We start from the raw sequence: 230,686 nt of genomic DNA on the forward strand, positions 1-230,686 counted from the left end.
GTTACCGAATGAGCGGTCGATCATCTCGTTAATTGCGGCGATTGTCTCAACTGGAATCACACTGTGATAAGACTGCAGTGCAACGCCTTTGTCGATTCGAATTCTTTTCGCCACGGTTTGACCTGTTGCGTCTGACAAGGAGCGCATATTTATGTGGTTGCCGAAAAAGGGTGAGAACGAGAATCAGCCTCAAAATATTCCTTGTCAGACGCATGTAATGTACGGCAGCGAACGCAAACAGATGTTCCGGCCGGAACACCCGGCACAAACCGCGACTAACTTTCTTCTTATCTAATCCATACCGTTAAGGCGATTTGAATTGAATAGTGCGCTCTATTGTTTTGGGCGTTCCTTCAAGCTTTACGCCTCTACGCAAAGCGCTCCCGATAAGCCTGCGGCGTAACGGCGACGGCCCGCAGCAAACTGCGCCGCATGGTTTCTTCACTGCCAAATCCGCACCGTACCGCAATGCGTTTAACCGGCAGCGACGTTTCGCTAAGCAAACGCAAAGCGGCTTCAGTGCGGATCTGTTCGATTGCCCGCGCAGGTGTCTTGCCGGTTTTCGCGCGGTAGTGGCGCATGAAACTCCGCTCGCTCATTCCGATACGCCCGGCGAGCGCGGCAACTGAGAGATCGCTGTTCAGATGTTCGACGATCCACGCGTGCAGTTCTCCGAATTGATCGCCGTCTTTCTGCATCAGCAAGGTCGTGCTGAATTGCGCCTGCCCCCCTGGCCGCTTGAGAAAGACCACAAGTTCGCGCGCGACGTCGAGTGCCAACGCGCGGCCTGAATCTTCTTCGACCAGCGCGAGCGCGAGATCGATACCGGCGGTGACGCCGGCAGAAGTCCAGACCGTCCCGTCCTGAATGAAAATCGGATCGGGCTCGATCTGCAATGCGGGGTATTGCTGTCCGAGTTCATTGCAGTGCGCCCAGTGCGTGGCGACACGGCGTCCGTCGAGCAAACCGGCTGCGGCGAGCAGAAACGCACCCGTGCAGACCGACGCGACGCGCCGCGAGTTGGCGGCATGTCGCTGGACCCAGCGGATGAGGCGCGCATCCCGCGAGGCCGCGTGAACCCCTCGCCCGCCCGCGACGATCAGCGTGTCCGAGCGCTCGTTCGCCGACGGCAACGGATACGCGGCGAGTCCTAACCCAGCGGACGACACCACCGGCTCCGACTGCGCGGCAATCACGCGCGGCACGTAAGGAGCAGGAAGACCACGCTGACGCGAGAGTTCGTTCGCGGAGGCGAACACTTGCAGCGGTCCGGTGACGTCGAGCAGTTGCACGTCGGGAAAAGCGAGGATGTCGATCGATCGGGGCTGTGCGCGCATGGTCGAGTGTTCAGGCGGATGGCGGAAAATGTGGGCTCTATGTCATTCCCGCCATACGGTAACTGGGTACAGTGAGGTTGTCCATCACCGCTATCTGTTTCCGCGTTTCGGCACCCCGGCAGAACACCGCAACCTGCTCAACACCCCTTACCAACCCTTACCCGACGAGGTTCCGCGATGACGCTTCAGATTGGCTTTCTTCTGTTCCCCGACGTGCAGCAACTCGATCTGACCGGACCACACGAAGTATTCGCGTCGCTGCCCGATACCGCCGTCCATCTCGTAGGGAAAGATCTCGCGCCGCTGAAGGCCAGCAGCGGGCTCACCTTGGTCCCGAATACCACGTTCGACACTTGCCCGGCACTCGATGTGATTTGCGTACCCGGCGGCGCCGGCGTCGGCGATCTGATGGAGGACGCTGAAACACTCGCCTTCCTGCGACGTCAGGCGGATCACGCGCGCTTTGTCACGTCGGTCTGCACCGGCTCGCTCGTTCTCGGCGCGGCGGGCTTGCTGCGTGGATATCGCGCGACGACGCACTGGGCGTCGCATCATCTGCTTGAGCCGTTGGGGGCGATTGCCGTGCGCGAGCGGGTGGTCTGCGATAGAAACCGGGTGACAGGCGGCGGCATTACCGCCGGAATCGATTTCGCGCTGACGCTGGCGAAAGAACTGATCGGCGAACAGGAAGCGCAAGCGGTTCAGCTACTGCTCGAATACGCGCCCGCTCCACCGTTCGATGCCGGCAGCCCGGAGAGCGCACCGCAGGCAGTCGTGGAGTCGGTGCGCCGGCGGTTTGCGGGTTCGATAGCGCGGCGCGAAGAAATTGTCGCGCGGGTGGCCGCAGGGTTCTGATGCGCCCGGCACTCTCGGCGCGAATAAAAAAAAGATCAGTGAGTAATCAATAGCGCGGATAAACACACAGCGAAGAAGTGCGAATCGGGCGCGCATTGCACGCGCCCGACCCGGCTTCTCCGCTGTTTCTGGCGACTACGCAGTCGACTATCCGGTAACCCCGTCACGCCCTAGCGCCACATACCGTAGCTCATCACCGGCTGCGCACGGTACGCGTACATACGCGGCGTCGCGACATAAACTGGCGGCCGGTAAACCTGATACGCAACCGGCGGCGCCATGGGCTGCATGACATCCACCACCGGCATTTCCTCGTATTGCGGCTGCATGTACTGCTGCTGACCGTAGACCGGAACGTACTGGACGGGCGGCGGCGCATAGTCCTGCCGCACGTACACGGGCTGGCTATCCGCATAGACCGGCTGCGGCTGAGCCTGAACATACTGAGGCGCGGGCTGATACTGCATCGGCGCGGGAGCGTATTGCTGCGCCTGATAAGCCTGCCGGTACTGTGGCTGCGGCTGTGGCTGATATTGCTGTGGCTGCTGCGGAGGTTGCGGCACCTGGCGTTGCGCGTACTGGCGAGGTTGTGCCGGAATACTGGTGTACTTCGAATTGTCGTCTTCAGGAACGCCGGCCGGCAGCGGCGGTACATCCACGCGGGCCACGTCCGTCTTCGCAGGTTGCCGCTGACCGTGGTTATGCGAGTCGATCATTGCGTTGTAGCCTGCCTGGTCTTCCTTACCGCGGTTGATATAGCCATTGCGATAAGCGCGCGCCACGTCCGACATTTTCGCGTTCGGATCTTCTTTCATGCCGTCCGCATTGACCTGATACTCGTTTGGACTGAGCGACGCCGCGGGTGCATCCTCGTCGGCATAAGCCGTCTCGGGACCGTCGGCCCATGCCGGGCCGCACTGTAGCGTTAGCGCAGAGGCAACCGTCGTTACCCCAAACCCTAAAAGCGTTTTTATTCTCACGATCCACCTCGCGGCCGATTAAGAATTCAAAAAACAAAGTTCGCTTGTGTTGCCCCGTGCGGCGATTATCCGTGCGCCGTGCAATAGCTATTTTCTAGCACATTCCATTGACCGTGGCACATTTTTTTCTATATATATGAGGCGGTTAGCGCACTGTCAGCTTCCCGGCGAGCCGACGTAAGATGAAGCGGAAAAAACAACCGATGACGAAGCCGCGTTGATTGCTTTATCAACGGTTTTGCGAATACTCGTTTAAGAGAATTGACAAATTAATTGCGGCGTATAAAGCAGATTGCCGGGCGAGTGCTTTCAGGAATAAACCGCCAGGCGAATACGCAAACGAGTACTTCCGGCCACGCTCCAGCTTCTCTTTTTCTGTACGTTGCCGCGCGAGACAGAAGAGAACCGCCAACTATTTCTCACCTTTCTTTTCTTTCCGATGCCCTGGTCGCAGTACTGTCTCCTTTCTTTGCTAGCTTCTGCTTTCCACCCTGCTGGTTTCACAACAAAGGATCTGTACAGATGAGCGTCATCCATTTCATTGGCGGCGAGAAAGGCGGCGTAGGGAAATCACTGGTAGCCCGGATTCTGGCCCAGTACTTTATCGACGAAAACATTCCGTTCGTCGGCTTCGACACCGACAGATCCCACGGCGCGTTGCTGCGCTTCTACTCGGACTTCACGGTTCCGGCGGTGCTGGACCGGCACGACAGTCTCGATCCGATCATCGAACGTGCGCTGGAAAATCCCGGGCAGCGGGTTCTGGTCGATCTCGCCGCGCAGACGCAGCAGGCGCTCGGTCAATGGCTGGAGGACACGGATGCGGTCGGCCTGGCCACCGAACACGGTCTGACGCTGACGTGGTGGCATGTGATGGACGCCGGACGCGATTCGGTGGACCTGTTGCGGCAGTGGCTCGACCAGTTCGGCGGACGCGTCAAGCTGGTGATCGTGCTGAATGAAATTCGCGGCGACCGCTTCGACATCCTCGACGCGTCCGGCGAACGCGAGCGCGCCGAAGCACTCGGCGCGAGCGTGGTGACGTTACGCCGTCTGCCCGACGCGACGATGCAGAAGGTCGACCGGCACAGCGCGAGTTTCTGGGCGGCGGTCAATCATCAGGACGGCGCGGGGGCCGCTCTCGGGTTGCTCGACCGGCAGCGCGTGAAAATCTGGCTGCATCGCGTATATGGGGAGCTGGCGAAGGTCGGCGTTTGATGGCGGAAACATAGCGGACACGCGGACGTCAGAACCGACGGCCCAAAGCAGGCGGCCATTCGGGTTCACCCACTGGAACAATCGTCTCCGGTGGGCGAACCCGCAACGACATCAATCCTCTCGCGCCGCCACGACCGGAATCGCATCGATCGCCCATCCGCTGACTTCGCGCCGCGCGGGCCCGGGAATCGCGCAGGCCAGGCGGCCGCGATAGTCGCGCTCCACCCGCGCCTCGTCGATCCGGCACCCCTGCTTTTCGAGTTCGAGGACCCGGCGTCGAAACGCAATCTGCAACGCGTCCGATTTCACCGACACTTCCCGTTGCCAGTCGTCCGGGACGCGCTCGGGTCTAACCCGCCGCAATATCTCGTGATCCTCGCGGAAGATACGCAGATTGCGATTCACGGTCACGCGGTCGAACAGCGCCGAACGCATGAACGTGCGCCCCATCATCCACCATGTGCGAGTCCGGTTCGGTCCGACCGGGACGTGCGCCGACACGATCTGGATCGTCCATCCATCACGCGGCCGCAATTCGAGCGTCACGCACGGCCCCGACAGATGAAAACCGGGCCGCGTCTCGACCGCCACCGTCTCTCCCGTCGCCCGCCGACGCAGCAGTCCTTGCCTGACCGGTCTGCGCATCGTCATCGTGGCGTCGCCGCTCCAGGAATCGGTGCGCACCTCGAATGCGTCAATCTGCGGATGATCCGGGTCGCCGAAAGTCGACCCGTGTACGAACGGCGCATGCGCGAAGTCGAGCCCGTTTTCGATCACGCGATCCCAGCTGGCGTCCCAGTCGAAGTGTCCGGACACGACGCGGAATGCCGGATCGTCGACCCAGTCGAGTGCGGGCAACGGTGGCCGCTGGTCCTCCGGCAGATCGCCGAGAAACGCCCAGATCCAGCCGTAGCGTTCGACCACCGGATACGCATCGACGCGCGCCTTCGCGGGAATGCGCAGGTCCGGTTGCGCGGGAATTTGAGTGCAGACGCCATCGCCGTTAAATCGCCAGCCGTGATACGGGCACTGCACGGTGTGCGCTGCCTTCGTGCCGGCCGACAACGACCCGCCGCGATGCACGCAGATATCGGACAGCAGACGCGCCGCGCCGTGTTCGTCGCGAAAGGCAACGAACGCCTGACCGAGCAGTTTGACCGGCAGCAGCGCGGAACCGAGTTGTGTAGAAGGAGCGACGACGTACCAGAGATTTTTTAGCATTGGGTTAAGCATTGCACACTGCCCGGGTGTGCTTCGTGGTCGGGTTGCGCCACATGCACAGTTGCTGCACGCCGATCTCGACGGAGAACAATCGGGCAATGACTGGTTCAGGTGCGCCGCCTTCATTTACCAGGGCGACGCGAAAACTCGCGCCGCGTGCCGCATCTACGAAGGCATGCGACCACGGCGTACGCGTCGACAGGCAGCCGTATTCCGCGAGAGTGCGTGCGGCTATCGACGAACCCGCTCGACGACAGCCAATGTACCTGAATCACTCGCAAGCCCGCATTTTTGCGGGGACGTGTAAGCAATTCGCTCCTCTCAATTCGAAGGAGCGCTCTATAGATTTGCCCGGCCCTCCACCTCCCAAAGCGCATCGGCCCGACTACCATGCACGTTTTCCTTGCCGCTTGCGGCGCACTCCATGATCGGGCTTTCGCATGAGTCTTCTGTTTCGTCTATTGCTTCTGATTTTCACCAGCCGTCGCCGTAGCCGGTTGAACGTGCTCGACACCTGCATCACCCCGTTTCGCGTCTGGCTAAACGACCTCGACGTTTTGCTCCACATGAACAACGGCCGCTATCTGACGATCCTCGATCTGGCGCGCGTCGATCTGATGATGCGCAGCGGCCTGTGGCGGCAATTGAACACGCAACGCTGGTATCCGGTGGTCACGCTGGAAACAATTCGATTTCACCGCTCGCTAGAACTCGGCAATCGTTACGACGTGCGTACCCGTGTTATCGGCTGGGACGAAAAACATATCTTCATCGAGCAGGGATTCGTCCGCGATAACGTCGAAATTGCACTGGCCGTCGTGCGTGCACGATTTCTGAAGCGCAGCGGCGGTATCGTGACGACCGCCGAATTGATGCAACTCGCGGATGTATCACAGCCATCGCCGGTATTGCCCGAATGGGTCGCCCGTTGGAGCGACGCGGAAGGCGGCATGGCGTTCCAGCCGGCGTCTTCGCCAAAACAGTAAACGATCGGCTAAAAAATGTCAGCCGCACCCGTCCGTTTCAATCGTTTATGCGCGCCGTCAAATCTCCTCGAATTCCGGTTTGCCAGATCAATTGTCACCGCCTAGACTCCGTAAGATGACGCAGTGCAACACGCGGCACATGACCGTTTAAAACCACGGGCCGGGCCGCGTGACAACTAGTCGGCGCAGCTGCACGCATGTCATTGCTTTGCCCTGGCTTTTGCCGATCATGGGCGACATCCGCGTGTTTTCATGCCAGGCCCGTAATCCGGTCCTACTGCCGCGCAGAAGCGGCCCCGCAGCATCGGCCACACCTGAGCAGCCACGCAGTAGCGCCGACTCTTCGAGGAGGTTAAAGCGGCATGCACGACTCCAATCAGCCACTCGATACACCCGATACGCCTGACGCATCCGCTCATCCCGCCATCGCTTCGCCGTACGCATTCCCGCCGTTCACGGCTTTCGCGCACGCCGCCGCCGACTACGCGATCGACGCGTGGCAACGCTCCGTGCTGTTCGCCGACGTGATGCGCGAGCGCGGCAACCAGTACGAAACGCATCTGAACGAACGCACGCCCAATGTGCTCGATTTCAGCGTCGAATTAATCGTCGACGGACGCACGTTGCCGCGCCCGGTCAACTACGGACTCGTGCGCATCGTCGCCCCCGCCGATCTGCAAGCCCATCACGATCCGGTCGAGGAGCACGATCCCGGACGTCTGCGGCCCTTTGTCGTGTTCGATCCGCGCGCGGGACACGGCCCGGGAATCGGCGGCTTCAAGCGTGACAGCGAAATCGGCGCTGCATTGCGCGCGGGGCATCCGTGCTATTTCGTCGGCTTTCTTCCCAATCCCGTTCCCGGTCAGACCGTCGAGGACGTGATGCGCGCCGAAGCCGCGTTTCTCGAGAAAGTGATCGAGCTGCATCCGGGTAGCCCCGGCAAGCCTGCCGTGATCGGCAATTGCCAGGCAGGCTGGCAGATCCTGATGACCGCCGCGATGCGCCCGGACCTGTTCGGGCCGATCATCGTCGCGGGCGCTCCGGTTTCTTACTGGGCCGGCTGGCGCGGCAAGAATCCGATGCGCTATTCCGGCGGCATGCTCGGCGGTTCGTGGCTCACCGCGCTGACCGGCGATCTCGGCGGCGGCCGCTTCGACGGCGCGTGGCTCGTGCAGAACTTCGAGAACCTCAATCCGGCGAATACGCTCTGGCAAAAGAACTACAACCTGTACGCCAGAATCGACACGGAAGCGCCCCGCTATCTGGGCTTCGAAAAGTACTGGGGCGGCCACGTGTTTCTGAACGCGGTGGAAATGCAGTACATCGTCGACAACCTGTTTGTCGGCAACCGGCTTTCAGGCGGCGACATCGTGCTATCTGACGGGGTGCGCCTCGATCTGCGCAATATCCGCTCGCCGATCGTGGTGTTCTGTTCGTATGGCGACAACATCACGCCGCCACCGCAGGCGCTTGGCTGGATCACGGACCTGTATCACGACGACGCCGAACTGTTCGGACACAAGCAGACCATCGTCTACGCGACGCACGACAATATCGGCCATCTCGGCATCTTCGTGTCGAGCAGCACCGGGCGCAAGGAGCATCGCGAATTCGTCAGCAACATCGATCTTATCGACCTGCTTCCATCCGGCCTGTATGAAGCGCAAATGGGCGCGAAAACCGAGGCGACGCCGCACGCGGAACTGGTCGAAGGCGATCATGTACTGTCGATTTCACCGCGCAGCATCGAAGACGTGCGCGCGATCGTGCAGCCGGACGACGAAAGCGATCGACGCTTCGCCACCGCCGCTTATGTGTCGAATCTGAATCTCGGCCTGTATCGCGGCTTCGTCCAGCCGTGGGTGCGTTTGTGCGGGACACCGTGGGGCGCGGAGCTGGCGAGCCGCCTGCATCCGCTGCGGGTGCCGTATGAAGCGTGGTCGGATCGTCATCCGCTGGCCTCGGGCGTTGCGCAGGCCGCTGAACGCGTCAAGGAAACGCGCGAACCCGCCGCCGTCGATAACCCGTTCTGGCAGATGCAGAATGCGGTGTCGGATTCGATCGTCACATCCCTGAACCTGTATCGCGACGCGCGCGACGCCGCGGTCGAACAGATTTTCGAAACGGTCTACGGATCGCCATGGCTCCAGGCGCTCGCGGGCCTCGCTCCGCAGCACGGCAGCGCGCACGCGCCATCACACGACGTCAACGCGCGACACGTACCGGTTGCCATTGAACAGCAGCGGCTGCGCGAGACCATGTCGAAAGGCGGACTCGTCGAAGCAAGCATACGTGCGCTACTTTTCGTGCGCAGAACGCATGGAGTCGCCGACGAGCGCCGCTTCAACCAGGCGCGCGCCATGCTCGGCACCCTGTCCGATCAAGGCGTTCTTTCGTTCAAACAGGTGATTCGCGAACAGGCCGAACTGCTGCGCCTCGATGCCGACGCCGCGCTTGACGCGCTGCCCGGCATGCTCGCGGGCACAGCGCCTGCCGAAATCCATCAGGCTGCACGTCACATCGACAAACTCAGCACCACGTTACCGCTCGACGACAACGAGCGCGCCGATCTGGCTCGCGTGCTGACCATTTTTGAATCTGCGTCAAAGACAAAAAAAGCGCCGCCTGACAAGGTGCGTCAGAAAGTCTGAATCGTTCGGGCAGGTTGAACGGTTCGAGCGGTTCGAACCGTTCCGTTATCGACACGCCAATCCAGGGCCCAGCACATGGAACACAAACGCGAGAAGTACGAACGCCTGATCGCCTTCGCCAAAACGCTACCGCCGCTGCCGACCGCCGTCGCGCATCCGTGCGATCACGATTCGTTGTCTTCGGTCATCGAAGCCGCCCAACTTCATCTGATCGCGCCGATCCTCGTTGCGCCGCGCGCGAAGCTGGAAGCGGCCGCCCGCGAAGGCAATCTCGATCTGGGCGATCTGCCCATCGTCGACGTAGCGCACAGTCACGCGGCCGCCGACATGGCGGTGCAACTCGTGCATGAAGGCAGCGCGCAGGCGCTGATGAAAGGCTCGCTGCACACGGACGAACTGATGGCCGCCGTGGTCGCGCGCGGCACGGGTTTGCGTACCGAACGGCGCGTCAGCCACTGCTTCGTGATGGACGTACCAGGACACGAAGACCCGCTGATCATCACCGACGCAGCCGTGAACATCTCGCCGACGCTCGACGAAAAACGTGACATCGTGCAGAACGCGATCGACCTGGCTCACGCATTGCGTTTTCCGGCTGCGCGGGTTGCGATTCTGTCGGCGATGGAAACCATCAATTCGAAAGTGCCCTCCACGCTCGATGCCGCCGCGCTGTGCAAGATGGCCGACCGCCAGCAGATTACCGGCGGCATTCTCGACGGCCCGCTCGCGCTCGACAACGCGATCAGCGAAGAAGCCGCGAAAACCAAGGGCATCCGCTCGCCGGTCGCCGGGCACGCCAACGTGCTGGTCGTGCCGGACCTCGAAGCGGGCAACCTGCTCGCCAAGAGCCTGTCGTTTCTGGCGGGCGCGGATGCTGCGGGCATCGTACTGGGCGCGAGGGTTCCCATCATCCTCACCAGCCGCGCGGATTCGGTGATGACGAGGCTCGCGTCGTGCGCGGTCGCGTCGCTCGTTGCGCTGGCGCGGCGCGAGAACCTTTCTTCCGTCATCGTCTGAGAGGGGCGCTCGCATGGACGTCATTCTGGTCATCAATGCGGGTTCGTCCAGCATCAAATTTCACGCATTCTCGGTGAACGGCGGCGTGCTCGATCCAATTGCCGGTGGCAAGCTCGAAGAGATTTACAGCAATCCCCGCTTTCAGGTGAAACGCCAGGACGGCGAAATCGTCGACGAAAAGCGCTGGCCGGAGGGCGAGCGTCTCGGCCACGACAACGCCATCGCGTTCCTGCTCGACTGGTTGCGCGGACACGCGGGCGACGCGACCTTGCTCGCGGTCGGCCATCGCGTGGTACACGGCGGCGAACGTTATTCCGAACCTGTGCGTGTCGATGACGAAGTGCTCGCGCAACTCGAATCGCTCGTGCCGCTCGCGCCGCTGCATCAACCGCACAACCTCGCGGCAATCCGTTCGATCCGCTCGCGCAATCCGCAGCTGCCGCAAATTGCCTGCTTCGATACCGCCTTCCATCACACGCAACCGGCGCTTGCCACGCGTTTTGCGCTGCCGCCCGACATCACGCAACGCGGCGTGCGGCGTTACGGCTTTCATGGTCTGTCGTACGAGTACATCGCGAGCGTTCTGCCGCAATACGACGAGCGTGCCGCGTACGGCAAAACGGTGGTGCTGCATCTCGGCAACGGCGCGAGCATGACCGCGCTCAATCACGGTAAAAGCGTCACCAGCACGATGGGCTTCACCGCCGTCGAAGGACTCGTAATGGGCACGCGTTCGGGCAGCCTCGACCCCGGCGTCGTGCTGTGGATGATGGAAGAAGCGCACATGGACGCGCGCGCGATCGAAGCGCTGTTGTACAAGCGCTCGGGTCTGCTAGGCGTCTCGGGCGTATCGAGCGACATGCGCACGCTGCTCGCGAGCGACGTGCCCGCCGCCGCCGAAGCCGTCGATCTGTTCTGCTATCGCATCTCGCGCGAACTCGGCTCGCTCGCGGCCGCGCTCGGCGGTCTCGACGCGATCGTCTTCACGGCGGGCATCGGCGAATATGCGGCACCGGTGCGGGAGCGCGTGTGCCGCGCGGCGGCATGGCTCGGCGTGTTGCTCGACCCGCAGGCGAACGCGAAACACGGCCCGCTTATCAGCGACCCGCAAAGCGCTGTCGATGTGTGGGTCATCCCGACCAACGAAGAATTGATGATCGCGCGACACGCGTTGCACCGACTGGAGGAGTAAGCATGGACAAGCTCTCTGCACAGCCTTTCACGGGACGCAAGGTGCTGATCGTCGGCATCGCGAACGAGCACTCGATTGCGTATGGATGTGCGAAAGCGTTCCGCGAACTTGGCGCGGAACTCGCGATCACGTATCTGAACGACAAGGCGAAGACCTACGTCGAACCGCTCGCGCAGGAACTGGGCGCATCGATTTTTCTGCCGCTGGACGTATCGAAAGCCGGCGAACTGGAAGAGGTGTTCGAAACGATTCGCGCGACATGGGGACGGCTCGACGTCGGCATTCATTCGATTGCTTTCGCGCCGAAGGACGATCTGCAAGGCGGCCTGCTGAACAGTTCCGCGCAGGGATTTGCGCAGGCAATGGATATCTCGTGCCACTCGTTCATCCGCATGGCTCGGCTCGCCGCGCCGTTGATGGACGAAGGCGGCTCGCTTTTCGCGATGAGCTATCTCGGCGCGACGCGCGTCGTGCCGAATTACGATCTGATGGGCCCGGTCAAGGCCGCGCTCGAAGCATCGTGCCGTTATCTCGCGCACGAACTCGGGCCGCAGCGCATTCGCGTCCATCCCATTTCTCCGGGTCCGCTGAAAACGCGGGCCGCGTCGGGCCTGAAAGACTTCGATCTTCTGCTCACCGAAGCGGCCGAGCTTGCACCGATCGGTGAACTCGTCGACATCATGGATGTGGGCTACACCTGCGCCTTTCTCGCGACACCCTACGCGCGGCGGATGACTGGCAACACGATCTTCGTCGACGGCGGCGTCAGCATCATGAACGGCTAACGCCATTTTCCCTGCGAGTACCGTCATGAAGTTGCTGGTTAGCGGACTGCCCCACGACGTCACGGCCGACGAATTACGTGAATTGATATTCCGCTATTCGCACGCTGCGTGTCACGAGATTCAATTGATCGGCGAAAGCGACGATCATCCCGCCGCGCTGGTCGAGATCGAAGGCGCCACGTGGATGGCGCTGAACAATATTCGCCAGCGTCTGCATGGCATGTACTGGCATCGCTGCCGCCTCGGCGTGCAGATTCTTTCGTTCTGGGACGTCAGCAATGCGGCCGAGGCGAAGCGGATGACGCGTACGGCGTTGCCGGGTTAGCGGCAACGCAGCACGTTCATGCCGCCGCAATCACCGCCTTCGGCTCGAGAAACGCCTCCAGTCCATATGTGCCATATTCGCGACCGATGCCCGACTGCTTGAAGCCGCCAAACGGCGCAGCCGGTTCATGCGCGAGCGTGTTGACGAGAACCCGGCCCGCTTCGATCCGCGATGCGACTTCGCGAGCACGCTTCGTATCGGCGGAAAACACGTACGCCTGCAGGCCGTAGTCGGTGTCGTTGGCAATCGAGATTGCTTCTTCGATATCGCGGTACGTGAGGATCGACAGCACAGGTCCGAAGATTTCTTCGCGGGCAATCGTCATGTCGTTGCGCACGTCGCTGAAAACGGTGGGACGGACGAACCAACCAGTCTGCAAACCGTCGGGCCGTCCTTCGCCGCCCGCGATCAGACGTGCGCCTTCATCGATGCCGATGCGGATATAGCGCTGCACCCGCTCCCACTGTTTCTGACTGACCATGGGGCCAATGCTGGTTTGCGGATCGCGTGGATCGCCCGAATGCGTGCGCGCCACTTCGTCACGAAGGCGCGATTCGAATTCCGCGAGCCGGTTTTGCGGAACGAGAATGCGGGTACCCGCAATGCACGCCTGTCCGCTATTCATGAAGCCCGCCTGAATCACCAGCGGAACCACTTCTTCAAAATTTGCGTCGTCCAGCACGACGACCGGCGACTTGCCGCCCAGTTCGAGCGTGACGCGCTTCAACGTGCTGGCCGCCGTGCGCAGAATCGTCTTGCCGACCGCCGTCGACCCGGTGAACGACAGCTTCGCAACATCGCGATGCGAACTGATCTCGGCCCCCACCGTGTCGCCGCGACCCGTGACGATATTGAAAACGCCCGGCGGCAGACCCGCTTCGTGCAACGCTTCGGTAATGACGCGAGTCTGAATCGCGCTCATCTCGCTCGGCTTGATCACGGCCGTGCAACCCGCGGCCAACGCAGCAGCCAGCTTGCCGCAGATAAAACCCGCGTCGCTATTCCACGGCGTAATCAGTCCGGCCACGCCGAGCGGCTGCATCACCACATCCGCCATGCCCGCGCGGCGCGTGAATGGATAGTCTTCCAGCACTTTTGCCGCGCCCGCCAGCACGTCGCTCGCGTGGCGGGCCATCCATCGGCCGCGCGAAACCGGCGCGCCGTACTCCTCGGTAATGGCCTCGTACAACTCATCCTCTCTCGCGACGACGGCCGCATGCAGACGCTTCAGCATGTCGATCCGCTCGCTCTTGCCGGTGCGCGAAAAGGCCGCAAACGCGCGCTTCGCGGCGGCGATGGCGTCGCGTGCGTCTTGCGCGTCGGCGAGCAGCACACGGCCTATCACCTGCTCGGTCGCCGGATTGAAAAGGTCGAAATACTCGTCGCCGTGCGGTTTGACGAACTCGCCGTCGATATAAATCCTGTCGATGATCTGCATGACTGCTCCCGGAAAACGTTCTGGATGCCACACACAATAGACCCGCTTCATTGCGCTGACTAGCCGTACAATCGTTCATGTAACGTTGAGGAATTTAGGACAATGAAAACGTCAGGCCTGGGTGAACTCGAAGCGGTGCTGGCCGTCGCGCGGCATCGCAACTTTCGTGCGGCGGCGAGCGAGCTGGGCGTTTCCACGTCCGCGCTCAGTCACTCGGTGGCCGCGCTGGAGTCGCGCATCGGCGTGCGGCTTTTCAATCGCACCACGCGCAGCGTGTCGTTGTCGGAGGCGGGCACGCAGTTCGTCGACAGTGTGGCGCCCGCGCTTTCCACCATCCGCGATGCACTCGACATGGCGGGCAGCTTTCGCGACACGGTGTCGGGCGTGCTGCGCATCAATACGTCGGCAGGCGCGGCGAAACAGGTGATGGCGCTGTTTATCGACTACATCAAGCGGTATCCGGAGATGAAGCTCGATATCGTGACCGAAGGCAAGCTGATCGATATCGTCGCCGACGGCTTCGACGCGGGCATCCGTCTCGCCGATACCGTGCCGCAAGACATGATCGCGGTGCCGTTCGGCGACACGCAACGCTTCGCCGTGGTCGGCAGCCCGGACTATTTCAAGCGGCACAAGCCGCCGCGCACGCCCGCCGACCTCCTCGCGCATCAATGCATCCGCATGCGGATGCCGAGCGGTTCGATCTATCAATGGGAATTCGAGCGGCACGGCGAGGCGTTGCGCGTCGACGCAAAAGGCCCGCTGACGCTCGACGAGCCGGGGCTGATGCTGCAGGCCGCGCGGGCGGGCGTCGGTCTCGCGTATATGAGCGAGTGGAACGTCGCCGCGGATTTGCAGGAGGGCACGCTGATCCGCGTGCTGGAAGGATGGACGCCGCCGCTGGACGGCCTGTGTCTGTACTATCCGGGCCGCCGTCACATGCCGGCCGGATTGCGCGCGTTGATCGACCTGATCCGCGAACAGGCGGATGCGCGGCGACCGCGTCGCGGCGCTCGCCGTGCACGTTGAAAATCAGATTTCCGGAGAATCGACCGCTACAGCGCAGGCTGTCATCCCATCAGATGACGCAGCAAACCCGTCGCCACCACGCCGATCACCACCGTCGGCAGCAGCGAAAACCGGCTGGCCGCAAACAACGTCACCGCAAGCGCGATCAGGTCCGCCGGATCGCGCGACACGAATGCCGGCGCGATCACCGAGATCAGCACGCAGCCCGGCACGTTCTCCATGACCGCGCGCATACGCGGACTGAGCGTGCGGTCGCGCAGCGCCACGTAGCCGATAATTCGCGTTGCGTACGTGGATGCGGCCATCAACACGATGGTGGTCAGAATCGCGAGATCAGGCATCGCGCTTCTCCAGCGCGACCGCCGCGACGAGGCCTGCGCAGGTTCCGGCCGCGACATACCACGCGCCCGGCACCAGCCGGTACGTGAGCGCGGCGGCGACCAGACTGACCAGCCACGGGCTGCACGCCTTCGCGCCCTTCCACATGCCTTTCAGAAGAACCAGGAATACCGCCGTGAAGGCCATGTCGAAGCCGTATCGTTCGATGTCGCCCAAAACCGGCCCGAGGATTGCGCCCAGCGCGGTGAACGCGACCCAGGTCATCCACAGGTTGATCGCGACGCCCATGTAGTAACCGACGCTGATCTGCTCGGTTTTGCGTGCATTGGCATCGGCGAGTGTCAGCGCCCAGCTTTCGTCGCACATCAGGAACAGCGCGGCGAGCGCCTTCGGCAACGGCAGATGGCGCATGCGCGGTGCGAGTGCTGCCCCCATCAGAATATGCCGCGCATTCACGAGCAGCGACATCGCGACGATCAGCGCAATGTGCGGAGGCGAGGTCCACAAGCGGACGGCCGTGAACTCGGAACCGCCTGCGAAGTTGAGGCCGGTCATCAGCGGCACCTCGAGCGCGCTGAGGCCTTTTTGTGCGGCTTGCGCGCCGAGCACCAGCGCGAACGGAACGAAACCCACCATGACGGGCAACGCGGCCCGCATGCCGCGCGCGACTTCCGCGCCGCGTGACGGCTGCTGCGCCGCCACCGTCGGCGAATACACACTACTCATAACACACTTCCTTTTACGTCAAACATTTGCTGCAAAAACAGATTTCACGCGGATTAACCGGCCTGCCTTGGGCCTTGCTGACAGCAATGGCAAAGCGTCGCGAACCCATGAACGCGACACCATTGATCGAAACTTGCGGGGATAAGCGATGGCGTTCCAGCGGCTGCGCGAATCTCACGGCGTAGCAGCTCCATGCGCGGCGTGAGCGCGACCCGGGAGGGTAGCCGAACGCGGTGCGCCGGACTTGTACATTCTTGCGGTTATTCAGCGAAGCCCCGCGTCGGTGCACGTTTTTTGCTTGGACGTAACCCTTACCGGGAGCACGACATCCAGAATCGGGCCGCAACGCGGTCATAGCTCCCCCGGCGGCCAACGAGGAATAGCCATGCGTGCAATAAATGACACAGTACGTGCTGCAATATTTTCCGTCGCAATCTCGCTGCTGTCCGCGTGCGGCGGCGGACACGGAGACGATTCATCCAGTAACGGTTCAGGCAGCACCACAGCCACTCCGGCGGGCGGCGTGAAGCTGCAGGTGGTTTCTTTCGGCGACAGTCTGTCGGACGTCGGCACCTACGCGCCGCTCGCCAGCGCGCTGGGCGGCGGGCGCTTCACGACCAATCCCGGGCAGGTGTGGTCGCAGAACGTCGCGCAATACTACGGCGACACGCTAAGCGCCGCGTACACGATCGACATCACCCACAAACTCAGCGCTCAAGGCGGCTTCGGTTACGCGGAAGGCGGCTCGACGATAGCCACGCCAGCGGATCAATACGACTTCCTGACCGATGTAATCGGCAACATCGAGATACCCGTCAACCAGCAGGTGTCGAGCTATCTGAGCGCGCATGGGAGTTTCAACTCCGGTCAGCTGGTGCTCGTTTGGGCCGGCGCGAACGACGTGCTGCGCGCCGGTTTGCCGCCCACCGCCGGGCCGGTCGTGGAAACGGCGGCGACCGCGCTCGCGCAGCTCGTCCAGCAGATCGTTCAGGCCGGCGCCACGCATGTGGTGGTGGTCAATCTGCCGAATATCGGGCTGTCGCCGAAGGGGCTGGCTTCATCCGATGGCGGCGCCAATCTGACCCAGCTATCGCAACTCTTCAACACGACCCTGAACGCCGCGTTGCAGACCGACGGCGTGCAAAGCAAGGTGATTCAGGTCGATGCGTACACGTGGCTGAACGGGATCATCTCCAATTTCCAGGCGAACGGATTCACGGTATCGAACACCGCGATGGCCTGCGATCCGAACAAGACGCCCGACGATACATCCCTGCTCTGCTCGCCCGCGACCTACACGACCGCCAACGCGGACCAGACCTATATGTTCGCCGACGACCTGCATCCGACGACGCATGTGCATGCGCTTTTTGCGCAATACGTGGAGCAGCAGATCGCGGCTAGCGGACTGGGACACTGAGCTTCGCGGCGGCATCGACCAGACCTTGCACGGTCTGGTCGGAAACATAGTGCGGCCCGTCGAACAGATAAACCCGATAGCCGCCGTAGGCCGCCAGCTGGGTCGCGATTTCATCCGCCGTCGCGGCCCGGAACCCACCGCCCGGTTGCGGCCGGAACGCTTCGGCGATCACCCGTACCCGCTTGCTGCCGAGCGTCGCGGACAACGCGTCGGCATACTGTCGCGCGACGCGCGGCTCGCGCGCATATTCGCCGACGCCGTCCTGCAGGAACACGCCGACATCTTTCGGCAACCAGGTGTCCAGCCATTTCGCCAGCGTCGCGCCGCCGATATTCGCGCGGTCATAAACACTGATCCACAGCGGACGCGGCAACCGGTCGAGGACCGCGCGCAACTCGCGCGCGTTGGTCCACGTCGGGTCGACTTCGACCGGGAAATACCAGCCTGTGATGTGCACCGGCGGCCTGGCAGCAGCGACCCGCAACGACTCGGATAGAAGCTCGGGAATCGTGCCGCGCGCGGCCTGCTCGCTGAACCGACCCGCCAACCCGACGATCACATCGCGCGCCCATGACTCACCCGCGATGCGCCGCCAGTCCGGCTGATGCGGCGCGTCGGGCAGCCCGGAACCCGTCACGAAAGCAACACCGTCCACCGCCGTCCATTGCACGAGCAACTCGTGCGCGCCGAGATGCGCCCAGTCGCCATGCGGATCGGCGTGCGCGTTATCGGGCTGCCAGATGATTCCGTCCACCAAAGGCGTTTTGGGTTCTGCATGCGCCAACGGCATGCATGTTCCGAAACTGGCGAGCAGCAATGCCAGCGCCACGCGGACCGGCGTTCGGCAACAGGACGTACGGAATTTGACTCGCATCGGTTGGGTCGTCGTCAGATGGCGGGGAGCGCTCCGTGCCCGCCATCGGCGTTCACGGAAAGCTCGCCTAGTAGGCCAGCACGGCCCCGAAGAATACACCGCGTGCGCGCGCATCCCCGGCCACCCGGAACCGGTATTGCACCGACAGATCCACGAACGAACGCGGCGCATCGTAGGGGCCGCCGCGGAACCACCAGCGCGTCGACACCCCGGCCCCGATGCCGACCGGCACGCTGTGATCGACCGCCGAGTCGTAGTCCGCGCCCACCACCAGATGCGGAAACACGGTGAGATTGGGATCGACGGAATCGAGCCGGAATGTGCGGCCCAGCCGCGCGTTAGCCGTCGCATACGTGGACGGATGCTGCAGATAGCGACCGGCTTCCGCGTACGCGATACCCGTCCACCAGCTCGGCCGGTCGATGCGCAACGCGGTGCCGAATCCATCGGACCACGCAGCACGCGCGAGCCAGTCCGAGCGCACGCTGGCGCCGATCGGCACAATCCGTTCGAACGCGAATACCGCGTTGACCGAACTGAACGGCTTCACGCGCGCGCCCACCGCGGCCTGCAACGTATCGGCGCCGGAAGGTTCGTCTCCTTTGACGCCGAAGTTTTCATAGCCGCGAGCGTAGACCTGGAAATCGCGGTCGCCGAGGCTGCCGAACGGCCGCCACCATGCTTCGGTCGCGGTCTGCCAGTTGTTTGCGACGCCCGGCACGGGGTTCGACGCGAAACCCGGTTGCGCGCCGCCATTGCGGTAATTCAGCGACGTGTTGAAGCCCCAGTTGCGGGTGGCTTCCGCGTGGGCCGCGCGTTCGTCAGCGAGGGTTTGCGGCGTGGCCGCGGGTTCGCCGTCGGCGGGATGCGTGCCGGCATCGATTGCGCGCTCCAGGTAGGCCGCGCCCTGCGGGTTGCGGTGCGCGTGCAGCGCGGCGTAGCCGGCATCCGCGAATGCCGACGCTGGCAGGTCGCCATGCTGATCGGCCTGCTCGAAGTAATGCAGTGCGAGGCGGCTGTCGCCCGCCCGTTGCGCGATGAAACCGGCCTGCATGTCGGTCATGCCGTCGAGCAGGCCTGCGTCGATCACGCTGCGGGCTTGCACCGACGCGCCCCGCTCGTCGCCCTCGTTGACCAGTGCATCGATCAGTTCGGTGCGATGCTGAGGGTCGTCCGGCGCGGCCGCCACGGCTTCGCGCGCGGCTTCGACGGCTGCGCGGCGATCGCCCTGGCTGGCGGCGAGGCGCGCTTTTCGTGCGGCGTCGAAACCGGGATCGGCGGCGTACAGGTCGCAAGCGGCGCCGAACTGGTCGGTGCGGCAATCGAAGACCGGGCGCGCTTTGGGATCGATTGCGATGGTTGCTGATGCTGCAGGTGCCGCTTCGCGGAGCTTCGCGTGCGCACGATGACGACGCAGCGAAATCGCCGCGTCGGTGTCGTCATGCGCTTGAGCGAGCGGCGCCAGCAGGTCGAGCGCAGCTTGTGCGCGGCCTTGCGCTATCCACACATCGGCGATGATCATGCGGGCAATCCGCGCGGTGCGAGGCGATGTATTGGCCGACGCATCCGTCACGCTGAGCGCATGCGCAAAGTCGCTATCCGCACCCGCTTCCTGCAACGCGGCGCGGGCATAACCGCGCAACGTCCACGCGAGCACGTCGCGATCGTTCTGCTCGATGGCCCCTGAAGCCGTTTGCCCGACACCGGCGAGGTCACCTTGGCCGAATTGAAGGTCGATCAGTTGCAGGCGGAAATTGAACTGATTGGGCGCGTGATCGACCGCTTGCTGAGCAAGCTTCATTGCGCCCGGCAAATCGCCGCGCTCGCGTGCCGCCGATGCCTGGATGGAAAGCTGCTGCCCAAGCCGCGCGCCGACATAGTCGCGGCGCTGCCGCAGCGCTTCGCTATCGCCGAAACGCCGGGTTGCGTCCACGGCTTCCGCATACGCGTCCGCGTCCTGATTCGTCGCGAGCAACGCGTCGATCAGCAGATAACGCAACCGCTCCGCATCCGGCGCCTCGCCAATCGCGTCGCGCGACGCGCTGATCGCCGCCTCATAGTCCTTTTGCGCGTAAGCCCGATACGCGCGCCCAGCGGCCTTGAACGCGGCGCTATTGAGATCGCCGGTATCGCCGCCCGCATCGCCCGCCGCGATCAAACGGTCGATCTGCGCGCGCCGTCCGGTCAACGCAGGTTGCGCACCCAGCATCGCAATCGCCGACGACAATTCGCGGCTCGCCGCTTCGCGATGCCCACCCGCCGCCAGTGAATTGGCGAGCAGCAGACGAAGCTCCACAAGGTCCGGCCGTTGCCGGATCGCTTCGCGGGCGAGGCTCGCGCTTTCGGCATAACGGTGCGCGCCATACGCCTGATACGCGGATTGCGCGACCCGGTAAGCTGCACCCTCCAGCGGTAACGGCAAGTTTTCATCGGCGTGAACCGGCAGCGCGGGAATCGCGGCCAACGCGGTCACGGCCCACGCCGCGGCCCACGAGCGCCAGCGAGGTCCAAGGCATGCCGAGATCGACTGACGACGGCGGCGCATGATCGTGTCATTCATCGGCGGCCCGCCTGTTCCTGCTGGATGCGCCGCTGTTCGGCCATCGCGAGCCGCAGCGCGTCGCGCGAAATCACGTGGCGCGCGACCATGTAATCGCCGATCCGGCCGTCCCGATCCGGCCGATAGCTGGTCAGCGCATCCTCGAAAGCGGCACGCGTGACGAGGCCCATCTCGATCAGCAGATCGCCGATCAGCGGCACGCCACGCATGATCGTTTCGTGCGGCTGCACAGTTTCACTATCCGCGTCGCTGTCCGTGCCACCCGCCATTGCCAGCGACGGCTGTTCGACATCGCGCAACACCCGCAGCCCCTGGGTCACTTCGCTCTCGCGCACGATATGCACCGCGACCGTGCGGCCAGTGAGTTCATGCAACTCGGCGAGCGCATCGTCGGCGGGGAGACTCGCGGCAACGAACACCATGTGCCCGTTTTCGTCGGTTCCTTGCGGCAGCACGCGCATCCGCACGAGTACCTCGACGGGCACATCGTCGCGTGAATCCCGCAGCAATGCCGGATTGAATTTGCCGCGCGGCAGATCGGATTGAAACGCTATCGCCTCGGCCAGCGTTTCCTCATCGAGCCAGCCTCGCGCCATCAACACACGGCCAAGCGGTGCTTCGCGCGAGCGTTCGTCGCTCAACGCGATATCGAGTTTGCTCTGATCGATAGCCTGCCAGGACAGCAGCAATTCGCCAAGATTCTGCCGCGTGTTGCGCAGACCGTCGGCGCTCGGAAAGTCATGCATCGTCTTGTCCCACGCGAGCCGCTTGCCGGTCACGATATGCACGAGAAAAAGCCGCCACGCGCGAAACACCGCGAGAAAATTGATGAAATTGCTGATCACCATGCGCGGCACGGCGAGGATGCCGTGCTCCCAACCATAAAGCCGCGTCGTGAAGATCACGCGTTGAAGCACGCGCAACGCCAGCGATATGAAGTTGGCCGCAAGCAGGAATTGCGTCCACGTCGAATCGATAAAGGGAGAAGGAAACAGATTCGGCGTGAGGCCGATAAACGACGCCACCGCGAACAGCAGAAACTGCAGCACCAGCAGATAAGCCAGCATGCCGACGAACGCGGTGACGACCCCTTTCCGGTCGCGCAGCAGCAGATAACGATTCGCAAACGACCCGCTCCAGCCAGTCTGCTTCCAGCCTTGCAGACCGATGCCGAGGGTCCAGCGCGCGCGCTGCCGATACGCGGTGCGCAACGTATCCGGGAAAAACTCACGCACGCACAGCGGCATCGTCACGGTGATATCGCGCTCGGGTCCGAGCCCGAACCATGACCGTCGACGGGTCGCGAACTGAACGGGAAAACGCGGAAAAATAGACTGCATGCCGAGCTTGCTGATGCGCGCGCCGACGTCGTAGTCTTCGGTGAGGCTTTCTGTATTGAACGGCTGGCTCTGTGTTTCCTCGATCAACGCGAGCATCGCACGCCGCGAAAAACACGTGCCGACACCCGCCGACGGCACCGACCCCGCCATGCTCTCGCGTACCACCAGATCCTTCGCATGCCACTCGGCGAACTCGTCCATATAGGTGCCCGCCACCAGTTCGTACCATTCGCGTTCGAGCGACGCCACCGGCAGCTGGATCATGTCCTTGCGCGGCAACAGATAGTTGAAGAACTTCAATTCGACCGGATGCAGCACGTCTTCGCTGTCGTGCATGACGACGCCCGCGAACTCGATCCCCGCTTCAAATTCATAGTGCAGGATGGCCTGCACGATCCAGTTCAGACAATCGGCCTTGCAGGTCGGTCCATCGTGCGGCACCTCGACACGATGCAGATGCTTGTAGCGATGCCGCATGCGCTCCACTTCGGCAATCGTCGCGGCATCGTTCTGATAGGTACCGACGAAAATGGTGTAAGCACGATAGTCGAGCACTCGGACCGCATCCTCGATCATCGCGGCGATCACGTCGTACTCCTGCCACGCGGGAACCATGATCGCGATGGGCTGCTCGTCGCGCTGTTCGAGTTGCGCGACGGTCAGCGGCTTGTGCTGCCGCTCGACCGTGAAGCGCCGCACCGTTTCGCGCACCCAGTACCAGAGATCGATGAACAGATCGTCGAGGCTCGACAGCAGAATGATTGCCGCGACGACTGTCGAAATCTGTTCGAGCGTCTGGTAATACTGCGCGAGCAGAACGGCGCCGTACCACTTCAGCGTGGCGATAATCACGGTTTAGCCCGGTTTTTACGACGCGAATGGCGCGCGAACAGAATCAGCGCGATCAGCAGAATCAGCAGCACACCGGGAATGCCCCATCGTGCCCAATGCCGCGTGACCCACAGCGTGCTCGAATTGCCGGTGGCGAGCAGGTCGTCGGGATGCACCGTGTCGAACTGCTTGAGCACGCCGCTCGCATCGACCACCGCGATATCGCCGCGCGACAGTTGCAGCTTGTCGGTCAGCACCGGCGCGTCGCCCGTCGAACGGTAGACGATGCCGCTCTGCTCGCCCGATTGCGCGACGCTCACCACGGCGAGCTTGCTGAGCCCCGACACGTCGATCAGCTTGTCGCCCGAGGACGAGGTCAGCATCAGGTGATCTTTCGAAAAATCGACATGGTTTTTTTCGTCGTCGAGCGGCACGTCGGCGGCGAGGAACGGGCCGTTGGGCTGTGCCCTGGCACCGTCAGGGACGACCGCAAAAGTAGCGGGCATCGGCGCAACGCCTGCCGCGCCGGTTAACGTGGCGAGACGCGGCACGCTGTGCACGGCGTCGTCGAGATACGCGTGCGGCACGAGCACCGTCGCCGACGATGCGTAACGCGCGGCCATGCCGACAAAGTCGTTGTCCGGCGTGCCGCGCACGAGCTTCAGATAACTGCTCGGCAGCACCGACACCGGATACGACTGCCGCGCCTGACACCCGGCGTCGGGCTGCCGCCGGAACGTCACGCGCAGATTGTTGGTGCGCGCGAGCGCATAGCGCGGAATCTGCAGATCGAGGCGCTGACGCCGTCCATCCACGTCGAGCAGTTTTGCGCCGATCATCACGTCGTTGAAATAGACGGTCGCGGTCGCGCGTCCGTTCGAGAGTGTCGGCGACGCGGCGAGGTCGAGCACGACCTCCTTCGGCAATTGCCCCTTGCCGGACGCAGCGGCCATGTCGAAACTCGCTTCCCACGAAGCCGTGTCGTGCACGTCGACACTGCGCGGATCGCCGCCGAGATCGGACAGCGGAATCGTGTCGCCGGGCGTACGTGCGCCCGGGTCGATCTGATGGACGACGACGCGGTTGGACACGTCGATCGGCCGCCAGCCGCGCGCGAGAACACCTGCCCCTTCGTTGTCGCCGATCACGATCACCGCTCGTCCGCCGAGATGCGCGACGCGCGCTTCGCCTCGCGCGAACGGTGACGCAACGGCGTCGATTGCATGCGCGCGCCACGCGTCGAATTCGGTGAGTGCTTGCGGCGACGCCGTGGCGACCTGCGCGCGCAGTGCGTCGACGGCAGCGTTCAGCGTGTTGCGCATCGGCTGGTCCACGACCACTACATCGGGTCCGAAAACAGCGCGCGGCGCGAGTGCGAACACGGCGCCCAACTCGGCCTCGTCGGCGATCACGTGAGAACCGCCGCTCGCGAGTGCGTCGAATGCGGGAATACCGTGCAACGCTGCGGGAATGTCGGTGCCGCTCACGTCGACTGTCGAGCCTACTGTGGGCAAGGTCTGCATCACCGGGCGCTTGCCGTCGCGCTGCAACAGCGCGTTGGTACGCCACGCGGTATCGAGCGAGGCCGCGCCGAGCCGGTCACCAGCGATAGCCAGCACCGGCGCGTACGGCAACGCGCTCCACGCGGTGCGCAGATCGTGGACATCGGCGGGATTGAAGCGATAGGACAGACGGGTGCTCGGATCGACCCGCAGCACGTTGCCGATCGCGGTCTGGTCGGTGCAGACGTTGTCGTTGATCACGGAAGCGAAGCCCAGACCGAGCCGCACATAGCCGGCTGAGCGAGGCGCACCGTCCACGCCGATACTGAGCGACGCGCCGCCGTTCGCCTGCGTGAACGAGCGCGACAACACGGGTGAACCGTCGAGCGAGAGCAGCATCGTCGTGCGGCCACCGTCGCCGCGCACGTAAGCGCCGTCGAATTGCAACGTGGCATCGGAGATCGGCACATCGGCTGGCACCGGCAGGAAGAATTCGCGGCGCGTATCCGGCGCGGTCAGCGTGACGCTGGTCAGCAGCCCGAGTTCTTTCAATGAGACGACCCGCGTTTCGCTGATGCCCTGGCTCAGTTGACTGAAGCCGCCCGCGATATCCGCAGCGGCGGCATGACTGCAATCTGCGCCGAATGCAACGACCAGCGCAAGCATGGTTTGCGGCACGCGTGGGCGAAAGAATTGAATCATCGGAGTCCTGTCTCGTAGAAGGTTTGATGCCGTGTTGCCGCCGCGCGATCTGATACCCGCCTTGCGACGCACGGCGTGCGCAGCGAAAGCGTCCATCGACGTGCTACGTCGGAACGACCTGGGGCCTTAGAGGCTTGCTCTGAGTCTTGCGGGCCGAATGTCAACTTCGACGCCGCGCAGACCCGGCGGCGCGAATGCGTCGAAAGGTCGGCCGGCAAGCGCCGCGACGATCCGCGCAGAAGCACGGCCGTCGCCATACGGATTGATGCGCTGTGCGAAGGCGTGGCGCGCGCCGGCATCGTCCAGCAACTGCATGACGGCATTGACGATCGTTGCGGGATTCGTGCCGACCAGCAACGCCGTGCCGGCCTGCACGGCTTCAGGACGCTCGGTGACGTCGCGCATCACCAGAACCGGCTTGCCGAGCGCGGGCGCTTCTTCCTGCACGCCACCGGAGTCGGTGAGGATCAGCGTCGCACGCTGTAGCAACCGCACAAAGCCGTCGTAGCCTTGCGGCTCGATCAGATGGATGTTGGGCACGCGTTCGAGTGCCAGCGTGACCGGTCCGCGAACATTGGGATTCAGATGCACCGGATACACGATCTGCACATCGGGGCGCTGCGCGATATGCGTAAGCGCGGCGCAGATATCGGCGAAACCTTGCCCGAAACTTTCACGCCGATGCCCGGTGACGAGCACCATCTGCCGACCGGGGTCGAGAAACGGAAAACGCGCGTCGAGGCTGTCGCGTAAAGCGGTATTACTGTCGATGCGCTCTGTCATCCAGAGCAATGCGTCAATGACGGTATTACCCGTGACGATGGTCGATCCTTGCAGCGATTCCGCTGCGATATTCGCGGCAGACCGATGCGTCGGCACAAACAGAAGATCGCTAACGGTATCCACGATGCGTCGGTTAATTTCTTCTGGCCACGGATGACCGGGATCATAAGTGCGCAATCCCGCTTCAACATGGCCGACCGGAATACGGCGATGAAATGCAGCAAGCGCGGCCGATGACGCGCTTGTCGTGTCACCGTGAACCAGAATACGATCGGGCTTCTCCCTGTCGATCACCTTATCGAGCTTTTCAATTACGCGTGCAGTCAGCGAATTGAGCGTCTGATTCTGCGTCATGACGGCCAGATCGTAATCGGGTGCAATGTCGAATAGATCGAGAACCTGCTGCAACATGGTGTGATGCTGGCCCGTGATGCAGACCACCGAATCGATTCCCGGCTCTGCCGCAAGTGCGCGCATCAGCGGAGCCATCTTGATTGCTTCTGGCCTGGTGCCGAAGATCGACAGTATTTTTTTAGTCATTGGTGTGCGTTATCCGTGCGTTGTTTGACTCACGACGCATCGGATTTTAAGCACTCGACATGTTTTCGGTATTTATAAAAAATGTAAAAAACATTAACCGGGAAATTTTCCCTTTTCAAGCTTTTTAGCAGATTTTATAGCGGAATTAAATGCCGAAAATCAAGCCAAATCTTTACAGTTTTTATAGGTTTTTATTTCCACACCAATAACTGGATAAGTAATTTATTCCTTTATATAAAAAATGAGTCACGGTGTATCACTTAATCCTAAACATGAATTAACGTATTTATTGCCAATCGAATCGAAATGTTAAATACGGCATTGATAACCGGCATGCAGACTCAATTCGAAGGAAGTGCAAATACGATGCGAACAAGGTGTAATTGTCCGCAGTGCCGCCACTGCGGACAATCCACCGGCAGTCGCTAACGCGTAGCCGCCTCGGTCACCGCCGCACTCAACGCGGCGGGAAGATACGACACATGATTCGCGCCGCTGAAAACGTCGAGTGCCACGTCTACATCGTCGCTGTGCTCCTGCTTAAGGCGGGTATAAAGCAATTGCACGTTGTCGTTCATCGCCGCATGCGTCACGCGGTCGACACGGACCGCCGGAGCACTGGCGGCCAGAGTCTGCTCCGCGCCGCCAACCATCAGGTGAAGCGCTTTTCTTCCACCGCTTCTATCGGTTCTATCGGTTCTATCGGTTCTCAAAGACGACAGTTCGTTCAGCACCGCCCTGTCGTTCCACCAGATAGAAGGGCTTGCAGCAATGTAGCGATCGTAGCTATCGGGATGCGTCAACAGCGTGTGCAACACGAATAGCCCGGCGAGCGAATGACCGAACAACGTCGTGCGCTGCTTGTTCACATGCATGCATCCATCGACCACTGCCGCGACCTCGTTGACCAGAAAGTCGCGGTACGCATCGGCACCGCCTGTTTTAAGCGGTCCACCGTTCCTGTCTTTCGGAACACCCCACGCGTTGTCGGCAGCCGGAGTCGTCAGGTCGCGATAACGTGCTGGCGGATCGAATAGCGCATTGCTTTGCGCGTCGACGCCGACCACAATCAGGCCACCTGTCAGCCGCTCCTGCAATCGTGCGGCCTGCGCCGCCAGTACGAACGTTGCGTTGCCATCCAGCACGTACAGCACCGGAAAACCGCCCGGCGGTTCCTTGACCGTCGCGGACGGCCGATGAATCAGGATCTGATAACGCTGTCCATTGACCGCCGACTCCACCGCAACGCCGAGCGTGTCAGGCATCAATTCAATCTTCGATACTGACGCCGGTGCGGACAGCTCCGTCGCCGCGCATTGCAACGAAGAAGCGGCAACCGCTCCTTGCGTGAATCCCATTGCCGCGACGAGCCCAATCAGGAGCCGGCCTTTTTTTGATCCTTTGCTTCGATTGTCGTGCATAAAAACGCTCACCATTGATAAGTCGCGTGACCGATCACGGTGCGACGCAATCCATAGAAACACTGCGTGGCGCTCGCACACGCAGCGACGTATTCGCGATCGAACAGATTCGACGCAGTGACCGAGAAGCGCCAGTTGCGCCAGTCGTAATGCGCACCGAGATCGACCAGCGTGTACGAACTGACCTTGAACGAGTTATCCGCCGCGCCATACGTATTGCCGATATAGCGAACCCCGCCGCCAAACCCAAGACCGCTCAGCGGCCCTGCATGCAGCGTGTAATCGAGCCACGCGGACGCCATCTGGCGCGGCACGGCGGCCGGCGTATGACCGAGCGACGAATCGGTGGCCGACGCGACATACGCGCTCGTGTACGTATAGGCGAGGATTGCGTTCAGCGAGTGAGTCAACGCAAGATGCGCCTCCACTTCTACGCCGCGGCTATTGACCTGCCCTGTCTGCACACGATAATTGCTGTTGTTCGGATCGATGGTCGACACATTGCGCTGACGCAGATCGAACAGCGATACCGTCGTGAAACTCGCACTGCCCGGCCGCTGATATTTGACGCCCACCTCGTATTGCTCGCCGGTGGTCGGCTTGAGCGGTGCGCCGTCCGATGTCGTGCCCGATGTAGTCGGCTGGAACGAACGCGAATAGCTGAAATACGGCGTAACTCCGCTGTCGAACGAATAGAGCACGCCGCCGCGCCACGTGAACGCGCGATCGTATTGATGCGTGCTGGTCGACTTGATCAGCTCGTTCGAATCCGTCGACGCCCAGTCCTCACGACCGCCGATCACGAACGACCATTTGCCGAAGCGCACCTGGTCCTGCGCGTACAGACCGAGTTGATCGGTGCGCTGGCGCGTGTAGCTTGCCGTCGTCGGGTCCGCAATGGCGATGCTGTAATCGGGGTTCAGAATGTCGAGCGCCGCCGCCTTGCCGGATGCGAGCGTGCGATCCGCCATCGTCATCTGATAGTCAAGACCGAACAACACGGTGTGTTCCAGCGCGCCGGTTTTGAAATGCGCTTCGGCCTGGTTGTCTACGGAAATGCTGTCGACGTGTTCATACGATCCACTGGTCAGGCGATTCAGATAGCGCTGGGTTGAGTCGGTGTAGCCGCTCGAATAGACGGTTTTATAGTTCGACCACATGTGCATGTAACGCGCGTTCTGCCGCACGGTCCACACGTCGTTGAAGCGATGTTCGAACTGATAGCCGACTGACGCCTGCATCCGCTTATAGGTGTCGTAGTCGGGATCGCCATCGTTGAAACCCGTGCCGAGCTGACCGTTCGGATTCGCCGACACCGTGCCATAACGCGGCAGAAAACCGTAATAGCCATTTTCCGGATCGTACTGATAGCTCGCGAGCAGAGTCAGCGACGTGTCCGCGTCGGGCTTGATCGTGACCGATGGCGCGAAGTAGATGCGGCGCTCTTTCGTGCCGGACACCTGCGTGTCCGCATCGCGCGCGAGGCCGACGAAGCGGTACAGCACCTTGCCGTCGTCGAGCTGGCCGCCCAGATCGAATGCGCCTTGCCAGAGATTGTGCGTGCCCGCCGCCACGTCGATTTCGTTGACGTGATTCGCTTCCGGCATCTTGCTTTCCATCACGATCACGCCGCCCGGACTTGCCTGACCGTACAGAATGGAACTCGGTCCGCGCAGCACTTCGATGCGTTGCAAACCGTACTGATCGATTTGCGGAACCGCATACGAAAGGCCGCGCCCGAGCTTCAGTCCATCGAGAAAATTCACGTAACTCGCGCTGCCGCCAAAGCCGCCGAAACCGCGCAACATCACGCTGTCGTAGCGCTCGCCGACACCGCGCGCCTCGGCCACCACGCCGGGCGTATAGCGCAACGCCTGCGCGACGCTTTGCACGCCCTGCGCGTCCATCTGCGCGCGATCGATCACCGTGACCGACTGCGGCGTGTCCTTGAGAGCGGTCGCGGTCTTGGTGCTCGCGCGGCTCACGACCGGTTCATCGGCGGAGACCGCGGACGAACTCACCACGACCGGCGGCAACGTCTTTCCCTCGGGGCTTACCTCGCCGGATGCTGGGACGTCCTGCGCTTTCACGCTCAGCACGATGCCGCCGTGCGCGCCTTGCTGGGCGACGAGACCGGTGCCCGCGAGCAGCGCATCGAGCGCGTTCGCACTCGACATGCTCCCTTTCACGCCGGGGGACTGCCGTCCCACCGTGAGATCGGCGGCATAGGCGATCTGCACGCCGCTCACGTCCGCGAATGCATTGAGTGCGCTATTCAGCGAGCCCGGTGCAATACGAAACTCGTGCAATGCCGCGGCGGACGACGATGACGAACCGGCGCTGCCGGTTGCACTGGATTGCGCATGCGCCAACGGCGCCATCATTAACGTGGCAAGCACGGCGCGATAGATCAGGCGATGACGCAGGCGGTTGGCGGTGCGGCCGTGCGTGTACGAACGCAGTCCGCGTGATGACTGTGAATCCAGCTTCGACAAGATGATTTCCCCGTGTAATTGAAGACCTTATGTCTGCTAGACGCAGCAGCCTTCAAAAACAGGAGGTCGTTTTTAGAATTATTTTCTGGCGAGGACGATCAGCCGGTCGGCAACTGTCAGACGGTCGAGTCCGAACGCATCGCACAACGTATTGAGCGCGGCCGCAGGATCGTTGAGATTGAAATTGCCCGACACGCGCAGCGCTGCCGCCGGACCACGCACATAAAGAAAGTGCTGCGGATAGTAGCGATTCAACGATTGCAACACGTCGCGCAGCGGCACGTCGTCGAAACGCAGACGCCCTTTCTGCCATGCGGTGAGCGCGGCGATATCGGCCTGCTGCATGGGTGCAGGCGCGGCACTTCCACGATATTGCGCGGCCTCGCCGGGGCGAAGTACTTCCCTGCCGCCCGCCGTTGCGACCTCGACGCGGCCCTCCGTCACGACCACGTCGACAACCGGCGCTTGCGTATCGCGGCCTTCGTCGAGCCGGTCTACCTGGAAGACTGTGCCGATATCGCGCGTCGTGCCGTCGCGCGCAACAACGAGGAACGGTCGCGCTTCATCGTGTGCAACGTGGAAGGCCGCGCGGCCTTTGCGCAAGACGATCCGGCGCTCACCAGCGGTGTACTTCACATCGATTGCGCTTTGCGCGTCGAGCTTCACCGTGCTGCCGTCATCTAGCGCAATCGTGCGTTGCTCGCCCGTCGCCGTCGACCAGTCCGGCTGACGCACGACGCTCACTGTCGCGACGGCAAGGGCCGCCACGCCGACCGAAGCGATCACGGGCATACGCAGACCAGATAGCCACGCTCGAGGCCGCCAGCGGGCCGGATTGCGATTGTGTCGCCGCTGACGGGACGGCGTGCTCGCGTGAGCTTCGAACGATGATGGCTTCGTGCGCGCATTTTCTTCGTGCACAGCCACCGTTTTCGTGACTTGCGCGCCCGCGGCCTGCCACGCTGCCGATGCCGCATCGAACGCCCGGCGATGCGCTTCCGAGCGTGCAAGCCAGCGAACCAGGCGACTGTCGTCGCGATTCACGCGGCCGGAATCGAGCCTGACCGTCCACACGGCGGCCTCCGCTTTCAGACGCTGCGGTCCCTTGCCGGGCATGCCCACCGGCGACGATGCGTCGCGTGAATCAGGCGTCATGGAGCGAGGCGTCATCGTGGCGTGCCGGTAGAGCGGATTGCAGAGATGCCGGTATTCTAGCGGCGCCGTGCGACGAATCAACCAGCGGGCCGTCATGGCCGGCATCGCTCTGAAACACGAGCAGCGCGCGGCGCAGATGCTTTTCGACCATGTTGCGGCTGATGTTCAGCCGGGTCGCGATGTCGTCATGAGAGAGGCCGTCGATTTTCCGCAGCAGGAACACTTCGCGGCAACGCGGTGGCAAAGCGGCAACCATCGTATCGATCCTGTGGGCAGTCTGGGCGGCCTGGGCCAGCAGGTCGGGCCGCGCCGCGTCGCTCGGATAATCGCCCGGCTCGTCGTTCATCGTGTAGTCGGCGACGATCACTTTGTCGGCGACACGCTGTTCGCGAAACCGGTCGATCACCAGGTTCTCGACCATCCTCACGAAAAACGCCTGTGGCTGCTGGACGCGCTCGGGTGCTTCCAGTGTCGCGATCCGGACGAACGCGTCGTGCACGATGTCCGCCGCCGACTCGGCCGACGCCACACGACGCCTGGCAAACGCAAGCAGCGAGTGGTAATGCGCGATGAACGCACTGGCGAGAGTGTTCGGAATAGGCACGGTTTTGCGCTCGACCAGGAAGGGCTGTCGAGCCGGTGGACGATAAAATGCAAATGCGAATTATTATCATTTGAAATGAAAATTGCAAGCATTTTGCATGGAAAGCGGGGTTAAGGTTGCTGACGGTGCGTGGTGGGCTTCGAGCGAGTGTTGTCTGTGTCGAGCATCGCCAGATGGCGCGTTTCCGTTTCATCGTCGGCGGGAAACATGCATTCGATCCGCAGCTCCTGCGCCGCGACGCTCAGCGGCGTGCCCACGCTGGCCACCATCGAAAAGTAGTTCAGCACGTGGCCATCTTTCATGAAGCCGATTGGAATAACGGGCATTGACGCAGAGTCGGCAGTGGAATCGGTATCGGATTGCGCAGAAGCCTTTCGCTGCGTCGATACGTTTGGATACGCCCGTAAGGCCGCGAGCAGGTCGCGCGTGGGATCGTCGATCACGCGCCCTACCGATTCGCGATACACCCGCTGGATCAGACTCTCCGACACGCGCTCCCAATCGGCGATAAACGGCCGCATGGCGTCGGGATCGAACACGAGATGCAGCATATTGCGCGGCCCCTTGCGCGCGGCCATGTCGATGAAACAGTTGAAAAAACGCGGCGCCGCGTCGTTGGTCAACAGCACGTTCCAGTAGCGGTCCATGACCAGAGCCGGGAAGGGTTCGTGTTGCCGCAGCATCCGTTCGAGCGCCTTCGTCACGCTCTGCATTTCCTGCGCGTTCCATGCCGTGTCGGCGTAGATCGGCGCGTACCCTGCCGCCAGTAACAGCGCGTTGCGCTCGCGCAGCGGTATGTCGAGCGTCTGCGCGAGATCGATCAACATCTGGCGGCTGGGCACGCTACGCCCGCTTTCGATAAAGCTGATATGACGCTGCGACACGCCTGCATTGAACGACAGATCCAGTTGACTGATTCCGCGCAGATCCCGCCAGTGACGCAATAGCGGGCCGATTTCGTTCGACGATGCATTGATGGCTCGATTCGTATTCGCAGGGTTCATCGCTCGGTTGTCCGTCGTCCGTGGGTCTCGAAGGCATGCGGGCTCTCAGTGGTGAGCCAGCATACCCTGCCCGGCTGCAAGGCGGCTCACGCGTGCCACGCGTGCGTCTGGAACTGCGCTTCCAGCGGTGGTTGCGCGATGTTGCCCACGTAATTCGTGATGGTCGATGCTGCGGAAACTGCCAGCACTTCGAGCACCTGATCGCGACGAAAGCCTGCTTCGAGAAATGCGTTCAGATCGTGCGCGTCGAGATGCCCGCGCTTTTCAATCGCGGTCCTCGTCAGCGTGGAAAGCGCGGCATGCCGACGATCCGCCGGCACGCGTGCCTCGCGAATCGCGTTGACGTCAGCGGATGTGAGGCCCTGGTCGAGCGCCAGCGCGGTGTGAAATGCGACCGCCCACGAGCACGCGTTGGTCACCGCATTCGTCAGAAGCAGGGTCTGGATTTGCGCTTCGGTGAACGTGCCTGCGTGGACCTTCTGGAACAGATCGATGAATGCACCGATCAGCACCGGCGATTCCGCCATGGCGCCTGCGATGTTGGGGATGAAGCCGAATGTCTGTTCGAGTTGCCGCAATACCGGCGCGGACTGCGCCGGTGCGGAATCGATGGAATGAATCGGAAACGTCGACATGATGCGTCCTCGGTAGTGAGCGCGGCCCGGGATGAACCGCGCGACAACCGAAGATTAGGTGCGTGGATGCTGCTCGCCAATTACCTCACATGTAATAAAGGCATGGCGATTTTCTGCGCCGACAGCGGCGGCCTGCCCGCTTTTACCGCCGAGGTTCCATCAACCGCTTGACGGTCAACGCGAGCGGCACGGTGAAGAAGATATGAGACATGAAGCCGCCGATAATCACCGCCGGATCGTAGTAGTTCGGGTGATTGTCCGACGAAATCATGATCGCGACATGCATGACGATCCACGCCAGCACGGCATAAAACAATGCTACGAAAGTGGCTTCATATCCACGTCGACGGAAGTACGGCCAGATCATCGCAAACAGCACGCCCCATGCCGCCGCGAACACAAAGTGAATACCTGTGCCCACGATATACGCCCAGATGCCCAGCGACTCCTGTACCGCCTTGCCGAACACCAGGCCCGTTGCGTTTCGCGGAATGCCCGCCAGCGGCATCATATGCTGCGCGCCGACCCAGACTAGCGCCTCGTAAATCCAGATAAACACAGCGCCGACCAGACCACCGGTTATACCGGCGCGTAGCGTCGTTGCGCGGTTAGGCGATTCGGAACCCGCTGCGCCGAATCGTTTGTCGAGGCCCGTCTCGGTTACGCCAAAATTGCTGCCCATATCCACCCCTCCTGGAAATCCTGGAAGCGCGCTTTGTACAAACCCAAGCGCTTCGTGTAAACCTTCGTGCAAACAATACTCAGCGGGTAACGTCACGAGCCACGTGGATCAACGTGGCCTCGCGAGACCGCTCTTACACCGCCTCCGGCACCCGACGCGTTTTCAAAAATGCTTCGAGCGTTTCGCCGCGCATGCTCGCGTACATGCCGAGGTTCGTGATCTTCACCACTCGCGCGAATTTTTCGAGCACGAAAAAGCACACGCCGTAGCGAACCAGACCGAGCCAGTCTGTGTTGTCGACCAGCGTGCGTTCTTCGTCAGTGAGTTTCGCCGCGTCGTAAGCCGCGCTGCGATTGTCGAGCCACAGCGCGCGCGCAGGCGCTTCACGCATCATCCAGAAGAAGCGGTTCAGCCGCATCGCCTTGATGCTTTGGCGAATATCGAACGGGTACGTGCCCGTCAGTTCTTCAACACCGATCAGTTGCGGATTCATTGCGCCACCTCGTCTTCATAGATGGTCACGGCCATCGCGGTACTGGTCGCGAGATAGTAGTTGCGATGCAGTTCGCGAACCTTCGGACCCAGCGCGCCACGCATCGCGAGCCACATGATCGTCTCCACGCTTTCCGCGCCGCCCAGGCGCACGTAGTCGACGTGCTTCATGGCCGCGAGACGCTGCGGATCGTTGACGATCAGGTCGAGAAACTCCATGTCCCATTCGGTATTGTTAAAGCCGCTGCGCTCGCCGTGCACCTGGTGAGACAAGCCGCCCGTGCCGACCACCACGACATCGAGATCCTCTTCGTACGATTCGATCGCGCGACGCAGCGCCTGCCCCAGACGGTAGCAACGATTCGCGGTAGGCAGCGGATATTGCAGCACGTTCACTTCGAGCGGCACCAGCGACATCGGCCAGCCGCCGTCATGCGGCAACATCAACGAAAGCGGCGAATTGCAACCGTGATCGAGCGGACGGTCCTGAAAGATCGTCAGGTCGAACTCGTCGGCCACCATCTGCTCGGCGATGTGAATCGCGAGATCGGGATGCCCGGCGATATCCGGCAACGGACGCTTGCCCGCGCCCTCGTCCGCGAATTCGTGGCTCCCCGACACGCCCAGCGCGAAGGTCGGATAGCAGTCGAAGAAGAAACTGTTGGCGTGATCGTTGTAGAACATCACCATTACGTCGGGCTTGCGTTCGGCAAGCCATTTCGCCACCGGTTCGTAGCCCTTGAAGAGCGGCGCCCATGCGGGATCGTTCTGCTTGCCCTTGTCGTACGCCATGCCGATAGTCGGCACGTGCGAGGTGCCGATGCCACCAATGATCCTTGCCATATTCGTTGTCTTCCGTTACTTCGTGCTGCGCTGAAAGTGCGCTGAGTGTGCTCTACGTATGCGCTTACCGTTGCGCCGGATTCGCGCGCCAATCGGATAGGTCACCGCTTTTTCACAGGTAGCTATCGCGACCGCCTTGGGATACAAAGGTAGAAATTGTGCCGCTTTCGAGAAAGCTCGGGTAAACCACGGTCAGCCGCAAATTGCCGGATCAAACCGCTATGGGATGCCGCTATGCGTCGTCACTGGTCAAGCGGCAAGCCCCATGGCGAACGGCTTTTCTGGTATCCCGAGTGACCGCCGGGGCATTCCGGCCGGCCTTTTGTCGTGTAGCCACCGATAAATAAAACAGATGGCCTTGAAAACAACTCGCAAGCAGGTCCGCGAGCATGCTTTTGAGGCGTGGTGAAGTGCCGCCGCCGTGGCTATACTTCACTGCTCCAAACGAGGCGAGACCGATGAACGAGACCACCCAGCAGGCGATTGTGCAGACCTTACGCGAGAAGATTCTTGCGGGCGAACTGTCGCCAGGCCAGCGCCTCGTCGAGGCGCAACTCGCGCAGTGGCTCGGCGTGTCGCGCACGCCGCTGCGTTATGCGCTGAGCGTGCTGTCGTCGGAAGGCTTGCTCGACCGTTCGGGTGCACGCGGTTATGTCGTGCGGCGCTTTAGCGTGCATGACATCCTGAACGCGATCGACGTGCGCGGCGTGCTTGAAGGACTCGCCGCGCGGTCGGTTGCCGAGAGCGGAGTCAGCCCGGCATTGGCGGCCTCGCTCGACGAATGCCTGCGCGAAGGCGACGAGCTTTTCGCGCAACAGCATCCGAAACCAGGCGACGACGTGCGTTACGCCGAGATCAACGGACGCTTTCACGCGCTGATTGTCGACGCGTCGCAAAACATGGCGGTCAAGGCCGCGTTGAGTCTGAACGAGAAAATCCCGTTCGTGTCGCCGTTCACGATCGCATTCGACGAATCCGCACGAGAGCGGCAGTTTCTGATGCTGATGTACGCGCAACGCCAGCATCATGCGATCGTGGATGCACTTAAAAAAGGCGAAGGTGCGCGCGTGGACGCGTTGATGAAAGAGCACACAAACATTTCGAAAGAGAGCCTGAATCTTTCGCTGCCGTCTTTGCACCTTATTGCAGGCGCCGCATGATGAGCACGAATACTTCTACTGCTGACAGCAATCCGGTGGCGGTTAAAGCGTCGTCGGCGAGCGGCAAAGACCTGCTCAATCTCGCGCAGTTGCGCGCGTTCCGCCTCGTCGCCGATATGGGCAGCGCGACCCGCGCGGCCGCCGCGCTGTTTCGCGCGCAATCGGCTGTCACGCGTTCCGTGCAGGAACTGGAGTCGGCGCTCGGCGAACCGCTGTTCGATCGCGGCCCTTCCGGCATGCTGCCCACGCCCGTCGGGCGGGCGGTTTTGCAGCGCTGCGAGCGGATTTTCGCGGAACTCGAAGAACTCGCGCAATGGTGTGCTGCACGCCAGGCACGTCGCAGGCCTGCGGCAGAGGGCGCATTGCCCGCTTATCTGTTGAATACGCGGCGGCTGCAACTGTTCGCGGCGCTTGCACGGCATCGGCACATGCCGAGCGCGGCTAAAACCTTCGGCATCAGTCAACCGGCTGTGAGTACTGCGATTCGTGTACTGGAAAGCGGCTCGGGTTTGAGTCTGTTTCATCGCAGCCCGCGCGGGATTCTGCTCACTGCGGAAGGCGAAACTTTCCTGCTTCACGTGCGCCGCGCGTTGAACGAACTGCGCCACGTCCCTGACGATATTGCCGCGTTGCACGGCAAGATTCAGGGCGCGGTCACGGTCGGCGCATTGCCGCTTGGACGCACGCTTATCCTGCCTAAAGCCATCGCGCGAATGACCTCGGAAAATCCGGGCGTGCGCGTCGCCACCGACGAAAGCTCGTACGAGACGCTCGTCGCGGGTCTGCGTGCAGGCGACATCGATTTCATCCTCGGCGCGCTGCGCGATAACGACGCCAGCAGCGGCCTCAAAAACGAGCGTTTGATGTCGGAAGACATGGTCGTGCTGGTGCGCCACGATCATCCGCTGACGCGTGAACGCGATCTGACCATCATGGGTCTGCGGGACGCGCAATGGGTGTTGCCGCGCAGTAACGCGCCCGCCCGTGCGCTGTTCGAAGCGCAATTCAAGCGATTGAAAGTGAAGCCGCCGCTGCCCACGGTCGAGACCGCCGACCTCGCAGTGATTCGCGGATTGCTGCTCGGCACGGACATGGCGGCTGCGTTGTCGGCGCAGCAGCTGCATCACGAGGTGCAATCGGGTCAGTTAGTCGTGCTCGACGTGCAATTGCACAATACCCGCCGCGATATCGGGCTGACCGTTCGCGCCGCCGGCACGCCCTCGCCTGCCGCGCGCGCATTGATCGACGCGATCCGGCTCTCGGTGGTGGACGTGACGCGCACCATCAACATCGGCGCGAACTAGGTAGCGGGCCGTTCGACTCGGCCCGCTTCGCTCTTCTGCCTGAACCTAAAGGCAATAGACGATCCGGTTGTCGCGCAAGCCGCTTAAGAAGTGCTTCGAATGGTGCTGGTGAGGACTACACCATCTGCAGGTGCCCCAAACGCGATCATCGAGCTTCTGCATGCACCTTCGCGCCGAAGCGCTCGACACATGCCTGCCGCACCCTCTCCACCGACACCGCCCAGCCTTCCCCCGGTGCACGGCGAAACACCCGCAATGTGTGCGGATACCACGGCGAATCGTCACGGCCGTGCATCCAGCGCCAGTCGACATCTTTTTCCGGCAGCATCACCCAACACGGCTTACCCAGTGACGCGACCAGATGCGCGGTGGACGTATCGACGGCAATCACCAGATCGAGTTGATCGATGATCGCGGCCGTGTCCGCGAAATCGGTGACGAGCGTACCGACATCGAGCAACGGTTGACCGGCCGGCGGATTACGCGCCTCGTCCTCGCCCTGCCCTTTTTGCAGGCTCACAAAGCTCACTCCCGGCACACTCCACAGCGGAGCAAGCGTGGCGAGCGACGGCATCGAGCGATTCGCGTCGTTGTGATGTTTCGTGTTGCCCTTCCACACCAGACCGATCTTGCGATCCGCCGGCAGCATGTCAAGCATCGGCCGCCATTGCTCGCGCAGCGCAGGATCGACTTTAAGCTGCACGGGGCGCGGAATCGTTTCGATGGTTGTGCGCAGATAGAACGGTGCGCTCAGCAGACTCGTCCAGCAATCGTAACGCGACATACGAGCCATCGCCGTCGCATGATCCAGCATCTCGTCGGCACCGGCTACTCCCGCCATCAACCGATGCAAACCCGGCGCGCACGCGAACGCAATATGAGCGGCGCCTTGCGCTTTTAGCAGCGGTAGATAACGCGCGAATTGCAGCATGTCGCCGAGTCCGTCTTCCTGCCAGACCAGCACCGATTTACCGGCAAGCGGTTCGCCGAGCCACTGCGGACAACTGAGCATCGACCGAGTCTTGTAGTGGATGAAAGCCGGCTGTTCGTAACGGTACTCGTATTGCTGCCAACCCTCTTCGAATTGACCGATGCTGAGCAGCAGAACCGCGAGACCGAAGCGGGCTTCACCGTAATCGGAACGGATGACAAGCGCCTCGCGATACGCGCGTTCCGCCTCGGGCAATCGCTTCAGTTGCGCCAGCGCGTTGCCGAGATTGGCGTACGCCTCGGCGAGTTGCGGATTCACTTCGATCGCCTGCCGGAACGCCTCGACGGCTTCCGGATAACGGTCAATACGACGCAGCACGCAGCCCAGATTGTTATGCGCATGCGCAATGCCGGGGTTCAAACGAATCGCGTCGCGATAAGCCTGTTCGGCATCGGCGAGACGCTCCTGTTTGAACAGGGCAATGCCGAGGTTGTAATAAGCCTCCGCATACTGCGGACGATGCACGATCGCGTCGCGATAAGCCGCTTCCGCTTCGGTCAGGCGCTCCAGTTCGATCAGCACCGCACCGAGGTTCAGATGCGCCTCCGCGAACTCGGGCCGGATGGTCAGCGCGAGGCGGCAAGCGAGTTCCGCTTCGACGAGCCGGTTGGCCGCCTTCAGCACGCCGCCGAGATTATTGAGTGCTTCCGGGTATTGCGGGCGGATCGTCAACGCCTCGCGATAGGCCGCGTCGGCTTCGTCGGCGCGGCCGAGTTCCACCAGCACGCTACCGAGGTTGTTATGCACCTCTGCATGCCCCTGAAGACCCGGCAACGCCTTGCGATAAGACACTTCCGCGTCATGCGGACGGCCCAGGTCACGTAGCACGATGCCCCGGTTGTAATGCGCCTCCGCGAAATCCGCGCGAATCGACACGGCCTGGCTGTACGACGCTTCCGCTTCCTGCCGGTAGCCTAGCCCGTAAAGCACGATACCGAGCTGATAGTGAGCTTCGGCCTGGTCCGGCCGCAACGACACCAGTTCGCGATACATCGCTTTCGCGGCGGACAAACGCCCGAGCGACTTGTACAGCGAGCCGAGGCTGCTGTACACCTCGGCGAAACCGGGTTTGAGTTGCAGGCACTGACGCCAGTAGTTTTCCGCATCGGCGACCTTGAGCTGAGCAAGCGAACAGGCACCGGCGATATTCAACGCTTGCGCGCGCGCGTCGGCTGGCAGCGTCGCGTCTTCGCAAACGGGCGTCACCAGCGACAAAGCGTCGGCGAACTGGCCGGCCGAGCTCAACGAAACGGCCCGCTGGTTGAGGTCGGCAATATCGGCAATCGGGGATGCGTGCGTCTGCGTGAGCGTCATGAGTCGTAGGAATGAAATCGGGGCGAGGCGCGGTTCGGCGCTCTTCCCTCGCGGACATAACGAACCTCCGGCCCGGGACGGAAAGAGGAACGGCTACCACACAGCTTACGGGAACCGGCGCTGGACCAACGCGAAGAACTGAGCGGCTTTTTGCCGTCTAATCTGGCGCTATACGCGGAATCACGCGAGATAAATCTGTAAGGCAATGCTAAAATCGCCCCGCCTTTATCCCGACCATCATGACGCTACGTTCCCGCAACCACCTGACCGCATGGCTTGGCCTGTTCGCCATGTGGCTCGTCGTGTTCGCGCCGCTCGTGAGTCAGATGCTGGTGGCGAACCAGGCACACGAGCCTATCGCCGCGCTGTGTTCGGCGCTCCATCCGTCTGGCGCGAGCGACGCAACGCTGGTCAGTCATGCCGGTCCCGAGCCGGTACATCTCAGTCACGACGACGCATTCGGCGCGTGCGGCTACTGTCATCTGCTCGAGCATCATGTCGCGATGCCGACAGTCGCAGCAATCGAACCGCCGGCCGCCCTCGCGCTGGCCGGCACCGCGCCGCCCACACTCTCCACCCGCTTTACTCCGCTCGGCGCGTTCCCTTCGGGACGCCCCAGAGACCCGCCTGCTGTTTCCTGATCACTGCCGGTTCTGATCGCGCGTTTTTCGCGTCTATTGCACCAGTCGCACTCATCGTTTCCGACGAGGGGGCGCGCGATCGCCTGTCCAATGCATCAAGGAAACTTTCATGTTCAACTTCGCGCTGCGAAGGCTGCCCCTTTGCGCCCGCAGAGGCGCGCGCGGCCTCGCGTCCAACCGGTTGTCACAACCGTTTTTTTCGTCGTATTTCCGCGCTGATCTGAAGGCCTGCTGGCCTGCGCTGATTCCCGCAATCGTTGCTCCCGTGGCTCATGCGGAAAGCGCCAGTACGAATACCGAAGCCACCTTGCCCGCGGTCAGCGTCAGCGCTTCAAATACGGCGGCCACGCCCCGCGCCGTCGCCCCGAACCTGCCCGCCTCCGTCGAAACCGTGACGCGCGAGCAGTTCAGCAACTGGAACGTCGTCAACACCGAAGACACGCTGAAGTACATGCCGAACTTCGCTGTGCGCAAGCGTTTTATCGGCGATGTGAACTCGCTGATAGCCGTACGCGGTACGAGCAATTCGCAAAGTGCACGCGGTCTCGTCTACGCAGACGGTCTGCTGCTCAGCAATCTGCTCGGCAACAGCTTTACGTTTGCGCCGCGCTGGTCGATGGTGTCGCCCGACGAGATCCAGCAGGTCGACGTGATTTACGGGCCATTCTCGGCGCTATATCCGGGCAACTCGCTCGGTGCGACGGTGCTCATCAGCACCTACATGCCGAAAAAATTCGAGGCCACCGCCGACGTCAAGGCGTTCACCCAGCATTTCAGCCTGTATGGCGTGAATCAGAATTTCAACGGCAGTGAAATGAGCGCGTCGATCGGCGACCGGATCGGCAAGTTCTCTTATCGGCTTGCTGTCAATCACCTGGAGAATACGAGTCAGCCGTTGCAATTCGCGACGCTCGCGCAGTCGAGCACGCCCGCGACGGCCGCCGCAACACCCGTGACGGGCGCGTATTTCTATAACAACCAGACCAATACGCCGACGGCCGTACTCGGCGTCAACGGCGAAGGCATCGAACACACGGTGCAGGATCAGTTCAAGCTGAAAACGCAGTACGACTTCACGCCGACACTGCAAGCCGGATTTACGCTCGGCTACTGGCATCAGACCTATAACAGCGCGACGTCGAGCTTCCTGCGCGACGCGGACGGCAATCCTGTCTATAGCGGCACGGTCTCGATCGGCGGCTATCAATACACGATCCCCGCCGCGGCTTTTGCACCGAGTCTCGGTCATAGCGAGAACTGGCTATATGGCGTGTCGCTAAAAACGCGCAACGCTACAGGCTGGAACGGCGAAGCGATCGCGTCGTATTACGACGTGAGCAATAGCGTGGCGCGCACCGCCAACTCCGGCGCGCCGGGCAACGGTCCCGGCACGGTGATTTTCGGCGACGGCACCGGCTGGAAAACACTCGATTTACGCAGCACGTACACGCCGTTCAGCACGCAAGCCGGACTCGCTAATCACGCGCTGAGTTTCGGCTATCACTACGACAATTACTTCCTCGATAACCAGAGTTACAACACGCTGAACTGGCGCGATGGCGAAGCCACATCGTTCGCCAATTCATTCGTCGGCAAGACGCAGACCCAGGCGCTTTACGCGCAGGACGCGTGGCGTTTTCTACCGCGCTGGAAACTGGTCTACGGCGTACGTTATGAAGATTGGCAGGCTTATGGCGGTGCGCAAGGGCTGCCTGGCCAGAGCATTGCCTACAGCGATGCAAACCAGCACCACTTCTCGCCGAAAGCATCACTCTCGTTCGACGTCACCGACGATCTGACCTTACGCGCGTCGATTGGCCGCGCTTATCGATTTCCTACAGTCAGCGAATTGTTCCAGGGGCAAATCAACGGATCGTCGATCGTCAATAACAATCCGAATCTGAAACCCGAAGACGATCTTTCGAAAGAACTCACTGCCGAATGGGCGCACTGGAACGGCGTGTTCCGCTTCTCGCTGTTTCAGGACGACGTGAAGAACACGATCTTCAGTCAGACCGATACGACCGTGATTCCCAATGTGACGAACTTTCAGAACATCGGCAAAGTCCGTTCGCGTGGTGTCGAAACCAGCTACTCGGGACAGGATGTGCTCGTGCATGGACTCGATCTGCTAGCAAGCGTGGCTTATACGCAGTCGAAAATCATCGCCAATGCGCAGAACCCTGCGTCGGTCGGCAAGTACTTTTACCGGATTCCGCTATGGCGTGCGGATCTCGCCGCGACCTATCGCTTCAGCGAACGCGCGGCGCTCACGCTTGCCGCGCGTTACTCGGGGCGCCAGTACAACACGCTCACCAACACCGACACCAATCCCGATGTATTCGGCGGCACCAGTTCGTACACGGTGGCGGATGCGAAATTCACCTTCCGTCCGACGAAGCTGAGTGAAGTCGGCATTGGCGTCGACAACCTGTTCGATGCGCGCTACTTCGTCTATCACCCGTATCCGGGCCGCACGTTTTACGTGGAAGCCAAGCTGCGCATGTAAGCGCGCAACCCCATTCCGACTGACGAGGATTTCATGTCCACCACGACTGCCGCTCAACGCGTAAGCCCGGCGACGGGCACCACTCATCCCGGCTATCGAACACTCTGGCGCTGGCATTTTTACGCCGGTCTGTTCGTCATGCCGTTTCTGATCGTGCTCGCGATAACGGGCACGTTGTACTGTTTTCAGCCACAGATCGAGCCGCTGCTCTATCGTCACCAGATGGTTGTCGACACGCAAGCCGTGCCGAGACTCAGCGAAGACGTGTTGCTCGCCAGAGCGCGCGCCGCGATGCCGCAAGGCGCTGTCGCGTTGACCGCAATGATCGCCAGCGACCCCAATCGCAGCACCGAATTCATTTTCCGTCTCGCCGACGGCGACAAGCAAAGCGTCTACCTGAACCCGTACAACGGCGATGTACTCGGCACCTTGAGTGTCGAGCGACGTTTCATGCAGGTGGACCGCATGCTGCATCGCAAGTTGCTGCTCGGTAAGCCTGGCGAACTTTTGATGGAACTTGCCGCATGCTGGACGCTCGTGATGATCGGCACAGGCATCGCGCTATGGTGGCCGCGTGAGAAAACAGCTATACGTCGGGCACTTTTGCCTCGCTTCACGCTGAAGGGTCGCGCGCTTTGGAAGAGCGTTCATGCGGTGATGGGCCTCTGGCTCGCGCTCGGCGCACTCGCGTTCGTGCTGAGCGGACTCCCGTGGTCGGGTTCGTGGGGCAAGCAGTTCAAGACGCTTGCGACGGCGGCGAATCTCGGCGCGCCGGAAGGCTCGTGGGGTGGCTTGCCTTTGCGCTCCGTGCTGCCTGGAGCGCAATCCGTCAATGCGCCAGATGCGACCCACGCTCAACACCATGGACACGCGGCCGATACGGACTCGATGCCCGGCATGGTGATGGACGACCTGCCTTTGCCGTTGACTCCATGGGCCGTCGGCAACGCGCCGGTGCCTCACTCCTCATCGAGCGATACGCAAACCGCGCAGCCGTTGTCGCTCGGACGCATCGTGGCGCTGACCGCGTCGATCGGCGTGACGGACGGTTACAGCATCGTGCTGCCCACGTCCGCGACCGGCGTTTACACGGTGTCGTATTTTCCCGCCGATCCGAAAGACGAGCGCACGTTGTACCTCGACCAATACAGCGGCGAGGTACTGAAGGACATTCGCTACGACGACTACGGCGCGGTAGCGAAAGCGGTGTCGTATGGCACCTCGCTGCACATGGGACGTTACTTCGGCGTGGCGAATCAGGTTATCTGCGCGGCCATTTCGCTCGGACTCGCGGCAATGGCCGTCACCGGCTTCGTGATGTGGTGGAAGCGGCGGCCCCAGCGCTCGCTCGGAGCACCGTCGCGCGAACGGGCCGCACCGCCGATGCGCGGCTGGAAAACCGGCCTCGTTCTGCTCGGCATCGTCTTTCCGCTGATGGGCGCAACGATACTGGCTGTGTGGATCGCAGACCGGCTGGTTTTCGGTCGGGCGACGAGGCGCAGCGTAAGCGCGAGTTAAGCCGACAAGCCGATTCATCTGAAAAATCACCGCGCCGGTCAGCAGCCAACAACTAACGCATTGCCCCCGAAGATCGTTTACGATACATTTTGCTCGTTTATGATCGATTTAAGCGAATCTCAAAGGGGGACACATGCAACGAACGCGGCAGGAAGCCGAAAGCGGCCTTTTACCCGAGCAGCGCGAACAGCTAATACTCGAGCGCCTGCGCGCAAACGGCCGCGTGCTGGCCGCCGCGCTCGCCGCCGAATTGCAGACCTCCGAGCACACGGTGCGCCGCCATCTGCGCGATCTGGCCGAACAGGGCCACTGCAAGCGCGTGTACGGCGGCGCACTGCTGACGTCCCCGGCCGACAAACCCGCCGCTGTGCGCATGAACGAAGCGCCCGACCGCAAGGCGCGCCTCGCGATTGCGGCGGTGTCGATCGTGCGGCCCCGGCAGATCATCCTGCTCGACGCGGGTTCGACCAACGTCGCGATCGCCGCCGCGCTGCCCGACAACGCTGACCTGACCGTCGTGACGAATTCGCCCGAAGCCTGCACTCGCCTGCTGAACCGTCCCGGTTTCGACGTGATTCTGGTCGGCGGACGCATCGCGCGCGGCGCGGCGGGTTCGCTCGGCGCCACGTCGCTACTGCAAATCCAGCAGATTCGCGCCGACGTCTGCTTCCTCGGCGCCTGTGCGTTCGACCCGGACGAAGGCGTCGCCGCATTCGACGCCGAAGACGCCGAACTCAAACGCGCGATGGTCAAGGCGAGCGGCCAGGTCGCCATCGCGCTGACCTCGGAAAAGTTGATGACCGCAGCGCCGTACGCGGTCGCGCCCGCGTCGGCGGTCGATTATCTGTTCGTCGAAACCGACGTGCCGGCCGCACGCCTCGCGAGCCTCGAAGCGGTTTGCGACAACGTGACGGTGGCCCGCTCATGACCACACTCGCCACGACTCAGATGAACACGAACATGAAACCGGTGAAGGAACGTATTGCGACGATCGCCGTATTTCTTGCAAACGGTTTCGGGATCGGCGCGTGGGCGGTTGAAGTGCCGCGCATCAAGGAAAGCCTCGCGCTCAGCGACACGGCGCTCGGCATTGCGCTGTTCGCGTTTGCCTTGGGCGCGATCGTCGCGATGCCGCTGGCCGGCCAACTCGCGCCGCGTTTCGGCAGTGGCCGCGCGACCGCGCTGCTCGGCGCGGCGTTCGTCATCGCGCTGCCGCTGCCCGCTTTCGCGCCGAACATGGCCGTGCTGTGCCTCGTACTGTTCGCGCTCGGCGCGGCCAACGGTGCGCTCGACGTATCGATGAACGGCCACGCCAGCACGATCGAAACGCAGTGGCGCTCGCCGATCATGTCGTCGTTTCACGCGGCCTGGAGCGCCGGCGGACTGCTGGGCGCGGCAAGCGGCGCGATGCTGCAACGAGCGGGCGTCGGTGTTGCGGGCGGACTGCTGGTGCCGGACGCGTTCATCGCGTTGTTGATCGTGAGCGCCGCGCTGCTCGCGTTGCGCGATCTCGGCGAGTCGCGCGAAGCGCCTACGTCCAGCGGTTTTGCGTGGCCCAGCGGCGGCGTGATGAAACTCGCGATGCTCGCGTTCCTATGCATGCTGGTCGAAGGCGCGGTGGCCGACTGGAGCGCCGTGTATCTGCGTTCGACGTTGAACCAGGAGGCCAGCGTCGCCGCTATCGGTTATTCCGCGTTTGCATTTTCGATGGCGGCTTGCCGGATCATCGGCGACGTGTCGGTGCGGCGCTTCGGTTCGAGCCGGGTCATCGCGATGGGCGGTCTGATCGCCGTCGCCGGGCTCGTGCTGGTACTGAGCGTGCCGACCATGCTGACCGCTTTCGTCGGCTTTGCGATGGTCGGCGTCGGCCTCGCCAACATCGTTCCCGTGATTTTCAGTGCAGCGGGCCGCTCCACGGTCACGCCGGCAATCGGCGTATCGATGGCCGCCACGGCGGGTTATGCGGGGTTCCTCGTCGGGCCGCCGCTGATCGGTCTGGGAGCCGGCCTGCTCGGTTTGCGCGCCGCGCTGTGCGTGCTCGTCATGGCGACGCTGGTCGTCGGATTGCTGGGTGGCAAGGCGGTATGCAGCGCGAGGCTCGCGTAACAGCGCATATTGCACCGCGCCGGTTTCACTTGATCTCTTTATCCAGTATCACGACAGACTTGCGAACCGGCACCACCTCGCGTTCTGGCTGCAGCCGCAGCGGCCAGGTAAGCGCAGCCAGCAGCGTACGCGGTTGCGCGCCATCGTCGAGTCCGGTGGCCGGCCACTCGTGCTTCGCGGGCACCCATAGCGTGCCGAACAGGTGATCCCATAGCGGCAGCAACTGCGTGAAATTGTGATCGAAATGCTCGGCACGGATCGAATGATGCAAGCGGTGATATTGCGGGTTGTTGACCCACGTGACGTAACGGCCGAGATCCACCCGCATGTTTAGATGCGCGAAGTAATTGCCGATCATGAAGACGAATGAAGTCGCGCCGACAATCCATGGATCGACCTTGAACAGCACCCCGACCAGCGGATAAAGCAGACAGCCTTTGATCAGCACTTCCAGCCAGTGATGCCGATAGGTCACGGTGACGTTGAAATCGACTGCGCTATGGTGCAGCGAATGCAGCTTCCACAAGATGGGCCACGTGTGCTGCAAACGATGGAACGCGTATTCGAGCAGATCGATTGTCAGCAGCACGATGATGAACGATGCCAACGCACCCCAGCCGCGAGACACCAGCACGACCATGCCGCCGCCGAATGAATTCACGATTGCAACGCTCGCTGCTGCTGTAAGCGGTTTCACGGATTCGGCGAGCGCCATATATAGACCCGCGTATATCGCGTTGAAACGCTGCCCGGAGCGCGATTGCAGCAACGCGGCAGGCCAGCGGCGCTCGAGCGCGGCGCCGAGAAGCATCATGAAAAGCACGAGCGCGTAGGCGCGCAACCAGAGGCTGGCGTGATGCAGTAGATCAGGAAACGGGCTCGACGCAAACATGTGCTTCCCCAGTCAAGAGACGCGTGATGCGCGCCCGGCGTTCTGGCTGCTCGAAATGTGTTTTTCGCCTGTAAGCGCTCTCAAGCTTATAAGCGGAGTGCGGGCGCGATGGCCGGTGTGTCAATCACCAGCATTAGCATTAGAGCGGTCATGTGCATTGCGCTACGCTTTAATGCGATCTTCGCAGCCTGTTCTTCAGCGCGCAAGCGTCGATTCAATGATGGACTGCCGGAGGAGTCTTCCGGTCGGGCGCCGATGGGATTCAAGCTGGTCGGTCAGTGGCGAAATGCTTATCAACGAAAGCCACGCCGCGCGTGACGGCCCGCAATCGCCTGACTAAAAAAAAATGGCGAGGTCATCGCCTCACGCCGTCGCGATCACGGGCGGTTGACGGATTTCTGTCAGCCGCCCGCGTCGCTTTTCACATTCGTATTTTTGTTGGCCCCGCCGCACCTCGTAAAACGCGCTAACCTCCCCGACCGCGATTCACGAAGACTTCTGTTGTCGTCCGGATATGCACTGCATGTACCGACTTTTTGCTTTCCGGCCGCAACGTATTTCGTCTTGTAATCACCTTATCGCAATGGCTGTGCCATGAGGGCCGAAACCCTTGCTGGTCAACGAACGGTGAACTGGACGAAGGCTTCGCGCACGCCACGCCGCACGCGATGGCTCAGAAATGAGACGCGGCGACCGGTTGTCGTCGAGCATGAACGCTCGGGTCGCCGGTATTTTTTTCAACGTGGGATAACCCGAACGCGGACGGCTCCGCAAAGGTTTGCCGATGATTTTGTCGGAATTAACCGGTGTCCGGTCGGGTGGCCAGGCACCGAATGCATGCGGACCGAAATGTCGCAAAGTTGAGACGGGGTCGGCCTGGTTCGATAGAGGCTTGCAGCGCCGATGTCGCGATGTCGGCTTGGGAGCGCACGCTTTGCAGGAGCGTTGCGGCCCACCCATTCCGCCGTCATCGACCTCAAACTCAAACTTCAAACATCAACTCAAAGCAATGCCGTCAATTCCGCGGCGCGCGCCTTGAACTGCTGCAACTCGGCGGCGCCGAGCCGCGTCGCCTGCGGGAACTGAACCTTCAGCGGATCCTTAGGCACGTGATGGACATGCACCTCATAGTGCAAATGCGGCCCCGTCGCCCAACCCGTTTCACCGACGTAACCAATCACCTGATCGCGGCTAACCCGGCTGCCCCGATGCAGCCCCTTCGCGAAACGCGACAGATGCGCGAACGTCGTCGAATACGGTGCGGGGTTCTGGATAACGATCACCTTCCCATAGCCGGTTTGCTGACCGATGAAGCGCACCACGCCTCGCGCGGTCGCATGGATGGGCGTGCCGGACGGCGCGGCCAGATCGACGCCGTCATGGCTTTGCCACTGATGCGTCACCGGATCAAGACGGCGCAACGCGAATTGCGACGATACCCGTGAGAAGTTCAGCGGGTATCGCTCGAAGGTCGGCGTCGTGCTCGCGCCGTCTTTTGAGTAATAGAAAGGTTTGCCCTGCAGCGTCCTGTACAGAAACACATCGTGCGACACCGTGCCACGGGCAATGCGAACCGCGAGCGGCGCGCCTGGGGCTCCATCGGTCCCGTCTTTGTCGAACACTGCGCTGACCCGATCACCGGCGCGCAGGTCTCGTGCAAGATCGAGGTCGCCGTGAAACGCCTGAGCCAGCATCGCGGTGGTGGCCGCATCGACACCCATGCTGCGCGCCGCCGCCGCGAAACTGTGTTCGACCGGCGCATTCTTCACGGTGAAAGCGGGTGCGTCGCTCGCCGGCGCGGTGGACGCAGCAGCCGGCGCTGCCGATATACCCGGCCCTCCCGCTGCGGCACTCGCGGGCGAAGCGGCGTCCGGTCGCGAAGAGTCCTTGCTCATCAAGGACACGTCGGCTTCCTCGGTGCGCGCAGCACGATGCTGGCTCACGAGGTAAGCCGCGCACACGGAGCTCATTGCACACACAAAAATGATCTTGCCGGCACGTCCGGGCAGGACGCTAGCTACAGAGAGAGGCATTGACTAGATAAGCGGTCGACCGTCGCGTGCGGCGGTGGTACGCACGAGCAGGTGGGTTCATTGAATCAGCGCCCCGGTCATTGCATGGGACGCTGCATAAGGCTGACGGGAAGCCTAGGGATGGTTTCTTAAGCCTGGCTTAAGCTGCCCCCATTATCCGCGCGATGTAGAGTGCTTAGCGGCCAGTATTGAATCTGCCTCTAATACGAGCGGATCGCCGCAAGCCCGCCCCCGCGCAACTTGCGATTCACACGCCGTGGTTCGGTGACCGTGCCGTCCCCATTAACACGATCAACGCGAAATATCGTTGATCAACGCGTGAATGAGCGCCGCCACCTGATCCGGCGATTCGAGCGGCGACAGGTGACCGGTCCCTGGCAGCACATGCATCCGCGTATGCGGAATTCGCGGCAACAACTCGTCGCGCAGCGTCGCCACGCTATCCACGCGATCCAGCTCGCCTGCGATCACCATCGTCGGCACGTCGATCAAAGCGACTTCGCGCGAAATATCTTCCTGACTCGCGTGACGCGGCCATGCGGCCTTCGCCTCGGGTCCACCGCGCAGGCTGTCTTCGATCACCTGCTCGCGGCGTGCCGGACTCAGTTGTTTCGCGCACAGCATGCCGTCGATGGTCGCCTCAACAGACGCCCGCGAACCATACGCGCCCTCCATCGCCGCGAGCGCTTCGGGCGGCAGTGCAAGCGGCACCGGCGGCGACGGCGCGACCAGCACCAGTCCGGCCAACCCTTGCGGACGCCGCGCCGCGAGCAATTGCGCGACCTTGCCGCCCATCGAATGGCCGATCAGTACGAAGCGTCGCAGACCTAGCGCGTCGATCACGCGCTGGGTGTCGTCGGCGAGATCGGCGAGTGCGTAATGCTCTGCGGGCCTGTCCGAATCGCCCCAGCCGCGATGATCCGTCGCGACCGTCCGGTACACGTTCGGAAGCGCGGCGATCACGTCGTCCCATGTGCGCGACGAGCCGCCCCAGTAGTGCAGAAAGACCAGCGCGGGCGCGTCGGCATTGCCGAAGCCCAGTTCCCTGACGTTGATGTGCACACCGTTCGAATCGATTTTCATCTGCCTGACTCCTTTCACATTGAAGTTTGCCAACCTTCAACGGTCGACAGATGCAATGGTAGATTCGATCTTATGTGGCGATAATCCACCGTTCATTATCATCACCTGATCGTCAGGTTATCGATTGAAGTTGCTTTGGACGGTTTTGGAGGCACCCCGTATTCGTAGCGACCATCGACGATGGCAGTCTCGCAGTCGCCGGGCGACGCGCAGGGTTGTCGGCTTCGATGGCCGGCAAATATTTGGGTCAATTCGAAGCGGACCTCGAGGTCCAGTTGATGCAGCAATGCACGCGCAATCTGAGCCTGACGGACGCAGGCGGGCGCGTATTACCTGCGCTGCAAACACATTCTGGAAGAGTTCGACGACGCCAACCGCGAGGCGAGCGGCAAGCTGCACGTGGCCGCACCGGTCAGCTTCGGCGCAATGCATATGCAGTATGTTGTGACGCGCTATCTAGCGCGAGCGTCTGCAGGTCGATTCGGCATTTTGCTCGACGAGCATTATGTCGACCTGCGAAGCGAGTGGATTGACGTGGCGATCCGGCTTGACCGTCCGCCCGATTCGCAACTCCTCGCGAGACAACTAACTGGCGGGAAAGGTTTTAAACGATCGTCCAATTTTAGTTAGGTGATCTTGTCAACCGGTCCGCGCATCCCATCGGCACTCTCCGTCTAACGGAAAAGCTGCCGCAATGGAAATTCACTGCCTACGTTTGATACGTTCGAATGAGGGAAAAACCCTTTATTCCGCGATCGAAAATCGCGACGGGCTGCTGCTTTGCGGCGCTTCCTTTACGGGTTTTTCGACGCGTGCGGTCGCGCCACGAATAAAGAGAACCGCGCAAAGGGCAAGTATTGCCCAGCTACCAAGAATGATGGTCAAAGCGTTCATTTCAGTTTCAGAAGATCAAGTCTGCTAGTTGATACACCCGGCTACCCCCCGGGAGACGCCCGCCTCAACGACGGGTCAATGTTTTGTAAGCGGGTCGCTGCTACCGAACAATATTTCGTCGATCAGGCCGGTGGTCTGGGCCAGTTGCCTTTCGAGTGCGGCGCGCACTTCCTGCGCCGCTGCGGCATCGTGTCGCGCGACGGCTGAATGGGTTCGGGTCGCGAGGCGCAATACGGTGTCGGATGCAAATTGCAGCTCGCGCAGCATGGCGGTATCGGAATCGACCGACGGGCTGGTTCGCTCGGGCGCGGACAAGTCCGGCAGACCGGCTTCGAATTGCGGGTTTTCGTCTTGGCGGGAAGACATTGCGAGCTCCTTGCGCGCTTGGATGAATCCAGTGTGCGCCGGGGCCACGGGTTTCAATCGGTCGAACAGAAGCCGAATATTAAGCCAATCTCGCCCCGTCGAAAACTCGTTAATTCCTTCTAAAGTGGGGCGAGATTAAAACTGGTAAAAGTGACCGGCGGAACACCATAAAAATCGCTGGTCCGCCGGACGAATAGCCGCAAAACATAGTGCAAATACTGAGTTCGCCCCAAATCAATGCACCTGTCCACGTTATCCCTTACGCCGTGAAATCCGTGGATGCCGACAGCGTTCTCCACGTCTCCATTTCATGCATCACGTAGGCATTTTTCGCGGTTATCGCGGCAAGCGTATCGGTGCCGAGCGGCAGGCGCAGCGGCGGACTCGGTGCGTCGACGAGAGCGACCACCGCATCCGCCAGTTTTTTCGGATCGCCCGGCTGGTTGTGATTCATTTGCGCAGCCTTGCGACGAACCGCGCCCGACGTGTCGTCGTAATCGGCGATCACATCAGATGCCACTGTCAGCGACGACGCATCGAGAAAGTCGGTGCGGAAGTAGCCCGGCTCGACGACGCTCGCATGAATGCCGAGTGGCCTCAACTCGTCGCGCAGCGCTTCGGTAATGCCCTCCACGGCAAACTTCGTCGATGAATACACGCCGAAGCCTGCCGCACCGCGATAACCACCAATCGACGAAATGTTGATCACGTGCCCCGCGCGATTCGCTCGCATGACAGGCAGCACGGCGCGCGTAACGTTCAGCAGGCCGAACACGTTCGTGTCGTACATGCGGCGAATGTCACGGTCGGCCGACTCCTCCACCGCACCCAGCAGACCGAAACCGGCGTTGTTGATCAGCACGTCGATGCGGCCGAATTTCTCCAACGAGGCTTGCACCGCGAGTTTCGCCTGCGCCTCGTCGGTCACGTCCAGTGCAACCGGCAACAGTCCCGCGGATTGACCGAGACGCTCGACAATCGCACGGACGTTGCGCCCTGCCGCCACGACTGCATTGCCGTCTGCGAGCGCCGCCTCCGCCATCAATGCGCCGATGCCGCGCGAAGCACCTGTAATGAACCATACACGTTTGAAAGCATTTTTCTGGATGTCCGCCATGATCTCGCTCCTGGTGATGAGGTGAAAGTGATGCCATGGTAGGAGCGACGATTGACACGTACTAGTCGTCAATTGCTAGACTGATAATCAACTTTCACTTGCGAATCCCGCGCGCCGCCCATGAACGAAATTCGTGCAATCACCACTTTTGTGCGCGCCGCCACGCTCGGCAGTCTGCGGCGTGCCGCGGTCGATCAGGGCATTTCGCCGCAAGCGGCGAGTCAGGCGGTCATGCAGCTGGAAAAGGAACTGGGCGTGCGGCTTTTTCATCGCACTACACGCAAGCTCAGTCTGACGGAGGAAGGCCAGCGGCTATTCGATAGCGTCAAGCCGGCTCTGTCCATTTTCTCGTCGGCGCTCGACGAGGCGCGTCGCTCCAAAGAAGAAATCGGCGGACTGTTACGCATCAGCGCACCGCGCGCGCTCGGCATGCCGGTGCTATGGAAGTACTTCGAGCAATTCCAGCAGCTACATCCGAACGTGCAACTCGAAGTGCAATTCGACGATCACTTCACCGACCTCGTCACCGACCGTGCCGACGTCGGGTTTCGCGGCGGACCGCCGCCGTCGGGCGGCTCGATTGCGCGTCCGCTCGTGCCGATTCAGTTGATCGTGTGCGCGTCGCCGGAATACATCGAGCGCAATGGTGCGCCGCGAACAATCGACGAACTGGATCAGCACCGCTGCACCGGATATCGGCGCACGAATACGGGCAAGCTTGCGCAATGGCAGTTTCAGATGGGCGACGAAATTGTTTATCGCGACGTACCGCCCGTCATCTGCGTGAACGACACGGAGATGGAGACGCAGGCGGTGCTATCGGGTCTCGGGATCGGACAGTTGGGCAGCTTTAACGCGATGCCCCACATTAGAAGCGGCCGGCTCATTGCACTGCTGACGCAGCACATCACGCAGTACGGCACGATCTATATCTACTACGGACATCGGACCGAACAGCCGCTGCGCGTGAAGACTTTTATCGACTTCATGATCGAGCGAGTAGCCGATAACCGTGCGTTCTTTCTCGATCCGGTCGAGCTTCGCGCGGCGAGTGCCGCACGAAGTGGCCGCGCTGTGAATAAGCGCGGCGCCTTATGATGATTTACGCTGCGGCGATCACGTCGATACGCAGCGCTTCACCACCCGCGGCGATTGCCAGCAGGATGTCGACATTAGGATGCGCGCCCGGGCGATTACGGGCGTCGGCGGTATGTTCGGCGAACAGCGCGAGACCGTGTTCGGCCGCTTTAGCGTCGAGCGTGCCGAAGGTCTGCTTCAGATAATTGTACACCGTGAGCGAGCCCTGCTTGCCCGGCTTGTTCTCGATGTTCGCGACAACAGCGCCTTTACCATCGACCAGATCGATACGCTCGATACCGTCGATAGACGGCATCTGCGCCAGATTCTCCTTGAACACATTGCTGGGTTGAATCATTGAAAATACTCCTTCGGTTCAGAAAATTGCATGCGGGCCGTATCTTAAACGATAGGGTGTGCTGCGATACCCGAATGCTGCCGCGTTGAACTCCGAAGCTCGAGAACATTTCAATCCGCTCACGGCGTCCAGCGATGAACAACAATGCTCGCGCCGTTGTAGTTGTCTTTCGTAATCACATATTCGCCCGATGCTCTCAGATACGCCCTTAGGCCGTACATCGAATCGACATCGTTACCCACGTCGACCGTCGCGGGATTTGCGTTCGTCAACGTGGTATCGATCTGGCCGGTTGTGAGATTGAAAGCGTCGATGTTCGGAACCGTGTGCACGTAGCCGACAAACAGATAGTTTCCGGCCGCTGTAATCGATTTTGGATTCGCGCTAGTGAGGTTGATCACCGGATTCGGCTGGCTGATATTACCCGCACTCCACCCGTGATACACCTCGATCCGCGTTTGCATGGCCGTCCAGTCCCAGCTTCCAGCAATGCCTTGCGCGAGAATCATCGTGTCGGTCTCGGGAAGATAAATGATCCGCGTCAACGGACGAATACTTTCAGGAATCGAGATCGTGGTGGCCGGTCCCCACGTCGGTTTGCCTTCGCCGTCGAAACCCGTCAACGGGTAGTGGTAAATGTGATTTGTGCGGTCGAGACCGGCCCACACGTCGCCTCGACTGTCGATACAAAAGCCGCCCGTAACCTGAAGCGTCGTATTGAAAGCGGTTCCCGGTATCGACGCATCCGGTATCGCAATGTAGCCATTCGCCGCGTTGAAATGGAAGAAGTAAAAGATGCCGGGGTTCTGCCCGGACGCGACAAGAATGCGATTCCCGCCGACCGTGACGAGTTGGCCGAAATGCTCGTCGCGCTGCGTGTCGTTCATGTTCAGGCGCGGGTCGGACGGATAGGTGAACGGGTCGACCGTATTCGCAACAAAAGTGCCGCCCGCCGTGCCGGTATAAATGTTCGTGCCGCCGTAGAAATAGGCGCCGTCCGTGGACGGGTCGGGAGCGGCAACACCCTCGAAATTGAGGGACTGTAGTGTGTATTGCAGCGTGCCCGCGCTGTTGTACGCATGAAGATCGGTCGCGCCGTTGCGGCCGAGGTCCCAACTTCCGCCCCAAGGATTGTTGAGCACGTAAAGATTGCCGGAAGAATCCTTACCTATTCCTACCACGCGGGTAAAGCGCTTGTCACCCACCTGCCCCTTGATGCCGCTGGTGGTGTCGAGATAGCCGCCCTGAATGCCGAACGTGCCGACGAGCGCGGGTGCTGCCGCCACGTTGTAGAGCTTGATGTTCATGTCCGGGCCTTCATCGCCGACCATGAGTTGCGTGGACGATGCATCGAAATACAGCGCAGAAGGTCGCGCCGTAGCCGACATCTGAATGACGTTCAGCGGCGCACCGGTCGCACTGAATTCGTCGACCTCGCCCGCGCTTTGCCGCGCGACCCAGAGATTACCCGCGCTATCCAGTGCAAGTGCGCCTGGCGCAGTGACGTTGATATCGCGCTGCCAGACGCCGTCGGTAGAGAAGACCCGGACGCGATTACCGTAGAAGTCGCTCGCGTAAAGAAGTGAGCCGGCGGTGGCCAGGCCGGTAATGACGTCGGCATGCGGAATGCCTGTCCACACACTGACAGGGATCACGAGATCGCGTGTCTGCGTCGAGCGGTTGTAACGCCCGACCGATCCGCTGCCGAACGACGTGTTGTACTGCAAGGCCGCGAAAATCGACGTGCTATTGCCGGTAATCGCGCTGCCCTGGAAGTCTGCGTGAGAGCCAATTGACCCGACACTTTTTCCATTCTGATAGATCGCAACGCCGCCCTCGTTTTCGTCCCACAGCGATGCCGTATATATGACGCCCTCGGGCGCGACCCACATCGAGCGTGCGGTATTGCCGACATGCGTGGCGAGGGTACCGAATGTATTGGCTAGCCAGTCAGTGGTGTATTGCGCATAGCTGGCGGGTGCCCATATCGCGATAGCGGCGCACAACAGCGCGGCACGAATTGACTTGCTGATCATGAGTGATGCTCTCCGAACGACTCTTGTCCAGCAAGGGTACATCGATAGACGTTAAATGTTGGCGATTAAATAAATCATTTAATTTTACAAATAATTCCAAATCATTTTTTAATTCATATCGAATATTTTTTACTGACCTTGCAAATTACGGATGACCGCGATGTTCCAGCGTCCAAGAATCTTCAACGTCGATTTGACGCAAGCGGTATCGCGAGGTCGGAATTAGTTGCCCCAGCACTTTCATATGACCGACTGTGGTAGCAGGAAAAAGACAAAAATCAGTTTTACTTCAGTCCGAACAATTGATGAAATCATTTTTTAAAAATTACATAAAATACAATAAAAATCAACCACTAAAATTCGATCAAAAACATCAATTAAATTAAACCTTGAGGCGACATGATTTGCCCAAAAATCAGCATTCGCAATTGCTCCGGCAACTGTCATGATTATCATGGTTCAGCGAACCGGTAACGATGTCGTTGTTTCTTTCGACACCGCGAGTTCCCGCCTGGCGAAGAAGAACGCGACTCACGCAGCCGACCTCGGATCTGCAGGTACATAACTTTCCAACACTCAGTCCGTTCCCAGCGCGATGTTGCGTGATCGCCCGTAGCTTCAATTCGAACGAAGCCAATCCTCCGGTGGTTGAAAACCCTCCGCGTCCGCTCGTTGCCTCTCCTTTACCGACTCAACCGGCGAGTCACGAACTCTCCTGACACCCCGCACGAACGAGCCGGCGCAACCCGGCCTTGCACGTACGGGACACGCGAATCTAACCTCCACACCCTCGCCGCGCACGTTCGGCAGTCCGCCATGCAGCTTGTCATTTTCAATTCTTGATGTAATGATATAACATTACCAATCGAAAATGACAGCGGATCGCCTGATCGACACCACTGATGCAAGCAGTCCACCAACCGAGCCGAATCCAGACACACCAGCCATACAAAACGCCCGGACCAGTCGTCAACACTCAATCAACAACAATGAAAAACCGTACACGCGTCTCTCACGCAGCCTTGCTGCTGTTCGCCATCGCCGCTCACGCCCACGCCACCACTGGACAGGACGATGGATCATTAGCCGGCGCCGTCACCGACGCAGCCGGCAAGCCGATCAGCAACGCCACCATTCGCGTTCAGAACGCCAGCGGCGCGGCCATCGACGAAACGAAAACGGATGCGGCGGGCCGCTACGTCGTCGCGCACGTCACGCCGGGCACGTATGCAATCGTCGTCACTGCGCCGGGATTCGCGAGCGGAAACAGCATCGCGACCACGACAGCGGGCGCTGCAAGCGCCGCGAGTTTCAGTCTTGCAAAGAGCGACGCGCTCGACGTTCAGGTGAATGCAAAGCGTCTCGACCGCGCCCGCAACGACTTGTTGCCGGAGACAGGCAGCAGCGTGTACCGCTTCAGTCAGGCAGATATCGACGCGCTGCCCGCTGGTCAGAACACGCCGCTGAATCAGGTACTGCTTCAGGCGCCCGGCGTGGCGAGCGACTCGTACGGTCAATTGCATGTGCGCGGCGATCACGCGGATCTGCAATACCGCATCAACGGTGTGATCATTCCCGAACCGATCAGCGGATTCGGGCAGTCGCTCGACACGCGCATCATCGATCAGGTGAACCTGCTGACTGGCGCGCTGCCCGCACAGTACGGCTATCGCACCGCAGGTGTCGTGGACATCCGCACGAAAACGGGCGATATGGGCAACGGCGGCACAATCGACGTATTCGGCGGTAGTCACCAGACACTCAAGACGAGTGCCGATGTGTTCGGCAGTCAGGGGCCATTCAGCTATTACTTCAGCGGTTCGCTGGGCGTGAATAACCTCGGCATCGAGAACCCCACTTCCAGCGCGAGCCCGATTCACGATCACACGCGTCAAGGCGATGCATTCGGCTATATGTCGTACATCATCAATCCACTCACGCGCGTGAGCCTGATGTTCGGCACGACCAGCAATCAGTTTGAAATTCCGAATACACCGGGTCTGCAACCAGGCTTCACGCTCAACGGTAACAACACGTTCGATTCGAGCCAGTTAAACGAAACGCAATCGGAGTTGAATAACTTTGCGGTGCTTGCGCTACAAGGCACCAATGGTGGCGCATTGGACTATCAGGTCGCCCTCTTCACGCGGTACACGCGCACGCAGTTCAATCCGGATCCAATTGGAGATCTGCTGTTCAACGGTGTTGCGTCGCAGGACTTTCACAGCAACTCGGCCAATGGCGTACAAGCCGACACCACCTGGCGATTGAACGACAAACACACGATTCGCGCGGGCATTTTCTTTCAGCAGGAACATGCGGTGTTCAACGACAGCGTCGACGTGTTCTCCGCTGACGCCGATGGCAATCAGCTCTCGGACCAGCCTTTTACGATTCAGGATTCGAGCAGCAAAACAGGCTACCTGTATAGCGCTTACGTACAGGACGAATGGAAGATCACCAGCAAGCTCACGCTCAATTACGGGCTTCGCTATGACAAGATGGACGAGTACGTCAGCGCGAGCCAGTTGAGTCCGCGAATCGGGCTTGTTTATGCACTGACTCCGACCACCACGTTTCATGCAGGCTACGCGCGCTACTTCACACCGCCAGCTTTTGAACTACTCTCGGGATCGACAATTAGCCGCTTCGAAGGGACGACCAATCAAAGTCCGTCGAGTCAGAACGATCCGGTTCAACCCGAACGCAGTCATTATTTCGATCTCGGCGTAACGCAGCGTCTCGGCTCGACCGTGACGGTGGGCCTCGACGCCTACTATAAGAAATCTACTAACCTGCTCGATGAAGGACAGTTTGGCTCTGCACTGATCTACACGCCGTTCAACTATCAATATGGCCGCGTGTACGGCGTCGAATTCACCGCAAACTATAAGCAGAACAATGTATCGGCGTATATGAATCTTGCGTTTAGCCGCGCGCAGGGCAAACAGATCGACTCGGCCCAGTTCAATTTCGACCCCGAAGAACTCGCTTACATCAGCAATCATTGGGTCTATCTGGATCACGATCAGCGTATTACCGCATCGTTCGGCGGCGCTTACGATCTTGGCAGAACGACTTTCACATTCGACGGCATTGTCGGCAGCGGCCTGCGCAGCGGCTTTGCAAATACAGACAACCTCCCGTTCTATACGCAGATCAATCTCGGCGTGATCCATCACTTCATTCAGCCGTTTCTCGGCAAATTCGATGCACGGCTTCTGGTTATCAATGCCCTCAATCGCGTGTACGAACTGCGTGACGGTTCTGGAATCGGCGTCGGCGCACCGCAATACGGTCCGCATTTTGCCGTCTATGCCGGCCTGACCAAACATTTCTAACCGGTTAAAAACAGGATCGATGATGCAGGAATGGACCAGCATTCTGGCAGCACTGCGAGTAGGCGGATGGGTGATTTATCCGCTGACAATACTCGCCGTCGTCGCCATCGCGATCGTTCTCGATCGCTCGTACGTGTTCGTGCGTTTGGGGCGTATGCCGTTTTCGCCTGACAAGACACGCATCTTCTCTCGTGACGGAGCAAGCGCCGATCTGCAAAAGAGCTTGAGCAGTGCACCTGCCCAAAATGCGTTCAGACGGATGAATGCCCCGTGGAACGCTGCCGTTTCAGCTCCACTCTGGCTACGCGAAGCACAGGCGCAATCAGTAGCGTCGCAGATCGAACGCGATATGAGCAAAGGCTTCTGGGTACTCGAAACTATCGTGACGGCAGCGCCTTTGCTCGGTTTGCTCGGCACCATCGTGGGCATGATGCATTCGTTCCAGTTGTTCGGCGGCTCGGGGCTCGTCGATCCGGGCGGCGTGACCGGTGGCGTTGCACAGTCGCTTGTGGCGACCGCGATTGGCCTCGTCGTCGCACTATTCTCACTGTTCGCTTTCAACTACTTTTCGCGCCGGCTCGAGCGTCTGATGGATGAACTCGAATCGTTCGCGAATGAGCGGCTTTGTGAAGTTCGTCTTGCCGCCGGTAGCGTGGAGACGCAGCCGTGAAGTTCAAACGATCCCGCGCGGCCCGGCGCGGCCGAATCGAGATCATTCCGATGATCGACGTGATGTTCTTCCTGCTCGCAACCTTCATGCTGGCGTCGCTCGCGATGCAGAGGCTCGATGCGGTCAAAATCACGTTGCCAACGGGGCGCGCGCAGCAGATGGCCGCGCATGATCCGTTGACCGTTTCGGTCGATAGCCACAATGAGGTGTTCGTCAATCATCTGCATGTGAGTGCGGCGCAAGTTGAGTCAGCGGTAAAGCGGCTGTTGCAGCCGGATGGTGTCGTGGTGATCGCTGCCGATGACGCAGCGGGGCACGGTGCTGTCGTTCAGGCCATGCTTGCGGCGCGGCGTGCCGGTGCGCAGCGGTTTCTGGTCGCGGTGCATCGTGAGTAGCCGCGCGTCTTTCTCAACCCTGCTCGACAATGCACCACAGTTTCGCCTGGCACTCGGGATAAGTGCTGGCTTGCTGGTATGGCTGGCTGTGCTGGTCGACATGGGGCGCTGGATAGCGACAACGCAATCCATGCCGGTACATGAGAAGCCGTTGGAGATGCGCATGGTGGAGCTGGAGCCGCCGCCCATGAAGAATGCGGCGCCTGCGGCCAATCACTCGATGCCCGCGATGCCGCCTAAAACGCGTGTTCCGCAGCAACACCCCCAAACCCTGCGCGAAAAACGGCCTGCTCTGACAACGTCACCAAACCCCGAGCCGCAACCGCAAAAAAGCCTCACTCCAACAACACCGGACGCAAAACCAGTTAGCAATACGGCTCCGCATACAGAGCCTACTACTCCGGAAAACGCGTCCTCTGCCCAACCGACCGCATCTCCAGTCAACTCGGCGGCGCATTCAATCGCGCAACCGTTGCCCGCTCTCCCGGATGATCTGCGCGAACAGGCCTATCAAACCGTTGCAACTGCCCGCTTCATGATCCACACAGACGGCTCCGTCGATGTCGAACTCATCAAGCCGACATCGAGCCCCCGGCTCAATCAGATTCTTCTCGAAGCACTTCATCGGTGGCGTTTTTTCCCCGCATTGCAGAACGGCCACCCAATAGAAAGCCAACAGGAGATTCGAGTACATTTCAACGTCGACTGATACGAGCAAAGAATCACGCTAGAAACAAGGCCGAAACATACGAACCGACACGCACATCAACGCTCGCCGCGCACACAACGTCTTGTTATAATTCTTTCACCAACTCGAATAAAACATAACGTTACCCTCCACTGCGCGACAGGATCTCCATGCTGAAACCCGACCGCCTCCGCGCCCTCGCCGATGCGTTGGCCAGGCAAAACGTAATGCGCTTACGCGACGCCGCTGGCCTGCTAGGTGTTTCGGAAATGACTGTTCGCCGCGACATCGCAACGAGTCCCGAACGCTTCACCTATCTCGGCGGCTACATCGTCAGCGCAACCGACGTGCCCTATAACGCCGGTTATTCGCTAGAAGAAGAAAAAGACCATTTTGCGCAGGCCAAAGCCGAAGCGTCCGCGATTGCAGCAACACTCATCGGCGATAACGAAACGCTTTTTATCGACTGCGGTACGACGCTCACCACGCTGGCGCGATTGATTCCGGTGGAGCGTCACGTCACCGTCGTGTGTTATTCGTTAAACGTCGCGGAGATTTTGCGGCGTAAGCCGAATGTACGAATGATCCTGCTAGGCGGCGTCTACGTGCCTTCTTCCGACTCGTTCGCGGGCGAAGAAAGTCTTGAGATGCTGCGCCGTATGGGAATCAACAAGGCGTTTATTTCCGCAGGCGGCGTCGACAACGCGCGCGGTGTCACCTGCTGGAATTTTCACGAAGTCGCGCTAAAGCAGGCCGCCATGGCGAGTGCGGTCGAACGGCATCTGGTGGTGGACCAGAGCAAGTTCGGCGTCGTCAAGGCAGTACGCTTCTCACAGATTGACGACTTCGATTCGATCATCACAGAGAAGGGACAGGATTACCGCAAGCGCAATTAACACGCTTGCGGTCGTGTCGTTAGCTCCTGCGTTGCAAGGCGAACAGCGTTCCGGCAATCAGAATAAACGCGCCGATAATGACCTTCTGCCATGTACTTGGCACGCCGACCAGAATCAGCACGCTATTGATCAGCGTAACCAGCACCACGCCGAGCAATGTACCGGCCACTGTGCCAGTGCCGCCGGTAATGCGAGCACCACCGAGAATCACGGCAGCAATCACATCGAGTTCCGAGCCCACCAGGTCGAAAGGATTGGCGAGCCGGTTATTCGACACGTGCAGAATGCCCGCAATGCCGGCGAGCATGCCCGTGTAGCCGAATACGAATAGATGGATCGCGCGCAGGTTGTACCCGAGACGCTCGGCAATCGCGAGACTACCGCCCATTGCATAGACGCCGCGCCCCATCATCGTCCGGTTCAGAAGCCACCACGTGAATAAAGCGGCCGCTACCAGCGCGAGTACCGAGACTGGCAACACGGCGCGCAATCCATCTGCCGTGTGATAGAAAAACAGCGGCACGCGTCCGAAGCGATCCATGCTGTGCGGAATGTTCATAAAGAACGTCGTACCGATGAAGGTCAGCAACAGTCCGCGATACAGGTATTGCGTACCGATCGTGACGATCAGCGAGGGCGCTTTCAACCGGTGCACAAGCAATCCGTTGATCACGCCGAGCACGATTCCGCCGAGCGCACCCGTGATGAGAATCAGTGCAAACGGCGCGTCGGGCCACCACGCGAATACCGCCTTAGTAATGCCATACATCGTCAATGCGGCAATAGCGGTGAACGACACGTCGATACCGCCCGACGCCAGCACAACCAGCGTACCGAGCGCGAATAGCGACATCGTCGTGGCTGAATGCAGTAAATCGAACAGCGTCGCCAGTTGAAAGAAGCGCGGATTGATCGCGCCGACAATCAGGCACGTCACCACGATCAATGCGACGGTGAACCACTCGGGGTTACGCGCAAGCCTCTCCCTCAGGCTCGGCGGCTTGACGTCAGGGGCAATTTCAACGATTGCGGGACTATTTGCAGACTGGTTCATGCGCGGATCGATGCGCGAGTTCATGGCGGGTAACGTTCCTTATTCGACGCTATGCGGCGTCTGAAAGCAATGCGTGGTACAGGTCGGCTTCGCTCAACGTGTCGGCCTGATATTCGCCTGCTACGCGGCCTTTTTTCATCATCAGAATGCGGTCGCAGTTCTGTAGAAGTTCTGGCAGGTCGTCGCTAATCAGAATGATGCCGATGCCCCGTTGCGACAGACCCTGCATGATGCGGTAAATGATGTCCTTTGAACCCACGTCGACACCGACAGTCGGCCCATGCAGAATCAGCACACGAGGATCGATGGCGAGCCAGCGGCCAATCAGCACGCGCTGCTGGTTACCACCGGAAAGCGATTGCACAGGTTTGTCGACACCAGGCGTCGCGATCTGCAAATCTTTCACGGTTTGTTCTGCCAGTGCCTGCGCACGTGCGCGATCGATCTGACCGAAGCGATCGCGCAAACTGGAGATCATTGCAGTGATCACGTTGTCGCGAATCGGCTTGTCGAGAAATAGCCCTTCGTTCAAGCGGTCTTCCGGCACATAGCCGATGCGATGACGTTTCGCGTCCGAGGGCGTGCGCAACGAAATCGACTTGCCGTCGAGCATGACTTCGCCTGATTGCGCTGCCGCGACACCAGCCAATGCGCGTGCGAGTTCGTTACGCCCCGAATCCAGCAGCCCCGTCACGCCGAGAATCTCACCACCGTGCAGCGCGAACGACACTTCGCTGAACTGACCGGCGCGCGTATAGCCGCGCACGTCGAGCACGACATCCTGCGAACATGCGCCGTAGCGATACCGTTCATTCGACAGATGACGTCCCGTCATCAACTCGCTGATCTGTGCTTTGGTGAAGTGCGCAATCGGCCCTTGTGCCATTTTCTGACCGTCGCGCAAGACAATCACCTCGCCACCGATCGCATAGCATTCGTCCAGCTTATGACTCACGAACAGCACCGTGACACCCTGCGCACGCAAATTGCCGAGCACGGCAATCAGATTGTCGACTTCTTTTTGTGTGAGCGAAGTGGTCGGCTCGTCCATGATGACGAACTTCGCTTCGCTCGCGATGGCACGCGCAATCGCCACGAGTTGACGTGTGGCCAGCGGTAATTGTTCGATCAAGGTCGCCTGAAAATTGGCGTCGCCGGGCAGCCCCACCGCTTCGAGTGCACGCGCCGCCGTGCGCGCCAGCGCGCGCCGATCGAACGTGCGGGCGAGCCGTCCTTCATGAGTGGCGAGTTCCGAAGTGAGCGCGACGTTCTCCGCGACATTCATATTCGGCAGCAGCGACAAGTCCTGATAGACCGTTTCGATTCCCGCCGCGAGCGATTCCAATGCGGACAGGCGCGCATGACGCACGCCTTCGATCACCAGTTCGCCTTCATCAGGCGGCTGCGCACCGGAAATGATCTTGATGAGCGTGCTCTTGCCGCAGCCATTCTCGCCGAGCAGGTGATAGATCTGACCACGTTCGAAAGAAAGACTCACACCTCGCAATGCGTGCACGCCAGTGAAGCGCTTATGCACGCCGACAACCTGCAAAAAAGGCTGCGTCGCATCTGAAAGCGAGGGCTGCGATGACAAAACGTCCTGATTCATGGTGTCAAATGAATAGCATGGTTGCCGGCTCACGCGTGCCCGACCGGGCACGCGCTACAAATCGAAACACGCAATCAGAACGGATACTGCTTGTAGTTCGACTTGTCGACGTTCACCCAGCCCTGGCCGCGCACGATAATGCCCTTGCCCGGCCCCTTCGCGACCGTGACTTTCGTGTAACCGGGCAAGCCGAGGTCGGCGCCGTTCTCAACCGTCTTCCCGTCGATCAGCATCTGCGCCACTTTGTTCATCGCCATGCCCGCGAGTTTCGGGTCCCAGAAAGCAATGCCATTGATCGCACCGCTTTCGAGGAATTTGCCCGCTTCAGTCGGCAGCCCCGTGCCGTACACGCAGATTTTGCCCTGCATGCCCGCCTCTTCCACCGCGCGGCCAATGCCGATCACGTCGAGCGACGACGAACCCTGGAAGCCCTTCAGGTCAGGGTGTTTGCGTAGCACTTCCTTCGCGACTTCATACGCGCGCTCGCCGTCGTTGTTGGTTTCGAGCTTCGGTTCGACCAGATCCATCTTCGGGTATTTGGCCTTCGCGTTACCGATGCCGCCATCGGCCCATTGCACCTGCGAGCGACTGCCCAGCGAGCCGACCAGCACCGCCCATTTGCCGTCGCTGTGCATGCACGACGCAAGACGCTCGTTCAACCCCGCACCGTATGCGGTGTTGTCGAATGCCTCGATGTCGACCATGGTGTTCTTCGCGTTGTCGGCCTCATGAGTGACGACCTTGATGCCGCGATCCATCGCCTTCTTTAACGCAGGTTCGAGCGTCGGCGGATCGTACGGCACCACTGCAATCGCCGTGACTTTCTTCGCGATCAGGTCTTCGATGATCTTCAACTGCTGGGCCGCATCCGCGCGGCCCGGACCGGTCTGATACGCGGTCACGCCGGGGTTGTCTTTCGCGAATTCCTTCACGCCGTCGTCCATCCGGTTGAACCAGTTGATGCCGGTCACCTTGACGACCGTGACGATCGTCTCGTTGGTGGCGGCGTGCGCAGCGGCGATCACGCCCACAGTCAGAGCGCCTGCGGCAAGCGCGGCACCCAGTCGAGTCAGTTTCATGCAGTGTCTCCTTTATCGTTCGATGTCGCCCAATTCCATCGTCACGGACAGCCAGGGCTTGTTGTCCGTCGTGTACTGAAACCAAGTTCGCGCAGGTTTCCCCTAGCGCTTCGAAGCCGCACCTGCGCTCGTCCCGCCGCCACTCAAACCGAAGATCGCGCGCACCCGTTCGCCGCCCGCGAATGCCAGCGACAGCAGCAACAGAAAGCCCCACGCGCAATCGCCGAAAAACTGCGAGACGCCCATCAGATTGAACAGGCTCGACAGAAATTGCAGTACGGTCGCCGCAAAAAATACGCAGATGATGCGGCCGTTGCCGCCAGCCGGATTCACGCCGCCCATCACCGCGATCAGAATCGCGATCAGCAGATAGGAGTTGCCGTAATCCCATTTCGCGCTGGACGTATGCGTTGCACTGATCAAGCCGGCCAGCGAAGCAAGCACGCCGCACATCGTGTACGTGAGAATCAGCATCCGCGTACGCGGAATACCCGCATAAAACGCAGCTTTCGGATTCGTACCCATCAGATACAGACGCAAACCGAACGGACTGCGTTTGAGCAGCCACCCCAACACAATGACCGCTGCGATGAAGATACAAAATGCGATCGGCACCTGAAACACCGTACCGTTGCCGATATTCGACAGCGGGTCCACGTAATCGACATGCACCGATGCGCCGTTGCTGAGCACCACCGCAAAACCGGTGAACAGCAATTGCGTGCCAAGCGTGCAGAGAATCGGCGTCAGCCTCAAACGCGCGATCACCACGCCGTTCAGCGCTCCGCCGAGCACGCCCATCGCGACCACGATCACGCAGAACAGTGCGGTGTAAAGCGCGGGCGAGTCGTCACCATTGACGAAGCGCGGCACTACCAAGGCCGCCACCATCCCCGAAAGATTCGCCAGGCCGACGCCGGACAGATCGATGCCGCCATTGCCCGACACCATCGACAGCATGATGCCCAGCGCAAGCAGGCCGAGTTCGGGCAACTGCCCGCCCATCGACTGAAGGTTGTCGATATCGACGAACTGGCCGCGTGAGAGCCAGGTCGCGACCAGCACGACGAGCACGTTGACGATCAGCAGGAAATTCAGTTGCCGGTCGCCGAACCAGCCGGACCATTTTCCTGCGCTAAACAAAGCCTTCATGATGACGTCCCCTCTCGCTCAGGATGCCTGCGGCAAACCGGCCGACTCGCCCAGCACGCGATTCACTTCTTCGAGCGACGGCATCGAAGGCGCAGTGCCTGCACGTGTCACCGAAATGCCGGCGAGTGCGCAGCCGAAACGTAGCGCCGCAACGGCATCGTCGCCGCGTGCGAGCGCGGCTGCGAAACCGCCGGTAAAGCCGTCACCTGCGCCTGCGGTTTCGACTACACGGCCGCAGTGATACGCGGGCACGAGGACCGATTGCGTTGCCGAATGCAGCAACGCGCCGCCCTCGCCCAGCGTCACGATCGCCGTGCCGACGCCTTTGGCGAGCAGCACATCGGCAGCGCGGCGGGCATCGTCGGCGTTCGCGATCGGCACTCCCGTGAGCGCGGTCGCCTCGGTCTCGTTCGGTGTGATGTAGTCGCATAGCGGGAAAAAGTCGTCGTCGAGCGTAAAAGCCGGTGCCGGGTTGAACACGGTGATGACGCCGTGCTGCCGCGCGATTTCGAGCCCGCGTCGCGCCGCTGGCAACGGTTGTTCCAACTGCGTAACGAACACGTTTGCTGCGGCAATATCGGCTTCGATTGCGTCGGCGTCGGAGGCATCCATCGTTCCCGCTGCGCCCGATGCCACGATGATCGCGTTCATACCGGTCGTGTCGTCGACGAAAATATGGGCCGCGCCGGTGGAGATTCCGTCGATCACCGACGCACGCGCCGTGATGCCCTCGGCGGCCCACGTGGCGCGAGCAATCGCGCCGAACGCATCGTTGCCGAGACGCGTGCAGAACACCACGTCCGCACCCGCGCGTGCCGCGGCCACTGCCTGATTCGAGCCCTTGCCGCCGGGCCCCATCGCGAACGCACTACCGGCAATCGTCTCGCCGATCAGCGGCATACGTGCCGCACGAAACGTCAAATCGGTCACGAAGATACCGAGAATGACGACGCGCCCTTTTCGTTGCGATGACGTATTCGGATCCAGATTCTTCAGCACGTTGTCTCCTCCATTTTCTGGTTGGCGTGCATATCGTTCAGTGTCTGACGCAGACTGTCGTTCAGTCTCCGTAAGGTATCCAGATGTTTTTCACCTGCACGGCCTGACGCAAAAACGGCCGTCCTTCGCTTGAACGGTCGAACCAGTCGAACTGTCTCCCGTAATCGACGAAGGCTCGCTTAAGGTTGCCGATCGACTCACGCTCCACCAGCGTCGAATCCGCCGCATTGCCGAAGCACCACACGGCATCGACATCGTCATGTTTTGCGAGCGCGGGCAGCAACGCGCTACGCTCGCCGGTCACGATATTGAGCACGCCGCCCGGCACGTCCGATGTTTCGGCAACCTGATAAAAATCGGTCACCGTCAACGGACACGCGGCGCTCGGCAGAACGACCACACGATTGCCCATCGCCAGCGCGGGCGCAATCAGCGAAACGAAGCCGAGCAGCGGCGCTTCGTCCGGACACGCAATGCCGATCACGCCGAGCGGTTCGTGCATCGCCAGCGCAACGCCGCGCAATGGCGGCGTATGCACTGCGCCGTCGAACTTGTCGGCCCACGCAGCGTAGGTGAACAGACGCGAGATCGACGCATCCACTTCAGCCTGCGCCGCCGCTTGCGTCGCACCGGTTCTGATCTGCAACTGACGCACGAATTCGTCCGCGCGCACCGCGAGATTCTCGGCCAGATAAAACAGCACCTGCGCGCGATTGTGCGTACTCGCCTGCGACCATTTCTGCGCGGCACGCGCGGCCTCGACCGCGTTACGGATGTCCTTGCGATTGCCCTCGCCCACTTCGCCGACCGGCGTGCCGTCCGGCGCGCGAACCGGCAGCGAATAGCCGCTGTCCGGACGCACCTGCTTGCCGCCGATAAACAGTTTCGCGGTACGATCGATCGACGTGACATTCGACGTGACATTCGCAAGCAGCGAATCGGCCATCGCATCACGCACTTCACGCTTCGCAAGATTGAGCCACGCGCGCGGCTTCAGATATTCGTAAATGCCCTCACGTCCGCCTTCGCGGCCGTAGCCCGATTCGCGATAGCCGCCGAAGCCAACTGCTGCATCGAACAGATTGGTCGCATTGATCCACACGACGCCGCACGCAAGACGCGGCGCAATATCGAGTGCACGTCCGATCGTTTCGCTCCACACGCTCGCGGCGAGTCCGTAGCGTGAATTGTTCGCGAGCGCGATCGCTTCGTCGGGCGTGCGGAAACTCATCGTCACCAGTACCGGGCCGAAGATTTCCTCCTGCGCGAGCGTCGATGAAGGTGCGACTCCTGTGACCAGCGTCGGCGGATAAAAACAGCCGCCCGCAGGCATCGTCGTATCGGGCGACTGCCAGACCGGGCACCCTTCGCTGCGCCCCGTCTCCACCAGCGACTGGATGCGTTCAAGTTGCACCGGATCGACAATCGCGCCGATGTCGATGCTCTTGTCGAGCGATGTACCCACCCGCAGCGTTTCCATCCGGCGTTTCAGCTTCGCGATAAAGCGCGCCTCGACACCCTCCTGGACCAGCAGGCGCGAGCCCGCGCAGCACACTTGTCCCTGGTTGAACCAGATCGCGTCGACGACGCCTTCCACCGCGCCGTCCAGGTCCGCATCGTCGAACACGATGAACGGCGACTTGCCGCCGAGTTCGAGCGTCAGCGATTTGCCCGAGCCGGCAGTGGCCTTGCGAATCTGCCGTCCCACTTCGGTCGAACCCGTGAATGCAATCTTGTCGACGCCGGGATGCTCGACCAGCGCCGCGCCCGTCCTGCCGTCGCCGGTCACGACGTTCAGCACGCCTGCGGGCAAACCCGCCCAATGCGCAAGCTCGGCGAACAGCAACGCCGTGAGCGGCGTGTATTCGGCCGGTTTCAGCACGACGCAATTGCCCGTTGCAATGGCGGGCGCGATTTTCCATGCGAGCATCAGCAGCGGGAAATTCCACGGCACGATCTGACCGACCACGCCGAGCGGCGCGTAGTCCGCGAATTCGCTGTCCTGCAACTGCGCCCAACCCGCGTGATGCAGAAAATGCCGGGCGACCAGCGGCACATCGATATCGCGTGTCTCGCGAATCGGCTTGCCGTTGTCGAGCGCTTCGAGCACCGCAAAAAGGCGGCTATGCCGCTGCACCATTCTTGCAAGCGCATACAAATGCCGCGCGCGTCCCGCACCGCCCAGCGCGAGCCAGCCCGGTTGCGCGGCGCGTGCGGCGGCGACGGCGGCGTCGATATCGGCGGCATCGCCCTGCGCGATATCGGCGAGCCGCTCAGCCGTTGCGGGCGCATGCGAAACGAAGCGCTCGCCCGCTGCCGGCGCGTGCCACGCGCCGCCGATGAAATGCCCGAAGCCCGACTCGTGCTGCGCGAGCCACGCGCGTGCGGGCTGATCGTCCTCGGGGGCGGGACCGTACTCCATCGATGAAAAATACTCGGCTACGCTCATGAGATCGGTCTTCTATTCAGGCTACGGGGTGACGGTTGAAAGCGGAGTAACGACCGCTCACGTGATGTTCGAGTTGCCGCTCGATATCGGCCAGCAGGCTCGACGCGCCAACCCGGAACAGGTCCGGTTCGAGCCACGCGCGGCCCAGTTCTTCTTTCATCAGAATCTGATACGACAGCACCGACTTCGCGCTCGACACGCCGCCCGCCGGTTTGAAACCGATCGGCACGCCCGTGCGCTCCTGGTACTCGCGGATCATCCGCACCATCACGAGCGACACGTCGAGCGTCGCGTTGACGCCCTCCTTACCTGTCGACGTCTTGATGAAATCCGCGCCCGCCATCATGCAGACCATCGACGCGCGCGCCACATTGGAGAGCGTGCGGATATCGCCGGTCGCCAGAATCGTTTTCAGATGCGCGGGCCCGCAGGCCTCGCGAAAATCGCGCACTTCGTCGTACAGCGCCTGCCAGTTACCGGTCAGCACATGCTCGCGCGTGACGACGATATCGATCTCCTGCGCGCCGTCCGCAACCGACGCCTCGATCTCCTTCAGCTTCAGCGGATGCGGAATCAGCCCGGCAGGAAAGCCCGTCGATACCGCCGCGACAGGAATGCCGCTGCCTTGCAGTGCATCGACTGCGGCGGCCACGAAGCGGTGATATACGCACACCGCGCCGGTCGTGATGCCTTGCGGCGCGATACCTAGCGCTTCGAGCAGATCGGCGCGCACGGGACGACGCGCTTTCGCGCAGAGGCGCCGCACGCGGGCTTCGGTGTCGTCGCCATTGAGCGTCGTGAGGTCGATGCACGTAACCGCTTTCAGCAGCCACGCCGCCTGCGCATCCTTCTTGACGCTGCGCCGTGTAACGAGCGTCGCAGTGCGCCGCTCGACCGCCGACTGGTTGACGCGCAAACCGTCGAGCCACGACGCGTCGAACGCCATGCCGGGATTGCGCTGCGCATGGGCGGGCGCACTGCCGCGCAGCGCAAGAACCGCCGACGACGGCGGCGACGAAAGTAATGAAGATAAAGCAGGGGCTTCGGGCATAAAACGTCCAGAAATTTGATGCGACGCACAACAGCCGCCGACAATTTGTTCGCACTTATGCTACAACGATTGATAGAATCATCACAAGCTTTACGATGTAATCGTGACATAAGCAGGCACTTAAGCGGTGTGTAGCGCCGTGAATGTTATTGACGCACCATATTCATGATGCGAAGATCACAACACGACGTATGCAAAACACGTCGGATAAAGAAAAGAATTTCGTCACATAGACGAAGGAGACATGCCAGATGAGTGAGCCGGTTGCGGTCGCGGCCGTGTCATCGCCTCGGGTTCCACTGATTCGCGTGGCGGGCGTCACCAAGCGATTTGGCGGCGTGCAGGCGTTGCGCGGCGTCGACCTCGAAGTGTTTCCCGGCGAAGTGCATGCGCTGCTCGGCGAGAACGGCGCCGGCAAATCCACGCTGATCAAGATACTCAGCGGTGTCCACAATTACGACGACGGCGTGATCGAGATCGAAGGCCGGGCCGTTGCGTTCGAATCGCCGAAGCAATCGCGCGACGCCGGTGTTGCCGTCGTTTATCAGGACCTGAGTCTGGTCGAATCGCTGTCGGTCGGCGCGAATCTGATGCTGGGGCGCGAACCCCGCACGCGGCTCGGCTTCGTCAGGAACCGGCAACTGATGGCGACCGTCTGCGAATTTCTCCGCTCGCACGGCATTCCGCTCGATCCGAAAACGCCGGTAAGTGCGCTGCCTTTTGCCTACCGGCAGATGACCGAGATTTGCAAGGCGTTGATGGGCGACGTGCGCGTACTGATTCTCGACGAACCCACTTCGGCATTGACCGGCGGCGAGGAGCAGATTCTGTTCGACGCGATTCATGCGGTGACGGCGCGCGGTGTCGGCGTGATCTACGTAACGCACCGCCTGAACGAGGTGTTCAAGATTTCACAGCGCGTGACCGTGTTTCGCGACGGCGCGAATGCGGGCATGTTCGAGACCGCGCAGACCGATATGAAACAACTGGTCGCCGCGATTGTCGGGCCTGCGCATGCGGCGCTGCAGGCGCGGGAGAAAACCGCCGTGGGAGTCGGCCTGGCAGCGAGCAATGAAGCCGCGAACACCGAACACGCTTCAGTCGATGCAGCGCAAAGCGCACCCGTTCTGAAAATGTCCAACGTCAGCAACGACCGCCTGCACGATGTGAGTCTGCTAGTCAGTCGCGGCGAAATTCACGGACTGGCCGGTTTGATCGGCAGCGGCCGCACCGAGATTCTGCAAACCATTTTCGGGCTTCGTTCCGTCGACACCGGCGCAATCGAGTTCGACGGTCATTCCCGCGCGGATATCACGCCAGCCTCGGCCATCCAGCGTGGCATCGCGCTGGTGCCGGAAGATCGCCACCTCGAAGGCCTTGTGCTCGATCACTCGATCGAACGCAATCTCACGTTGCCGCGACTGCCGCAATTTTCGCGTTGGGGATGGCTGCGCAGTCAGGCCGCCGTGCAGCAGGCGAAGCGTTCGATGAAAGAACTCTCGGTGAAAGCGCCGAATTCATCGACGGCGGTGAAGTTTTTATCCGGCGGCAATCAGCAGAAAGTGGTGTTTGCAAAGTGGAATCACCCTCGCCCCAAACTGCTTCTGCTCGACGAACCCACAGTCGGCGTCGATGTCGGCGCGCGCGAGGAAATCTACGGCGTAGTCAACGACGCCGCGCACGCGGGCACGGGCGTACTGGTCGTTTCGTCGGATCTCGATGAACTGCTGCGCCTGTGCGACCGCATCTCGATCGTCGCGGACGGCAGCATTGTCAGGACCATCGAGCGCGCCGAACTTGCCAATGCCGAAGCGCTACATCACCAGATTCAGCTGTCCCGTTCTTCCATCGAGTCCTCCAAGGAGACTCCCCTCAAGGCCCATGCAACATGAACGATTCCGTTACGCCACTGGCCGCCGACCGGCAGACGTTGCCGGCGCAGAAGAGCCGTATGCGGCGCATTGCTCAACTGCTGCTGCAAGGCGACCGCCCTTACGCGCTATACGGTGCGTTTGCCATTTTGCTGGTCGTGTTCAGTTTCGCGTCACCGTGGTTCTTATCCATCGACAACTTCCTGAACATCGGCCGGCAAACCGCACTGGTGTCGATCATCGCGATCGGCATGACGTTCGTGATCATCGCGCGACAGATCGATCTGTCGGTCGGCTCGACGCTCGCGTTATCGGGCATGTCGGCGGCGCTTGCGATGTCGTATGTCGGCGACAACTGGATCATCGGCGCAATCGCGGGCATCGGCACTGGCGCGATTGTCGGCGCGATTAACGGTGTCGTCACCACGCGGCTGAGCATTCCATCGTTTCTCGTGACGCTCGGCACGTTGAGCGCCGCACGCGGCCTGGCCCTGATGGTCACAACCACCAAGCCCGTCATCATCACCAACGACTCGTTTATCGCGATCTTCGGCGAAGGCGATATCGCGGGCGTGCCGGTGCCGATTATCTGGACGGTGCTCGCGGTGATCGCCGGCATTCTGCTGCTGCACTACAGCGTATTCGGCCGGCAGATTTATGCGGCCGGCGGCAATCCGACCGCCGCGCTGTACTCGGGCATCAACACGCGGCGCGTGACGACGCTCGCGTTCATTCTGACCGGCATGCTCGCCGGACTCGCGGCACTCGTGCTGTCGGCACGCTCGCATGCAGCCCGGCCCGATGTTGTGCAGGGCATGGAACTCGATGTGATCGCTTCGGTGACGCTCGGCGGTTGCAGCCTGTTCGGCGGACGCGGCTTCGTACTAGGCACGCTGCTCGGCAGCCTGATTATCGGCACGCTGAACAACGGGCTGGTGCTGCTTGGCGTCAGTTCATCGCTGCAACTGGTGATCAAGGGCGTGATTATCGTTGCAGCGGTTGCATTTACGAGGAAATAGCAGGAATAACGCAGGATGTGAACGCGGAGACAAACCCGGCACGGACGTGAAGCACACACATGAAGACCAATGGAGGAGACTCATGAAACATCGTCGTGGTTCAAGCAAGGTACTAGCGAGCGCGATCGCGGCGGCCGCCGTCGCGACACTGTTTTCGTCGACCGCTTACGCGCAATGCGTGACGAGCTTGCCGACAGGATCGATCGGGCCGAAAAACATCGTGGGGCAAGGGCCAAACGGTGAAAAGGCCGCTTCCGTCGACGCGATTAAACTGACCGACGCCGATATCGCCAAGATCAAGGCGGGCAAATTCAAAGTCGGCATTTCAATGCAGACGATGAATCTCGACTGGTCGCAATTGCAGGTGCAAGGCATTACCGACACGCTGAAAAAATATGGCGTCGAAGTGATCGGCACGGCATCGGCGGAGTACCAGGTCGACAAGCAGATTGCCGATATCGAGAACACGATTCAGCGTCATCCCGACGGCATCATTTCTATTCCAGTCGATGGCACGGCAACGGCCGCGACGTACAAGAAAGTGTCCGAAGCCGGCATCAAGCTTGTATTCATGGACAACGTGCCGACCGGCCTGAAGCATCCGCAGCAATACGCGTCGATGATTTCCGCGGACAGCGAGGGCAACGGCCAGATCGCCGCGAAGGTGCTGTCGTCATGCGTGCCGAAGGGCGCAACGATCGGCCTTGTGAATTTTGGCGTGGATTATTTCAGCACGACCGAGCGCACCAAAGCCGTCAATGACTGGATCGCGAAGAATCGCCCGGACATCAAGGTCAAGCAGGTCGCGTTCACCGATCCGTCGAAAGTCGGGCAGATTGCGGGCGATTTTCTGACTGGCAATCCCGACGTGAAAGGACTATTCGCCGTGTGGGATCAACCGGCGCTCGACACGCTCACGTCGATGCGCGCGCAAGGCGTGAACGTTCCCGTGACGACCGTCGATCTGGGACTGCAGTCCGCGATCGAAATTGCGAAAGGTGGACCGCTGAAGGCAACCGGCTCGCAACGTCCGTATGACCAGGGCGTGGCCGAAGCGACCGCGATGATGAAGGCATTGATCGGACAGACGCCACCTGCGTGGATCGGGGTGCAGTCGTTGCCGGTGGTTCAGTCGAACGTGCTGGAGTCTTACAAGATTGTGTTCAAGAAAGACCCGCCGCCGCAACTCGCGGACGCCTGCAAGAAAGCGGCACCGGCCTGCGGTTGATTTGCGGTTAATTAGATCGCACTACACGTTCCGGGCGAAACCCGCTATTTCGCCCGGAACGCTCATTAACGAATTACGCTCAGCCTTTCGTCGCCCCGAACGTCAACCCGGCGACGAAATGCTTCTGCATCGCAAAGAACATCGCGACCGATGGCAATGCGGCCAGAATCGATCCTGCCGAAACGAGATTCCACGCGGTGGTCCACTGCCCTTTCAACGCGGCAACGCCCACGGTGATCGGCGCGGCGTCGTCGCCCGTGGTCAGACACAGTGCCCAGAAATAGTCGTTCCACACGAACGTGAAGACGAGAATGCCGAGCGCGGCGAGTGCGGGACGAATCAGCGGCAACACGATCCTGAAGAACACCTGCCACTCGTTTGCGCCTTCGATTCGCGCGGCTTCCACTAATTCGAACGGCAACTGCTTGATGAAATTGCGCAGGAACAGCGCGCAAAAGCCCGTCTGAAACGACACGTGAAACAGAATCAGCGCGCCGACCGTATTGAACAGGCCGAGTTGCAACGACAGATCGCGCACCGGAATCATCAGCACCTGTACCGGCACGAAATTCCCCGCGACGAATGTCGCGAACAACGTCGAGTTGCCGCGAAAACGGTAGATGGCCAGCGCGAATCCGGCCATCGACGCGAGCGCAATCGAACCGACCACGGCCGGCACCGTAATCAGCACGCTGTTCCAGAAGTAATGCAGCATCGGCGATGTCGTCAACGCCTCGCGGTAGTTGTCGAACATCGCGAAGTGCTTCGGCCATCCCCAGTAATTGCCTTCGGCGAGTTCTTCAGTGGAGCGCACGGAGGTGACGAGCACGGCGATCATCGGCAGCAGCCAGATCAGCAGCGCGATAGGCAATGTCAGTTTGTAGGCGCGGCGCGTGACCGGCTTCCATTTGTCGATCGGGATCGGAAACATGTCGGCTCCTTATTGCTCGGCGCGCAGCATCCGCCGCAAGTGATAAACGATGTACACCAGCATGATGCCGAACAGCACGACGGCCACCGCCGCCGAATAACCGATCCGGTAGTACTTGATTGCCTGGTCGTACATGTAATAGGCGAGCACGGTCGAGCTTTCGAACGGACCGCCGCCGGTCATCACCGAGATCAGATCGAAACTGCGCAACGCGCCGATGATCGTCACGACGATCGCCATGAACGTGGTGGGCCGCAATTGCGGCAGGATCACATGCCACAGCATCGACCAACCCTTCGCGCCTTCCATGCGCGCGGCCTCGATCTGTTCGGCGTTCAGCGACGTGAGCCCAGTCAGATAAAGGATCATGCAATAGGCGGTTTGCGGCCATAGTGCGGCGAACACGATGCCGAGCGTCGCATAGCGCGGATCGCCGAGCACGGGCACGCCGTGGCCGAGAATCACCGCGAGCAGGCCGAAGGTCGGATCGTAGAACCACGAGAAGATCAGACCGACCACCACGCCCGACAACACGAACGGCGCGAAGAACAGCGACTTGACGATGCGGATGCCCGCCACCGCCTGGTTCAGATACAGCGCGACGGCGAGACCCATTGGTGGCGCGAGCAGGAACAGCACGAGCCAGATAAGGTTGTTCTTCAGCGCGGTGTAGAAGGTCGGCGTCTGGAACAGTTCGATGTAATTCGCGAGTCCGACGAACGACGGATCGGTCATGCCGTCCCAGTTGAAAAAGCTGAGACGGATGGTGGACAGGATCGGCCATACCACGTAGACGGCGACCATCAGACAGGCTGGCGCGAGGAACAGGAACGCGGCCCGCCGCTGACGTCGCGCGGTCGGCGTAGGACCGCGTCTGCGCGTGGTCCCCGAGCCGCCCACTGCGCCGCCCGGTGCGGGCATGCCGGGGCCGCCTGGTTCAACTGGGCCGCCGACGGTTTGCCGGCTGACGGAATGCGCCACGATACTTTCTCCTTTGTCGGTGGGAGTTAGCGCTTTAGCGCTTACTCCCACCCCATGCAAAGCTGTCGGTGGGAGTTAGCGCTTTAGCGCTTACTCCCGCCCCATGCAAGGCTGTCGACCCGAGTTAGCGCTTTAGCGCTTACTCGGGTCCCATGCGAAGCTGTCGGTGGGAGTTAGCGCTCTAGCCCTTACTCCCACCCCATGCAAAGCTGCCAGTGGGAGCCACTACTTCACTCCCACCCCTCCCTCACTTCTTATAAATCCGCTTGCGCGTCTGCTCCAGCTGCGCGAGCACTTCATCGATCTTCGACGGATCGGAGATGAATTGCTGCATGCCCTTCATCCCTTCATCGGCCATTTCCTTGGTCATGTCGCGATCGTAGAACTGCGCAATACCGCCCTTCGTGTTCGCGAGAATCTGGAAGCCGATCTTCGAAATCGGATCTTCCGGTTCCGGCGACTTGCTGTTCGCCGACAACGATCCCAGCCCCGTGGCGAGTTGCGCGCCGATCTCAGGCGTCTCGACGAACGCGAGGAACGCATGCGCGTCCGCCTTGTTCTTCGCTTTCGACGGAATGTGCAGCGACTCCACCGGACCATCTTCCGCAGTCGGCACCTTCGAATCGATAATCGGGAACTGGAAATAGCCCATTTCCGGCTTCACGTTCGCCGGGAAACCAGCGGTGATGAACGTGCCCATCAGCATCATCGCGGCCTTGCCCTGGAACAGGAACGGCTGCACCGAATCCAGATCGTACGACAGCGAGTTGTCGATAAAGTAGCCTGCGTCGATCAACTGCTTCCACGTCGTGTAGACCTTCTTCACGCGCGGATCGGTGTACGGAATTTCGCCCGCCATCAGCTTCTGGTGGAACGCATTGCCGTTCAGACGCAGATCGAGATAATCGAACCAGCCCGCCAGCGTCCACGCATCGCGGCCCGCCACAGCAATCGGCGTGATGCCCGCGGCCTTCAGCTTCTTCGCGGCATCGAGGAATTCGTCCCAGGTTTTCGGTTCGCCCTTGATGCCGGCCTTCTCGAACAGATCCTTGCGATAGAACATACCCCACGAGTAATACACGGTCGGCGCGGCGTACTGCTTGCCCTTATACGACGACGCTTCCTTGGTCGACGCATACATGTCGTTCCAGCCGTTCTTCGCCCAGTCGCCGCTCAGGTCGTCGAACAGGCCGCGTTGCGCGTAATACGCCATACGTTCGCCGTCATGCCAGTTCACGACATCGGGCGCGACCGTCGACAGCCAGCCTGGCAACTGCACTTTGTACGCCTCTTCATCGATGAACGACACTTTCACGTCGACGCCGGGATGCGTCTTCTTGAACTGGTCGATCACCGATTGCCACACCGCGCGCTGGCTTGCGCCCTTGAACGCGATATTGACCGTGAGCGTGCTGGCCTCGCTCGCCGTGCTGACGAACGAAGTGCCTGCCGTCGCGGCGACCAGAGCGAGTGCCATCAGAATCTTGCGTGGTTTCAGTTTCATGCTGCCTGTCTCCTTTTATGCGCTGATTGTGCGTCGTGATTTGCGTCGTGCTGCTGCGTCACTCTCTTTACTGCGTGGAATTGATTCTGGCGGGCTCGCCCTCATGATCTTCTGTAAGCGCTCACGCCTTGCGGCGCGACGACGCGCGAGCCGATCACGAATGCGCCGTCGGCGACATCGGTGAGCGTGTGCGGCGTGTCGCCGTAGTTGAACACGTAATTCAGTGCACCGCGCTGGCTGATCCGCACGCTGTCGCCGAGTGCCTGCGTTTTAACGCCTGCGTCGGCGGCGATCTGTTCGAACAGGCGCGCAGTGAGCGCGTCGTCGAACAGGCTCGCGAGGTAGTGGAACTTGCCGCCACGCACATACGCGGGATGGCCGTCGGCGAAACGCGCGCGCACGTCGAGCGAATCCGCATTCTCTGTGTCGATGAAGTCGCGCCAGTGACGCGCGACGCCGTCTTGTTGATCCGCGTCGCTGCCACCCGCGAGACGAACCGCTTCCGTCACGTTCGGCCGCATCGATTCGACACGCCACACGCGTAGCGGCAACACCGACGTCAACGCACCCGGCGGCAGATTCGCGGGAATCTGCAGGTCCGCAGTCTTCGAACCCGTACGCGGACCGAACACCACGTGCGCACCCGAATTCGCGAGACGCGCGCCGAAATCAGCCGGCACGACCGGCAGCGGCGGCACGACGATCAGGCTGTAACCGTCGAGCGGTGCATCGACCGGCACGACATCCACGTCGAGACCGAGCGAGCGCAGCGCCGAGTAGTACTCGAACGCGAAACGCGGGTAGTGAAAGTCCGCCCCTTGCGGATGAATCTCGAACAGCCACTTCGCCTCGTAGTCGTAAACCAGCGCGACCTTCGAACGAATCGTCGCGTTCGCGTCGGCATTCGCCGCGAGCACGGTGCGAATTTCTTCGGCGACTTTGGCGGCTTCGTTACCGCCCACGTCGAGCCGGTTATCCGGCGTATTCAAACCTGCGTGCATCTGCTCCTGTGCAAACGGAGCCTGACGCCAGCGGAAATACGACACGCAGCCCGCGCCGTGCGCGAACGCTTCCCAACTCCACAGCCGCACCATGCCCGGCAGCGGCGCCGGATTCCACAGCGCCCAGTTCACCGGACCCGGCTGTTGTTCCATCACCCAGAACGGCAGCTTCGACATGCCGCGATACACGTCGTGATTGAACGACGCAAAGTCGGGGTGACCGCTGCGCAGCCAGCGCGCCTTGATCTCCGGCGCGAACCATTGCTCTTCGAGCGCACCGAGCGGATAGCTGTCCCAGCTCGCGATATCGAGGTCGGCCGCGACCTTGTAGTGATCGAACTCGGTAAACAACTGCATGAAGTTGTGCGCGACCGGACGGCCCGGCGAATGTGCGCGGATGATCTCGACCTGCATGCGGTTATAGCGCGCGACTTCGTCGGACGCGAAACGGCGGTAATCGAGCCGGTGCGACGGATGCGCTTCGGTCACGGTCGCGACCGGTGCGTCGATCTCGTCGAAGCTGCGGTACTCCATGCTCCAGAACACCGTGCCCCACGCCTGGTTCAACGCATCGACCGTTTGATAGCGCGCCTTCAGCCATTCGCGGAAACGCTGCACTGCTGCCTGCGAATAGCTGACCACCGTGTGATGACAACCGAATTCGTTATCGGTCTGCCAGAAAGCCACGGCGGGATGCTTGCCGTAACGCTCGGCAACCGCCGTGCAGATTTTCCGCGAAGCCTCGAAGTACGACGGCGACGAAAAATCATAATGACGGCGCGAACCGAACGCACGCGGACGTCCATCGGCACCGACCGGCAGAATGTCCGGATGACGGTCGATCAGCCACTTCGGCGGCGTCGCGGTCGGCGTGCACATCACGACCTTCAGCCCTGCTGCGCCGAGTACATCGACCGCGCGATCGAGCCACGCCCAATCGTATTCGCCGGGCGACGGCTCCATGCGGCTCCACGCAAATTCGGCGATCCGCACCTGCTCGATGCCGAGTGCTTTCATCCGGCGAGCGTCGTCTTCCCACATCGACTCAGGCCAGTGTTCCGGGTAGTAACAGACTCCAAGGCGCATCCGAATATCCTTTAAGCGTAGTGTTCGACGGATTCAAGCGAAGCGGCGGCAAAGCCGTCTTCGGTGAACAGGTGACAGGCAGAAGACGGCACACGCAGGCTCGCGCGGTCGCCGGGCACGAGGCGTGTATCGCCAGGCGCCTTGGCGATCAGCGCGGCGCCGCCGGGCTGATCGAGGTGGACATAGCTGTGCTCGCCGAGTTGTTCGACGAGCGACACGGTGCGGACCAGCACGCCATTGGCGGGCGTGGCTGCGGCGGTATCGCCGCCGGTCAGGTTGTCGGCAAATTCCAGATGTTCAGGCCGCACGCCGAGCGTGACCGGCTGCGAGATTTGCAGACTATCGCCGCGAACCGGCACGCGCACGGTTTCGCCGGTGTGATCGAGCGTGACGCTCACGCCTTGCGCATCGACCGATGCAATGCGGCCCGGCAGGAAGTTCATGCGCGGCGAGCCGATAAAGCCCGCCACGAACCGGCTCTTCGGACGGTGATACAACTCCAGCGGCGCGCCGATCTGCGCGATGCTGCCGTAACGCTCGGTGTCCTTGCCCGCGTGCAGCAGCACGATCTTGTCGGCGAGCGTCATCGCCTCGATCTGGTCGTGCGTCACGTAGACCACGCTCGCCTTCGAGAACTGCTTGTGCAGACGCGCGATTTCGACGCGGGTCTGACCGCGCAGCGTCGCGTCGAGATTGGACAGCGGTTCGTCGAACAGGAACACGCCGGGCTCGCGCACGATCGCGCGGCCAATCGCGACCCGCTGACGCTGGCCGCCCGAGAGCGCCTTCGGCTTGCGGTCGAGCAGCGCTTCCAGTTGCAGAATGCGCGCGGCTTCCCGCACCTTACGGTCGATTTCGTCCTTGGGGGTTTTAGCGAGCTTCAGCCCGAACGCCATGTTCTCGAACACGGTCATGTGCGGAAACAGCGCGTAGCTCTGGAACACCATCGCCACGCCGCGCTGCGCAGCGGCCACGTCGTTGACGAGCTTGCCGCCGATCGACAGGTCGCCGTCGGTGACGTCTTCGAGGCCCGCGATCATCCGCAGCAACGTGGATTTGCCGCAGCCCGACGGCCCGAGGAACACGCAGAATTCGTTCTCCGCGATCTCGAGATCGACGTTGCGGATCACCAGCGCGCCGTCGCCATATGCCTTCTGCACGCCTCTTAACGAAATGCTCGCCATTGCATCGACTCCGTGATTTAATCATTTCGAAGTCGGAGATTAAGCGCTTAATCAGACAGGCCAAAAAAATCGATCGCTTGGGATCGTCAGGCCTGCCTTGTCTCCGATATCGTTTTTGTCTGGTCGACAGATGGTGCCGCGCCTTGAGCCACGACGCAAATGTCGGGCCAACATCCCAAATATTGAGACAACATGCCCACACTCACCGAAGTCGCGCGTCACGCCGGGGTTACGCCCGCTACCGTGTCCAACGTGCTGCGCAATCGCGGCCGGGTTGGCGAGACGACCCGGCAACGCGTTCTGGAAGCCGTCGAGGCGCTCGGCTACCGCCCTCACCTCGCGGCCCGCGCGCTCGCCGAGGGCCGCGCGCCGACCCTCGCGCTGATGGTGTCGAGCATCGCCAATCCGTTCTATCCGGAGTTCGCGCTGGCCGTCGAACGCGCGGCGCGCACCAGCGGTCACTTCGTGATCATCTGCAATACGAACGAAGATCCGCACACGGGCCGCGCCTATCTCGACCAGATCGCCGGCACGCTGTCGGAAGGCGTGCTGGTGACGAACGCGAACCTCGATTTCGCCGACCTCCACACGACCGAAGCGCGCGGCACGCCGGTGGTGTTGTGCATGTGGGAGCGGCCTCACGAACCGCCTGGCCTGCCCTGCGTCGCGGTCGATTTCAGGCTGGCGGGCGAGTTGGCCGCCACGCATTTGCTGGAGCTTGGGCATCGTCGGATCGGCGCGATTGTCGGCAGCAAGGCGTCGGGCATTCACGCGGCCCGTTACGAGGGTTTCGTCAGCGCGTTGCGGGCGGCGGATGCGCCGAAAAACCGCGTGAAACACGCACTCGATACAATCCAGGGCGGCTACGACGCGACGCGCGCCTTGCTCGAAGCCGACCCGAAAATCACCGCGATTTTCGCGACCAACGACTTGCCGGCGCTTGGTGCAATGCACGCTGCCGCCGACCTTGGCCTGAACGTGCCGGGGGACCTCTCCGTGATCGGCATTACCGATATTCAACTCGCACGCGAATCGCGGCCCGCGTTGACGACGGTGGCCGTGCCGACCGTCGAAGTCGCGGGGCTCGCAGTGTCGCTGTTGCGCGAGTTGATCGAGTCGTCGTACGGGCAGGCGGGAAAAACCGCAGGCCAGGAAACGGCCTGCGTGCCGATGCGGATTTCGTCGCCGCCCGAACTCGTCGTGCGTGCGTCCACCGGTGTTCCGCGTTCGCGGTGATGTGTCCGTAACAGCCTCGCGGACGTTACGTAGCGAGCCGCCGTTCGCCTCCCCGCCTGCCGTGCGCGTCTTGATGTCCGTCACCCGCAAACGCCCGTTCCAACGCGTTTGCGCGGCCTGTATGCCGCTTCGGCGCGGCTCTCCATGCAGTTGGCACGGTCTCTGCATTAACCCATGCAAAAGACCGGGCGCCGGCGCGCTTTACCCGCCGCCCGCACTCGCTAACCGGCCAGATCACGGCCACCACGCGCATGGATACCAAAATGACCGCCGCTCTCCTGCTGGATGCCGAAGCCGCCCATACCGCCGATGCCGCCCACGACGCCGACGCGAATTTCGCGCAGCGCCACCCGTTGCAAATCGCTGTCTGCCTGCGCAATCTGGTGTCGGGACAGGACTTCGTGACGGTGGAATTCGACGGCCGGCAGATCGTCACGCAAGTGCTCGACGTCGATTCCCGCAACGCGCGTTTTATCTTCGATGCAGGCAGCGTCGCCGACGATAATGCGGCGATTCCTGCGGCCCGCGAGTTGTCGTTCCGCAGCGTGCCCGGCGGTATTCGGACCGAGTTCACGACGCTCGGCGCAACGGCCGTAACGTTCGAAGGATTGCCCGCTTTCGAGGCGCCCTTTCCGGCGCTGCTTTACTACGTTCAGCGCCGCGAGTTTTTCCGCGTGCAGACGCCGCTGCTCGATCCGTATATCGCGAGCGGTCCGTATGAAAGCGGCGGCTCGTTCCGTCTGGAATTGCAGGATCTGTCGCTGGGCGGCGTGGCGTTGAAGACTGCGGATACGCACTTCGGCTCGCTTGAAAGCGGCACGGTGTTGCGCGACGTATCGCTGCAACTGGGCAGTTTCGGGACACTGCAACTCGATCTGGAAATCGTCGCGCCGCGTCGCGTGACGACGCCGAAAGGCGACCAGCGGTTTGTGATCGGTTGCAAGTTTGTCGGGGCTTTGGGCCCAGCTGAAAGAACGTTGCAACGTGTCGTCACGCAGCTTGAAACGAAACGGCAAAGGCTGTCGCCGCGTGGGTGATTGTCGTGGTACGTAATGTAAAGCGGACGCCCGATGCGTCCGCTTTACGTTGATAGCTTCGCGTTTCAGGCGATTACTGTTGTACGCCCCAACGACGTACCGTAACGCGTTCGAGCGTATCGAACACGAGATGTTCGATCAGCAGACCGATCACGATCACCGCCGCCAGTCCCGCAAAAACGCGATCCGTATACAGCTCGTTGCGATTCTGGAAGATGTACCAGCCAAGGCCACCACTCCCCGAACTCGCGCCGAATACGAGTTCGGCGGCGATCAGCGTGCGCCATGCAAATGCCCAACCCACCCGCAGACCGGCCAGAATCGACGGCAATGCGGCCGGCACCAGAATCAGCAGCACGTGACGCATACCGGTCAATCCATAGTTGCGTCCGGTCATGCGCAGCGTTGCAGGAACCGACTGAAAACCGGAATACGTGTTGAGCGCGAGCGGCCACAACACCGAATGCACCAGCACGAACAGCAGGCTGCCGGTGCCGAGTCCGAACCACAACAACGCGAGCGGCAACAACGCAATCGACGGCAACGGGTTGAACATCGCGGTCAGCATCGACAGAAAATCACGGCCAATGCGCGTCGATACGGCAAGCGAAGTCAGCACGAACGCGAGCGCCGCGCCCAGCAGATAACCCCGCAGCAGTACCGACATCGACACCGCAGTTTTCTGCAGCAATTCCCCCGACCAGATGCCCTGCACGAACGCCGAAAAGGTCGCGCCGAAGGTCGGCAGCAGCAAGTCGTTATCGACCGCGCGCGCAGCGATTTCCCAGCCAGCGATCAACACCAGCGCGATCAGCGTCTTGCGCAGCCAGCTTTGCGCAAAGAGCCGCTTGCCGAGCGGCAACGGCGCTTCGAGAACGAGTTCGCCGAGCGGTTCGAGTGGACGTTCGTACTCGTCGCGAACCGGCGGTAACAAGGTGGCGGGCGAGCTCATTCAGCGGTCTCCGTCTGTTCGAACAACAGGTGATTAATGCGCGCGACGCTGCGCTGGAAATCGCTGCGCCCGAAGCTGTCCTGCGAATACTGATGGCTGTTGAGTTCGGCACGCACGCGCCCCGGATGCGGCGACAACAACAGAATCCGGTTGCCGACCACCAGCGCCTCCTCGATCGAATGCGTAACGAACAGAAGCGTGAAATTCACTTCTTCCCACAGACGCAGCAACTCCTCCTGCATCTTGCGGCGTGTCAGCGCGTCGAGCGCGGCGAACGGTTCGTCCATCAGCAGCACGCGCGGTTGCATTGCAAGTGCGCGCGCAATCGCCACGCGTTGCTTCATGCCGCCTGACAACGTATGCGGATAAGCATTCGCGAACGAAGCCAGGCCGACCTTCTCCAGATAATGCAGCGCACGCTCATTCGCTTCCGCTCGCGACAACTTCTTTGCCACACGCAGCGGAAACGCGACGTTCTGCAACACCGTCTTCCACGGCGGCAACTGATCGAACTCCTGGAACACGACGATGCGATCGGCGCCTGGGCCGCGCACAGTTTGTCCATCGAGCGAAATAGTGCCTGACGTGGGCTGGATAAATCCGGCTACCGCCTTGAGCAAGGTGGATTTGCCGCAACCGGACGGTCCGAGCAACACGAAACGATCGCCGCCATAGACATCGAAACTCACGTCATGAGTCGCGCGAACGATCCGCTCGCGCGTGCGGTATTCGAGGTTGACGTTTTCGACCGCGAGCAATTTTTCGCTGGTTGCGGTACTCGATTGTTCGATGCGGTCAGGAAACAGCAGCGTTGGATTGGCCACCATCAGATCACTCCTTGCAAGCGGACCAGATCGACTCCGCGAGTCGATAAAAACACGGCTAAATTATTGACCGGAAGAGTCATGCTCAACTCCCTGCCGCCGTCGCCGGGTCGTCGAAGAAATAGTCTTTCCACGACTTCGGCTCGTTCTTTATCGCGCCGACGCGGTACATGAACTGCGCCAGCCCAAACGTATTCTGCGGCGCGACCTTGAATTGCACCTGCGGATTCCTGATGACCTTCAGCAACAACGCGCGGTCGATCTTCGACTGATTCGTGCGGATATAAATGTCGGCGGCGGCATCGGGATTCGCCGTCACGAAACGCGCAGCATCGGCCAATGCATCGACAAACGCGCGATAGGTTTTCGGATTGTTGTCGCGGAATTTTTCGGTCGCGTACAGCACGGTGGCCGAACTCGGGCCGCCCAGCACGTCGTACGAATTCAGCACGATATGCGCTTTCGGATTGCCCGCCAGTTCCTGTTCCTGGAACGGCGGATTACCAAAATGTCCGGTAATTTCAGTGCCGCCCGCGATGATCGCGGCAGCCGCGTCGGGATGCGGCAATGCCTGCGTGTACTTGTCGAGACGGTTGTAGTCCTTGTCACCCCAACGTTTCGCGGCTGCATATTGCAGCACGCGCGATTGCACCGAGACATTCACGGCCGGCACTGCGATACGGTCTTTTTCGTTGAAGTCCGCGATGGTCTTCACATTCGGATCGTTGCTGACGAGGTAATACGGCAGATTGCCGAGCGACGCAACGCCCTTCACATTCTGATGACCATGCGTGCGATCCCAGATCGTCAGCAGCGGGCCGACGCCCGCGCCCGCAATATCCACGGCACCCGAGAGCAACGCGTCGTTCACCGCAGCGCCGCCAGAAAGCTTCACCCAGTCGACCTTGATATCGAGCCCCTGCTTACGCCCTTCTTTCTCGACGAATTGCTGGTCACGCGCAACGTTCAGCAGCAGATAGACCACCCCGAACTGTTCGGCAATGCGGATCTGCCCTTCGGCATGCGCAGGTGCGGCTGCGCAGAAGCCGGCCACGCCCGTCGATAAAGTCAGCAACGTCGCGGTGAATCGGCGGGCAAAAGACGACCGTACGGCGGTCGGATGAAACCTGGCAAGCATCGGAACTCCGGTCAACATGTGGCGTGGCGGGCGTGGCTAAAGAGGGGAGACGTCGCCGTCAAAACGGCGCGTCGCCTTCAATCGTCGTGCGATAGAGCTTGCGGCGCAGATGATCGGGCGTACCCGCTGCGAGATGCATCAGCGAACGGTTGTCCCAGAACACCATGTCGTGTTCCTGCCATTGATGCCGGTAGAGATGCTCGGGCCGCACGCTATGCGCGAAGATTTCCTCGAGCAGAGCGCGGCTTTCGTCTTCAGGCAGGTCGATGATGCGCGTGGTGAAGTGCTCGCTGACGAACAACGCTTTACGTCCTGTTTCGGGATGGGTGCGCACAATCGGCTGCACCACCGGTTTGACTTGCGCGATCTGTTCCGCCGACAGATTCGGCCGCCACGGGCTGCGCTTTTGCAATTCCTCGTACTTCGCGAGATACCAATGCTCAGCCGAGCGCCCTTCTACCGCGCTGCGCAAATGCGCGGGCAACGTGTCCCACGCGAGATGCATGTTTGCGAACAGCGTGTCGCCGCCTTCGGCAGGCAACTCCTGCGCATGCAGCAACGAGCCGAGGCTCGGCTTTTCCTTGTACGACAGATCGGAGTGCCAGAAATGACCGGCATCGCCGAGGCCGATCGGCTTGCCGTTTTCAACCACGTTCGACACCACCAGAATCTCGTGATGGCCCGGCAACTGGAATTGATGCAACACATGAATTTGCAACGCGCCGAAGCGTCGGCTGAATTCGATCTGCTGATCGGGTGTGATGCGCTGATCGCGAAACACAAGTACGTGATGATCGAGATGCGCGCGATGAATGCGCGCGAAATCGCTCTGGTTCAGCGGCTTGCCGAGGTCGAGTCCGAATACTTCCGCGCCGACGGGGCCGTCGAATGCGCGAATCTCGATGGGTTGGTTTTCGATCGTCTCGTCGACGTGGCGGGTGGCAGCAGGAGCAAAGGCAGTCGTCACAGGAAACTCTTCGTCTAGTCTGTTCTGAGGACGCCGTAAGTGGCGCAGTCAGACGAATTTACCGGTGCGCGCGCGCGCCGACAACGAAGCAAATCCGATACGGTTATCTGCTGGAGTGATAAACCCGATGCTTTAACGGGTTTCAGGAATTTCGCAGGGGTTCGAAAGTTTTTGCGCGGAGAGTCAAGCCGTCGCCTGAGCGCAGCGAGTTGCATCCTCACCTGCCGGACGCAACCCGCTTCCTGTGGATCAGGAATACAACGCGCTTAGCGATTGCAGCGAGATGGTGGCGTTCTGCGAGTTCTGAACGCTATCGGCATTGACGATCACGATCTGCTGACCATTGCCTTGCAGCGACCACGAAGCCGTCTGGTATTGAACGACCGTCTGCGTCACCTGGCTGCTCGCGCGGCCCACTGACTGGATCTGCGTACCGGGGTCGACCAGCGAGTTGACGACGAGGACCTTCGCCGACTGCTCCGCGAACTGGATCGTGATGAACTGGTTGATGTTGCTTTGAATCTGCGCCTGATACCAATGGGATGCAGGCACCGTGTAATAGCGGGTGAACTTGTTGAACGAGTGCGGTTGACCGTCGGCGGGCAACGACTGGTTGTTGATGCCGTTCGTGTCCGTCGGCAACTTGACGCTGGCGATGTAGGTTTGCACCTGTGCGCCGGGCTGGTTCTGCAGCATGGCCGCCGACACCGTCGTCGTGTCGGAGCCGTTCACGAACAGCACCGATGCCAGACCCTGATTGCCGGTTGTTCCCGGCACGTGGATCGTGGCCGGCGGCTGCGACTGGCTCCAGACCACGGAGATGTTGGCCCCGGCGTCATTGCCTGCGCTGTTATAGAAAATCAGCCCGTATAGTTGATTCGAGTTCAGTTGCTGGCAAGTCGCGGTATCGCCCGGGGAGAGCGTGATCAATTGTCCGTTATTCCAATTCGTCGAAGACATCAAAACCTCCTGAAGTGATTGAATTCGCCCGCCTGTCCAAGGCTCGCGCCGGCAATAAAAACGCCATTTTTTCCGCGACAAAACCAATTCATTAAAATTGGATATGGGTTTTGTCGCGACCGGAGTGGCGATTTCTCCGGTGTGTAATGAATTGGGTATTTTTATAGTGGATTCGAGCAAATACATATGTGCGGATTTTTTAATTATTTACGCCCACATGCTTACCGCAGCACATTTCAATACGCTGAATGGAATTCAATTTACGACCGTTAATTTCCCGATATTCGTAGACGCTCCGACACATTTCGCTTCAAGTATCATTTTTCCGACGTGCAGCCGATAGCTGTCAGACTTGACAGAGGTCTAATTAATATTTAAATGTACGCGGCATTTAATTACATTAACCTGGCCGACACAAATCAATTGATTTAAATGGCACGAATAAAATTTACTTTCCGAATCAATGCATGTCAGACGATCCTGTTCCGGCGAAATAATGCCCGTCGGTTGGCACCGATTTAATTCGGCATTTACTGTGGCGGACAAAGCCAACCTGCCCCGCCAGTCAGCCACTTCCCCATTCGGCTAACCAGGAGTTACCCGTAAAAGCGCAGCGCGTCTCTCGCAACGCACCAAGTCTATAGACCGCCCATTCGTCGGCTTCTCCCCGAAATACCAAAGCAACTTACGCCGCATTGCGGCGAAAGGTTTGCATTGACTCTGGACAACGCGCCTGCTGTACTAAATCCATCGTCGTGATTTAGTCCAAGCAGGTCACGGCGCAAAACCCTGAACTCAAACTGCCCGCGCGCAGCGTTCGCGCCCGCAACTGTCCGCAGTACACCGTCGTTGCCAATAATTGGAGGAGCGTCCCATGAATCTGAATTCCCGCAGGCATCCCGTCGCCAGGAAAGTCGTGTCGATGTGCGTAGCGGCATCGGCCGTGTGGTGTGCAGGCGCGAGCCAGGCGGCCGACCAGCCGGTCGTCGGCCTCATCACCAAGACCGACACCAACCCGTTCTTCGTGAAGATGAAACAGGGCGCCGAAGCCGCTGCATCGAAAAACGGCGCGAAACTGCTCACGGCCGCCGGCAAATTCGACGGTGACAACGCGAGTCAGGTCACCGCGATCGAAAACATGATGACGGCGGGTGCGAAAGCGATTCTGATCACGCCGAGCGACACCAAGGCGATCGTGCCGAGCATCAAGAAGGCACGCGCGGCTGGCGTGATGGTGGTCGCGCTCGATACGCCAACCGATCCGCAAGACGCCACCGACGCCCTCTTCGCCACCGACAATTTCAAGGCCGGCGTGCTGATCGGCAAATACGCGAAGGCCGCGCTGAACGGCAAGCCCGCGAAGATCGCCACGCTCGATCTCGCGCCGGGCGTGTCGGTCGGCGTGTTGCGTCATAACGGTTTTCTGGAAGGCTTCGGCGTGAAGGAAGGCGACGCGTCCATCGTGTGCAGCCAGGACACGCGCGGCGACCAGGCGAAGGGTCAAACGGCAATGGAAAACTGCCTGCAGAAGTCGCCGGATATCAACGTGGTCTACACGATCAACGAACCGGCTGCTGCGGGCGCGTATCGCGCGTTGAAAGCGGCGGGCAAGGACAAGAGCGTGATGATCGTGTCGATCGACGGCGGCTGTGAAGGCGTGCGCAATGTAAAGGCCGGCGCGATAGCAGCAACCTCGCAGCAGTATCCGTTGAAGATGGCGGCGCTCGGCGTAACCGCCGGTGTCGACTACGCGAAAACCGGCAAGAAGGTTTCCGGCTATCAGGACACGGGCGTCACGCTGATTACCGACAAGCCGATGTCCGGCATCGACAGCAAGGACACGAAGTTCGGCCTCGACAACTGCTGGGGCAACAAGTAACGCTGTAGCGCGCATCGCTTCACATCGCGGCCCGTCATCGCGGGCCGCCGACTGATTTGCCGCGTGAGCCGCCACTCCGGGGCCACGCTCATGTATCGAGTTTCGAGGACATCCATCATGTCGACTCCTTCCGCGCCCGCCGGTCACTCGCGCACCTTCACCGATCGTCTGCCGTCGCTTGCCGAGGTCGGTCCGCTGATCGCCCTGGTGCTGGCCTGCGGCTTCTTCATCTCCCAGAGCAGCCGGTTCCTGTCGTTCCAGAATCTCTCGCTGATCCTCCAACAGACCATGGTGGTCGCGGTCATCGCTATCGGTCAGACGCTGATCGTGCTGACCGGCGGCATCGATCTGTCATGCGGAATGGTGATGGCGTTCGGCTCGATCATCATGACCAAATTTGCGGTCACGCTAGGCGTGCCGCCAATTCTCGCGATTCTGTGCGGCATCGCGGCGAGTACATTGTTCGGCGCGCTGAACGGCGTGCTGATCACGCGAATCAAACTGCCTGCATTCATCGTCACGTTGGGTACGCTGAATATCGCCTTCGCGCTCACGCAGATTTACTCGAATGCGGAGAGCGTGTCCAATCTGCCGGACGCGATCATGTTCTTCGGCAATACCTTCAAGCTCGGTCCCGCAGATGTCACCTACGGCACCGTCCTCACGCTGCTGATGTATCTCGCCACGTGGTTCGTTTTGCGCGACACGGTACCCGGCCGGCACCTGTACGCGCTCGGCAATAACGCGGAGGCCGCGCGCCTGATGGGCCTCTCATCGCAGAAGATCCTGCTCACCGTGTATTCGCTGGCCGGTGCGATTTACGGCATTGCCGCGTTGCTGTCGGTGTCGCGCACGGGCGTCGGCGATCCGCAGGCGGGGCAAACCGAAAATCTCGACAGCATTACTGCGGTCGTACTCGGCGGCACGAGTCTGTTCGGCGGACGCGGATCGATTGTCGGCACCTTGCTCGGCGCGTTGATTGTCGGCGTGTTTCGCAATGGCCTGACGTTGATCGGCGTTTCGTCGGTCTACCAGGTGTTGATTACCGGCATGCTCGTGATTCTCGCCGTCGCAGCCGACAAACTTTCTCATCGTCGCGGTTGAGCATCTACAGGAGCGCATCATGTCGACACCCACTTCCGCTTCTCCCACGATGCCCGCCGCCATGCCCGTTCTGCAGGCGCGCGGATTGATCAAACGTTATGGCAATGTGACCGCGCTCGACGGTTGCGATTTCGAAGTGCTGCCCGGCGAAATTCTCGCGGTGATCGGCGACAACGGCGCGGGAAAATCGTCGTTGATCAAGGCACTTTCCGGCGCGACGGTGCCGGACGAAGGAGAGATTCTGCTCGACGGCAAGCCGGTCAAATTCCGCAGTCCGCTCGACGCGCGCGCACAAGGTATCGAGACCGTGTACCAGGAACTCGCAGTCGCGCCCGCGATGAGCATCGCCGAAAATCTGTTCCTTGCGCGCGAGTTGGTCAAACCAGGCTGGCGCGGTTCGATCTTCAAGATGATCGACAAACGCCGCATGCTCGACGAAGCGACCGCGCACATGAAAGACCTGCAAATAGGCATCCGTTCGATGCGGCAGGCGGTCGAAACATTGTCCGGCGGTCAACGCCAGGGGGTCGCGGTTGCACGCAGTGCGGCGTTCGCGCGGCACGTGGTGATTCTCGACGAACCCACCGCCGCACTCGGCGTGAAGGAAGGCAACATGGTGCTCGAACTGATCCGCCGGGTACGCGAGCGTGGGCTGCCGGTCATTCTGATCAGTCATAACATGCCGCACGTATTCGAAGTCGCCGACCGCATTCATATTCAACGGCTGGGCCGGCGCGCGGCACTCGTCAATACGAAAGACGTGCACATGTCCGAAGCGGTCGCGATCATGACCGGCGCAAAAGAGGCGGACGTCAAGGCGATTGCATGACGACAGCCTCTTTCTGAGCGGGCCGCCACCATGGACACCACCGGCACCCGCTCGCCCCTCAAACGCACGGTCGGCTCGAACCAGGTCGGCATGAGGCAGTTCAACGAGCGCATCGTATTGCAGGCGATCCGCCTGCATGGTCCGCTACCGAAGGCCGACGTGAGCCGCCTCACGCGTCTGTCGATGCAGACGGTGTCGATGATCGCCGACCGTCTGATCGACGACGGCCTGCTCGAAAAGCATGCGCGCGTGCGCGGCAAAATCGGCCAGCCGTCGGTGCCGATCGCGTTGCGCGCGGACGGCGCTTACACCATCGGCATCAAGGTCGGACGCCGCAGTCTCGACGTACTGGCGATGGATTTCGCGGGCCGTGTCGTGTGCCGCGATGTATTCGAGTATGCGTATCCCGATCCGCGCACGCTGTTCCCCGCGCTCGAAGGCAAACTCGCGCGCGTGAATCAGGCCCTTGGCGACAAGGCGGCCAAGGTGGTCGGCGTAGGCGTCGCTGCGCCGTTGTGGCTCGGCGGCTGGCGCGACTTTCTCGGCGCGCCGCCCGACGCACTCGAAGCGTGGAACGAGATCGATTTGCGCACCCGTATCGCGACGATGACCGGCCTGCCGGTCGAATTCGCGAAAGACACCACGGCCGCCTGCGCGGCCGAACTCGTGATGGGCCAGGGGCGCGGCATCCACAATTTTCTGTATCTGTTCGTCGGCACGTTCATTGGCGGCGGATTGGTTATCGACGGTCGCTTGCACGGAGGACCCCACGATAACGCCGGCGCAGTGGGTTCGATTCCGCTGCGCGACGGCACCGCTCGCAAACCCGCGCGACAGTTATTGCACGCGGCGTCCGGCTTCGTGCTCGAACAGCTGTTGAGCGATGCGGGTGCGCCTGCCGCCGCTGCGCACGATCATCGCGCGTTATCGCCCGAACTCTGGCGGCAGACGGAGCAATGGCTCGACAGTGCGTGCCCCGCCATCGCCAACGCGCTGACCAACGCGGCCGCGCTGCTAGACCTCGAAGCGGTCGTGATCGACGGTGAACTCGACCGTCAATTAGTCAGAGAAATCATTCGACGCACCGAGCGCGTGCTCGACCGTTTCGAATGGGAAGGGATGGTGCGTCCGCAGCTTCTGGAAGGCACCATCGGCGCCGACGCCCGCGCGATGGGCGGCGCGATTCTGCCGCTCTATGCGCATTTCGCACCGGTGCATGAATTGTTTTTAAAGCCTGCGACGGATAGCGATTATTGAGTTCGCCGGTTTCCACATAAGGCGTGACCCGGGCCCGAAAACAGAAACACTCACTTCGCCGCCACCTTCGTCACCGACGCGGTTTTAACCGACGGCTCGTCGAGTAGCGGCTGCAACGCCGGCGCCATCGACTTCAGCAATTGCACCGACAGCGCACTCGTGAACTCGTAATGCGATGCATACGGTTCGTGCACCCACGCAGTCAACGTGCCGTAAAAGCGGTCGCCCATCGCAAACACAAACGTGGCGCTGCGATTCACCTTGCGCGACTCGATCAGCCGCGCGCCTTTGGCAAATACGTTGAAGCGCTGATCGCCGGTGCCGGTTTTGCCGTACACCTCAAGCGTCTGACCATTCGGGAACGTCATGCCTTGCGCGAGCCGTTTCGCTGTTCCGCCCGCGACGACATCGCGCAACAGCACCTTCACCACCCCCGCGATTTCCGGCGACAACTGCTGCTCCGGCGCGACGGCTGCGCGTTTGAAGTGCGTTTCGTACGGCGTGTCTTTGGCGAATTCGAGTTCGGTGAGGCTCTCGGTCGGCACCTTGTTGCCGTCGTTCGCAATCACGCCGATCAGTTGAGCGAGCGCCGCAGGCCGGTCGCCCGAAGCGCCGATTGCCGCCGCATACGAAGGCGTGAGCGTCGCGAACGGATAACCGAGCGCCTGCCACGATTTGCCGATTGCGTCATACGCGCGCAACTCGACCATCCGTTTGATGCGGCGATCCTGTGTTGCGTGATAGCGCGTCTTGAACAACCACGAATAGGTCGACAGACGCACGTCGCGGCTCGCGGTCTGAATCTCTTTGAGGGTGGCGTCCGGATGTTCGCGCAGGTAATTGAGCGCCCACAACTCCAGCGGATGCACACTTGAAATATAGCCGCGGTCGTTCAGATTGAAGCGGTCGACCGAATATTTGGTGTACAGATTCGCGAGGTCTTCATCGTCGAGAATCGATGCAGCTGGGGTGTTCTTCAACGATTCGCGCATCCTGGCGTTGAACCATGCATTCGATTCGTCAGGTGCAACGCTGCGCAAGACGGTCGCTACTTTCGGCGGCGATTTGCGCACACCGAGCAGCAACAACGCCAGCGCCTGTTCGCGCGTCTTGCCGTGATACTTCGTGTAGAAGCGGTTCATGTACACGCGGCTTTCCTGATCGGCGAACTGCGTCAGATACATCTTGCGGATGGCCGGGTCGCCGAGCCATTGCGATGAAGGCCCCGTGGTCTGCACCATTTCATAGTGGACGATATCGCGCATCAGGCGCACGAACACCAGATTCACCGAATGCTGGAATGCGCGATGGACGGTCAGGATCTGACTGTTGTCGTCGGATTCGAAGTTGGTGAAGGTTTGCGCGCCGCCGCCTGTATAGAAAGTCTCGCCAGGGCTCGCCGAATATTTGCGTTCCACCGCTGCGTTGAGCATCGATTGCAGCGAATGGTCGGATGTATGGGCCAGATAGTCGAGCGCCCAATGCGTCAACTGATCGTTCGGATCGGGTTTGACGGCTTTCAGTTCCGCTATGCTCAGCGGGGCATAACGCGCATGCAGGTCGGAGACAATCTGCAAATACGTGACAACGGTACGCAGTTTCGCCGTCGAGCCGAGATTCAGACGCGCGCCGGAATTGATGTCGAACGGCTGGTTCACGCTATCCGTTTGCACGCGCACGAGATTCGCGCCACCACGTCTTTCGAACAGCGTGAAGCTGTAGGCGATTCTCGACGGGTCATCTGAAGGACGCAGCATTTCGAAGCCGACGAGGCCCGCCGCTTTTGCTCCGTCACGCGTGGCGGCTGCGGCGAGTCTTTCGCTGACCGCCTGCTGTACCGCGTTATTCAACGTGCCTTTTGCCTGCAGATCGAGCCGGTCGAGTTCATAGAAACTGCGCAGGCCGAGGGCCGCCAGCAGATGCGAGCGCATCGACGTCACGGCCTTGCGCGACACGAACGAATCGACACTCTGCGTTCTGGCCGGCGTGCGATGCAATTCGACCTGTGCCGCCAGCGCGGCATCACGCAACGGAATCGAAATAACACCGCCGCTAGCAAGTAACCGCAGATAACTATCGGTGCGCCGTTCGAGTTCGGCATAGCTATGTTGCAGGAAATACGACGGCGCGCGTTGCGCGATCATCAGCGACAGTACCTGACGAAACGCGACGCCCTGCTCCGCGAGATTCGCTCCGGTCGACGGCGCTTCCAGAATACGGTTCACGTCGCGGAAATCGCGTCCGTACCACGCGGCGAGACCGTCGCCGATTCCGTTGATCTCGCCGATTCCCGGCTGCGCCGCGAGCGGCACCGAGTTCAGATAATGGACGACGATCTGCTGACGCGCGGCCATCGTCTGCGGGCCGTTCATATATGCGCGCAACGAAGCGGACGCAATTTGCCGCAATTTCTCGGGCGGCGTTGCAGTACGGCCGCCTGCCGAGTGGCGGAATTTTTCGATTTGCGTGGCGAGCGTGCTGCCGCCCGGTGTCGATTGATGACGGTTGAACACACGCACGCCCTGATCGACCAGCGCGCGGCTAAAGCGCCCCCAGTCGATAGCGGGATTACGGTTCGGTTGCGACGGATCGAGCAGATAGCGGTCTTCGATAAACAGCAGCGAGTTCACGACGAGCGGCGGAATCGCATCGAAGTTGCCATATGCACGGCCTGGAAACTGCGCGCTGAAAAGCTGCGCGTCGGTGCCGTCGAACAGTTGCAAGCCAGCCTGATCTTTTTCCCCGTACGGCAAAAACAAACCATTGCTCGCAAGCGAAAGCATCCGTTCGGAATCACGTGCCTGCGAGCTGATTTCAAACCCGCGTTCCAATAAGCGTTGCTGGATGGACGGCAGCAACGCGTAGCCCAGGCGGCTATCGTAAGGGCCTTTGTCTGCAGGAGGAAAATAGATCGTGTGGCTGGCCCCGGGCTCGACGGAGAACCCCACGTCGCGGGTCAATTCGGAGAGATAGCGCGCCTGCAGCCGGGAGGTTTCTATCTCCACCTGAACCAGCCGGGCGATCCACGCCAGCGCGAGCAATAACGCTGCCGCCAGCCCCCATTTGAGCCACTTGCGAACCGGCGCTGCGACCGTTGCGCGAAGCGGTAACCGAACCAATGGCCGATTCATGGCTGCTCCCCCCGAGCGGGCGCCATATTCTCGAAACTGGCGCGCGTTCAAAGCAGTTTAGCGCGGAACGCGAAGTCCTAATTGGCCCGGATTTACCCGAGAGTGTCGCGGCTACAACACCTCATTTCAACCTATGGCAAAGCGCAATTTGCCATGCGATATTGAAAGTCTTTCGCGTGCGTGAGAACCCCGCACTGCGCTGAAACTTTTCACTTTTCCCGCGCGTCGGTCTAGACCGTTTCACCCTGCGCCGACACCACCTGTTCCCTCAGCAACTCGATGAACTGCTCGGCCGGTGGCGACAGCACGCCGCCCTTGCGTGTCACCACGCCGAATGTCTGCGACGGCGATTTCAGTTTGACCGGCACCACGCGCAACATCTTCTGCCGAACGAACATGGCGGCGATGGCCGTGGGCAGTAACGACACCAGGTCGGCGCTGCTCTGCAACAACGCCACCGTCACGAACGTGGATGCCGTCGAAATCGGGTTGTCCGGCATGTCGAGACCGGCCAGATCCATCTCCCGTTCGAGCAGCGCGTGCAACGGCATATGCGACGGATACATCACCCAGCGATGCCCCGCCAGATCGCGCAGCTTCACTTCTTTCTTCTGCCACGGCGGATGACCGTAGCCCACCACCACCGACAACGGCTCGTCGCCCAGCGGACGATAGTGATATTTCGACGGATCGGCCGCGACCGCCGCGCGGCCGATCACCAGGTCGAGCCGTCCGTCGTCGAGTTGCGGCAACATGCGCGCGCTGGTGTCCTCCACCACTTCGATTGACAGATTGGGCTGCCCGGCATGCAGCCGGTTCAGCGCCGGCACCACGCACTCGGGAATCGCGCCCATGATCGCGCCGACCGCGAGCCGCCCGCCGCGCCCCGAGCGGATTTCGGCGACGTCCTGGCACAACGCGGTGAGATCGGTCGCCACCAGGCGCGCGTAGCGAATCACGCAATGGCCGAGCTGGTTCGGGATCATGCCGGTTTTCGAGCGCTCGAAAAGCGGTGCGTCGAGCATCGACTCCAGTTCCTGCAATGCCTTGCTGGCCGCCGATTGCGTCATCGACATCGCGCCGGCCGCCTTGTGCAGCGATTTGAGGTCGTCGAGCGCGATCAGCAATTGCAATTGCTTCATCCTCAAGCGGGATAACAGGACGTTGAGGGTGTCTTTCATGGGTGCGGGCGGCTTCGACCCGGGTGAGTCGAAAAAGCGATCACAAGATGGAAACAATTCAATATACCTGCCGTGCACGCCGCCGTATAGTCGGCGCTGGAGACATTCAGAAACCGTCCGATTCCTCTTCAAAAACGACACCCACCATGGCTCAAACCAATCACCCTGCTGCATTGCGCGGCGTGTTCCCGGTCGTTCCGACCATCTTCGACGAAGCCGGTCATCTCGACCTCGAAGGCCAGAAACGTTGTATCGATTTCATGATCGATGCGGGTTCGAACGGCCTGTGCATTCTGGCGAACTTCTCCGAGCAATTCGCGCTGTCCGACGACGAACGCAACACGCTGATGCACCTCGCGCTCGACCACGTCGCGGGCCGCGTGCCGGTGATCGTCACGACCACGCATTTCAGTTCGCACCAGTGTGCCGAGCGCAGCCGCGCCGCCCAGGACGCGGGCGCCGCGATGGTGATGATCATGCCGCCGTATCACGGCGCGACGATCCGCATCGGCGAAAAGGGGATTTTCGAGTTTTACCGCACCGTGTCCGACGCGATCAGAATTCCGATCATGATCCAGGACGCGCCGGTCAGCGGCACTGCGTTGTCCGCGCCGTTTCTCGCCCGCATGGCGCGCGAGATCGACAACGTGTCGTACTTCAAGATCGAAACGCCGCAGGCAGCCAACAAGCTGCGCGAGTTGATCGAACTCGGCGGCGATGCAATCGTGGGTCCGTGGGACGGCGAAGAAGCCATCACGCTGATGGCCGATCTGGACGCAGGCGCGACCGGTTCGATGACGGGCGGCGGTTATGCCGACGGCATCCGTCTGATTGTCGATGCTTATGCTGCTGGCGATACCGAAGCCGCCGCCGCGCATTATCAGCAGTGGTTGCCGCTGATCAACTACGAGAACCGCCAGGGCGGCCTCGCGTCGTGCAAGGCGTTGATGAAGGAAGGCGGCGTGATCCGCTCGGACGCGGTGCGTCATCCGTTGCCGGCGATGCATCCGGCGACGCGTGAAGGGCTGCTGAAGGTCGCGCGACGGCTTGATCCGCTGGTGTTGCGCTGGGGACGTTGAGGGTCGGTCTAACGTGCATTTTGCAGCGCGTTCTTCTATAACGCGCTGACTTCAACGCTTCAGACTTTCTCACTCCGCCCAACTCCGCTGCGCTCCGTTTCAAACGCACAAGCGCAGGCCCGGAACAACTGCAAAGCTCGGGAAAGCCCACCTGCTCCAACCCGGACGTCGACTGACATTGTCAGCCAGCGTCCGGGCCTCAAACGGAACAGGCGGCCCTCCCGACCCAACGCCCGCTCGCCCGCGATGCTTTATCCGTCCCGCATCGCGTGGCTCCGTTGCCGGCGGCTCGTGCAGCGCTCGTGCAACAGGACTGGTCTCCCAGCACACCTACCCCGTGTTCACCGGTCTGGCAATGCGCCGCCGCGCTTTTTTGCGTCGAGCGTGCGCACCCGCAATCCTGGACCCTGCCGCCATGTACGCGCGCCTTCGTCAAACAGATGCACGAATGGCGGGAAAAACCACATATAAGCGGACGGAGAAATTGAGTACCATAGGCCGGCAAGCTCAACCTACCTCTCTCCATGACCGCCAATCCTCGAGAACTGACGCCGGAAACCCTCGCCGAGCTGCTCGAACGCATTGCCAAAGAAGATGCCGTGGCATTGCGCGAGTTATATGATCTCGCCGCCCCGAAACTGTTTGGCCTCGCCCTCCGTATATTGAGCAGACACGAGTGGGCAGAAGAAGTGTTGCAGGACAGCTTCGTCAATATCTGGCGCTTTGCGGGCGACTATCGCCGCGCATTGTCCGCGCCGATGACGTGGATGTCCGCGATCGTCCGAAACCGTGCTCTCGATCACCTGCGGCGAGTCAACTCGCAGGAAACAGAATGGAGCGATGCGTTGGACGATCTCGTGGCAACCAGCGACCCGGATCCCGAAACGCTGACCGGGGTCAGTCTGCAGGCACGTTTGCTTGCGGGCTGCATGCAGCAACTGGAGCCTGCCCAACGTCAGGCGGTCGCTCTCGCTTATCTGCGCGATCAGAGCCATAGCGAGATCGCCGAAGTGCTGACGGTGCCGCTCGGCACCATCAAATCGTGGATCAGACGGGGCCTCGCCAAGCTTAAAACCTGCCTGGGAGGCGAGTGATGAACCTGACTCGTTATCCTCAGCTTGTCGATCTGCTGGCGGCCGAGTACGTGCTCGGCACCTTGCGCGGTGGCGCGCGGCGGCGCTTCCAGACTTATGCAGATCAGAACACCTCGGTGCGCGGCGCCGTCGACGAATGGCAGCGGCGCATTTCGCCGATGGCCGAACTCGCGGAGCCGCGCATGCCGCCCGCTGCCGTGTGGGAGGCGATCGAGCGGCGTCTGGGCATCGCCAATGCACGTGAAGCCACGCGTCCGCGTACCGTGGTGGAGACACCGGCGCGTCCGTCGCGCAGTCTGTTCGACAACCTCGCGTTCTGGCGTGGCTGGGCGATCGGCGTGACCGCGCTGGCGGCGGTCGCGGTGGTGGTCGCCGTGCGCTCGCTGTTGCCGTCCGCGACGACGCAGCCTGCCGCGCCGACCGTCGCGCAACAGCCTGAGGCCGCTGTCTCGCATGTGGCCGTGCTGAACAACCAGGACTCGCATCCGGTGATGCTGGTCGCGTGGGATGAAACCCACTCCACGATGACGCTGCATCCGCTGGGCAAGGTCGACGTGCCTGCGGGCCGCGCGTTGGAGTTGTGGGGGATTCCGGCGAGCGGGCATCCGGTGGCGCTCGGCATGTTGCCGGACAGCGCGAGCGGCAAGGTGCCCGCCGGTCAGCAGAAGCCGGAGAGTTATGCGGCGCTGGCGGTGTCGATCGAAGCGCCGGGCGGGTCGCCGAATCCGAATGCGCCGAGCGGGCCGGTGGTGTTCAGCGGGAAATTGTTGCCGGTGTCTTGAGGTCGCAGCCGTGGCCCGGTTGCCGGTTTGGAGCCGGTCCCCGGCACATGACAAAAGCCGGTGTTCGCTTTGGCGAGCGCCGGCTTTTTGTTTGAGTCATGCTTTCTGGTAACGCTGACGGTTCGTCCACGGCGGCCCTCGCCTTCGCGCTCAACTGGCCTCTGGACGCGAACGCAAAATCCCCGCTACCCTAGCCCCATGCAAAGCTTTTACGAAGCCACGGTCTCGCGCCCGTTCTGCTACACGCCGCTGTCCGGCAAACGCAGCGCGAATGTCTGCATTATCGGCGGCGGACTGGCGGGGTTGTCCACGGCGTTGGCACTCGCCGAGCGCGGTATCGCCGATGTCGTCGTGCTCGAAGCCCAACAGGTTGGTTTCGGCGCGTCCGGGCGCAACGGCGGTTTCGTGTTTGGCGGCTACAGCCTCGATTGCGCCGATCTGCTGAAAGCGCTCGGCCCGGCTCGCGCTCGCGAACTCTACGCGCTCACCACCGACGCAGTCGATCTGATGCGCAAGCGCATCGCCCGCTACCGGATAGATTGCGATGCCACCGACGCCGGTGTGATCCTCGCCAACTGGTTCGACGAACCGGCGCGGCTGGAAACCCAGCGTCGCCTGATGCGCGATTCGTTCGATGTCGACTGGGAGCCGCTTACGTCCGCACAACTCGCGTCACGATTGAAAACGCGCCGCTATCACGGCGGCCTGTTCGAGCGCAACGCGTTCCACTTTCATCCGCTCAAATACGTGCTTGGCGTCGCGCATGCGGCTGCGGGTCAGGGCGTGACCCTTCACGAGCATTCGCCCGTGATCCGGCTCAAGCGCGACGGCGCCGCCTTCCAGGTCAGCACGCCGCAAGGCACGCTCGACGCGCGGCATGTCGTAATGGCGGGCGGCGGCTACGCGCGCAACGTCTACGCGCGGGTCGAACGCGCGGTGCTACCCATCGCCACCTACGTGATCGCCACCGAGCCGCTCGGCCATCGCCTCGAAGACGCCATCGACACCCGCGCCGCCGTCTACGACACCCGCTTTGCGTTCGACTATTACCGCCCGCTTCCCGACACGCGCATTCTGTGGGGCGGCCGCATCTCGATACGCGAGCGCTCGCCCGAGGTCATCTCGCGCCTTCTGCGCCGGGATCTGCTGAAGGTGTATCCGCAATTGAGCGGCGTGCGGATCGACTACGCATGGGGCGGCCTGATGAGCTACGCGCGGCACAAGATGCCGCAAATCGGCCGCAGCACGGACGGCGTCTGGTACGCAGTCGGTTTCGGCGGACACGGCATGGCGCCGACCACCGTCTCCGGCGAGTTGCTGGCGGCCGCGATTGCAGGCGAACGCCCGGTGCCCGACGCGTTCGCCGCGTTCGGCCTGACGCCCGCCTACGGCGCGCTCGGTCTCGCCGCCGCGCAACTCACCTACACCACCATGCAGACGCGCGATGCATTCGCTGCGCGTCGCCAGCCTGCGCGATCCATCGTATGAGCTATCGCAATACGCCGCCGGATCTGCCCAAAACCGGCTCATTGATGGCCGAAAGCCACGCCGGAGGCCGGTTTGCGCGTGCTAAAATGCGCCGTCAATGCCGCTCGAATACACAATGAAAAAGGGAAGCAAGGCCGCCGAGCCTGATACCAACGGCATCCTGTCGGAGACCTCGCCGCGCCCCGACGCCCGGCGCAAGTACGACCCCGAACAGACGAAACGCAACATCCTCGATGTCGCGACGCAGGAGTTCTCCGCGATGGGCCTGACGGGTGCGCGCGTCGACGCGATCGCGGAACGCACGAACACCACCAAGCGCATGCTGTACTACTACTTCGGCAGCAAGGAAGGGTTGTATCAGGCGGTGCTGGAAAAGGTTTACGGAGACATTCGTGCGCTCGAACAGGACCTGCACGTCAGCGAACTCGATCCCATTGAAGGCATGCGTGCGCTGGTCGAATTCACGTTCGATTATCACGACCGCCAGCGCGACTTCGTGCGTCTGGTGACGATCGAAAATATTCACGGCGCGAAATACGTCGAGCAGGTGAAGACGTTCAAAGGCCGCAACGTCACCGTGATTCACACGATTGAAGACCTGCTCAGGCGCGGCATCGAAGCCGGACAGTTCCGCGACGACCTCGACCCGATCGACCTGCATCTGATGATCAGCTCGTTGTGCTTTCACCGTGTCGGCAATCGCCATACGTTCGGCACGGCGTTCGGGCGCGATCCTTCGCATCCACGCTTGCGGGCGCGGCATCGCGCGATGATCGTCGATGCGGTGCTGCGTTTCGTGCGCAAGGAAAGTTGAACCCGCGCTAAATTCAGGCTGAAATCCGGCTGAAACGAAAATGAAAACGGGACGTGGCTTGCGCCACGTCCCGTTTTTTCTGCGTAGGTGAATCGGACGGTTAGTCCACCAGCACGATCCGCTTGATATCGCCGACGATAAAGATGTACGACAGCGCGCCGATCATCGCGACCGCGCCGATGAACACCAGCGCCCCGACGAACGAACCGGTCGCCGCGACGATGAAGCCCACCACCAGCGGCGTGACGATGCCCGCCACATTGGCCGCGAAGTTGAAGATGCCGCCGGTCACGCCGAGCAGACCTTGCGGCGCGATATCGGACACCAGCGTCCAGCCCAGCGCGGCCATGCCCTGCGCGAAAAACGCGACCGACAGAATCGCGATCACCGCGACGTTGCTCTCGACATAGTTGGCGAGAATGATGGTCGATGCGAGCAGCAGGCCGGTGATGATCGGCAGCTTGCGCGCGACGTTCGGCGACTTGCCGCGACGCAGCAGCCAGTCGGAGAAGAAGCCGCCGAACATCACACCGATCGACGCCGCGATGAACGGCATGATCGCGAAGAAGCCGATCTTCAGCCACGCCATATGACGTTCGGTCGCGAGATAGGTCGGGAACCAGGTGAGGAAGAACACCAGCGTCGAGTTGCCCGCGAACTGGCCGAGGCAAATACCGCTCAACTGACGATGCTTGAGCAGGCGGCCGATCGTGCGCCATTCGAAGCCGCTTTTGGCTTTTACAGCCGGAGCGTCCGCGTCCTTCTTGCGCTGCGTCAGACCACCGCCCGCTTCGATGTAGTCCAGCTCGGCCTGATTCACCGTCGGATGATCGGCCGGTTCGCGATAGAACTTCCACCAGATCAGACCGAACACCAGACCCACGCCGCCCACGACGTAGAACAGCGAACGCCAGCCGAACGCGCCCATCAGCATGAACAGGAACGGGCTGAAAAACGCGAGGCCGATATATTCGCCGACCGTGTACGTGCCGGTCGCCATCGCGCGTTCGCTTTGCGGGAACCAGGTGGCGACCACGCGGCTATTGGTCGGAAAGCACGGCGCTTCCGACACGCCCAGCCCCAGCCGGAACGCGAACAGCGCGCCGATACCGTGCACCAGCCCCTGGGCGAGCGTGCACAGCGACCAGAACGTCATCGACAGGAAATAGGTCAGCTTGCTGCCAAAGCGGTCGAGGAACAGGCCGCCCGGAATCTGCGCGGCCACATAGCTCCACGAGAAGACGGAGAACAGCAGGCCCATCAGCGCGGCGTTGATGCCGAGTTCCTTGGTCAACTGCGGCGCGGCGATGCCGAGCACCGTGCGGTCCAGATAATTGATCATCGTGCCAACCGCGAGCAGCGCAAGAACCTGATAGCGCGCTTTCGAACGACGGGCAGTGCTCACCGTGGCGCCCTTCTGCAAGGCGGCGTCGGCGGGAGTGGATTGAATCGGCTGCGGCATGGGGTAGGTTTCTCCTCAGTCTATGGCTCAGTCTTGGTATTCCGGCTTTCGCTGCCGGCTAGCGTCCCAGCAACGACTGGAAATGGGTGTACACGCGCTCGGCGTCCGGCTCGAGGCCGGTGAAGATACGCATTGCATCGACCGCCTGGTAGACCGCCATGCCGCCGCCGCTCAGCGTGCGGCAACCCAGCGCTTCGGCGGCCTGCAGCAACGCGGTGCGGATCGGGAAGTAAACAATGTCCGCAACCCACAGATCGCGGTGCAGCAATTCAACCGGCAACGGCAGGCCGGGCAGCTTTGCCATGCCGGTCGGCGTCGCGTGAATCAGGCCGTTGGCGGCGGCGAGCGACTCGGCCAGCGAGGTGCCCGCGCTGACCTTGGCGGCCGGAAAGCGCTTCTGCAATTCGTCGGCGAGCGAGCTGGCACGCGCGGCGTCCACGTCGAACAGCGTCAACGATTGCGCACCCATGTTCAGCGCCGCATGCGCGACCGCCGCACCCGCGCCGCCCGCGCCGAGCTGTACCACGCGTTCCAGCGACACATCCGGCAAGCCGCGCTGGAATGCGCGCGCGAAGCCCGACCAGTCGGTGTTGTGACCGATGCGCTTGCCGTCCTTGAACAGCACTGTGTTGACCGCACCGAGTGCGCGGGCGTCGTCGGAGAGTTCGTCGAGCAGGGGAATCACTGCCTGCTTGCACGGATACGTGATGTTCAGGCCGTTAAAGCCCATGCGTTCGGCGGCGGTGAGCAGATCCGGCAGCGCGGCGCTGTCGAGCTTCAATGCTTCCAGATCGATGCGGCGATACACATAGTGCAGCCCGAGCTTGCTGCCTTCTTCTTCGTGCATCGCGGGCGTCAGCGAGCCGCCGATGCCCGAGCCGATCAGGCCGACCAGATAGGAATGCGGAGTGGCCTGGGAGCTGGTTTGTGCGTTCATGGGGATGCCCGATTTCGAGTTCGCCGGAAGGTTGGCGGATGCGTCTGTTGGCGCGCTGGTTTGCAGGTTCGCTTGTACGTTCGCTTGTAGGTTCACTTCGCCGCCCTATTCTTAAGAATAGTGGCCATGCGCTCCAGCGCGAGCACATAACCCTGGGTTCCACAGCCGACGATAATCGCGTCCGCCACCGCCGACACATACGAGTGATGCCGGAACGCCTCGCGCCGATGCACGTTCGAAATATGCACTTCGATAACCGGCTTCTCGATGGCGGTGAGCGCGTCGGCGATCGCGACCGACGTATGCGTATAAGCCGCCGGATTGATCACGATGCCGTCGACCTTGGTGCGCGCCGCATGCAGCCAGTCGATCAGTTGATGCTCGGCGTTCGACTGACAGAAGTCGATCGACAGATCGAGTCGCTCGCCTGCATCGCGGCACAGCTTCGCGACGTCGTCGAGCGTTTCCGAGCCGTAGACGGCCGGCTCGCGCGTGCCGAGCAGATTGAGGTTCGGTCCATTCAGGACCAGTACGGAGGCAAAACTCATGACAGCGGCTCCTGCAAAGTAAGGCGCAAAGCGCACCACGACATCCGCGGTTGCTCTACAACGTGTGGCGAAGTGTGCGCGCATTGGCCGTCGCCGTCATTCGGGGTTTCTACGAATTTGTACCATCTAGTTAGTTTGTATACACTGGCGAAACTCCGGTTAGTGTGGGTCAGTCTGGCCTGCGTCTTGCAAGCGTGGAATGCGCATAATGTGTATAGCGGGTCTGTCCACCGCGGGTGTAGCGCCCAGCGCCGCTTGCCTGTCTGCGCATCGCCGCATCGCTGCCTTCAAAGGCAATGCATGGGTGATCCGGCAAGCTAGCCGTCGTACGTATTCTTCAACCGCCGTTTGATAGTTAACGCAGGAGCCGTTCATGCAACGTTCGATTGCCACCGTGTCGATTAGCGGAACCCTCGTCGAGAAGTTGACCGCGATCCGGGCGGCGGGCTTCGAAGGCGTCGAGATCTTCGAGAACGACCTGTTGTACTTCGACGGCTCGCCCGCCGACGTGCGGCGCATCGCCGACGATCTCGGGCTGAAGATCATGCTGTTCCAGCCGTTCCGCGATTTCGACGGTGTGAGCGCCGAGCGTCTCGAACGCAATCTCGACCGTGCAAAGCGCAAGTTCGACGTGATGCATGAGTTAGGCACCGACCGCATTCTGGTGTGCAGCAACGTGTCGCCCGACACCATCGGCGACGACTCGCTGATGATCGACCAATTGGGCGCACTGGCCCGCGCGGCCGGCGAGGCCGGTGTGATCGCCGGTTACGAGGCGCTGGCGTGGGGCAAGCACGTGAAGACTTATCGCCACGCGTGGAAGCTGGTCGACGCGGTCAATCACCCGAATCTCGGGCTGGTGCTCGACAGCTTTCATACGCTTTCACTGAACGACACCGTCGACGCGATCGCCGAGATTCCGGGCGACCGTATCGCCTTCGTGCAGATCGCCGACGCGCCGAAGCTCGCGATGGACGTGCTCGAATGGAGCCGTCACTACCGCTGCTTCCCGGGTCAAGGCGATTTCGATCTGGCGAATTTCACCGCGCAAGTTGTGAAAACGGGCTACAAAGGCCCGCTGTCGCTGGAAATTTTCAATGATGGTTTTCGCGCCGCGCCGACCACGATTACCGCGGCCGACGGCCATCGCTCGCTGCTGTTCCTCGAAGAGCAGACCCGCAAGGTGCTCGAAGCCGCGCAGCAGCCGGTCGGCGATCTGTACAAGTCGCCCGCTGCGCCCGCGCACGTCGGCTACCAGTTCCTCGAATTCGCGGTCGATCACACCACCCGCGCGCAACTCGTCGACTGGCTCGGCAAGCTGCGCTTTCGCCAGGCCGGCCAGCATCGTTCGAAAGACGTGACGCTGTATCAGCACGGCGCGGCGTCGATCGTGCTGAACGCCGAACCGGATTCGTTCGCCAATGCGTTCTTCCAGCAACACGGTTTGTCGCTGTGCGCGTCTGCGTTCCGGGTGGACGACGCCAATCAGGCGTTTGAGCGCGCCGCCGGTTTCGGCTACGCGCCGTTCTCGGGGCAGATCGGCCCGAACGAACGCGTGCTGCCTGCCGTGCAGGCACCGGACAGCAGCCTGAACTATTTCGTCGACGAAACACCGGACCAGCCCACGCTGTTCGAAGCCGATTTCGTGCTGACCGACGTCAACGGCCCGACCGAAGTGGGCCCGCTCAGCCGGATCGACCATGTTTGCCTGTCGGTGCCCGCGAATTCGCTCGATACCTGGGTGCTGTTCCTGCGAACCGCGCTGGGTTTCCAGGCGGAGCCGGGCGTGCTGGTGCCCGATCCGTACGGACTGGTGCGCAGCCGCGCATTGCGCAGCCATGACGGCTCGGTGCGAATCGTGCTGAACGCGTCCGTCGATCACCACACGGCGGTGGCCGAGGCGCTGCACACGTATCACGGCTCGGGTCTGAATCACGTCGCCTTCAGCACCGGCGATATTTTCAGCGCGATCCCCGAATTCGTCGCCGATGGCCTGCCAGTGTTGCGCATCCCGCGCAATTATTACGACGATCTGGCGGCGCGCTACGCGCTGCCCGACGACATGCTGGACGCGTTGCGCGCGAACAATATCCTGTACGACCGCGACGAGCGCGGCGGCGAGTTTTTCCACGCCTATACGGAGCAACTGGATCAGCGCTTCTTCCTGGAAATCGTCGAGCGACGCGGCGGATATGACGGATACGGCGCGGCGAATGCCGCGGTGAGACTGGCGGCGCAGGCTCAGCGTCGCAAGTAAGAAAACGGGCTTGTGCCCGCGCGGAACGCCCCTCTGGATGATTCAGACAGTGGGGCGTTTCTTTTTTCAGCCGTTCAAACAACCGTGCGCGACCCGCTCGTGTCGGTCTCCCGGGCACGGCACATGCGACTCCGGATCGGTCAACGGCGCCGCCCCGATATAATGTGCGGCTGATTTACCGGCCTATACCGCCCGGCCGCGCCAGTCGGCCGAATGAAAACGCCAGGAGAGATATGAAGAAGTTTGCCGTAGTCCTGTCAGTTCCCCTGCTTCTCAGCGCTTGCGCGTACTTCCAGAAGAATCCGGATGCCGGCGAGCCCGTCACGGATACCACCACGCAGCGCTCGGTCAACGACGTCGTTGCCTGCATGACGCAAGTGGCGACCAAACACAACGCCTCGTTCAAATCCACCGAGATCCCTCAGGGTCAGATGCTGGATTTCGGCGATTCGAACATCGTCAAGGTGCGCAGCGACAATGGCGCGACCACGTACCGTTTTTACGCGGGTAAGCGTCACGTCAACAATCTGTGGATCGAGGCGGCGGGTAAAACCTGCGCTCCGTAAGGCCTGGCGGCGCAACGAACCGTAATAGACCGTAAGCTTCAGCGACACAAAATCGCCTGCGACGTGTCGGAAAGTTGTTCCAGTGCAATCTTCGTGTCACGGTGTTACAGGACAATGGAGTCTTAAGAATCGTTTAAGACTTCGTCCGCATCATGCACCGGACTTTACCCCGCACGAGGTGCGCACCATGAACCAGCCCGATCACAACACTAACGAAACTGCGGCACCGGCCAAGCGCCCTACCATCCTGCGCCGTCTGTTGAGCCACCATGAACTGGCAACGCTGCTGCTGTTGCTGCACGCGCCGATCGACGCATCCGCGAAACCCGAGATTCCGCAGCTTCACGAAGCCGGTCTGATCGAAACCGTTTCCGGCGACGCAGGCGCTTCGCATATCCGCCTCACGCACGAAGGCAATGCCGTTTTGCGCGGACTTGGCATCAAATAAGGTTTTTTGAAGGTTTTTCGCTATTTGCGCGTTCTTCGCGCACAGCAGTTCATCGAGGGACGCCTGCCACGCTCCCTTCGCCCAGACGGGCAAATTCTCCACGTCGCGAATGCTTCACGCTTGCCAGACGCCGTATCCCGCTTCGCGCAGCCCAATCGCCAGTTCCACTTCCATATCCTGAGCGCCGCGATACGGCATCGGATTGAACACTTCATACAATTCCGGCACGAGCCGCAGGCCATAATCGCGTACGTAGCGGTTGGCTTGAATACCCGCCTTGTGCCGGTCGAAGCGCAGGTCCGGGTCGAGCCCGGTCATCCCCACGTAGACGCAAGGTTTGTCGAACCGGTAATCCGGATTCGCGCGACGAAAGCGCGCTTCGTTCCAGACGGTGTCGTCTAGCGCGACGACATAGACGTAATAGTGATTCCCGCGACGCCCCATATGCAACCGCTCAGCTCCGCGATGTGCCGTGCAGCAGCATCCGGTATTCGGTCGGCGTGATGCCGACCGTCGCCTTGAATTGCCGCGTGAACGCGCTGTGATCGGTGTATCCGCAGAGCGCGGCGACATCGGTAACCTTGTCCTCGGAAACCAGCAACGCCGTAGCCGCATCCAGACGCGTTTTCAGCAACACCTGGCGCGGCGTCAAGTGAAACACCTTGTGAAAATAACGTTCCAGTTGCGCGACCGACATGTCCGCCATCGCCGCAAGCTGTTTCAGATTCAGCGGCTGCACGTAATTTTCCTGGATGGACTGCACGACTGCGGCAAGCCGACTGTACGCGGGATGGCTGCTTTCATCCGCCTTCAGATCGCGCGAAATGCCGGCGAGACCGACCACCTTGCCCGACGGGTCACGCAGCGGCTGTTTGCAGGTCAGACACCAGCCCGGCTGACGGCCCGGATACAGATGCAGTTCCAGCTGATCAAGCATCTGGTTGCCGACGCCGATGATCGCCTTGTCCTGCGCGGTGTAAATGCGCCCGAAGCGTCGCGGGAAAACGTCTTCGGCGGTCTTGCCGAGCAGCGCCGCCTTCTCCTTGAAACCGCAGCGCGAGGCCAGCGTGCGGTTGACCAGCGCATAGCGCGCGTCGGCGTCCTTGACGAAGAAAACCACGTCCGGCATCGCGTCGAATACCGGTTCGAGCAACCGGAAGTGCGACAGCATGCCGGAGAGGGTTGCATCGTCTGGAGCGAGCGAGTGAGCCAGCGTGTTCATCGTGCGGGTCCCGTTGATCCGAGCGTGAATGAGTGCGTTCGCGGATAAGTTCGCCGGTTCGGCGAGGCCGCCGACGTGTGCGAACGATTATAGAGCGGTGCAGGTGACGTCAATATCGTGCTGCCGAGGTTATTCGGCGGAGGTCGGGTCGGCGGCGGGTTTCATCATCAGCGTGCCGATTTGCGCGGGATTGAACGGCGGTCGTGGTATGACGGCCGGCCAGCCGAAGTACAGGCTTGCCGCCGATCCGCAGATGCGCCCCTGACACGCGCCCATGCCGCAGCGCGTATGCAGTTTGGCGTCGCGCCAGTTCGCGCAGGCGCGCACTTCTCCGATGCTCACGTCTTCGCAGCGGCACAGCAAGGTGTCGTCGGCGGGCACGGTAAGGGCCGCGTCCTGCAAAGCGAAGGCCCGTTCGACGCGTTGCGCGAAGCGGCGCCAGCGGGCACGCCGGGTTTGCAGCACGGAGAGACTTGCGATGTCATCACGCGTAGCGTTTCTGGCAGAGTGATCGCTCGTGACACGCTCGCCGCTTGCAATCGATGCCGCCGCGCTCCTGACGACGAGGCCCGCGATCTCGCCCTCCACGGCAGCCAGTTCCGCGCCGCCGATCCCCGTGCATTCTCCGGCTGCGAACACGTTGTCCACGGAGGTTCGCTGCGCATCGTCGACGACGATTCCCCCCGTTTCGCCGATCTCGCAACCCAGCGCCAACGCCAGCGTGATATTCGGCACAAGACCGAAGCCACACGCGACGCGGTCACAATCGAGCGTCACTTCGCGATTGCCGTTGCCTCGCCGGATGGTCACACGCTCCACGCGACCACTACCCTGCACGTTTCGGATCACGCTGCCGGTCCAGTAATTCAGTCCGGCGAAACCGCGTGTCATGCTGAGCGCCTGCCGCAGCTTCGCGGGTTCGACCAGCAGTGAAGCGCCGAAACGCGCGACATCGAAAGCGGAAGCCTGCTCCACTACCGCTATCACGCGAGCGCCCGCCGCCCGCGCAGTCGCGAGCGCGGCGATCAGCAAAGGTCCGCTACCCGCAATCACGATCCGCTCGTCACGCACCGGCATGCCGCCTTTGATCAGCGCCTGCAAGGCGCCAGCGCCGGTCACGCCGGGCAGCGTCCAGCCCTCGAACGGCAACAACCGCTCGCGCGCGCCGGTCGCGAGAATCAGGCGGCCATAGGTGACGCAAATGCCGCCCCGCTCCGCCGATTCCAGCAGCAAACCCTGTGCATCCAATGGTGCGATCACGCGAGTCGAGGTCCAGTGCGTCAGCGTGCGTTGCTCTTTCAATGCAGCGAGCAAATTGGCAAGAGGCGCTTGCGGCGGATGACCCGGCCCCTGGCGCCAGATCTGCCCGCCGGCGCGCGGATTGTCGTCAAGCAGCGCGACCGTCGCACCCTCGCGCGCCGCCGCGTAGGCAGCGTTCAGGCCCGCCGGGCCGCTGCCCACGACGACGACATCGAAGTGCTGTGTCATACCTTCACCTGATCCAGCGTGTGGACGATCAGGCCTTCGCGGCAAAGTGTCTGGCACGCCAGAACGTGCGCGCGGCCGTCGATCGTCACGCGACACTCCTGACACACGCCCATCCCGCAAAGCGCGGTGCGCGGCTCGCCGCCGACTGAAGTCCGGGTGGCGCGCAAGCCTGCGAGGACTAACGCGGCGACCACGGTCGTACCGGCTTCCACGCCTATAAGCTGGCCGTTTATCGTGATCCGGATTTGCGCTGTGGGCGTGTTAGGCATAAGTCGAGCCGCCGGTAGAACTCGTGCACGAGAGAGGCGCGGGGGCTATTGCATGGCTTGCGACATCGAGTGCGGCGGCTGCCGCGGCTGCATCTGCTTCGCCGCCGACGCGCCAGCCGTCTATCGTCACGCGGATTTGCGTTGTTTGCTTGTCAGGCATAGGTCGAGCCGCTCGTAGAACTCGTGCACGAACGACGCACGGCGCGGCGGCAACTTTCGCTGCGCCCTCCTCGACGCCAACATGGCCCTCAGCTATCGTCGCGCGAACTGGCACAACCTCAACCCCGAACATGACTCTCCCCTATCGCAAAACGCGTTGGCAGATAAGGCTCCAGGGGAATCGGCGCAGCTTTCCCCACAATCTGCGCCGCCAGCAATTTCGCCGTGGCGAGCGACGTCGTCACCCCCAGGCCCTCATGCCCGACGGCTAGCCAAACCCCCGGCGCAAAATCACCCGCCGGGCCGATCAGCGGCAAACCGTCCGGCGAAGCGGAGCGAAATCCGCACCATGCGCGAATCCCGTTGAGTGTCGGCAGGACCGGCAGATAGCGCGCGGCGCGTTCCAGCATCTGCGCCAGCACGGGCATCTCGACGGCGGAATCGGTCGTGTCGAACTGCCTCGACGAACCGATCAGCAATTGCCCCGTGGGACGCGGCTGCGCATTGAACGCCACCGACGTCCCCGTTGCATGATGTGCGCTCTTGATATAGCCGAGTTCCAGCAGTTGATGCCGGATCAGCCCAGGATAACGGTCGGTGATCAGCAGATGCCCCTTCTTCGGCTGCAGCGGCAACGAGCGCACGAGCCGCTGTGCGCCGAGACCGTTCGCCACGATCACGTGCGCGGCAGTCACGCGCTCGCCGGTCGTCAGCGTGACGCTGTCCCCGCTGACCGACGCCACCTCCGTGCCGAGCCGCACGCGAATATTCGCTGCGTGGGGCGACTGCATCAGCAGCCATTCGGCGACCGTCGGCGCATACACGATGCTGTCGTGCGCGATCCGCAATCCGCCCGCCATCGACTCCGCCAGCGCCGGCTCGGCCGCGCGCAACGAAGCGGCATCGAGCAACTCCGCCGCAATCCCTTGCGCGTCGAACGCGGCATGCATCGCGCGGGCCGCCTGCCATTCCTCTTCGTCCTCGGCGATCCAGAGCGTGCCGCAGCGCGAAAACGCATCGCGCGTACGCAACTGCGGCGCGAGTTGCAGCCACAAATCGCGTGAATAACGACTCAGTGCGAACTCTCCCGGCGAGTCGTTCATCACGACGATATGACCCATGCCCGCCGCCGTCGCCCCGCCGCCGACGCCCTGGGCATCGATCACGTCGACCCGCATGCCGAGCGCGGCCAGCTCCGCCGCGCACGCCGCGCCGACGATGCCGGCTCCTACGATCAACGCGTCCGCGCTCATGCCGTGCGGATGCCCCACGCGAACGGATCGCGTTCGTCGAAACAAAGACGCGCTTCGGCCGTCACATACGCGTGGCCGGTGATGGTGGGAATCACCGAGACGCCTTCGTCCGCGTGGCGATAGCTCGCGTCGAACACGCTGCCGATGATGCTCTCCTGCCGCCACACCGCGCCTTCGGCCAGCTTGCCGTCGGCGGCAAGGCACGCGATTTTCGCGCTCGTCCCGGTGCCGCACGGCGAGCGATCGTACGCACTGCCTGGACACAGGACGAAGCTGCGGCTGTCGATGCCGTCGCGCGAACCCGGTCCGAAGAGTTCGATGTGGTCGATCAGCGCGCCGTCCGCGCCGGTGATGTGCTGCGCGATCAGCGCGTCGCGGATCACCGAACTGAAACCGGTCAGCGCTGGGATGTTCGCGGCTTCGAGAGAATGCCCGTGATCGGCGACCAGAAAAAACCAGTTGCCGCCCCAGCCGATATCGCCGGTCAGCACACCGTGGCCGGGCACGTCCACCTCGACCGCCGCGCGGTAACGATACGCCGGCACGTTGCGCACGGCGACGCTGCCGTCTTCGTTGAGCGTCGCCTCGACCATGCCGACCGGCGTCTCGATCCGATGACGCCCTGGCCCGATCCGTCCCATGTGCGCGAGCGACACGACGAGGCCGATCGTGCCGTGTCCGCACATGCCGAGGTAGCCGACGTTGTTGAAGAAAATCACGCCGGCGGCGCAACCGGGATCGTCCGGTTCGCACAGCAGCGCGCCCACCACCACGTCCGAGCCGCGCGGCTCCGTGACGATGCCCGCGCGCCAGTCGTCGAACTGCGTGCGGAACACGTCGAGCCGTTGTGCAAGCGTGCCGCCGCCGAGATCCGGGCCGCCCGACACCACGAGGCGGGTCGGTTCACCGCCGGTGTGCGAGTCGATGATGTCTAAGGTTTTCATGACGCCCATGGTAGAAACGCCGGGCCGCCGGGTCTTGGTGCGCTTGCGCGTGGATTGTGACGATTTCGGCATAGCCGGATCGCTGCGTGGCAGGTGTTCTTAGGAGCGGAACGCGGCTTGAAGTGGTTGCCGGGACAGGTCTGGCTAAACCGCTCTTATTTAGCTTAAGCGCATTGCGCGCCCGCCGCGGCACGTCGCGTATTGCGCGGGTGGGATGGGCGTCTAGCCGCAATATGCCGGCGTATCAGGCATTCCGCCTGTGCCGAAATCGTCATCCGCCGCGCGCGATTCACGCAAGACGGCGAAATTTTCCCTACTTACACTGCGCTGGACACATCACACTCAGGAGAGCAGTCGTGGCGCATATCTGGGAAGGCGTTTTGCCCGCAGTCACCACCAAATTCCACGCGGATTTCAGCATAGACCGCGTGTGGACCGGCAAGAATATCGAAGCTCAAATCGACGCGGGGGTGGACGGCATCATCGTATGCGGCTCGCTGGGTGAGGCGTCGACGCTGTCGCTCGACGAAAAGCTGGAGGTGCTCGACGTCGCCGTCGAAGCATCGCGCGGCCGTGTGCCGGTTCTGCTGACGATCGCCGAAAACAGCACGCTCGACGCGTGCCGCCAGGCCGAAGCGGGCAGCCGTCACGGCGCGGCGGGCTATATGGTGCTGCCGGGGCTGCGTTATCTGTCGGACCGGCGCGAGACGTTGAACCATTTCCGCAGCGTCGCCAATGCCAGCGCACTGCCGCTGATGATCTACAACAACCCGCTCGCCTATGGCGTCGACATGACGCCCGAAATGTTCGCGGAAATCGCCGACGAGAAGAAAATTGTCGCGATCAAGGAATCGTGCGGCGACGTGCGGCGCGTGACCGATCTGATCAACGTGGTCGGCGACCGCTTCGCGATCCTGTGCGGTGTCGACAATCTGGCGATGGAAGCCATGCTGATGGGCGCGCATGGCTGGGTGGCGGGTCTCGTGTGCGCGTTTCCGCGTGAGACGGTGGCGATCTACAAACTGCTGAAGGCAGGACGCCTGGAGGAAGCGCGCGCGATTTACCGCTGGTTCGCGCCGTTGCTGGCGCTCGACGTGTCGCCGAAACTTGTGCAGAACATCAAGCTGGCGGAAGCAATTGTCGGCCTGGGGACGGAGCCGGTGCGGCCGCCGCGCCTGCCGCTGGCGGGCGACGAACGCAAGGCCGTCGAAGCGCTGATCCGTGCGGCCATCGAAACCCGGCCTGCTTTGCCGCACATCTGAAGATAACGCCGGCTTGGAGAGCCGGCCAAAGCACTAGCACGCGCGAGCGGCGCCAAACAAACCTGCTGGTGCCTCTGCGTCCACTTCGGCGCCCCATCACCCCTCCCGCAGATGCAGCAACCGGTAGCCGCTTTTATAAACCGGTTGCAGCCGGAACTCGTTCTGCGCGTCAATTTCGAGCAGCAGGCGCAGTCGCGAAACGTGACTGTCGATGGTGCGCGTGAATTCGCGGAATTCCCGCCCCCAGACCATCGCGAAAATGTGATCGCGCGACATCACGCGGCCGACGTTCGAGAAGAACAGCGACGCCAGCCGGTACTGCGTGCCGGATAGCTGGATCGGCTGGCCGTGCAGCATGACGAGTTGGCGCTGGGTATCAAAACGGTAAGGCCCGACGGTCAGGTTCGCGCTGTCAAAGCGTTCCGGGTATGCGCGCCGCAACAACGCGCCGATGCGCTCGCGGAACTCGCCCGCGCGCACCGGCAGGCCGACGTAATCGTCGGCGCCCTGGCCGAGCGCGCGCACCATGCTGACCTCCGACGTGTCGCCCGACGCGAAAATCACCGGCACGCGGTCACCGCCTATGCCGCGGACCGACCTCAGCACTTCGATGCCGGACAGGCGCGCACCCCGCCAGTCCAGTACCAGCAGGTCGACGCTGGATCGCGCGAGCGCTTTCGACAATGCGAGCCCGTCGTCGAAAGCCTCGCAGGTGTGGCCGGCGCTCGAAATAACGTGTTCGATCGACAGACGCATGACCGGGTCGGACTGCAGGACAGCAATGCGCATGGGATGTGGGCTCAGGATGGTTGGACCGGAGGCCATTCTCGGAGGCGCATCCCGCGATCCCCATAGGAACAATCCGAATTCACCGGCGTTAACGCCGACAGATAGCCCGCCGCGCCTCCCGACACCCAAAAATGTATGTTTAAGGGAACTTTCTCCAATCTAATTAAGCACTTCCCGAAGCGAACGGCTTTCATCCTGTAAAATCCCCGCCTGGCCCCAGTCGTCCTCGTGTCCGCCCTACCCGGGCGGCGCGCCGGTGTCCCGTGCTCTACCCAGCGCCTGCCACACTTCTCGCCCGACGACCGCCGTATTTCCACGCGCCAAGTGTGGCTCTCAATTCCAAGACACGACATAGCAATGCAAGCGACAAATCTGGGTGGAGCGCAGGCTGTCACCCCACGCCCTCTTGGGCGCAGCGACTACAAGACGCTCGGCCTCGCCGCGCTCGGCGGGGCTCTGGAGTTTTACGACTTCATCATTTTCGTGTTCTTCGCGCCGGCCATCGGCCAGCTGTTCTTCCCGACTGAAATGCCGGACTGGCTGCGTCAGGTGCAAACCTTCGGCATCTTCGCGGCGGGTTATCTGGCGCGGCCGCTGGGCGGCATCATCATGGCGCACTTCGGCGACCTGTTTGGCCGCAAGCGCATGTTCACGCTAAGCGTGCTGCTGATGTCGGTGCCGACGCTGCTGATGGGCCTGATGCCCACGTACGCCAGCATCGGCGTGCTCGCGCCGGTGCTGTTGCTGCTGTTCCGCGTGATGCAGGGCGCTGCCGTGGGCGGCGAAGTGCCGGGCGCGTGGGTGTTCGTGTCCGAGCACGTGCCGCAGCGGCACATCGGCTACGCGTGCGGCACGCTGACGGCGGGTCTCACGGCGGGCATCCTGCTCGGTTCGCTGATTGCGTCGGCGGTGAATCATCACTTTGCGCCTGCGGAAATTTCCGCATACGCATGGCGTATTCCGTTCCTGGTGGGCGGCGTTTTCGGCATGTTCTCGGTTTATCTGCGACGCTGGCTGCATGAAACGCCGGTGTTCGCCGAACTCAAGCAGCGCAAGGCGATTGCCGCCGAAGTGCCGCTCAAGGCCGTGCTGCGCGACCACGGCCGCGCCGTGATCGTGTCGATGCTGCTCACGTGGATGCTGTCGGCGGCCATCGTCGTCGTGATCCTGATGACGCCGACGTTGCTGCAAAAGCAATTCCATATTGCCCCGACCACGGCATTGCTGGCGAACTGCGTCGCGACGCTGTGCCTGACGATCGGCTGCGTGATGGCGGGTTCGATCGCCGGGCGCATCGGCGCGGGCAAGACGATTTTCATCGGCGGCCTCGCGCTGGCGGTCACCTACTACGTGATGTTCCAGCGTCTCGCTGTCGATACCTCGGCACTAGTGCCGATGTATGCGCTGGCCGGTCTGTTCGTCGGCGTGATCGGCGCGATTCCGTTCGTGATGGTCAAGGCGTTCCCGCCGGTCGTGCGTTTTTCGGGCATTTCGTTCTCGTATAACGTCGCGTATGCGGTGTTTGGCGGTCTGACGCCGATCGCTGTGTCGCTGATGATGAAGTCCAACCCGATGGCCGCGCCGATGTACGTGGCCGCGATCTGCGTGCTTGGCGCGCTGACGACGCTGTTTATCAAGGACTTCGCGAAGCAGCGTTGATTTCGCGTTTCTTCTGTTTGTTTCAACGACGGCGCTCCTCGGAGCGCCGTTGTCATTTGTAGCGGCGCACCCGCACACGTGGCCGCGCCCGCTGTTAATCGCGACATCCACGCTTCACGCCAGCCCGAAACATCGTGCGCTGCATCGGACCTACGATGTATCGCATGAACTCGACAAATCCCCCTGCCTCGCCCGCCCTCGGCCTCGTTCTCGCGACCGTCAGCGTCGGCTTCGTCGTCACGCAACTCGACGTGACCATCGTCAATATCGCGCTGCCCGGAATCGGCGCGAATCTGCACGCCGACGTCGCGGGCCTGCAATGGGTCGTCGATGCGTACACGCTGGCGTTCGCGGTGCTGATGCTGTCGGCGGGCGCACTCGGCGACCGGTTCGGCGCGCGGCGCATGTATGCGGCGGGCATCGCGCTGTTTGCGCTGGCGTCGGCGGCCTGCGGGCTCGCGCTCGATGCGCCGATGCTGATCGCCGCGCGCGCACTGCAAGGCGTCGGCGCAGCCGCGATGCTGCCGAACTCGCTCGCACTGCTCAATCGTGCCTATGGACACGATCCCAGGCTGCGGGCGCGGGCGGTCGGCTTGTGGACCGCTGCGGGCGCGATTTCGATTGCGGCTGGGCCGGTGGCGGGCGGCTTGCTGATCGCGGCGTTTGGCTGGCGCAGCATCTTCCTCGTCAATCTGCCGATTTGCGCGGCGGGGCTGGTGGCGACGTGGCTCTGGGTGCCACGAGACGAGGGGACCGGGAATGTACAAGCTGGCGATGGGAAAGCTGGAATGGCGGAAGCGGGAGCCGACGATAGGGCTGGAGCTGGAACCGCAGTCGGAACCCTCTCAGCCATCGGCTCGTCGCAAGCCGCAACTGGAATCGCCAGGAAGGCTGCAATCACCAAACATACGGCGCCGCCCACAACAGCCGGCGCGAAATCGCGCGGCATCGACCTCGGCGGCCAGTGTCTCGCGATCGTCGCCCTAACCGCTTTCGTCGCCGCCGTGATCGAGTGGCGGCCGTTGGGACTGGCCCACCCGTTCGTGGCGGGCGGCTTCGTACTCGCGCTACTCGCCGCGAGCGCCTTCATTGTCGTCGAATCGCGCATCGCGTCGCCGATGCTGCCGCTTTCTCTATTCAGAAAACGCACTTTCAGCGCAGCGGTGCTGTTCGGCATCTGCGTGAATCTGACCTACTACGGAATGGTGTTCGTGCTGAGCCTGTACTTGCAGCGTGTGCGCGGCTACACCCCGTTGCAGGCGGGTCTCGCGTTCCTGCCGCTGACGGGCGGTTTCCTCGTTTCGAACGTCGCGAGCGGCTGGGCGGTCGGCCGGTTCGGCGTGCGGGTGCCGATGATCGTGGGGGCGGTCATCGCCGCGTTCGGTTACGGTCTGCTGCATCGGGTGGATGCCGCCACGCCGCTGATCGGACTGCTGCTGCCGTTCCTGCTGATTCCATCCGGCATGGGCCTGGCTGTTCCGGCGATGACCACCGCCGTGCTGGCATCGACCGAGGCGAAGCGCGCAGGCACGGCGTCTGCGGTATTGAACACAGCGCGGCAAGCGGGCGGCGCTGTCGGTGTGGCCGCATTCGGTGCGCTGGCGGGCGGCTCGGCGGCCGAACAGATAGTGTCGGGCATGCAGACCGCGACGGCTATTTCAGCGGGACTTCTGCTGCTGGGGGTGGGATTGGGCTGCCTGGTGCGTCCTCAACCGCATGCGTCGGCGGAGAGTTCGAAGGCGGATTCGCGGACGACCGCTGTCGAGGCCGACAGGACGAGAATGGAATCGCGCTAGAAGCGATGGATTGCGGGACCCACACGCCAATCCCAACGCCGCGCCCACCCGCGCAAAAAAACAAACCCCCGCGATGCTTTCGCAAAGCGGGGGTTTTCTCAGACGACGCAGCAGCCGCTTACCCGCGACTGCGCGACTGGACGCTTCGAACGCAAATTAAAGCGTCGCTTCCTGAATCGTGCCGGTATCGATCGCGCGCTCGATCAACCCGTCGTTCTGCGCTTTCGCGATGCCATCGGCGATCAGCTTCTCGGGCTCCTCGATCTCGGCTTTCAGCGCGCCAAGAAAACCCGACGCATCGAGAATCACCAGCGTCTTCGCCGAATCGGCCAGACTGATGATCACGCGATGCGGCGTCGGCCCCTCGCCAAGGCTCGCACACAACTGGGTCACCTTGCCGCCAATGGTTTGCTCGAAACTTTGAATCATTATTTGCTCCCTTGGTTACAGCCAGAATCAAAAGCAGTGGGTATCGACGACCGCACGCTCAGCATCAAAGACCGAGGCCGCTACGTGGCGCACGTGCACCGTCGACACTAAGACGGCCCGCGCCCGTCACGAACAGCAGCAGGAAACCGCCTGCAATACCGATGTTCTTCCAGAAATGAATCACCATGTCGCGCTGCAAGGCGGCATCGACGACATTCCAGAAATCGTGGCCGAGCACGGCTGTCGCCACCGTGTAGACGGCCATCAGCAGCGCGAGCGGCCGCACCTTGAAGCCGACGATCAGCAGCAATCCGCCGAGCACTTCGACCGCGGTGGCGATCGGCGCGGCGATCTGCACGAACGGCACGCCCTTCGAATGCAGGTAGCCGACAAAGCCCGCATAACCCAGCAGTTTCATCACGCCGCTCCACAAAAACAGCACGGCCAGAGCAATACGTGCGATGAAAATGATGCCGGAATCGACGGGACGCGTCATGGAGGGGCTCCTGTAAATGAATAAGCAGCAGACCCGCCGAAAGGGCCGCAGTTCCCCGCTTTGCACCTGAGAATATGTGGAATGGCGGCCTTTTCCAAGTTCGATGGACCCACCCGGGCAAGCAACCGGAGTGCCTGGAAAGGAAAAGTGCGCAGGAAATTCGCGAAGACCGGCTTTTTTTGACTGCGATATCTGCTGCGAATGCAGACTCAGCGCTTGCGAGAGCGGTATGCGGCAGTTAAGCCTGAGGATACGTCGCGACCTCGATCAGATTGCCGTCCGGGTCGCGGCAATACACCGAAGTCATTTTGCCGCGCGCGCCGTCGCGCTCGACCGGACCGGCTTCGATTTCGACGCCCTCGGCGAGCCAGTGCGCCTTGACGTCGGCGGGACTCGCGCTGGTGACGAAGCATAGATCGGCACTGCCGGGCACCGGCTCGCGGCCCGTGAACCACGCGACGGTATCCGCTGTGACCGGACGTAGATTGATCTTCTGGTGGCCATACGTCATCGCCACACGCATGCCGGTGCGCGACGCAAATTCGGTGCGTTGCATGCCGAGCATGCGGCTATACCAGGCAGCGCTCGCCTCGACATCAGCGACATTCAGAACAAGATGATCGAGAGTGTCTATCGAAAAGCTCATGATGTTGTCACCGTGAAGAGAAACGCCAGCGGGCAGGAAATCCGCATGCCTCGTCTTCGCAATCGACGAAGCACTGTGCGAATTTCATGCCGCTGCTGTCGCCGCTCATGTCGACATGCCGACCGGAACCGAGCTGCGTTTGGAGCAGCGGCAAACCACGCTCGCTTAACGCGGCGCGTCCGGAGCCAGCAAAACGCCCTTGGTGAACACGAAGCAACCATAGCCCCGCTCCTCACCGGTCGCGATCACGCAATACGCTTTGCGCGCGCGTTCATAAAACGCAAACCGTTCAATCGATGCAAACGGCACCTCACGCCCTTCCGCCGCGTTGACCTCGATCTGCGCTTCACGCTGCACCGCAGGAATGGTGTGCGGCTCGCCGACCACTTCCATCCGCGACGCGGGCTGCTCGATGAAGGTGTCCAGCGGCAGCACCGACAACACCGCGCGAATCGCACGCGGCGCACTTACGCCGTCGAGGTGAAGCAGTTTGCCGAGCACCGTCCCATTGGCCACCGATGTGCCCGGGAAATTCGCATCGCAAATGACGAGTTCGTCGCCGTGGCCCATCGAGCGAAGTGCATGCAATATGTCGGCGTTCAGCAGCGGGTCCAGATTCTTCAGCACGGTGTCTCCTTCCTGTCCGGTTGATCCGGTTGATCGGTGGCCCGGTCTCAGATGCATCGCGCCCTGCGGTTTATCGCGAGGTCGCGGATGTGAGATTCGGGTAACGCAATACGATTGTCTGCGCGAGTTGCATCGCTACGCCGCTCGCATTCAGGTTCGAACGGGAGCCGGCCTCCGGTTTCACGACATCTGATTCCGACCAGGCCGGGCCGCTCGAATCGCATTGCTTCAACCGATTGTAGCAAGCATCGTTGCGGGCTTCCGTGCGTGCGTCCCGTACCGGCGCTGTCGGCCGGAACACCCCACGGCACGATCCGTCGACGCCGTTCGCACCCGGCCCACTGTGCCGCGCGCCCGACACCGCCGCGCAAGCCGCGGCCCCGCATCGCCACCGCAACCATCCGACCAGCGCCAGGACCACGAGTCCCGCGCCGCCAAGCACCGGCTCGCGCCAGCCCAGCAGCGCGGTGAACATGAACGCCCGCGCACCCGCCAGCAACGCGAAGCCCGCTATCGCGCTGGACAGCGCATCGACGGCCTCCGACCCCAGCCGCGCGAACGTGGCAAGCATTCGGCGGGACGTAACGGCAACGGGGTCATCCATGATCGTCTCCATGAAGTTGAGAACAGGTCGAAGCTCAGGCTCCGTCTGGCACCTGGTCCAGAAAACCGGTGACGGCCTGAAGACGGCCGTGCGCATCGACCACACCGAAATCGGAACCCTTGACGATCGCGTCGCCAGCGGGCGTGGTCAGCTCCCACGAAAAGCGCAACCGGTTCGCGAAGCCGTCGACCTGCGTCGTGCGGCGAAACAGGTGCTGCGGAAAGCGCTCGTGCACCGCGCGGATCATCGCGTCGATGCCTTCGTGCCCGGCGCCCGCGAGCAGCGGATCGCGATAGTCGGCATCGGCAGTCCAGGTGGCCGCGATCAACTCGCGACGGCGCGCGTGATCGGTCTCGTTCCATGCATCGAAATAACGGTCGATCAGATCGGTATGCGTGTTCATCTTCGGACTCCTTGATTGGCATGACTGAGCACTCCGCTCGACGGACACGTTGTCCGCGGCGGGCCCGGAGTCAAGATTCGTGGATTGGAAGCGCTGCGTCGATTACTTCACAGGTAAGCATTCGCACGCGCTACCGCGAATCTTCATGCGAACACGACTCCCGTTTTTCAGCGGGATAGGCCATCTGGCCGAGTCGTCAGATGCGATGCCGGCCGCTAACCTCATGCGGGAAATGGGGAGCCGCGCAGAGCCTGCGCGCGGCAGGTCACGCAATCAACGGGGGCATCGCAAAGCTGCTTTAAAAATATGATTTCTACACTTGCAAACAAGTATCCACAAGGATACACTCATCAACAGATCGAGACACCGGCGTTCACAGTCAACCGTACCGAGGTGTTCGACAACTGGCTTGCGCAGCTTGCCGATTTGCGGGCAAGGGCGAAAATTCTCGTGCGAATCCGGCGCGCCGAACGAGGCCATTTCGGCGACACCAAGCTGCTGGAAGACGGCGTGTCCGAGATGCGTATCGACTGTGGTCCGGGTTATCGGGTTTATTTCGCACGCGAAGGTCGCATGGTGTATCTGCTGCTGTGCGGTGGCAATAAAGCCACCCAGCCGGCCGACATCAGGCATGCCAAAACAATGTGGGCAGAAATCAGAAAGGAACTGTCATGAGCAAGATCAAAACCGCACGGTTCGACGCGTCGCACTACCTCGATAGCGAGGAGATGATCGCTGAATATCTCAATGCAGCACTCGAAGAAGGCGACGCCGACCTTCTTCTCGCCGCCATCGCCGATATCGCCAAAGCGCGCGGTATTGCAAAGGTCGCCGCAGACGCAGGACTCGGGCGCGAAAGTCTCTATAAAACGCTGGCGCCCGGCTCGAAGCCGCGTATGGACACGGTGTTCAAACTGCTGCGCGCGCTCGGCGTCAAGCTCAATGCGGTGCCTGAAGGCGTGGCGGCTGCCTGATTCGTGTTTTTTATCGGCTCGACCAACTGGTACGTGAGCGTGGTTGTGCTGCTGGGTATTCGTAGCTGGAGGATGAGCGTTTCTTTACCTGCAAGGTAATGGATTACTGACGTGCTTTAACTATCATCGGTGCATGAACACACTTTCTCTCGCGCAAGCCGCTCCTTCCCCTGCGTTCGCCACCAGCCGCACGGTGGGCGACCTGCTGCGCGAATGGCGGCAACGACGTCGCATGAGCCAGTTGCTGCTTGCCACTGAGGCTGACATTTCGACCCGGCATCTGAGCTTCGTCGAATCGGGGCGCGCGTTGCCAAGCCGGGAAATGGTCATGCATCTTGCTGAACGACTCGACGTGCCGTTACGCGCGCGCAATGCGCTGCTGGTCGCGGCAGGATACGCACCACTGTTTCGTGAACGGCCTCTGTCCGATCCGCAATTGGCCGCCGCCCGGGAGGCGGTCGAACTGGTGCTCACCGGACACGAACCCTACCCGGCGCTCGCGATCGACCGGCATTGGAATATCGTCGCGACCAACAACGCGCTGGCGCCTTTGCTGTCAGGCGCGAGTCCCGAACTGCTGAAGCCCCCTGTCAATGCACTGCGGCTGAGCTTGCATCCAGACGGAATCGCGGCATCGATCATTAACTGGCATGCGTGGCGGGAGCATGTGCTGGCGCGGCTGCAACGGCAAATCGATGTGAGCGGCGACGACGCGTTAAGCACACTGCGCGACGAGTTGGCTGCCTATCCTGCACCGGCTGGCGCCGAACCGGCCGAGCACGGCGACACCGCCGTCGCGCAGATCGCCGTCCCGCTGCGGTTGCGTACGCCGATCGGCGAGCTGTCGTTTTTCAGCACGACAACCGTGTTCGGCACCCCGGTGGACGTCACGCTATCGGAACTCGCCATCGAAGCATTTTTTCCCGCCGATCAGCACACAGCAGCAGCATTGCGCAAGGCTGCGGAGGGCCGGGACGCAAGAACCTGACGCTGGCTTCCGAAACCGGTGCCTGACACTGGCACCCGTAGCGCGGCCACGCCTCTGCCATCCATGTGCTATCTTTTTTTCGATTGCCTTTCCCTCCTGCCAACCCCAAACTCGCCCCCCGGCCGCTCTGTGGCCGCCTCTCGATTACCCGCTTGTCAGTCAACTAATCATGTCAGACCTCTCCACTTCGCTTCCGCGCGTACCACGCCGCTTCGATATCAATCCGAAGCCGCTGGGCGCCGCGCTCATCCTTATCGCGCTCGGCGCCATTTATCTCGCGCAGACCGTAAGCGGCCGCCAGGCGGCGCTCTACGTGGTCGGCGCGCTGCTGGGCATGTCGCTGTATCACGCGGCGTTCGGCTTCACGTCAGCCTGGCGGGTTTTCATCGCCGATGGCCGGGGCGCCGGTCTGCGAGCGCAAATGCTGATGCTCGGGCTCGGCGTGCTGCTGTTTTTCCCAGCGCTCGCGGCCGGTACGCTGTTCGGTCAGCCGGTTGTCGGGCTGGTCGCGCCGGCCGGCACATCCGTGCTCGTGGGCGCGTTCATGTTCGGCATCGGCATGCAGCTGGGCGGCGGCTGCGCGTCGGGCACGCTATATACAGTGGGCGGCGGCAGCACCCGCATGATCGTCACGCTTGCTGCGTTTATCGTCGGCTCGGTCGTCGCGACCGCGCATATGCCGTTCTGGACCGCATTGCCCTCGCTCAAACCGCTTTCCATGGTGACTACGCTGGGCGCAGGCTGGGCCATCGTGCTGAATCTGATCGTGTTTGCCGCCATCGCGGCGCTTACCGTCGTGATCGAACGTCGCCGGCACGGCCAGCTGGTCAATGAGCCGCTGCGCCAGCCGCACGCGTCGCCCTGGCTGCATGGGCCGTGGCCGCTGTTCGTCGGCGCGGTCGCGCTGGTTCTGCTCAACTTCGCCACGCTGGCGTTGTCGGGTCGTCCGTGGGGTGTGACGTCGGCGTTCGCGCTGTGGGGCGCCAAGATTTTCGCCGCGCTGGGTATCGACGTGGCCAACTGGCCGTACTGGGCATCGCACGCGAATGCGGGCTCCCTCGCCGCCCCTGTTACACATGACGTCACCTCGGTGATGGATATCGGCATCGTCCTCGGTGCAATGACGGCGGCGGCGCTCGCCGGCCGTTACGCGCCGGTCTGGAAAGTACCCGCCAAATCGTTGATCGCGGCAGTTGTCGGCGGCCTGATGCTCGGCTACGGAGCCCGCCTGGCCTACGGTTGTAACATCGGCGCGTACTTTAGCGGGATCGTGTCAGGCAGCCTGCACGGCTGGTTATGGCTTGTTGCCGCATTCGCCGGCAATGTGCTCGGCACGCGTCTACGGCCGGCATTTGGCCTCGAAGTGGAACGCATCCGTCAGACCGGCTGCTAATCCTTACCAAAGAAGTTACAAAGACGGCCCTGTTTGTAACCGGGGCCGCACCACCCTGTTACACCTCTGATGTGCCCCCAAAACGGCCCTAAATTACGGTATTTATTACGGTATATTTGCAGCGCCGTTTCCCGCCTTTATAAACGCCGTGGCATTTAACCGCATGTCGCGCGCCGCAATTCTTTGATTAGACAATTAAGCCAAACGCCCGTATGACAAGGGTTTTCATGGATCTTTCCAAATTCTCGCAGTGCAAAAAATTCTCTTTGCATCATCTATTACAAGCGCGTGAAAGAGTTACCGACAATTGATGTATCTTTTTGAGATATTTTTTTGAGAAGGGATTGATTTCCTGTTTTACCCTTCATACAATTCGTCCCAAGCTGTTACGAAATGTAACGCCTTGTATCAAAAGCAAAGTAAGTTGTATCAGGTAGTGACATGTAGCCGGAGGACATCGTTTCCGGCGAGGCACAAAAGAGATAACGGCAAAAAAAGCCGACTTGGTAATTCGGGGCTTCGGAAACACAGAAAATGGACCGTAGCAGCGAGACGCTGGATTCAATCCGCGAGATTAACTTGTCTTACATCATGCTTGCGCAACGTATGTTGCGTGAGGACAAACCGATCGGGATGTTCCGTCTGGGTTTGTCGTCGGAACTGGCTGACTTGCTTGCCGGGCTGTCGCTCGCGCAAATCGTCAAGCTGGCCTCTTCCGATCAGCTTTTGTGCTTCTTCCGCTTCAACGACCACTCGATGTTGTCGGCGTTGACGCAAACGACGAAGCACACCGCAGTTGCCCCCACTCACGCGGCCATCCTGCTTGCAGGCCAGCCCGCTGAGCAGTTTGCTTAATCGAGGTGACTGCGATGCTTAAACGTAGTCTGACGGAAGACGCACAGGATGTATTCCGTGCGATCGCGCTGATCGAACTCGGCGCGCGCATGCAGGTGCTGGAGAGCGAACTGACGCTCTCACGCGACCGCATGATTCGCCTGTACCGCGAGGTCAAGGGCGTATCGCCGCCCAAGGGCATGCTGCCGTTCTCGGCGGACTGGTATATGACGTGGCTGGCGAACATCCACGCGTCGTTGTTCTACAACACGTACCTGTTCCTGAAGAACGAAGCGCGCTGCTCGCATCTGGATGCGTTGACCAAAGGGTATCGGCTGTATCTGGAACATTGCCAGCACAGCGAAAGCGAGCCGGTGCTCGATCTGACGCGTGCATGGACGCTGGTGCGTTTCTTCGACGCCGACATTCTGCAGTTGACCAAGTGCTGCCGTTGCACGGGCAAGTTCGTCGCGCACAAGCACGATTTGCAGCACAACGTCGTATGTGGCGCATGCCAGCCGCCGTCGCGTGCAGGCAAGACCAAGAAAGCAGCGGCCGCTCGCCAGGAAGCAGCACTCCAGGCAGCGCAGGTTGCCGAGGTTGCACAGGTCGCTCAAGCCGCCTGATTGAATTGATGTCATTCGCCGACGGCTGGTCCGCCCGAGGCGAAGCAGAAACCGAAGCCTTATGAAAATCCGCGCACTGCGCGGATTTTTTTTGCCCTCAACCGCTCGCTCAAAAAATCCGCAGCTGGCTCAGCCCGCCAGGCCCACCGTCTGCACTACCAGCCAAAGATTCGCCGCACTGATCGCGCCAAACAACGACCACGCGAGCAACCGCGTCGGCAGTTTATTCGCGAATTCGCCCATCAACGAGCGGTCGCTGGTCATGCGGATCAGCGGATAAAGCGCGAACGGCAGTTGCAGGCTCAGCACGACCTGGCTCGCGACCAGCAACCGGCCGACCGCGCCGTTGCCCATCATCTGCACGCCGATCAACGCGGGAATCAAGGCCAGTGCCCGCGTGATGAAACGCCGCTGCCAGCACGGAATTTTCATCTTCAGGAAGCCTTCCATGATCACCTGCCCCGCCACCGTGCCGGTGAACGTCGAGCTTTGTCCCGACGCCAGCAACGTGATCGCGAACAGCACCGCCGCGAAACCCGTGCCGACGATCGGCGCGAGCAGCTTGTACGCGTCCTCGATCTGCGTGACTTCCGTGTGGCCTGTTGCGTGAAATGCCGCGGCGGCGAGAATCAGGATCGCCATGTTGATCAGCAGCGCGAGCACCAGCGACGCGATGGTGTCGATTCGCGACATGCTGATCGCCGAGCGGATACCGGCCGGATCGCGTTTGACCGCGCGCGTCTGCACAATCGACGAATGCAGATACAGGTTATGCGGCATCACCGTTGCGCCGAGAATGCCGATTGCGAGGTACATCGGCTCGCGCGAATTCAGCGCCTGCCACGACGGAATCAGCCCTTGCGCGACCGACGGCCAGTGCGGCTTCACCAACGCCAGTTCGATGATGTACCCGATGCCGATCGTCGCGATCAGACCGAGCATGATCGCTTCGAGATCGCGGAAATTCTTGCCCTTCAGACCGAGCACGATCAGCGTGTCGAATGCGGTGAGCAGCACGCCGGTGGTCAGCGAGCAATTGAACAGAAGATGGAAGGCCAGTGCACCGCCGAGCACTTCGGCCAGGTCGCACGCGACGATGGAGAGTTCCGCGAGAAACCACTGAAAACGCGCGACGCCCGGCGAATAGCGTGAGCTGGACAATTGCGCGAGGTCGCGTCCGGTGGCGATACCGAGACGCATGCTCAGACATTGCAGCGCCATCGCCGCGAGGCTCGACAGCAACACGACGAACAACAGGCTGTAGCCATAACGCGAACCGGCTTCGATCGCGGTGGCCCAGTTGCCCGGGTCCATGTAACCGATCGATACCAGCAAACCGGGGCCTGCGAATTGCAGGATCTTCTTCCAGAACGGCGCGCCTTGCGAGACGGCGACCGAGCCTTGCACCTCGGAAGGGCAAAACGGCGCCGTGGCGGTAATTGGTAATTTGAACGGCAATCCGTAGGTCTCTTGAAGGGGATAAAACGCGGTGCATACGCATGCCACCGCGAGCCGCCTCAAGTGTACAAAGAAACTTCCGGCAATGTCCCGCTCAGTGCGTAGCGGCCGACGTCGCGCACGCGGTAATCGAGCGGGTCGTGCAGCGTGTGCACGCGCGCGTTGCGCCAGAAACGATCGAGTGCGAGCGGCGCATGCGTGGCGCGCGCACCACACGCGTCGAACAGTTTTTCGCTGATGTCGAGCGCCGCGCGGTGCGCAACGATTTTCGCTTCCGAGGTGGCGAGCGCGACATGAGCGCGTGCTTCGGCGGAAAGCGACGGGCCTTGCTGCCACGCGTCGTCGAGTATTTGCGCCGCGCGCGTGGCGAGCGCCTCGGCGGCTACCGCCTGCAGACGCATTTCACCGAAACGCTGGATCAGGTACGGATCGTCGGTGGCTTTGTCGACACCGGAGTTGATCCACGGCCGGCCGTATTGCGTGACATACGCTCGTGCTTCTTCAAGCGCGCCCTGCGCAATGCCCACAAACAGGTTGGTCAACACCTGCTGCGAAATCAGCGTGCGCAAACTCGCGTACGGCGTGTCGGCCTTATGCAGCACTTCGTGCGGCTCGACCCTGACCCGCGCGAACGACACACTGCCGCTGTCGGTTTGCCGCTGGCCGATCGGGTTCCAGTCTTCGTGAACGGTGATGCCTTCGCGCGTGGTCGGCACCGCGCCGAAAATCGATTTACCGGTGACGGGGTCGTGCGCGGAGATCGTCATCATCTGCGAGCCGCGCGTGCCTGAACAGAAACCCTTCTGACCGTCGAGCAGGTAGCCGCCGTCAGCGGTGGCTGTTGCAACGAGCCGCGTATCGAGCGGATTCACTGCATTGCCCCACCACCAGCGCTGTTCCACCGTGTCGCCGAGATAGCGCGCGCGTTGCTCCGGGTTGCCCCACACGTTGACGCTCACTACCTGCAGGCAGCTGAATCCCAGCAAATGTGCGAGCGCGCTGTCGACTTGCGCGATCTTCCGAATCGTCTCGTAGATGTCCGGCCAGCGCGCGCCCGCGCCACCGAATTCGCGCGGTACCGCGAGCGTGAGCAATCCCGCATCGGCGATCCACTGCTTTTCCTGCGCGGCGTGACCGCCTTCACGATCGCGTTGCGCCGCGCTCGCGCGCAACGCGTTCAGCAAGCCGGTGAGATCGCGCACCTGAGATGCGCCGGATGCCTCGCGCGTCGACGACGCGTCGGCATGACGGGGTTCGTTCATGCAAATGTCCAGATAGAGAATTGGGTTGAACGGCAGCGCGCCCGCCACTTTCGCCGACGCGAAACATCGCGATTATTATGCGCGCTGCGCGAGCCGCCTCACGAAGCGATCGCCGACGAACTGCACGGCTGTCACGATGACGATCAGCAATGCGATCACGGTGACCATCACGGTCGTATCGAAACGTTGATAGCCGTAGCGGATCGCCAGATCGCCGAGGCCGCCCGCCCCGACCGCGCCCGCCATCGCCGACGAGCCGATCATCGCGACCACGGTGATCGTGAAACCGCCGAGAATGCCGGGCAGTGCTTCGGGCAACAGCACATGCCAGATGATGTGCCGTCGTTGCGCACCCATCGCCTGCGCAGCTTCGATCAAACCCCGGTCCACTTCGCGCAGACTCACTTCGGCGATGCGCGCAAAAAACGGAATTGCCGCGATGCTGAGCGGCACGATGGCCGCCCATACGCCGATGGTGGTGCCGATCAGAAATCGCGTGAGCGGCAACAGCGCGACCAGCAGAATGATGAACGGCGTGGAGCGAAATGCGTTGACGAGTGCACCGAGCACGCTATTCACCGACCGCTTTTCAGCGATGCCGCCGCGTGTCGTCGTCACCAGCACCAAAGCGAGCGGAATGCCCACCAGTGCCGCGATAAAAGCGGATACGCCGACCATCACGATGGTGTCGCGAATCGCGTCGGCAAGTTCGGAGAGCCAGAGATCAGACATAGCCGAGCACCTCGACATGGTTCGCGAAACGGCGCGCGTTGTCGAGCAACGCCGCGACCTGCTGCTGCGCGCTTTCTTTCACGTTGGCCCGCAATTGCGCCGACACGACCAGCCGCCCTTGCGCGTGTCCCTGAATCCGGTCGATGCCGCCATGAACGAAACTCACACGCCCACCATCGATACTCAACGCCGACGTGAGTCCGCCGAGATCCGGCTCTTGCGTGTCTGCGCCGGTGAAGCGCACGTCCAGCAGAATCTGCGCGTCTGCGGCTGCCACGTCACTGAATGGCTTGATGCGCGCGGCCAGATCCGCGGGCAGATCGTGCACCAGTGTGCGCAGCAAGGCATGCGTCGCCGCGTGTTGCGGATTGCCGAAAACGCGCCACACCGGCCCATTTTCTACAACTTCACCGCGCTCTATCACTGCGACCGTATCGCACACTTCGCGAATCACTTCCATCTCGTGAGTGATCAATACGATGGTCAGATCGAGCCGCCGATTGATGTCGCGCAGCAACGCTAGAATGGCCTGTGTCGTTTCGGGATCGAGTGCGGAGGTGGCCTCGTCGCACAGAAGTATGTCCGGGTCGGTCACCAAAGCGCGCGCAATGCCCACGCGCTGCTTCTGTCCACCGGACAAACTCGCGGGATAAGCGTCACGTTTCGCCGATAAGCCGACCAGTTCGAGTAACGCATCGACCTTCTTGTCGATTTCGACTTTCGGTACGCCTGCGATCTTCAGCGGCAAAGCAATGTTCTCGCGCACCGTCTTCGCCGAGAGCAGGTTGAAGTGCTGAAACACCATGCCAATGCGCCTGCGCAGCGTGACGAGTCCGCGTTCATCGAGTTCGCCAACGCTCACGCCGTTCACACGCACCGCGCCTGAACTCGGCTTTTCCAGACCGTTGACCAACCTCAGCAAGGTCGATTTCCCAGCACCGCTACGGCCGATAATGCCGAACACTTCGCCGCGCGTCACTGTCAGTGTGACATTGGCGAGAGCGGTATTCGCCACGCCGCGAGCATCGCCGAATACCTTGCCGACGTCGTCGAATATCACGGCGGCTTGTATCGTCGCATCGGCGGAACCATCGCTCAGCGCGAACGACGGCGCGTCTTCAATGAACTGCGGCGGTTCGAAAAAGTTGGCCATGACTGCGTTCCTTTCGTTTCAGACTCCGACTTGCTACTGCGACGCAAGACGCCGCGTTACCACGCAACGGCGTAGAGATTGCCGAAGGCTTTGTCGAGCGCGGCGCGCACCGCCGGTGAATGCTGATAAATCGAAATGAACTTGCGGATACGCGGATCGTTCGCGCTTTCCGGGCGCACGACCCATTGAATCGCGTAATTCTTGTTCTCCAGACCGTCGAACAGCAACGCGCTATTCGGGTCTGCGGTGCCTGCAAGTTTGATGAAGCTCGGATAGCCTTGCGCGAGATCGACATCGTCGAGCGAGCGGGCCAGTTGCGACGCTTCAAGCTGAACGATCTTCAGATGCTTCGGGTTGTCGATAATGTCGAGCGTCGTCGCGCGATAGTCGATGCCCGGCTTCAACTTGATCAGCCCCGCGCGCTGAAGCAACAGCAAACCACGGCCACCGTTGACCGGATCGTTCGCAATTGCCACGGTCGCGCCGTCTTTCAATTCGTCGAAACGTTTGATCTTTTTCGAGTACAAGCCGATCTTCATGATCGTGCCAGGCGCAATGGCGATGAAGTAATAGCCGCCTTGCTTCTTCGCGTTCTCGAGAAACGGAATGTGCTGGAAGTAATTGACGTCGATATCTTTATTCGCGAGCGCCGCGTTCGGCGTGTTCCAGTCAGTGAACTCGATGATCTTCACATCGAGTCCCTGCTCTTTCGCCTCGCGCGCAGCGACTTTCAATGCCTCGATTTGCGGACTGGTCGACGTGCCGATTTTCAGCGTGGGTGCGTCGGCGGCGTTCGCCTGCGTGGCGGGCAATTCCATCGACAGAACGAATGCACCGATCAATGCGAGCGTGGGCGTGTAGAAGAATTTCCGCATGGTAGATAGAGAAATGCGCATGATGGACTCGCAGAGTTGCTACGTGTTGTGTCGGGACGAGCCGGTCCACCTGCGTGCACTGAGTTTCGATCAGGCATGCCGGTCGGCATCGGAAAAACGGAAATCTGCAATGAGTGGCTGAACCACAGCGTGGCAGCGACAAAAGCGCTCAACGCACGGATCGATCAGCGGGGACAGCGGAAGGTCGGACAGGTCATCGCCTCTCTCCAGATGAGGTGCGAATCATCATAGAGGGCGAGAAACGGGCGGTCTACGAACGGATTTTCCGAAGGAAAGCGGTAAAAACGATTTGGACAAAAAACGCCGGGCGGTGCGATTGCACTGCCCGGCGTTCGATACTCTTCGATGCGTGCGTCACTCAGCAGGCTACTGCTTCGCCACCTGCTGCGCCGATGCCAAAGCCGGCGTAGAGCCAGAAGCCGGCGACACCGCTCCGACCGCCGTATCGGGCGTCTGCACGTTGCCCCAACCGCCACCCAATGCACGGATCAGATTCACCGTCGCCACCGCCTGCGTGCCCTGCAAATGGCTCGCCTGCAATTGCGAAATCAGCACCTGCCGCTCGCCGTCGATCACATCCAGATAGCTGACCGCGCCCTCGGTGTACTGCGTGCGCGACAGATGCGCCGCCCGTTGCGACGCGTCGACGGCCGTGTTCTGCTCGCGCATCTGATCGTCGAGCAGACGCAGATCGGCCAGGTTGTCCTCGACTTCGCGGAACGCGACGAGTATCTGCTGACGATACTGCGCGACATCCTCGTCGTACTTCGAGCGAGCCTGCGCGAGGTTCGCCTTGCGACGGCCGCCGTCGAACAATGGCAGCGTCAACGCGGTGCCCGCGAACGGCCCGAGAATAAACGCGCGGCTCGACCACATGAACAGATCGCCAAGTGTCGCCGATTCAAAACCCGCCGCGCCGGTGATATCCAGCTTCGGGAAGAACGCCGATTTCGCGAGACCCACACGCGCATTCGCCGCCTGCATCGCGCGCTCTGCCGCCGAGATATCCGGGCGACGTTCGAGCAATGCGGAAGGCAACCCGGCAGGCACGCGCACCGTCACCGGTGTGAGCGGTGCTTCGGCAAACGAGAAGTCCGCGGGCGGCTTGCCGAGCAGAATCGCGAGACTGTGCTCGGACGCCGCGCGCTGGCGCGCAACACCCACAGCATCGGCACGCGCACTCGCGAGCTCGTTGCGAGCCCGCGCCAGATCCAGTTCGCTGATATCACCTTCCTTGAATCGACGCTCGACGAGCTTCAGCGTGTCTTCGCGCAATGCAACGGTACGGCGGTACAGATCCTGATCGGTATCCAGTTCGCGCAACTGGAAGTAGTTCTGCGCGACGTCGGCCTGCAGCGACAGTTGCACCGACCGGAACAGCGCTTCACTTTGCCCTTCATCCGCGCGCGATGCGCTCACGTTCGAACTCACGCGCCCGAACAGATCCGCTTCATACGAAGCACCGACCTGCGCGCGCCAGATCGTGCCGGTCGTACCGCCCGCGCTGTCCGGCTGGAATTGCGACGCCGCCGACGCCCGCTCGCGCGTCGGACCAAAGCCCGCGTCGAGTTTCGGGAACCAGTCCGACTTCGCCGCTTGCGTCACCGCACGTGCCTGCTGCACACGTGCTGCCGCTGCCTTCAGATCCTGGTTCGCGGCGGCGGCCTGCTCTTCCAGTGCGTTCAGTTGCGAGTCGCCGAAAATCGTCCACCATTCGCCGCGATGCGCGTCGTCGGCGGGCTGCGCCGGCTTCCACGTGCCGTTGTCCTGCGCGGATGGCGCGGACGCCACAGCAGTAGCCGATGCAGCCGGTGCTTCCTTGAACGCGACCGGCGTATCCACGTCCGGGCGCTTGTATGTCGGCTCGACCGAGCACGCAGCGAGCAGCGCGACCAGTAATGCGCTGGTAGCCGCGCGGCCCCATCCGCTCAACGGTGCAATGCTAGTTTCAAAGCGTTCCATTATTGTTTTCTCCTCACGCGTCCGTCACCGGCGCGCCATAGTGCGGCGAATCTTTCTGCGCGACGTGAATCGTCCCGCCAGCGAGCGTGCGCAGCACCACATAGAACACAGGCGTCAGCATCAGCCCGAACAGCGTGACGCCGAGCATGCCGAAGAACACCGCAATCCCCATCGCGTGACGCATTTCCGAACCGGCTCCGGTCGACAACACCAGCGGCACCACGCCCATGATGAATGCGATCGACGTCATCAGAATAGGCCGCAGACGCAGACGGCTCGCCTCGATGGCCGCCGACAGCGGCGTGTGTCCGTCATGCTCCAGCTCGCGAGCGAACTCGACGATCAGGATCGCGTTCTTCGCCGACAAGCCCACCAGCACCATCAAACCGATCTGCGTGAAGATGTTGTTGTCGCCACCGAGCAGCCACACGCCCGTCAGCGCGGACAACACGCTCATCGGCACGATCAGGATCACGGCGAGCGGCAGCGTCAGGCTTTCATACAGCGCGGCGAGCACGAGGAACACGAGCAGTACGCTGATCGGGAACACCCACATGCCTGCGTTGCCGGCAAGAAGCTGCTGATACGTCAGGTCGGTCCATTCGAGCTTCACGCCACGCGGCAACACTTCCGCCGCGACACGCTCGGCGGCAGCCTGCGCCTGTCCCGACGAGAAGCCCGGAGCGGGTCCACCGTTGATATCCGCGGCGGTGTAGCCGTTGTAACGCACCACCATTTCTGGACCGTAGGTCGGTGTGACTGTCACCAGCGACGACAGCGGAACCATATCGCCAGCAGCATTGCGCGTCTTCAGTTGCAGGATGTCGTCCGCACGCTGACGGAACGGCGCGTCCGCCTGCACTCGCACCTGATACACACGGCCGAAGCGGTTGAAGTCGTTCACGTACAGCGAACCGAGGTAAATCTGCATCGTGTCGAACACGTCCGTGACCGGCACACCGAGTTGCTTCGCCTTCACACGATCCAGGTCCACGTTCAGTTGCGGCACGTTGATCTGATAGCTGGAGAAGGTCGGGCCGAGTTCAGGCGTTTGCGCTGCGCGCTTCACGAAGGCTTCGGCGGCCTTGTTCAACTCCGCGTAACCGAGCGCGCCGTGGTCCTCCAGTTGCATCTTGAAACCGCCGAGCGTGCCGAGACCGAGCACCGGCGGGGGCGGAAACACCGCGACAAACGAGTCCTTGATCGCGCCGTATTGCTGATTCAACGCACCCGCAATTGCACCAGCCGACAGTGCCTTGCCGTGACGATCCGCGAATGGCTTGAGCTTGACGAACACCACCCCCGCGCTCGAACTATTCGTGAAGCCGTTCACCGACAGACCTGGAAACTCCACCGCGCTTTCCACGCCCGGTTGCTTCAGCGCAATCGCGCTCATGTCGCGAATCACCTTCTCGGTACGATCGAGCGTTGCACCATTCGGCAACTGCGCGAAGGCAATCAGATACTCCTTGTCCTGCGCCGGCACGAAGCCGCCGGGCACGAGACGCGACATCAGCACCGTTGCGCCGAGCAGGATCGCGTAGACCGCGAGCATCGCGCCTTTACGGCGCAATACGCCAGTGACGCCGCGTCCATAAGCCTGCGAGCCACGATGAAACACCTTGTTGAAGCGCTTGAAGAAGCCGCCGAGCACGCGGTTCATCGCACGTGTCACGACGTCTTCCTTCGCGCCGTGACCGCGCAACAGCAGTGCGGACAATGCGGGCGACAACGTCAGCGAGTTGAATGCCGAGATCACCGTCGAGATCGCGATGGTCATCGCGAACTGCTTGTAGAACTGCCCCGTCAGACCCGTCATGAACGCGAGCGGCACGAACACGGCAACCAGCGTCAACGCAATGGCGATGATCGGCCCGCTCACTTCCTGCATCGCTTTATACGTCGCGTCGCGCGCACTCAGCCCGTTTTCGATATTCCGCTCGACGTTTTCCACCACCACGATCGCATCGTCCACCACGATCCCGATGGCAAGCACCATGCCGAACAACGACAACGCGTTAATCGAGAAGCCAAACGCGAGCAGCAGCGAGAACGTCCCGACAATCGACACCGGCACCGCGATCAACGGAATGATCGACGCGCGCCACGTTTGCAGGAACACGATCACGACGATCACGACCAGCGCAATCGCTTCGAGCAACGTATGCACGACCGCTTCGATACTTGAGCGCACAAACTGCGTCGGGTCATAGACGATGCGGTATTCGACGCCAGCGGGCATGTCCGCCGACAACTCCTTCATCGCTTCGCGCACCTGATCCGAAATTGCCAGCGAGTTCGCACCCGGCGCCTGGTTGATTGCGAGCGCCACGGCCGGTTTGTTGTCGAGCAGCGAACGCAGCCCATATTCCGAAGCCGCGAGTTCGATCCGCGCGATGTCACGCAGATAAGTCACCGCGCCATCAGGTGCAGTCTTGACGACGATATCGCCGAATTCGCCTTCGGTCTTCAGACGGCCGCGCGCATTCACTGACAGTTGCAACTGCGTGCCCGGCACCGAAGGCGAGCCGCCGATCACACCGGCCGCCACCTGAATGTTCTGCTCGCGAATCGCGTTAACCACTTCCGTCGCGGTCAGGTTGCGTTGCGCGACTTTCTGCGGATCGAGCCAGACACGCATCGCGTAATCGCCCGAACCCCACAACTGCACTTCGCCGACGCCCTGAATCCGCGCAAGCCGGTCCTTGACGTTCAGCAGCGCGTAGTTGCGCAGATACGTCATGTCGTAGCGGTTATTCGGCGAAATCAGGTGGACCACCATCGTCAGCGTAGGCGAGCTTTTGATGGTCGTGACGCCGAGCCGCTGTACGTCTTCCGGCAAACGCGGCAACGCCTGATTGACGCGGTTCTGCACGAGTTGCGTCGCGAGGTCGGGGTTCGTGCCGAGCTTGAAGGTCACCGTGAGCGTGAGATTGCCGTCGCTATTCGCTTGCGACTGCATATACAGCATGTTCTCGACGCCGTTGATCTGCTCTTCGAGCGGCGAAGCGACCGCTTCTGCAATCACTTTCGGATTCGCGCCCGGATATTGCGCGTGCACGACCACCGAAGGCGGCACAACTTCCGGGTACTCCGAGATAGGCAGCTTGAAGAGCGAAATGATGCCCCCGAGCAGGATCAATACCGACAACACGCCAGCAAAGATCGGCCGATCGATGAAGAATTTGGATATGTTCATGGGAAGCTCTTAACGTTGAAGCATGCGGTTGGAGCATGCGCCGCGCGCGATCGATGCGCGCGGCGCACGAGGCTCACGAGTTCTTGCCCGCTGCTTTGGTGCGCGACTGCGTTTGCGCGTCAGTCTGTGGCTGCGTTGTTTTCGACGCTGGCGCTGGCGTTTGCGTTTGCGCGAGCGGCGCGCTGTCGGGGTCCTGATCGGCTGTCATCGGCACCATATGGGCGCGCACCGCATCGCCCGGACGCACGCGCTGAATACCGTTGACGACGATCCGGTCGGAGGCCTTCAGCCCGCCCTTCACGACGCGAAGATTGCCCTGCATGTCGCCCACGGCCACTTCGCGATACACGACGTGATTGTTCTGATCGACCACCAGCACGAACTTCTTGTCCTGATCGGTGCCGACCGCTGCGTCGTCGATCAACAGTGCAGCATGCGGCGCGCTGCCGCCCACTTTCACCCGTGCATAGAGGCCGGGAATCAACGCTCCGTCTTCGTTGTCGAAACGCGCGCGCACGCGGATCGTGCCCGACGACGTATCGAGACGGTTATCCACCGACTCGATCGTGCCGCTGCGCGAGTAACCGCTTTCGTCCGCGAGACCGAGTTCGACCGGCACCTTGCTGCCGTCTTTCGCGCGGCTCAGGTATTGCAGATACGTTTGTTCGTCCGCGTCGAACGATGCGTAGATCGGCGATACCGACACGAGCGTGGTCAACGGCGTCGAGTTCGCCCCTGCCGAGACCACGTTGCCCACCGTGATTTCCGCGCGCGACACGCGGCCCGCAACCGGCGCGACAATCTTCGTGTAGCCAAGATTGATGCGCGCGGTTTCGACCGCGGCCTGTGCGGCCTTCAGGTTCGCGCTCGCCTCGCGGGCGGCGTTCTGCTTCTCGTCGTAATCCCGTTTGGCGATGGCGTTATCGGCGATCAATCGTTGCGCGCGCTCCCAGTCGCTCTGCGTATAACCGGTGCGCGCTTGTGCGGCAGCGAGTTGCGCTTCGGCGCGATCCACTTCGGCGGCATACGGACGCGGGTCGATCACGAACAGCGTGTCGCCCTTCTTCACCAGCGCGCCGTCCTTGAAGTTGACCGAGACGATCGTGCCCGGCACCTGCGAACGAACGTCCACTTTTTCGACCGCTTCGAGACGGCCCGAATAGCTCTGCCAGTCGGTGATGGTTTTCTGCACCACGGTGGCCACATCGACTTCGGGCACGATGGTCGGTGCGGCAGGCGAGCTTGCATCGACGCGAATCGCGCCAAAGGTGCCCAGCCCGGCCACGACGACCACGGCTAGCGCGGCAATCGCCACACGGCGACGGGAAAGAGGAAGGATAGTCATGAGAAGCTCCCGGTATCGTTGATTGAATTTCTGTTTATGTCGGTTTCAGCGATGGGCGCGCGCGTCGAATCGCCACTGAAAAAAGCGCACCGCTTCCTGCAAAGCGGGCGGATGATCGGCGAGCGCAGCGTGCGAAACGCTCGGATAGCGGACCACCTGGGTCAGCACACCCGCGTCGATCAGACTGCTCGCGTATTTCTCCGCTTCCACATGCAGCACGTCGTTTTGCGCCGTCGCGATCAGCGTGGCGGGCAAGCCCGCAAGCCGCGCCGACTCGAGCGGAGCGGCATACGGATGCATGCGTTGCGACGCTTGCGGCAGATACGCGCGATAACACGCCGCGCACTCTTTTGCGGTGATATCCGAGCCCAAACGCTTTTCGTCGCCGAGACGTGTGAGGCTCGGATCGAGCATTGGGCCGAATAACGCTTGCGCAGAAATCTGCACATCGCCGCGATCTCGCGCGATAAAAGCGAGGCAGTTAGCCAGTTGCCCGCCCGCGTCGTGGCCCGCTACGCCAACCTTCCGGCTATTGCCGCCAAAGGCACGGGCGCGCGTCTGCACCCACAATGCAGCGCGATGTGCGTCCTCCGGCGCGGCCGGAAACGGAAACTGCGGCGCAAGCGAATAACCCACCGACACGACTAATGCCGGTAAGTGTTCTGCGAAATAGCGCGCGGCATAGTCGGCCTGATCGATCGAGCCCTTGGTGAAGCCGCCGCCGTGGAAATAAAGCAGTACAGGCAGTGCGGTTTTCTTTGCCTGCCGGTACAAACGCAACGTAATGTCCTGCGCGTGCCCTTCAATCTGCACGTCAGTGACGTCGAGAGCCGTGTCATCAGCCTCTGACAACCCGCCGTCGGCGGGCACAAAGGAGTACGGCGGTTTAAATGCATCCATGTCGAGCCGCGCAATGCGCATAGAACTTCAATGGTGCGAATTGTGGGTTCGGCAGAGCCTTAAATAAATGCCTATAATCCGTCATCACAATTCGGCGCCTCTGAACAATCGAGTGTGATTGCTCTGCGGATTCTCATTCCGCCCGATGCGCCCGCCCCTTTCTGGAGGTTTGCAATGGACCGGCTTCAGGCCATGCAAGTGTTCACGCGCGTCGTCGACACCAATAGCTTTACCCGTGCAGCAGAAACGCTCGACCTGCCGCGCGCATCCGTCACCACGATCATTCAGAATCTCGAAGCGTTCCTTGGCACGCGTCTGATGCACCGGACCACGCGGCGTTTGTCGCTGACACCGGACGGCGCCGCTTATTACGAACGCTGCGTGCGCATCCTCGCGGACGTCGAAGAGACCGAAGCCAGTTTTCAGAGCGGCAATAAGAAGCCGCACGGCAAGCTGCGCATCGATATGCCGGGGTCGATTGGCCGCCTGCTGGTGATTCCTTCGCTGTGTGAATTCCACACGCGCTACCCGGATATCGATCTGCAACTCGGCTTGTCGGACCGGCCGGTGGATCTGTTGCAGGAAGGCGTGGACTGCGTGGTGCGCGTCGGCGCGCTACAGGATTCGTCGCTGGTGGCGCGGCGTATCGGCCTGTTCGAAGGCGTGACCTGCGCGGCGCCGGACTACATCGAACGCGCCGGCATACCGACCTCACTCGAAGACCTGGAGAATCACAAAGCGGTCAATTACTTCTCGAGCCGCACAGGCCGGACGATCGACTGGGCCTTTATGGTGGAAGGCAAAGAGGTTGAAGTGAAGATGAAGAGCATCGTGTCGGTGAACGATGCAGACGCCTATGTGACTTGCGGCGTGGAGGGCTTCGGCCTGATTCAGCCGGCGCTCTTCATGGTGCTGCCGCATTTGCGTTCGGGTCAGCTGGTCGAAGTGTTGCCGGAACTGAAACCGCTGCCGATGCCCATTTCTGCGGTCTATCCACACAGTCGCCATCTGTCGCCGAAAGTCCGTGTTTTCGTAGACTGGATCGCGGAGTTGTTCGACCGCTGCCCATTGCTCAGCGGACGCGGCAGCCTCGACGCAACCTGCACGAAACGTACTTTCGAAGAACGCGAGTCCGCGCCGATGCTCGATACGCCGGTGATTACCGAATGGGTTGCATAAGTCCCTGAAGTCTTTTCGAATAGAAGTACAGAATCTGGAACAGTGAATTCCAACCGCGGCTCTAATGCTGCGTTTGGCCCGGTTTTAAAGGCTATTTCCATCATTGTTCCGGATTCGCGACAATTCATTTCGCGATTCCGCGATTTATCCGCTCGGCGTCAAAGTCTACATTTCACCCTGTCGCGGCACCTCACGTGCTGCAAACGAATCGACAGGAGTGGATCATGAAACGCAATCTCTTAGCTGGCCTGGCTCTTTCGCTGATCATCAGCGCACCGGCATTTGCACAAGGTGGCGGCGGAATTGGCCGTGCAGGTACTTACGAAACGGCGCCTACGCCGAGCACGACCGTGAAGACTCGCGCTGAAGTCAAAGCCGAAATCGTCGAAGCGTATCGCGACGGCTCGCTGCCTTCGCTGAATCGCACGTCGTACCCGAACAAAGGCCTGATCGGTCAAACGCAGGCTGCACGAATTGCTTTGCAGGAAGGCAATAGCGGCGACGTCACGCGCGTCGCCAACGGTCAATAAAATGCAGTCAAGCGACGACGCCACAATGATTCGGTTTCCAAAAGAAATAATCATTGCGGCGCCATTCATGCACTCTTCAAAAAGGAGCACATCATGACGCCATCCGAACTGGATGACTGGGATAGCGATATCCCGGTATGGACGCCGTACCGCGCACCGCAACATTGAGCGCGAAATTCGGCAGGTGTTGTTGTACCTATGTGCCCGCAGGGTTTTTGCTGCGGGCACATTTGCTATCAAGAAGCCGTGATGACTCGCCGCTCAACGTTTCGGCACGCCTTCGCGCCAATCGCTCCAATGAGTTGTAATGTCCTGCACCAGCGGATTGCCGGTGCGGAACAGGTTTTCGATCGCGATCGTGAAGCCGCCTTGCGCGGCATAGTTGAGCAGATTGTCCGAGCTGGTCTGTCCATCGTAGGGGCGGTCGAAATCGGAACCGGCCCGCAGCACCGCAACGCGATTCAAATCGACCTTATGCACCGACGCCGCGCGTTTTAGCGCCTCGTAGGTTGCGTTATCTTCCTGCTGCGTCGTGCAATAAACGCCTTTTCCGTCGGTCAGAATTTTTGTCCAGTCGCGTGCTCGCTGACCCAGCAAGGTGCCCGACCACCACGTATCGCCAGCCAGCGTGTCGCATTGAATCACCGTTGGTGGACGATTGGCCGGCGCATAAGAGTATTTTGCCCGCGCGGCCTGCGCCTGCGCGTCATCGGATAATGTCACGCTGTGAGACAACGCAAATGCGGTATTGGCCAGACGCGTATTCAACTGGAACACTTCGGTGCGATAGTCGAGTGGCGGCTTGTCCGTAGGGCTCGTCGTGTTGATGCCCAGATAGCCTGTATTCCAGTTCGACGGAATCTCGCGTCCATCTATTTCCCACTGAATCCCGAAGTCGACCAGATAGTTCGCCCACGCGGCTGACCCCACCGTGCCCTGCTGCGGATCGATCCCAGCGATGCCCGCCACCATGAAGTACGTATGCCGTAAATCGAACACCGGCGAAAACGTCAGCGCCATGATCGAGGCAGCGGCGTTGGTATGGCCCATGCCGGTGGTCATCACGCAGACTTCCTGCTTGTTGCAGTGGACGGTCGGATAATCCGGCGACAGTCCGTCCACGGTGATTTCGCGCCATGGCCCGAGGCGGTCGAGCCACACTTGTCCTTCCGGGCCGAACATCGAAATAATCATTACCTTGACGGGCTGCCCATGCGAATCGCCGTTGCCGCGCGAGAAACCGTCGTTGTCGTCGGCACTGGCCGGTCCTGAAGAAAAAGCCGCGCAAGCCGCGAGCGCTGTGGCGCAGAAAACACCGAGTGAGCGAGTCAGCATCATGATCTTCCTCTTTGCTTGTGATGCAGGTTGGGAAAGAGTGCTGCTTTCAAACCGAAAGAAGTATAGGTGCGAAGAAATTATTTGCCACGCCGTTGCGCACCATTTCCCGTTTTGCATGCGAATCTCGCCGCTCCGTTAATCAACCGGCTCACGACGCGATTCACAGCGTTTCCCTATAATCGACAATCCGCAGTACGCACCGCCTTTGTGCAGTTCTCAACAGGAGCACCACGATGGACTATGTGAAACTCGGCCGCACTGGCCTCGACGTATCGCGTCTTTGTCTCGGTTGCATGAGCTACGGCGTGCCCGCGCGCGGCACGCATCCCTGGTCGCTCGACGACGAAGCCTCGCGTCCCTTCATCAAGCAGGCGCTCGATCATGGCATCAATTTTTTCGACACTGCCAATGTCTATTCGGACGGCACCAGTGAAGAGATTGTCGGCCGCGCGTTGAAGGACTTTGCGAAGCGCGATGAGATCGTGCTGGCCACCAAAGTGCATGGCCGCATGCATGCTGGACCGAACGGCGCGGGGCTGTCGCGCAAGGCGATCCTGTCGGAAATCGATCAGAGCCTGAAGCGTCTCGGTACGGATTATGTCGACCTGTACCAGATCCATCGCTGGGATTACACCACGCCGATCGAAGAGACCATGGAGGCGCTGCACGATGTCGTGCGGGCCGGCAAGGCCCGTTATATCGGTGCGTCGTCGATGTATGCATGGCAGTTCTCCAAAGCGCTGCACGTCGCCGAGCGCAACGGCTGGACGCGCTTCGTGACGATGCAGAACTATGTGAACCTGCTATATCGCGAGGAAGAGCGTGAGATGCTGCCGCTGTGCGAAAGCGAAGGTATCGGCGTGATTCCGTGGAGTCCGCTTGCTCGCGGACGTTTGACGCGCGACTGGAACACCGAAAGCGCGCGTTCCGAAACCGACGAATTCGGCCGCACGCTTTACGCCCATACCGAGGACGCGGATCGTCAGATTGTTGAACGGGTCAGCGAGATCGCGAAGGAGCGTAGCGTGCCGCGTGCGCAGGTCGCACTAGCGTGGGTATTGCAAAAGAAGCCGATTACGTCGCCCATTGTCGGCGCGACCAAATTGCATCATCTGGACGATGCAGTGGCCGCGCTTTCGTTGAAGCTGAGCGATGAAGAAATCCGCAAGCTGGAAGAACTCTACGTGCCGCATGCGGTGACCGGCTTTAAATAACCGGCCGCGCCAGATTGAATGAACGACGCTGAGCGGGAGCCACTTCGGAATCCGCCAGCGTCGACCAATTCAAACGCGCGGCACATCGGGCTCGAAAAACACCCACCGCACCTGCGGAAACGTAGCCTGCAAATCCGCTTCGATCACATTGATCGCATCAATCATCGCGCGGCCGCTCGCGTAGTCGATCATCTCCGCCTGAACCGCCACCACCACGTGACGCCCCCACTGCAGCGTAATCATATTGATGATGCCGCGAATCTCCGTGCGTGCGCGCAAATGCGCTTCAATCGCGCTGCGCACTTCCGGGCTTGCCGATTCGCCGACGATCATCGACTTCACTTCTCGCGCCACCAGCCACGCAATCAACATCAGCAGAAGACCGACGCCGATCGAACCCAGCGCGTCATACACGGAATTGCCGGTGATCATCGTGAGCAGCACCGCGACGAACGCAATCGCGAGGCCCGCCAGTGCGGCGATATCTTCGCCCGCCACGACCAGCAGTTCCGACTCGCGCGTTTCGCGAAACCAGCGCCACATGCTTTTATCCGGATGCGTCTTGCGGATTTCCTTGATGGCGCCCCACAGCGACAACGCCTCGAGCACCACCGAAACGCCCAGCACCGCTAACGCCACATACGCATACTGCAACGGCTCGCGAGCGAATAGCCGATGCACGCCCTCATACACTGAAAACGCGCCGCCGACAAAGAACAGCAACAACGCAACCAGCAGCGAATAGAAGTTGATTTCGCGCCCGCTGCCCATCGGATGCAGCGGACTCGCCGGCTTGCGCGCTTCACGCAGACCGAACAGCAGGAGCAGTTGATTACCGCAATCGGCGGTCGAGTGGATCGCCTCGGCGAACATCGAACCGGAGCCGGTGAATGCAGCCGCCGCGAACTTGCAGATGGCGATACCGAGGTTGGCGGCGAGCGCATAGAAAATGGCTTTCGGCGATTCTTCTTTCATCGTCGGGAGGGTGTCCGGGAGTTTGCAAAATGCTTTCGGTTAGCAGGAACCCGTATTATGGGCACGCCGAACGCGATGCGTCCAACCCGGCCGTTGTACGCATCGCACGCATCTTCTTGCCCATAAGCTGAGCCGCGCCTCCCCGCGCACTTGCTTCAGGCTCGTTCGAGCACCGCCATCTCCCGCACGATCACCAGCAGCATCGACAGACTCGCGCCTCCCGTCGCGCGCAAATCGGCCAGCAAGCGCGCATAGCGTTCGAGTTGCGCGGCACGTTTTTCGCGCCACGCTTCGACCAGTGCATCGGGTGTCGAAGCATCGTCGGCATCGGCGAGGGCGCTCGTGGTCAGCGCGCGTTTCAGCCGCGCGAGTTCGGCCAACGCCGACGCGCGCGCCAGCATGTCCCAATGCGTGGGCGCGGGCAATGCGGCTGCGCGCTCGCTGATCCAGCTGTAATTCAGCAATGTGCCAAGCTCGAAATACACGCCCGCGACGAGTTCGAGACTACGCCCGCAAGTCGATGCCACTTCGGCAATATCGAGCAATGCCGCCGATATCTCGCCGCTCGCGATCCGTACCGCGAGTTCGCTGTCTACGCCGGCATCGGCAAGCACACGTTGACGCTCGGACAACACCTCCAGATCGGCGGCCGGCAAAAGCGCGGGCCATTGCGGTGCAAGACGTTGCGCGGCATCGCGGCATCGCGCGAGCAGGCCCGCTACATCGTCGCCGACCGCGCCCGACTGCAATTGCCGCAGGAACCACAGCGCCGAGCGCTCGACCAGCCGCGCGACTTCGACGAACATGCGCGCCTGCACATCGTCGGCGACGCGATTGTCGAGCGCGTCGATGCTGCGCCATACGTCGTCGAGATCGAACACGTCGCGCGCCATGATGCAGGCGCGAACAATATCGCCCGGCTGCGCATCGGTTTCCTCCATCAGCCGATGCACGAACTCGCAACCCACGCGATTCACCAGCGCATTCGTCAGGTGCGTCGCGAGAATTTCGCGGCGCAACGGGTGACGTTGCATCGGCTCACTGAAACGCTGCCGCAGCGGCTTCGGGAAGTACTCGACCAGCGTGTCGCTAACGAGCGGGTCTTCCGGCATCGACGAGTCGAGCAGCGCGTCGTACAGCCACATCTTGCTGTACGCGAGCAGCACCGCGCGTTCGGGCGTCGTCAGGCCTTGCTTTGCCGCCTGACGTTCGGCGACTTCGTCATCGGTCGGCAGGAATTCGATCACACGATTCAGGCGTCCCGCGCGTTCGAGATAGCGCATCAGCCGCGCTTCGGCATCGAGCAATTCGACACCATAGCGGCCCGCAATCGACAGCGCCTGAGTCTGGTAGTAGTTGTCCTGCAACACGAGCAGCCCGACTTCGTCGGTCATTTCGGCGAGCAGTACATTGCGCTGTTTCCCGGTCATTTCTCCATCGGCGACGACCAGCCCGAGCAGAATCTTGATGTTCACTTCGTGGTCCGAGCAATCGACGCCCGCGGAGTTATCGATTGCATCGGTATTGATGCGGCCGCCGCGCTGCGCGAATTCAATGCGCCCGTGTTGCGTCAAACCGAGATTGCCGCCTTCGGCCACCACCTTGCAGCGCAGATCGGCGCCATTGACACGGATCGCATCGTTCGCTCGGTCGCCGACTTGCAGATGCGTCTCGCGGCTCGCTTTCACATAAGTACCGATGCCGCCGTTATAGAGCAGATCGACCGGCGCCTGCAAAATCGCACGCATCAACTCCGCCGGCGCGAGCGCAGGTGTGCCGATGCCGAGCACGGCCTGCACCGCGGGCGATAACGGAATCGTCTTTGCGCTGCGCGGAAACACGCCGCCGCCCGCCGAGATCAGCGACGGATCGTAATCGGCCCAACTCGATCGATCGAGATTGAAAAGCCGCGCACGCTCGGCAAGGCTCACTGCAGGATCGGGATTCGGATCGAGAAAAATATGCCGGTGATCAAACGCGGCCACGAGTTTGATATGCGGCGACAACAGCATGCCGTTGCCGAATACGTCGCCCGACATATCGCCCACGCCGACCACGGTGAAGTCCATCGTCTGCGTGTCGACGCTCATTTCGCGAAAGTGCCGCTTGACCGATTCCCACGCGCCGCGCGCGGTAATCGCCATTTTCTTGTGGTCGTAACCGACCGAGCCGCCCGACGCAAACGCATCGTCGAGCCAGAAACCGTATTCCTGCGAAATCGCGTTCGCGTAGTCGGAGAAGGTGGCCGTGCCTTTGTCGGCGGCGACCACGAGGTAGGGATCGTCGGGATCATGCCGCACCACGTCGGGCGGCGGCACGACGGTCGTGCCCGCGAGGTTGTCGGTCAGATCGAGCAGTCCGCGCAGGAACGTCTGATAGCACGCGACGCCTTCGCGCATCCACGCATCGCGCTCGCTTTGCGGCGGCGGATTCTTCACGACGAAGCCGCCCTTCGAGCCGACCGGCACGATCACCACGTTCTTCACCATCTGCGCTTTCATCAGGCCGAGCACTTCCGTGCGGAAATCTTCGCGCCGGTCCGACCAGCGCAATCCGCCACGCGCGACACGTCCGCCGCGCAGATGCACGCCCTCGACGCGCGGTGAATACACCCATATCTCGAACATCGGTTTGGGTTCGGGCAAACCGGGCACTTGCGACGGATCGAACTTGAACGACAGATACGGCTTCGGATGACCCTCTGCATCGTAGCGATAGTAATTCGTGCGCTTGGTCGCCTTGATGACGCCGAGGAACTGCCGCAGGATGCGGTCCTCGTCGAGATTGGGCACCTGATCGAGTGCGCTGTCGATCGTATGCAGCCAGCCGTCCACGCGTGCCTCGCGTGTGTCGCCGAACACCGGATCGAAGCGTGCGATAAACAGTTCGACCAGCATCCGCGCAATTGCCGGGTTGCCGGTCACCGCACGCTCGATATACGCATCGCTGAAGGTCGATCCGACCTGCCGCAAATACTTCGCATACGCGCGCAGGATCGTCACCTCGCGCGCATTCAGTTGCGCGCGCAAGACGAGGCGGTTGAAATCGTCGCTTTCAATTGCGCCGGTCCACACCTGCTCGAACGCTTCCTCGAACAGATCCTTGACGCGCTCTATGTCGAACTCTGCATCGTCCGCGAGTTCGAGGCCGAAGTCGTGAATCCACGCAGGCGTTGCATCCTGCGCTTCGATCAGATACGGCCGTTCTTCGTCGACCCGTACACCGAGATGTTCGAGCATCGGCAAACTGCGCGACAGCGCGATCGGCGAACCCGTGCGATACACCTTGAAGCGGAACGCACGCGGTCCCGATTCGATCGGGCGATACAGGTTCATTGCGAGCCGCTCGCTGCCCTGCACGCGTTCGATCAATTCGATATCGCGCACCGCCGTGCGAGCCGGATAATCGTCGCGATATCCGGCGGGAAACGAGTCGCCATAAAGTTGCAGAAGCCGGTTGCCGTGTTCTTCGCCATACGAATCGAGCAACGCGTCAGCGAGATCGTCCTGCCAGCGGCGCGACACCTGCACGAGTCGCGCTTCGAGTTCGCGCGTATCGACATCGGGCATGCCGCCAGGCTTCGCATGCACGACGAAGTGGATGCGCGCGAGCGTCGATTCCGACAGCAGCGGCGTGAACTCGACGCTCTCTCCGTTGAACGCGTCGGCGAGAAGATTAGCGATACGTTGCCGCAGATCGGTGTTGTACTTGTCGCGCGGCACGAACACGAGACACGACACGAAGCGGTCGAAACGATCGCGCCGCACGAACAGGCGCGTGCGCTGATGCTCCTGCAAACGCAGCACCCCTAGCGCGATGTCGTAGAGCTGATCTTCGTCGGCCTGAAACAGTTCGTCTCGCGGATAGGTTTCGAGCACGGTCACCAGCGATTTCGCCAGATGACCTTTTGGCAGGAAACCAGCCCGTCTCACGATATTTGCGCATTTGCGCCGCACGATCGGAATTTCCGCCGCCGACACGAAATACGCGGTGGACGTATAGAGCCCGATGAAGCGCCGTTCGCCGGTCACCTTGCCGTCCGCGCCGGTCAGCTTGATGCCGACGTAATCCAGATAGCCGGGCCGGTGCACGGTAGCCCGCGCGTTGGCCTTGGTGAGAAAGATCGGCGACGCGCTCGCGATCACCTGAGCCGCGGCGGGCGGCAACGCGGTGACCTCGGTTGCTCCGGTGGGACGCAACGCGTCGCGCAGAATGCCGAGCCCGGAGCCGGGCACCGCGCGCAATCCATAGCCGCCGTCGTGCTGCACGAGATCGTAGTCGCGCTGGCCGAGAAAGGTGAAATGATCGGCCACCATCCATTCGAGGAAGGCGCGTGCTTCCACGCCATCCGGCCCCGCTTCGGCGGCCTTCATGTTCCTGCTGGTCGCGCGCGCTAGTTCGACGATCTTCGGCCAGTCCTCCACTGCCGCGCGCACGTCGCCCAGCACCTTCGCGATGTCGTCGCGCAACGCGTCGAGCTTTGCGGCGTCGCCGCAACGATCCACTTCGAAATGAATAAACGATGTCAGATGCGAGCGCGTGTCGGCGGCATCTTCGGAGCCCTGACTGACGCGCTCGATACTGCCGTCCACACCGCGCCAGATGCGGAACACCGGATGCACGACCGAATGCAGCGCGAGTCCTTGACCGTTGACCGCCATCGACACGGAATCGACCAGAAACGGCATGTCGTCGTTGACGATCTCGATCACCGTGTGATCGGAATGCCAGCCGTGCTGTTCGAGGATCGGGTTATACACGCGCAACCGTTGCGCGCCGGGCACGAAGCGCTGCGCGGTTTGCCAGTGCGCGAGCGCCGCGCCGTAAAGATCGGCGATGGAGCGGCTTTGCAGATCGTCGGCATCGACGAAATCGTAGTAGTGCCGCAGAAAGGGCTCGACGACGTTGAAGGTCGGCTCGGGCAGCCGCCCGCGCGCAAATTCGACGACATCGTTCAGCAAGTGCGTGACCGCTTCTTCGTTCTTGGCTTGCATGATCAACTCCACGGCGGGTGGCTATGGCGAGTACGGCCTGATTCGCATGCATCGTCTGAACGGGATTATGCGCCTGCTGTCCGCCATGCGACCGCAGCACTCTGCCAGGTTATACCCGCTGAAGGTGGCCGTGCCGTGACCGCGTGACGACCGGCCGAGCCGCCTAGCTCACGTGTCCGGGCGCAGCTTTCGTCGGCGCGTCGGAGAGCCATGCGTGGAGTTGCTCAGCGGTCCACGCCGGGTCGTCGTGCGGCAGGTCGTGACCGGCCCACGGATGCTCGCGATGCCGGGCGCTCCACGCCGCTGCGAGTTTCGCCGAGCACGTCGGATCGACCAGATTGTCTGCGCGGGAAGAGAGAATCAGCAGCGGGCACGACGGTTGCGACGAAGCCGCCGCAAAGCGCGCGGCGGCCCACAGTTGCCGCCATGCATTGCCACGGCTCACGGGCGCGCTGCGGCGGATTTCGCACCACGTGTCGAGATCGGCGTTTAGCGCACCGGTTTCATTGCACGTCAGACGATGAATCTCACGCTCCGCGCGCGGCGCGTCGCGCCAGTGGGCCGCGACATCGACGAGGCCCGGCCACGCCGACGGGCGCAGCCGTTCCTGCATACGGCTGAAAGGCCGCATGCTGGTGTTGATCAACACCAGCCGTTCGATCTCGCCGGGGAAGCGTTGCGCCCAGTCGGTCGCGACCATGCCGCCGAGCGACATCGCCAGCACGCAATATGGGCCGGGTACGTCCATTTGCAGCGCAGCATCGCGGACAAAATCGACCATCCCCGCTACGTTGGACGGCGCGCGCAAGTGTGCGAATTCGCCATTGCCGGGAAGGTCGAGCAGCAGCAACCGGTCATTGCCGACCGCTTCACGCAACACCTCAGGCAGGCGTCCCCAATGACGCGTTTCGCGCGTCAGTCCGCGCAGCAGAATCCACGTGCTCATGCGACCACCGGGCTGTACCAGTGGTCGATTGCGCTTTGCAGCAGTTGCTCGCGGCGATGGCCCAGCGGCAACCAGCGCTGCGACGAAAACGCCGCGCGCGCCAGAAAGTCGAGCAGATTCGCGTGACGCCGCAACACGCGCTCGGTGCGGTGCGCCTTGACCGGATTGAACATGCCCTGCCGCGAGAACAATTGGCGCGGATTCTTCTTGATCCACAGCCACGAGCCGAGTTCGAGCGTCATCGGCAGGAAGATGTTGTCGGCGGGCGCGCGGTCGTACGCGAAATCCCATAGGTCGCCATGCAGCAGGTATTGATGGCTCTGCGGCTCGAACGCGTAGCCGTGATGCGGATGCGCACGCTCGAACATGGTTTTCAGCACGTACATTTCCGGCAGATGCGGCATCAGCTTGCGGGTACGCGCGTACGGAAACCAGATGCTGTCGCGCCAGCCGTAGCCCGAGTGGCAATCGAGCGCGATGCTCAACGGGCGCGTGTTCAATTGCGTTTCGACCACCTGCAGCAACGCAGCAGCCTCCGCTTCCATCGGACCGCCTTCGCGGCCGCGATACCACGGCAGCCACGCGCCCACACGCTGGCCGCCCGCAAGCAGCGGCACGCGTTCGTCGGCGTTCTGCGGCGCGTTGCGCATCAGATCGACGCCGTTCGGATTGGCGCGCGTGGACGCCCACATGCCGCCCGGATTGACGATCGGCACGAAGATCAGCCGGATCGATTGCAGTTGCCGCACCAGCAGTTCGTCCCATTCGAGGCGGGCGAGCAGCGCGCGCATGTAATCGAGCACGAGTTGCGAGCCAATCCGCTCCAGTCCGTGGATGCCGCCGAAAAAGCCGATAGCCGGCGCGAGCGGATCGGTCGAGCCGATGCTCGCGGTGTAGACGGCGAAGTTCCGGCCGCGCACCGACGTCTCGCAGGCGGTGTGGATTTCAAAGCTGGCGCTGCCCTGGTCGAGGATCGCTTTGAGATCTTCGTACTCTGCAAAACTGTCGGGGAGAAAGCTCAAAGGCTTCATGACAAAATCGCAAGGAATGGCACGATTATTAGGGGCTGCATGCTGGATCACGCAATATAGCCTGGCTGCGGGCGATCATGCCTGATGGCTTGCGGCCGCGTAAATCGCGTCACGAGGACGTCATTTTTTGTTCGAAAACCTGACTTCTTTCTGCCTCGCTGACGACTCTAAAAAGACACAAAAGATGCCGCCAGCCGCAGGGCCGAAGTTCGCGGCGAGGACTTCAAAAATCCCGTCAGACCTAGTGTCCTGAGATTTTCTACACACCACAAATTGCCGTTTTTCGCCACATAAAGCCCCTTCAATCTAGTCGCCCACTCCCTCGCGCCCGCCATCCGCTGGAATAATCACGGCCTTGCCGCTTATGGCCGCCCACTTTCCTCCGGTCGTCGATGGAATCCCTTGTCGTTCTGTTAGTCCTGCTTTCCGCCCTCCTTCACGCCACCTGGAACGCATTCCTGCATCTGTCCGAAGACCGGGTCTGGCTGCTCGGCATGATGGCGATTCCGTATATCGCCGTCAGCGCCGTCGGCGTGATCGTGCTGCCGATGCCCGCGCCCGCTGCGTGGCCTTACATCATCGCGTCGGTGGTGCTGGAGTTCGGCTATCTGCTGGCGTTGATCCGCGCATACAAAAGCGGCGACTTCGGGCAGATCTATCCGATCGCGCGTGGTCTTTCGCCGATGCTGGTGTTCGCCGGCGCGTTGGTGTTCGCGCACGAAGCGCTCAAGCCGCTCGCGGCGGTCGGTGTGGCGCTGGTGTCGCTCGGCATCGTGTCGCTGGCGTTTCGCCGGGGCATGCGCTTTTCCGGCGAAAGCGTGCCGTTCGCGCTGCTGACGGGCCTGTTCATCTCAGCGTATTCGGTGGTGGACGGAATCGGCGCGCGCGTCGCAGGCAACGGGCTCAGCTACATCATGTGGGTCTATCTGATCTGGAATATCCCGCAGTTTCTGCTCGCGTGGCACTGGCGCGGCGGAGCCAGGGGGCTTTTCATCGGACGCGCGGTGGTGCTCAAGGGGATCGCGGCGGGCGTGCTGGCACTCAGCGCGTATTGCCTGATTATCGAGGCGTACCGCTATCTGCCGATTGCGACGGTGTCCGCGCTGCGCGAGATGAGTTCGATCTTCGCGGTGCTGATTGGCTGGCTGTTCATGCGCGAAAAATTGACGCCACGGCGGATCGTCGCGTGCGCGCTGGTGACGCTGGGCGCGGTGCTGATCCGCATCTGAATCGACGCCCCGCGAACGCTCAAAGCTTTGAATCTGCGGTGGCCGGTTTCTCCGTGGTCGGCAATTCGAAGCGGAACGCCGTACCCGTGCCGTCGCGATCGAGCAGGCGTATCTGGCTGCGATGCAGTTGCAGCATCCGCTGCACGATCAGCAGACCGAGCCCGCCGCCGCGATGCCCACCGCTCAAACTGAACGGCCGCTCGAACAACCCTTCGCGCAGTTCCACCGGAATGCCCGGCCCGGTATCGCTGACGGTGACGGAAACCTTGCCGTCCTCGCTCGCCAGATCGACGTCGATGGCGCCGTCGCGCGGTGTATGGCGAATCGCGTTGTCGAGCAGGTTGGTCAGCACGCGTTCGATCATCCCCAGATCGGCGCATACGCTCGGCAAACGCGGCGGAATACCCGCGCGCAACTGGATATGCCGAGCCTCGGCCGGCAACTCGAACTTCTGGAACACGTCCTGCACGAGATCGACCAGCGAGAACTGCTCGAACACCGGCTGCACGTTGCCGTGTTCGAGCCGCGCCAGTTCGAATAGCGACTGCGCGAGCCGCCCCACCTTGACGCTTTGCGCGAGCGCGATCGCCAGATAACGCGAGCGCTCGGTCTCGCCGAGCGTGCCGGCCTTCAGCGACAACGTTTCCAGATAACCGTGCAGCGACGTCAGCGGCGTGCGCAGGTCGTGCGAAATATTGGCGATCAGTTCGCGCCGCTGCTGATCCTGACGCGTCAGCGCGCGCCATTGTTCGCCGATCCGCTTCGCCATCTGCGCGAACGTGGCCTCCAGCACCGCGATTTCGTCGCGCCGCCCGGCGGGCGCGGAGCGCGGCACGCTCGGCTGCGTGTCGGGCTCGCCTTCCGCATCGAAGCGCCGCATCGCGTCGGTGAGACGGCGCAGCGGACGCGTGATCAGACCGAACGCGGTCAGACCGGCGAGCAACCCCAGCAACGCAACCAGCGCCATCGACCACAACGTGGTGCGCAACACCGAGCTGGCGGCTACGCGCGCGGCGAGCGCATCGTGCTCTTCGCCGAGCAGCACCACGTAGATATAACCGGACGGCGGCTGGCCGTTGGTCTGCAACGGCGCGGCGCTGAACACCTTCCTGCCGTCGAGGCTGCGCGGGTCGTCGCCGAGAATCGGCAGCGCGTCGCCCGCGATGAAACGCCGGATCGGCGCGAGGTCCACCTGTTCGCGCTTGACGTGACCGGCGGGAGCGTCGTCGCCCTGAATGCGGCCTTGATTGTCGAGCAGATACACCTCGACGCTCGGATTGACCATCATCAACTGGCCGAACAGCTGACGCACCGCGTCGGGCCGCAAACCGTTCGCGTCCATCAGCGTGGTGCGGTGCGCGATGTGGTCGGCGAGGTTCTTCGACAGGTTCTGCACGACTTCCATTTCGTGCAGATCGCTGGAGCGGATTTGCAGCCACGCCGACGCGCCGCAGCATGCGAGCAGCAACGCGGAAAAGACGAGCGAGAGCCGCTGGGTCAGCGTGAGGTTCACGGCGCGTCCTTGTGAGCAGAGGCCGGTGCGGGCGTTTCGCCGGGCACGGCCAGCTTGTAGCCGCGTCCCCAGACCGTGAGGATGCGCTCGGGCTGCGCCGGATCGGCCTCGATCTTCGCGCGCAGCCGGTTGATGTGCGTGTTGACCGTGTGCTCGTAGCCTTCGTGCTGATAACCCCACACCGCGTTGAGCAGGTCCATCCGCGAAAAGACCTTGCCGGGATGCTGCGCGAAGTAGTACAGCAGGTCGAATTCGCGCGGTGTCAGTTCAATCGGCGAGCCGTCCACCGCGGCTTCGCGCGTCAGCGGATCGATCTTCAGACCGGCGATGTGCAGACTGCCAGCGTCGATCCGCGAATCTTTCGCCATGGCCTCGACGCGCCGCAGCAAGGCCTTGACCCGCGCCACCAGTTCGAGCACCGAAAACGGCTTCGCGAGGTAATCGTCGGCGCCGAGTTCGAGGCCGAGAATCCGGTGGACTTCGCTCGACCGCGCGCTGGTGATGATGATCGGCGTGTAGCGCGTCATCGCCCGGGCGCGGCGGCAGATTTCCAGACCGTCGACGCCCGGCAGCATCAGGTCGAGGATCAGCGCGTCCCAGCCACCCTGCTCCAGCAGTCGCAAGCCTTCGTTGCCGTCGGCGCTGTGCACGACTTCATAGCGCTCGTCGCGCAGATGCAGGCTCAGCACGTTGGCGATGTCGACGTCGTCTTCGACGATCAGGATGCGCTTCGGATGGTCCATGGAGGGCGTGGGTTGGTGTGTTCTCGGGTGGCTCTACGAAGGCGGCGCACGGGCCAAAACCGGCTCAGCCGCCCCGCACCGAAGCCTCATTGTGCAAAATTTTCACTGCGCCAGTTATCACATTTAATTTAACTTTTCGTGAGGACTTCGGGATCGGGCGCATCCTACGATGACGCCACTTTCCGCAACATCGACAGTCGAGGGGCACATCATGCAACGCAGAAGGCGCTTCCTTTTATCCGCATTTTCCGGCGCGGCGGCGCTTGCCGCGCTGACGGCCACGGGCCGCTGGCGCGCACTCGCCGCCACGCCCGCCGATGCTGCCAAACCCGGCGAGCATTTCCCGTTCACCCGCACCGACGAGCAATGGCGCAAGTCGCTGACGGCGGACCAGTATGCCGTACTGCGGCAGGAAGGCACGGAGCGTCCGTACACCAGCCCGCTGAACAACGAGCACCGCGTGGGCACGTTCGCCTGCGCGGGATGCCAGCTCGATGTTTTCCCGTCGCGCACGAAGTTCGACAGTCATACCGGCTGGCCGAGTTTCTGGGCGCCGCTCGATCACGCAGTGGCGACCCGCTCGGACAGTTCGTTCGCGATGTCGCGCACGGAAGTGCATTGCGTGCGCTGCGGCGGCCACCTCGGCCATGTGTTCGATGACGGCCCGCAACCGACCGGCCTGCGCTACTGCATGAACGGCGTCGCGATGACCTTCACGCCTGCCTGAGACGCGCTTAAACCTGCCTGACACGCTTACGACGCTCAACCCCGAATCCATTCAAACGCGAATTCAAACAAAACGCCCGGAACCGACATGCTACTCATCGTCCTCGCCTATCTTGGCGGTGCCCTCACGATCCTCAGTCCGTGCATTCTGCCCGTGCTGCCCTTCGTGTTCGCGCGCGCCGATCAGCCATTCGTGCGCAGCGGCTTGCCGCTGCTCGCAGGCATGGCGCTCACGTTCGCGCTGGTCGCGACGCTGGCCGCGGTCGGCGGCGGCTGGGTCACGCAGGCCAATCAGTATGGCCGCTGGCTCGCCATCGTCTTGCTGGCCGTGTTCGGATTGACGCTGCTGCTGCCGCGCTTCGCCGATCACCTGATGCGCCCGTTCGTCAGCGCCGGTAACCGGCTGTCGAATTTCGCGCAGGGTGACGGGCAGCAGGTGCGCGCGGGCTCGTCGTTTCTGCTCGGCATCGCGACGGGCCTGCTGTGGGCGCCGTGCGCCGGTCCGATTCTCGGGCTCGTTCTGACGGGGGCCGCGCTGCGCGGCGCGAGCGTCGGCACGACCTTGCTGCTGGCGGCTTATGCGGCGGGTGCGGCGACGTCGCTGGCGGTGGCGTTGCTGATCGGCGGAAAGGTGTTCACGGCAATGAAGCGCTCGCTCGGCGCGGGTGAGTGGATCCGGCGCGGGATTGGCGCGGCGATGCTGCTCGGCGTCGTTGCAATTTCGCTCGGGCTCGATACCGGCGTGCTGGCGCGGGTGTCGACGGTGGCGACCGGTGGGCTCGAACAGAAGCTGGTCGACCGGTTTGCGCCGTCATCCTCCCCAAGCCAGCCCGCGGTTGCAAGCAGTTCGATCGACACCTCCGGCAACGGCGCGATGATGGCCGTCAACCCGGCCGCTGCCGGCCAGAACGCGATGGTGGCCTCCGGCTCGATGATGCGCGCCGCCGCCAACACGGCAAATCAGGCACCGGTGCTGCCCGTCGAAGGTCAATTGCCGTCGCTGAACGGCGCGGTCCAGTGGCTGAACTCGCCGCCGCTGACCACCCAGGATTTGCGCGGCAAGGTCGTGCTGGTCGATTTCTGGACGTACTCGTGCATCAACTGTCTGCGGTCGCTGCCGTACGTCAAGGCGTGGGCGCAGAAGTACAAGGATCAGGGGCTCGTGGTGATCGGCGTGCATGCACCCGAGTTCGCGTTCGAGCGCAATATCGACAACGTGAAGAAGGCCACCCACGACCTCGGCGTCGACTATCCGGTCGCGATCGACAACAACTACGCAATCTGGCGCGCGCTGAACAACCAGTACTGGCCGGCCCACTATTTCGTCGATGCAAAAGGACAGATCCGTTACCACCATTTCGGCGAAGGCGATTACGCGGAATCGGAAAAGGTGATCCAGCAACTGCTTGCCGAAGCCGGTCACGCGGATGCCTCGAAGGTCGCGCTCGGCATTTCCGCGACGAGTGCGCAAGGCGTGCAGGCCGCCGCCGACGGCGCGGACATGCAATCGCCGGAGACCTATATCGGCTACCAGCGCGCGGAAAACTTCGCGTCGCCGGGCGGTGAAACGCCGGACAAGGTGCACACGTACGCCGCGCCTGCACAGCCGGCGGTCAACGACTGGGGGCTGGCCGGTTCGTGGAAGGTCGGCGCGGAACACGCGAATCTCACGGCGGCGTCGGGCCGCATCGTCTACCGCTTTCATGCGCGCGATCTGCACCTCGTGCTCGGTCCGGGCGACAACGGCAAGCCGGTGCGGTTTCGCGTCAGCGTGGACGGCAACGCGCCCGGCGCGGCTCACGGCACCGACGTCGCCGCCGACGGCAGCGGCGTGGTCACAGAGCAGCGTCTGTATCAACTCGTACGGCAAACGGGCGACGTCGCGGATCACACGTTCTCGATCGAATTTCTCGACCCCGGCGTGCAGGCCTACGCATTCACGTTCGGCTGATGCAGCGCGTGAAGCATTCAATGTGCAACGTGAAGTGAATCAATGAACATCTGAGGAACCGACATCATGCAATCGACACCTTCCAGCAAGGCTTCATTAAAGAAGCGTACGGTGATCACCCGGATCGCGGGATGCATCGCGATTGCGGCCAGTGTTTTCGCGGCGCAGCGTTTCGCCAATTCAGCCGAAGCGGCCACGAAAATCCCGCCGCCCGTTCAGGACGAACAGGTCGGCGCAACGCACAGCGAAACCGCCGTGTTCGCGGGCGGCTGCTTCTGGGGCGTGCAAGGCGTATTCGAACATGTACGCGGCGTGAAACAGGTGGCGTCCGGCTACACGGGCGGCGCGGCCGGTACTGCGCAATACGAAACGGTCAGCGGAGGCGACACCGGCCACGCGGAGTCCGTGCAGATCACCTATGACCCGACGCAGATTACCTACGGACGCCTGCTGCAGATTTTCTTCTCGGTCGCGCATGATCCGACCGAGTTGAATTACCAGGGACCGGACCACGGCACGCAATATCGTTCGGCGATTTTCCCAGCCAATGCGCAGCAGCGGAATGTCGCGACTTCGTATATCGCGCAACTCGATAAGGCGCATGTGTTTTCAGGGCCGATCGTGACGCGGGTCGAGAACTTCAAGGGCTTTTATCCGGCTGAGAACTATCACCAGAACTTCCTCGTTCTACATCCCGACTATCCGTATATCGCGATCAACGATATGCCGAAAGTGAGCGAGTTGAAGCGGATGTTTCCCGATCTGTATCGCAACGATCCGGTGTTGCTGAAAGTCGGTGCGTAACGGTCACGCGAGAGAGACACGACGTTCGATTCCGTACCGCTGGCGCGGGATCGAACGTGCTTTTTGAAGTCGGCGCGGTCACGCCATTTGCGCATGACGCGACCGTACCCAATGATTCATTCCTGCGCACACCAGCAGGAGAAACGCGGTCACGAAAAACACCGGCTGCAAACCGATATGCGCGCCGATCTGTCCGCCGATCAGCGGACCGATCACCTGCCCCGAAAATTGCGCGGATTGCAGATACCCCAACGTCGTCCCCGAGTGACTTTCATCGACCGATTGACGCACGAGTTTCGCAATCGACGGCAGCAATCCGGCAATCGTCATTCCCATCACGCCGCGCAGTACCGCCAGTTGCCACCAGTGCGTGACGAACGCCTGCGGCAGCATCACCAGCGCCGTGGCGGCAAGGCATCCGATAATCACATTCCACCCGCCGACGCGATCGGCCAGCGCGCCCAGCCGCGGCGCGGTCAGCATGCTGCCGAACGCGGACGCCGCCATCACGATCCCCGCCGTCCGCGCGAGATGCGCGTGCGGCACGCCCAACTGTCCGATGTACACGGTGATGATCGGCTCGATGGACATGTTCGCAAGCAGCACCATCATCGCGGTGACGAGCAAGGCCGGGATCACCGCGCGGTTCGCTTTCGGCGCTGACGAACCGCTTGCCGCGAGCCGCTGTTTCGCATCCGCGAGACGATCGAAGTCTTCGCGCACCAGCAGCATGGTCGCCGCCGCAGCCACGGCGATCATCGCGCCGCCGACGAAGAACGTGCCGCGAATGCCGACCCATCCCGGCAGAAAGCCGCCGACCAGCGGTCCGATCAGATTGCCCGACAACGCGCCGATGGACAGCACGCCGAGCGCCCATCCGGCGCGTTCGCGCGGCGCCTGGGTGCCGATCATCACGATCGACGCCGACGCATAGCCGCCGATCAAACCCGCCAGCAGCCGCAGCGTCACGAGGTCGGTTACGTTGCGCGCGACGCCGATCAGCGACATCACCACCGCCATGCCGATCGCCGCGCGCACCAGCATCGGCTTGCGGCCGTAGCGGTTGGCGAGGCGGCCCCACAACGGCGCGGTAATCGCGGTGCCGAAAAAGGTCGCGCCGAACGCGACACCCGACCACTGAACCACCGCAGCCGGCGAAGCGACGCCGAGTTGCTCGACATAGAGCGCCAGGAACGGCAGCAGCATGCTCAGGCTCACGAGCGTCGTGAACGATCCGAACACGCAGACCGCGAGATTGCGCTTCCAGTAAGCCTCGTTGCGTCGCGCGTAGCTGCTGTGGGAAGGCGGCGCCGACGCCGCCGTGCTCAGTCCGTTCACCGGAGGATTCATCTGATCGCTCATGATTGCCGTATGTCCCGCTTGTTTCATCACGCGAGAGTACGCACGATCAATCATTCTGAAAAATGAATTTAAAGGATCGATTCAATCTCTTTTGACGAATGAACCAGCACCGTTCGGGCTTTCCGCCCATGCCTGCTCGATCGCGTGCAACGCGCTCAGCACGATCGACCGGTTCAACGCCGCTGCCAGCGTGCCGTCCCGCTCGGCATACGCTTCGCACAGCCGCTGATGATCCGAGCAGGAGCGCTGCAAACGGCCTGGCAGCGTCGTGCTGAGGTGGCGCAGACGGTTGGTCCGCATCCGCATCGAATCGAGCACTTCTTTGAAAATGCCGTTGCGGCACACGCGCAATTCTTCGTCGCGGAACGCGACATTGGCCCAGAAATAGCCGTCGACGTCGCCCGTCGCGGCCACGTCGGCAAGACATTGGTGCGCGCGCCATAGCGAGGCGATGTCGTCGTCGGTCGCGTGTTCGACGATGGCAAGCGACACCTGCGCGTAAAGGATCGCGCGCAATTGATAAATTTCGCGCACGTCTTTCAGATTGACCGCCGACACGCGCGGCCGACGACGCGGCGACCAGTCCACCAGCCCTTCGCGGCTCAGCACGAACAGCGCCTCGCGCGCGGGCGTGCGGCTCACGCCGAAGCGCTTGGCGAGATCGACGGAGTTCAGATCGTCGCCGGCCGCGAGCCTTCCTTCGATAATCCCGCGCGCCACCCAGTCGACGATCTCCGCCACGGGCGACGCCTCGCCGTCGTCCGCCAGGGTGCTTTTGTCGACATCTTCGTCCATCGCGGGTCCTTGTCTGGGGCGCGCCGGAGACCGGCGCAGCAGCGGATTCTAGCAAACGGCGGCCAATGTTCTAGCGCGCGCCACGCTGCACCGTCTTCGACAAAGTGTACACAGATGATTTGCCAGACTCTTGAATTTTGAGCAAATACCGCTTTATCATGTCAAAAGTGTCGACACTAAAACTTGAACCACGAACCAGCAAAACGACACGATCAAGCCCATTCCATACAGACCAGGAGACGTCATGTACATGGAAAAGGAAATCGCCGGGACGGCTCACGCCGCGCCCAGCGTGTCGGCGCGGCTCGACCGCCTGCCGCCCACGCGCTACTTTCGCGGCCTCGTGGTGCGGATCGCCATCGGCGGCTGGTTCGAGTTCTACGAAATGTTCATGGCGGCCTATATCTCGCTCGGGCTGATCGGCAGCGGCCTGTACCGGGCAACCACGGCGGGGCTGTTCGACGTCAACGGATTCGCCAGCTTTCTCGGCTCGTTCTTCGCGGGCATGTTCGTCGGCACGGTCGCGCTGGGCGGCTTCACGGACCGCTTCGGACGGCGTGCGGTGTTCACCGGCGCGATGCTGATCTACTCGGTGGCGACCTTCGTCGCGGCTTTCCAGACTTCGCCTGAAGCGATGGACCTGTGGCGCTTCTTCGCCGGGCTCGGCATCGGCGTGCAACTCATTACTGTCGACACTTACATCTCCGAACTAACGCCCTATCGCGCTCGCGGACGCTACTCCGCGTTCAGCATCCTGATCATCCTGACTTCAGTGCCGATCGTCGCGGTGCTGTCGTATCTGCTGGTGCCGCACGCGATTCTCGGACTCGACGGCTGGCGCTGGGTGATGATCATCGGCTCGGCGGGCGCGATCCTGATCTGGTTCATGCGGCGCGGTCTGCCGGAGTCGCCGCGCTGGCTCGAAAGCAAGGGCCGCGAGGCGGAAGCGCATGCAATCGTCGACGCGATCGAGGCGCGCGTGATCGCGGAAACCGGCCAGGCGCTCGCCGCGCCGAGCCTCGACGCGCCCGGCTCGTGCCGCGGCGAAAAAGGCTCGTGGTCGGAAATCTGGCACGGCCGCTATCTGCGCCGCACCATCATGCTGTCGATGTTCAACTTCTTCCAGACCTTCGGCGTGTACGGGTTCGGCGCGTGGGTGCCGGTGCTGCTGTACTCGAAGGGCATCACGATTACGCACTCGCTGCTTTACACCATGGTGATCGCGTTCACGACGCCGCTCGGCGCACTCGGCGCGATGTGCTGCGCGGAGCGGCTTCAGCGTAAGTGGCAACTGGTCGGTTGCGCGATTGCGGTGGCGGTGGCGGGCGTGCTGTTCGGGATGGCGCGCGAACCGGTGCTGATCGTGCTGTTCGGCGGCATCGTCACGATCGCGAACAACTGGATGATCGGCATCTTCCACACGTATCAGGCCGAGCTGTATCCGACGCGCATCCGCGCGCGTGCGGTCGGCTTCGTATTTAGCTGGAGCCGCGTGAGTTCGATCTTCGTCGGCTTCTGGGTGGCGGCCCTGCTCAAACATTCGGGCGTGCCGGCCGTGTTCGTGCTGATTTCGTCAGCCATGCTTGTGATCGTCGTGATGGTCGGCCTGTTCGGGCCACGGACCAACGGCGTTCGTCTTGAGGAGTTGTCCCGATGAGTTCCATTGCCGCCACGTTCGCGCAGGGTCTTTTCCGTCTGGCGCAGCGTCCATTGCCGGTCGATGTCGCGCAGGAAGCCCGGCGCTCGCTGATCAACGTGATCGGGACGTCGATCGGCGCGTCTACGCACCCCGGCGTCGAAGCGATTCTCGCCACCGCGCGCGAACTTGGCGTCGACGAAATCGCGCCCGTGCCGGGACGCGGCGAGCGCGTCGACAGCCACTTTTCCGCACTGGCGACCGGCTTCGCCGCCCATCTCGACGATTTCGACGATACCCATCTCGCCACGGTGATTCATCCGGCTGCTTCGGTGTTCGCGGTGCTGACCGCGCTGACGCCAGCAACCCAGCCGGACGGCGCGCGTGCGCTAACGGCGTTCGCGCTCGGCTGCGAGGCGCAGTTGCGGGCCGGCGTGTCGATCTCGCCGGAACACTACGATCGCGGCTGGCACATCACCGGCACATGCGGAGTGATCGGCTGCGCGGTGACGGCGGCGCTGCTGCTCGGACTCGATCAGCACGGCTTGACCGAAGCAGTCGCGATCGCCGCGTCGATGTTCGTCGGACAGCGCGAAGCATTCGGCACGATGACCAAGCCCTATCATCCCGGCAAGGCGGCCGCCAACGGCATCGCCGCCGCGCGTCTCGCGCAGCGCGGCGTGCACGCGGCCACGGACATTTTAGAAGCGCCCGGCGGCTATTCGCACTCGCTGTCCACGAAGGTCAACTTCGCGCTGATGAACGACGATTTCGGCGAGCGCTGGGAGTTGCTGTTCAACACGTACAAGCCGTATCCGTGCGGAATCGTCGCGCATCCGGCCATCGACGGCGGGCTTGCTCTGTCCACGCAAATCGACGACGTGGCGTCGATCGACGCCATCACGCTGCGCTGTCATCCGCTGGTGCCGGAGTTGATGGGCAACCCGCAGCCGAAGGACGGTCTGCAGGCACGCTTCAGCGCGATTCACGGCGTCGCCGCCGCGCTGTGCGACCGGCAGGTCGGCCTCGCGCAATACGACGACGAACGCGTGCTGCGTGACGACGTCCGCGAGGTGCGCGCAAAAACGACGCTGTCGCCGGATGCGTCCGTGCAGCGCGACGAAGTGTTCATCGAAGCGCGGCTGAAGGACGGCTCGACGCTGAGCCACCACGTCGAACACGCGCGCGGCAGTTTAGCGAGGCCGCTCACGGTCGATGAACTGATGGACAAGGTGCGTCTGCTGATCGACCCGCGTCTGGGCAGCGGCACGACCGCGCGTCTCGCGGCCATCGTCGAAGGACTCGACACCGCGCCGGATCTCGATGCGCTATTCGCTTTGTGCACGCCGAACGAGGAACTGAATCATGCATAACCCCGCCGCTCATTCCGCCGTGTCGGATGCGTTGACCGGATTCGCCGCGATTGCGTTGATGGATCTGCGCGTGCAGACCGTCGCCCGCCAGGCCGTTGCACAGGCGCGCGAGCGGATCGCCTCAGCCGGCGAGGCCGCGAAGCAGGTCGCCGCTCTACTGCAAGCGCCTGGCGGCGAGTCGCGCAACGACACGCGGATGCACGCGTGGGTACTCGGCGCGACGCTGGCGGCGCGGCCGGAATCGGCGTCGCCTTCGGCGCCCGTGCTGGCCGCCGTGATCGCGACGGGCGACCGGCTCGACGCATCCGCCGACGACATCGCGGCCGCCGCCGCTGTCGGGATCGAAGCCGCCGCGCGCATTCTCGCCGCCGTCGATAGCGACGAGTTCCGTGCGCGCTGGAATGCCGCGTCGACGGTCGGCGTGCTCGGCGCAGTGCTGGCGATGGCGCGTCTGCACAAGCTCGACCGCACACGCACGCGCCACGCTCTCGGCATCGCCGCCACCCAGACCGCCGGACTCGCGCGCAACGCGGGCAGCACGATGGCCGCGATCGAAACCGGCAAGGCCGCCGCCGATGCCATCGAAGCCGCGTTGCTTGCGAAACATGGCTTCACGAGCGCGGCGGCATCGATCGACGGCCGCCGCGGATTCGCTGCGTTGATGGCTTACCGGTTCGACGCGGCGTCGATCACCGAGGGACTGGGTTCGCATTGGGTGTCGTTAAACTGACGCAGCAACGCGCCGCTGATAAAACACCAGGAGACACCCGGCATGACGGCATACAAACAGGCATCGGATGCCCGCTCGAATCGTCCCGCACGGCGGTTGGCGCGCACATTCCTGCGGCAAGGCATCGCCGCGGTCTGTGCCTGGTCGATGCTGACAGCGTGGCCCGCTCACGCCGACAACGCCGATGACGCCGCCGTCATCACCACCCGCGCGGGCGCGTTGCGCGGCGTCGAACATGGCGTCGTCGATGTCTATCAGGGCATTCCGTATGCCGCGCCGCCGGTGGGCGATCTGCGCTGGCGCGCGCCGCAGCCCGCGGCATCGTGGACCGGCATCCGCGACGCCACGCAACCCGGCAATGCCTGCGTGCAGTCGGCCACGTTCTGGCGGCCCGGCAACGGCGCGAGCTGGCACGAAGACTGTCTGAATCTGAACGTGTGGAAACCCCGTCACGTCGATGCGCATCTGCCCGTGATCGTCTGGTTTCACGGCGGCGGCTGGATCAACGGCGCGGGGGCGGACATGCAGCCGGTGCAGATCGCCTCGCAGGGCAATATCGTCGTGACGGTCGACTACCGGCTCGGCGCGCTCGGCTATCTGGCGCTGCCCGCGCTCGACGCGGAATCGTCCGACCGGCAATCAAGCGGCAACTATGGCGACCTCGACAAGATCAGCGCGCTGAAATGGGTCAGACAGAACATCGCGGCGTTTGGCGGCGATCCCGACAATGTATCGATTGGCGGACAGTCGGCCGGCGCGGGATCGGTGTGCTGGCTACTAGCGTCGCCGGCGGCCAAAGGCCTGTTCAACCGCGCGATCATCGAAAGTATCGGCGACTGCGCGATCGTCAGTCACGACACGGCGACCACGAGAGGCAAGACGTTTGCCGAAGCGCTCGGCTGCACGGACCCGTCGACCGAAATCGCGTGTCTGCGCCGCAAGCGCCCGGCCGACATCATCGACGCGCAGGTCAAGACCAACCTTACCTGGCGTCCGGTCACCGGCGGCTCCGCGCAACCGGTGCCGGCGCTCGACGCGTTCCGTTCGGGCAATTTCAATCGCGTACCGGTGCTGGTCGGCAACGTGCGGCACGAGACGCGCGTGTTCGTCTACGAAGGCAACGACATGGTGCGCCAACCGTTGACGCCGGATGGCTACCGCTCGTCCGTGCAGACGCAGATGGGCGACAAGGCCTCGCGCGTGCTCGCCGAATATCCGCTGAATGCGTATCCGTCGGCGGGCGTCGCGCTCGCGGCGGTGCAGACCGATTCGCGCTTCGCGTGCGGCTCGGTGCCGGTCGCGGATGCGCTGTCGGCCTGGGTGCCCACCTACACCTACGAGTTCCGCGACGACACCGCGCCGCATACGCCGTACATGGTGGTGCCGCCGTCGTTCGAGATCGGCGCGGCGCACTCGTCCGAATTGCAATACATCTGGCGCGGCGACGCCGCCACGCCGGTGTCGAGTGGACAGTCGAGCGGTTATCTCCCGCTCTCGCCCGAACAGAGCCGACTCTCGCAGATGATGCAGACGTACTGGGCAAACTTTGCGCGCACCGGCAATCCGAACACCGCGACGCAACCCGACTGGCCGCGCTACGACACCGCGAAAACGCAGCGGCTCGGTTTGCTGCCCGGCGGCGCGACCGACATCATCACCGGCGACGCCTACGCGAAAGAACATCACTGCGGATTCTGGGCCGCGATGCAATGACATGGCGAAGCGGCTCGTTTGATTCGATCACCTGGTTCACCCTCACCGTAAAGGAAATACATGGCCGAGTTTCACATGCCGGCGCGCCGCCGCATGCTCAAATCCGCTGGCGCGATGGCTGCGCTGGCGCTGTCTCCCCGCCTCTTCGCCGCCGATGAAGCGGCCAGCCCCGGCGCAAACCACAGCACCAATAACGGCGCCGACATAACCGGACGCCTTGCACGCTACATGGTGGCCTCGCGCGACACTGCGCTGCCCGACGCGGTCGTGCTCGCCTGCAAGCACCGCATTCTCGACACCTTCGGCGCGATGGTATCCGGCGCGCGGATGAGGCCCGGCACGATGGCCGTGAACTACGTGCACGGACTCGGCGGCGAGCCGCAGGCATCGGTGATCGGCGCGAGCTTTCGCACCACCGCGATCAACGCCGCGCTCGCCAATGCAATGTGCGCGCATTCCGACGAAACCGACGATTTCGAGCCGGTCACCAAGGCGCATCCGGGCAGCTCGGTGGTGCCGGCAGCGCTGGCGCTCGCCGAGCGCGAAGGCCGTAGCGGCCAGGCGCTCATTCGCGCAGTGACGCTCGGCTACGACCTTTCCTGCCGTCTGCTGATGGCGCTCGGGCCCGACCTCGTGCGCGGCACGCACCGCAGCGCCGAAGGCACGGCGTCGACTTTCGGCGCGCTGGGCGCGGCGGCATCGCTTGCACAACTGGACGAACTGCGCACGCGCTACGCGATTTCGTACTCGGCGCAACAGGTGTCGGGCATCTGGAGTTGGGTGAAGGACAAGGACCACATCGAAAAGGCATTCGACTTCGCGGGCATGGGCGCGCGCAACGGCGTGACAGCGGTCGACATGGTGCAGGCAGGATTGACGGGCGTCTACGACGTGCTCGACGGCACCAACAACCTGTTCATCGCGCTATCGACGAGTCCTAAGCCGGAGGCGATGCTCGACGGCCTGGGGAGCCGCTTCTATGTCACCGAGACGGCGATCAAGACTTACTCGGTCGGCTACCCGATCCAGTCGCCGCTTGATGCGCTGCTGACGTTGCGCAAGCAGTACGGACTGAATCCGGACAACGTGCGCAGTATCGTCGTGAAGATTCCGACCGACGCCGAGGGCATCGTCGGCGAGAGTGCGATGCCCGATGTCAATTGCCAGCATCTCGTGGCGCTTGCGCTGGTGAGGGGCGCGGTGTCTTTCGTCGACAGTCACGACGTTGCGTTGATGCACGACCCGCGCATTCTCGCGCAGCGCGCAAAAGTCACCGTGACGCCGGATGCCGCGTTGATGGACCCGTCCGCGCCGCGCGGCGCAATTGTCGAAGTCACGCTGACCGATGGCCGCAAGGTCAGCCATTTCACGAAGTTTCCGCCGGGCACGAAGGAGAATCCGTTGAACACGGAGGCCGTCAATGCAAAAGCGCGCGATCTGATGGCGCCGGTGCTCGGCGCGGCGAAGGCCGACCGGTTGATCGAGCGGATCAACGGGCTGGAGACCGTGGAGGACATCCGCGAGCTTCGCCCGCTGTTCACGGTGTAGGGATGGAGGCGGGCGACGTGAGTGGCGCGCCGGCCTGCCCGCGGGTCGCGTCGAAGCCGGTTTGCTGACGAATCCGGTTGCGCCAACGCAAATGGCCTGCGTCACCCTCGGGCGATGCAGGCCATTCACATTTGCTAACGGCTAGTTGCTGCTTCACAGTGCTTTGATGCTTTGCTACTTCACTGCTACTTCACTGCTACTTCACTGCTGCTTTACTACTTCACTACTGCTTCAACTCGACACGAGGCACGGGTTACAAAACCGACTCTGCAACCCACTCACCAGAATCAACGAGCGTAGTTGACAACCGGTGCCGAATACGAAGTCGGCTGCTCGCTGGTGCGGGCGCCTGCCTGCGACGAACCGTTAGCCGTCGAGCCATAACCGCTGTTTTGAGCGGCGGCGTTCTGAGCGGCAACGCGTGCTTCGGCGGCCTGGATGTTGCCCGGGTAGTCGTAAGAGTTCGACGTCGCCGGGTTGTAGCCGGCCTTTTCCAGCTGGACCAGTTCCGCGCGCACCTGAGCACGGGTCACCGGTTGATTGCTTTGTGCAAATGCGGCCAGCGGCGCAGCGATAAGGGCGGCGATAACAGCAGCTTCGATCAGCGATTTCATGATTCCTACCTCCAGAGATTGTTTTGTGCGCTGAAAAAACCTGTGTGTCTTCAGCGAATGGAAGGAGTGTAGGAGCGCCGCGACCTAGGGTAAATACCTAGTCCATGAATTCACTGTTGCTGGAAACGTCATAATCGACTGTTAGATGGCAGCTTTGCCATTTTTGGATCGCATAACGCGCAGCTATGCGCTTTGCCGCGTTAATGTTGACGGGCAAACTGCATCGGCGTTTCGCGCGAAGTACGATCGGCCGGAGTGCCGGGAACCGGCAGCCGTACGGTGAAGGTCGTGTGCAAACCGGGCACCGAACTGCAGTCGATGCTGCCGCCGAGCAGTCCGGTCGCGCGGCGGCAAAACGCGAGCCCCATGCCCGCGCCGCTGCCGTGCTGCTTGGTCGAATAGAAGGCGTCGAAGATACGGGGCAGCACGTCCGGCGCAATCCCCGGCCCGGTATCGCGGACTTGCAGCACGCAGAAGTCGTCCTGCAGAACCGCGCTGATCACGATCTGGCCGTCGCCGCCGATCCGGATCGCGTGAAGAGCGTTTTTCAGCAGATTGAACAGCACGAAAATCACCACCGTGTCCGAGCCCGAAAATTTCACTGTCGGCGGAATCGAAATGACCGTGACGCGCGAACGTTCGTCGCCGCGAAACGGGTAGCTTTCGAGCGCCGCCGTCACGCAATGCTGCAGCAGATGCACGCCGAACCGGCTACGGTCCAGGCGCTCCAGCGTGAACGACGTAAGCGCCATTTCGACCATCGCGGTCGTGCCCGCAACCTCGCGCCGGATCGCCGAAGCAAGCTGGTTGATGCGCTCGGACTTCGCCCAACCTTCGCGATCCTCATGAAGACCGTGCGCAACGGCCAGCCTGTAACCCTGGAACACATGCGCCCACACGCTGGCGATTTCATCGGCGTGCATGCCGATGGTGGCAAGCGGCGTCGAAATTTCGTGCGCGATGGTGGCCGCGAGCGCATACGGATGAATCAGGTGATAGCGAACAATCGTAATAGCCAGCAACCCGAGGCTCAGCGCAACGAACAACACGCCCGGCGGATAAAACGAATAGCGGTAATTGACCGCGTAGTCGACGGCGGCAAAGGAGTACAGGCACAGATTGGCAAGACAGAGGTTCAGACGCTTGCGCACTTCGCCAGCCGATTGCCGGCGCGCGGCGAAAAGAATCTGCGCGCAACGTGCGGCAAGCACTACGGTTTGCGCGACATGCACCGGATGCAACGGTCCCGCGATCGGATAAAAGCCGAAGAAATGCCGCTGATAACCCGCGATCACCTCGTTGCCCGGAAGCAGCGCGGCAAGCCCCACGCACAGGCCGTACGACACCAGCAGCAGCGGCTGCTCGCGGCGGCGCCCCGCCACTTCTATCACGAAGTGATAGAACGCCGTCGGCAGAAACAGGATAAACAGATAACCCAACCTGACGAGCCAGCTGGCGATTTGCGGGTTGTCGGTCTGGAACAGCAGCGTCCACGCGCCTTGCCACCCGAAGGTCGTCACGCACATCAGAATGAATGGGACGGTAAGGCGCGTGACCCCTTGAGTAATCAGGATGTATAAGCCAAACACCAGAAACATCGCGGACACGATGGCAGGAGGAATGGCGTACATATGGCTCGACACGTCAGCCGGACTTACCGGTTACGCTCATTCCGCCATTGCGCAAACGTCAGGATGGTTTGCCCGATCTCGGCCGTCTCGATCCGCGTCCAGCCATAGAACGCGTCGTCCCAGCCGGGGATGCCGTGCGGCGTCAGCGTTCTGAATTCCATGCCGGAGCGGTACGCGAGGTCCGGCCAGAACAGCGGCATCGCTTCGCGCGTCGCCAGTTGCCGCAGAAGCTCTTTGGGACCGCTCTCGTCGGCGACGATCTCGCCCTGCGAAATCCAGTCGTTCTCGGCCCACGCGACGAACACGCTCGGATTGCCGGCGCGGTCGAACATCAGGATGGCGTTCTGCTCCGGCCGCCAGTAATACTCGACGATGCCCTCGCGGGCCACCACCTCGTCGATCACCTTGCGCGTTCTCGGGTCGCAATACGTCATGCCGTTCTCGCCGAGCGCGAGCCAGCCCGATTCGGAACAGTGCCGGCTCTTGGCGTCTTTCAGGAAATGCACGAGCCGGTTGGCCGAATCAGGATCGGTCTTGCGCAGATAAAGATCGACGATCCCGGCGTTGAATGCCTTGACCGCGACGGCCTCGTCGGCGACACCGGTCAACAGCACTTTCGCGCAGCGCAGCCCGGAGATCGACGACAGGAATTCGACGCCGCTCATGCCCGGCATGTCGTAGTCCACCACGACCGCCGCGACTTCTTCGAAGCGCGACGGCCGCGCCACGATGTCCCTTTCAGCCGATGTCTCGACGAAGCGCTCGACACCTGGCTCGCTCAGGCACGCCGACGACGACGCAAACTCCAGCGCATTTTCGCGGGCATGCTGACGGATGAAACCGAGCGCGGCTTGCGGCCGCGTGAAAAACAGATTGGTAAAAGTGTCCGGAAAGAACCGGCGCAATGCGTCGAGGTAGCTGTCGCTGTCGTCGACGAATACAACCGTTGCCGGATAGAAAACAGGTGGTCGAATAAAGTTGTTCATATGTTCACGTGGTTCTTCACGCCGCCGCCGTGGGACGCCCGAGGCAAGCCGGCAAGCCAGTCAGACGACCTGATCGCGCGGCAAGCCGTGGCGCGATGGCCTGGCTCCCGACGGTGGCCGGTACCCCTACCGTCAACCGCGTGATCAGCGCTGTGCTGTTGCCGCTTCCGGTCGTCGCCGGTTGTTCATGGGGAACAGGTCCTGGCGCCCGGCATCCGGCCCTCCACCGGATACCCAACGCCAACTGCCGGCTGCTCCCCCGCTGAGCCGTATAGTACAGGGGACTTTGCCCGAAAAGTACAAACTTGCGCGCGGCCGTTATAAGCGTATGCAGATTAAATTCACCGGTAGTTGCGCCACCCGTGAACTGCACCATTCAGGGTCATCCCAGGTTCATTCCGACATCAAATACCGCCTCCAGATGGCGTACATCTGGCTTTCCGAAGCAGTCGTTTATCATCGATTAATTGCATTATCGGAATAATCGGTTGGTTAAATATGACGAATACCGGCAAGGTGTTGATAATCGGCCTGCTCGTGATTGATCTGGGCGTCGGCGGTTATCTGCTTTTTCCAAAGGACGATGAACGGCCGCCCGCCGCAACCGGCGCGGTGGTCAGCGAAACAGAGATTCCGCCCCGGCTCGATCTGCCGGCCAGCGCGGCGCGCATGGCCTCGGGCAGCGTGCTCGCCGCGACGCCTGAGACCGGTGCAGCGGACAAACCTGCCGCGCCGGCTTCGGTGCCTTTTGTGTCCCTGGCACCCCCAGAATCTCCTGGCGTCCCACCCCCGCCGGTCGTGGCGGCGACGCCACACTCGACGCGCGCAACGCCTCGTCTCGTGGATAAACCGCCCGTCACGTCCCGCACGCAGGCATCGGCCGAGGCTCGCCGGGATGCGCGCGCGAAATCGAAAACCGTACAGCTTGCCCAGCAGGGCGACAGCCGCAAGCAGCGCGAGTCGAAGCCGCAAACGAAATCGAAGTCCGTCTCGGCGACGATGACCGCGCGGCTCGTCAAGGAATCGGCCAAACCCGATCCGTCGCTGCCGCTGCCGCCGTCGAGCGCGCACGGTTCACATCCGGTCGCGGCGGCGATGACCGATCAGCTGGTCAGGGAGTCCTCCAGAGTGAACGCCCCGCCGCAGTCCAACTCGCAATACGGCAAGCATTGAAACCTGGCGTGGGCCAAGCTCGCCCGCGCTAAAACCCGTCCCGCCGATGAATCACGGCCGCGACGCCACCTCGTCCAGATGCGCCAGCAGGTCGGCGGGATCGTCGTAGACCCGCAGCGCGCCTGCGCGCTCGAGCTCTTCCGTGCCGTAACCGCCCGACAGCACCCCGACGCCCAGCGACCGGCAACGCCGCGCGGCGAGCATGTCCCAGATGCTGTCGCCGACCACGACCGTGTGCTCGATATGCACGCCAAGGCGCTCCGCGGCCGCCACGAACAGGTCCGGGTCGGGCTTCGCGTATTTGACGTCGTCGCGCGTGACGACCACGGCTTTCGCCGGATCGACGCCGAGCGCCTCCAGATTCAACGCGGCGGTTTCCATCCGGCCGCTGGTAGCCACGGCCCACGGCGTGCCGGCTTGCGTCAGCGCGTCGAGCAGGGCGCGCGCGCCGGGCAGCGGGCACACCTGCGCGCGCATCCGCTGATATGCGTCGGCATGCGCCTGACGCAGCCGATCGCCGCGTTCGGGGCTGATTTCGCCGTGGGTTTCGCGCATCAGCTGGTCGGTGAACAGGCCGCCGCTCATGCCGATCTTGCGATGAATCCGCCATACCGACAGCGGGATCCCTTCGCTGTCCAGCGCCTCTTTCCACGCCAGCACGTGCTGGTAGACGCTGTCGACGAGCGTTCCGTCGAGGTCGAAGAGAAATGCTGTCTGGATTCGCATGGTGTGCTCCGTTGGTTAATCGTGTGCCTGGGGTGACTGTAGGGCTTCCTCCCCTGCCCGTTCAATCGACTCCGGCGTCAGTCCCAGTTGCTCCCGCAATCCGGTCCAGCCGTCCGGCGTGATCTGCACTTCCCGCGAGGCTTTCGCGCGACGCAGCCATCCCTTCGAACACAGCAGGTCGAGCAATCCTACGCCGAGCGGCCCGGCAAGATGATGACGCCGCTCGGTCCAGTCGAGGCACTGACGCGCGATCCCGTGACGGCCGGGCCGCAGCGCGTCGACATCGAGCCCCATGCCGGCAAACCACGCCGACCCCGCCTGTGTCACGTCGAACGTCTTGTCGCTCGCGGGCATAAGGAAGCCGCGCTCGATCAGACCGAGCGTGATCGCCACCCCCGCCTGCCCCGCCAGATGGTCGTAGCAACAGCGCGCGAGGCGCAATTTCCGGGCGTCGCGAGTCGGCGCTTTACGGCGGACCGGCCGCCTCGCGCCAATCGACGCAAGACTTTCGAGTGCAACCGCAACCTGCGGGTCGGCGAGCCGGTAGTAGCGGTGGCGTCCCTGCTGTTCGACCGCGAGGAGGCCGCCGTCCAGCAACTTCGCGAGATGGCTGCTCGCGGTCTGCGCGGTGACACCGGCGGCGTGCGCCAGTTCGCCCGCCGGCAGCGCGCGGCCGTCGGCCAGCGCCATCAGCATGGCGGCGCGGGCGGCGTCTGAAATGAGAAAGGCGGTAGCGGACAGGTTCGGCTGCGCATGCATGACGGTCTCCGTGATATCGGATCGAGCATAGCGCCATTGAACGCGGCACGTTTCGATACGTGTCGAAGCATCGTTGCGCGTGCGTCTCCAATACTCCGGCAGACACGAGTCAATTACACGCGGGGAATTCAGGCAGATGAACAACGACCGGCAGCAACGACGGGTGTTACTTGCGACGAGCATCAGCTACGTGATCGTCATTCTCGATACGTCGATCGTCAATGTGGCGCTCGAGCGGATCGCGACCGGCCTCGCGGGCAGCGTCGCCGGTTTGCAGTGGGTGGTGAACGCGTACACGCTGAGCTTCGCGAGTTTGCTGCTGAGCGGCGGGACCCTCGCCGACCGGTTCGGCGCGCGCGCCGTCTATATGGCCGGGCTCGCATCGTTCACGGTGGCGTCCGCGTTATGCGGGGCCGCGCCCAGCCTCGCCCTGCTGATCGCGGGCCGGGTGTTGCAGGGCGTGGGCGCCGCATTGCTGGTGCCCGCATCGATGGCGCTGATCAACCAGAGCTGGCCGGATCGGCGGGAACGTGCTGCGGTGTTCGGCCTATGGGCGGGATTCGGCGGCGTGGCGATGGCGGCCGGGCCGCTGCTGGGCGGCGTGCTGATCGGTTTGAGCGGATGGCGCGGCATCTTTCTGGTCAATGTTCCGGTTTGCCTGGCGGGCTTGGTGATGGCGTGGCGAGTCCGACCGCGCGCTGTGCCCGAAGCACCCCGCCACGTCCCGCGTACATTCGACCTCGCCGGGCAATTAGCGGGCATCGCCACGCTGGCATTGCTGAACGTGTCGATCATCGAGGCGCCGGTCTACGGATGGCATTCCGCCGCGCTTGCCGGATGTGTCGCCGCAACCTTGGGCGCCGGCGCGCTATTCGTCGCGATCGAAACCCGCCGCACGCACCCCATGCTGCCCTTCAGCCTGTTCCGGCAGCCGCTGTTTTCCGGCTCGGTGATCGCGTCGATGGTGTCGGCGTTCACGTTTTATGGGCTGCTTTTCACGCTCAGCCTCTATTTGCAGCAACAGCGCGGCTACACGCCGTTGCGCGCCGGGCTGGCGTTTTTGCCGCTCACCATCGTGGTGCCGGTCGGCAGTCTGCTGTCGAAGCGCGCGGTTCAGTGGCTCGGCCCGCGATGGCTGGTCGCTGGCGCTTTCGTGCTGGCCGCCGTCGGCTTTCTCATGCTGACGACGGTCGGCCCGGCGGCGCCGTATCTGATGCTGGCACTGCCGCTGCCCGCGATCGGCCTCGCCGCGAGTCTGATCACTCCGGCCACGACCGCAGCGTTGATGGGCTGCGTCGACGGCAATCGTGCGGGAGTCGCGGCGGGCGTGCTGAACGCGGCGCGTCAGACCGGCGCGGCGCTGGGCGTGGCGATCTCGGGCGCGTTGATCGCGACTCGTCCGTCGATACTGGACGCCATGCAGGCCGTCCTGCTGATCGCCGCCGCGATGTCGGCGATAGCGGGCGCAATCTGGTGGCATGCGTCGACGCAATCCGGCTCAACGATCCGCGGAATAATTCGTAAGTAGCGCGCGCTGTCGCCGCAAAATGCGGACTAATTGCGTAAAAAATCAGCATTGGAATGACTGGAATCCCGGCATTGATTTCGACCATCGCTTTACAAAAGCAATTCCAGATTCCGTCGATATTCCGATCATTATTTAATTACATTAACCTTTCTTTAATATTTCAAAATAAATGGCGAGTTAAGCCGCCTTGACGAATCACTTCAGGTTTGATTTGCCATTCAACATCCCGCATTCGATACAAAACCCACGTCTTCATGCGAAATTGTGTCGTAAGAACGTCACAGAGCCCTCCCAGCATGCGATCGAACGCGGTAAGCTTCGGGCCCTCAATGTTTCTTCCGCGCCACGGGTTTATTTTTTCCGGCACCGATTTTATTTCCACCGCCATATGATTGCGCTGTCACTTTTCGCATCCGGCTGAGCGTATCTGCATCGCCGATTTTGAAAAACAAGGCAGTCGACCGGCGTGCGCCATTGACCAGTCATTGGAATGGCTTGCACGCAATAATCGCAAAAATATAACCCTCGCTATTGCGACATTCGCAACAACGATTGCGAATCTATTGCATGCGCGTGCGTGGCGTTGTTGAACAAGCTACTGAATCCATCAATCACCGTTTAATCACGGAGCTAACAAGTATGAAAAAGTGTCTACTCGCGGCAGCCCTGTGCGGCGCCTTTACGATGACGGCGCATGCGCAGAGCAGCGTCACCCTGTACGGCCTCATCGATGCAGGATTCGTGTACACCAACAACCAGCAAGGCCACGCTAACTACCAGCTCGGCAGCAGCTCGACGCAGAACACGGTGTTCGGCCTGAAGGGCTCGGAAGATCTGGGTGCCGGTCTGCACGCGATCTTCAAACTGGAGCAAGGCTTCAATCTGAACAACGGCTCGCAGGCTTTCGCCGGTAGCGCATTCGGCTCCCAGGCATGGGTTGGCCTGCAAAGCGACGCGTACGGTACGGTCACGCTGGGTCGCCAGTTCGACGTGATGAACGACACGGTCGGCCCGCTGACGTCCGCGTTCAACACGTGGGGCGGCAGCATCGCGGCGCACCCGTTCGAGAACGACAACCTGGCGGCGAACTCGGTCGTCATCAACAATTCGGTCAAGTACGCGAGCCCGGTCTACCACGGCGTCACGTTCGAGACGATGTACTCGTTCAGCAACCAGGCTGGCGCGTTCGCGGACAACCGCTCGTACGGTTTCGGTCTGTCGTATGCAATGGGTCCGGTGAACCTGGCTGCCGGTTACCTGCAACTGAACAACGCGGGCAGCGGTTCGGGCGCGGTCACGTCGAGCGACACGAGCGCGAACTTCATCGCCGAACGTCAGCGTATCTGGTCGCTGGGCGGTAACTACACGTTCGGCCCGGCTACCGTCGGCCTCGTGTGGAGCCACTCGCAGATCGACAACGCGTCGGGCGTGTTCTCGTTCGGCACGGGCACCTACCTCGGTTCGGGCGACACGTCGTCGGGCACGCTGGGCGGCTCGCTGCGCCTCGACAACTATGAAGTGAACGCGAAGTACGAACTGACGCCGGCACTGAGCGTGTCGGGTGCGTACACGTTCACGCATGGTGCGTACAACGGTTCGTCGCCGGGCTGGAACACGGCAATGCTGCAAACGGATTACTCGGTCAGCAAGCGCACCGACTTCTATCTGGAAGGCGTGTATCAGAACGTGCACGGCGCGCCGGCGGATTCGGTGCTGTCGCATGCAATGCTCAACACGCTGTCGCCGTCTGCAACGAACTCGCAGGTCGCTGTGACCGTGGGTATGCGTCACGCGTTCTAAGCAGGCTTGTGATGCACGTCTGATTGCGTGGCTTCAGCGCCGCGCAATCAGTGCATAAGCGGTAAAGACCTATGCCCGGCTTCGTCCGGGCATAGTCCATTTTCAGACCATCTTTCACATAGCGCGCCCGGCACGATCACGAACGTGCGGCGGCCAGCACCTGAGACGCGAGCCCATGATGCTGCCCGCGCCGCGACCGGATTGCGTGAACCTCTTCGATCACGCCCTCCGCGCGACCCAGCAACCGCAAACCTCGCAGCAGCGACAGGTCTTCCGCGCCCAGTTCCGCGAGCGGAAACACGCCCAGCCCGCGCGCGGCGAACACGGCCATCAGCGCACTGTCCTCGAATTCGCCGACGATGCGCGGCCGGATGCCCTCACTCTCGAACCAGCGGTCGAGCCGCGCCCGCAGCGCGCCATGGCGGGTAGGCAGCAGCACCGGCAGACTGGCCAGGCACGCTGGAAAACCGGCGCGCGCGGCCTTGCGCACGATGTCCGCCGGGCCGTACCAGTCAACCGGCGAACCCGCAATCCGCTGGCTCGTCACGCGCAAATCCGCGTTATGCGGTGCAGGCTGACAAGCCAGCACCAGATCCAGCCGATGCAGCGCCAGCTCTGACATAAGCTGCGCATGTTCGCCTTCGTGACACAACAGCCTCAGCGACGGCGTACCGAGCACTGGCGCAAGCAGCGCATGCGCAGCGAGTTTTGAAATTCCGTCCGACAGACCTACCGCGAGCCGCGCCGCGCCCTCGCCGCCCGCCTCGCGCATCTCGTCGAGCAAGGTTTCGCCCAGCTGAAAAATCTGCTCCGCGCGATTGAAGGCCGTCTCGCCGGCCTCGGTCATCGTGACGCCTCGTCCCGCCGGCTTCAGCAATTGACGCCCAATCGATTTCTCCAGTTCGCGCACCTGCGCACTGACCGTCTGGACCGCCACGTCGAGCCGCTCGGCGGCGCGCGCGAAACCGCCTTCCTTGACGACGATCCAGAAATAATAGAGATGACGATAGTTGAGCATGCCGCTGACAGTTCGCAAAAATCGATATGTCATTCAGCTTATCACTGATTTATTCGAAGCTTGCCCGGGACGAAGATAGCGGTTCCGTGACATTAACCGCACCGGCTTCTATAACAATCCCATGGACTCCTTACTCGCCCTGATGGCCGACCCCGCTGCGTGGGCAGCGCTCGTCACGTTGATCGTGATGGAAATCGTGCTCGGTATCGACAACCTGATCTTCATCTCGATCCTCAGCAACAAGCTGCCCGAGGCGCAACGCGCGCGCACGCAGCGCATTGGCCTGATGCTCGCGCTAGTGATGCGGCTTGCGCTGCTCGGCACGGTCGCGTGGATCGCGCAGCTAACCGCGCCTGCTTTCTCGCTGTTCGATCACGCGTTTTCGTGGCGCGATCTGATTCTGCTCGGCGGCGGTCTGTTTCTGGTGTGGAAGGCAACGAGCGAAATTCGCCACCACGTCACTCATTCGGACGAGGCTGCCGATAAAGCAGCCTCCACGGTTCAGTTGACGGTCGCGGCGGCCATCGGCCAGATCATCGTGCTCGATATCGTGTTTTCGGTCGACAGCATCATCACGGCGGTCGGCATGACCGAGCACATGCCGATCATGTTCGTCGCCGTCATCGTCGCGGTGCTGGTGATGCTGTTCGCGGCGCTGCCGTTGTCGCGCTTTATCGATCGCAATCCGACCATCGTGATGCTGGCGCTCAGCTTCCTGCTGGTGATCGGCATGACGCTGATCGCCGATGGTTTCGGCACTCACGTGCCAAAGGCCTACATCTACGCGGCCATGGCGTTCTCCGCTTTCGTCGAGTGCATGAACATGCTGGTGCGTCGCGCGAAATCGAAACGCGCGGCGAGTGGCGGCGAATGAATGGCGCATGAGCGATTAGTGAATGACGCGCTCAGGCCGAGCGTTTGAAGTCTGGAATTTTCAAGGAGCGTGACGATGAAGTGCCCCGTTTGTACAACGACCGATCTGCTGATGACCGAGCGCCGCTCGATCGAAATCGATTATTGCCCGGCCTGCCGGGGCGTGTGGCTCGATCGCGGCGAACTGGACAAGCTGATCGCGCAGGACGCGGGAAATGGGGATACGCCCGCCGCGTCACGCGCGGGCCGCGACGAGCACCAGAATCGTGGACACTCATACGAAGGCGACCGCCATCGCGGGTATGACGATCGCCGCGCGGATTATCGCGGGCACAAAAAGAAGCGCTCGATTTTCGACGTGTTCGACTTCGACTGATTCTGGCGAAGTGTCTGCGGCGGCTTCGCGCAATCGCCGCTAGCGGGCTTTGCTTCGGCCGCTTCGGCCGGTAGTTCCAGAACGAGGCGTTTCTTTGGCTGCAGGCGCGCCGCCGTTCATCTGCTCCATCCACGACAAAGTGTCGACGTACGACATGAACTGCTTCAGATACCCCGGCGACAACTCGCTCATCAACGAAAGCGCGCGATGCACGAGGCTGCTTGAATTGAGCGGCCCCGCGTTGCCGGACACCGGCGCGAGCGACTGGCGTATCTGTTTCTCGCTGCGTACCCGGGACCAGACACCTCGGAAGTAATCGAGTTCAGGCAGTTCGGGATAGGCGGTGGATCGGTGCGTGTTGCTCGCGAGTTGCCTGACCAGGCCCGCGAGCGATTCCGATTCGGCGGCGGCGCGGTCCGCCACCTTCGCATCGGGCGTTGCGCGCGCCACGTCAGCCGAATACGCGTGAATCAGCTTCGCCACGCGCTCGTCGAGAACCCGCCGTGCATCGCCTTCGTGGGCAGCCGCGCGCCGCTCCAACCCCACGATCAATTGAAAACGCACCGGGTTCAGACGATCCGCACCGCACTCGCGCCACGCGTCGAGTGTCGCTCGGGCGTGCCGCGCGACGTCGGCGAAATCGACGTTATTGCTATTCACCGGACTTCACCGTTGCAGTCGATGGCCGAGGCACCGGCGCAATTTCCACACGACGGTTTTTCGCCCGCCCCGGTTCGTCAGTATTCGAACTCACCGGCTGCCCGGAGCCGAACGCCGCCGCGAACAGCGACGACGCTGGCACGCCCGCGTCGATCAATTGACGCGTGACCGTCAACGCGCGCTGTGCCGAGAGCTCCCAGTTGTCCGCGAAGCGGCGATTGCCTTCGCGCAAACGCTGGTCGTCGGTAAAGCCGCTGACCATCAGAATCTGATCGCTGGCCCGCAAATACGCGGACAGCGGTCCAGCCAGGCTCTTCAGCAGATCGCGCCCTTCCGGCTGTAACTGCGCGGAATTCAGCGCGAACAGCACATTGCCGCTAATGCCGATGCGTCCATTGACCAGGGTCACGCGCCCCGCCGCCAGCGGTCCGGCCAGCGCCTGCTCCAGCGTCTTGCGGCGCTGCGTTTCCGCCTGACGCTGCTTGACCTCCTGATCGAGCTTGTTCGATAGCTCCAGTTGCACGCCGATCACGCCGACCAGAATCAGCACAAACGCGCCCAGCAGCACCGACATCAGGTCGCCGAAAACCGGCCAGATCGGCGCGCCCGGCTCCACGCCGCCGTCGATTTCCTCGCTCATACCGCATCAACTCCGGCGGACGAGCGTTGGCGGGCGAGGTGCTGCAAATCTTCGACGATCTGCTTCTGCGACATCACGCTCAGGTCGACGACTTCACGCGCCTGTGCGACGTAATACGCGAGTTGTTCGTCGCTGCGCGCAAGCGATTTGTCCAGCGCGGTTTCGATGAGTTGCAAATGGGCGACGAGTTTGTCGTTCGATTCGCCGAACATCTGCACGGAGGCACCGAACGCTTCGCCGAGGCTCGCGACTTCGACCGCGCTGCCCGTCACCTGCGCGGCGACCGCGCCGAGCTTGCCGGTTTCGAGTTCGACATGATCGGTGAAGCGCGTGCCCACGCGTTCCAAAAGATCCGCCGATGTCGCGACCAGCGCATCCACGGCCGTGCGTTGCTCGCCGGATGCGTGATTCACTGCATCGAGCAAGGTCTCAAGCGTTTCGAGAAGACGGCTGCGCTCCTGCAACATCGCGGTATCGCGGACCATGCTGTCCGACAGTTTCTGACGCAGTTCGGCGACGACCTCGGCGGCGGCCTTCGGCGCTTCCGACGCCGCTTGCACCAATTGGCCGATTTCAGCGATGGTGTCGCTGGCGTGCGCCTGCGTTTGCGCTGAGATATCGCGTGCGGTTTGCGCCAGCGTCTCGCAGATTTCCTGCTGACGTTGCGCGGTTTGCGTGCCCGCTTGCGCCCACTCTTCGCTCAGCGTTGATGCCATCGAGCCGAGCTTGTCGGTCCATGCGGCCAGGCGCTCTTCATCGCGCGAGGCAATTTCAGCGTGCAGATTCGCTGCGGCCTTCGGTGCCTCAGCCGCTGCATCAACCAGGCGGTTGATTTCGGCAATCGTGTCGCTCGCATGCGCCTGCGTTTGCGCCGATATATCGCGCGCGGTTTGCGCCAGCGTTTCGCAGATTTCCTGCTGACGTTGCGCGGTTTGCGTACCTGCTTGCACCCACTCTTCGCTCAGCGTGGTGGCCATCGAACCGAGCTTGTCGGTCCATGCGGCCAGGCGCTCTTCATCGCGCGAGGCAATTTCAGCGTGCAGATTCGCTGCGGCCTTCGGTGCTTCAGCCGCCGCGTCAACAAGACGGTTGATTTCGGCAATCGTGTCGCTCGCTTGCGCCTGCGTTTGTGCCGACATATCGCGCGCGGTCTGCGCCAGCGTTTCGCAGATTTCCTGCTGACGTTGCGCGGTTTGCGTGCCCGCTTGCGCCCACTCTTCGCTCAGCGTGGTGGCCATCGCGCCGAGCTTGTCGGTCCATGCAGCAAGGCGCTCTTCATCGCGCGACGCAATTTCAGCGTGCAGATTCGCTGCAGCCTTCGGTGCTTCAGCCGCCGCATCAACAAGACGGTTGATTTCGGCAATCGTGTCGCTCGCGTGCGCCTGCGTTTGCGCCGACATATCACGCGCGGTTTGCGCCAGCGTTTCGCAGATTTCCTGCTGACGTTGCGCGGTTTGCGTACTCGCTTGCGCCCACTCTTCGCTCAGCGTTGTGGCCATCGAACCGAGCTTGTCGGTCCATGCGGCCAGGCGCTGTTCATCGCGCGACGCCAGTTCGGTCTGCAAGTCCACATGCGACTGACCGACCCCACGCAGCAACGACGCCGAGTGTTGCTCGAAAGTCGCCGCTGCCGCTGCCAACGCCTGCTGGTTATCCAGAGCCAGCTTTTCGCCCGCGCGTTCCTGACGCGATAGCGCGTCGTTCCACGCCTGCGACACATTGCCCGCCGTCGCATCGAGCCGCGCGGACACGCCGTCCAGCAACGCCGCCGAACGCAATTCGAACGCTTCGGTGACACGCTCCATCGAGCCGCGCCAATGCCCGGCCAATTCCTCGCTCGAACGCTGATGCCCGGCCAATGCGTCGCTCCAGATCCCGGCGACTTTGGCCGCGGTCGCGTCGAAGCCGCTCGACAATCCGTCGAGTTGTCGCTGGACGGCTTGCGAGACCGCGCCGTGCAACGCCTCGGTCTCGCGCGCGAGACCCGCCATCGTGGCTTCCATGACCGGCTGCAACGCGGCGCTGGCAGCCCTCGCGCTATCGGCGACGCTGTCCTTCAGCGAGCGCTCGACCGAACCTGCCAGGCGCGTATAAACCGCCTCCGTCTTGCCGTGGAAGGCTTCCTGGCTCGCCAGTTGCCGCTCGTTCAGCGCGAGACTTTGCTGTTCGATGACGGTCATCATCGTTTGCAGACGATCGACCAGCGTCGGCATGACCTCGGCCTGGCGCTGCATCAGCTTGAAACTTTCCTCGCGCTGATGCGCCTGCGAATAGATGCGCAAGTTCGTCGCGATCTTCAGGTCGAGCGCCTGCGCGGCGTCGAGCCGCGCACGGCGGCACAGCGCCGACAGCAAACCCAGCATCGCCGATGTCGCAACGCCCGCAATCGAGGTGCCGAATGCAAAACCCAAGCCCTTGACCGGCGCGGCCAGCGACGCGCGAATCGCCTGCAGATCGGTCGCGCTTTCGAGCGCGAGGCCGGTGCCGCGCAGCGTCGCGACCATCCCGAGCAGCGTGCCGAGCATCCCCAGCAACACCAGCAAGCCGACGAGGTACGGCGTCAGCGCCGGTCCGGGCAGCGCCACGCGCTCGCCTTCGACCCGCAGTCGCACCGCGTTGCGCAGGCTCGGGTGCAAAGGTTCGAGCCACGCGGAAAGACTCGCGGGCGGCGCGGAGAGTCCGTCGACGGCGCGCGTCAGCGTGGTCGTGGCCTGACCATAGCGGCGCAATTCGAGCGCACCCGCCAGATAGCAGACGACGATCAGCAGCGTGACGGACAGCGCCAGCGCGTTCGACCCGACATAGCTGGCGGCAATCCAGCACGCAGCGGCCAGGCCGGCCAGAAAAACAACGAAATCAATACGATATCTGGACATAGTGTTCCAGTTAGCGGGTGCGAAGAGCTGCGAGCAACCCTTCGACCGGTTGTAAACGAACTTCCAGTTCGGCCAGCAGGACGCTCTGCATATCCTTGCGGAAAACGTCCAGCCACGCGTCGGGTGCGGTTGGCGCAGGCGGCGCACTCCGGGCGGCGGGCGCAGCGTCTTTGGCGGCATCGGCCTGACCAGCGTGTTCGGGATCGTCGACGATCGCGGCCGCCTTCTGACTCGCGTCGCGCAAACGCTCGAAATGGCCCGCGAGCAGACCGGGCACCGTCGCCAGCAGATTCCGCTCGCGCTCGCCCAGCGCGCGCTCCATCACGGCGTCCACCACCGCCAGCCGGGCCATGGCGGGCGTTCTGGTGGCGAGCATCCCACGCAGACGGCCGCGTAGATTGCCAACGGCCGTTTCCATCGACTGCTGCTGCGCAAGATAGCGCTGACGGAACACCGCGTAGTCGGCCGGCGCATCGGTGGAAACGACGTGAGCCGACGCCGGCCCCGCCGCGCGCCGCTTCGACGCGACCAGCACGCTGTCGTTGGCGATGGCCTTGCCCAGCAACGACCGCACGCGAAGACATTCGTCCTCTTCGACGCGGCCGAACGCCCGCGCGTTGGCCGGGACCGCAGGCGGCTTACCGCTCAGCGCCGACGACAAAGCAATCGCGTCGGTCCAGCCGAGCCACTGGCTCAGCCGGTCCGACAGCGACTGCCGGGATTCGGGAACATCGACATCCGCCAGACGGGCCAATAAGCGAATGAGGGCCGGGCCACTGAGCGCTGTGCGCTGGGAAGCTTGCAACATAGCACCGGAGGCAAAAAAGTCAGCAGTTTACACGCTGGCGAGGTGGGTGCCGCTGTGGTTTGATCTGGCGGGTATTTTGACGGTGCTTCTGGACCCGATCGAACCGCAATCCGAGGCTGGTTCGACGGCTCGCGACAGCACGTGCAAACCCGAATCCCGCGCGTTTTTGCAGCAGGTACGATGCACCTGCAGCAAGCACTTAACAGCACCATTCCAGGCGAGGCAACGTGACACCCGACGTGACCCAGACAGGCAGCATGAAATTCGATACCGTCGTGCTCGGCGCGGGCATAGTCGGCGTCTGCGTGGCGCTGCATCTGCAGAAACGCGGCCGCCAGGTTGCGCTGATCGACCGCAAATTGCCCGGCAACGAAACGTCGTTCGGCAATGCAGGGCTGATCCAGCGCGAAGGCGTCTATCCGTATGCGTTTCCGCGCGGACTCGGCACGCTGCTGCGCTACGCGCGCAACCAGTCACCAGACGTTCGCTACCACGCCGACGCGATCCTCAAGACCATGCCGTTTCTGTGGCAGTACTGGCGCAATTCGCATCCAGCAAAACACGCGGCAATCGCGCGCTCTTATTCCACGCTGATCGAACATTGCGTGAGCGAGCACCGCGCGCTCGCCGCCGATGCCGGTGCGAGCGCGTTGCTGCGTCCGATCGGCTGGATCAAGGTGTTTCGCACCGACGCGGTTCGGGATGCCGAGACGCGGCTCGTCGAACGATGGCACGACGAATACGGCGTCGAGTTCGACGCCCTCGATCCCGCGCGCCTGCAACAGATGGAACCCGCTCTCGACACGAGTTTGCGAGGCGGCTTGTGCTATACGGCATCCGATTCGGTCAGCGATCCGAATGCGCTCGTCACCGCGTACGCGAAATATTTCGAGGCGCTGGGCGGCCGCTTCTTTATCGGCGGCGCCGACACATTGCGCGAGGGCTGGCAGGTCGATACGGAAGCGGGAACGATCTCGGCGGAATCGGCAGTCGTCGCGTTGGGGCCGTGGTCGGACCGGCTGAGTGCGCAACTCGGCTACCGCCTCCCTCTCGCCGTGAAGCGCGGCTACCACATGCACTACGCGCCGCGCGACGGTGCGCGCCTGAATCACCCGGTGCTGGATGTCGAAAACGGTTATCTGCTGGCGCCGATGGCGCGCGGCATCCGGCTTACCACTGGCGCGGAAATCGCTCATCGCGACGCGGTCAGGACGCCCGTGCAACTCGCGGCGGTCGAGCCGGTCGCGCGCACGCTGTTTCCGCTAGGCGAACGTCTCGACGACGAACCGTGGATGGGCCGCCGCCCCTGCACGCCGGACATGATGCCGGTTATCGGGCCGGCGAAAAATCATCGGGGCTTGTGGTTCGCCTTTGGTCATGCGCATCACGGATTGACGCTGGGGCCGATCACGGGCCGCCTGCTCGCGGAAATGATGACGGGTGAAGAGACGGTGGTGGACCCGTGGCCGTTTCGGGTGGAGCGGTTCTAGCGCGCGTTTTGCGCGGCGGCGGACGGCTCACGCGGGACATCGTCGAACTGTTACATCCCGAAAGGAAAGGTCAATTTTACGGACCCGGATCGGCCCGAAGCAGTGGTCGATCCTTACACTTTCCTCGTTTTGCGTACCCCGATTTGTTGCATTACATCAACACAGCGGGTGCATTCTCGATGTTATGTAGTCGCCACAAAATGATCAAAACAGCGCGCAAATAACATAATAATTACCCTAAAACACACCATCACAATCACAAAATCGGCTTTCCCAACCCATCGCCACCACCCCATCTCGAGTTTATTCATTGAGAACGCTTCTCAATTACAACGTGATTGAATAGAATGCGCCTCGCAATCACTTTGTAATAAACATGGAATGGCCGGGTAAGGATTTCTCATGTCCGCTCGACCTTCTTTTTGAAACTCGACGGGGATGAAAATGAAGTTGCGGTCCGACGATCCGAAGCTCGGCAAAATCAGCACGACCCTTTGCAGCATGCTCGCTGCCGGGCCGGCTCTCGCTCAAAGTACCGCGGCCACCGCGCCGCCCGACAGCGAAGGCCAGCTCGTGCCGATCGCCGTGCAAGGCCAGTCGGACGACGCCTTCAAGACCGACCACTCGTCGTCGATCAAATTCACCGCGCCGCTGCTGGATACGCCGAAATCGGTGACGGTCATCCCGCAGGAACTGATCCAGAGCACCGGCGCCTCGACGCTGACCGAAGCGCTGCGCACCGTGCCGGGCATCACGTTCGGCGCGGGCGAAGGCGGCAATCCGCTCGGCGACCGGCCGTTCATTCGCGGCTACGACGCGCAGGGCAGCACCTTCGTCGACGGCATGCGCGACGTCGGCGCGACGACTCGCGAAGTGTTCAACATCCAGAGCGTTGAAGTGACCAAGGGTGCCGATGGCGCGTTCGGCGGCCGGGGCGGCGCGGGCGGCAGCATCAACCTGATCACCAAGGCTCCGCATCTGGGCAATTCCGCCGACGGCAGCGTGGGCCTCGGCACCGACCGCTACCGCCGCTTCACCGCCGACGGCAACTGGCAAGTGGCCGATCACGCGGCGTTCCGCCTGAACGTGATGAGCCACAACAACGACGTGGCCGGCCGCGACGCCGTCAACAACGAGCGCTGGGGCATTGCGCCGTCGTTCACATACGGCCTCGGCACGCCCACCCGCGTAACGACGAGCTACTACCATCTGCAAACGGACGACCTGCCCGACAGCGGCATTCCGTACTTCTACACGACGACCAACAAGCCGGCCAACGTCAGCACCATCTACCCGGCCGACGTGAACCGTCACAACTTCTACGGCCTGATCGACCGCGATTTCCGCAAGACCACGTCCGACGTCGGCACGGTGCGGATCGAGCACGACATCAACAGCAATCTGTCGATCCGCAACACCACGCGCTACACGAAGTCGACCCAGGACTACATCTGGACCCAGCCCGACGACAGTCAGGGCAACGTCGTGAACGGCATGGTGTGGCGCCGCGCAAATACGCGTGCCAGCGACGTCTACAGCCTCGCCAACCAGACCGAACTGTACGGCGACTTCAACACCGGCTTCCTGAAGCACAGCTTCACGACCGGCATCGAAGTGTCGCGCGAAACCAGTGTGAACGACTCGTACACGGTCGCGGCGGCAAGCGGCGCGATCTGCAAGACCAACGGCATCGGCGTCGCGTCGGGCTATAACTGCACGAGTCTGTACTCGCCGAATCCGAACGACCCGTGGGCCGGTTCGGTCAAGCAGACGAACGATCCCAGCGAGCAACGCACCGTCACCAAGTCGCTCTATGCGTTCGACACGATCGAGCTGACGAAGCGCTGGCAAGCCAACGTCGGCCTGCGCGTCGACGATTACTCGACCGATTTCCGCAACACCGTGGCCAACGGCGCGGGCCGCGTTTCGCGCGACGACACGCTGTTCAACTACCAGCTCGGCCTCGTGTTCAAGCCGGCATCGAACGGCAGCATCTATACGTCGATCTCGACCTCGTCGACGCCGGCCGGCGCGTTGCTCGGCCAGGGTAGCGAAACGCAGTCGCTGACGCCGGGCCGTGGCGGCATCGGCGCGAACGCCGCCGATCTCGCACCGGAGAAGAACCGCAGCATCGAAGTGGGCACCAAGTGGAACGTGCTGGACAACAAGCTCTCGCTGACGGGCGCGCTGTTCCAGATCGACACGACCAACGCGCGCGTCACGTTGCCGGACAACAGCTACGCGATGGTCGGCAGCAAGCGCGTGCAAGGTTTCGAATTCGGCGTGGCGGGTCAGTTGACGAACAAGTGGCAGGTGTTCGGCGGCTACACGTACCTGAAGAGCCAGTTGCGCGACAACGGCAAAACGACGACCGACAACGGCCACCAGTTCCCGAATACGCCGAAGAACAGCATCAGCCTGTGGACCACGTATGAAGTTCTGCCGAAGTTCACGATTGGCGGCGGCGCGTTCTACATGTCGCAGGTTTATGGCGACACGGCGAATCTGCGCGCGGTGCCGGCTTACTGGCGCTTCGACGGCGTAGCGACGTATCGCGTGAACAAGCATGTCGATCTGCAACTGAACGTGCAGAACATGTTCAACCGCACGTACTACGACCAGGCTTACGCGTCGCACTACGCGTCGATCGCACCGGGACGCTCCGCGTTCCTGACGCTGAACGCCCACTACTAAGCACGGCGTAATGGAACCCGCAACGCAAGTGACCTTGAAAGCGCTGGCGAACGTGTCGCACGACGAGTTCGCCGCGATTCTCGCCGGGCCGCCCGCCCAGGCTGCCGCCTGGGTGGCGGCGGCCGCTCACAACGGTATTGTCGAAGCGCAGGCCGTGTATGGGCAGTATCTGCTCGACGGCCACGGCGTCGAACGCAATACCGACGAAGCGTTCACGTGGTTCAGACACGCGGCGCGGCGCGATCATCCGATGGCGATGAACATGCTGGGCCGCTGTTATGAGCATGGTTGGGGCACGGCTCGATGTGCGCCGGTTGCCGTGTACTGGTACCGGCTCGCGGCGCAGGCGGGGCTGGACTGGGGGATGTACAACTATGCGTCGGCGCTGGCGCTCGGTAACGGAATTACCTGTGACCGCGCGCAGGCGTTGCAGTGGTTCCAGCGCGCGACCGGTCTCGGTCACACGAAGTCGTTGAACTTCATCGGCAGCTTTTACGAAGATGGCTGGGAGGTCGACGCAGACATCGACATCGCGCTCGACTTCTACCATCGCGCTGCGCAAGGCGGCGACTTCCGCGGACAATTCAACTACGCGCGACTGATGGCCGAACGCGGCGATATCGACACTGCGCTGCACTGGTTGCGGCGCGTGCCGCTCACTGCGACACCAGCATTCATCGCGAAGATGCAGGGATGGCTCGCGGCATCGCCAGTCAGCGCGTTGCGCGCGCTGGGTAATGAAATGAACCTGAGCGCCCGCAGACCGGCCCGCTTTCTCTGGGAGTCGCGCACATGATGCTGCATCTGCAAGGCGTATTGACCAAACAGCAGGTCGCGCAATGCCGCGAAGTGCTCGATGCGGCGCCGTGGGCCGATGGCAATGCGACGTCCGGCGCGCAATCGGCACAAGCCAAACGCAACCAGCAACTGCCTGAAGGCTCGCCCGCCGCACGCGCGGTGGGCGACGCGATTCAGGACGCTCTCGGCCAGAACTCGCGCTTTTTTTCCGCTGCGTTGCCGCTGAAAGTATTCCCGCCGCTATTCAACCGCTATGCCGGCGGCGACGGTTTCGGCACCCACGTCGACAACGCGATCCGCCTGTTGAAGGGCACCGATTTCCGCATTCGCAGCGATTTGTCAGCGACACTGTTTCTCGCCGAACCGGACACTTACGACGGCGGCGAACTGTGCATCGAAGACACATATGGCGTGCATCGCGCGAAACTGCCCGCGGGCGACATGGTGCTCTACCCGGCTTCGAGCCTGCATCATGTGAGTCCGGTGACGCGCGGCGTGCGGCTCGCTTCGTTCTTCTGGATTCAAAGCATGGTGCGCGACGACGGCGAGCGCACCACGCTGTTTCAACTCGATAACGACGTGCAGCGCCTCGCTGCCGAGAAGGGTTCGAACGATCCCACCGTGGTCAGCCTGACCGGCATCTATCACAATCTGCTACGTCGCTGGGCCGACGCCTGAGAACGCGCGTGCAACGATGCGCGAATGGAAGTGCCAATAAGAAACGCCGCGGGGCGTTGGGCGGCTTTTCGTCTATTCGGCTCGTCTTTCAACTTGCCACGAATTGAAGCGCTGCCATCCATAGGCGCTAACCGGAATGACAACGGCGGCACAAATTAAACAGACCAGGCCTAGTAGCAGCAACAGACCGGGGTCGTCCATCTGCAAAACGCCAGGGTCGTATTCGGGCTTAAATCTTCTGACAGTCCAGAGTAAGCCGTTATTGACTGCCTCATAAAACCCGATAGGTATCAGATACCAGACACGCGAAAGAACGAAGTGACACGCCGAAAAAACCAAGGCGCTCCACAATGCCGCTGACCCGATGCACCATGCAACAAACGCCAGGCGCTTCATCGAACATCTACCCAGCCGTACGCCTTCAAGGTGCTTCCGGGTAAAGACATGTCGGGATTATGTCGGCGAATGTGACGCTCCAGACGATCAAATTCACTGGGATGTTTAATGGTTAATGGACGATGGTGACGCGCACCCATCAGCTTTCCCGTGTGCCCGTCCGTGAGCGAATGAATTCCATGCGTGAGACTTAGAACTTCGATGCTTCACTCGCGACCCGATACTTCACTGGACCCCCGAAGGTCCGCACCGCCTTCATCTTTCAACCACAAACGCAAAGGAACTGCCATTGATTCTCCGCTCGGAAAGGGTCCGGTTAAACCGGTGAATTGCCCTTTTAGCACGTCGCAGAAATTGAAACGGTGAAGAATCGTCAAAGGTTTTGAGTTACCTTTCCCGCCATGTTTGCAACGGAATCAGGATGCATGAAATGAACGCCACTTCCTGGATTTGTCTGATGCGCCAGTCGCAACATAAAGCGCGGCGTCTCGGAGCGGACGTTGAACGCATGGCTGATCATCACGTTTATCGCCTCACTTGCCGAAACACTCATGAAATCACACGTATATCGCATTCCGCACTGGTCGGCGCGGCCCCGCCAGAATATGTTTCGGGTGAAGTGACAATTCGGCATGCTTGCCCTCGTGGGACAAACGACAAAACTTTTCGTCAAATTCAGCTTTATTTGCTCACTGTGCTTCGCCATGAAAAACACCCCAAATCGTTGGACGGGTGTCCAACGATTTGGGGTGTAACGCGGAGCAACTGCTCCGCGGCGTCTTTCATCGAGGCTCGATAGAGCGCGCAGCTCAGGCTGCTACCACCGCCCTACGCGGCGACACCACCGACACCGCGAAACTGACGACGATATTCGCCACCAGTGCAATCAGGCCGATATACAGCGGATAAACCGCGTCGCCAAGGTGCAGCGCGTACACCGGCTTGAGCCCTTGCGAAATCGCGAGGCCCGTGCCGATCACGATCCCCACCAGCCAGCCGGCGAACAGCCCCGGCGTATTCAGGCGGCGCGTGTACAGCGTGAACACGATGGCCGGGAAAATCTGCAGAATCCACACGCCGCCGAGCAGTTGCAGGTCGATCGCGTACTGCGTCGGCAGGAACACGATGAACAGCAGCGCGCCGAACTTGACGACCAGCGACACGATCTTCGCGGTGGACGCCTCGCCTTCAGGCGAAATATTCGGCGACACCAGCGGACGCCACAAATTACGCGTGAACAGATTGGCCGCGCCGATCGACATGATCGCGGCGGGCACCAGCGCGCTAATCGCAATCGCAGCCGCCGCGAAGCCGACGAACCACGACGGGAACAGCGTGCCGAACAGCGCCGGCACCACGTCGGACGCCGATTTCACGTTCACGCCCGCAGCGATCGCCATATAGCCGAGCAATGCGATCAGACCGAGCAGCAACGTGTAAGCCGGCAGGAAGATCGCGTTCTTGCGCACCGTCTTCGCCGACGCGGACGACAACACCGCCGTCATCGTATGCGGATACATGAACGCCGCGAGCGCCGAACCCAACGCGAGCGAAGCATACGCGGTGAACTGCGTCGGCTTCAGCAGAATGCCGGTCGCGCCGCCTTTCGCCTTGAAGTGCGCATCGGCCATGTCGAACACGTGCGCGTAGCCGCCGAGTTTCACCGGAATCAGCCACACCGCCGCGATCACGACGATGTAGATCATGATGTCCTTGACGAACGCGATCATCGCCGGAGCACGCAGGCCGCTCGCGTAGGTGTACAGCGCGAGAATCACGAACGCAACAATCAGCGGCATTTCGCCGGTCACGCCGAGTCCCTTGATCACCACCTGCATACCGACCAGTTGCAGCGCGATATACGGCATCGTCGCGACAATGCCTGTCAATGCGACCGCTGCCGGGAACCACTTGCCGCCGTATTCGCCCTGCACATAATCGGCTGCCGTGATGTGGTTTTTCGCATGCGCGACCTTCCACAGTTTCGGCATCACCGCGAACACGAACGGGTAAACGATGATCGTATAAGGCAAAGCGAAGAAGCCGTACGCGCCCACCGAGTAGACCAGCGCGGGCACTGCGATCACCGTATAAGCGGTGTAGAAATCGCCGCCCACCAGGAACCACGAAATGACCGTGCCGAACTGACGGCCGCCCAGACCCCACTCGTGCAATTGCGTCATGTCGCCCCGCTTCCAGCGCGCAGCGAAGAAGCCGATCACGGTGACCAGCACGAAGAACGCGATAAAGACGGTCATCGCGACCGGATTCACAGGATTGATATCGCTCATTTGACACCTCGGTACACGGCGTAAATCAGTAGCGAGGTCAACGGCACCCACAAGAACTGATACCAGTAAAAGAACGGAAAGCCCGCGAACGACGGATACGCGTGGTTATAAAACGGCAACCACAACAACGCGATATAGGGGAACAGCAGAATGAGCCAGAGCCATGAACGGCTGGCGGATGGGGAGGTCTCCACGAACTTCTCCTAAGTCTATTATTGACGCCGCGCAGCGTGGCTTGTGGCCCGATACGCGGAAAACCGGTGATCTGATATCAGGTGTAAAACCCGATTCAGGCGTCTCCTGTCATGGCATGAGAATGCCGGACCGGCCCGCTGCGCCATGGCGCATAGGCGACGGCGTCCGCGCTCCAGACGCGCGGTACGCCGCGGCGTTGTAGTATTCGCCTTCGTGAGCGACCTTACAAGCGCGCAACTACGTAAGCCGGCTACGTAATACTACGTAGCCGGCTCGCTGTCTTTCCGACGATGAAACTCAAAGCCAAGATTGTGCTGCTGGCGATCGTGCCCTTTCTGGCGGCCATCGCCAGCATCGAAATGGGCGTGCGCGAGCAGGCCACCGCGCTCGCCGAGCGGCAGCACGCGACGACCCAGGCGGCCTATCTGGCCAGCAAGGAAATCGAACTCAAGCATTACGTCGAACTCGCGACCACGGCGATCGAGCCGCTTTACGAAGCGGGCCGGGACAATGCGCGCGACGACGCATTGTTGCGCACCCGCGCGCTCGACGTGCTCGAGAAAATGGATTTCGGCAAGGACGGCTACTTTTTCGTCTACGACATGCATGGCCGTTCGCTGATGCATCCGCGCGAGCCGGACCTCGTCGGGCGCGATTTGTGGACGCTGCGCGACAGCCAGGGCGTGCCGACCATCCAGCGGCTGATCGCGGCGGCGTCGAATGGCGGCGGCTATGTGCGCTATCTGTGGCACCGGCCGTCGACCGGCAAGGTTGCATCGAAACTCGGCTACGTAGTGCCGCTGCCCCGCTGGGGCTGGATGATCGGCACCGGCATCTATCTCGACGACGTCGACACGACGCTCGCGCATATCGACGAAGGCGCGGCGGCCAACATCGACCGTACGATGAAATGGATCGACACGATCGCGGTGGCTGGACTGGCGGTGATCGCGCTGTGCGCGCTCGTGCTGAACGTCACCGAATACCGTAGCGCCGACGCCAAACTGAAGCGCCTCGCGCAGCAGGTAGTCGAGTCGCAGGAAAACGAACGGGCGCGGCTTTCGCGCGAACTGCACGACGGCATCAGCCAGATGATGGTGTCGGTGAAACTGCTGCTCGAATCCGCGCTGGCGCGCTTCGAGCGCAGCGAGTCGCGCGTGCCCGCCGCCGAAGCCGCGCTGTCCACGAGTCTCACGCGTCTTGGCGATACCTTGCGCGAAGTGCGCCGCATTTCGCACGCGCTGCGTCCATCGATGCTCGACGATCTCGGCGTCGCGGCCGCGCTCGAACAACTCACGCGCGAACTCAGCGACGAGTCCGGCATCGAGATCGGCTTCACGCAGATCGCGCACACGCACGCGGCCACGCTGCCCGACGCGGTCAACACCGTGCTGTTCCGCATCGCCCAGGAAGCGCTGACCAACATCGTGCGGCACGCGCAGGCAACGAGCGCGGCACTGGCGCTCGAAATCTCGCACGACGCCGTCACGCTGACCATCGCCGACAACGGACGCGGTTTCGACGTGACCCACGCTTTCGTCGGCCGACGCTCGGGCGTCGGTCTTCGCAACATGCGCGAGCGACTCGAACCGCTCGGCGGCAAGCTGTCGCTGAACTCGCAAGCCGGACACACGCTCGTGACCGCACGCGTGCCGCTTGGAACGCCGGAACCCGCCGCCCTCGCCGACCCAATCCGATCATGAACGATACTTCCCACGCCACTGCACGCCTGCTTCTCGTCGACGACCATCCGCTCGTGCGCGACGGCTTGCGCGCCCGTCTCGAAGCGGTACGCAACTTCGAAATCGTCGGCGAAGCGGGCAATGCGCAGGAAGCGCTCGCGCTTGCCGACAGTCAGACACCCGATCTCGTCCTCATGGACGTCGGCATGACGGGGATGAACGGCATCGCGCTCGCCGGTCTCTTTCATGAGCGATTTCCCGGCATCCGCGTGCTGATGCTGTCGATGCACGACAACCTCGAATACGTGACGCAGGCGGTTCGCGCCGGAGCGGGCGGATATGTGCTGAAGGATTCGCCCGCGACCGAAATCATTCAGGCCATCGACGCCGTGCTCTCCGGTAAAACTTTCTTCAGCGCCGGCCTGGGCGCGCGTCTGATCCAGGCGTCGGCGACGCAATCGCCAATTGAACGGCTGACGCCGCGCGAGCGCGATATTCTCGATGCGCTCGCGGAGGGCCTGTCGAGCAAGCAGATTGCGCAGCGCAACGACCTGTCGGTGCGTACCGTGGAGACGCATCGGCTGAATCTGAAGCGCAAGCTCGATATAGAGGGACAGGCGGAGCTGATTAAATTCGCGGTAGAAAACCAGCGAACGAAGCGGTGAGCTAATGAGTTGTGCGTTGCCGCGCCATTTACCTGAAACGTATTAATGCACGCGGCAAATACATTCCTTACGCATATATGCCGCAGTCCGACTATCGTCCTGCCGTCTTATTTTCGTCGTAAAATGCGCGTGCCGCCGCGATGTACCGGCGAATAGCCCTTCATCTGCGATGCACGTCGACCTCATTACCCTTTATCTCCTTGCAATCGGAACGCTTCTAGCCAGTTCCGCCATGACGCTCTGGGAGCGCCGCACCCACCCTGCGCGCCGCAAGGAATTAAGCATCCTGTCGGCGGCCTATGCCACGCTGGCAATTGGCTGCGCGGCCGCCGCGTTTCGTCATACGCTGCCTGGCGTGACAGGCGCTGCGTTGAGCAATCTCGTCATTGTTACCGGCTATCTGCTGATCCTCCACGGCGCCGCCGCGCTGAGCGGCCGGCAATATCGTGCCGGGTCGATCGCGTTGGTCGCGCTTCTCGCGCTGACCTGGGCCGTGGCGGGCACGCGCGGCGAAGCGCTAATGTGGGGCTACGTCAGCGCGATTCCGATCGCGATAGCCTGCGGCATGACGGCCCTGGAGTTGTCGCGAAACAACGCGTTGAAGCGATTCCAGTCGCGCCGCATCGCTGCGTGGGTGTCCGGCGGACACGCGCTTTTTTATGCGTTCAGAGCTTTCATCCTGCCCTGGCTCGCCACGCAGTTCGGGCCGAAAATATTTTCTATCGCCAGCCAGATCACGATGTACGAGGGCGTGCTGTATTCGGTCGTCCTGCCGATGACCCTGCTGAAACTCGTCCGCGAAGAGGCCCATGAGCAACTATTGCTGGAATCGCAAACCGATTATCTGACTGGCCTCGGCAATCGCCGGCGCTTTTTCGAAGAAGGCACGCGCGTGATCAGCGACGGCGGCGCGGCGCAGTCCGTCTCGCTGCTTGCGTTCGACCTCGACCACTTCAAGACGATCAACGACCGGTACGGCCATGAAACCGGCGACGAGGTCCTGAAGTCGTTCGGGCAGATTGCACGAAGCGTGCTGGGCGCCGACGCGATACTCGCGCGCATCGGCGGAGAAGAGTTTGCCGCGCTGCTGCCGGGGCAAGACAGCCGCCGCGCTAAAGAACTGGGCAGCGCAATCGTCAAGCGGTTTGCTGCGACGGTTTCTCACCGGATCGACGGCGCCGGAATACAGGCGACGGTCAGCATCGGCCTCGCGCAATCCGGGAGCGAAGCATTGACGCTCGGCGAACTGCTCGCCGCCGCCGACCAGGCGTTATATCGCGCGAAATCGCTCGGTGGCAACCGGCTGGAATTGGCGCAAACCGCAGCGAAGTCGCAATCGGCGGAAAGTGACACGGCACGTCGTCGCGGAACGACGGTTTAAAGACGGCGTGTTCCGTTTTCAGGCTCGACAATAAAAATAAAAACCTGTTGTCGCAAAGTACTCTGCGTCACTCGCCTCATTCACTCCGCTGCACGAAAGTGCCAGAATAGAACTTCGCCTCTCTCCTTTTCGGCTACCCCACTACCGAAAGCAGACCGAAGATGAAACGCCAGATCATTGCGCGATTGGGCTGTCTGCTAATCGGCATCGCCGCTATTCATGCTCATGCGCAACAGCCTCGCAGCAATCGCGGCCACGATCCGTTCTTTCAGATCTCCAAAGCAATCGGCGACTGCCCCACTCCGCTGGGTCCACTCGAAACCGAAAAGGAATGGCTCGACGACAGCCATTACCGGATCGAGCGCGGCAATAGCTGCTGGATAGAAGGTCGCTGCCGTTTATCGAACGCGTATCTGTACGACGCGGAAATCGCCGAGGCCGTGCCACGGCGTCTCGCCAGCATCAATCTCGCCACGCACTGGCGCGAGCAAACGACGCTATGGCTCACGCTGCAACGTCGCTTCATTTACGTGGAAGGCTGCGTGGCACCCGGCTTTGACAAGCACACGTTCATCTCCGAACTCGCCAAAACGGCCGACGTCGAGCGCGTTATAGACAACACGGTGAGCGATCCGCACGCCGCACAACTCCCCTACAAAATGCTTTCGAACCCGGACAAGCCGGTACTCGATCCAGGCAACTAGAACCGCGCTGCACGCCACAACATCTATATCGACAATCCGGCATAGCAACGCAGAAATCAAACTTTGGACGTACTGTTACCGTTGCTAACATCGGCGACCCGACATCTTCGGTCAGTACAACAATGACAACATATCGATCGCAACACTCAACACTTCGTCTCGGCATTGTCGGCGCAGCCGTCGCCAGCCTCGTCGCCCTCGCTTCGTGCGGCGACGGCAGCATCTCTCCCAGCGCTTCGGCACCGGTCGTCGCACAGAAGCGGCCGAACATCCTGTACATCATGGCCGACGATCTCGGCTATTCCGACATCCACGCATTCGGCGGCGAAATCAATACGCCGAATCTCGATGCACTGGTGCAATCGGGTCGCATTCTGACCAATCACCACACCGGCACCGTCTGCGCGATTACGCGTTCGATGCTGATTTCCGGCACCGATCACCACCTGGTTGGCGAAGGCACGATGGGTGTGCCGACCGATGAACGCAAAGGACTGCCCGGCTACGAGGGATACCTGAACGACCGCGCGCTGTCGGTTGCGCAATTGCTGAAGGACGGCGGTTATCACACGTACATGGCCGGCAAATGGCACATCGGCTCGGGCATTGTCGGCAGCGCGACGGGCAGCGGACAGACACCGGACCAGTGGGGTTTCGAGCACAGCTACGCGCTGCTCGGCGGCGCTGCGACCAATCACTTCGCGCACGAACCCGCCGGTTCGCAGAACTACACCGAAGACGGCAAGTACGTTCAGCCAGGCCAGCCGGGACAACCGGGCGGCACAGGCGGCAGCCCTGCCGTGTTCTATTCGACCGACTTCTATACGCAGCGCCTGATCTCCTATATCGACTCGAATAAAGCCGACGGCAGGCCGTTCTTCGCCTACGCGGCCTACACGTCGCCGCATTGGCCGCTGCAGGTGCCGGAGCCTTATCTGCACAATTACGCGGGTAAATACGACGCCGGTTACGACGCGATTCGCGACGCCCGCATTGCGCGGCAAAAAGCGCTCGGCATTATTCCGAACGACTTCGTGCCGTACGGCGGCGCATCGGAAACGCTCGTCGCGACTGCGGCCACCGCGAACAACGGCACGGCGTCGGCGAAATACGTGAGCGCGGTGCACAGCGCCGCGCAAGGCTATACCGACTACGGCCCCGGCTATGTGAACAAGAAGTGGGACAGCCTCTCGCCCGCTGAGAAGAAAGCGCAGGCGCGCTACATGGAAATCTACGCGGGCATGGTCGAGAACCTCGACCACAACATCGGCCTGCTGATCCAGCATCTGAAAGACATTGGCGAATACGACAACACGTTCATCATGTTCCAGTCGGATAACGGCGCGGAAGGCTGGCCGATCGACTCCGGCGCGGACCCGACCGCAACCGATACCGCCAACGCCGCCGACCCGGTCTATTCGACGCTCGGCACGGACAACGGTCTGCAGAATGCAAAGCGTCTGCAATACGGCTTGCGCTGGGCCGAAGTGAGCGCAACACCGTTCCGTCTGACGAAGGGGTATTCGGGTGAAGGCGGTGTGTCCACGCCGTTGATCGTCCACCTGCCGGGGCAGACCACGCAGAAGGCGACCTTGCGCGATTTCACGCACGTGACCGACAACACCGCCACGTTCCTCGCGGTCGCGCAGATTTCGCCGCCTACGCAAGCCGCGCCTGCACTGATCAATACGCTGACCGGCGTCGATCAGAACAAGGGCAAGGTGGTCTACAACAATCGCTACGTGTATCCGATCACGGGTCAGTCGCTGCTGCCGCTACTGAACGATCAGACCACGAACGCGGTGCATACCGCTTCGTTCGGCGATGAAGCCTACGGCCGTGGTTATCTGCGTAGCGCCGACGGCAAGTGGAAAGCCTTGTGGACAGAGCCGCCGCTCGGTCCCGTGGACGGTCACTGGCAACTGTTCGACATGACCGCCGATCGTGGCGAAACGCAGGACGTGGCGACGCAGAATCCGTCGGTGGTCGACAGCCTCGTGCAGCAGTGGAACAGCTACATGACGAGCGTCGGCGGCGTCGAACCGCTGCGTCCGCGTGGTTACTACTGAGTAAGCGATGACCGTACGATTCAAGCTTAAAGGCCGCACCGCGCTTTACGGCGCTTACGCGGCAATCGCCACGGTCGCGTTCGCCGCCGCCTTTACCGCCGCGACAGCCGCCTCGGCGGTTTTCAGCGGCGGCAAGGCGAGCGGGTTCGACGATCTGAACCACGGCCGCGCGTTGACCGTCCTCGGCTCCGAACAGCAATGCGGGCGCTACGGCGGCCTGCCCGCGCGCTGGCGCGACGATCCGAAGGCCGGCATGGTGCATCTGCATGGCGGCGACTTCGTATTCGGCAGCAAACTCGGTTACGAAGACGAGCGCCCGGCCGGTGACGGCAAGACGCGCGTCAGCGGCTTCTGGATCGATCAGACCGACGTGACGAACGCGCAATTTTCGGCCTTCGTGAAAGCGACCGGCTATGTCAGCGATTCAGAACGCCAGGGCGGCGCCGTGGTGTTCCACACGCCGACACGCGAGGAAATGAATGCGCGCGATCTGGCGTGGTGGAGTTGGGTGAAGGGCGCCGGGTGGAATCATCCGACCGGCCCCGGCAGCAATCTCGACGGCATCATGAACCAGCCGGTGACGATGGTCACGCAGGCCGACGCACTCGCTTACGCGCACTGGCTCGGCCGCGATCTGCCGACGGAAGCGGAATGGGAATACGCGGGCAAGGCCGGTCACGAAGGCGCGGATCTCGACACCGCACCACGCGACGAGCACGGCAAACCGAGCGCGAATTACTGGCAAGGCGTGTTTCCGGTGCTGAACACGAAAGAGGACGGACACGTGGGCCTGTCGCCGGTCGGCTGCTATGCGGCCAACGACTTCAAGCTCTACGACATGATCGGCGATGCGTGGGAGTGGACTAGGGATGTCTATAGCGGCCCGCATCAATCGCACACGAATGGCGACACTGCCGCCGTCGCGCCGCTCAGCCGCAAACACGATACGCTGATGGTGATCAAGGGCGGCTCGTTCCTCTGCTCGCAGGACTATTGCGTGCGCTATCGCGCGGCGTCGCGTGAACAGCAGGAAGCGGATCTGCCGGCGTCGCATATCGGCTTTCGCACCGTGTTGAGGGATGCATCATGAAGCCACGTTTAATCGCCGCCGCAGCGGCGTTGATGACTTTTGCGGCGCTTCACCCGCCAGCGCAAGCTGCCAATGAAGCGCAGGTCATCAAGGTCGGCGTCACGCCCGGCGCGCATGCGCAGATCATGGACGAGGTACGCCGTGTCGCGGCAACTCGCGGACTCGCGCTCGATGTCGTCGTGTTCGATCAACCCGGCGCCATCGACGCCGCCCTCGCTGCGAAGCAGATCGACGCAGCGAGTTTCGAAGACGAACCGAGCCTTGAAACGCAGCGCAAACAGCACGACTATGCGTTGAGCGGCGTCGCGACGACCGTGACGTTTCCGGTCGCGCTGTACTCGCGCAAACTGGCGAACATCAACCAGTTGCAACGCGGCGCGACCATCGCGATTCCCGACGACCGTGAAGGCGTCGCACGTGCCTTGATCCTGCTGCAGAATTACACGCTCATCACGTTCAGGGACAGTGCAGGCCTCCACGCGACAACTCACGACATTACGAGTAACCGGCTGAATCTGAAGATACGTCAGGTGCCGCGCGCGCGTTTGTTCGACTCGCTGAATAGCGTGGCCTTCGCGGTAATCGATAGCGACGACGCCGCGCGTGCGGGCCTCTATCCGGCGCGCGACAGCATCGGTCTCGAAGACGCACGCTCGCCGTATGCGAACGTGCTCGCCGTGCGCGACAGCGACCGTACTCAGCCGTGGGTTTCGCAACTGGTATCGGCGTATCACTCGGACGATGTCGCGCACTTCATCCTCACCCGCTATCAGGATTCGGTGCGCCGGCCATGGTGAACGCGTTTTCGTTCGCGTGCTCGGCATGCGGCAAATGCTGCAATACGCCGCCGTCGATGACATTGGCGGAACTGTTCCGGCATCGCGATCTGTTCATCGGCTGTCTCGCGATTGGACGTGTGCCGCGCAAACGTGAAGGCGAACGACTGCGCGTGGGCAGTCACGAAAGTATGCTCGACGCGACCGACATCGCGGCGTTCGACTCGATCGCAGACACAGTGCTGCATCACGCAGGCGACACCTTCAGCATCACGACGCAGGGCTACGACTACCCTTCTGTCGCACGTTGCCCAGCACTGGAAGACGACGGCCGCTGCGCGATTCATTTCAGCGGCAAGCCGGTGACGTGCGAGGTGGTTCCGCTCGATCCGCTCGTGCCGGACCGGTTGCAGCATCTTGTATTGGCGGCACGTAATCAGGGCAGCGCGTATTTCGGCGCGAATTGCATTCAGGAAGGCGAGCATGCCGACGCTGCATTGCTGGTTGCCGACGGCGATATCGTCGATACCGGCGCTAAGGACGCACTAACGCGTCGCCGCAGCGCACTCGCACAAGAGCGCGACGTGTGGGGTCGGGCCGTCTTCGAATCACTGCGTAAAGATCTGTTCAATTCGCCCGCTGCATTGGCGCGCATTCCAGCGGGCGGATTTCTGACTATCTCCATCGTGCCCGCGCTGCTCGCGGTGGCGAGTACTTCCGAGCGTTGCCGCCAATTGAGTATCGACTATATCGACAGTCAGATCGCGTTGATCGGCCGCTGTGTCGAGCAGGCACTATCGCGACGCCGGCTGGACGACCGGCCCGTCACGCAGGAACTGCGCGGCTTCGTGAGCGCCTATCAGCGGGCGAAAGCCTTACTCGCGGTTCCTTTGCCGGCGGACTATCAGCGCAGCGATGCGCCGCTGGCTGCCAAGGTCGAAACGTATCTGAGCGGCGCGGCGATTTAATCCACCGCGCTCAATCGTTCGCTATTTTCCCGGACGATCTTTTCGATCAGTACGTCGGCATCGCGGGACACGTTGTCGTGAACACGTGTCGCCTGCGTGGCCGCGGGCGTATCGTTACCGATCAGATGACCGCCGCGCTCGTGCGTGTCCACGGAGACCTGCATCGACAAGCCCAGTCGCAACGGATGAGCGGCAAGCTCGGCAGGATCGAGCGAGATCACAATGGGTACGCGCTGCACGACCTTGATCCAGTTGCCCGCTGCGTTCTGTGAAGGCAACATCGAAAAAGCGCTACCTGTACCCGCTGAAAAGCCTTCGACGCGTCCGCGATAAACGACCTGCGAGCCATACACATCCGACACGATCCGTACCGGCTGACCGACGCGCATGCTGCGAATCTGCCCTTCCTTGAAATTCGCCTCGACCCACAGGCGTTCAAGCGGAATGATCGACATGAGAGCAAGCCCCGGTCCAACCTGCTGGCCGATCTGTACCGAACGCTGGCCTACCGTGCCGTCGATCGGCGACACCACGGTCGTGCGTTGCAGGTTACGGTAAGCCAGCCGCAATTGCGCCGCCGCCTGCAACACCGGCGGTGCCGAGGCGATCGGAAACTTGCCGCCCAACGCGCGTGCCGCGTCGAGTTGAACCTGCGCGGACGCGAGATTTGCCTGCGCGACAGCCACCGCTTCCTTCGCGCGCGCGAGTTCTTCCGGCGATACGACTTCCACCGACGCATGATCTCGCGCCGCCAGCGCACGCTGAGCCAATGCAAGCTCTGCACGTCGCGCGTCGATTGATTGCACGTAGAGTTTGCGAGAAATCGTCGCGTTCGCAACCTGACGCACGGCCAGCGTGAGTTGCGCGCGAGCCTGCGCGAACGCGGCGGCCGCTTCTGCGTCGTCGAGCTTGACGAGCGGTTGGCCGGCTCGCACCTGGCGGGTGTTATCCACCAGAATATCGGTGACCGTACCCGGTATTTGCGCGGCGATCTGCACGATGTTGCCCGCCACGTACGCGTCGTCGGTCTCCTCGAAGAAGCGCGCACTCAATCCCCAGTACGTGAACCACGCCGCGCCTGCGAACAGCACCACGCCAAGGAAAATGGCGAAGCGGCGGCGCCGCACGATTCGCTTCGAATCGTGCGCACTGTTGCGATCATTGGGATCGTTCGGATTGCCCGTATTGCTCGCCAGCCCGGAATGTTCCTGCGTCCAGCCGGCGGCATGCTGTGCCTGTTTGTCGTTATGCATTCAGTCGAAGTGCGTATCCATGATGCGTGCGTGGGAGAAAGCGGCCGATTGCGAATGAACAATCGGCGCGCCGCTGACCTTGCTTTCATCGAATCCACCGCCGAGTGCGCCGACCAGCGCCACCTGCAACAACATGCGCCGGCCTTGCAGATCGGCTTGTTGCGCGCGCTCATCGAGTAACGAAAGATCGGCGAGCGTCACGTCCTTCTGCATGCCGATTCCGCGACGATGCCGCTCCTCGGCAATCGCGACGATGCGCGACGCCGATTGCACCGCGCGGCTCTGTTCGTTCGCGAGGCGGTCGACGGTACGCAGTGACGTCAGTTGACGCGCGACCTCGCCGAGCGCTTCATCGACGGTCTTGTTGTAAAGGCTCACAGCCGCGTCGACATTCGCGTAATCGCCGCCCAGTTGCGCGCGCAAGCGGGTTCTGTCGAACACCGGCAGCGAAATTGCCGGGCCGACCGAGCCGGTCAATGCCGCGCGCGAGAACAACGCGGCAGGTGTCAACGCGGTCAAACCGGCAAACGCGACGAGATTTACGTCTGGATAAAACTGCGCGCGCGTGGCGTCGGTATTCGCGAGCGCGGCTTCCGCGCGCAAACGCGCGGCGACGATATCGGGGCGCCGCCCAAGCAGATCGACCGGCAATTGCGCGGGCATGGGCGCATCGGCAGCCGCCGACAATTGCGGACGATGCAACGCCAAGCCGCGCTCCGGTCCGCGTCCGGTCATTACGCCAATCTGCAACTCGGTCAGCTTGATGCGCTCGTCGTTGAGCGCCTGTTGCGACGCGAGACGGCTGCGTTTGAGATCGGCATCGGCTGAGTCATACGCATTGTCGATACCGCGCGCGCCCCGCTCACGCAGCACGGCATCGACACGATCCGCCGCCTGCTGTTTCTCCAGCAGAATGTCCTGCATCGTGAAGGCGCGGTCGAGTTCGCAGTACAACGTGACCAGCGCAACCGTCAGTGTGAGACGCGCCTGTTCCGCGTCGATACGCGCGGCGTCGCGCGTGGACAACAGACTGCGGGTCAATGCCGCATTCTTGCCCCACAGGTCGAGTTGATAACTCAAACCTGCAATCAACGCAGCAGGCGACACCACCGGATCGTTGAACAACTGCACCGGAATCTGCTGACCGCCGACAGAGACATTCGCTACGTCGTCGGGTTGAGGAAGACGTGCCTTGCTCACCGATGCGACCGCCGTGCCGGTCAGTCCGGTCAGCGAAGAAAATTGCTCCAGTTGCGACTGTGCAGCACCGACACGCGCCTTTGCGATCTGCAAGTCGGGGTTCTGCTGCAACGCTTCGGCCACCAGTTTGTCGAGTTGCGGATCGCGGTAGCGCTTCACCCAATCGGGTGCGGGCCATGCGCCGTTCGCATCCGGCCCGATGATTTGCGCGAGCGTATCCACAGCAGGCCTGATCGGATCGACACTCGCGTGCAGACCTGCATCGCTGATGCAACCGCTCAATGCAGCGGCCACCAGCAGTAAGGGCACCATGCGCCACGCGCCGAATAGTTTCATACGCGATTTCATGAATGACGCGGACGATGCATCGCAGCGTCGCTTTCGGTTGATCCTGCAAGCGCACCCGCTTTTGCAGCCCTTGCGGCAAGACGCGGACGGGTGATCTCGATCGGCCCCATGCGCCCGAACAATCCGTCGACCAAACCCCACGCAATCGCGTTGAGCTTGGTCAGCTTGTCGTTTTCCGCGAGGACAATCTGCACGATCTGCCATAGCGTCAGCACATTGGGCACGATGGCGACCGGCAGACGCAGGCCGTATTGCAGCCCCAGTTGCATCGCGTTGCGCGCGCTGTAATAGCGACGAAAGCCGGGATGGTTCATCGTCGTCAATTCGAGCGAGCCGAGTTTATGGCGACGACGCGAGCCGATCCGATGCAGCAACACCAACGACGGCACCACATACACCGGCACATTGCGCAACAACGCGCGCAGACAGTATTCGGTATCGACGTGATCGATAAACAGCGCCTCGTCGAAACGGCCGAGCCGCGTGTAAGCCTCACGAGAAATCACACAGCCTGACGAAATCAGAAATGCGCAGCGCTGCAACGGCACGTCTGCACGCAGAGAAAGTCTTTCGACAGCGAGACCGCTGGTTGCCAGTTCAGGCAGGAAGCGTTGATCGCTTTCATCGAAAATGCGCGGGCCCATTAAAAATGCGCGACTGCCTAACGACTCGCAGCGGGCGCGCATCGCAGGAAAGTAGTCGACGGGTGCAGTCGAGTCCTGATCGAACAGCGCGACGGCATCGACATCCAGTTGAAATAGCGCGCTCAGGCCGCGATTGAACGCGCCGGCAATGCCGTTGCGATTGCCATTCTGCAATAGCGCAATACCGGCTTCGTGCAAGCGCAGCGCCGCGTGCCGGTCGGGTTGCGGCGAGTTGTCGACCACCAGCAACCGGTCGCACATGCTGCGCATGGCGACTGCGCGCGACAATTGCTCCTCGTCCGGGTGAAACAGAATGATCAATGCGCCGAGGGTCGTCATCGAAATTCTCCTTAGTGGCCGAGCGTCATGGCCGCGCCGCGTTTCGGACGCGTGAGCCACATCATCGCGGCGAGCGCAAGACAGGTCATGCTCGCCATATAGAACATGTCGCCGGTCGCCATCATGTACGCCTGCTGCTGCACGACGTGATGCAAAGTAACCAGTTCGCGCGTGCCGTCGATACCCATGCCGTGCAGGCTTTGAACGAAGTGCTGCGTATTGCCGGACGATTTCGTCACCGATTGCGCGATCACGTCGTAGTGAAACAGCGCGCGGTTATCCCAAAGCGTGACGCTCATCGCAGTGCCGAATGCCGCCGACAACGTGCGCAAAAAATTCGACAAGCTGGACGCGGCAGCGAGTTTGTCGTCCGATACGCGCGACAGCGTTGCAGCGGTCAGCGGAATGAAGAAGCACGGCAAGCCAATGCCTTGAATCAACCCAGGCGTGATGATCTGCGTGAACGTCATGGTCAGCGTGAAGTGCGCGTTCCACCACAGCACAGCTGCGAACACGAGAAAGCCGAATGTCGCGATTACGCGTGCGTCGAAACGGGGTGAATAGATGCCGACCAGAATCGAGAACACCAGCGCGAGCACGCCGAGCGGCGCCGTGGCGAGTCCGGCCTGATACGCGGTATAGCCCATTACCGCCTGCAACCACAGCGGAAACACCACGCCGACCACCGAAAAACTCATCATGCCGAGCGAGATGATCAACACGCAGAATGAAAAGGTGCGGTCGCGAAACAGACTCAGGTCGATCACCGGATGCGCTGCGCCCGCTTCCCAGATCAGCAGCGATACGATCGACAACACAGCGACAATCGACAGTACGAGAATCAGCGGCGAATCAAACCAGCCGCGATCGTGTCCGAGATCGAGCACGATTTGCAGCGATCCGACACCCAACACCAGCAATGCGATGCCAGGCAGATCTATCGGTGCGGCGCGTTCAGCGCGAACGGAGGCTGTCTCGCGCGGGTCGCCACGCAACAGCGTCATGCATACTGTGAACGAAAAGATGCCTATCGGCAGATTGATCAGGAAGATCCACGGCCACGTAAAGTTGTCGATCAGCCAGCCGCCCACTACCGGGCCGAAGATCGGCGCGAGTAGCACGGTCATGGCCCACAGAGCGAGTGCTACGACGCGTTTGTCGGGTGGAAAAGTGCGTAGCAGGATGGTTTGCGACAACGGCACCATCGGCCCCGAAAAAAGCCCCTGCAAGGCGCGGCATACCACCAGAAGATGAAAGTCACCGGCTACGCCGCAGAGTAGCGATGTCAGCGTAAAAAGGATCACGGCGGAGAGAAACAGCCTTGTTTCGCCGACCCGTTGCGAAAACCAACCTGTCAGCGGAACAGCAATCGCGGCCGCCACCGAGTACGAACTGATCACCCACGTTCCCTGACTATTGGACACGCCGAGGCTGCCGGAAATAGCCGGTACCGCGACGTTGGTGACGGTCGAATCGAGAACTTCGATGAAGGTCGCGAGCGACAACGCAAACGTGAGCAACGCGAGACGTGCTCCGTGGATGCCGGCCACTTTCGGTGCCCGGGGCAATCCATTGGAAAGCAAATGGTCGCTTTCCTGTAATGGCGATGTCGCGCTCATGAGCCGTGCCCGCTGGCGGCCAATACGAAAGACGGCACACGTCCCGTGCCCGACCCGCGAACACCAGCGTGCATGAATCCTTCTATGTAGCGCGCGGCGACATTGCAACCGTCCGGTGAACTTGCGAGCCGGTCCTGCATCCGGCCACATTGCGTGGCAATGGACGGCGAGCCGAGCACCTGCTCCAGCGCACGTGCCAACGCTTGCGGCTGCAGCGGACCATCGAGCCGCACGCCACAGCCACTGGCAGCGACCCGCTGCGCGTTATCGAATTGATCGTGGGCAAAGGGCGTGACGATCTGCGGAATACCTGCTGCATACGCAAGCGCCGCTGTGCCGATGCCGCCGTGATGCACCAACGCACGACAGCGCGGCAGGAGCGTTTGCATGGGTACATACCGGCGTTTTATCAGCGCGGGGGCGTCATGCGATTCGACACACACGTTCGGCGTCAACAGAATGCCGCGCAGTCCCGTATCCTGCAACGTCGCGCTGATGGTCGCGGAATAACGTGCGTGATCAGTCAGGGTCGAACCGGCCGTAAAAACGACGGGGCGTTCACCTGCGTCTAAAAACGCTTCCAGTTGCGGATCGTGCGTATGCCCTTCCGCATCGTTGAACAGCGGAAAGCCACTCAGCCGATGCGGCTCGGGCCAATCCGGCTGAGAGCGCGCGAACCATTCCGGAAAGAGACATAGCACGCCGTCGGTCGAATGCAGCCACTGACCAAATATTCGCGTGACTGGATCGAGTCTGAGTTGACCGCGCAATGCATTCAGCGCCGGCCCGCAAACCTTGTCGAGTACCTGCCATTCGATTAACCGCAACAGCCCTGCTTTCACCCCGAGCGGCAACCAGTGCGGAATGGTTAATCGCGGATGAGTCGGCGGCGCATACGCGGACAGCAAAGTGGACGGCGACACCTGTACCGACACCAGCGGCACGCGATACAACTCCTGTATCAGTCGCGCCGAAAAAGCCCACAATGTGCCGACCATGATCGTGTCGTCGTCGATCAACGAAGCGAGCTTGTCGAAATGCGGCTTCAGCGTCGGCGCAATCAACGCCCACAAAGTTCTGAACGAAGTACGCGGATGCCATAGCGCCGGATTCGCCATTGCCGCTGCATATTCATCAGCCGTTCCAATCGGAACGAATGCAAAGCCTTGCCGTGTGGCTGCGTCCTCGAACGGCGCATGACTGCAGAACACGATCTCGTGCCCGCGCGAATACAGAGCCGCGCCGATGCCGAGCAGCGGATGCACGTCGCCCGCCGACCCTATCGCGGTGATGATGACCTTCGTCATGGCGCGCTCAGAACAGACCGGGGATCAGCGCAGCCACGTCGCGGCGATACTGCGCGTAGGCGCCACCGAAATGCCCGCTCAACCAGCTTTCTTCGATGCGCACCTTATACGCCAGCGATGCGAAAATCAGCAGCAGCCCCGCCACGCCGCGCCACTCCGCGCCGATTAAAACCGCCCCTGCCAGCGCCAGCAGACAGCCGGTATAGATAGGATGACGCACCAGTCCATACGGCCCGCTACGCACCAGCTCGTGGCCTTCCTTCAGCGTTACCGACACGCTCCAGTTGGTGCCGAGATGCAGCCGCGCCCAGACGGAAAAACCGAGCCCCGCCAGCAGCACTGCGAGACCGGCGAACTGAAGCGAGCCAATCGACTCCAAATTGAACGACCATGCCGCCCCGTTCAGATCCGGCAACACGATCAGCGCACCACCGGCAATCAGCGGAATGGATTGCAGCGTGCGCGATCGCGAAGCTTCCTTGCGCGCGGTCTCCTTGACCTGTTTCGACGTCGCGACCCAATACAACAGCCACAACGTCCACGGTACGACGATGGCCATGCTCTGAGCGATATTCACGGTAGTTCAACCTGTTGTAACGAGTGATCGGCGGTGGCTTGCAATGCAACGTTCGCTACATTCGAGACGTTTGTCATTGCGGATTGCGGCACCGGTAACATCGAAGAACGCGCGGCGAGCGCATCGAAACAGTCGAGCGCGCGATTCGCCGGCTGTGCGGGCGGCGGCCCGAAATAGTCGAAAATCTCGTTACGCACCTGACGTAAGGCCGCTTTCCCTTCAAGATCGAGAAAATGCCCCGCCTGCGCGATAGTCGAAAACTCGGCGCGCTGGAGATGCGGCGCGAGCGAACGGGCATCGTCAGGCGTGGTGTATTCGTCCAGCTCGCCATTCAGGAACTTCAGACCGCAGTCGATATTGCGGAACTCGCACAGATAATGCTCGGGGCGTATCGCCAGAATCTGCTGGACGTGAAACGCAACCTGCTGCTGCTCGTCCCGCGGCAGCGACGACAGATAGCGAAAGTTGTAGAGCTTCATGATGCGCGGCAGATGCCGGCCCACGGTATCGTTGAGCAGTTGCGCGGCCTTGAGGTTTTCACCCGCGGCGATATAGTCGCGCGCTGTACTCACATAAGCGGTCATCGCTTCATTGAGACGCGGCGAGAACGACGCGATCACCGCGCGCTTCACGCTGGTCCGCGCTCGTGACAGCGCGAGCAGCGACGCCACTCCGCCCCACGATACCGACACGAGAAAGCCCGGCTCGAATAAATCTATTAGATAAAGAAGGATTTCAACTTCATCGTCTTTTGTCAGAATGAAGTTACCCGCGTTATGCGATTTAGATTGGCCCGCATAAGGCAAATCAAAACATATCGGGTTATAGCGTTCGCCGAGATATTTAATGGTCTGGCCAAACGACGCCGTAGTGGCAAGCGCGCCGTTGATCAGAATCACGCTCTCGAAGGCCGGATCGAATACGTGACGTTCAACGTAGACTTTCAGGCCCGCAGGGAGCGGAACAAGGAGCTTTTCGATGGGCATGGCGTATTCGCATGCGCATGCACAAAGCACGCGCGTACTGATACCGCGCCCGCATTGGCGGGCGCTTTGCGGCCGTACAACAGGGGATCAGGCCCGTGCAATTTGCCTTTTCCTGCCGGCAAATCCGATCCACCCCGACCGCTACTACATCAGAGCCGCACCCCCGAAGAAATGCGCATCGGTTTTTTGCAATGCGTTTTAACGCAATGCGCACCAAAACCGGGCTCTTTTGATGCCTCGTAAATTTCTTATATAAACTATTTGAAAGGATGACTTAAAAACAGTCGTTCCTTTTCACCAGCCAGTCTGCACCCAAAGCCGTGAAGACTAGATGTCAATATACGATAGAGAACTCCTTTTTAAAACAATTTCAAAACTATTTTTTTCTCGAATCTAATTCATGCATGAGGCATGCAATGCGTTGCCCTGCTGTTTCAAAGCTGCGTATCAAGTAGACGCACACACTTCTCGATCAGCTTCTCCGTGAGCGGACGATGCGTCCATGCTTCAAACGTGACTTGCCGGGATTTTGTAATGTCGTCAGCGAACGTGGCTGTCTGCAGTTTCGCGAAGTCGCGATCATAGATATTCAGATTGGCCTCGTCATTCAACTTGAACGAGCGGCTATCGAAATTGGTGGAGCCGACCGAGACGAGGTACTCGTCCACTATCAGTAGCTTGCAGTGAAACATGGTCGGCTGGTACTCGTATATTTCGACTCCTGCCTTAAGCAGATCCCCCCAGCAGCCACGCGACGCCTCTCTCACCGTGTGCGTATCGATGTGTTTTCCCGGTGTGATGATCTGCACTTTCACGCCGCGTTTCGCGGCCTCGACGATTGCATTGATAGTCAGCTTGTCGGGCACGAAGTACGCGCTCGCGAGATGAATGCTGTTGGTAGCCGCTGTGATCGCCATGAGATACATCAACTGCATGTCGTCGCTGCCGCCCGACGGCGAACTGCTGAACATATGCGCGAGGCCGTCGCCCTGAGCGTCCATGTGAGGAAAGTAGTCCGGGCCGTGCAGTACATTGCCGGTGGCCTTTACCCAGTTGTCCATGAAAACGGCTTGCATGTGTCCAACCACAGGACCGGCCACTCGAAAATGCGAATCGCGCCAATGCTTTTCATCCTGCGCGTGACCCGTCCATTCCGGCGCAATGCCGACACCGCCAGTAAAGCCGATATGTCCGTCTATCACCAGTAGCTTGCGGTGGGTGCGGTCGTTCATTCGGCCGAGCCCTGTCCAATGCGGCTTGTGATACTGGATAACTTCCGCGCCCGCGTCCCGCAACATGTTCAGGTAGCGCTTATCCATTTTCGACGACCCGACCCAGTCGAGAAGCACGTGGACGGCGACACCTTCCCGTGCTTTATCCGCGAGGGCGCGCGCAATCTGTTCGCCTACGTCGCCCGACCAGTAAATGAACGTTTCAAACGTGATGGATTGACGCGCGGAACGAATACCTTCGAGCATCGAAGGAAAAATCTGATCGCCGTTGAGCAGCATCTCGAAGCGATTGCCCGAGATAACCGGTGGACCGAGCAGAAGCCCCATCGAGCGGAGGAATTGTGGATCGTCGCTCGCATAGAGACGCTCGATCTTGTGTTCGATCTTCTTCTCGCCGCTCGACAGATTGGCTATCACCAGAATGACGATGAGCGTGACGAACGCGGTGATGAGAATAGTCAGCAGCATGCGTGGGCCTCGATGCTAGTCGGCAGGACGCCCATGTGCGCCTGCGGTTTGACGAAAGAGTACCGGACCTCGGGTCCGGCTCTTAACCACGCAGGCAGCACGCATTGCGCGTGCCCATTGCGGGACCGCGCTTTGCTACTCCCCTTTCTATTTCACTTATCTGACCAGCGAGAAAGCTTCACGGATGGCAATTTCACCGGCGCCATAGACACCGACCACGGTAACGTCCGACGCCACACATTCAAACGTCGAACCGAGGAATGTAATGACGAAATGACGCGGCGTAGGTCCCGCCGATGCAACTGCTGCAATCTCCGCCGTCAGCGACGAGTTCACTACTTCGTGAACCGAGTAACCGAGCAAGCCTTGCGCGACGAGCGGATGAATGTCGAGATCGCTTTCTCCCGGCGGCCCCAGCCGATGAAACACGGTGTCTGGAAAGAGGACCGCACAGAAAGGATCGTCGTCGGGATCGAATGGACCGAACCGCTCAAAGTCCGCTTCCGCGATCGGATAAGCCAGAATTACCCGGCGGTCGCTGGCGACAATGAAGGGTTCGGCGGCATCGGCTGCGGGATGAGGAACGGAGTCCAGCAGGACGACCTGGTCTTCCTGCTGGGTTGAATCGAACGTGCTGGTCATCTACTTCACAACTCCGTTGCGCTCAGGCGCCTGCTTGTACCGCAGGGGTTTGCGGCGCGGCTGCGGGAGCAGCAGGAGCGACGGTTTTAGCGGCTGCTTTGCGGCCCGGAGCCTTCTTTGCTGCTTTGGTCGCCACTTTAGTTGCCGCTTTAGTCCCCGCTTTTTTTGCGGCCGGCTTCTTCGCCGCTACTTTGCGGGTTACCGCGGTTGCCTTTTTGGCGACAGTCTTTTTAGCGGCGGCCGCCTTTTTAGCGACGACTTTCTTTGCCGCCGCTTTCTTGCTTACTGCACCACTAGTGGCCGCCGATTTCGTCTTGCCGGCTTTTGCCGACACCTTCTTCGCCGCTTTACTCGCCGTATTGCTAGCCGCTGCCGCCGCGCTGTCGATCAGGAATTTGCTGCGATCCCTGACGCTTGCGAGCCAGGCGGGTGCGGGACCACGGCCGCTCCATGTCGCGCCCGTTTTCGGGTTCAGGTACTTGGGAGGTTGCGCGCCTTTCGGCTGGCCCTTGCTCTTTGCGGAACTGACAACCGCCTTTGCCACCGACTTCAATTCGCTTGCACCGTCGACCAGAAACTGAGTCCGGTCTTTTACATTGGCAATCCAGCCAGGCGCGCGGCCATGGCCCGTCCAGGTGGCGCCTGTTTTATGGTCGCGGTATTTCGCTGGTTTAGCCGAACCGGGAGCTTTCGCCTTGACGCCGGTGGCGTGGCCATTCAGAGCTCGCGCGGCACGCTTCGCCCTTGCTTTGGCTTCGATATCCTCAGTAGTCAAACCGTGCCTGAGCATCAGGTCACGAATCTGATCGACTGCGACTTGTGCTTTTCTGGCAATCAGCACGTCGGCTTGCGCCTGGAGTTTTTTCAGTTTGGCTTGAATCTGCTCTAGTGTAGGCATTTGATTCCTCCCTATGTGGTAATCGTCAAACTATGCCATGAATAGAAAAAGAAAGGCAGGGTATGTGGCTTTTGATACATTGAATCCGCCTCTTACATTCCATCTGGACAGCAAGCTTTCAGGCCCACTATCCAATTTCCCGATCTATCTTCCTTTCTCCGTGCTCCGGCTCTTCTTGCGGACTCTTCTTTTCGACTTCCCGTATTGCAACTGCTAATACTCGTCTAATACTCAGGTCGGCGTAAAAACGACGGCCTGGCGATCGGCAATGTACCGCACACTTCGTACAAAACGGTATTGTTGACCGTCCGCCGTTATGCGGTTGAGTCCCAGACAGGTGAGCATCAGCATCTCATCTGCCTGTTGGGCATCTACTACACCGGACTCTCTCAGATCCTCCAGGTTCCCGGACGGATCGCCAACATACACACTGCGCACCTGAACACCGATTCTCATCAGCACCACACTTTCGCCTTCGTCGAGTGCCAATTCCAGATAACCAGCCAGCGTCCGCAACGATTCGGGTGTGGCGGCGTTCGACTGATAAGTCGCAGCGTTCGATGGCGTCATTCCGGTTCCCCGTTACCTGCATCAACGAAAAGACGTCTGCTCTGCATGGCAGCAATAGTCGCTTCTACTATAGGCAAGCATTTGAATAATCAAAGGACAGCAGTCCATTTTTTATTGCAAATGTCGCTTTTTGAGTGGCAGGGCTTTAAAAAGCACTATTCGCAATGGAAAAAACCGTCCTTTCCGGCAGATAGCCCGACTCGCAAGGGTCATCGGTAATTGAGCGTTACTGATCTCGCAGCACTGTTTCACCTTTGTCGGCTCTGCTCCCCTACACTGCGAACCGTGCTCGTCGAGTGGCTTCCAGCAGACCGGCTCCGACTGGAAACAGGCGTATGCACTCTGCTTCGATGAGCATGAAGAACGGGTTATGAACAGAAAGATCTGTTTATAGTTGCTCCGCGGCCGATATTCCGGCTCGCGGAAATGTCAGGAACATGAATCCCGGGAGCGCGATCTCGGTGGAGGCTATTGAAAAGACCTCGAATAGCACCACCTTCGCTCCTCTTAACAGCACGGTACTTTTCAGATGAAAGCTGGTTACATCAAAGCCGCTCTCGCGGCAGTGGCACTCTCCTCGGCAATGATCGGCACGGCCAACGCCGCCGGTTGCATGAAGGGCGCAGTAGTGGGAGGAGTGGCGGGACACTATGCCGGGCACCACGCCGTGGTCGGCGCGGTCGGCGGCTGCCTGGTGGGACGTCATATGGCGAAGAAGCACGCAGAGGAACAGGCGGCGCAACGTCAGCAGGAAGCAAGAATGCAATAAGTCGGAGAAGTACCGGACGCCGCCTCCAGGTCAATCACGCGCATTGAATCGACTTCGGCGGCGGCGTTTCTCTGTCCCGGCTCACGCGATTCGCAAACCGCGGGCGGGAAGAATTTCCTGAGTCGTCACGAAACGGTGCTGTTTGACTGCGTCGTGAAAGAGCCGATAGTCGCTTCTCTCGAATGCGTCTGTCCACGTCGGCTGATCTCCGGTGTCATCATCGTGCTGCAAACCGGTGGCATTGCACTTCCACGAGCCGGGCCCTTTGGCCACATAGCGGGGAATGGACTCTTTCAAACCGGGAATACGTCCGGCTTTCACCCATTCGCAGAATCTCTGCAAGCGCTGGTTGTCGTCGGCGTCGCGATTGATGTCGAGCAAATGAGAGAGTTCTTCTCTCACGCTCTCCGGCATCCCCGGTTGGGTTTCAAAATCTTCCCGTCCGGCCAGATACCCTCGCACCGCGCGGCAGGCCATCTCGGCGGCCTGAACGAACTCAGGCAAATTGTGTCTTGAGACGAAGTTGTTGCGGCCGTCGATGTAATGCCAATGCGCCCACGGCTGGTCGGGATAGTGCAACGCGGCGCCGTGGCCGACAGGCAAGGCAAGCGTCAGCACATTTTCTTCGATGCGCTCCACCAGATGTTCAGTGGCCGCCTTCAGACCCGCAAGCCAGCCTTTTCGCGTGCAATCCTGAGCCTCCAGCAGATGCACCCGGTTCCACGGGCTCTCGATTCCTGCAAATCCCTGATGCGCCCAGGTGTCGACATACGTGTGAAGCGTCACGCCAAGTCGATGCAGACCCGTCTCCGTGTTCCGCTGACGAATCGCCCTTCGCATCACTTCGCGCGCTACCTCGCTATCGGGGCGGCAAACAGCCTTTTCCTCCAGAGTGTCGCCCTCTGCCGCCGGCAAGAAGTGAAACGGCGTCCAGACGAGCCGGTTCTGGTCGTTCTCCGTATTGGAATAATCGAATAACTTGTGCGCCGTGGCAAAACGCTCGAACGTTTCGCCGCCCTTAAAGCGCAGTATTCCGTGAGTCGTTGCATCGTCGACGTACTGGCAGGAATGCGCGACCGTACAGGCATCCTCCGGTGTCATTCCGCCAGCGCGGGCCGCGACATAAACCACACCGTAGTGAAAATCGATATTCATGGCAGGAGTTCCTGACACGCGACGAATGACGAGAGACGTTCGACCGTGCGGGAAGAACGATTCAGGGTAAGCGGGTGAGTAGATAGTAGACGACCGAGCGCGGTGGGACTTCAAAAAACCACCGCATTTTCTCTTTGCGGAGAGAGTCGCCGGGAAGAAGATCGAAGAAGAAAATCAACACAGGTGGGTGATTTTCAGCCCGCTGTTCCATTGAGTATTCAGGTACTCCACCGCGATGCGCCGGTGACAGTGATGTGGTAAATGTTCACTGCAAAGTACACAGGCGGAACGAAACAGATCGATATCCAATTGCCTTTCCACCCGGCGTTTCGCGATCAGCTCAAGATAAGCAGCCTCGTATTCGTCCCAAGTCAGCTCTTTGCTTTGATAACGTTTCAGCAACGCAGGTTCGGGTGCCAGTTCGGGCATCTCCACGTACGCGGCACTGCACAAATTTTCGAGGAAGTACCGTAAATCCTGCTTTTTCGCGAAACCCGCGAGCTGTGACGTGTTGTGCAGCCGGACGTCCAGAACCGTACGAACCTCTGCGTGCTTCAGCAAATCGAAAAATCTCTGCGCGCTTTTGCCAGTGAAGCCGATGGTGGCAACATGCACGGCGTTGTCTTCAAGTTTCATTACGAATCTCCGACAGTTCACCGGCAGGTAAGCGTCAGGAGCCAATAAGCAATTGGTGAATGACGCGCCATGAAAAGAAAAAGCCCCGCTGCGGCATCCGGAGCGGGGCTCAATTCTGGCGCACCAGGCGCGCTATTACTTGACGATGTCGACCAGTTCGACTTCGAAAGTCAGGTCGGTATTCGGCGGAATCGGGCCGACGCCGCGTTCACCGTAAGCAGTTGCCGAGGGGCAGGTGAGCTTGGCTTTACCGCCCACTTTCATTGTCTGCACACCCTGCGTCCAGCACGGAATCACGCGATTCAGCGGGAACGTAGCCGGGCCGCCATGCTTGGCGGAGCTATCGAACTCGGTGCCATTGGGCAACGTGCCGCGATAATTGACCTTCACGACGTCGGTGGCGGACGGTTGAGCGCCCGTGCCGCGCGTCAGATGTTCAACGATGACGCCTGAAGGCAGTTTCTCGGTAGTGGGTGCAGCGGCCATTGCCGTCGAAGAAAGAACAGCTGCGGCCAGCAAGGCAACGATAGATTTCAAAGCAAGTCTCCAGTTGGGTGGTGCATCCCATTGTAACGGATCGTATGTTGCATATTTCTGTCGGGCGTTGCCGGTTGCCCGGATTGACAAAGAGCATGCGCCGCTAATTGCCGTGGTGTTACTTGCGTGCCGCGCGAGTGTGAATAAAGAGTCAATCCAGACTTTGTACCGTATAGCCGCCGGGAATCACGTCGCCGCGCGCGTTGAAATCCGCGAGTGCTGTTTCCCTTTCTCGGATATCGGCCAGCAACGCAGGATCGAGTAGCGCGGTAATCACTTCGTCGCGATCACGGCTCGCCTGCACCATCACGTCGCCATACGGATTCCAGATCGCACTTGCTCCGCACGCTTCCCAGCCGCCGGTCGTGCCGGCGTGATTTGACAACAGCACGTACAAGGTATTGTCGAAAGCACGCGCGGGGAACCAGATGCGCGACTGGTGGAAGCCCGTTTTCATGCTGAAAAGCGCACTCACCAGATATGCGTGCGCGCCATTCACCGCCGCGAGCCGCGCGTGTTCCGGAAACCCGGAGTCATAGCAGACACCGGCAGCGAGCCGCCATCCGTCGAGTACCAGCATGTGGCCTTGCGTGCCCGGATGGTAAATGCGTGCTTCGCTGCTATAGAGATATTGCTTGTGATACGGCTCGATCTGCTCGCCCGAGCGGTTGAATATCAGCGACGAAATACGAAGACCCGCAGTTGCGCGTGTCGCCGCGCCGACCATGACGGCGATTTCACGTCGGCGGCAAACTTCGCGAATTGGCGCGAGACGCGGATCGTTTGCGTCGAACGCGTACTTCGCAGGGTCGCCGGCAATCAGGTCCGGCTCGTAGCCGCTCAGGAATTTTTCGGGAAAAACCACCAGTTTCGCGCCGCGATCGGCGGCAATGCCGGTCAATTCGACCGTTCTGGCGATGTTTGCAGCGACATCACCAGGAACAGGTTGCGCTTGTGCCGCTGCAATTCGTAACGACGTCTGCGGCAGCGATATTTGTTTGCGATTCAAGCCGAACTCCGTGATAAAAGAATCCATATAGGCGAGCGAGCCCCCGGCATTTAATCACGGACTGCATCGCCCGCGGAAATGCGGCGAGACATTCGTGAACCACTTGCACGGCTTCGCGGTCCACCTGATACGTCCTTCGTGCGCACGCTCGCCAATGTGCGAATCCAGAACGGAAGAGTACTGTCGATGACCGAGCCGGCTGATTCCGACGACAACACCGTCCCTGTGCCGCCCAGTGCGCAGGAGCGGCGTCGCGCGCCCCGGCCCCGGCGGGTTCCGCGCACTCGCGCGCAGCAGGCTCGACTCGACGCACGCGAACCCGCCTTCGAGCCACTACCCTTTTCCATCGACGACGAAGCCGCGCAGCGCCCTTTCCCGGATCGACTCCAGGCCTGGTTCGATGCACGCCGCTGGCAGCCGTTCGAGTTTCAACGCGACGTGTGGCGGGAAATAGCGCGTGGCGCAAGCGGTTTGCTACACGCGACAACCGGTGCGGGCAAAACGTGGGCGGTATGGTTTGGCGCACTCGCCACATTCGCGAATGCCGGCGCGCTTGCCGATCGAAAATCCTCGACGCGTGGCAATACAAAACGCACAAAGAGCACCCAGCCCGAACCTCTCACAGTACTGTGGATCACCCCGATGCGCGCACTCGCCGCCGACACCGCTCGCGCACTGCAAAGCTCGGCAGCCGAACTGGCAGTACCGTGGAGCGTCGGACTGCGGACCGGCGACACATCGTCGGCGGAGCGCGCAAGGCAGAACCGGCGCATGCCGTCCGCGCTCGTCACGACGCCAGAAAGTCTGACGCTGATTCTCACGCGGCCTGACGCGCGTGAAGTGCTGTCGCACGTGCGGCTAGTGATTGTCGACGAATGGCATGAGTTGCTCGGCAATAAGCGCGGCACGCAAACGCAACTCGCACTCGCGCGTCTCGCGCATTGGCGATCTGAATTGCAGGTATGGGGGCTATCCGCGACGCTCGGCAACCTGCCGTTCGCCGCCGACGTGCTGCTCGCTCCGGTCGACACACCGCGCGTCAACGTGCATGGCGCACTGCCAAAAGCGCTGATCGTCGACACGGTGATTCCCGACACCATCGAGCGATTTCCGTGGGGCGGCCATATGGGCATGCGCCAGGTCAGCGCAGTGGCCGAGGCTATTGGCGAAGCGCAAACGTCGCTCGTGTTCACGAATACGCGCTCGCAATGCGAAGTCTGGTATCAGGCACTGCTCGAAGCGCGTCCCCAATGGGCCGGACTGATCGCATTGCATCACGGCTCGCTCGATCAGGAAGTGCGCGACTGGGTCGAGCGTGGTCTGAAGAGCGGTTTGCTCAAAGTGGTGGTATGCACGTCGAGCCTCGATCTCGGCGTCGATTTTTTGCCAGTAGAACGCGTGTTTCAGATCGGCTCGCCCAAAGGCGTCGCACGTTTGATGCAGCGCGCTGGACGTTCGGGACACGCGCCTGGCCGGCCGTCACGCGTGACGATTGTGCCGACGCATGCACTCGAACTGGTCGAGGCCGCCGCCGCGCGAGAAGCCGTCGAGCAGCGTCATATTGAAGGACGCGAGACGCCTGAGAAGCCATTCGATGTACTGGTGCAGCATCTCGTCACCGTAGCGATTGGCGGCGGTTTCGATGCGAAGGAACTGTATGGAGAAATTCGTCGCACTTACGCGTACCGGAATTTGACGCAGGAAGAGTTCGATTGGGCATTGGGGTTTGTCGAAGGCGGAGGAACCGCGCTTCGGGCGTACCCCGACTACCATCGCGTAATGCGCGAAAAAGATGGACTGTACCGCGTGCCGCGCGAGGATCTGGTGCGGCGGCATCGCAACAACATCGGCACGATCGTCGCGAATGGCACGCTGAATGTCGCGTATCTGTCCGGTGGACGAATCGGCGCCATTGAAGAATCGTTTATTTCGCGGCTCAAACCCGGCGATATTTTTACTTTCGGCGGGCGTGCTCTCGAATTGATCCGCGTGCAGGATATGACGGCGTGGGTACGGCGTGCCACTTCATCGCGTGGAGCGATGCCGCAATGGGCGGGCAGTCGCATGCCATTGTCGTCGGAACTCGCCGACGCCACGCTGACGATGCTGGCGCGTGCTGCCAGTGGCATCTACGACGAACCGGAAATGCGCGCCGTGCGGCCGCTGCTCGAACTGCAGCAGCAGTGGTCGGCATTGCCCGAGCCTGGATTACTGGTGGTGGAACTGCTGAAATCGCGCGAAGGGCACCACTTCTTCTGCTATCCGTTTGCGGGGCGTACCGCGCACATCGGTCTGGGTGCGTTGCTCGCGTGGCGGGTCGCACGCGAGAAGCCTGGTACTTTCTCCATTTCGATGAATGACTATGGCTTTGAGTTATTGTCCGCGCAACCTTTCGACTGGGCAGGACAACTCGAAAGCGGCCTTCTCTCAGTCGATCGACTCGATCACGATATTCTCGCAAGCCTCAATTCTTCCGAACTTTCGATGCGACGCTTTCGCGAAATCGCGCGAGTGTCGGGCCTCGTGTTTCAGGGACATCCGGGGCAACAGAAAAGTGCGCGGCAATTGCAGGCGTCGAGTGGTCTTTTCTATGAGATCTTCCGCAATCATGATAGTGGCAATCTGCTGCTCAATCAGGCGGACACGGAAGTACTGCTGCAGGAACTCGACGTCCAGCGCATTCGCATTGCGCTCGAACGGATGAACACGAGCCGCGTGATCGTGGCGCGACCAAAAAAGCCGACACCGTTTGCGTTTCCGCTGATTGTCGGGCGTCTGCGCGAGAAAGTGAGTACCGAGAAACTCGCGGACCGAGTCGAGCGAATGCTGGCTGAACTGGAGAAGGCGGCTCGCGTATGAAGCCGGCATCGTTGGCGATTGAAATCGCTGGGCATCCTCTTGTGCTGTCGAGCTTGCGTGCGTGTTTCGATCCAGTGCTGCGCTGTCTGTTGATCGCCGATGCGCATTTTGGTAAAGACGCGGTGTTTCGGGCGCGCGGTATTCCCGTGCCGATCGGGTCGACGGCGGACAATCTGATGCGCCTCGATATCCTGATCGCCGGATTTGAGCCGGACATGATCGTGTTTCTCGGCGATCTGCTACATGCACGCGAATCGCATGCCGCACAAACACTCGACGCGCTGCATGAATGGCGCGCGAGGCATGCGGATTTGCGGCTGGTGCTGGTGGAAGGCAATCATGACCGGCACGCCGGTGCTCTGCCTCGGACGTTGGATGTTGAGTATGTGAAGGAGCCCAGGCGTTTGGGGCCGTGGGCGTTGTGTCATTACCCGCAGCGGGTGGATGGTGCGTATGCGCTGGCCGGTCACGTGCATCCGGTTTATCGGGTCACGACGCGGACTGACTCGGTGCGCGTGCCGTGTTTCCGGTTTGGGGCCGAGTGCGGGGTGCTGCCAGCGTTTGGAAGTTTTACCGGCGGGGCGCGGGAAGAAGGACGTGTTGCTGGGGAGAAGGTTTTTCTGGTTGTGCAGGATCGGGTGATTGGGGTGGGGTGAGGTCTTTTTAAAGAAAAGCGGACAGGGGGGAGCCTGTCCGCTTTCTTTTTGGGTTTGATGGTTTGAATCCGGCGAGGAGGACGCCGGGCTGGCGACCTCCTCGCTCGTGGCGATGACTGCTCTTGCTCTATTAGTGGCTTCCGCCGCCGTGACCACCGCCATTGCCGCCATTGCCGCCGCCGTACCCGCCTCCGTGGCCACCGTTGGAGCCTCCGAAGCCACCGCCTGCACCTGCACCTGCACCTGCGCCTGCGCCATGGCCTTGGCCTTGGCCGCCGTTGGAGCCGCTTCCGCCGTTGGAGCCGCCGCCGTGGCCGCTGCCTCCGTTGCCGTTGCCACCGGAACTTCCGCCTCCGTTGCCTCCGCCGTTGGAGCCGCTTCCGCCGTTGTTACCGCCGCCGTGGCCACTGCCTCCGTTGCCATTGCCACCGGAACTACCGCCTCCGTTGCCGCCACCGTTGGAGCCGCTTCCGCCGCTGTTACCGCCGCCGTGGCCGCTGCCTCCGTTGCCGTTGCCGTTGCCACCGGAACCGCCGTTGCCTCCGCCGTTGGAGCCACTTCCGCCATTGTTACCGCCGCCGTGGCCACTGCCTCCGTTGCCGTTGCCACCGGAACCACCGCCTCCGTTGCCTCCGCCGTTGGAGCCGCTTCCGCCGCTGTTACCGCCGCCGTGACCACTGCCTCCGTTGCCATTGCCACCGGAACTACCGCCTCCGTTGCCGCCACCGCTGGAGCCGTTTCCGCCGTTGTTACCGCCGCCGTGGCCACTGCCTCCGTTGCCTCCGCCGTTGGAGCCGCTTCCGCCGCTGTTACCGCCGCCGTGACCACTGCCTCCGTTGCCATTGCCACCGGAACTACCGCCTCCGTTGCCGCCACCGCTGGAGCCGCTTCCGCCGCTGTTACCGCCGCCGTGGCCGCTGCCTCCGTTGCCGTTGCCACCGGAACCACCGCCTCCGTTGCCGTTGCTACCGGAACCACCGCCTCCGTTGCCTCCGCCGTTGGAGCCGCTTCCGCCGCTGTTACCGCCGCCGTGACCACTGCCTCCGTTGCCATTGCCACCGGAACTACCGCCTCCGTTGCCGCCACCGCTGGAGCCGTTTCCGCCGTTGTTACCGCCGCCGTGGCCGCTGCCTCCGTTGCCGTTGCCATTGCCGCCAGAGCCGTCGCCTCCATTACCACCGCCGTTGGAGCCGCTGCCGCCGTGGCCTTCGCCGCCGTGACCATTGCCACCGCCATGTGAGCCACTGCCGCCATGGCCGCTATCGCCGTGACCGCCATCACCATGACCGCTATCGCCATGGCTGCCGTCGCCGTGACCACCGTCGCCATGGCCGCCATCGCCATGACCGCTGTCGCCGTGACCGCCGTCGCCATGACCGCCATCACCATGACCGCTGTCGCCATGACCGCCATCGCCGTGACCACCATCGCCATGGCCGCCATCGCCATGACCGCTGTCGCCGTGACCACCATCACCATGGCCGCTGTCGCCATGGCCGCTGTCGCCGTGACCACCATCGCCATGGCCGCCGTCGCCATGACCGCTGTCGCCGTGACCACCATCGCCATGGCCGCCGTCGCCATGACCGCCATCACCATGACCGCTGTCGCCGTGACCACCGTCGCCATGGCCGCTATCTCCATGGCCGCCATCGCCATGACCGCTATCGCCATGGCCGCTATCGCCATGGCCGCCATCGCCGTGACCACCATCGCCATGGCCGCCATCGCCGTGACCGCTGTCGCCATGGCCACCGTCGCCATGGCCACCGTCTCCGTGACCGCCATCGCCATGGCCGCCGTCGCCGTGACCGCCATCGCCATGGCCGCCGTCGCCGTGACCACCATCGCCATGACCGCTGTCGCCGTGACCACCGTCGCCATGGCCGCTATCGCCATGGCCACCGTCTCCGTGACCACCGTCTCCGTGACCGCCATCGCCATGGCCACCGTCTCCGTGACCGCCATCGCCGTGGCCACCGTCGCCGTGACCACCATCGCCATGGCCGCCATCACCATGACCGCTGTCGCCGTGGCCACCGTCTCCGTGACCACCGTCGCCATGGCCGCCATCGCCATGACCGCTATCGCCATGGCCGCCATCGCCGTGACCACCATCGCCATGGCCGCTGTCGCCGTGACCGCCATCGCCATGGCCACCGTCTCCGTGACCACCGTCGCCATGGCCGCCATCGCCATGGCCGCCGTCGCCGTGACCACCATCGCCATGGCCATGCCCGTGACCATGTCCACCGTCGCCACCACTACCATCACCGCCGCCGTCACCACTACCACCATCGCCGGTACCTGTTCCACCTGTACCTGTTCCATCACCGCCAGTCCCACCGCTCCCGGCTCCGCCACTTCCTGTCCCGCCACTACCGGTGCCACCGCTACCCGTTCCACCGTTACCGCCACCACCGCTACCGGCGCCCCCACTGCCCGTTCCACCACTGCCCGCGCCACCACTTCCGCTGTCACCACTACCAGCCCCGCCCTTCCCACCATTCCCCGTGCTCCCCGCCCCCAGTCCTGTAGAACCAGAACCAGAACCAGAACCAGAACCAGAGCCCGAGCCAGACCCTCCACTAGCACCGCTACCGTTGTCTCCCGAACCTGCCGCCCCAGCGCCACTGCCATTACCGCCTTGCGACGCCGCTGACGAACCCGTTCCCAGACCCGCCGCCGCAATGCCAATGGTGTTCGGCGCAAGCAATCCACCGTTGTCCAGTTTGCAACCGAGCGTATCGAATGGTCCGCAATCAATCGACGATGCCTGCGCGATCATCAATCTGGAGGAACCCGTCGACGGCACGGCTGGTTTCACCGGGTTTGTCTGAGCACCCGCAATCGCCGCGTAAAGACTCACGGCAACCGCCAACACCGCCCGCCGAGTCCCCAGAATCCGAGCGTCCCCGTTTTGCTTTTTCATTTCATTCTCCTAACCATGCACCCAGAAAGACCGGCCCAGATAACGAGTGAATCTCTGTTCACTGTTAAAAAACGAAAATTCAAAGCCCAGTCGGTATTGCCGTACATCACGCTAAATCCGCGTGATGTACGACGCCCCCCATCGCCTGAAATCCCGGCCTGATTTGGCGTGATCCGGGAGAACCGACTGGCTGCATCCGAATATCGTCGTTAGATCGGAGCAACGAGGCTTGATGGACGTTGAAGTTATTCGGAGCGCCCCGCAGCCACCGTGCGTTAGCCCACGCAATGCGATATCAGGTGTGTGTTTCGACACGATTGCGTCGATCTGACTGTCAAGAATCGTTAATTACCGACTTTCAAAAACAGTGGAACTTTTTATATTTAGATATGGAATCCAAACTATTTAACTCCACGTAAACAAGCCGGATATTTCGCAAAGTCCGGCACATTGTCTTTAGAAAAATCACTCACTCGTGATCGGCAATTTCACAAAGCGTGCAACGCACAACGGCTCATTTAATCTATTCAATCGATCGAGATAGGTGTTTATCCGCACGAAAACGGCCAACTGCCGAAGCGCAATGAGCGCAATCACACAGACAGCGCATAGGGGAAGCCCGGCGCGTGAGGCGATCATCAAACGGATGAGCCAACCATTGGCGACCCGTCACTCGCGCCGCCGTCGATCGACCCGCGAATGAAACCAGGATCGAAGCCACACTGACCACACCTCCCCAGTTCACCGGAAACATCGCTAAAAGCCGCTCACTCGCATTGCGTGCGTTACCCCACAGAGCGAACGCGATCCCATGCCGGCCGACTTCAGGCGACAATAGAAACATCGCAACTCAATCGACAACAGGAAAACCGATGCTTCTATCAGAACAATGGGTGCTGGTAACGGGCGGCGCCCGCGGACTTGGCGCAGCAATTACGCGGGCACTCGTGCGCGAAGGCGCGAATGTGGTCGTGAATTATCACAAGAGCGAAACCGCGGCCCTCGCATTGAAGGACGAGTTCGGCGACCGCGTGTTGCCGCTCCAGGCCGACATCACTGACAAAGCCGCCGTCGCGCGTCTGTTCGACACAGCACAGGCGCAAACCAATCAACCCATCGTGTCGGTCGTGAACAATGCCCTGGCCGACTTCCGGTTCGACGGCGACGCGCGTCCTAACATCGACTCCATCGACTGGACGCGTTTCCAGCAGCAACTCGACGGATCGCTCAAAGGTGCGCTCAATACGATTCAGGCTGCGGCGGCAGGCATGCGTTCGAAAAACTTCGGCCGCATCGTCAACGTGGGCACCAATCTGTTTCAGAACCCTGTCGTCCCGTATCACGATTACACGGCGGCCAAAGCGGCGCTGCTGTCGCTGACCCGCACCGCCGCGCACGATCTCGGTCCCGACGGCATCACAGTGAACATGGTGTCGGGCGGCCTGCTGCGCACCACCGACGCCAGCGCGGCCACGCCCGAATTCGTCTTCGATCTGATCGCCAGTTCGACGCCGGTGCGCCGCGTCACGACGCCCGATGAATTCGCCGACGCCGTATTGTTCTTCCTGTCACCGTGGTCGCGCGCAGTGACCGGTCAGAACCTGATCGTCGACGGCGGTCTGGTCAAGGGCTGAACGGGTAGCGGAGCTGGCTGCCGACCGCGTTACACACGGCAGAAAAGCCCATATGAAAAACGGCCCGCGCGCCCGCGCGGCGCCGTGAAAGTGTCGTTGCACAACCATCAGATTGCGCATATCCAACACTTCGCTGCGCGATCTTTTTCCGAAGCATTTCCACCATCCGCAGCACCGCGACCGGCCTTCAATGCCGATGCGCGCCGCAGATGCTTGTCACGCGCGCACCTGCGCGAAATCGACGGAAAACGCGGGTATACCTTCGTTTGACTTGGCGAGGCAAGCCCGTTTACTGGACGCAAATAAACCTCTCAATACGCTTTCAATCTCACTGTCGGCTAATGCTGAAATACCACAGCGCCAGCCCGCAGCGAGCCGGAAGCGTGTTGCGTTTTTTCTCCAGGAGATGAGTCATGGCTCAAGTATCCAGTAGC

General features: G+C 61.7%; 192 protein-coding genes and 3 pseudogenes (2 of these 195 running past the window's edge). 85 read left to right on the plus strand and 110 right to left on the minus strand.

The window, feature by feature from the left end:
* Both BLS41_RS24515 and BLS41_RS24520 read right to left on the minus strand, forming a co-directional pair.
* Positions 1–114, minus strand: the 5' end (the start) of a protein-coding gene (locus BLS41_RS24515) for a hypothetical protein (protein ID WP_253189754.1). 591 nt of this gene lie to the left of the window's left edge; only the first 114 of its 705 coding nucleotides appear in the window; its start codon is at positions 112–114; the stop codon falls past the left edge of the window.
* 254 nt (positions 115–368) lie between these two features.
* Entirely contained in the window at positions 369–1,337 is a 969-nt protein-coding gene (locus BLS41_RS24520) for a GlxA family transcriptional regulator (RefSeq protein ID WP_074769527.1), read from the minus strand.
* Between the two features lie 177 nt (positions 1,338–1,514).
* On the opposite strand from BLS41_RS24520, the gene BLS41_RS24525 reads away from it, so the two are divergent.
* Positions 1,515–2,192, plus strand: a complete 678-nt coding sequence (locus tag BLS41_RS24525; RefSeq protein WP_074769529.1) for a DJ-1/PfpI family protein — start codon at positions 1,515–1,517, stop codon at positions 2,190–2,192.
* A 170-nt stretch (positions 2,193–2,362) separates the two neighbouring features.
* Here the strand turns inward: BLS41_RS24525 and BLS41_RS24530 are convergent, their stop codons facing one another.
* On the minus strand, positions 2,363–3,007 hold the full coding sequence (locus tag BLS41_RS24530) for a hypothetical protein (RefSeq protein ID WP_253189755.1): 645 nt from the start codon (positions 3,005–3,007) through the stop codon (positions 2,363–2,365).
* A 687-nt stretch (positions 3,008–3,694) separates the two neighbouring features.
* Between BLS41_RS24530 and BLS41_RS24535 the strand changes: the two genes are divergently transcribed.
* On the plus strand, positions 3,695–4,390 hold the full coding sequence (locus tag BLS41_RS24535; protein WP_074769533.1) for a P-loop NTPase family protein: 696 nt from the start codon (positions 3,695–3,697) through the stop codon (positions 4,388–4,390).
* A gap of 111 nt (positions 4,391–4,501) precedes the next feature.
* On the opposite strand, the gene BLS41_RS24540 is transcribed toward BLS41_RS24535, so the two are convergent.
* The gene (locus tag BLS41_RS24540) at positions 4,502–5,611 is read right to left on the minus strand and encodes an aromatic ring-hydroxylating dioxygenase subunit alpha (protein WP_074769535.1); all 1,110 of its coding nucleotides are present in this window, start codon (positions 5,609–5,611) and stop codon (positions 4,502–4,504) included.
* 440 nt (positions 5,612–6,051) lie between these two features.
* Here BLS41_RS24540 and BLS41_RS24545 point away from each other — a divergent pair, with 440 nt between their 5' ends.
* The 6 genes and pseudogenes from BLS41_RS24545 (at position 6,052) to BLS41_RS24570 (ending at position 12,567) form a co-directional block, all read left to right on the plus strand.
* The gene (locus BLS41_RS24545) at positions 6,052–6,597 is read left to right on the plus strand and encodes a thioesterase family protein (protein WP_074769537.1); all 546 of its coding nucleotides are present in this window, start codon (positions 6,052–6,054) and stop codon (positions 6,595–6,597) included.
* Positions 6,598–6,959: 362 nt separating this feature from the next.
* The gene (locus BLS41_RS24550; RefSeq protein WP_074769539.1) at positions 6,960–9,248 is read left to right on the plus strand and encodes a DUF3141 domain-containing protein; all 2,289 of its coding nucleotides are present in this window, start codon (positions 6,960–6,962) and stop codon (positions 9,246–9,248) included.
* Between the two features lie 39 nt (positions 9,249–9,287).
* Positions 9,288–10,265: pseudogene (locus BLS41_RS24555) on the plus strand (phosphate acetyltransferase); the annotation flags it as partial.
* Positions 10,266–10,278: 13 nt separating this feature from the next.
* Positions 10,279–11,457, plus strand: coding sequence for an acetate/propionate family kinase (locus tag BLS41_RS24560; protein ID WP_074769543.1), 1,179 nt, complete (start codon positions 10,279–10,281; stop codon positions 11,455–11,457).
* A 2-nt stretch (positions 11,458–11,459) separates the two neighbouring features.
* Positions 11,460–12,242 (plus strand): enoyl-ACP reductase FabI, encoded by a 783-nt coding sequence (fabI, locus tag BLS41_RS24565; protein WP_074769545.1) that lies wholly within the window; start codon positions 11,460–11,462, stop codon positions 12,240–12,242.
* 25 nt (positions 12,243–12,267) lie between these two features.
* A complete protein-coding gene (locus tag BLS41_RS24570) occupies positions 12,268–12,567 on the plus strand; it encodes an RNA-binding protein (RefSeq protein ID WP_074769547.1) in 300 nt (99 codons plus the stop codon).
* Positions 12,568–12,583: 16 nt separating this feature from the next.
* Here the strand turns inward: BLS41_RS24570 and BLS41_RS24575 are convergent, their stop codons facing one another.
* A complete protein-coding gene (locus BLS41_RS24575) occupies positions 12,584–14,005 on the minus strand; it encodes an aldehyde dehydrogenase family protein (protein WP_074769549.1) in 1,422 nt (473 codons plus the stop codon).
* Between the two features lie 102 nt (positions 14,006–14,107).
* Here BLS41_RS24575 and BLS41_RS24580 point away from each other — a divergent pair, with 102 nt between their 5' ends.
* Entirely contained in the window at positions 14,108–15,034 is a 927-nt protein-coding gene (locus BLS41_RS24580; protein WP_074769551.1) for a LysR family transcriptional regulator, read from the plus strand.
* 41 nt (positions 15,035–15,075) lie between these two features.
* Here the strand turns inward: BLS41_RS24580 and BLS41_RS24585 are convergent, their stop codons facing one another.
* Together BLS41_RS24585 and BLS41_RS24590 are read right to left on the minus strand one after the other, a co-directional pair.
* Positions 15,076–15,375 (minus strand): AzlD family protein, encoded by a 300-nt coding sequence (locus tag BLS41_RS24585; protein ID WP_074769553.1) that lies wholly within the window; start codon positions 15,373–15,375, stop codon positions 15,076–15,078.
* Positions 15,368–16,099, minus strand: a complete 732-nt coding sequence (locus BLS41_RS24590; RefSeq protein ID WP_074769555.1) for an AzlC family ABC transporter permease — start codon at positions 16,097–16,099, stop codon at positions 15,368–15,370. Before BLS41_RS24590 ends, BLS41_RS24585 begins: the two co-directional genes overlap by 8 nt.
* Positions 16,100–16,484: 385 nt before the next feature.
* Here BLS41_RS24590 and BLS41_RS24595 point away from each other — a divergent pair, with 385 nt between their 5' ends.
* Positions 16,485–17,519, plus strand: coding sequence for an SGNH/GDSL hydrolase family protein (locus BLS41_RS24595; RefSeq protein ID WP_074769557.1), 1,035 nt, complete (start codon positions 16,485–16,487; stop codon positions 17,517–17,519).
* Here BLS41_RS24595 and BLS41_RS24600 read toward each other — a convergent pair.
* The 14 genes from BLS41_RS24600 to BLS41_RS24665 all read right to left on the minus strand — a co-directional run bounded on the left by BLS41_RS24600 (position 17,500) and on the right by BLS41_RS24665 (position 35,982).
* Entirely contained in the window at positions 17,500–18,309 is an 810-nt protein-coding gene (locus tag BLS41_RS24600; protein WP_143026358.1) for an alpha-amylase family protein, read from the minus strand. The genes BLS41_RS24595 and BLS41_RS24600 overlap by 20 nt on opposite strands.
* 151 nt (positions 18,310–18,460) lie before the next feature.
* Positions 18,461–20,953: an NfrA family protein gene (locus BLS41_RS24605; protein ID WP_074769561.1), complete on the minus strand. Its 2,493-nt coding sequence runs from the start codon at positions 20,951–20,953 to the stop codon at positions 18,461–18,463.
* Entirely contained in the window at positions 20,950–23,145 is a 2,196-nt protein-coding gene (locus tag BLS41_RS24610; protein WP_074769563.1) for a glycosyl transferase family protein, read from the minus strand. The genes BLS41_RS24605 and BLS41_RS24610 overlap by 4 nt, the downstream gene beginning before the upstream one ends.
* Positions 23,142–25,328, minus strand: a complete 2,187-nt coding sequence (locus tag BLS41_RS24615; protein WP_074769565.1) for a cellulose biosynthesis cyclic di-GMP-binding regulatory protein BcsB — start codon at positions 25,326–25,328, stop codon at positions 23,142–23,144. Before BLS41_RS24615 ends, BLS41_RS24610 begins: the two co-directional genes overlap by 4 nt.
* A 126-nt stretch (positions 25,329–25,454) precedes the next feature.
* Positions 25,455–26,651 (minus strand): non-hydrolyzing UDP-N-acetylglucosamine 2-epimerase, encoded by a 1,197-nt coding sequence (gene wecB, locus BLS41_RS24620; RefSeq protein ID WP_074769567.1) that lies wholly within the window; start codon positions 26,649–26,651, stop codon positions 25,455–25,457.
* Between the two features lie 425 nt (positions 26,652–27,076).
* The gene (locus tag BLS41_RS24625; RefSeq protein WP_171910301.1) at positions 27,077–27,916 is read right to left on the minus strand and encodes an alpha/beta hydrolase; all 840 of its coding nucleotides are present in this window, start codon (positions 27,914–27,916) and stop codon (positions 27,077–27,079) included.
* 164 nt (positions 27,917–28,080) lie between these two features.
* Positions 28,081–30,567 carry a TonB-dependent siderophore receptor gene (locus tag BLS41_RS24630; protein ID WP_083380070.1) on the minus strand — a complete coding sequence of 829 codons (2,487 nt, stop codon included), beginning with the start codon at positions 30,565–30,567 and terminating at the stop codon, positions 28,081–28,083.
* Between the two features lie 78 nt (positions 30,568–30,645).
* Positions 30,646–31,737, minus strand: a complete 1,092-nt coding sequence (locus tag BLS41_RS24635) for a FecR family protein (protein WP_171910302.1) — start codon at positions 31,735–31,737, stop codon at positions 30,646–30,648.
* Complete coding sequence (locus BLS41_RS24640) at positions 31,712–32,326, minus strand: RNA polymerase sigma factor (protein WP_074769573.1); 615 nt, start codon at positions 32,324–32,326, stop codon at positions 31,712–31,714. Before BLS41_RS24640 ends, BLS41_RS24635 begins: the two co-directional genes overlap by 26 nt.
* Positions 32,327–32,436: 110 nt before the next feature.
* A complete protein-coding gene (locus tag BLS41_RS24645) occupies positions 32,437–33,330 on the minus strand; it encodes a helix-turn-helix domain-containing protein (protein ID WP_074769575.1) in 894 nt (297 codons plus the stop codon).
* Positions 33,331–33,416: 86 nt separating this feature from the next.
* Entirely contained in the window at positions 33,417–33,965 is a 549-nt protein-coding gene (locus BLS41_RS24650; RefSeq protein ID WP_074769577.1) for a carboxymuconolactone decarboxylase family protein, read from the minus strand.
* Positions 33,966–34,107: 142 nt separating this feature from the next.
* Positions 34,108–34,647: a hypothetical protein gene (locus BLS41_RS24655; protein ID WP_074769579.1), complete on the minus strand. Its 540-nt coding sequence runs from the start codon at positions 34,645–34,647 to the stop codon at positions 34,108–34,110.
* A 133-nt stretch (positions 34,648–34,780) separates the two neighbouring features.
* Positions 34,781–35,140 carry a protocatechuate 3,4-dioxygenase gene (locus tag BLS41_RS24660; protein ID WP_074769581.1) on the minus strand — a complete coding sequence of 120 codons (360 nt, stop codon included), beginning with the start codon at positions 35,138–35,140 and terminating at the stop codon, positions 34,781–34,783.
* Positions 35,137–35,982, minus strand: a complete 846-nt coding sequence (locus tag BLS41_RS24665) for a gallate dioxygenase (protein WP_074769583.1) — start codon at positions 35,980–35,982, stop codon at positions 35,137–35,139. The genes BLS41_RS24660 and BLS41_RS24665 overlap by 4 nt, the downstream gene beginning before the upstream one ends.
* A gap of 458 nt (positions 35,983–36,440) precedes the next feature.
* Here BLS41_RS24665 and BLS41_RS24670 point away from each other — a divergent pair, with 458 nt between their 5' ends.
* Both BLS41_RS24670 and BLS41_RS24675 read left to right on the plus strand, forming a co-directional pair.
* Positions 36,441–37,142 (plus strand): GntR family transcriptional regulator, encoded by a 702-nt coding sequence (locus tag BLS41_RS24670; RefSeq protein WP_074769585.1) that lies wholly within the window; start codon positions 36,441–36,443, stop codon positions 37,140–37,142.
* On the plus strand, positions 37,142–38,446 hold the full coding sequence (locus tag BLS41_RS24675) for a LysR family transcriptional regulator (RefSeq protein WP_074769587.1): 1,305 nt from the start codon (positions 37,142–37,144) through the stop codon (positions 38,444–38,446). The genes BLS41_RS24670 and BLS41_RS24675 overlap by 1 nt, the downstream gene beginning before the upstream one ends.
* 145 nt (positions 38,447–38,591) lie before the next feature.
* On the opposite strand, the gene BLS41_RS24680 is transcribed toward BLS41_RS24675, so the two are convergent.
* Entirely contained in the window at positions 38,592–40,751 is a 2,160-nt protein-coding gene (locus BLS41_RS24680) for a tetratricopeptide repeat protein (protein WP_074769589.1), read from the minus strand.
* A 239-nt stretch (positions 40,752–40,990) separates the two neighbouring features.
* On the opposite strand from BLS41_RS24680, the gene BLS41_RS24685 reads away from it, so the two are divergent.
* The 5 genes from BLS41_RS24685 to BLS41_RS24705 all read left to right on the plus strand — a co-directional run bounded on the left by BLS41_RS24685 (position 40,991) and on the right by BLS41_RS24705 (position 47,525).
* Positions 40,991–41,392, plus strand: a complete 402-nt coding sequence (locus tag BLS41_RS24685) for a DUF2946 domain-containing protein (RefSeq protein WP_074769592.1) — start codon at positions 40,991–40,993, stop codon at positions 41,390–41,392.
* A gap of 109 nt (positions 41,393–41,501) precedes the next feature.
* The gene (locus BLS41_RS24690) at positions 41,502–43,901 is read left to right on the plus strand and encodes a TonB-dependent receptor (RefSeq protein ID WP_074769594.1); all 2,400 of its coding nucleotides are present in this window, start codon (positions 41,502–41,504) and stop codon (positions 43,899–43,901) included.
* Positions 43,902–43,934: 33 nt separating this feature from the next.
* Positions 43,935–45,419, plus strand: coding sequence for a PepSY-associated TM helix domain-containing protein (locus BLS41_RS24695; RefSeq protein WP_074769596.1), 1,485 nt, complete (start codon positions 43,935–43,937; stop codon positions 45,417–45,419).
* A gap of 133 nt (positions 45,420–45,552) precedes the next feature.
* Entirely contained in the window at positions 45,553–46,347 is a 795-nt protein-coding gene (locus BLS41_RS24700; RefSeq protein WP_074769598.1) for a DeoR/GlpR family DNA-binding transcription regulator, read from the plus strand.
* On the plus strand, positions 46,344–47,525 hold the full coding sequence (locus BLS41_RS24705; protein ID WP_253189757.1) for an MFS transporter: 1,182 nt from the start codon (positions 46,344–46,346) through the stop codon (positions 47,523–47,525). The genes BLS41_RS24700 and BLS41_RS24705 overlap by 4 nt, the downstream gene beginning before the upstream one ends.
* Positions 47,526–47,550: 25 nt before the next feature.
* On the opposite strand, the gene BLS41_RS24710 is transcribed toward BLS41_RS24705, so the two are convergent.
* The 3 genes from BLS41_RS24710 to BLS41_RS24720 form a co-directional block, all read right to left on the minus strand.
* Positions 47,551–48,417: a sterol desaturase family protein gene (locus BLS41_RS24710; protein WP_074769600.1), complete on the minus strand. Its 867-nt coding sequence runs from the start codon at positions 48,415–48,417 to the stop codon at positions 47,551–47,553.
* A gap of 1,001 nt (positions 48,418–49,418) precedes the next feature.
* The gene (locus tag BLS41_RS24715) at positions 49,419–50,387 is read right to left on the minus strand and encodes a M23 family metallopeptidase (RefSeq protein WP_074769602.1); all 969 of its coding nucleotides are present in this window, start codon (positions 50,385–50,387) and stop codon (positions 49,419–49,421) included.
* A gap of 354 nt (positions 50,388–50,741) precedes the next feature.
* Positions 50,742–51,533, minus strand: a complete 792-nt coding sequence (locus BLS41_RS24720) for an alpha/beta fold hydrolase (protein WP_074769604.1) — start codon at positions 51,531–51,533, stop codon at positions 50,742–50,744.
* A 170-nt stretch (positions 51,534–51,703) separates the two neighbouring features.
* Here BLS41_RS24720 and BLS41_RS40130 point away from each other — a divergent pair.
* A pseudogene (locus tag BLS41_RS40130) lies at positions 51,704–52,066 on the plus strand (helix-turn-helix domain-containing protein); the annotation flags it as partial.
* Between the two features lie 436 nt (positions 52,067–52,502).
* Here BLS41_RS40130 and BLS41_RS24735 read toward each other — a convergent pair.
* Together BLS41_RS24735 and BLS41_RS24740 are read right to left on the minus strand one after the other, a co-directional pair.
* Positions 52,503–52,793 (minus strand): hypothetical protein, encoded by a 291-nt coding sequence (locus BLS41_RS24735; RefSeq protein WP_074769608.1) that lies wholly within the window; start codon positions 52,791–52,793, stop codon positions 52,503–52,505.
* 259 nt (positions 52,794–53,052) lie between these two features.
* Complete coding sequence (locus BLS41_RS24740; protein ID WP_074769610.1) at positions 53,053–53,910, minus strand: oxidoreductase; 858 nt, start codon at positions 53,908–53,910, stop codon at positions 53,053–53,055.
* 120 nt (positions 53,911–54,030) lie between these two features.
* Between BLS41_RS24740 and BLS41_RS24745 the strand changes: the two genes are divergently transcribed.
* Positions 54,031–55,008 carry a LysR family transcriptional regulator gene (locus tag BLS41_RS24745; protein WP_074769612.1) on the plus strand — a complete coding sequence of 326 codons (978 nt, stop codon included), beginning with the start codon at positions 54,031–54,033 and terminating at the stop codon, positions 55,006–55,008.
* Positions 55,009–55,012: 4 nt separating this feature from the next.
* Here BLS41_RS24745 and BLS41_RS24750 read toward each other — a convergent pair whose 3' ends face one another.
* Together BLS41_RS24750 and BLS41_RS24755 are read right to left on the minus strand one after the other, a co-directional pair.
* The gene (locus tag BLS41_RS24750) at positions 55,013–55,345 is read right to left on the minus strand and encodes a DUF2322 family protein (protein WP_074769614.1); all 333 of its coding nucleotides are present in this window, start codon (positions 55,343–55,345) and stop codon (positions 55,013–55,015) included.
* Positions 55,346–55,464: 119 nt separating this feature from the next.
* Positions 55,465–57,381, minus strand: a complete 1,917-nt coding sequence (locus BLS41_RS24755; protein ID WP_074769616.1) for an NHL repeat-containing protein — start codon at positions 57,379–57,381, stop codon at positions 55,465–55,467.
* 989 nt (positions 57,382–58,370) lie between these two features.
* Here BLS41_RS24755 and BLS41_RS24760 point away from each other — a divergent pair.
* The 5 genes from BLS41_RS24760 (at position 58,371) to BLS41_RS24780 (ending at position 63,371) form a co-directional block, all read left to right on the plus strand.
* A complete protein-coding gene (locus BLS41_RS24760; protein ID WP_074769618.1) occupies positions 58,371–60,722 on the plus strand; it encodes a TonB-dependent receptor in 2,352 nt (783 codons plus the stop codon).
* 22 nt (positions 60,723–60,744) lie between these two features.
* On the plus strand, positions 60,745–61,392 hold the full coding sequence (locus BLS41_RS24765; protein ID WP_074769620.1) for a MotA/TolQ/ExbB proton channel family protein: 648 nt from the start codon (positions 60,745–60,747) through the stop codon (positions 61,390–61,392).
* Positions 61,389–61,787 (plus strand): ExbD/TolR family protein, encoded by a 399-nt coding sequence (locus BLS41_RS24770; RefSeq protein ID WP_074769622.1) that lies wholly within the window; start codon positions 61,389–61,391, stop codon positions 61,785–61,787. The genes BLS41_RS24765 and BLS41_RS24770 overlap by 4 nt, the downstream gene beginning before the upstream one ends.
* Entirely contained in the window at positions 61,780–62,496 is a 717-nt protein-coding gene (locus BLS41_RS24775; RefSeq protein WP_074769624.1) for an energy transducer TonB, read from the plus strand. The genes BLS41_RS24770 and BLS41_RS24775 overlap by 8 nt, the downstream gene beginning before the upstream one ends.
* Before the next feature lie 149 nt (positions 62,497–62,645).
* A complete protein-coding gene (locus BLS41_RS24780) occupies positions 62,646–63,371 on the plus strand; it encodes a DeoR/GlpR family DNA-binding transcription regulator (RefSeq protein ID WP_074769626.1) in 726 nt (241 codons plus the stop codon).
* Between the two features lie 19 nt (positions 63,372–63,390).
* Here BLS41_RS24780 and BLS41_RS24785 read toward each other — a convergent pair whose 3' ends face one another.
* The 7 genes from BLS41_RS24785 to deoC all read right to left on the minus strand — a co-directional run bounded on the left by BLS41_RS24785 (position 63,391) and on the right by deoC (position 72,764).
* A complete protein-coding gene (locus BLS41_RS24785) occupies positions 63,391–64,449 on the minus strand; it encodes an ABC transporter permease (RefSeq protein ID WP_074769628.1) in 1,059 nt (352 codons plus the stop codon).
* A 25-nt stretch (positions 64,450–64,474) separates the two neighbouring features.
* A complete protein-coding gene (locus BLS41_RS24790; protein ID WP_074769630.1) occupies positions 64,475–66,034 on the minus strand; it encodes a sugar ABC transporter ATP-binding protein in 1,560 nt (519 codons plus the stop codon).
* 74 nt (positions 66,035–66,108) lie between these two features.
* The gene (locus BLS41_RS24795) at positions 66,109–67,113 is read right to left on the minus strand and encodes an autoinducer 2 ABC transporter substrate-binding protein (protein ID WP_074769632.1); all 1,005 of its coding nucleotides are present in this window, start codon (positions 67,111–67,113) and stop codon (positions 66,109–66,111) included.
* 102 nt (positions 67,114–67,215) lie between these two features.
* Complete coding sequence (locus BLS41_RS24800; RefSeq protein ID WP_074769634.1) at positions 67,216–68,265, minus strand: ABC transporter permease; 1,050 nt, start codon at positions 68,263–68,265, stop codon at positions 67,216–67,218.
* Positions 68,266–68,283: 18 nt separating this feature from the next.
* Positions 68,284–69,264 carry a ribokinase gene (locus BLS41_RS24805; protein ID WP_253189758.1) on the minus strand — a complete coding sequence of 327 codons (981 nt, stop codon included), beginning with the start codon at positions 69,262–69,264 and terminating at the stop codon, positions 68,284–68,286.
* Between the two features lie 61 nt (positions 69,265–69,325).
* Complete coding sequence (locus BLS41_RS24810; protein WP_074769636.1) at positions 69,326–71,713, minus strand: aldehyde dehydrogenase family protein; 2,388 nt, start codon at positions 71,711–71,713, stop codon at positions 69,326–69,328.
* A gap of 16 nt (positions 71,714–71,729) precedes the next feature.
* On the minus strand, positions 71,730–72,764 hold the full coding sequence (deoC, locus tag BLS41_RS24815; protein WP_074769638.1) for a deoxyribose-phosphate aldolase: 1,035 nt from the start codon (positions 72,762–72,764) through the stop codon (positions 71,730–71,732).
* Between the two features lie 251 nt (positions 72,765–73,015).
* Between deoC and BLS41_RS24820 the strand changes: the two genes are divergently transcribed.
* From BLS41_RS24820 to BLS41_RS24830, 3 genes are all read left to right on the plus strand, one after another.
* Positions 73,016–74,656, plus strand: a complete 1,641-nt coding sequence (locus BLS41_RS24820) for a sugar ABC transporter ATP-binding protein (protein ID WP_074769640.1) — start codon at positions 73,016–73,018, stop codon at positions 74,654–74,656.
* Positions 74,653–75,654: an ABC transporter permease gene (locus BLS41_RS24825; RefSeq protein ID WP_074769642.1), complete on the plus strand. Its 1,002-nt coding sequence runs from the start codon at positions 74,653–74,655 to the stop codon at positions 75,652–75,654. The genes BLS41_RS24820 and BLS41_RS24825 overlap by 4 nt, the downstream gene beginning before the upstream one ends.
* Positions 75,655–75,736: 82 nt before the next feature.
* A complete protein-coding gene (locus tag BLS41_RS24830; protein WP_074769644.1) occupies positions 75,737–76,882 on the plus strand; it encodes a substrate-binding domain-containing protein in 1,146 nt (381 codons plus the stop codon).
* Between the two features lie 79 nt (positions 76,883–76,961).
* Here BLS41_RS24830 and BLS41_RS24835 read toward each other — a convergent pair whose 3' ends face one another.
* From BLS41_RS24835 to BLS41_RS24855, 5 genes are all read right to left on the minus strand, one after another.
* On the minus strand, positions 76,962–77,813 hold the full coding sequence (locus BLS41_RS24835; RefSeq protein ID WP_074769646.1) for a carbohydrate ABC transporter permease: 852 nt from the start codon (positions 77,811–77,813) through the stop codon (positions 76,962–76,964).
* A gap of 9 nt (positions 77,814–77,822) precedes the next feature.
* Complete coding sequence (locus BLS41_RS24840; RefSeq protein ID WP_074769648.1) at positions 77,823–78,794, minus strand: carbohydrate ABC transporter permease; 972 nt, start codon at positions 78,792–78,794, stop codon at positions 77,823–77,825.
* Positions 78,795–79,041: 247 nt separating this feature from the next.
* The gene (locus BLS41_RS24845) at positions 79,042–80,298 is read right to left on the minus strand and encodes an ABC transporter substrate-binding protein (protein WP_074769650.1); all 1,257 of its coding nucleotides are present in this window, start codon (positions 80,296–80,298) and stop codon (positions 79,042–79,044) included.
* Positions 80,299–80,399: 101 nt separating this feature from the next.
* Positions 80,400–82,385, minus strand: a complete 1,986-nt coding sequence (locus BLS41_RS24850; protein WP_074769652.1) for a beta-galactosidase — start codon at positions 82,383–82,385, stop codon at positions 80,400–80,402.
* An 11-nt stretch (positions 82,386–82,396) separates the two neighbouring features.
* On the minus strand, positions 82,397–83,569 hold the full coding sequence (locus tag BLS41_RS24855; protein ID WP_074769654.1) for an ABC transporter ATP-binding protein: 1,173 nt from the start codon (positions 83,567–83,569) through the stop codon (positions 82,397–82,399).
* Positions 83,570–83,761: 192 nt separating this feature from the next.
* On the opposite strand from BLS41_RS24855, the gene BLS41_RS24860 reads away from it, so the two are divergent.
* Together BLS41_RS24860 and BLS41_RS24865 are read left to right on the plus strand one after the other, a co-directional pair.
* Positions 83,762–84,805: a LacI family DNA-binding transcriptional regulator gene (locus tag BLS41_RS24860; protein ID WP_074769656.1), complete on the plus strand. Its 1,044-nt coding sequence runs from the start codon at positions 83,762–83,764 to the stop codon at positions 84,803–84,805.
* 263 nt (positions 84,806–85,068) lie between these two features.
* Entirely contained in the window at positions 85,069–85,842 is a 774-nt protein-coding gene (locus BLS41_RS24865) for a flagellar brake protein (RefSeq protein WP_083380074.1), read from the plus strand.
* A gap of 73 nt (positions 85,843–85,915) precedes the next feature.
* Here the strand turns inward: BLS41_RS24865 and BLS41_RS24870 are convergent, their stop codons facing one another.
* The 5 genes from BLS41_RS24870 to BLS41_RS24890 form a co-directional block, all read right to left on the minus strand.
* Positions 85,916–86,794, minus strand: coding sequence for an ABC transporter permease (locus tag BLS41_RS24870; protein ID WP_074769658.1), 879 nt, complete (start codon positions 86,792–86,794; stop codon positions 85,916–85,918).
* Positions 86,791–87,621, minus strand: coding sequence for an ABC transporter ATP-binding protein (locus tag BLS41_RS24875; protein WP_074769660.1), 831 nt, complete (start codon positions 87,619–87,621; stop codon positions 86,791–86,793). The genes BLS41_RS24870 and BLS41_RS24875 overlap by 4 nt, the downstream gene beginning before the upstream one ends.
* An 82-nt stretch (positions 87,622–87,703) precedes the next feature.
* A complete protein-coding gene (locus tag BLS41_RS24880) occupies positions 87,704–88,756 on the minus strand; it encodes an ABC transporter substrate-binding protein (RefSeq protein ID WP_074769662.1) in 1,053 nt (350 codons plus the stop codon).
* A gap of 58 nt (positions 88,757–88,814) precedes the next feature.
* The gene (locus tag BLS41_RS24885; RefSeq protein WP_074771167.1) at positions 88,815–89,675 is read right to left on the minus strand and encodes a TauD/TfdA dioxygenase family protein; all 861 of its coding nucleotides are present in this window, start codon (positions 89,673–89,675) and stop codon (positions 88,815–88,817) included.
* 297 nt (positions 89,676–89,972) lie between these two features.
* The gene (locus BLS41_RS24890) at positions 89,973–90,683 is read right to left on the minus strand and encodes a hypothetical protein (protein ID WP_074769664.1); all 711 of its coding nucleotides are present in this window, start codon (positions 90,681–90,683) and stop codon (positions 89,973–89,975) included.
* Between the two features lie 874 nt (positions 90,684–91,557).
* Here BLS41_RS24890 and BLS41_RS24895 point away from each other — a divergent pair.
* The 4 genes from BLS41_RS24895 (at position 91,558) to BLS41_RS24910 (ending at position 95,752) form a co-directional block, all read left to right on the plus strand.
* A complete protein-coding gene (locus BLS41_RS24895; RefSeq protein ID WP_074769666.1) occupies positions 91,558–92,562 on the plus strand; it encodes a sugar ABC transporter substrate-binding protein in 1,005 nt (334 codons plus the stop codon).
* 117 nt (positions 92,563–92,679) lie between these two features.
* Positions 92,680–93,666 (plus strand): ABC transporter permease, encoded by a 987-nt coding sequence (locus tag BLS41_RS24900; protein ID WP_074769668.1) that lies wholly within the window; start codon positions 92,680–92,682, stop codon positions 93,664–93,666.
* A 19-nt stretch (positions 93,667–93,685) separates the two neighbouring features.
* Entirely contained in the window at positions 93,686–94,495 is an 810-nt protein-coding gene (locus tag BLS41_RS24905; RefSeq protein ID WP_074769670.1) for an ATP-binding cassette domain-containing protein, read from the plus strand.
* 30 nt (positions 94,496–94,525) lie between these two features.
* Entirely contained in the window at positions 94,526–95,752 is a 1,227-nt protein-coding gene (locus BLS41_RS24910; protein ID WP_074769672.1) for an ROK family transcriptional regulator, read from the plus strand.
* Positions 95,753–95,802: 50 nt separating this feature from the next.
* Here BLS41_RS24910 and BLS41_RS24915 read toward each other — a convergent pair whose 3' ends face one another.
* Together BLS41_RS24915 and BLS41_RS24920 are read right to left on the minus strand one after the other, a co-directional pair.
* Positions 95,803–98,883 carry a transglycosylase domain-containing protein gene (locus BLS41_RS24915; RefSeq protein WP_074769674.1) on the minus strand — a complete coding sequence of 1,027 codons (3,081 nt, stop codon included), beginning with the start codon at positions 98,881–98,883 and terminating at the stop codon, positions 95,803–95,805.
* A 230-nt stretch (positions 98,884–99,113) separates the two neighbouring features.
* Entirely contained in the window at positions 99,114–100,064 is a 951-nt protein-coding gene (locus tag BLS41_RS24920) for a LysR family transcriptional regulator (RefSeq protein WP_074769676.1), read from the minus strand.
* A gap of 146 nt (positions 100,065–100,210) precedes the next feature.
* Here BLS41_RS24920 and BLS41_RS24925 point away from each other — a divergent pair, with 146 nt between their 5' ends.
* The 5 genes from BLS41_RS24925 (at position 100,211) to BLS41_RS24945 (ending at position 105,321) form a co-directional block, all read left to right on the plus strand.
* On the plus strand, positions 100,211–101,143 hold the full coding sequence (locus BLS41_RS24925) for a dihydrodipicolinate synthase family protein (RefSeq protein ID WP_074769678.1): 933 nt from the start codon (positions 100,211–100,213) through the stop codon (positions 101,141–101,143).
* 524 nt (positions 101,144–101,667) lie between these two features.
* Positions 101,668–102,237, plus strand: a complete 570-nt coding sequence (locus BLS41_RS24930) for an RNA polymerase sigma factor (protein ID WP_074769680.1) — start codon at positions 101,668–101,670, stop codon at positions 102,235–102,237.
* Positions 102,237–103,019, plus strand: a complete 783-nt coding sequence (locus tag BLS41_RS24935) for an anti-sigma factor (RefSeq protein WP_074769682.1) — start codon at positions 102,237–102,239, stop codon at positions 103,017–103,019. Before BLS41_RS24930 ends, BLS41_RS24935 begins: the two co-directional genes overlap by 1 nt.
* A 198-nt stretch (positions 103,020–103,217) precedes the next feature.
* Positions 103,218–104,507 (plus strand): NAD(P)/FAD-dependent oxidoreductase, encoded by a 1,290-nt coding sequence (locus BLS41_RS24940; protein ID WP_074769684.1) that lies wholly within the window; start codon positions 103,218–103,220, stop codon positions 104,505–104,507.
* A 115-nt stretch (positions 104,508–104,622) separates the two neighbouring features.
* On the plus strand, positions 104,623–105,321 hold the full coding sequence (locus BLS41_RS24945; RefSeq protein ID WP_074771168.1) for a TetR/AcrR family transcriptional regulator: 699 nt from the start codon (positions 104,623–104,625) through the stop codon (positions 105,319–105,321).
* 100 nt (positions 105,322–105,421) lie between these two features.
* Here BLS41_RS24945 and BLS41_RS24950 read toward each other — a convergent pair whose 3' ends face one another.
* The 3 genes from BLS41_RS24950 to aroQ form a co-directional block, all read right to left on the minus strand.
* Entirely contained in the window at positions 105,422–106,783 is a 1,362-nt protein-coding gene (locus BLS41_RS24950; RefSeq protein WP_074769686.1) for an MFS transporter, read from the minus strand.
* A 58-nt stretch (positions 106,784–106,841) separates the two neighbouring features.
* Positions 106,842–107,720 (minus strand): shikimate dehydrogenase, encoded by an 879-nt coding sequence (locus tag BLS41_RS24955; RefSeq protein ID WP_429251307.1) that lies wholly within the window; start codon positions 107,718–107,720, stop codon positions 106,842–106,844.
* Positions 107,721–107,812: 92 nt separating this feature from the next.
* Entirely contained in the window at positions 107,813–108,268 is a 456-nt protein-coding gene (aroQ, locus tag BLS41_RS24960; protein WP_074769690.1) for a type II 3-dehydroquinate dehydratase, read from the minus strand.
* A gap of 373 nt (positions 108,269–108,641) precedes the next feature.
* Between aroQ and BLS41_RS24965 the strand changes: the two genes are divergently transcribed.
* The 3 genes from BLS41_RS24965 (at position 108,642) to BLS41_RS24975 (ending at position 111,539) form a co-directional block, all read left to right on the plus strand.
* Positions 108,642–110,525, plus strand: coding sequence for a bifunctional sugar phosphate isomerase/epimerase/4-hydroxyphenylpyruvate dioxygenase family protein (locus tag BLS41_RS24965; RefSeq protein ID WP_074769692.1), 1,884 nt, complete (start codon positions 108,642–108,644; stop codon positions 110,523–110,525).
* A 233-nt stretch (positions 110,526–110,758) separates the two neighbouring features.
* Positions 110,759–111,091, plus strand: coding sequence for a hypothetical protein (locus BLS41_RS24970; protein WP_074769694.1), 333 nt, complete (start codon positions 110,759–110,761; stop codon positions 111,089–111,091).
* A 187-nt stretch (positions 111,092–111,278) separates the two neighbouring features.
* Positions 111,279–111,539, plus strand: coding sequence for a hypothetical protein (locus BLS41_RS24975; RefSeq protein ID WP_074769696.1), 261 nt, complete (start codon positions 111,279–111,281; stop codon positions 111,537–111,539).
* A 114-nt stretch (positions 111,540–111,653) separates the two neighbouring features.
* On the opposite strand, the gene BLS41_RS24980 is transcribed toward BLS41_RS24975, so the two are convergent.
* The 6 genes from BLS41_RS24980 to BLS41_RS25005 all read right to left on the minus strand — a co-directional run bounded on the left by BLS41_RS24980 (position 111,654) and on the right by BLS41_RS25005 (position 116,883).
* Positions 111,654–111,983 carry a hypothetical protein gene (locus BLS41_RS24980; protein ID WP_074769698.1) on the minus strand — a complete coding sequence of 110 codons (330 nt, stop codon included), beginning with the start codon at positions 111,981–111,983 and terminating at the stop codon, positions 111,654–111,656.
* A 10-nt stretch (positions 111,984–111,993) separates the two neighbouring features.
* A complete protein-coding gene (locus BLS41_RS24985; protein ID WP_074769700.1) occupies positions 111,994–112,761 on the minus strand; it encodes an AraC family transcriptional regulator in 768 nt (255 codons plus the stop codon).
* A 129-nt stretch (positions 112,762–112,890) separates the two neighbouring features.
* Positions 112,891–114,249 carry an FAD-dependent oxidoreductase gene (locus tag BLS41_RS24990; RefSeq protein WP_074769702.1) on the minus strand — a complete coding sequence of 453 codons (1,359 nt, stop codon included), beginning with the start codon at positions 114,247–114,249 and terminating at the stop codon, positions 112,891–112,893.
* A complete protein-coding gene (locus BLS41_RS24995; RefSeq protein ID WP_074769704.1) occupies positions 114,246–114,518 on the minus strand; it encodes a (2Fe-2S)-binding protein in 273 nt (90 codons plus the stop codon). Before BLS41_RS24995 ends, BLS41_RS24990 begins: the two co-directional genes overlap by 4 nt.
* Before the next feature lie 278 nt (positions 114,519–114,796).
* A complete protein-coding gene (locus BLS41_RS25000; protein ID WP_074769706.1) occupies positions 114,797–115,930 on the minus strand; it encodes an NAD(P)/FAD-dependent oxidoreductase in 1,134 nt (377 codons plus the stop codon).
* Positions 115,927–116,883, minus strand: a complete 957-nt coding sequence (locus BLS41_RS25005) for a 4-hydroxyproline epimerase (RefSeq protein WP_074769708.1) — start codon at positions 116,881–116,883, stop codon at positions 115,927–115,929. The genes BLS41_RS25000 and BLS41_RS25005 overlap by 4 nt, the downstream gene beginning before the upstream one ends.
* Positions 116,884–117,230: 347 nt before the next feature.
* On the opposite strand from BLS41_RS25005, the gene BLS41_RS25010 reads away from it, so the two are divergent.
* The gene (locus BLS41_RS25010; RefSeq protein ID WP_074769710.1) at positions 117,231–118,136 is read left to right on the plus strand and encodes a dihydrodipicolinate synthase family protein; all 906 of its coding nucleotides are present in this window, start codon (positions 117,231–117,233) and stop codon (positions 118,134–118,136) included.
* Positions 118,137–118,232: 96 nt separating this feature from the next.
* Here the strand turns inward: BLS41_RS25010 and BLS41_RS25015 are convergent, their stop codons facing one another.
* Positions 118,233–118,925, minus strand: coding sequence for a response regulator transcription factor (locus BLS41_RS25015; protein WP_074769712.1), 693 nt, complete (start codon positions 118,923–118,925; stop codon positions 118,233–118,235).
* 357 nt (positions 118,926–119,282) lie between these two features.
* On the opposite strand from BLS41_RS25015, the gene BLS41_RS25020 reads away from it, so the two are divergent.
* Both BLS41_RS25020 and BLS41_RS25025 read left to right on the plus strand, forming a co-directional pair.
* Positions 119,283–120,584, plus strand: coding sequence for an MFS transporter (locus tag BLS41_RS25020; RefSeq protein ID WP_074769714.1), 1,302 nt, complete (start codon positions 119,283–119,285; stop codon positions 120,582–120,584).
* Between the two features lie 164 nt (positions 120,585–120,748).
* Positions 120,749–122,380, plus strand: coding sequence for an MFS transporter (locus BLS41_RS25025; protein ID WP_074771169.1), 1,632 nt, complete (start codon positions 120,749–120,751; stop codon positions 122,378–122,380).
* Positions 122,381–122,536: 156 nt separating this feature from the next.
* On the opposite strand, the gene BLS41_RS25030 is transcribed toward BLS41_RS25025, so the two are convergent.
* The 6 genes from BLS41_RS25030 to BLS41_RS25055 form a co-directional block, all read right to left on the minus strand.
* A complete protein-coding gene (locus BLS41_RS25030; protein WP_074769716.1) occupies positions 122,537–122,809 on the minus strand; it encodes a hypothetical protein in 273 nt (90 codons plus the stop codon).
* A 64-nt stretch (positions 122,810–122,873) separates the two neighbouring features.
* Positions 122,874–123,305: a DoxX family protein gene (locus tag BLS41_RS25035; protein WP_074769718.1), complete on the minus strand. Its 432-nt coding sequence runs from the start codon at positions 123,303–123,305 to the stop codon at positions 122,874–122,876.
* A gap of 238 nt (positions 123,306–123,543) precedes the next feature.
* On the minus strand, positions 123,544–123,951 hold the full coding sequence (locus BLS41_RS25040) for a VOC family protein (RefSeq protein WP_074769720.1): 408 nt from the start codon (positions 123,949–123,951) through the stop codon (positions 123,544–123,546).
* 165 nt (positions 123,952–124,116) lie between these two features.
* Positions 124,117–124,578, minus strand: coding sequence for an RbsD/FucU family protein (locus tag BLS41_RS25045; RefSeq protein ID WP_074769722.1), 462 nt, complete (start codon positions 124,576–124,578; stop codon positions 124,117–124,119).
* 70 nt (positions 124,579–124,648) lie between these two features.
* On the minus strand, positions 124,649–125,182 hold the full coding sequence (locus tag BLS41_RS39680) for a hypothetical protein (RefSeq protein WP_253189759.1): 534 nt from the start codon (positions 125,180–125,182) through the stop codon (positions 124,649–124,651).
* 34 nt (positions 125,183–125,216) lie between these two features.
* On the minus strand, positions 125,217–125,585 hold the full coding sequence (locus BLS41_RS25055) for a nuclear transport factor 2 family protein (RefSeq protein ID WP_074769724.1): 369 nt from the start codon (positions 125,583–125,585) through the stop codon (positions 125,217–125,219).
* A 306-nt stretch (positions 125,586–125,891) separates the two neighbouring features.
* On the opposite strand from BLS41_RS25055, the gene BLS41_RS25060 reads away from it, so the two are divergent.
* From BLS41_RS25060 to flhC, 6 genes are all read left to right on the plus strand, one after another.
* Positions 125,892–126,260 (plus strand): type II toxin-antitoxin system RelE/ParE family toxin, encoded by a 369-nt coding sequence (locus BLS41_RS25060; RefSeq protein WP_074769726.1) that lies wholly within the window; start codon positions 125,892–125,894, stop codon positions 126,258–126,260.
* Entirely contained in the window at positions 126,257–126,559 is a 303-nt protein-coding gene (locus tag BLS41_RS25065; RefSeq protein WP_074769728.1) for an addiction module antidote protein, read from the plus strand. Before BLS41_RS25060 ends, BLS41_RS25065 begins: the two co-directional genes overlap by 4 nt.
* A 133-nt stretch (positions 126,560–126,692) precedes the next feature.
* On the plus strand, positions 126,693–127,547 hold the full coding sequence (locus BLS41_RS25070) for a helix-turn-helix domain-containing protein (protein WP_074769730.1): 855 nt from the start codon (positions 126,693–126,695) through the stop codon (positions 127,545–127,547).
* A 169-nt stretch (positions 127,548–127,716) separates the two neighbouring features.
* The gene (locus BLS41_RS25075; protein WP_074769732.1) at positions 127,717–128,940 is read left to right on the plus strand and encodes a YeeE/YedE family protein; all 1,224 of its coding nucleotides are present in this window, start codon (positions 127,717–127,719) and stop codon (positions 128,938–128,940) included.
* A gap of 534 nt (positions 128,941–129,474) precedes the next feature.
* The gene (gene flhD / locus BLS41_RS25080; RefSeq protein WP_020068239.1) at positions 129,475–129,795 is read left to right on the plus strand and encodes a flagellar transcriptional regulator FlhD; all 321 of its coding nucleotides are present in this window, start codon (positions 129,475–129,477) and stop codon (positions 129,793–129,795) included.
* 14 nt (positions 129,796–129,809) lie between these two features.
* Positions 129,810–130,400, plus strand: a complete 591-nt coding sequence (flhC, locus tag BLS41_RS25085; protein WP_074769734.1) for a flagellar transcriptional regulator FlhC — start codon at positions 129,810–129,812, stop codon at positions 130,398–130,400.
* Between the two features lie 129 nt (positions 130,401–130,529).
* Here flhC and BLS41_RS25090 read toward each other — a convergent pair whose 3' ends face one another.
* From BLS41_RS25090 to BLS41_RS25130, 9 genes are all read right to left on the minus strand, one after another.
* Positions 130,530–131,858: an Nramp family divalent metal transporter gene (locus tag BLS41_RS25090; RefSeq protein ID WP_074771170.1), complete on the minus strand. Its 1,329-nt coding sequence runs from the start codon at positions 131,856–131,858 to the stop codon at positions 130,530–130,532.
* Between the two features lie 59 nt (positions 131,859–131,917).
* Positions 131,918–133,120, minus strand: a complete 1,203-nt coding sequence (locus tag BLS41_RS25095) for an acyl-CoA dehydrogenase family protein (protein WP_074771171.1) — start codon at positions 133,118–133,120, stop codon at positions 131,918–131,920.
* 75 nt (positions 133,121–133,195) lie between these two features.
* Positions 133,196–133,852: a methionine ABC transporter permease gene (locus BLS41_RS25100; RefSeq protein WP_074769736.1), complete on the minus strand. Its 657-nt coding sequence runs from the start codon at positions 133,850–133,852 to the stop codon at positions 133,196–133,198.
* Positions 133,845–135,005: a methionine ABC transporter ATP-binding protein gene (locus BLS41_RS25105; protein WP_074769738.1), complete on the minus strand. Its 1,161-nt coding sequence runs from the start codon at positions 135,003–135,005 to the stop codon at positions 133,845–133,847. The genes BLS41_RS25100 and BLS41_RS25105 overlap by 8 nt, the downstream gene beginning before the upstream one ends.
* A 56-nt stretch (positions 135,006–135,061) precedes the next feature.
* Positions 135,062–135,901: a MetQ/NlpA family ABC transporter substrate-binding protein gene (locus BLS41_RS25110; protein ID WP_074769741.1), complete on the minus strand. Its 840-nt coding sequence runs from the start codon at positions 135,899–135,901 to the stop codon at positions 135,062–135,064.
* Between the two features lie 366 nt (positions 135,902–136,267).
* Positions 136,268–137,863: an efflux transporter outer membrane subunit gene (locus BLS41_RS25115; protein ID WP_074769743.1), complete on the minus strand. Its 1,596-nt coding sequence runs from the start codon at positions 137,861–137,863 to the stop codon at positions 136,268–136,270.
* 13 nt (positions 137,864–137,876) lie between these two features.
* Entirely contained in the window at positions 137,877–141,062 is a 3,186-nt protein-coding gene (locus BLS41_RS25120) for an efflux RND transporter permease subunit (RefSeq protein WP_074769745.1), read from the minus strand.
* Between the two features lie 73 nt (positions 141,063–141,135).
* The gene (locus BLS41_RS25125; RefSeq protein WP_074769747.1) at positions 141,136–142,407 is read right to left on the minus strand and encodes an efflux RND transporter periplasmic adaptor subunit; all 1,272 of its coding nucleotides are present in this window, start codon (positions 142,405–142,407) and stop codon (positions 141,136–141,138) included.
* 45 nt (positions 142,408–142,452) lie between these two features.
* Positions 142,453–143,307, minus strand: a complete 855-nt coding sequence (locus BLS41_RS25130) for an alpha/beta hydrolase (RefSeq protein ID WP_074771172.1) — start codon at positions 143,305–143,307, stop codon at positions 142,453–142,455.
* A gap of 174 nt (positions 143,308–143,481) precedes the next feature.
* On the opposite strand from BLS41_RS25130, the gene BLS41_RS25135 reads away from it, so the two are divergent.
* Together BLS41_RS25135 and BLS41_RS25140 are read left to right on the plus strand one after the other, a co-directional pair.
* Complete coding sequence (locus tag BLS41_RS25135) at positions 143,482–144,486, plus strand: LysR family transcriptional regulator (RefSeq protein ID WP_074769749.1); 1,005 nt, start codon at positions 143,482–143,484, stop codon at positions 144,484–144,486.
* Between the two features lie 224 nt (positions 144,487–144,710).
* The gene (locus BLS41_RS25140) at positions 144,711–145,016 is read left to right on the plus strand and encodes a DUF4148 domain-containing protein (RefSeq protein ID WP_074769751.1); all 306 of its coding nucleotides are present in this window, start codon (positions 144,711–144,713) and stop codon (positions 145,014–145,016) included.
* A 261-nt stretch (positions 145,017–145,277) separates the two neighbouring features.
* Here the strand turns inward: BLS41_RS25140 and BLS41_RS25145 are convergent, their stop codons facing one another.
* Complete coding sequence (locus BLS41_RS25145) at positions 145,278–146,351, minus strand: purine-nucleoside phosphorylase (protein ID WP_074769753.1); 1,074 nt, start codon at positions 146,349–146,351, stop codon at positions 145,278–145,280.
* Positions 146,352–146,587: 236 nt separating this feature from the next.
* Here BLS41_RS25145 and BLS41_RS25150 point away from each other — a divergent pair, with 236 nt between their 5' ends.
* Positions 146,588–147,568, plus strand: a complete 981-nt coding sequence (locus BLS41_RS25150) for an aldo/keto reductase (RefSeq protein ID WP_074769755.1) — start codon at positions 146,588–146,590, stop codon at positions 147,566–147,568.
* A gap of 69 nt (positions 147,569–147,637) precedes the next feature.
* Here BLS41_RS25150 and BLS41_RS25155 read toward each other — a convergent pair whose 3' ends face one another.
* From BLS41_RS25155 to BLS41_RS25170, 4 genes are all read right to left on the minus strand, one after another.
* A complete protein-coding gene (locus BLS41_RS25155) occupies positions 147,638–148,543 on the minus strand; it encodes a cation diffusion facilitator family transporter (RefSeq protein ID WP_074769757.1) in 906 nt (301 codons plus the stop codon).
* A gap of 155 nt (positions 148,544–148,698) precedes the next feature.
* Complete coding sequence (locus tag BLS41_RS25160) at positions 148,699–153,537, minus strand: NAD-glutamate dehydrogenase (protein ID WP_074769759.1); 4,839 nt, start codon at positions 153,535–153,537, stop codon at positions 148,699–148,701.
* A gap of 163 nt (positions 153,538–153,700) precedes the next feature.
* Positions 153,701–154,483 carry an alpha/beta fold hydrolase gene (locus tag BLS41_RS25165; protein ID WP_074769761.1) on the minus strand — a complete coding sequence of 261 codons (783 nt, stop codon included), beginning with the start codon at positions 154,481–154,483 and terminating at the stop codon, positions 153,701–153,703.
* The gene (locus BLS41_RS25170; protein WP_074769763.1) at positions 154,480–155,514 is read right to left on the minus strand and encodes a M14 family zinc carboxypeptidase; all 1,035 of its coding nucleotides are present in this window, start codon (positions 155,512–155,514) and stop codon (positions 154,480–154,482) included. The genes BLS41_RS25165 and BLS41_RS25170 overlap by 4 nt, the downstream gene beginning before the upstream one ends.
* 392 nt (positions 155,515–155,906) lie before the next feature.
* Between BLS41_RS25170 and BLS41_RS25175 the strand changes: the two genes are divergently transcribed.
* On the plus strand, positions 155,907–156,743 hold the full coding sequence (locus tag BLS41_RS25175; protein WP_074769765.1) for a DMT family transporter: 837 nt from the start codon (positions 155,907–155,909) through the stop codon (positions 156,741–156,743).
* Between the two features lie 19 nt (positions 156,744–156,762).
* On the opposite strand, the gene BLS41_RS25180 is transcribed toward BLS41_RS25175, so the two are convergent.
* Positions 156,763–158,256 (minus strand): sensor histidine kinase, encoded by a 1,494-nt coding sequence (locus BLS41_RS25180; RefSeq protein WP_074769767.1) that lies wholly within the window; start codon positions 158,254–158,256, stop codon positions 156,763–156,765.
* The gene (locus BLS41_RS25185) at positions 158,253–158,999 is read right to left on the minus strand and encodes a response regulator transcription factor (RefSeq protein WP_074769769.1); all 747 of its coding nucleotides are present in this window, start codon (positions 158,997–158,999) and stop codon (positions 158,253–158,255) included. The genes BLS41_RS25180 and BLS41_RS25185 overlap by 4 nt, the downstream gene beginning before the upstream one ends.
* 211 nt (positions 159,000–159,210) lie before the next feature.
* Between BLS41_RS25185 and msrB the strand changes: the two genes are divergently transcribed.
* From msrB to msrA, 3 genes are all read left to right on the plus strand, one after another.
* Entirely contained in the window at positions 159,211–159,726 is a 516-nt protein-coding gene (msrB, locus tag BLS41_RS25190; RefSeq protein WP_074769771.1) for a peptide-methionine (R)-S-oxide reductase MsrB, read from the plus strand.
* Between the two features lie 87 nt (positions 159,727–159,813).
* Positions 159,814–161,676 (plus strand): cytochrome c biogenesis protein DipZ, encoded by a 1,863-nt coding sequence (locus BLS41_RS25195; RefSeq protein ID WP_074769773.1) that lies wholly within the window; start codon positions 159,814–159,816, stop codon positions 161,674–161,676.
* Positions 161,677–161,742: 66 nt separating this feature from the next.
* Entirely contained in the window at positions 161,743–162,480 is a 738-nt protein-coding gene (gene msrA, locus BLS41_RS25200; RefSeq protein WP_074769775.1) for a peptide-methionine (S)-S-oxide reductase MsrA, read from the plus strand.
* Between the two features lie 78 nt (positions 162,481–162,558).
* Here msrA and BLS41_RS25205 read toward each other — a convergent pair whose 3' ends face one another.
* Entirely contained in the window at positions 162,559–163,830 is a 1,272-nt protein-coding gene (locus tag BLS41_RS25205; protein WP_074771173.1) for an MFS transporter, read from the minus strand.
* Between the two features lie 93 nt (positions 163,831–163,923).
* Positions 163,924–164,637: a GntR family transcriptional regulator gene (locus tag BLS41_RS25210; protein WP_074769777.1), complete on the minus strand. Its 714-nt coding sequence runs from the start codon at positions 164,635–164,637 to the stop codon at positions 163,924–163,926.
* Between the two features lie 244 nt (positions 164,638–164,881).
* On the opposite strand from BLS41_RS25210, the gene BLS41_RS25215 reads away from it, so the two are divergent.
* The 5 genes from BLS41_RS25215 to BLS41_RS25235 are packed head-to-tail and all read left to right on the plus strand — an operon-like array spanning position 164,882 to position 171,637.
* Positions 164,882–166,294, plus strand: a complete 1,413-nt coding sequence (locus BLS41_RS25215; protein WP_074769779.1) for an MFS transporter — start codon at positions 164,882–164,884, stop codon at positions 166,292–166,294.
* A complete protein-coding gene (locus BLS41_RS25220) occupies positions 166,291–167,646 on the plus strand; it encodes an MmgE/PrpD family protein (RefSeq protein ID WP_074769781.1) in 1,356 nt (451 codons plus the stop codon). Before BLS41_RS25215 ends, BLS41_RS25220 begins: the two co-directional genes overlap by 4 nt.
* The gene (locus tag BLS41_RS25225; RefSeq protein ID WP_074769783.1) at positions 167,639–168,376 is read left to right on the plus strand and encodes an MmgE/PrpD family protein; all 738 of its coding nucleotides are present in this window, start codon (positions 167,639–167,641) and stop codon (positions 168,374–168,376) included. The genes BLS41_RS25220 and BLS41_RS25225 overlap by 8 nt, the downstream gene beginning before the upstream one ends.
* A gap of 42 nt (positions 168,377–168,418) precedes the next feature.
* Positions 168,419–170,089: a carboxylesterase/lipase family protein gene (locus BLS41_RS25230; protein WP_083380075.1), complete on the plus strand. Its 1,671-nt coding sequence runs from the start codon at positions 168,419–168,421 to the stop codon at positions 170,087–170,089.
* Positions 170,090–170,149: 60 nt separating this feature from the next.
* Positions 170,150–171,637 carry an MmgE/PrpD family protein gene (locus BLS41_RS25235; protein ID WP_074769785.1) on the plus strand — a complete coding sequence of 496 codons (1,488 nt, stop codon included), beginning with the start codon at positions 170,150–170,152 and terminating at the stop codon, positions 171,635–171,637.
* Positions 171,638–171,924: 287 nt separating this feature from the next.
* Here the strand turns inward: BLS41_RS25235 and BLS41_RS25240 are convergent, their stop codons facing one another.
* The 3 genes from BLS41_RS25240 to BLS41_RS25250 all read right to left on the minus strand — a co-directional run bounded on the left by BLS41_RS25240 (position 171,925) and on the right by BLS41_RS25250 (position 174,868).
* Positions 171,925–172,251, minus strand: coding sequence for a DUF4148 domain-containing protein (locus BLS41_RS25240; RefSeq protein WP_074769787.1), 327 nt, complete (start codon positions 172,249–172,251; stop codon positions 171,925–171,927).
* 200 nt (positions 172,252–172,451) lie between these two features.
* Complete coding sequence (locus tag BLS41_RS25245; protein ID WP_074769789.1) at positions 172,452–173,882, minus strand: sensor histidine kinase; 1,431 nt, start codon at positions 173,880–173,882, stop codon at positions 172,452–172,454.
* A gap of 23 nt (positions 173,883–173,905) precedes the next feature.
* Positions 173,906–174,868: a response regulator gene (locus BLS41_RS25250; RefSeq protein WP_074769791.1), complete on the minus strand. Its 963-nt coding sequence runs from the start codon at positions 174,866–174,868 to the stop codon at positions 173,906–173,908.
* 498 nt (positions 174,869–175,366) lie between these two features.
* Between BLS41_RS25250 and BLS41_RS25255 the strand changes: the two genes are divergently transcribed.
* Positions 175,367–176,041 carry a hypothetical protein gene (locus BLS41_RS25255; protein ID WP_074769793.1) on the plus strand — a complete coding sequence of 225 codons (675 nt, stop codon included), beginning with the start codon at positions 175,367–175,369 and terminating at the stop codon, positions 176,039–176,041.
* Positions 176,042–176,092: 51 nt separating this feature from the next.
* On the opposite strand, the gene BLS41_RS25260 is transcribed toward BLS41_RS25255, so the two are convergent.
* Both BLS41_RS25260 and BLS41_RS25265 read right to left on the minus strand, forming a co-directional pair.
* Positions 176,093–176,767: an HAD family hydrolase gene (locus BLS41_RS25260; RefSeq protein ID WP_074769795.1), complete on the minus strand. Its 675-nt coding sequence runs from the start codon at positions 176,765–176,767 to the stop codon at positions 176,093–176,095.
* Positions 176,768–176,782: 15 nt separating this feature from the next.
* Positions 176,783–177,526, minus strand: a complete 744-nt coding sequence (locus tag BLS41_RS25265) for an ArsR/SmtB family transcription factor (RefSeq protein ID WP_074769797.1) — start codon at positions 177,524–177,526, stop codon at positions 176,783–176,785.
* 136 nt (positions 177,527–177,662) lie between these two features.
* Here BLS41_RS25265 and BLS41_RS25270 point away from each other — a divergent pair, with 136 nt between their 5' ends.
* The gene (locus BLS41_RS25270; RefSeq protein ID WP_074769799.1) at positions 177,663–179,054 is read left to right on the plus strand and encodes an MFS transporter; all 1,392 of its coding nucleotides are present in this window, start codon (positions 177,663–177,665) and stop codon (positions 179,052–179,054) included.
* 639 nt (positions 179,055–179,693) lie between these two features.
* Positions 179,694–180,854, plus strand: coding sequence for a porin (locus BLS41_RS25275; RefSeq protein WP_074769801.1), 1,161 nt, complete (start codon positions 179,694–179,696; stop codon positions 180,852–180,854).
* Between the two features lie 136 nt (positions 180,855–180,990).
* Here the strand turns inward: BLS41_RS25275 and BLS41_RS25280 are convergent, their stop codons facing one another.
* Entirely contained in the window at positions 180,991–181,872 is an 882-nt protein-coding gene (locus BLS41_RS25280; RefSeq protein ID WP_074769803.1) for a LysR family transcriptional regulator, read from the minus strand.
* A 121-nt stretch (positions 181,873–181,993) separates the two neighbouring features.
* Here BLS41_RS25280 and BLS41_RS25285 point away from each other — a divergent pair, with 121 nt between their 5' ends.
* Positions 181,994–182,746: a TerC family protein gene (locus BLS41_RS25285; protein ID WP_074769805.1), complete on the plus strand. Its 753-nt coding sequence runs from the start codon at positions 181,994–181,996 to the stop codon at positions 182,744–182,746.
* A 75-nt stretch (positions 182,747–182,821) separates the two neighbouring features.
* A complete protein-coding gene (locus BLS41_RS25290; protein WP_074769807.1) occupies positions 182,822–183,121 on the plus strand; it encodes a TFIIB-type zinc ribbon-containing protein in 300 nt (99 codons plus the stop codon).
* 39 nt (positions 183,122–183,160) lie between these two features.
* Here the strand turns inward: BLS41_RS25290 and BLS41_RS25295 are convergent, their stop codons facing one another.
* The 4 genes from BLS41_RS25295 to BLS41_RS25310 are packed head-to-tail and all read right to left on the minus strand — an operon-like array spanning position 183,161 to position 188,105.
* Positions 183,161–183,781, minus strand: a complete 621-nt coding sequence (locus tag BLS41_RS25295) for a DUF2894 domain-containing protein (RefSeq protein WP_074769809.1) — start codon at positions 183,779–183,781, stop codon at positions 183,161–183,163.
* Positions 183,774–184,421 (minus strand): OmpA family protein, encoded by a 648-nt coding sequence (locus BLS41_RS25300; protein WP_074769811.1) that lies wholly within the window; start codon positions 184,419–184,421, stop codon positions 183,774–183,776. The genes BLS41_RS25295 and BLS41_RS25300 overlap by 8 nt, the downstream gene beginning before the upstream one ends.
* Entirely contained in the window at positions 184,418–187,297 is a 2,880-nt protein-coding gene (locus BLS41_RS25305; protein ID WP_074769813.1) for a DUF802 domain-containing protein, read from the minus strand. The genes BLS41_RS25300 and BLS41_RS25305 overlap by 4 nt, the downstream gene beginning before the upstream one ends.
* A gap of 10 nt (positions 187,298–187,307) precedes the next feature.
* Positions 187,308–188,105, minus strand: coding sequence for a DUF3348 domain-containing protein (locus BLS41_RS25310; RefSeq protein ID WP_074769815.1), 798 nt, complete (start codon positions 188,103–188,105; stop codon positions 187,308–187,310).
* Positions 188,106–188,362: 257 nt separating this feature from the next.
* Between BLS41_RS25310 and BLS41_RS25315 the strand changes: the two genes are divergently transcribed.
* From BLS41_RS25315 to BLS41_RS25330, 4 genes are all read left to right on the plus strand, one after another.
* Positions 188,363–189,595 carry an NAD(P)/FAD-dependent oxidoreductase gene (locus BLS41_RS25315; RefSeq protein WP_074769817.1) on the plus strand — a complete coding sequence of 411 codons (1,233 nt, stop codon included), beginning with the start codon at positions 188,363–188,365 and terminating at the stop codon, positions 189,593–189,595.
* 444 nt (positions 189,596–190,039) lie between these two features.
* Positions 190,040–192,289, plus strand: a complete 2,250-nt coding sequence (locus BLS41_RS25320; protein ID WP_074771175.1) for a TonB-dependent receptor — start codon at positions 190,040–190,042, stop codon at positions 192,287–192,289.
* Positions 192,290–192,299: 10 nt separating this feature from the next.
* The gene (locus tag BLS41_RS25325; RefSeq protein ID WP_074769819.1) at positions 192,300–193,085 is read left to right on the plus strand and encodes a tetratricopeptide repeat protein; all 786 of its coding nucleotides are present in this window, start codon (positions 192,300–192,302) and stop codon (positions 193,083–193,085) included.
* Positions 193,082–193,765 carry a Fe2+-dependent dioxygenase gene (locus BLS41_RS25330; RefSeq protein WP_074769821.1) on the plus strand — a complete coding sequence of 228 codons (684 nt, stop codon included), beginning with the start codon at positions 193,082–193,084 and terminating at the stop codon, positions 193,763–193,765. The genes BLS41_RS25325 and BLS41_RS25330 overlap by 4 nt, the downstream gene beginning before the upstream one ends.
* A 769-nt stretch (positions 193,766–194,534) precedes the next feature.
* Here BLS41_RS25330 and BLS41_RS38595 read toward each other — a convergent pair.
* From BLS41_RS38595 to BLS41_RS25340, 3 genes are all read right to left on the minus strand, one after another.
* Entirely contained in the window at positions 194,535–194,714 is a 180-nt protein-coding gene (locus BLS41_RS38595) for a hypothetical protein (RefSeq protein ID WP_143026359.1), read from the minus strand.
* Between the two features lie 256 nt (positions 194,715–194,970).
* Positions 194,971–196,452, minus strand: a complete 1,482-nt coding sequence (gene mctP / locus BLS41_RS25335; RefSeq protein WP_074769823.1) for a monocarboxylate uptake permease MctP — start codon at positions 196,450–196,452, stop codon at positions 194,971–194,973.
* Entirely contained in the window at positions 196,449–196,646 is a 198-nt protein-coding gene (locus BLS41_RS25340) for a DUF3311 domain-containing protein (protein WP_074769825.1), read from the minus strand. Before BLS41_RS25340 ends, mctP begins: the two co-directional genes overlap by 4 nt.
* A gap of 291 nt (positions 196,647–196,937) precedes the next feature.
* On the opposite strand from BLS41_RS25340, the gene BLS41_RS25345 reads away from it, so the two are divergent.
* From BLS41_RS25345 to BLS41_RS25380, 8 genes are all read left to right on the plus strand, one after another.
* Entirely contained in the window at positions 196,938–198,350 is a 1,413-nt protein-coding gene (locus BLS41_RS25345; protein WP_074769827.1) for a cache domain-containing protein, read from the plus strand.
* Entirely contained in the window at positions 198,347–198,994 is a 648-nt protein-coding gene (locus BLS41_RS25350; protein ID WP_074769829.1) for a response regulator, read from the plus strand. Before BLS41_RS25345 ends, BLS41_RS25350 begins: the two co-directional genes overlap by 4 nt.
* Before the next feature lie 169 nt (positions 198,995–199,163).
* Complete coding sequence (locus tag BLS41_RS25355) at positions 199,164–200,375, plus strand: GGDEF domain-containing protein (RefSeq protein WP_074769831.1); 1,212 nt, start codon at positions 199,164–199,166, stop codon at positions 200,373–200,375.
* Positions 200,376–200,536: 161 nt separating this feature from the next.
* On the plus strand, positions 200,537–201,079 hold the full coding sequence (locus BLS41_RS25360; RefSeq protein WP_074769833.1) for a hypothetical protein: 543 nt from the start codon (positions 200,537–200,539) through the stop codon (positions 201,077–201,079).
* Between the two features lie 122 nt (positions 201,080–201,201).
* A complete protein-coding gene (locus BLS41_RS25365) occupies positions 201,202–203,148 on the plus strand; it encodes an arylsulfatase (protein WP_074769835.1) in 1,947 nt (648 codons plus the stop codon).
* A gap of 7 nt (positions 203,149–203,155) precedes the next feature.
* Positions 203,156–204,238, plus strand: coding sequence for a formylglycine-generating enzyme family protein (locus tag BLS41_RS25370; RefSeq protein ID WP_074769837.1), 1,083 nt, complete (start codon positions 203,156–203,158; stop codon positions 204,236–204,238).
* The gene (locus BLS41_RS25375; protein WP_074769839.1) at positions 204,235–205,035 is read left to right on the plus strand and encodes a MetQ/NlpA family lipoprotein; all 801 of its coding nucleotides are present in this window, start codon (positions 204,235–204,237) and stop codon (positions 205,033–205,035) included. The genes BLS41_RS25370 and BLS41_RS25375 overlap by 4 nt, the downstream gene beginning before the upstream one ends.
* Positions 205,029–205,982, plus strand: a complete 954-nt coding sequence (locus BLS41_RS25380) for a hypothetical protein (RefSeq protein WP_074769841.1) — start codon at positions 205,029–205,031, stop codon at positions 205,980–205,982. The genes BLS41_RS25375 and BLS41_RS25380 overlap by 7 nt, the downstream gene beginning before the upstream one ends.
* On the opposite strand, the gene BLS41_RS25385 is transcribed toward BLS41_RS25380, so the two are convergent.
* From BLS41_RS25385 to BLS41_RS25435, 11 genes and pseudogenes are all read right to left on the minus strand, one after another.
* The gene (locus tag BLS41_RS25385; protein ID WP_083380077.1) at positions 205,979–207,235 is read right to left on the minus strand and encodes an HlyD/EmrA/EmrK family protein; all 1,257 of its coding nucleotides are present in this window, start codon (positions 207,233–207,235) and stop codon (positions 205,979–205,981) included. The two genes, BLS41_RS25380 and BLS41_RS25385, sit on opposite strands and share 4 nt — an antisense overlap.
* Positions 207,236–208,771 (minus strand): efflux transporter outer membrane subunit, encoded by a 1,536-nt coding sequence (locus BLS41_RS25390; RefSeq protein ID WP_253189760.1) that lies wholly within the window; start codon positions 208,769–208,771, stop codon positions 207,236–207,238. It abuts the gene before it with no gap.
* An 8-nt stretch (positions 208,772–208,779) separates the two neighbouring features.
* Complete coding sequence (locus tag BLS41_RS25395) at positions 208,780–209,766, minus strand: glycosyltransferase family 2 protein (protein ID WP_074769845.1); 987 nt, start codon at positions 209,764–209,766, stop codon at positions 208,780–208,782.
* Between the two features lie 11 nt (positions 209,767–209,777).
* Positions 209,778–211,385 carry a DHA2 family efflux MFS transporter permease subunit gene (locus BLS41_RS25400; RefSeq protein WP_074769847.1) on the minus strand — a complete coding sequence of 536 codons (1,608 nt, stop codon included), beginning with the start codon at positions 211,383–211,385 and terminating at the stop codon, positions 209,778–209,780.
* Entirely contained in the window at positions 211,382–212,692 is a 1,311-nt protein-coding gene (locus BLS41_RS25405; protein WP_074769849.1) for a glycosyltransferase, read from the minus strand. Before BLS41_RS25405 ends, BLS41_RS25400 begins: the two co-directional genes overlap by 4 nt.
* 7 nt (positions 212,693–212,699) lie before the next feature.
* Positions 212,700–213,269, minus strand: a complete 570-nt coding sequence (locus BLS41_RS25410) for a methyltransferase family protein (protein ID WP_074769851.1) — start codon at positions 213,267–213,269, stop codon at positions 212,700–212,702.
* A gap of 92 nt (positions 213,270–213,361) precedes the next feature.
* Positions 213,362–214,255, minus strand: a pseudogene (locus BLS41_RS25415) (alpha/beta fold hydrolase); the annotation flags it as partial.
* A gap of 434 nt (positions 214,256–214,689) precedes the next feature.
* Positions 214,690–215,952: a cardiolipin synthase gene (cls, locus tag BLS41_RS25420; RefSeq protein ID WP_074771177.1), complete on the minus strand. Its 1,263-nt coding sequence runs from the start codon at positions 215,950–215,952 to the stop codon at positions 214,690–214,692.
* 159 nt (positions 215,953–216,111) lie between these two features.
* The gene (locus BLS41_RS25425; protein ID WP_074769853.1) at positions 216,112–216,597 is read right to left on the minus strand and encodes a hypothetical protein; all 486 of its coding nucleotides are present in this window, start codon (positions 216,595–216,597) and stop codon (positions 216,112–216,114) included.
* A 22-nt stretch (positions 216,598–216,619) separates the two neighbouring features.
* Complete coding sequence (locus BLS41_RS25430) at positions 216,620–217,495, minus strand: H-NS family nucleoid-associated regulatory protein (RefSeq protein WP_074769855.1); 876 nt, start codon at positions 217,493–217,495, stop codon at positions 216,620–216,622.
* Between the two features lie 231 nt (positions 217,496–217,726).
* Positions 217,727–218,065: a hypothetical protein gene (locus tag BLS41_RS25435; RefSeq protein WP_074769857.1), complete on the minus strand. Its 339-nt coding sequence runs from the start codon at positions 218,063–218,065 to the stop codon at positions 217,727–217,729.
* Between the two features lie 529 nt (positions 218,066–218,594).
* Between BLS41_RS25435 and BLS41_RS25440 the strand changes: the two genes are divergently transcribed.
* A complete protein-coding gene (locus BLS41_RS25440; protein WP_074769859.1) occupies positions 218,595–218,834 on the plus strand; it encodes a hypothetical protein in 240 nt (79 codons plus the stop codon).
* An 81-nt stretch (positions 218,835–218,915) separates the two neighbouring features.
* On the opposite strand, the gene BLS41_RS25445 is transcribed toward BLS41_RS25440, so the two are convergent.
* The 4 genes from BLS41_RS25445 to BLS41_RS25460 form a co-directional block, all read right to left on the minus strand.
* Positions 218,916–219,989 carry a DUF6765 family protein gene (locus BLS41_RS25445; RefSeq protein WP_074769861.1) on the minus strand — a complete coding sequence of 358 codons (1,074 nt, stop codon included), beginning with the start codon at positions 219,987–219,989 and terminating at the stop codon, positions 218,916–218,918.
* Positions 219,990–220,163: 174 nt separating this feature from the next.
* Positions 220,164–220,625, minus strand: coding sequence for a DUF488 domain-containing protein (locus BLS41_RS25450; RefSeq protein ID WP_074769863.1), 462 nt, complete (start codon positions 220,623–220,625; stop codon positions 220,164–220,166).
* Positions 220,626–220,760: 135 nt separating this feature from the next.
* A complete protein-coding gene (locus BLS41_RS25455) occupies positions 220,761–221,111 on the minus strand; it encodes an FKBP-type peptidyl-prolyl cis-trans isomerase (protein ID WP_253189818.1) in 351 nt (116 codons plus the stop codon).
* A 202-nt stretch (positions 221,112–221,313) separates the two neighbouring features.
* Positions 221,314–222,171, minus strand: a complete 858-nt coding sequence (locus BLS41_RS25460; RefSeq protein ID WP_074771178.1) for a carbon-nitrogen hydrolase family protein — start codon at positions 222,169–222,171, stop codon at positions 221,314–221,316.
* Positions 222,172–222,357: 186 nt separating this feature from the next.
* Here BLS41_RS25460 and BLS41_RS25465 point away from each other — a divergent pair, with 186 nt between their 5' ends.
* The 5 genes from BLS41_RS25465 to BLS41_RS25490 form a co-directional block, all read left to right on the plus strand.
* On the plus strand, positions 222,358–225,030 hold the full coding sequence (locus BLS41_RS25465) for a ligase-associated DNA damage response DEXH box helicase (protein WP_074769867.1): 2,673 nt from the start codon (positions 222,358–222,360) through the stop codon (positions 225,028–225,030).
* Positions 225,027–225,686: a ligase-associated DNA damage response endonuclease PdeM gene (pdeM, locus tag BLS41_RS25470; RefSeq protein WP_074769869.1), complete on the plus strand. Its 660-nt coding sequence runs from the start codon at positions 225,027–225,029 to the stop codon at positions 225,684–225,686. The genes BLS41_RS25465 and pdeM overlap by 4 nt, the downstream gene beginning before the upstream one ends.
* A 1,252-nt stretch (positions 225,687–226,938) precedes the next feature.
* Positions 226,939–228,348 (plus strand): hypothetical protein, encoded by a 1,410-nt coding sequence (locus BLS41_RS39130; protein WP_074769873.1) that lies wholly within the window; start codon positions 226,939–226,941, stop codon positions 228,346–228,348.
* Positions 228,349–229,490: 1,142 nt separating this feature from the next.
* Positions 229,491–230,252 (plus strand): 3-oxoacyl-ACP reductase, encoded by a 762-nt coding sequence (locus BLS41_RS25485; RefSeq protein WP_074769875.1) that lies wholly within the window; start codon positions 229,491–229,493, stop codon positions 230,250–230,252.
* 413 nt (positions 230,253–230,665) lie between these two features.
* Positions 230,666–230,686, plus strand: partial view of an FAD-binding oxidoreductase gene (locus BLS41_RS25490; RefSeq protein ID WP_074769877.1) — the start only. 1,368 nt of this gene lie beyond the right edge of the window; only the first 21 of its 1,389 coding nucleotides appear in the window; its start codon is at positions 230,666–230,668; its stop codon lies off the right edge, out of view.

The organism is Paraburkholderia fungorum, from assembly GCF_900099835.1.
Classification (GTDB): Bacteria; Pseudomonadota; Gammaproteobacteria; order Burkholderiales; family Burkholderiaceae; genus Paraburkholderia; species Paraburkholderia fungorum_A.

Excerpts from the sequence above, each read along its gene's own strand:
- BLS41_RS24695 (WP_074769596.1), top strand. The coding sequence starts at position 43,935 with ATGTCCACCACGACTGCCGCTCAACGCGTAAGCCCGGCGACGGGCACC.
- BLS41_RS24720 (WP_074769604.1), bottom strand. The coding sequence starts at position 51,533 with ATGAAAATCGATTCGAACGGTGTGCACATCAACGTCAGGGAACTGGGC.
- BLS41_RS25430 (WP_074769855.1), bottom strand. The coding sequence starts at position 217,495 with ATGCCTACACTAGAGCAGATTCAAGCCAAACTGAAAAAACTCCAGGCG.
- BLS41_RS24670 (WP_074769585.1), top strand. The coding sequence starts at position 36,441 with ATGAACGAGACCACCCAGCAGGCGATTGTGCAGACCTTACGCGAGAAG.
- BLS41_RS24825 (WP_074769642.1), top strand. The coding sequence starts at position 74,653 with ATGAACGATTCCGTTACGCCACTGGCCGCCGACCGGCAGACGTTGCCG.
- BLS41_RS25280 (WP_074769803.1), bottom strand. The coding sequence starts at position 181,872 with ATGCTCAACTATCGTCATCTCTATTATTTCTGGATCGTCGTCAAGGAA.
- msrB (WP_074769771.1), top strand. The coding sequence starts at position 159,211 with ATGCAACGCAGAAGGCGCTTCCTTTTATCCGCATTTTCCGGCGCGGCG.
- BLS41_RS24665 (WP_074769583.1), bottom strand. The coding sequence starts at position 35,982 with ATGGCAAGGATCATTGGTGGCATCGGCACCTCGCACGTGCCGACTATC.
- BLS41_RS24980 (WP_074769698.1), bottom strand. The coding sequence starts at position 111,983 with ATGGGGCGTCGCGGGAATCACTATTACGTCTATGTCGTCGCGCTAGAC.
- BLS41_RS25135 (WP_074769749.1), top strand. The coding sequence starts at position 143,482 with ATGGACCGGCTTCAGGCCATGCAAGTGTTCACGCGCGTCGTCGACACC.
- BLS41_RS25170 (WP_074769763.1), bottom strand. The coding sequence starts at position 155,514 with ATGAAGCCTTTGAGCTTTCTCCCCGACAGTTTTGCAGAGTACGAAGAT.
- BLS41_RS24735 (WP_074769608.1), bottom strand. The coding sequence starts at position 52,793 with ATGTCTTCCCGCCAAGACGAAAACCCGCAATTCGAAGCCGGTCTGCCG.
- BLS41_RS25160 (WP_074769759.1), bottom strand. The coding sequence starts at position 153,537 with ATGCAAGCCAAGAACGAAGAAGCGGTCACGCACTTGCTGAACGATGTC.
- BLS41_RS25185 (WP_074769769.1), bottom strand. The coding sequence starts at position 158,999 with ATGGACCATCCGAAGCGCATCCTGATCGTCGAAGACGACGTCGACATC.
- BLS41_RS25320 (WP_074771175.1), top strand. The coding sequence starts at position 190,040 with ATGAAGTTGCGGTCCGACGATCCGAAGCTCGGCAAAATCAGCACGACC.
- BLS41_RS24950 (WP_074769686.1), bottom strand. The coding sequence starts at position 106,783 with ATGCCGCAGCCGATTCAATCCACTCCCGCCGACGCCGCCTTGCAGAAG.
- BLS41_RS25210 (WP_074769777.1), bottom strand. The coding sequence starts at position 164,637 with ATGGACGAAGATGTCGACAAAAGCACCCTGGCGGACGACGGCGAGGCG.
- BLS41_RS24810 (WP_074769636.1), bottom strand. The coding sequence starts at position 71,713 with ATGAGCGTAGCCGAGTATTTTTCATCGATGGAGTACGGTCCCGCCCCC.
- BLS41_RS24750 (WP_074769614.1), bottom strand. The coding sequence starts at position 55,345 with ATGATTCAACCCAGCAATGTGTTCAAGGAGAATCTGGCGCAGATGCCG.
- BLS41_RS24910 (WP_074769672.1), top strand. The coding sequence starts at position 94,526 with ATGGACACCACCGGCACCCGCTCGCCCCTCAAACGCACGGTCGGCTCG.
- BLS41_RS24715 (WP_074769602.1), bottom strand. The coding sequence starts at position 50,387 with ATGAGCTCCGTGTGCGCGGCTTACCTCGTGAGCCAGCATCGTGCTGCG.
- BLS41_RS24880 (WP_074769662.1), bottom strand. The coding sequence starts at position 88,756 with ATGCTTGCCAGGTTTCATCCGACCGCCGTACGGTCGTCTTTTGCCCGC.
- BLS41_RS24835 (WP_074769646.1), bottom strand. The coding sequence starts at position 77,813 with ATGTTTCCGATCCCGATCGACAAATGGAAGCCGGTCACGCGCCGCGCC.
- BLS41_RS25005 (WP_074769708.1), bottom strand. The coding sequence starts at position 116,883 with ATGGGCGTCATGAAAACCTTAGACATCATCGACTCGCACACCGGCGGT.
- BLS41_RS39680 (WP_253189759.1), bottom strand. The coding sequence starts at position 125,182 with ATGGATGACCCCGTTGCCGTTACGTCCCGCCGAATGCTTGCCACGTTC.
- flhD (WP_020068239.1), top strand. The coding sequence starts at position 129,475 with ATGGACCGTAGCAGCGAGACGCTGGATTCAATCCGCGAGATTAACTTG.
- BLS41_RS24935 (WP_074769682.1), top strand. The coding sequence starts at position 102,237 with ATGAACCTGACTCGTTATCCTCAGCTTGTCGATCTGCTGGCGGCCGAG.
- BLS41_RS24710 (WP_074769600.1), bottom strand. The coding sequence starts at position 48,417 with ATGTTTGCGTCGAGCCCGTTTCCTGATCTACTGCATCACGCCAGCCTC.
- BLS41_RS25060 (WP_074769726.1), top strand. The coding sequence starts at position 125,892 with ATGATTTCTACACTTGCAAACAAGTATCCACAAGGATACACTCATCAA.
- BLS41_RS25360 (WP_074769833.1), top strand. The coding sequence starts at position 200,537 with ATGAAACGCCAGATCATTGCGCGATTGGGCTGTCTGCTAATCGGCATC.
- mctP (WP_074769823.1), bottom strand. The coding sequence starts at position 196,452 with ATGAGCGATATCAATCCTGTGAATCCGGTCGCGATGACCGTCTTTATC.
- BLS41_RS24655 (WP_074769579.1), bottom strand. The coding sequence starts at position 34,647 with ATGGGCAGCAATTTTGGCGTAACCGAGACGGGCCTCGACAAACGATTC.
- BLS41_RS25195 (WP_074769773.1), top strand. The coding sequence starts at position 159,814 with ATGCTACTCATCGTCCTCGCCTATCTTGGCGGTGCCCTCACGATCCTC.
- BLS41_RS25240 (WP_074769787.1), bottom strand. The coding sequence starts at position 172,251 with ATGAAATCGCTGATCGAAGCTGCTGTTATCGCCGCCCTTATCGCTGCG.
- BLS41_RS25450 (WP_074769863.1), bottom strand. The coding sequence starts at position 220,625 with ATGAAACTTGAAGACAACGCCGTGCATGTTGCCACCATCGGCTTCACT.
- BLS41_RS25330 (WP_074769821.1), top strand. The coding sequence starts at position 193,082 with ATGATGCTGCATCTGCAAGGCGTATTGACCAAACAGCAGGTCGCGCAA.
- BLS41_RS24905 (WP_074769670.1), top strand. The coding sequence starts at position 93,686 with ATGTCGACACCCACTTCCGCTTCTCCCACGATGCCCGCCGCCATGCCC.
- BLS41_RS25270 (WP_074769799.1), top strand. The coding sequence starts at position 177,663 with ATGAACAACGACCGGCAGCAACGACGGGTGTTACTTGCGACGAGCATC.
- BLS41_RS25260 (WP_074769795.1), bottom strand. The coding sequence starts at position 176,767 with ATGCGAATCCAGACAGCATTTCTCTTCGACCTCGACGGAACGCTCGTC.
- BLS41_RS25255 (WP_074769793.1), top strand. The coding sequence starts at position 175,367 with ATGACGAATACCGGCAAGGTGTTGATAATCGGCCTGCTCGTGATTGAT.
- BLS41_RS25035 (WP_074769718.1), bottom strand. The coding sequence starts at position 123,305 with ATGACGCGTCCCGTCGATTCCGGCATCATTTTCATCGCACGTATTGCT.
- BLS41_RS24545 (WP_074769537.1), top strand. The coding sequence starts at position 6,052 with ATGAGTCTTCTGTTTCGTCTATTGCTTCTGATTTTCACCAGCCGTCGC.
- BLS41_RS24945 (WP_074771168.1), top strand. The coding sequence starts at position 104,623 with ATGAAAAAGGGAAGCAAGGCCGCCGAGCCTGATACCAACGGCATCCTG.
- BLS41_RS24585 (WP_074769553.1), bottom strand. The coding sequence starts at position 15,375 with ATGCCTGATCTCGCGATTCTGACCACCATCGTGTTGATGGCCGCATCC.
- BLS41_RS24800 (WP_074769634.1), bottom strand. The coding sequence starts at position 68,265 with ATGAAGGCTTTGTTTAGCGCAGGAAAATGGTCCGGCTGGTTCGGCGAC.
- BLS41_RS24755 (WP_074769616.1), bottom strand. The coding sequence starts at position 57,381 with ATGATCAGCAAGTCAATTCGTGCCGCGCTGTTGTGCGCCGCTATCGCG.
- BLS41_RS25070 (WP_074769730.1), top strand. The coding sequence starts at position 126,693 with ATGAACACACTTTCTCTCGCGCAAGCCGCTCCTTCCCCTGCGTTCGCC.
- BLS41_RS24595 (WP_074769557.1), top strand. The coding sequence starts at position 16,485 with ATGCGTGCAATAAATGACACAGTACGTGCTGCAATATTTTCCGTCGCA.
- BLS41_RS25440 (WP_074769859.1), top strand. The coding sequence starts at position 218,595 with ATGAAAGCTGGTTACATCAAAGCCGCTCTCGCGGCAGTGGCACTCTCC.
- BLS41_RS25315 (WP_074769817.1), top strand. The coding sequence starts at position 188,363 with ATGAAATTCGATACCGTCGTGCTCGGCGCGGGCATAGTCGGCGTCTGC.
- BLS41_RS24605 (WP_074769561.1), bottom strand. The coding sequence starts at position 20,953 with ATGAATGACACGATCATGCGCCGCCGTCGTCAGTCGATCTCGGCATGC.
- BLS41_RS25355 (WP_074769831.1), top strand. The coding sequence starts at position 199,164 with ATGCACGTCGACCTCATTACCCTTTATCTCCTTGCAATCGGAACGCTT.
- BLS41_RS24870 (WP_074769658.1), bottom strand. The coding sequence starts at position 86,794 with ATGAGCTCGCCCGCCACCTTGTTACCGCCGGTTCGCGACGAGTACGAA.
- BLS41_RS24875 (WP_074769660.1), bottom strand. The coding sequence starts at position 87,621 with ATGGTGGCCAATCCAACGCTGCTGTTTCCTGACCGCATCGAACAATCG.
- BLS41_RS24700 (WP_074769598.1), top strand. The coding sequence starts at position 45,553 with ATGCAACGAACGCGGCAGGAAGCCGAAAGCGGCCTTTTACCCGAGCAG.
- BLS41_RS25205 (WP_074771173.1), bottom strand. The coding sequence starts at position 163,830 with ATGAATCCTCCGGTGAACGGACTGAGCACGGCGGCGTCGGCGCCGCCT.
- BLS41_RS24765 (WP_074769620.1), top strand. The coding sequence starts at position 60,745 with ATGCAGGAATGGACCAGCATTCTGGCAGCACTGCGAGTAGGCGGATGG.
- BLS41_RS25265 (WP_074769797.1), bottom strand. The coding sequence starts at position 177,526 with ATGCATGCGCAGCCGAACCTGTCCGCTACCGCCTTTCTCATTTCAGAC.
- BLS41_RS24575 (WP_074769549.1), bottom strand. The coding sequence starts at position 14,005 with ATGCAGATCATCGACAGGATTTATATCGACGGCGAGTTCGTCAAACCG.
- BLS41_RS25120 (WP_074769745.1), bottom strand. The coding sequence starts at position 141,062 with ATGAACATATCCAAATTCTTCATCGATCGGCCGATCTTTGCTGGCGTG.
- BLS41_RS24990 (WP_074769702.1), bottom strand. The coding sequence starts at position 114,249 with ATGACACAGCACTTCGATGTCGTCGTCGTGGGCAGCGGCCCGGCGGGC.
- BLS41_RS24975 (WP_074769696.1), top strand. The coding sequence starts at position 111,279 with ATGAACCAGCCCGATCACAACACTAACGAAACTGCGGCACCGGCCAAG.
- BLS41_RS25310 (WP_074769815.1), bottom strand. The coding sequence starts at position 188,105 with ATGTTGCAAGCTTCCCAGCGCACAGCGCTCAGTGGCCCGGCCCTCATT.
- BLS41_RS24525 (WP_074769529.1), top strand. The coding sequence starts at position 1,515 with ATGACGCTTCAGATTGGCTTTCTTCTGTTCCCCGACGTGCAGCAACTC.
- BLS41_RS24760 (WP_074769618.1), top strand. The coding sequence starts at position 58,371 with ATGAAAAACCGTACACGCGTCTCTCACGCAGCCTTGCTGCTGTTCGCC.
- BLS41_RS24530 (WP_253189755.1), bottom strand. The coding sequence starts at position 3,007 with ATGAAAGAAGATCCGAACGCGAAAATGTCGGACGTGGCGCGCGCTTAT.
- BLS41_RS25370 (WP_074769837.1), top strand. The coding sequence starts at position 203,156 with ATGACCGTACGATTCAAGCTTAAAGGCCGCACCGCGCTTTACGGCGCT.
- BLS41_RS24680 (WP_074769589.1), bottom strand. The coding sequence starts at position 40,751 with ATGACGCTCACGCAGACGCACGCATCCCCGATTGCCGATATTGCCGAC.
- BLS41_RS24845 (WP_074769650.1), bottom strand. The coding sequence starts at position 80,298 with ATGAAACTGAAACCACGCAAGATTCTGATGGCACTCGCTCTGGTCGCC.
- BLS41_RS25485 (WP_074769875.1), top strand. The coding sequence starts at position 229,491 with ATGCTTCTATCAGAACAATGGGTGCTGGTAACGGGCGGCGCCCGCGGA.
- BLS41_RS24560 (WP_074769543.1), top strand. The coding sequence starts at position 10,279 with ATGGACGTCATTCTGGTCATCAATGCGGGTTCGTCCAGCATCAAATTT.
- BLS41_RS24580 (WP_074769551.1), top strand. The coding sequence starts at position 14,108 with ATGAAAACGTCAGGCCTGGGTGAACTCGAAGCGGTGCTGGCCGTCGCG.
- BLS41_RS25140 (WP_074769751.1), top strand. The coding sequence starts at position 144,711 with ATGAAACGCAATCTCTTAGCTGGCCTGGCTCTTTCGCTGATCATCAGC.
- BLS41_RS25305 (WP_074769813.1), bottom strand. The coding sequence starts at position 187,297 with ATGTCCAGATATCGTATTGATTTCGTTGTTTTTCTGGCCGGCCTGGCC.
- BLS41_RS24780 (WP_074769626.1), top strand. The coding sequence starts at position 62,646 with ATGCTGAAACCCGACCGCCTCCGCGCCCTCGCCGATGCGTTGGCCAGG.
- BLS41_RS25040 (WP_074769720.1), bottom strand. The coding sequence starts at position 123,951 with ATGAGCTTTTCGATAGACACTCTCGATCATCTTGTTCTGAATGTCGCT.
- BLS41_RS25325 (WP_074769819.1), top strand. The coding sequence starts at position 192,300 with ATGGAACCCGCAACGCAAGTGACCTTGAAAGCGCTGGCGAACGTGTCG.
- BLS41_RS25095 (WP_074771171.1), bottom strand. The coding sequence starts at position 133,120 with ATGAACGAACCCCGTCATGCCGACGCGTCGTCGACGCGCGAGGCATCC.
- deoC (WP_074769638.1), bottom strand. The coding sequence starts at position 72,764 with ATGCCCGAAGCCCCTGCTTTATCTTCATTACTTTCGTCGCCGCCGTCG.
- BLS41_RS24855 (WP_074769654.1), bottom strand. The coding sequence starts at position 83,569 with ATGGCGAGCATTTCGTTAAGAGGCGTGCAGAAGGCATATGGCGACGGC.
- BLS41_RS24635 (WP_171910302.1), bottom strand. The coding sequence starts at position 31,737 with ATGACGCCTCGCTCCATGACGCCTGATTCACGCGACGCATCGTCGCCG.
- BLS41_RS24675 (WP_074769587.1), top strand. The coding sequence starts at position 37,142 with ATGAGCACGAATACTTCTACTGCTGACAGCAATCCGGTGGCGGTTAAA.
- fabI (WP_074769545.1), top strand. The coding sequence starts at position 11,460 with ATGGACAAGCTCTCTGCACAGCCTTTCACGGGACGCAAGGTGCTGATC.
- BLS41_RS25100 (WP_074769736.1), bottom strand. The coding sequence starts at position 133,852 with ATGTCTGATCTCTGGCTCTCCGAACTTGCCGACGCGATTCGCGACACC.
- BLS41_RS24995 (WP_074769704.1), bottom strand. The coding sequence starts at position 114,518 with ATGCCTAACACGCCCACAGCGCAAATCCGGATCACGATAAACGGCCAG.
- BLS41_RS25400 (WP_074769847.1), bottom strand. The coding sequence starts at position 211,385 with ATGAGCGCGACATCGCCATTACAGGAAAGCGACCATTTGCTTTCCAAT.
- BLS41_RS25155 (WP_074769757.1), bottom strand. The coding sequence starts at position 148,543 with ATGAAAGAAGAATCGCCGAAAGCCATTTTCTATGCGCTCGCCGCCAAC.
- BLS41_RS25145 (WP_074769753.1), bottom strand. The coding sequence starts at position 146,351 with ATGCTGACTCGCTCACTCGGTGTTTTCTGCGCCACAGCGCTCGCGGCT.
- BLS41_RS25455 (WP_253189818.1), bottom strand. The coding sequence starts at position 221,111 with ATGGCCGCTGCACCCACTACCGAGAAACTGCCTTCAGGCGTCATCGTT.
- BLS41_RS25015 (WP_074769712.1), bottom strand. The coding sequence starts at position 118,925 with ATGCGCATTGCTGTCCTGCAGTCCGACCCGGTCATGCGTCTGTCGATC.
- BLS41_RS25065 (WP_074769728.1), top strand. The coding sequence starts at position 126,257 with ATGAGCAAGATCAAAACCGCACGGTTCGACGCGTCGCACTACCTCGAT.
- BLS41_RS39130 (WP_074769873.1), top strand. The coding sequence starts at position 226,939 with ATGGCCGCTATCGCCGTGACCGCCATCACCATGACCGCTATCGCCATG.
- BLS41_RS24890 (WP_074769664.1), bottom strand. The coding sequence starts at position 90,683 with ATGTCTTCGACGAATTGGAATAACGGACAATTGATCACGCTCTCCCCG.
- BLS41_RS25395 (WP_074769845.1), bottom strand. The coding sequence starts at position 209,766 with ATGACGACCCTCGGCGCATTGATCATTCTGTTTCACCCGGACGAGGAG.
- msrA (WP_074769775.1), top strand. The coding sequence starts at position 161,743 with ATGCAATCGACACCTTCCAGCAAGGCTTCATTAAAGAAGCGTACGGTG.
- BLS41_RS24860 (WP_074769656.1), top strand. The coding sequence starts at position 83,762 with ATGCCCACACTCACCGAAGTCGCGCGTCACGCCGGGGTTACGCCCGCT.
- BLS41_RS24970 (WP_074769694.1), top strand. The coding sequence starts at position 110,759 with ATGAAGAAGTTTGCCGTAGTCCTGTCAGTTCCCCTGCTTCTCAGCGCT.
- BLS41_RS25105 (WP_074769738.1), bottom strand. The coding sequence starts at position 135,005 with ATGGCCAACTTTTTCGAACCGCCGCAGTTCATTGAAGACGCGCCGTCG.
- BLS41_RS25025 (WP_074771169.1), top strand. The coding sequence starts at position 120,749 with ATGAACTCGACAAATCCCCCTGCCTCGCCCGCCCTCGGCCTCGTTCTC.
- BLS41_RS24520 (WP_074769527.1), bottom strand. The coding sequence starts at position 1,337 with ATGCGCGCACAGCCCCGATCGATCGACATCCTCGCTTTTCCCGACGTG.
- BLS41_RS24600 (WP_143026358.1), bottom strand. The coding sequence starts at position 18,309 with ATGCCGTTGGCGCATGCAGAACCCAAAACGCCTTTGGTGGACGGAATC.
- BLS41_RS24820 (WP_074769640.1), top strand. The coding sequence starts at position 73,016 with ATGAGTGAGCCGGTTGCGGTCGCGGCCGTGTCATCGCCTCGGGTTCCA.
- pdeM (WP_074769869.1), top strand. The coding sequence starts at position 225,027 with ATGAAGCCGGCATCGTTGGCGATTGAAATCGCTGGGCATCCTCTTGTG.
- BLS41_RS24615 (WP_074769565.1), bottom strand. The coding sequence starts at position 25,328 with ATGATTCAATTCTTTCGCCCACGCGTGCCGCAAACCATGCTTGCGCTG.
- BLS41_RS24745 (WP_074769612.1), top strand. The coding sequence starts at position 54,031 with ATGAACGAAATTCGTGCAATCACCACTTTTGTGCGCGCCGCCACGCTC.
- BLS41_RS24625 (WP_171910301.1), bottom strand. The coding sequence starts at position 27,916 with ATGCCTGACACGCTCGGCGTTGCGGTGGAGTCGGCGGTCAATGGACAG.
- BLS41_RS25225 (WP_074769783.1), top strand. The coding sequence starts at position 167,639 with ATGCATAACCCCGCCGCTCATTCCGCCGTGTCGGATGCGTTGACCGGA.
- BLS41_RS38595 (WP_143026359.1), bottom strand. The coding sequence starts at position 194,714 with ATGAGTGTTTCGGCAAGTGAGGCGATAAACGTGATGATCAGCCATGCG.
- BLS41_RS25275 (WP_074769801.1), top strand. The coding sequence starts at position 179,694 with ATGAAAAAGTGTCTACTCGCGGCAGCCCTGTGCGGCGCCTTTACGATG.
- BLS41_RS24795 (WP_074769632.1), bottom strand. The coding sequence starts at position 67,113 with ATGAAACTGACTCGACTGGGTGCCGCGCTTGCCGCAGGCGCTCTGACT.
- BLS41_RS24930 (WP_074769680.1), top strand. The coding sequence starts at position 101,668 with ATGACCGCCAATCCTCGAGAACTGACGCCGGAAACCCTCGCCGAGCTG.
- BLS41_RS24915 (WP_074769674.1), bottom strand. The coding sequence starts at position 98,883 with ATGAATCGGCCATTGGTTCGGTTACCGCTTCGCGCAACGGTCGCAGCG.
- BLS41_RS25425 (WP_074769853.1), bottom strand. The coding sequence starts at position 216,597 with ATGACCAGCACGTTCGATTCAACCCAGCAGGAAGACCAGGTCGTCCTG.
- flhC (WP_074769734.1), top strand. The coding sequence starts at position 129,810 with ATGCTTAAACGTAGTCTGACGGAAGACGCACAGGATGTATTCCGTGCG.
- BLS41_RS25055 (WP_074769724.1), bottom strand. The coding sequence starts at position 125,585 with ATGAACACGCATACCGATCTGATCGACCGTTATTTCGATGCATGGAAC.
- BLS41_RS25125 (WP_074769747.1), bottom strand. The coding sequence starts at position 142,407 with ATGACTATCCTTCCTCTTTCCCGTCGCCGTGTGGCGATTGCCGCGCTA.
- BLS41_RS24645 (WP_074769575.1), bottom strand. The coding sequence starts at position 33,330 with ATGAACCCTGCGAATACGAATCGAGCCATCAATGCATCGTCGAACGAA.
- BLS41_RS25285 (WP_074769805.1), top strand. The coding sequence starts at position 181,994 with ATGGACTCCTTACTCGCCCTGATGGCCGACCCCGCTGCGTGGGCAGCG.
- BLS41_RS25365 (WP_074769835.1), top strand. The coding sequence starts at position 201,202 with ATGACAACATATCGATCGCAACACTCAACACTTCGTCTCGGCATTGTC.
- BLS41_RS25220 (WP_074769781.1), top strand. The coding sequence starts at position 166,291 with ATGAGTTCCATTGCCGCCACGTTCGCGCAGGGTCTTTTCCGTCTGGCG.
- BLS41_RS24850 (WP_074769652.1), bottom strand. The coding sequence starts at position 82,385 with ATGCGCCTTGGAGTCTGTTACTACCCGGAACACTGGCCTGAGTCGATG.
- BLS41_RS25245 (WP_074769789.1), bottom strand. The coding sequence starts at position 173,882 with ATGTACGCCATTCCTCCTGCCATCGTGTCCGCGATGTTTCTGGTGTTT.
- BLS41_RS25375 (WP_074769839.1), top strand. The coding sequence starts at position 204,235 with ATGAAGCCACGTTTAATCGCCGCCGCAGCGGCGTTGATGACTTTTGCG.
- BLS41_RS25075 (WP_074769732.1), top strand. The coding sequence starts at position 127,717 with ATGTCAGACCTCTCCACTTCGCTTCCGCGCGTACCACGCCGCTTCGAT.
- BLS41_RS25250 (WP_074769791.1), bottom strand. The coding sequence starts at position 174,868 with ATGAACAACTTTATTCGACCACCTGTTTTCTATCCGGCAACGGTTGTA.
- wecB (WP_074769567.1), bottom strand. The coding sequence starts at position 26,651 with ATGACTAAAAAAATACTGTCGATCTTCGGCACCAGGCCAGAAGCAATC.
- BLS41_RS25435 (WP_074769857.1), bottom strand. The coding sequence starts at position 218,065 with ATGACGCCATCGAACGCTGCGACTTATCAGTCGAACGCCGCCACACCC.
- BLS41_RS25130 (WP_074771172.1), bottom strand. The coding sequence starts at position 143,307 with ATGGATGCATTTAAACCGCCGTACTCCTTTGTGCCCGCCGACGGCGGG.
- BLS41_RS24900 (WP_074769668.1), top strand. The coding sequence starts at position 92,680 with ATGTCGACTCCTTCCGCGCCCGCCGGTCACTCGCGCACCTTCACCGAT.
- BLS41_RS25390 (WP_253189760.1), bottom strand. The coding sequence starts at position 208,771 with ATGAAACTATTCGGCGCGTGGCGCATGGTGCCCTTACTGCTGGTGGCC.
- BLS41_RS24650 (WP_074769577.1), bottom strand. The coding sequence starts at position 33,965 with ATGTCGACGTTTCCGATTCATTCCATCGATTCCGCACCGGCGCAGTCC.
- BLS41_RS25020 (WP_074769714.1), top strand. The coding sequence starts at position 119,283 with ATGCAAGCGACAAATCTGGGTGGAGCGCAGGCTGTCACCCCACGCCCT.
- BLS41_RS24895 (WP_074769666.1), top strand. The coding sequence starts at position 91,558 with ATGAATCTGAATTCCCGCAGGCATCCCGTCGCCAGGAAAGTCGTGTCG.
- BLS41_RS25380 (WP_074769841.1), top strand. The coding sequence starts at position 205,029 with ATGGTGAACGCGTTTTCGTTCGCGTGCTCGGCATGCGGCAAATGCTGC.
- BLS41_RS25350 (WP_074769829.1), top strand. The coding sequence starts at position 198,347 with ATGAACGATACTTCCCACGCCACTGCACGCCTGCTTCTCGTCGACGAC.
- BLS41_RS25215 (WP_074769779.1), top strand. The coding sequence starts at position 164,882 with ATGTACATGGAAAAGGAAATCGCCGGGACGGCTCACGCCGCGCCCAGC.
- BLS41_RS24920 (WP_074769676.1), bottom strand. The coding sequence starts at position 100,064 with ATGAAAGACACCCTCAACGTCCTGTTATCCCGCTTGAGGATGAAGCAA.
- BLS41_RS25115 (WP_074769743.1), bottom strand. The coding sequence starts at position 137,863 with ATGGAACGCTTTGAAACTAGCATTGCACCGTTGAGCGGATGGGGCCGC.
- BLS41_RS25030 (WP_074769716.1), bottom strand. The coding sequence starts at position 122,809 with ATGATTCAAAGTTTCGAGCAAACCATTGGCGGCAAGGTGACCCAGTTG.
- BLS41_RS25465 (WP_074769867.1), top strand. The coding sequence starts at position 222,358 with ATGACCGAGCCGGCTGATTCCGACGACAACACCGTCCCTGTGCCGCCC.
- BLS41_RS24785 (WP_074769628.1), bottom strand. The coding sequence starts at position 64,449 with ATGAACTCGCGCATCGATCCGCGCATGAACCAGTCTGCAAATAGTCCC.
- BLS41_RS25165 (WP_074769761.1), bottom strand. The coding sequence starts at position 154,483 with ATGAGCACGTGGATTCTGCTGCGCGGACTGACGCGCGAAACGCGTCAT.
- BLS41_RS25110 (WP_074769741.1), bottom strand. The coding sequence starts at position 135,901 with ATGCGCATTTCTCTATCTACCATGCGGAAATTCTTCTACACGCCCACG.
- BLS41_RS25345 (WP_074769827.1), top strand. The coding sequence starts at position 196,938 with ATGAAACTCAAAGCCAAGATTGTGCTGCTGGCGATCGTGCCCTTTCTG.
- BLS41_RS24955 (WP_429251307.1), bottom strand. The coding sequence starts at position 107,720 with ATGAACGCACAAACCAGCTCCCAGGCCACTCCGCATTCCTATCTGGTC.
- BLS41_RS24590 (WP_074769555.1), bottom strand. The coding sequence starts at position 16,099 with ATGAGTAGTGTGTATTCGCCGACGGTGGCGGCGCAGCAGCCGTCACGC.
- BLS41_RS25385 (WP_083380077.1), bottom strand. The coding sequence starts at position 207,235 with ATGCATAACGACAAACAGGCACAGCATGCCGCCGGCTGGACGCAGGAA.
- BLS41_RS25175 (WP_074769765.1), top strand. The coding sequence starts at position 155,907 with ATGGAATCCCTTGTCGTTCTGTTAGTCCTGCTTTCCGCCCTCCTTCAC.
- BLS41_RS24690 (WP_074769594.1), top strand. The coding sequence starts at position 41,502 with ATGTTCAACTTCGCGCTGCGAAGGCTGCCCCTTTGCGCCCGCAGAGGC.
- BLS41_RS24705 (WP_253189757.1), top strand. The coding sequence starts at position 46,344 with ATGACCACACTCGCCACGACTCAGATGAACACGAACATGAAACCGGTG.
- BLS41_RS24965 (WP_074769692.1), top strand. The coding sequence starts at position 108,642 with ATGCAACGTTCGATTGCCACCGTGTCGATTAGCGGAACCCTCGTCGAG.
- BLS41_RS24535 (WP_074769533.1), top strand. The coding sequence starts at position 3,695 with ATGAGCGTCATCCATTTCATTGGCGGCGAGAAAGGCGGCGTAGGGAAA.
- BLS41_RS25235 (WP_074769785.1), top strand. The coding sequence starts at position 170,150 with ATGGCCGAGTTTCACATGCCGGCGCGCCGCCGCATGCTCAAATCCGCT.
- aroQ (WP_074769690.1), bottom strand. The coding sequence starts at position 108,268 with ATGAGTTTTGCCTCCGTACTGGTCCTGAATGGACCGAACCTCAATCTG.
- BLS41_RS24790 (WP_074769630.1), bottom strand. The coding sequence starts at position 66,034 with ATGAATCAGGACGTTTTGTCATCGCAGCCCTCGCTTTCAGATGCGACG.
- BLS41_RS24925 (WP_074769678.1), top strand. The coding sequence starts at position 100,211 with ATGGCTCAAACCAATCACCCTGCTGCATTGCGCGGCGTGTTCCCGGTC.
- BLS41_RS24865 (WP_083380074.1), top strand. The coding sequence starts at position 85,069 with ATGACCGCCGCTCTCCTGCTGGATGCCGAAGCCGCCCATACCGCCGAT.
- BLS41_RS25300 (WP_074769811.1), bottom strand. The coding sequence starts at position 184,421 with ATGAGCGAGGAAATCGACGGCGGCGTGGAGCCGGGCGCGCCGATCTGG.
- BLS41_RS24550 (WP_074769539.1), top strand. The coding sequence starts at position 6,960 with ATGCACGACTCCAATCAGCCACTCGATACACCCGATACGCCTGACGCA.
- BLS41_RS24540 (WP_074769535.1), bottom strand. The coding sequence starts at position 5,611 with ATGCTAAAAAATCTCTGGTACGTCGTCGCTCCTTCTACACAACTCGGT.
- BLS41_RS25150 (WP_074769755.1), top strand. The coding sequence starts at position 146,588 with ATGGACTATGTGAAACTCGGCCGCACTGGCCTCGACGTATCGCGTCTT.
- BLS41_RS24660 (WP_074769581.1), bottom strand. The coding sequence starts at position 35,140 with ATGAATCCGCAACTGATCGGTGTTGAAGAACTGACGGGCACGTACCCG.
- BLS41_RS24740 (WP_074769610.1), bottom strand. The coding sequence starts at position 53,910 with ATGGCGGACATCCAGAAAAATGCTTTCAAACGTGTATGGTTCATTACA.
- BLS41_RS25405 (WP_074769849.1), bottom strand. The coding sequence starts at position 212,692 with ATGACGAAGGTCATCATCACCGCGATAGGGTCGGCGGGCGACGTGCAT.
- BLS41_RS25290 (WP_074769807.1), top strand. The coding sequence starts at position 182,822 with ATGAAGTGCCCCGTTTGTACAACGACCGATCTGCTGATGACCGAGCGC.
- BLS41_RS24685 (WP_074769592.1), top strand. The coding sequence starts at position 40,991 with ATGACGCTACGTTCCCGCAACCACCTGACCGCATGGCTTGGCCTGTTC.
- BLS41_RS25000 (WP_074769706.1), bottom strand. The coding sequence starts at position 115,930 with ATGAGCGCGGACGCGTTGATCGTAGGAGCCGGCATCGTCGGCGCGGCG.
- BLS41_RS25445 (WP_074769861.1), bottom strand. The coding sequence starts at position 219,989 with ATGAATATCGATTTTCACTACGGTGTGGTTTATGTCGCGGCCCGCGCT.
- BLS41_RS25230 (WP_083380075.1), top strand. The coding sequence starts at position 168,419 with ATGACGGCATACAAACAGGCATCGGATGCCCGCTCGAATCGTCCCGCA.
- BLS41_RS24830 (WP_074769644.1), top strand. The coding sequence starts at position 75,737 with ATGAAACATCGTCGTGGTTCAAGCAAGGTACTAGCGAGCGCGATCGCG.
- BLS41_RS24940 (WP_074769684.1), top strand. The coding sequence starts at position 103,218 with ATGCAAAGCTTTTACGAAGCCACGGTCTCGCGCCCGTTCTGCTACACG.
- BLS41_RS24570 (WP_074769547.1), top strand. The coding sequence starts at position 12,268 with ATGAAGTTGCTGGTTAGCGGACTGCCCCACGACGTCACGGCCGACGAA.
- BLS41_RS24985 (WP_074769700.1), bottom strand. The coding sequence starts at position 112,761 with ATGAACACGCTGGCTCACTCGCTCGCTCCAGACGATGCAACCCTCTCC.